At 67.4% G+C, this 226,110-nt stretch carries 236 protein-coding genes, 5 tRNA genes and 6 pseudogenes (2 of these 247 only partly in view); 115 read left to right on the forward strand and 132 right to left on the reverse strand.

All coding sequences use genetic code 11. The features are described from left to right. On the reverse strand, window positions 1-136 hold the 5' end (the start) of the coding sequence (locus B9D87_RS14995; protein WP_007777367.1) for a hypothetical protein. 608 nt of this gene lie to the left of the window's left edge; 136 of the gene's 744 nt are visible here — the first part of the coding sequence; its start codon is at window positions 134-136; its stop codon lies off the left edge, out of view. A gap of 11 nt (window positions 137-147) precedes the next feature. After that, window positions 148-1,071, reverse strand: coding sequence for an NAD-dependent epimerase/dehydratase family protein (locus B9D87_RS15000; protein WP_007777370.1), 924 nt, complete (start codon window positions 1,069-1,071; stop codon window positions 148-150). Window positions 1,072-1,256: 185 nt separating this feature from the next. On the opposite strand from B9D87_RS15000, the gene B9D87_RS15005 reads away from it, so the two are divergent. The 7 genes from B9D87_RS15005 to B9D87_RS15035 all read left to right on the forward strand — a co-directional run bounded on the left by B9D87_RS15005 (window position 1,257) and on the right by B9D87_RS15035 (window position 7,454). Next, window positions 1,257-1,580 carry a hypothetical protein gene (locus B9D87_RS15005; protein WP_040632010.1) on the forward strand — a complete coding sequence of 108 codons (324 nt, stop codon included), beginning with the start codon at window positions 1,257-1,259 and terminating at the stop codon, window positions 1,578-1,580. Window positions 1,581-1,693: 113 nt separating this feature from the next. Further along, the gene (locus B9D87_RS15010) at window positions 1,694-3,349 is read left to right on the forward strand and encodes a thiolase C-terminal domain-containing protein (protein WP_007777374.1); all 1,656 of its coding nucleotides are present in this window, start codon (window positions 1,694-1,696) and stop codon (window positions 3,347-3,349) included. Further along, window positions 3,346-4,302 (forward strand): alpha/beta hydrolase, encoded by a 957-nt coding sequence (locus tag B9D87_RS15015; protein WP_040632012.1) that lies wholly within the window; start codon window positions 3,346-3,348, stop codon window positions 4,300-4,302. The genes B9D87_RS15010 and B9D87_RS15015 overlap by 4 nt, the downstream gene beginning before the upstream one ends. Further along, window positions 4,302-5,117: an NAD(P)-dependent oxidoreductase gene (locus B9D87_RS15020; protein WP_007777379.1), complete on the forward strand. Its 816-nt coding sequence runs from the start codon at window positions 4,302-4,304 to the stop codon at window positions 5,115-5,117. Before B9D87_RS15015 ends, B9D87_RS15020 begins: the two co-directional genes overlap by 1 nt. A 49-nt stretch (window positions 5,118-5,166) precedes the next feature. Then, on the forward strand, window positions 5,167-5,925 hold the full coding sequence (locus B9D87_RS15025; RefSeq protein ID WP_040632014.1) for an NAD(P)-dependent oxidoreductase: 759 nt from the start codon (window positions 5,167-5,169) through the stop codon (window positions 5,923-5,925). Between the two features lie 112 nt (window positions 5,926-6,037). Beyond that, window positions 6,038-7,243 (forward strand): cytochrome P450, encoded by a 1,206-nt coding sequence (locus B9D87_RS15030; protein WP_007777384.1) that lies wholly within the window; start codon window positions 6,038-6,040, stop codon window positions 7,241-7,243. A 10-nt stretch (window positions 7,244-7,253) separates the two neighbouring features. Next, window positions 7,254-7,454, forward strand: coding sequence for a ferredoxin (locus B9D87_RS15035; RefSeq protein ID WP_007777398.1), 201 nt, complete (start codon window positions 7,254-7,256; stop codon window positions 7,452-7,454). A gap of 3 nt (window positions 7,455-7,457) precedes the next feature. On the opposite strand, the gene B9D87_RS15040 is transcribed toward B9D87_RS15035, so the two are convergent. The 9 genes from B9D87_RS15040 to B9D87_RS15080 form a co-directional block, all read right to left on the reverse strand. After that, window positions 7,458-7,691 (reverse strand): DUF1330 domain-containing protein, encoded by a 234-nt coding sequence (locus B9D87_RS15040; protein ID WP_238553514.1) that lies wholly within the window; start codon window positions 7,689-7,691, stop codon window positions 7,458-7,460. A gap of 83 nt (window positions 7,692-7,774) precedes the next feature. Next, window positions 7,775-7,963, reverse strand: coding sequence for a ferredoxin (locus B9D87_RS15045; RefSeq protein ID WP_007777401.1), 189 nt, complete (start codon window positions 7,961-7,963; stop codon window positions 7,775-7,777). Next, entirely contained in the window at window positions 7,960-9,231 is a 1,272-nt protein-coding gene (locus B9D87_RS15050) for a cytochrome P450 (RefSeq protein WP_007777402.1), read from the reverse strand. Before B9D87_RS15050 ends, B9D87_RS15045 begins: the two co-directional genes overlap by 4 nt. A gap of 154 nt (window positions 9,232-9,385) precedes the next feature. After that, on the reverse strand, window positions 9,386-9,892 hold the full coding sequence (locus tag B9D87_RS15055; protein WP_007777405.1) for a hypothetical protein: 507 nt from the start codon (window positions 9,890-9,892) through the stop codon (window positions 9,386-9,388). After that, entirely contained in the window at window positions 9,889-10,503 is a 615-nt protein-coding gene (locus B9D87_RS15060; protein ID WP_007777406.1) for a TetR/AcrR family transcriptional regulator, read from the reverse strand. The genes B9D87_RS15055 and B9D87_RS15060 overlap by 4 nt, the downstream gene beginning before the upstream one ends. A gap of 120 nt (window positions 10,504-10,623) precedes the next feature. Then, window positions 10,624-11,778, reverse strand: coding sequence for a thiolase family protein (locus B9D87_RS15065; protein ID WP_007777408.1), 1,155 nt, complete (start codon window positions 11,776-11,778; stop codon window positions 10,624-10,626). 4 nt (window positions 11,779-11,782) lie between these two features. Continuing rightward, window positions 11,783-12,616, reverse strand: coding sequence for an enoyl-CoA hydratase/isomerase family protein (locus tag B9D87_RS15070; RefSeq protein ID WP_007777410.1), 834 nt, complete (start codon window positions 12,614-12,616; stop codon window positions 11,783-11,785). A gap of 52 nt (window positions 12,617-12,668) precedes the next feature. After that, window positions 12,669-13,835, reverse strand: a complete 1,167-nt coding sequence (locus B9D87_RS15075; protein WP_007777413.1) for an acyl-CoA dehydrogenase family protein — start codon at window positions 13,833-13,835, stop codon at window positions 12,669-12,671. Between the two features lie 127 nt (window positions 13,836-13,962). Continuing rightward, window positions 13,963-15,261, reverse strand: coding sequence for an amidohydrolase family protein (locus B9D87_RS15080; protein ID WP_007777416.1), 1,299 nt, complete (start codon window positions 15,259-15,261; stop codon window positions 13,963-13,965). 387 nt (window positions 15,262-15,648) lie between these two features. Between B9D87_RS15080 and B9D87_RS15085 the strand changes: the two genes are divergently transcribed. The 8 genes from B9D87_RS15085 to B9D87_RS15120 all read left to right on the forward strand — a co-directional run bounded on the left by B9D87_RS15085 (window position 15,649) and on the right by B9D87_RS15120 (window position 21,757). Next, window positions 15,649-16,182, forward strand: coding sequence for a carboxymuconolactone decarboxylase family protein (locus tag B9D87_RS15085; protein ID WP_007777418.1), 534 nt, complete (start codon window positions 15,649-15,651; stop codon window positions 16,180-16,182). Between the two features lie 17 nt (window positions 16,183-16,199). After that, window positions 16,200-17,477 carry an aromatic ring-hydroxylating oxygenase subunit alpha gene (locus tag B9D87_RS15090; protein ID WP_007777420.1) on the forward strand — a complete coding sequence of 426 codons (1,278 nt, stop codon included), beginning with the start codon at window positions 16,200-16,202 and terminating at the stop codon, window positions 17,475-17,477. Continuing rightward, window positions 17,461-17,784, forward strand: a complete 324-nt coding sequence (locus B9D87_RS15095) for a hypothetical protein (protein WP_007777422.1) — start codon at window positions 17,461-17,463, stop codon at window positions 17,782-17,784. Before B9D87_RS15090 ends, B9D87_RS15095 begins: the two co-directional genes overlap by 17 nt. 3 nt (window positions 17,785-17,787) lie before the next feature. Further along, window positions 17,788-19,014 carry a metal-dependent hydrolase family protein gene (locus tag B9D87_RS15100; RefSeq protein ID WP_007777424.1) on the forward strand — a complete coding sequence of 409 codons (1,227 nt, stop codon included), beginning with the start codon at window positions 17,788-17,790 and terminating at the stop codon, window positions 19,012-19,014. Beyond that, window positions 18,998-19,441, forward strand: a complete 444-nt coding sequence (locus B9D87_RS15105) for a nuclear transport factor 2 family protein (RefSeq protein WP_007777425.1) — start codon at window positions 18,998-19,000, stop codon at window positions 19,439-19,441. The genes B9D87_RS15100 and B9D87_RS15105 overlap by 17 nt, the downstream gene beginning before the upstream one ends. A gap of 17 nt (window positions 19,442-19,458) precedes the next feature. Next, the gene (locus tag B9D87_RS15110; RefSeq protein ID WP_007777428.1) at window positions 19,459-20,556 is read left to right on the forward strand and encodes an acyl-CoA dehydrogenase family protein; all 1,098 of its coding nucleotides are present in this window, start codon (window positions 19,459-19,461) and stop codon (window positions 20,554-20,556) included. A gap of 3 nt (window positions 20,557-20,559) precedes the next feature. After that, window positions 20,560-21,390 (forward strand): acyl-CoA dehydrogenase family protein, encoded by an 831-nt coding sequence (locus B9D87_RS15115; protein WP_007777431.1) that lies wholly within the window; start codon window positions 20,560-20,562, stop codon window positions 21,388-21,390. A gap of 97 nt (window positions 21,391-21,487) precedes the next feature. Beyond that, entirely contained in the window at window positions 21,488-21,757 is a 270-nt protein-coding gene (locus tag B9D87_RS15120) for a DUF4190 domain-containing protein (protein ID WP_007777434.1), read from the forward strand. An 8-nt stretch (window positions 21,758-21,765) separates the two neighbouring features. Here the strand turns inward: B9D87_RS15120 and B9D87_RS27940 are convergent, their stop codons facing one another. Together B9D87_RS27940 and B9D87_RS27945 are read right to left on the reverse strand one after the other, a co-directional pair. Further along, window positions 21,766-22,191, reverse strand: coding sequence for an acyl-CoA dehydrogenase family protein (locus B9D87_RS27940; protein ID WP_437340119.1), 426 nt, complete (start codon window positions 22,189-22,191; stop codon window positions 21,766-21,768). A gap of 141 nt (window positions 22,192-22,332) precedes the next feature. After that, window positions 22,333-22,953 (reverse strand): annotated as a pseudogene (locus B9D87_RS27945) (acyl-CoA dehydrogenase family protein); the annotation flags it as partial. Window positions 22,954-23,195: 242 nt separating this feature from the next. Between B9D87_RS27945 and B9D87_RS15130 the strand changes: the two are divergent. Both B9D87_RS15130 and B9D87_RS15135 read left to right on the forward strand, forming a co-directional pair. Beyond that, complete coding sequence (locus tag B9D87_RS15130; RefSeq protein WP_007777440.1) at window positions 23,196-23,846, forward strand: TetR/AcrR family transcriptional regulator; 651 nt, start codon at window positions 23,196-23,198, stop codon at window positions 23,844-23,846. Window positions 23,847-24,082: 236 nt separating this feature from the next. Further along, entirely contained in the window at window positions 24,083-24,931 is an 849-nt protein-coding gene (locus B9D87_RS15135) for a mycofactocin-coupled SDR family oxidoreductase (protein ID WP_007777442.1), read from the forward strand. Between the two features lie 3 nt (window positions 24,932-24,934). On the opposite strand, the gene B9D87_RS15140 is transcribed toward B9D87_RS15135, so the two are convergent. After that, entirely contained in the window at window positions 24,935-25,351 is a 417-nt protein-coding gene (locus B9D87_RS15140) for a DUF5313 domain-containing protein (protein WP_007777444.1), read from the reverse strand. 17 nt (window positions 25,352-25,368) lie between these two features. Further along, on the reverse strand, window positions 25,369-25,860 hold the full coding sequence (locus tag B9D87_RS15145) for a MarR family winged helix-turn-helix transcriptional regulator (RefSeq protein WP_007777447.1): 492 nt from the start codon (window positions 25,858-25,860) through the stop codon (window positions 25,369-25,371). Between the two features lie 85 nt (window positions 25,861-25,945). On the opposite strand from B9D87_RS15145, the gene B9D87_RS15150 reads away from it, so the two are divergent. Further along, the gene (locus B9D87_RS15150; protein WP_007777451.1) at window positions 25,946-26,785 is read left to right on the forward strand and encodes an SDR family NAD(P)-dependent oxidoreductase; all 840 of its coding nucleotides are present in this window, start codon (window positions 25,946-25,948) and stop codon (window positions 26,783-26,785) included. On the opposite strand, the gene B9D87_RS15155 is transcribed toward B9D87_RS15150, so the two are convergent. The 10 genes from B9D87_RS15155 to B9D87_RS15200 form a co-directional block, all read right to left on the reverse strand. Next, window positions 26,782-27,597, reverse strand: a complete 816-nt coding sequence (locus B9D87_RS15155; RefSeq protein ID WP_007777454.1) for an SDR family NAD(P)-dependent oxidoreductase — start codon at window positions 27,595-27,597, stop codon at window positions 26,782-26,784. The two genes, B9D87_RS15150 and B9D87_RS15155, sit on opposite strands and share 4 nt — an antisense overlap. Before the next feature lie 8 nt (window positions 27,598-27,605). Continuing rightward, window positions 27,606-30,035, reverse strand: coding sequence for a CaiB/BaiF CoA transferase family protein (locus B9D87_RS15160; protein ID WP_007777456.1), 2,430 nt, complete (start codon window positions 30,033-30,035; stop codon window positions 27,606-27,608). Continuing rightward, window positions 30,035-31,030 carry an enoyl-CoA hydratase/isomerase family protein gene (locus tag B9D87_RS15165; RefSeq protein WP_007777458.1) on the reverse strand — a complete coding sequence of 332 codons (996 nt, stop codon included), beginning with the start codon at window positions 31,028-31,030 and terminating at the stop codon, window positions 30,035-30,037. Before B9D87_RS15165 ends, B9D87_RS15160 begins: the two co-directional genes overlap by 1 nt. A 2-nt stretch (window positions 31,031-31,032) precedes the next feature. Beyond that, complete coding sequence (locus B9D87_RS15170) at window positions 31,033-32,160, reverse strand: M24 family metallopeptidase (RefSeq protein WP_007777461.1); 1,128 nt, start codon at window positions 32,158-32,160, stop codon at window positions 31,033-31,035. Next, entirely contained in the window at window positions 32,150-33,394 is a 1,245-nt protein-coding gene (locus tag B9D87_RS15175; RefSeq protein WP_007777463.1) for a M24 family metallopeptidase, read from the reverse strand. The genes B9D87_RS15170 and B9D87_RS15175 overlap by 11 nt, the downstream gene beginning before the upstream one ends. Next, window positions 33,394-34,455, reverse strand: coding sequence for an amidohydrolase family protein (locus B9D87_RS15180; RefSeq protein ID WP_174320984.1), 1,062 nt, complete (start codon window positions 34,453-34,455; stop codon window positions 33,394-33,396). The genes B9D87_RS15175 and B9D87_RS15180 overlap by 1 nt, the downstream gene beginning before the upstream one ends. A 153-nt stretch (window positions 34,456-34,608) precedes the next feature. Then, entirely contained in the window at window positions 34,609-35,853 is a 1,245-nt protein-coding gene (locus tag B9D87_RS15185; RefSeq protein WP_040632020.1) for a cytochrome P450, read from the reverse strand. 1 nt (window position 35,854) lies between these two features. Further along, window positions 35,855-36,049: a ferredoxin gene (locus tag B9D87_RS15190; RefSeq protein ID WP_007777468.1), complete on the reverse strand. Its 195-nt coding sequence runs from the start codon at window positions 36,047-36,049 to the stop codon at window positions 35,855-35,857. Window positions 36,050-36,059: 10 nt separating this feature from the next. Continuing rightward, the gene (locus B9D87_RS15195) at window positions 36,060-36,725 is read right to left on the reverse strand and encodes a TetR/AcrR family transcriptional regulator (RefSeq protein WP_007777470.1); all 666 of its coding nucleotides are present in this window, start codon (window positions 36,723-36,725) and stop codon (window positions 36,060-36,062) included. Between the two features lie 144 nt (window positions 36,726-36,869). After that, window positions 36,870-37,676 carry an SDR family NAD(P)-dependent oxidoreductase gene (locus B9D87_RS15200; RefSeq protein WP_007777473.1) on the reverse strand — a complete coding sequence of 269 codons (807 nt, stop codon included), beginning with the start codon at window positions 37,674-37,676 and terminating at the stop codon, window positions 36,870-36,872. Between the two features lie 158 nt (window positions 37,677-37,834). Here B9D87_RS15200 and B9D87_RS15205 point away from each other — a divergent pair, with 158 nt between their 5' ends. Together B9D87_RS15205 and B9D87_RS15210 are read left to right on the forward strand one after the other, a co-directional pair. Then, window positions 37,835-38,602: an SDR family oxidoreductase gene (locus B9D87_RS15205; RefSeq protein ID WP_040632100.1), complete on the forward strand. Its 768-nt coding sequence runs from the start codon at window positions 37,835-37,837 to the stop codon at window positions 38,600-38,602. Between the two features lie 272 nt (window positions 38,603-38,874). Then, the gene (locus B9D87_RS15210) at window positions 38,875-40,431 is read left to right on the forward strand and encodes a multicopper oxidase family protein (RefSeq protein ID WP_085977895.1); all 1,557 of its coding nucleotides are present in this window, start codon (window positions 38,875-38,877) and stop codon (window positions 40,429-40,431) included. Window positions 40,432-40,434: 3 nt separating this feature from the next. Here B9D87_RS15210 and B9D87_RS15215 read toward each other — a convergent pair whose 3' ends face one another. The 8 genes from B9D87_RS15215 to B9D87_RS15250 are packed head-to-tail and all read right to left on the reverse strand — an operon-like array spanning window position 40,435 to window position 49,588. Then, complete coding sequence (locus B9D87_RS15215) at window positions 40,435-41,256, reverse strand: alpha/beta fold hydrolase (RefSeq protein ID WP_007777481.1); 822 nt, start codon at window positions 41,254-41,256, stop codon at window positions 40,435-40,437. Next, entirely contained in the window at window positions 41,256-42,245 is a 990-nt protein-coding gene (locus B9D87_RS15220; protein ID WP_007777483.1) for a cyclase family protein, read from the reverse strand. The genes B9D87_RS15215 and B9D87_RS15220 overlap by 1 nt, the downstream gene beginning before the upstream one ends. Further along, entirely contained in the window at window positions 42,233-43,057 is an 825-nt protein-coding gene (locus tag B9D87_RS15225; protein WP_007777485.1) for a coniferyl-alcohol dehydrogenase, read from the reverse strand. The genes B9D87_RS15220 and B9D87_RS15225 overlap by 13 nt, the downstream gene beginning before the upstream one ends. Window positions 43,058-43,098: 41 nt before the next feature. Further along, entirely contained in the window at window positions 43,099-44,400 is a 1,302-nt protein-coding gene (locus B9D87_RS15230; RefSeq protein WP_007777487.1) for an LLM class flavin-dependent oxidoreductase, read from the reverse strand. Window positions 44,401-44,402: 2 nt separating this feature from the next. Next, entirely contained in the window at window positions 44,403-46,142 is a 1,740-nt protein-coding gene (locus B9D87_RS15235; RefSeq protein ID WP_040632024.1) for an FAD-binding protein, read from the reverse strand. Beyond that, on the reverse strand, window positions 46,139-47,056 hold the full coding sequence (locus B9D87_RS15240) for a 3-carboxyethylcatechol 2,3-dioxygenase (protein WP_007777492.1): 918 nt from the start codon (window positions 47,054-47,056) through the stop codon (window positions 46,139-46,141). The genes B9D87_RS15235 and B9D87_RS15240 overlap by 4 nt, the downstream gene beginning before the upstream one ends. After that, on the reverse strand, window positions 47,004-48,725 hold the full coding sequence (locus B9D87_RS15245) for a bifunctional 3-(3-hydroxy-phenyl)propionate/3-hydroxycinnamic acid hydroxylase (protein ID WP_007777494.1): 1,722 nt from the start codon (window positions 48,723-48,725) through the stop codon (window positions 47,004-47,006). The genes B9D87_RS15240 and B9D87_RS15245 overlap by 53 nt, the downstream gene beginning before the upstream one ends. Next, window positions 48,725-49,588, reverse strand: a complete 864-nt coding sequence (locus tag B9D87_RS15250) for an alpha/beta fold hydrolase (protein ID WP_007777497.1) — start codon at window positions 49,586-49,588, stop codon at window positions 48,725-48,727. Before B9D87_RS15250 ends, B9D87_RS15245 begins: the two co-directional genes overlap by 1 nt. Window positions 49,589-49,714: 126 nt before the next feature. Here B9D87_RS15250 and B9D87_RS15255 point away from each other — a divergent pair, with 126 nt between their 5' ends. The 4 genes from B9D87_RS15255 to B9D87_RS15270 all read left to right on the forward strand — a co-directional run bounded on the left by B9D87_RS15255 (window position 49,715) and on the right by B9D87_RS15270 (window position 53,974). Then, on the forward strand, window positions 49,715-50,392 hold the full coding sequence (locus B9D87_RS15255) for an IclR family transcriptional regulator (RefSeq protein ID WP_007777499.1): 678 nt from the start codon (window positions 49,715-49,717) through the stop codon (window positions 50,390-50,392). Between the two features lie 14 nt (window positions 50,393-50,406). Beyond that, window positions 50,407-52,023 carry an FAD-dependent oxidoreductase gene (locus B9D87_RS15260; RefSeq protein ID WP_007777501.1) on the forward strand — a complete coding sequence of 539 codons (1,617 nt, stop codon included), beginning with the start codon at window positions 50,407-50,409 and terminating at the stop codon, window positions 52,021-52,023. 49 nt (window positions 52,024-52,072) lie between these two features. Continuing rightward, window positions 52,073-52,816 carry a methyltransferase domain-containing protein gene (locus B9D87_RS15265; protein ID WP_007777503.1) on the forward strand — a complete coding sequence of 248 codons (744 nt, stop codon included), beginning with the start codon at window positions 52,073-52,075 and terminating at the stop codon, window positions 52,814-52,816. A gap of 87 nt (window positions 52,817-52,903) precedes the next feature. Further along, entirely contained in the window at window positions 52,904-53,974 is a 1,071-nt protein-coding gene (locus B9D87_RS15270; protein WP_007777506.1) for a GGDEF domain-containing protein, read from the forward strand. 111 nt (window positions 53,975-54,085) lie between these two features. Here the strand turns inward: B9D87_RS15270 and B9D87_RS15275 are convergent, their stop codons facing one another. Beyond that, entirely contained in the window at window positions 54,086-55,306 is a 1,221-nt protein-coding gene (locus B9D87_RS15275; protein ID WP_040632027.1) for a sensor histidine kinase, read from the reverse strand. A 113-nt stretch (window positions 55,307-55,419) separates the two neighbouring features. On the opposite strand from B9D87_RS15275, the gene B9D87_RS15280 reads away from it, so the two are divergent. Then, complete coding sequence (locus B9D87_RS15280; protein WP_007777513.1) at window positions 55,420-56,073, forward strand: response regulator; 654 nt, start codon at window positions 55,420-55,422, stop codon at window positions 56,071-56,073. Here the strand turns inward: B9D87_RS15280 and B9D87_RS15285 are convergent. The 4 genes from B9D87_RS15285 to B9D87_RS15300 all read right to left on the reverse strand — a co-directional run bounded on the left by B9D87_RS15285 (window position 56,066) and on the right by B9D87_RS15300 (window position 59,856). Next, the gene (locus tag B9D87_RS15285) at window positions 56,066-56,965 is read right to left on the reverse strand and encodes a thiamine pyrophosphate-dependent enzyme (protein WP_007777515.1); all 900 of its coding nucleotides are present in this window, start codon (window positions 56,963-56,965) and stop codon (window positions 56,066-56,068) included. The two genes, B9D87_RS15280 and B9D87_RS15285, sit on opposite strands and share 8 nt — an antisense overlap. Before the next feature lie 199 nt (window positions 56,966-57,164). Beyond that, window positions 57,165-58,052, reverse strand: coding sequence for a methylmalonyl Co-A mutase-associated GTPase MeaB (meaB, locus tag B9D87_RS15290; protein WP_007777517.1), 888 nt, complete (start codon window positions 58,050-58,052; stop codon window positions 57,165-57,167). Window positions 58,053-58,059: 7 nt separating this feature from the next. Beyond that, complete coding sequence (locus B9D87_RS15295; RefSeq protein WP_007777520.1) at window positions 58,060-59,199, reverse strand: thiolase family protein; 1,140 nt, start codon at window positions 59,197-59,199, stop codon at window positions 58,060-58,062. Between the two features lie 138 nt (window positions 59,200-59,337). Further along, a complete protein-coding gene (locus B9D87_RS15300; protein ID WP_007777524.1) occupies window positions 59,338-59,856 on the reverse strand; it encodes a phenolic acid decarboxylase in 519 nt (172 codons plus the stop codon). 168 nt (window positions 59,857-60,024) lie between these two features. Here B9D87_RS15300 and B9D87_RS15305 point away from each other — a divergent pair, with 168 nt between their 5' ends. Next, window positions 60,025-60,888, forward strand: a complete 864-nt coding sequence (locus B9D87_RS15305; protein ID WP_415623607.1) for a proline iminopeptidase-family hydrolase — start codon at window positions 60,025-60,027, stop codon at window positions 60,886-60,888. Between the two features lie 21 nt (window positions 60,889-60,909). On the opposite strand, the gene B9D87_RS15310 is transcribed toward B9D87_RS15305, so the two are convergent. Genes B9D87_RS15310 through B9D87_RS15330 form a run of 5 tightly spaced genes read right to left on the reverse strand, consistent with a single transcriptional unit; the run spans window position 60,910 to window position 65,270 of the window. Beyond that, a complete protein-coding gene (locus B9D87_RS15310; RefSeq protein WP_007777529.1) occupies window positions 60,910-61,680 on the reverse strand; it encodes an enoyl-CoA hydratase/isomerase family protein in 771 nt (256 codons plus the stop codon). Further along, window positions 61,664-61,912 carry a hypothetical protein gene (locus B9D87_RS15315; RefSeq protein WP_099047330.1) on the reverse strand — a complete coding sequence of 83 codons (249 nt, stop codon included), beginning with the start codon at window positions 61,910-61,912 and terminating at the stop codon, window positions 61,664-61,666. The genes B9D87_RS15310 and B9D87_RS15315 overlap by 17 nt, the downstream gene beginning before the upstream one ends. A gap of 2 nt (window positions 61,913-61,914) precedes the next feature. Continuing rightward, entirely contained in the window at window positions 61,915-62,997 is a 1,083-nt protein-coding gene (locus B9D87_RS15320; RefSeq protein ID WP_007777532.1) for an acyl-CoA dehydrogenase family protein, read from the reverse strand. Next, complete coding sequence (locus tag B9D87_RS15325; protein ID WP_007777537.1) at window positions 62,984-63,889, reverse strand: acyl-CoA dehydrogenase family protein; 906 nt, start codon at window positions 63,887-63,889, stop codon at window positions 62,984-62,986. Before B9D87_RS15325 ends, B9D87_RS15320 begins: the two co-directional genes overlap by 14 nt. Next, on the reverse strand, window positions 63,867-65,270 hold the full coding sequence (locus tag B9D87_RS15330; protein WP_007777539.1) for a class I adenylate-forming enzyme family protein: 1,404 nt from the start codon (window positions 65,268-65,270) through the stop codon (window positions 63,867-63,869). The genes B9D87_RS15325 and B9D87_RS15330 overlap by 23 nt, the downstream gene beginning before the upstream one ends. A 125-nt stretch (window positions 65,271-65,395) precedes the next feature. Between B9D87_RS15330 and B9D87_RS15335 the strand changes: the two genes are divergently transcribed. From B9D87_RS15335 to B9D87_RS15345, 3 genes are read left to right on the forward strand one after another with little or no spacing between them, the layout of a single operon-like run. Further along, a complete protein-coding gene (locus B9D87_RS15335; protein ID WP_007777541.1) occupies window positions 65,396-65,734 on the forward strand; it encodes a 2Fe-2S iron-sulfur cluster-binding protein in 339 nt (112 codons plus the stop codon). Window positions 65,735-65,754: 20 nt separating this feature from the next. Further along, window positions 65,755-66,069, forward strand: a complete 315-nt coding sequence (locus tag B9D87_RS15340) for a DUF4286 family protein (RefSeq protein ID WP_040632102.1) — start codon at window positions 65,755-65,757, stop codon at window positions 66,067-66,069. 40 nt (window positions 66,070-66,109) lie between these two features. Next, a complete protein-coding gene (locus tag B9D87_RS15345; protein ID WP_007777544.1) occupies window positions 66,110-67,375 on the forward strand; it encodes an amidohydrolase family protein in 1,266 nt (421 codons plus the stop codon). A gap of 111 nt (window positions 67,376-67,486) precedes the next feature. On the opposite strand, the pseudogene B9D87_RS15350 reads toward B9D87_RS15345, so the two are convergent. The 3 genes and pseudogenes from B9D87_RS15350 to B9D87_RS15360 all read right to left on the reverse strand — a co-directional run. Next, window positions 67,487-67,809 (reverse strand): annotated as a pseudogene (locus B9D87_RS15350) (nuclear transport factor 2 family protein); the annotation flags it as partial. 26 nt (window positions 67,810-67,835) lie between these two features. Next, a complete protein-coding gene (locus tag B9D87_RS15355) occupies window positions 67,836-68,738 on the reverse strand; it encodes a TIGR03620 family F420-dependent LLM class oxidoreductase (protein ID WP_040632103.1) in 903 nt (300 codons plus the stop codon). An 8-nt stretch (window positions 68,739-68,746) separates the two neighbouring features. Continuing rightward, complete coding sequence (locus tag B9D87_RS15360) at window positions 68,747-69,640, reverse strand: SDR family oxidoreductase (RefSeq protein ID WP_007777551.1); 894 nt, start codon at window positions 69,638-69,640, stop codon at window positions 68,747-68,749. Window positions 69,641-69,805: 165 nt separating this feature from the next. Here B9D87_RS15360 and B9D87_RS15365 point away from each other — a divergent pair, with 165 nt between their 5' ends. Then, on the forward strand, window positions 69,806-70,711 hold the full coding sequence (locus B9D87_RS15365) for a LysR family transcriptional regulator (RefSeq protein WP_040632029.1): 906 nt from the start codon (window positions 69,806-69,808) through the stop codon (window positions 70,709-70,711). A gap of 86 nt (window positions 70,712-70,797) precedes the next feature. Here the strand turns inward: B9D87_RS15365 and B9D87_RS15370 are convergent, their stop codons facing one another. From B9D87_RS15370 to B9D87_RS15385, 4 genes are read right to left on the reverse strand one after another with little or no spacing between them, the layout of a single operon-like run. After that, entirely contained in the window at window positions 70,798-71,838 is a 1,041-nt protein-coding gene (locus B9D87_RS15370; protein ID WP_007777555.1) for a CaiB/BaiF CoA transferase family protein, read from the reverse strand. Beyond that, a complete protein-coding gene (locus B9D87_RS15375; RefSeq protein WP_007777556.1) occupies window positions 71,835-72,791 on the reverse strand; it encodes an LLM class F420-dependent oxidoreductase in 957 nt (318 codons plus the stop codon). The genes B9D87_RS15370 and B9D87_RS15375 overlap by 4 nt, the downstream gene beginning before the upstream one ends. Further along, on the reverse strand, window positions 72,776-73,216 hold the full coding sequence (locus B9D87_RS15380; RefSeq protein WP_007777558.1) for a cobalamin-dependent protein: 441 nt from the start codon (window positions 73,214-73,216) through the stop codon (window positions 72,776-72,778). The genes B9D87_RS15375 and B9D87_RS15380 overlap by 16 nt, the downstream gene beginning before the upstream one ends. Then, window positions 73,217-74,794, reverse strand: coding sequence for a methylmalonyl-CoA mutase family protein (locus B9D87_RS15385; RefSeq protein WP_007777560.1), 1,578 nt, complete (start codon window positions 74,792-74,794; stop codon window positions 73,217-73,219). A gap of 70 nt (window positions 74,795-74,864) precedes the next feature. Between B9D87_RS15385 and B9D87_RS15390 the strand changes: the two genes are divergently transcribed. Beyond that, window positions 74,865-75,689 (forward strand): SDR family oxidoreductase, encoded by an 825-nt coding sequence (locus tag B9D87_RS15390; protein ID WP_007777563.1) that lies wholly within the window; start codon window positions 74,865-74,867, stop codon window positions 75,687-75,689. Between the two features lie 4 nt (window positions 75,690-75,693). On the opposite strand, the gene B9D87_RS15395 is transcribed toward B9D87_RS15390, so the two are convergent. The 4 genes from B9D87_RS15395 to B9D87_RS15410 form a co-directional block, all read right to left on the reverse strand. Further along, the gene (locus B9D87_RS15395) at window positions 75,694-76,506 is read right to left on the reverse strand and encodes a methyltransferase domain-containing protein (RefSeq protein ID WP_007777565.1); all 813 of its coding nucleotides are present in this window, start codon (window positions 76,504-76,506) and stop codon (window positions 75,694-75,696) included. An 88-nt stretch (window positions 76,507-76,594) separates the two neighbouring features. Then, window positions 76,595-77,293 carry a M15 family metallopeptidase gene (locus B9D87_RS15400; RefSeq protein WP_007777567.1) on the reverse strand — a complete coding sequence of 233 codons (699 nt, stop codon included), beginning with the start codon at window positions 77,291-77,293 and terminating at the stop codon, window positions 76,595-76,597. 132 nt (window positions 77,294-77,425) lie between these two features. Next, window positions 77,426-77,629 carry a cold-shock protein gene (locus tag B9D87_RS15405; protein ID WP_007777569.1) on the reverse strand — a complete coding sequence of 68 codons (204 nt, stop codon included), beginning with the start codon at window positions 77,627-77,629 and terminating at the stop codon, window positions 77,426-77,428. A gap of 560 nt (window positions 77,630-78,189) precedes the next feature. Continuing rightward, complete coding sequence (locus B9D87_RS15410) at window positions 78,190-78,423, reverse strand: hypothetical protein (protein WP_007777572.1); 234 nt, start codon at window positions 78,421-78,423, stop codon at window positions 78,190-78,192. A gap of 125 nt (window positions 78,424-78,548) precedes the next feature. Here B9D87_RS15410 and B9D87_RS15415 point away from each other — a divergent pair, with 125 nt between their 5' ends. Then, on the forward strand, window positions 78,549-78,902 hold the full coding sequence (locus B9D87_RS15415; protein ID WP_052002594.1) for a PhzF family phenazine biosynthesis protein: 354 nt from the start codon (window positions 78,549-78,551) through the stop codon (window positions 78,900-78,902). On the opposite strand, the gene B9D87_RS15420 is transcribed toward B9D87_RS15415, so the two are convergent. Both B9D87_RS15420 and B9D87_RS15425 read right to left on the reverse strand, forming a co-directional pair. Beyond that, window positions 78,886-80,166 carry a cytochrome P450 gene (locus B9D87_RS15420; RefSeq protein ID WP_007777580.1) on the reverse strand — a complete coding sequence of 427 codons (1,281 nt, stop codon included), beginning with the start codon at window positions 80,164-80,166 and terminating at the stop codon, window positions 78,886-78,888. The two genes, B9D87_RS15415 and B9D87_RS15420, sit on opposite strands and share 17 nt — an antisense overlap. Window positions 80,167-80,203: 37 nt before the next feature. Beyond that, a complete protein-coding gene (locus tag B9D87_RS15425; RefSeq protein WP_040632107.1) occupies window positions 80,204-80,398 on the reverse strand; it encodes a ferredoxin in 195 nt (64 codons plus the stop codon). 195 nt (window positions 80,399-80,593) lie between these two features. Between B9D87_RS15425 and B9D87_RS15430 the strand changes: the two genes are divergently transcribed. The 3 genes from B9D87_RS15430 (at window position 80,594) to B9D87_RS15440 (ending at window position 83,805) form a co-directional block, all read left to right on the forward strand. Further along, the gene (locus B9D87_RS15430; RefSeq protein ID WP_052002599.1) at window positions 80,594-81,148 is read left to right on the forward strand and encodes a TetR/AcrR family transcriptional regulator; all 555 of its coding nucleotides are present in this window, start codon (window positions 80,594-80,596) and stop codon (window positions 81,146-81,148) included. A gap of 160 nt (window positions 81,149-81,308) precedes the next feature. Further along, a complete protein-coding gene (locus tag B9D87_RS15435; protein ID WP_007777587.1) occupies window positions 81,309-82,148 on the forward strand; it encodes a mycofactocin-coupled SDR family oxidoreductase in 840 nt (279 codons plus the stop codon). Between the two features lie 280 nt (window positions 82,149-82,428). Next, entirely contained in the window at window positions 82,429-83,805 is a 1,377-nt protein-coding gene (locus tag B9D87_RS15440) for a TIGR00366 family protein (RefSeq protein ID WP_007777590.1), read from the forward strand. 359 nt (window positions 83,806-84,164) lie between these two features. Here the strand turns inward: B9D87_RS15440 and B9D87_RS15445 are convergent, their stop codons facing one another. The 3 genes from B9D87_RS15445 to B9D87_RS15455 all read right to left on the reverse strand — a co-directional run bounded on the left by B9D87_RS15445 (window position 84,165) and on the right by B9D87_RS15455 (window position 85,881). Further along, window positions 84,165-84,905: an SDR family NAD(P)-dependent oxidoreductase gene (locus tag B9D87_RS15445; RefSeq protein WP_007777592.1), complete on the reverse strand. Its 741-nt coding sequence runs from the start codon at window positions 84,903-84,905 to the stop codon at window positions 84,165-84,167. Between the two features lie 63 nt (window positions 84,906-84,968). Further along, complete coding sequence (locus tag B9D87_RS15450; RefSeq protein WP_007777595.1) at window positions 84,969-85,331, reverse strand: nuclear transport factor 2 family protein; 363 nt, start codon at window positions 85,329-85,331, stop codon at window positions 84,969-84,971. A 40-nt stretch (window positions 85,332-85,371) separates the two neighbouring features. Further along, window positions 85,372-85,881 (reverse strand): MarR family winged helix-turn-helix transcriptional regulator, encoded by a 510-nt coding sequence (locus tag B9D87_RS15455; protein ID WP_044487392.1) that lies wholly within the window; start codon window positions 85,879-85,881, stop codon window positions 85,372-85,374. A gap of 116 nt (window positions 85,882-85,997) precedes the next feature. Between B9D87_RS15455 and B9D87_RS27525 the strand changes: the two are divergent. Next, a pseudogene (locus tag B9D87_RS27525) lies at window positions 85,998-86,138 on the forward strand (site-specific integrase); the annotation flags it as partial. A gap of 70 nt (window positions 86,139-86,208) precedes the next feature. On the opposite strand, the gene B9D87_RS15465 reads toward B9D87_RS27525, so the two are convergent. The 3 genes from B9D87_RS15465 to B9D87_RS15475 all read right to left on the reverse strand — a co-directional run bounded on the left by B9D87_RS15465 (window position 86,209) and on the right by B9D87_RS15475 (window position 86,501). Then, window positions 86,209-86,285: transfer RNA gene (locus tag B9D87_RS15465), tRNA-Phe, on the reverse strand. A gap of 27 nt (window positions 86,286-86,312) precedes the next feature. Beyond that, window positions 86,313-86,389 (reverse strand) — tRNA-Asp (locus B9D87_RS15470). Between the two features lie 39 nt (window positions 86,390-86,428). Continuing rightward, a tRNA-Glu gene (locus B9D87_RS15475) sits at window positions 86,429-86,501 on the reverse strand. A 146-nt stretch (window positions 86,502-86,647) separates the two neighbouring features. On the opposite strand from B9D87_RS15475, the gene B9D87_RS15480 reads away from it, so the two are divergent. Next, window positions 86,648-86,723: transfer RNA gene (locus B9D87_RS15480), tRNA-Lys, on the forward strand. A 41-nt stretch (window positions 86,724-86,764) separates the two neighbouring features. On the opposite strand, the gene B9D87_RS15485 is transcribed toward B9D87_RS15480, so the two are convergent. After that, window positions 86,765-87,664, reverse strand: a complete 900-nt coding sequence (locus tag B9D87_RS15485) for a class I SAM-dependent methyltransferase (RefSeq protein WP_007777599.1) — start codon at window positions 87,662-87,664, stop codon at window positions 86,765-86,767. A gap of 119 nt (window positions 87,665-87,783) precedes the next feature. Here B9D87_RS15485 and B9D87_RS15490 point away from each other — a divergent pair, with 119 nt between their 5' ends. The 3 genes from B9D87_RS15490 to B9D87_RS15500 are packed head-to-tail and all read left to right on the forward strand — an operon-like array spanning window position 87,784 to window position 88,949. Further along, window positions 87,784-88,281, forward strand: a complete 498-nt coding sequence (locus B9D87_RS15490) for a nucleoside deaminase (RefSeq protein WP_007777606.1) — start codon at window positions 87,784-87,786, stop codon at window positions 88,279-88,281. Between the two features lie 19 nt (window positions 88,282-88,300). Continuing rightward, window positions 88,301-88,702, forward strand: coding sequence for an ArsR/SmtB family transcription factor (locus B9D87_RS15495; protein ID WP_007777608.1), 402 nt, complete (start codon window positions 88,301-88,303; stop codon window positions 88,700-88,702). A gap of 43 nt (window positions 88,703-88,745) precedes the next feature. After that, entirely contained in the window at window positions 88,746-88,949 is a 204-nt protein-coding gene (locus B9D87_RS15500) for a hypothetical protein (protein WP_007777611.1), read from the forward strand. Window positions 88,950-88,970: 21 nt separating this feature from the next. Here the strand turns inward: B9D87_RS15500 and B9D87_RS15505 are convergent, their stop codons facing one another. Next, window positions 88,971-90,035 carry an oxygenase MpaB family protein gene (locus B9D87_RS15505; protein ID WP_007777615.1) on the reverse strand — a complete coding sequence of 355 codons (1,065 nt, stop codon included), beginning with the start codon at window positions 90,033-90,035 and terminating at the stop codon, window positions 88,971-88,973. 67 nt (window positions 90,036-90,102) lie between these two features. On the opposite strand from B9D87_RS15505, the gene B9D87_RS15510 reads away from it, so the two are divergent. From B9D87_RS15510 to phoU, 5 genes are all read left to right on the forward strand, one after another. Beyond that, window positions 90,103-90,717: a TetR/AcrR family transcriptional regulator gene (locus tag B9D87_RS15510; protein WP_085977897.1), complete on the forward strand. Its 615-nt coding sequence runs from the start codon at window positions 90,103-90,105 to the stop codon at window positions 90,715-90,717. A 172-nt stretch (window positions 90,718-90,889) separates the two neighbouring features. Further along, window positions 90,890-91,912, forward strand: a complete 1,023-nt coding sequence (locus tag B9D87_RS15515) for an acyl-ACP desaturase (RefSeq protein WP_007777619.1) — start codon at window positions 90,890-90,892, stop codon at window positions 91,910-91,912. Between the two features lie 55 nt (window positions 91,913-91,967). Continuing rightward, entirely contained in the window at window positions 91,968-93,053 is a 1,086-nt protein-coding gene (gene dusB / locus B9D87_RS15520) for a tRNA dihydrouridine synthase DusB (RefSeq protein WP_238553515.1), read from the forward strand. 298 nt (window positions 93,054-93,351) lie between these two features. Continuing rightward, window positions 93,352-95,334 (forward strand): LCP family protein, encoded by a 1,983-nt coding sequence (locus tag B9D87_RS15525; protein ID WP_415623606.1) that lies wholly within the window; start codon window positions 93,352-93,354, stop codon window positions 95,332-95,334. Between the two features lie 58 nt (window positions 95,335-95,392). Continuing rightward, the gene (phoU, locus tag B9D87_RS15530; RefSeq protein WP_007777625.1) at window positions 95,393-96,061 is read left to right on the forward strand and encodes a phosphate signaling complex protein PhoU; all 669 of its coding nucleotides are present in this window, start codon (window positions 95,393-95,395) and stop codon (window positions 96,059-96,061) included. 13 nt (window positions 96,062-96,074) lie between these two features. Here the strand turns inward: phoU and pstB are convergent, their stop codons facing one another. The 6 genes from pstB to B9D87_RS15560 form a co-directional block, all read right to left on the reverse strand. Beyond that, complete coding sequence (pstB, locus tag B9D87_RS15535; protein WP_007777627.1) at window positions 96,075-96,851, reverse strand: phosphate ABC transporter ATP-binding protein PstB; 777 nt, start codon at window positions 96,849-96,851, stop codon at window positions 96,075-96,077. Window positions 96,852-96,864: 13 nt separating this feature from the next. Beyond that, on the reverse strand, window positions 96,865-97,779 hold the full coding sequence (gene pstA / locus B9D87_RS15540) for a phosphate ABC transporter permease PstA (RefSeq protein ID WP_007777629.1): 915 nt from the start codon (window positions 97,777-97,779) through the stop codon (window positions 96,865-96,867). Continuing rightward, window positions 97,776-98,819 carry a phosphate ABC transporter permease subunit PstC gene (pstC, locus tag B9D87_RS15545; protein WP_007777631.1) on the reverse strand — a complete coding sequence of 348 codons (1,044 nt, stop codon included), beginning with the start codon at window positions 98,817-98,819 and terminating at the stop codon, window positions 97,776-97,778. Before pstC ends, pstA begins: the two co-directional genes overlap by 4 nt. A gap of 51 nt (window positions 98,820-98,870) precedes the next feature. Further along, window positions 98,871-99,992, reverse strand: coding sequence for a phosphate ABC transporter substrate-binding protein PstS (gene pstS / locus B9D87_RS15550; protein ID WP_007777633.1), 1,122 nt, complete (start codon window positions 99,990-99,992; stop codon window positions 98,871-98,873). Between the two features lie 157 nt (window positions 99,993-100,149). Then, window positions 100,150-101,085, reverse strand: a complete 936-nt coding sequence (gene mshD, locus B9D87_RS15555) for a mycothiol synthase (RefSeq protein ID WP_007777634.1) — start codon at window positions 101,083-101,085, stop codon at window positions 100,150-100,152. Then, window positions 101,082-101,855, reverse strand: coding sequence for a winged helix-turn-helix transcriptional regulator (locus B9D87_RS15560; protein ID WP_007777636.1), 774 nt, complete (start codon window positions 101,853-101,855; stop codon window positions 101,082-101,084). The genes mshD and B9D87_RS15560 overlap by 4 nt, the downstream gene beginning before the upstream one ends. A 177-nt stretch (window positions 101,856-102,032) precedes the next feature. Between B9D87_RS15560 and lmeA the strand changes: the two genes are divergently transcribed. From lmeA to B9D87_RS15605, 10 genes are all read left to right on the forward strand, one after another. Next, the gene (gene lmeA / locus B9D87_RS15565) at window positions 102,033-102,845 is read left to right on the forward strand and encodes a mannan chain length control protein LmeA (RefSeq protein WP_007777637.1); all 813 of its coding nucleotides are present in this window, start codon (window positions 102,033-102,035) and stop codon (window positions 102,843-102,845) included. A gap of 49 nt (window positions 102,846-102,894) precedes the next feature. Further along, entirely contained in the window at window positions 102,895-103,314 is a 420-nt protein-coding gene (locus B9D87_RS15570; protein ID WP_007777639.1) for a thioredoxin family protein, read from the forward strand. Between the two features lie 50 nt (window positions 103,315-103,364). Continuing rightward, window positions 103,365-103,433 (forward strand): putative leader peptide, encoded by a 69-nt coding sequence (locus tag B9D87_RS27830; protein ID WP_367648972.1) that lies wholly within the window; start codon window positions 103,365-103,367, stop codon window positions 103,431-103,433. A 105-nt stretch (window positions 103,434-103,538) separates the two neighbouring features. Further along, window positions 103,539-104,009 (forward strand): DUF4395 domain-containing protein, encoded by a 471-nt coding sequence (locus B9D87_RS15575; RefSeq protein WP_007777640.1) that lies wholly within the window; start codon window positions 103,539-103,541, stop codon window positions 104,007-104,009. A 36-nt stretch (window positions 104,010-104,045) separates the two neighbouring features. Next, the gene (locus B9D87_RS15580) at window positions 104,046-104,879 is read left to right on the forward strand and encodes a sulfurtransferase (protein ID WP_007777641.1); all 834 of its coding nucleotides are present in this window, start codon (window positions 104,046-104,048) and stop codon (window positions 104,877-104,879) included. Between the two features lies 1 nt (window position 104,880). Next, a complete protein-coding gene (locus B9D87_RS15585) occupies window positions 104,881-105,183 on the forward strand; it encodes a DUF1416 domain-containing protein (RefSeq protein WP_007777644.1) in 303 nt (100 codons plus the stop codon). A gap of 146 nt (window positions 105,184-105,329) precedes the next feature. Beyond that, a complete protein-coding gene (locus tag B9D87_RS15590) occupies window positions 105,330-105,986 on the forward strand; it encodes a heme-binding beta-barrel domain-containing protein (RefSeq protein WP_007777649.1) in 657 nt (218 codons plus the stop codon). A 91-nt stretch (window positions 105,987-106,077) separates the two neighbouring features. Beyond that, window positions 106,078-108,453, forward strand: a complete 2,376-nt coding sequence (locus tag B9D87_RS15595; RefSeq protein ID WP_007777652.1) for a hypothetical protein — start codon at window positions 106,078-106,080, stop codon at window positions 108,451-108,453. 138 nt (window positions 108,454-108,591) lie between these two features. Next, on the forward strand, window positions 108,592-109,662 hold the full coding sequence (locus B9D87_RS15600) for a toll/interleukin-1 receptor domain-containing protein (protein WP_085382813.1): 1,071 nt from the start codon (window positions 108,592-108,594) through the stop codon (window positions 109,660-109,662). Continuing rightward, a complete protein-coding gene (locus B9D87_RS15605) occupies window positions 109,605-110,123 on the forward strand; it encodes a sensor domain-containing protein (RefSeq protein ID WP_254425568.1) in 519 nt (172 codons plus the stop codon). Before B9D87_RS15600 ends, B9D87_RS15605 begins: the two co-directional genes overlap by 58 nt. 244 nt (window positions 110,124-110,367) lie before the next feature. On the opposite strand, the gene B9D87_RS15610 is transcribed toward B9D87_RS15605, so the two are convergent. Then, entirely contained in the window at window positions 110,368-111,225 is an 858-nt protein-coding gene (locus B9D87_RS15610; protein WP_007777656.1) for an aminodeoxychorismate lyase, read from the reverse strand. 99 nt (window positions 111,226-111,324) lie between these two features. Between B9D87_RS15610 and ygfZ the strand changes: the two genes are divergently transcribed. Continuing rightward, window positions 111,325-112,419 carry a CAF17-like 4Fe-4S cluster assembly/insertion protein YgfZ gene (ygfZ, locus tag B9D87_RS15615; protein WP_007777659.1) on the forward strand — a complete coding sequence of 365 codons (1,095 nt, stop codon included), beginning with the start codon at window positions 111,325-111,327 and terminating at the stop codon, window positions 112,417-112,419. Between the two features lie 146 nt (window positions 112,420-112,565). Further along, window positions 112,566-112,751 carry a DUF3073 domain-containing protein gene (locus tag B9D87_RS15620; protein WP_007777661.1) on the forward strand — a complete coding sequence of 62 codons (186 nt, stop codon included), beginning with the start codon at window positions 112,566-112,568 and terminating at the stop codon, window positions 112,749-112,751. Window positions 112,752-112,818: 67 nt separating this feature from the next. Here the strand turns inward: B9D87_RS15620 and purM are convergent, their stop codons facing one another. The 6 genes from purM to B9D87_RS15650 all read right to left on the reverse strand — a co-directional run bounded on the left by purM (window position 112,819) and on the right by B9D87_RS15650 (window position 119,875). Further along, the gene (purM, locus tag B9D87_RS15625; RefSeq protein ID WP_007777663.1) at window positions 112,819-113,913 is read right to left on the reverse strand and encodes a phosphoribosylformylglycinamidine cyclo-ligase; all 1,095 of its coding nucleotides are present in this window, start codon (window positions 113,911-113,913) and stop codon (window positions 112,819-112,821) included. A 71-nt stretch (window positions 113,914-113,984) separates the two neighbouring features. Then, window positions 113,985-115,511 (reverse strand): amidophosphoribosyltransferase, encoded by a 1,527-nt coding sequence (gene purF / locus B9D87_RS15630; RefSeq protein ID WP_007777664.1) that lies wholly within the window; start codon window positions 115,509-115,511, stop codon window positions 113,985-113,987. Window positions 115,512-115,648: 137 nt separating this feature from the next. Further along, complete coding sequence (locus tag B9D87_RS15635; RefSeq protein ID WP_085382832.1) at window positions 115,649-116,044, reverse strand: sterol carrier family protein; 396 nt, start codon at window positions 116,042-116,044, stop codon at window positions 115,649-115,651. A gap of 32 nt (window positions 116,045-116,076) precedes the next feature. Next, the gene (locus B9D87_RS15640; protein WP_007777669.1) at window positions 116,077-116,706 is read right to left on the reverse strand and encodes an Rv0804 family intramembrane glutamic endopeptidase; all 630 of its coding nucleotides are present in this window, start codon (window positions 116,704-116,706) and stop codon (window positions 116,077-116,079) included. A gap of 19 nt (window positions 116,707-116,725) precedes the next feature. Then, window positions 116,726-119,023, reverse strand: coding sequence for a phosphoribosylformylglycinamidine synthase subunit PurL (gene purL / locus B9D87_RS15645; RefSeq protein WP_007777671.1), 2,298 nt, complete (start codon window positions 119,021-119,023; stop codon window positions 116,726-116,728). 63 nt (window positions 119,024-119,086) lie between these two features. After that, a complete protein-coding gene (locus B9D87_RS15650) occupies window positions 119,087-119,875 on the reverse strand; it encodes a helix-turn-helix domain-containing protein (RefSeq protein ID WP_007777672.1) in 789 nt (262 codons plus the stop codon). Between the two features lie 124 nt (window positions 119,876-119,999). On the opposite strand from B9D87_RS15650, the gene B9D87_RS15655 reads away from it, so the two are divergent. Beyond that, a complete protein-coding gene (locus B9D87_RS15655; protein WP_007777674.1) occupies window positions 120,000-120,395 on the forward strand; it encodes a nuclear transport factor 2 family protein in 396 nt (131 codons plus the stop codon). A gap of 7 nt (window positions 120,396-120,402) precedes the next feature. Here the strand turns inward: B9D87_RS15655 and B9D87_RS27045 are convergent, their stop codons facing one another. Next, the gene (locus B9D87_RS27045; RefSeq protein ID WP_007777676.1) at window positions 120,403-120,561 is read right to left on the reverse strand and encodes a VOC family protein; all 159 of its coding nucleotides are present in this window, start codon (window positions 120,559-120,561) and stop codon (window positions 120,403-120,405) included. Window positions 120,562-120,686: 125 nt separating this feature from the next. On the opposite strand from B9D87_RS27045, the gene B9D87_RS15660 reads away from it, so the two are divergent. Continuing rightward, window positions 120,687-121,661, forward strand: coding sequence for an IS481 family transposase (locus tag B9D87_RS15660; protein WP_040629854.1), 975 nt, complete (start codon window positions 120,687-120,689; stop codon window positions 121,659-121,661). 13 nt (window positions 121,662-121,674) lie between these two features. Here the strand turns inward: B9D87_RS15660 and B9D87_RS15665 are convergent, their stop codons facing one another. After that, window positions 121,675-122,982: a M18 family aminopeptidase gene (locus B9D87_RS15665; protein ID WP_101896880.1), complete on the reverse strand. Its 1,308-nt coding sequence runs from the start codon at window positions 122,980-122,982 to the stop codon at window positions 121,675-121,677. Window positions 122,983-123,019: 37 nt separating this feature from the next. Between B9D87_RS15665 and B9D87_RS15670 the strand changes: the two genes are divergently transcribed. The 3 genes from B9D87_RS15670 (at window position 123,020) to B9D87_RS15680 (ending at window position 125,634) form a co-directional block, all read left to right on the forward strand. Next, window positions 123,020-124,036, forward strand: coding sequence for a Dyp-type peroxidase (locus tag B9D87_RS15670; protein ID WP_007772633.1), 1,017 nt, complete (start codon window positions 123,020-123,022; stop codon window positions 124,034-124,036). Continuing rightward, the gene (locus B9D87_RS15675; protein ID WP_007772632.1) at window positions 124,033-124,830 is read left to right on the forward strand and encodes a family 1 encapsulin nanocompartment shell protein; all 798 of its coding nucleotides are present in this window, start codon (window positions 124,033-124,035) and stop codon (window positions 124,828-124,830) included. Before B9D87_RS15670 ends, B9D87_RS15675 begins: the two co-directional genes overlap by 4 nt. Window positions 124,831-124,893: 63 nt before the next feature. Beyond that, window positions 124,894-125,634 carry an SDR family NAD(P)-dependent oxidoreductase gene (locus B9D87_RS15680; protein ID WP_040630666.1) on the forward strand — a complete coding sequence of 247 codons (741 nt, stop codon included), beginning with the start codon at window positions 124,894-124,896 and terminating at the stop codon, window positions 125,632-125,634. A gap of 4 nt (window positions 125,635-125,638) precedes the next feature. On the opposite strand, the gene B9D87_RS15685 is transcribed toward B9D87_RS15680, so the two are convergent. Then, the gene (locus B9D87_RS15685; RefSeq protein ID WP_007772630.1) at window positions 125,639-127,345 is read right to left on the reverse strand and encodes an MOSC and FAD-binding oxidoreductase domain-containing protein; all 1,707 of its coding nucleotides are present in this window, start codon (window positions 127,343-127,345) and stop codon (window positions 125,639-125,641) included. A 26-nt stretch (window positions 127,346-127,371) separates the two neighbouring features. Then, window positions 127,372-128,055: an SDR family oxidoreductase gene (locus B9D87_RS15690; protein ID WP_202950006.1), complete on the reverse strand. Its 684-nt coding sequence runs from the start codon at window positions 128,053-128,055 to the stop codon at window positions 127,372-127,374. A gap of 269 nt (window positions 128,056-128,324) precedes the next feature. Here B9D87_RS15690 and B9D87_RS15695 point away from each other — a divergent pair, with 269 nt between their 5' ends. The 10 genes from B9D87_RS15695 to B9D87_RS15740 all read left to right on the forward strand — a co-directional run bounded on the left by B9D87_RS15695 (window position 128,325) and on the right by B9D87_RS15740 (window position 136,428). Next, the gene (locus B9D87_RS15695) at window positions 128,325-129,194 is read left to right on the forward strand and encodes an alpha/beta fold hydrolase (protein WP_007772628.1); all 870 of its coding nucleotides are present in this window, start codon (window positions 128,325-128,327) and stop codon (window positions 129,192-129,194) included. 59 nt (window positions 129,195-129,253) lie between these two features. After that, the gene (locus tag B9D87_RS15700) at window positions 129,254-129,949 is read left to right on the forward strand and encodes a TetR/AcrR family transcriptional regulator (protein WP_040630664.1); all 696 of its coding nucleotides are present in this window, start codon (window positions 129,254-129,256) and stop codon (window positions 129,947-129,949) included. Between the two features lie 19 nt (window positions 129,950-129,968). After that, a complete protein-coding gene (locus B9D87_RS15705; RefSeq protein ID WP_040630785.1) occupies window positions 129,969-130,640 on the forward strand; it encodes a TetR/AcrR family transcriptional regulator in 672 nt (223 codons plus the stop codon). A 179-nt stretch (window positions 130,641-130,819) separates the two neighbouring features. Further along, entirely contained in the window at window positions 130,820-131,794 is a 975-nt protein-coding gene (locus B9D87_RS15710) for a zinc-binding alcohol dehydrogenase family protein (protein ID WP_167540326.1), read from the forward strand. Window positions 131,795-131,839: 45 nt separating this feature from the next. After that, entirely contained in the window at window positions 131,840-132,721 is an 882-nt protein-coding gene (locus B9D87_RS15715; RefSeq protein WP_007772626.1) for a DUF427 domain-containing protein, read from the forward strand. Then, window positions 132,718-133,146 carry a VOC family protein gene (locus B9D87_RS15720; protein WP_007772625.1) on the forward strand — a complete coding sequence of 143 codons (429 nt, stop codon included), beginning with the start codon at window positions 132,718-132,720 and terminating at the stop codon, window positions 133,144-133,146. The genes B9D87_RS15715 and B9D87_RS15720 overlap by 4 nt, the downstream gene beginning before the upstream one ends. A gap of 60 nt (window positions 133,147-133,206) precedes the next feature. Next, entirely contained in the window at window positions 133,207-133,749 is a 543-nt protein-coding gene (locus tag B9D87_RS15725) for a TMEM175 family protein (RefSeq protein ID WP_007772624.1), read from the forward strand. Window position 133,750: 1 nt separating this feature from the next. Continuing rightward, window positions 133,751-134,443 (forward strand): haloacid dehalogenase type II, encoded by a 693-nt coding sequence (locus B9D87_RS15730; protein WP_007772623.1) that lies wholly within the window; start codon window positions 133,751-133,753, stop codon window positions 134,441-134,443. A gap of 53 nt (window positions 134,444-134,496) precedes the next feature. After that, window positions 134,497-135,957 (forward strand): dihydrolipoyl dehydrogenase family protein, encoded by a 1,461-nt coding sequence (locus B9D87_RS15735; protein WP_007772621.1) that lies wholly within the window; start codon window positions 134,497-134,499, stop codon window positions 135,955-135,957. Between the two features lie 3 nt (window positions 135,958-135,960). Beyond that, window positions 135,961-136,428 carry a cupin domain-containing protein gene (locus tag B9D87_RS15740; RefSeq protein WP_007772620.1) on the forward strand — a complete coding sequence of 156 codons (468 nt, stop codon included), beginning with the start codon at window positions 135,961-135,963 and terminating at the stop codon, window positions 136,426-136,428. On the opposite strand, the gene B9D87_RS15745 is transcribed toward B9D87_RS15740, so the two are convergent. Continuing rightward, window positions 136,422-136,820 carry a VOC family protein gene (locus B9D87_RS15745; RefSeq protein ID WP_007772618.1) on the reverse strand — a complete coding sequence of 133 codons (399 nt, stop codon included), beginning with the start codon at window positions 136,818-136,820 and terminating at the stop codon, window positions 136,422-136,424. The genes B9D87_RS15740 and B9D87_RS15745 overlap by 7 nt on opposite strands. Before the next feature lie 128 nt (window positions 136,821-136,948). Here B9D87_RS15745 and B9D87_RS15750 point away from each other — a divergent pair, with 128 nt between their 5' ends. The 4 genes from B9D87_RS15750 (at window position 136,949) to B9D87_RS15765 (ending at window position 140,932) form a co-directional block, all read left to right on the forward strand. Continuing rightward, window positions 136,949-137,776: an Rv0792c family HTH-type transcriptional regulator gene (locus tag B9D87_RS15750; protein ID WP_007772617.1), complete on the forward strand. Its 828-nt coding sequence runs from the start codon at window positions 136,949-136,951 to the stop codon at window positions 137,774-137,776. Between the two features lie 119 nt (window positions 137,777-137,895). Continuing rightward, window positions 137,896-138,363, forward strand: a complete 468-nt coding sequence (locus B9D87_RS15755; RefSeq protein ID WP_007772616.1) for a hypothetical protein — start codon at window positions 137,896-137,898, stop codon at window positions 138,361-138,363. 309 nt (window positions 138,364-138,672) lie between these two features. After that, complete coding sequence (locus B9D87_RS15760) at window positions 138,673-139,488, forward strand: lysophospholipid acyltransferase family protein (protein WP_007772615.1); 816 nt, start codon at window positions 138,673-138,675, stop codon at window positions 139,486-139,488. Window positions 139,489-139,516: 28 nt separating this feature from the next. Beyond that, on the forward strand, window positions 139,517-140,932 hold the full coding sequence (locus tag B9D87_RS15765) for a WS/DGAT/MGAT family O-acyltransferase (protein WP_174320930.1): 1,416 nt from the start codon (window positions 139,517-139,519) through the stop codon (window positions 140,930-140,932). Here the strand turns inward: B9D87_RS15765 and purQ are convergent. From purQ to B9D87_RS15780, 3 genes are all read right to left on the reverse strand, one after another. After that, window positions 140,899-141,573 carry a phosphoribosylformylglycinamidine synthase subunit PurQ gene (gene purQ / locus B9D87_RS15770; protein WP_007772611.1) on the reverse strand — a complete coding sequence of 225 codons (675 nt, stop codon included), beginning with the start codon at window positions 141,571-141,573 and terminating at the stop codon, window positions 140,899-140,901. The two genes, B9D87_RS15765 and purQ, sit on opposite strands and share 34 nt — an antisense overlap. Further along, complete coding sequence (purS, locus tag B9D87_RS15775; protein WP_007772609.1) at window positions 141,570-141,809, reverse strand: phosphoribosylformylglycinamidine synthase subunit PurS; 240 nt, start codon at window positions 141,807-141,809, stop codon at window positions 141,570-141,572. Before purS ends, purQ begins: the two co-directional genes overlap by 4 nt. Window positions 141,810-141,871: 62 nt before the next feature. Continuing rightward, entirely contained in the window at window positions 141,872-142,606 is a 735-nt protein-coding gene (locus B9D87_RS15780) for an ATPase (protein WP_193787395.1), read from the reverse strand. Between B9D87_RS15780 and B9D87_RS15785 the strand changes: the two genes are divergently transcribed. Further along, window positions 142,583-143,221: an MBL fold metallo-hydrolase gene (locus tag B9D87_RS15785; RefSeq protein ID WP_007772605.1), complete on the forward strand. Its 639-nt coding sequence runs from the start codon at window positions 142,583-142,585 to the stop codon at window positions 143,219-143,221. The genes B9D87_RS15780 and B9D87_RS15785 overlap by 24 nt on opposite strands. Window positions 143,222-143,244: 23 nt before the next feature. Here B9D87_RS15785 and B9D87_RS15790 read toward each other — a convergent pair whose 3' ends face one another. Both B9D87_RS15790 and B9D87_RS15795 read right to left on the reverse strand, forming a co-directional pair. Then, a complete protein-coding gene (locus tag B9D87_RS15790; protein ID WP_007772603.1) occupies window positions 143,245-144,912 on the reverse strand; it encodes an FAD-binding dehydrogenase in 1,668 nt (555 codons plus the stop codon). Between the two features lie 47 nt (window positions 144,913-144,959). Then, the gene (locus B9D87_RS15795; RefSeq protein ID WP_007772601.1) at window positions 144,960-145,664 is read right to left on the reverse strand and encodes a DUF2334 domain-containing protein; all 705 of its coding nucleotides are present in this window, start codon (window positions 145,662-145,664) and stop codon (window positions 144,960-144,962) included. A 156-nt stretch (window positions 145,665-145,820) separates the two neighbouring features. Between B9D87_RS15795 and B9D87_RS15800 the strand changes: the two genes are divergently transcribed. Both B9D87_RS15800 and B9D87_RS15805 read left to right on the forward strand, forming a co-directional pair. Further along, complete coding sequence (locus tag B9D87_RS15800) at window positions 145,821-147,440, forward strand: DHA2 family efflux MFS transporter permease subunit (protein WP_007772599.1); 1,620 nt, start codon at window positions 145,821-145,823, stop codon at window positions 147,438-147,440. 140 nt (window positions 147,441-147,580) lie between these two features. Beyond that, window positions 147,581-149,194 carry a DHA2 family efflux MFS transporter permease subunit gene (locus tag B9D87_RS15805; RefSeq protein WP_040630659.1) on the forward strand — a complete coding sequence of 538 codons (1,614 nt, stop codon included), beginning with the start codon at window positions 147,581-147,583 and terminating at the stop codon, window positions 149,192-149,194. 5 nt (window positions 149,195-149,199) lie between these two features. Here the strand turns inward: B9D87_RS15805 and B9D87_RS15810 are convergent, their stop codons facing one another. Both B9D87_RS15810 and B9D87_RS15815 read right to left on the reverse strand, forming a co-directional pair. Next, window positions 149,200-151,323, reverse strand: coding sequence for a S9 family peptidase (locus B9D87_RS15810; protein WP_007772595.1), 2,124 nt, complete (start codon window positions 151,321-151,323; stop codon window positions 149,200-149,202). Beyond that, window positions 151,320-152,210: a phosphoribosylaminoimidazolesuccinocarboxamide synthase gene (locus tag B9D87_RS15815; protein ID WP_007772593.1), complete on the reverse strand. Its 891-nt coding sequence runs from the start codon at window positions 152,208-152,210 to the stop codon at window positions 151,320-151,322. The genes B9D87_RS15810 and B9D87_RS15815 overlap by 4 nt, the downstream gene beginning before the upstream one ends. A gap of 52 nt (window positions 152,211-152,262) precedes the next feature. Between B9D87_RS15815 and B9D87_RS15820 the strand changes: the two genes are divergently transcribed. Then, the gene (locus B9D87_RS15820; RefSeq protein WP_007772592.1) at window positions 152,263-152,883 is read left to right on the forward strand and encodes a hypothetical protein; all 621 of its coding nucleotides are present in this window, start codon (window positions 152,263-152,265) and stop codon (window positions 152,881-152,883) included. On the opposite strand, the gene B9D87_RS15825 is transcribed toward B9D87_RS15820, so the two are convergent. The 3 genes from B9D87_RS15825 to purB are packed head-to-tail and all read right to left on the reverse strand — an operon-like array spanning window position 152,848 to window position 156,529. Beyond that, complete coding sequence (locus B9D87_RS15825) at window positions 152,848-153,870, reverse strand: tellurite resistance/C4-dicarboxylate transporter family protein (protein ID WP_007772591.1); 1,023 nt, start codon at window positions 153,868-153,870, stop codon at window positions 152,848-152,850. The genes B9D87_RS15820 and B9D87_RS15825 overlap by 36 nt on opposite strands. After that, window positions 153,867-155,114 (reverse strand): cytochrome P450, encoded by a 1,248-nt coding sequence (locus B9D87_RS15830; protein ID WP_007772590.1) that lies wholly within the window; start codon window positions 155,112-155,114, stop codon window positions 153,867-153,869. Before B9D87_RS15830 ends, B9D87_RS15825 begins: the two co-directional genes overlap by 4 nt. After that, window positions 155,111-156,529, reverse strand: coding sequence for an adenylosuccinate lyase (purB, locus tag B9D87_RS15835; RefSeq protein ID WP_007772587.1), 1,419 nt, complete (start codon window positions 156,527-156,529; stop codon window positions 155,111-155,113). Before purB ends, B9D87_RS15830 begins: the two co-directional genes overlap by 4 nt. Window positions 156,530-156,578: 49 nt before the next feature. On the opposite strand from purB, the gene B9D87_RS15840 reads away from it, so the two are divergent. Beyond that, window positions 156,579-157,355: a DUF429 domain-containing protein gene (locus B9D87_RS15840; RefSeq protein ID WP_007772585.1), complete on the forward strand. Its 777-nt coding sequence runs from the start codon at window positions 156,579-156,581 to the stop codon at window positions 157,353-157,355. On the opposite strand, the gene B9D87_RS15845 is transcribed toward B9D87_RS15840, so the two are convergent. After that, window positions 157,334-157,951 (reverse strand): TetR/AcrR family transcriptional regulator, encoded by a 618-nt coding sequence (locus B9D87_RS15845; protein WP_040630657.1) that lies wholly within the window; start codon window positions 157,949-157,951, stop codon window positions 157,334-157,336. The genes B9D87_RS15840 and B9D87_RS15845 overlap by 22 nt on opposite strands. A 61-nt stretch (window positions 157,952-158,012) precedes the next feature. On the opposite strand from B9D87_RS15845, the gene B9D87_RS15850 reads away from it, so the two are divergent. Both B9D87_RS15850 and B9D87_RS15855 read left to right on the forward strand, forming a co-directional pair. Continuing rightward, on the forward strand, window positions 158,013-158,927 hold the full coding sequence (locus tag B9D87_RS15850; protein WP_040630781.1) for an alpha/beta hydrolase-fold protein: 915 nt from the start codon (window positions 158,013-158,015) through the stop codon (window positions 158,925-158,927). A gap of 18 nt (window positions 158,928-158,945) precedes the next feature. Next, window positions 158,946-160,529, forward strand: a complete 1,584-nt coding sequence (locus B9D87_RS15855; RefSeq protein WP_007772581.1) for a gamma-glutamyltransferase family protein — start codon at window positions 158,946-158,948, stop codon at window positions 160,527-160,529. Window positions 160,530-160,536: 7 nt separating this feature from the next. On the opposite strand, the gene purD is transcribed toward B9D87_RS15855, so the two are convergent. Both purD and B9D87_RS15865 read right to left on the reverse strand, forming a co-directional pair. Continuing rightward, the gene (gene purD, locus B9D87_RS15860; protein WP_007772580.1) at window positions 160,537-161,805 is read right to left on the reverse strand and encodes a phosphoribosylamine--glycine ligase; all 1,269 of its coding nucleotides are present in this window, start codon (window positions 161,803-161,805) and stop codon (window positions 160,537-160,539) included. A 50-nt stretch (window positions 161,806-161,855) separates the two neighbouring features. After that, the gene (locus tag B9D87_RS15865; RefSeq protein ID WP_007772579.1) at window positions 161,856-162,263 is read right to left on the reverse strand and encodes a MarR family winged helix-turn-helix transcriptional regulator; all 408 of its coding nucleotides are present in this window, start codon (window positions 162,261-162,263) and stop codon (window positions 161,856-161,858) included. Window positions 162,264-162,337: 74 nt separating this feature from the next. Between B9D87_RS15865 and B9D87_RS15870 the strand changes: the two genes are divergently transcribed. Continuing rightward, on the forward strand, window positions 162,338-163,432 hold the full coding sequence (locus B9D87_RS15870) for an aldo/keto reductase (RefSeq protein WP_040630656.1): 1,095 nt from the start codon (window positions 162,338-162,340) through the stop codon (window positions 163,430-163,432). Window positions 163,433-163,442: 10 nt separating this feature from the next. Here B9D87_RS15870 and B9D87_RS15875 read toward each other — a convergent pair whose 3' ends face one another. From B9D87_RS15875 to B9D87_RS15890, 4 genes are read right to left on the reverse strand one after another with little or no spacing between them, the layout of a single operon-like run. Beyond that, window positions 163,443-163,871 (reverse strand): carboxymuconolactone decarboxylase family protein, encoded by a 429-nt coding sequence (locus B9D87_RS15875; RefSeq protein ID WP_007772577.1) that lies wholly within the window; start codon window positions 163,869-163,871, stop codon window positions 163,443-163,445. Continuing rightward, the gene (locus B9D87_RS15880; protein ID WP_007772576.1) at window positions 163,871-164,728 is read right to left on the reverse strand and encodes an NAD(P)-dependent oxidoreductase; all 858 of its coding nucleotides are present in this window, start codon (window positions 164,726-164,728) and stop codon (window positions 163,871-163,873) included. Before B9D87_RS15880 ends, B9D87_RS15875 begins: the two co-directional genes overlap by 1 nt. After that, a complete protein-coding gene (locus B9D87_RS15885) occupies window positions 164,725-165,474 on the reverse strand; it encodes an SDR family oxidoreductase (protein ID WP_007772575.1) in 750 nt (249 codons plus the stop codon). Before B9D87_RS15885 ends, B9D87_RS15880 begins: the two co-directional genes overlap by 4 nt. 29 nt (window positions 165,475-165,503) lie before the next feature. Next, window positions 165,504-166,973, reverse strand: coding sequence for an aldehyde dehydrogenase (locus tag B9D87_RS15890; protein ID WP_007772574.1), 1,470 nt, complete (start codon window positions 166,971-166,973; stop codon window positions 165,504-165,506). Window positions 166,974-167,184: 211 nt separating this feature from the next. Between B9D87_RS15890 and B9D87_RS15895 the strand changes: the two genes are divergently transcribed. The 10 genes from B9D87_RS15895 to B9D87_RS15935 all read left to right on the forward strand — a co-directional run bounded on the left by B9D87_RS15895 (window position 167,185) and on the right by B9D87_RS15935 (window position 175,781). Then, window positions 167,185-167,820: a TetR/AcrR family transcriptional regulator gene (locus B9D87_RS15895; RefSeq protein WP_007772572.1), complete on the forward strand. Its 636-nt coding sequence runs from the start codon at window positions 167,185-167,187 to the stop codon at window positions 167,818-167,820. Further along, window positions 167,821-169,038, forward strand: coding sequence for a cytochrome P450 (locus B9D87_RS15900; protein ID WP_007772570.1), 1,218 nt, complete (start codon window positions 167,821-167,823; stop codon window positions 169,036-169,038). After that, window positions 169,039-169,866 (forward strand): SDR family oxidoreductase, encoded by an 828-nt coding sequence (locus tag B9D87_RS15905; RefSeq protein WP_007772568.1) that lies wholly within the window; start codon window positions 169,039-169,041, stop codon window positions 169,864-169,866. Continuing rightward, the gene (cyp51, locus tag B9D87_RS15910) at window positions 169,863-171,218 is read left to right on the forward strand and encodes a lanosterol 14-alpha demethylase (protein WP_007772566.1); all 1,356 of its coding nucleotides are present in this window, start codon (window positions 169,863-169,865) and stop codon (window positions 171,216-171,218) included. Before B9D87_RS15905 ends, cyp51 begins: the two co-directional genes overlap by 4 nt. Window positions 171,219-171,230: 12 nt before the next feature. Beyond that, window positions 171,231-171,440, forward strand: coding sequence for a ferredoxin Fdx (locus B9D87_RS15915; RefSeq protein WP_007772565.1), 210 nt, complete (start codon window positions 171,231-171,233; stop codon window positions 171,438-171,440). A gap of 5 nt (window positions 171,441-171,445) precedes the next feature. Then, entirely contained in the window at window positions 171,446-171,991 is a 546-nt protein-coding gene (locus B9D87_RS15920; RefSeq protein ID WP_007772564.1) for a nuclear transport factor 2-like protein, read from the forward strand. A gap of 145 nt (window positions 171,992-172,136) precedes the next feature. Further along, a complete protein-coding gene (locus B9D87_RS15925) occupies window positions 172,137-173,264 on the forward strand; it encodes an NDMA-dependent alcohol dehydrogenase (protein WP_007772563.1) in 1,128 nt (375 codons plus the stop codon). A gap of 24 nt (window positions 173,265-173,288) precedes the next feature. Beyond that, the gene (locus tag B9D87_RS27530) at window positions 173,289-173,666 is read left to right on the forward strand and encodes an oxidoreductase (RefSeq protein WP_254425532.1); all 378 of its coding nucleotides are present in this window, start codon (window positions 173,289-173,291) and stop codon (window positions 173,664-173,666) included. Further along, window positions 173,663-175,342, forward strand: a complete 1,680-nt coding sequence (locus B9D87_RS15930) for an oxidoreductase (RefSeq protein WP_254425533.1) — start codon at window positions 173,663-173,665, stop codon at window positions 175,340-175,342. Before B9D87_RS27530 ends, B9D87_RS15930 begins: the two co-directional genes overlap by 4 nt. 19 nt (window positions 175,343-175,361) lie before the next feature. After that, window positions 175,362-175,781 carry a ketosteroid isomerase family protein gene (locus B9D87_RS15935; RefSeq protein ID WP_007772561.1) on the forward strand — a complete coding sequence of 140 codons (420 nt, stop codon included), beginning with the start codon at window positions 175,362-175,364 and terminating at the stop codon, window positions 175,779-175,781. Between the two features lie 28 nt (window positions 175,782-175,809). Here the strand turns inward: B9D87_RS15935 and B9D87_RS15940 are convergent, their stop codons facing one another. Then, window positions 175,810-176,469 (reverse strand): dihydrofolate reductase family protein, encoded by a 660-nt coding sequence (locus tag B9D87_RS15940; RefSeq protein ID WP_007772560.1) that lies wholly within the window; start codon window positions 176,467-176,469, stop codon window positions 175,810-175,812. 146 nt (window positions 176,470-176,615) lie between these two features. On the opposite strand from B9D87_RS15940, the gene B9D87_RS15945 reads away from it, so the two are divergent. Continuing rightward, complete coding sequence (locus tag B9D87_RS15945; RefSeq protein WP_007772559.1) at window positions 176,616-177,020, forward strand: HIT family protein; 405 nt, start codon at window positions 176,616-176,618, stop codon at window positions 177,018-177,020. Here B9D87_RS15945 and B9D87_RS15950 read toward each other — a convergent pair. Both B9D87_RS15950 and phoP read right to left on the reverse strand, forming a co-directional pair. Continuing rightward, a pseudogene (locus tag B9D87_RS15950) lies at window positions 176,992-178,450 on the reverse strand (sensor histidine kinase). The gene B9D87_RS15945 and the pseudogene B9D87_RS15950 sit on opposite strands and share 29 nt — an antisense overlap. Before the next feature lie 26 nt (window positions 178,451-178,476). Next, window positions 178,477-179,196 carry a two-component system response regulator PhoP gene (gene phoP, locus B9D87_RS15955; protein WP_007772557.1) on the reverse strand — a complete coding sequence of 240 codons (720 nt, stop codon included), beginning with the start codon at window positions 179,194-179,196 and terminating at the stop codon, window positions 178,477-178,479. 158 nt (window positions 179,197-179,354) lie between these two features. Between phoP and B9D87_RS15960 the strand changes: the two genes are divergently transcribed. The 7 genes from B9D87_RS15960 (at window position 179,355) to B9D87_RS15990 (ending at window position 184,353) form a co-directional block, all read left to right on the forward strand. Next, entirely contained in the window at window positions 179,355-180,071 is a 717-nt protein-coding gene (locus B9D87_RS15960; protein ID WP_007772555.1) for a hypothetical protein, read from the forward strand. A gap of 29 nt (window positions 180,072-180,100) precedes the next feature. After that, a tRNA-Thr gene (locus B9D87_RS15965) sits at window positions 180,101-180,175 on the forward strand. Between the two features lie 226 nt (window positions 180,176-180,401). After that, window positions 180,402-181,040, forward strand: a complete 639-nt coding sequence (locus tag B9D87_RS15970; protein WP_007772553.1) for a TetR/AcrR family transcriptional regulator — start codon at window positions 180,402-180,404, stop codon at window positions 181,038-181,040. Between the two features lie 13 nt (window positions 181,041-181,053). Then, complete coding sequence (locus B9D87_RS15975; RefSeq protein WP_007772544.1) at window positions 181,054-181,563, forward strand: SRPBCC family protein; 510 nt, start codon at window positions 181,054-181,056, stop codon at window positions 181,561-181,563. Further along, entirely contained in the window at window positions 181,563-182,471 is a 909-nt protein-coding gene (locus B9D87_RS15980) for an alpha/beta fold hydrolase (protein WP_080598576.1), read from the forward strand. The genes B9D87_RS15975 and B9D87_RS15980 overlap by 1 nt, the downstream gene beginning before the upstream one ends. After that, window positions 182,468-183,334, forward strand: coding sequence for a metal-dependent hydrolase (locus tag B9D87_RS15985; protein WP_007772541.1), 867 nt, complete (start codon window positions 182,468-182,470; stop codon window positions 183,332-183,334). Before B9D87_RS15980 ends, B9D87_RS15985 begins: the two co-directional genes overlap by 4 nt. Continuing rightward, window positions 183,331-184,353, forward strand: coding sequence for a PDR/VanB family oxidoreductase (locus B9D87_RS15990; protein ID WP_040630655.1), 1,023 nt, complete (start codon window positions 183,331-183,333; stop codon window positions 184,351-184,353). The genes B9D87_RS15985 and B9D87_RS15990 overlap by 4 nt, the downstream gene beginning before the upstream one ends. 617 nt (window positions 184,354-184,970) lie before the next feature. Here B9D87_RS15990 and B9D87_RS16000 read toward each other — a convergent pair. Beyond that, window positions 184,971-185,759: a DUF732 domain-containing protein gene (locus tag B9D87_RS16000; protein WP_007772538.1), complete on the reverse strand. Its 789-nt coding sequence runs from the start codon at window positions 185,757-185,759 to the stop codon at window positions 184,971-184,973. 155 nt (window positions 185,760-185,914) lie between these two features. Here B9D87_RS16000 and B9D87_RS16005 point away from each other — a divergent pair, with 155 nt between their 5' ends. Beyond that, entirely contained in the window at window positions 185,915-186,862 is a 948-nt protein-coding gene (locus B9D87_RS16005) for a lytic transglycosylase domain-containing protein (RefSeq protein WP_040630774.1), read from the forward strand. An 11-nt stretch (window positions 186,863-186,873) separates the two neighbouring features. On the opposite strand, the gene B9D87_RS16010 is transcribed toward B9D87_RS16005, so the two are convergent. The 5 genes and pseudogenes from B9D87_RS16010 to B9D87_RS16035 form a co-directional block, all read right to left on the reverse strand. Next, window positions 186,874-187,113 carry a hypothetical protein gene (locus B9D87_RS16010; RefSeq protein WP_007772536.1) on the reverse strand — a complete coding sequence of 80 codons (240 nt, stop codon included), beginning with the start codon at window positions 187,111-187,113 and terminating at the stop codon, window positions 186,874-186,876. Between the two features lie 107 nt (window positions 187,114-187,220). Beyond that, window positions 187,221-188,233 (reverse strand): annotated as a pseudogene (locus tag B9D87_RS27535) (MAP_0585 family protein). Between the two features lie 41 nt (window positions 188,234-188,274). Beyond that, window positions 188,275-188,751 (reverse strand): lipoprotein LpqH, encoded by a 477-nt coding sequence (locus B9D87_RS16025; protein WP_007772534.1) that lies wholly within the window; start codon window positions 188,749-188,751, stop codon window positions 188,275-188,277. Between the two features lie 184 nt (window positions 188,752-188,935). Next, window positions 188,936-189,604, reverse strand: coding sequence for a S1 family peptidase (locus B9D87_RS16030; protein WP_007772532.1), 669 nt, complete (start codon window positions 189,602-189,604; stop codon window positions 188,936-188,938). An 89-nt stretch (window positions 189,605-189,693) separates the two neighbouring features. Further along, window positions 189,694-190,569, reverse strand: a complete 876-nt coding sequence (locus B9D87_RS16035; RefSeq protein ID WP_174320929.1) for an alpha/beta fold hydrolase — start codon at window positions 190,567-190,569, stop codon at window positions 189,694-189,696. Between the two features lie 119 nt (window positions 190,570-190,688). On the opposite strand from B9D87_RS16035, the gene B9D87_RS16040 reads away from it, so the two are divergent. Beyond that, the gene (locus B9D87_RS16040; RefSeq protein WP_007772528.1) at window positions 190,689-192,182 is read left to right on the forward strand and encodes an amidase; all 1,494 of its coding nucleotides are present in this window, start codon (window positions 190,689-190,691) and stop codon (window positions 192,180-192,182) included. 16 nt (window positions 192,183-192,198) lie between these two features. Here the strand turns inward: B9D87_RS16040 and B9D87_RS27050 are convergent, their stop codons facing one another. Continuing rightward, on the reverse strand, window positions 192,199-192,375 hold the full coding sequence (locus B9D87_RS27050) for a hypothetical protein (RefSeq protein WP_007772526.1): 177 nt from the start codon (window positions 192,373-192,375) through the stop codon (window positions 192,199-192,201). Between the two features lie 305 nt (window positions 192,376-192,680). Further along, on the reverse strand, window positions 192,681-193,742 hold the full coding sequence (locus B9D87_RS16050; protein ID WP_238553463.1) for a TDT family transporter: 1,062 nt from the start codon (window positions 193,740-193,742) through the stop codon (window positions 192,681-192,683). Between the two features lie 181 nt (window positions 193,743-193,923). Here B9D87_RS16050 and B9D87_RS16055 point away from each other — a divergent pair, with 181 nt between their 5' ends. Continuing rightward, window positions 193,924-194,163, forward strand: a complete 240-nt coding sequence (locus B9D87_RS16055; protein ID WP_007772521.1) for a hypothetical protein — start codon at window positions 193,924-193,926, stop codon at window positions 194,161-194,163. Between the two features lie 347 nt (window positions 194,164-194,510). Further along, the gene (locus tag B9D87_RS16060; protein WP_007772520.1) at window positions 194,511-196,076 is read left to right on the forward strand and encodes an LCP family protein; all 1,566 of its coding nucleotides are present in this window, start codon (window positions 194,511-194,513) and stop codon (window positions 196,074-196,076) included. Between the two features lie 172 nt (window positions 196,077-196,248). Here B9D87_RS16060 and B9D87_RS16065 read toward each other — a convergent pair whose 3' ends face one another. The 5 genes from B9D87_RS16065 to B9D87_RS16085 form a co-directional block, all read right to left on the reverse strand. Next, entirely contained in the window at window positions 196,249-197,040 is a 792-nt protein-coding gene (locus B9D87_RS16065; RefSeq protein WP_007772519.1) for an SDR family NAD(P)-dependent oxidoreductase, read from the reverse strand. A 14-nt stretch (window positions 197,041-197,054) separates the two neighbouring features. Continuing rightward, window positions 197,055-197,885, reverse strand: coding sequence for an SDR family oxidoreductase (locus tag B9D87_RS16070; protein ID WP_007772518.1), 831 nt, complete (start codon window positions 197,883-197,885; stop codon window positions 197,055-197,057). A 101-nt stretch (window positions 197,886-197,986) separates the two neighbouring features. Then, a complete protein-coding gene (locus B9D87_RS16075; RefSeq protein WP_007772517.1) occupies window positions 197,987-198,922 on the reverse strand; it encodes an enoyl-CoA hydratase in 936 nt (311 codons plus the stop codon). Between the two features lie 110 nt (window positions 198,923-199,032). Further along, window positions 199,033-199,821: an ABC transporter permease gene (locus tag B9D87_RS16080; protein WP_007772515.1), complete on the reverse strand. Its 789-nt coding sequence runs from the start codon at window positions 199,819-199,821 to the stop codon at window positions 199,033-199,035. After that, window positions 199,821-200,585 (reverse strand): ABC transporter ATP-binding protein, encoded by a 765-nt coding sequence (locus B9D87_RS16085; protein ID WP_007772514.1) that lies wholly within the window; start codon window positions 200,583-200,585, stop codon window positions 199,821-199,823. The genes B9D87_RS16080 and B9D87_RS16085 overlap by 1 nt, the downstream gene beginning before the upstream one ends. An 80-nt stretch (window positions 200,586-200,665) precedes the next feature. Between B9D87_RS16085 and B9D87_RS26545 the strand changes: the two genes are divergently transcribed. The 3 genes from B9D87_RS26545 to B9D87_RS16095 all read left to right on the forward strand — a co-directional run bounded on the left by B9D87_RS26545 (window position 200,666) and on the right by B9D87_RS16095 (window position 202,966). Continuing rightward, window positions 200,666-200,830 (forward strand): hypothetical protein, encoded by a 165-nt coding sequence (locus B9D87_RS26545; protein WP_007772513.1) that lies wholly within the window; start codon window positions 200,666-200,668, stop codon window positions 200,828-200,830. After that, window positions 200,831-202,312, forward strand: a complete 1,482-nt coding sequence (locus tag B9D87_RS16090) for an alpha,alpha-trehalose-phosphate synthase (UDP-forming) (protein ID WP_007772512.1) — start codon at window positions 200,831-200,833, stop codon at window positions 202,310-202,312. Between the two features lie 75 nt (window positions 202,313-202,387). After that, a complete protein-coding gene (locus B9D87_RS16095; protein ID WP_007772511.1) occupies window positions 202,388-202,966 on the forward strand; it encodes a hypothetical protein in 579 nt (192 codons plus the stop codon). Window positions 202,967-202,981: 15 nt separating this feature from the next. Here the strand turns inward: B9D87_RS16095 and B9D87_RS16100 are convergent, their stop codons facing one another. From B9D87_RS16100 to B9D87_RS16155, 12 genes and pseudogenes are all read right to left on the reverse strand, one after another. After that, a complete protein-coding gene (locus B9D87_RS16100; protein ID WP_007772510.1) occupies window positions 202,982-203,482 on the reverse strand; it encodes an Rv1363c family protein in 501 nt (166 codons plus the stop codon). Then, complete coding sequence (locus B9D87_RS16105; RefSeq protein WP_007772509.1) at window positions 203,483-204,190, reverse strand: Rv1363c family protein; 708 nt, start codon at window positions 204,188-204,190, stop codon at window positions 203,483-203,485. 11 nt (window positions 204,191-204,201) lie between these two features. Continuing rightward, complete coding sequence (locus B9D87_RS16110; RefSeq protein ID WP_007772508.1) at window positions 204,202-205,929, reverse strand: virulence factor Mce family protein; 1,728 nt, start codon at window positions 205,927-205,929, stop codon at window positions 204,202-204,204. Between the two features lie 13 nt (window positions 205,930-205,942). Then, the gene (locus B9D87_RS16115; protein WP_007772507.1) at window positions 205,943-207,097 is read right to left on the reverse strand and encodes an MCE family protein; all 1,155 of its coding nucleotides are present in this window, start codon (window positions 207,095-207,097) and stop codon (window positions 205,943-205,945) included. Beyond that, window positions 207,094-208,535, reverse strand: a pseudogene (locus B9D87_RS16120) (virulence factor Mce family protein). The gene B9D87_RS16115 and the pseudogene B9D87_RS16120 overlap by 4 nt, the downstream one beginning before the upstream one ends. Further along, the gene (locus B9D87_RS16125) at window positions 208,532-209,596 is read right to left on the reverse strand and encodes a virulence factor Mce family protein (protein WP_040630652.1); all 1,065 of its coding nucleotides are present in this window, start codon (window positions 209,594-209,596) and stop codon (window positions 208,532-208,534) included. The pseudogene B9D87_RS16120 and the gene B9D87_RS16125 overlap by 4 nt, the downstream one beginning before the upstream one ends. Then, a complete protein-coding gene (locus B9D87_RS16130) occupies window positions 209,586-210,638 on the reverse strand; it encodes an MCE family protein (RefSeq protein ID WP_007772502.1) in 1,053 nt (350 codons plus the stop codon). Before B9D87_RS16130 ends, B9D87_RS16125 begins: the two co-directional genes overlap by 11 nt. After that, a complete protein-coding gene (locus tag B9D87_RS16135; protein ID WP_007772501.1) occupies window positions 210,638-211,840 on the reverse strand; it encodes an MCE family protein in 1,203 nt (400 codons plus the stop codon). Before B9D87_RS16135 ends, B9D87_RS16130 begins: the two co-directional genes overlap by 1 nt. A 19-nt stretch (window positions 211,841-211,859) precedes the next feature. After that, window positions 211,860-212,702: an MlaE family ABC transporter permease gene (locus tag B9D87_RS16140; protein WP_007772500.1), complete on the reverse strand. Its 843-nt coding sequence runs from the start codon at window positions 212,700-212,702 to the stop codon at window positions 211,860-211,862. A 19-nt stretch (window positions 212,703-212,721) separates the two neighbouring features. Continuing rightward, entirely contained in the window at window positions 212,722-213,486 is a 765-nt protein-coding gene (locus B9D87_RS16145) for an MlaE family ABC transporter permease (RefSeq protein WP_007772499.1), read from the reverse strand. A 236-nt stretch (window positions 213,487-213,722) separates the two neighbouring features. Beyond that, entirely contained in the window at window positions 213,723-214,637 is a 915-nt protein-coding gene (locus B9D87_RS16150; RefSeq protein WP_007772498.1) for a 3-oxoacyl-ACP reductase, read from the reverse strand. A 44-nt stretch (window positions 214,638-214,681) separates the two neighbouring features. Further along, window positions 214,682-214,873 carry a ferredoxin gene (locus B9D87_RS16155; RefSeq protein WP_007772497.1) on the reverse strand — a complete coding sequence of 64 codons (192 nt, stop codon included), beginning with the start codon at window positions 214,871-214,873 and terminating at the stop codon, window positions 214,682-214,684. 213 nt (window positions 214,874-215,086) lie between these two features. Between B9D87_RS16155 and B9D87_RS16160 the strand changes: the two genes are divergently transcribed. From B9D87_RS16160 to B9D87_RS16180, 5 genes are all read left to right on the forward strand, one after another. Beyond that, entirely contained in the window at window positions 215,087-216,268 is a 1,182-nt protein-coding gene (locus tag B9D87_RS16160; protein WP_007772496.1) for an acyl-CoA dehydrogenase, read from the forward strand. A gap of 29 nt (window positions 216,269-216,297) precedes the next feature. Next, window positions 216,298-217,395 (forward strand): acyl-CoA dehydrogenase family protein, encoded by a 1,098-nt coding sequence (locus B9D87_RS16165; protein ID WP_007772495.1) that lies wholly within the window; start codon window positions 216,298-216,300, stop codon window positions 217,393-217,395. Between the two features lie 5 nt (window positions 217,396-217,400). Beyond that, complete coding sequence (gene fadD17 / locus B9D87_RS16170; RefSeq protein ID WP_007772493.1) at window positions 217,401-218,912, forward strand: long-chain-fatty-acid--CoA ligase FadD17; 1,512 nt, start codon at window positions 217,401-217,403, stop codon at window positions 218,910-218,912. Window positions 218,913-218,960: 48 nt separating this feature from the next. Next, entirely contained in the window at window positions 218,961-219,188 is a 228-nt protein-coding gene (locus B9D87_RS16175) for a hypothetical protein (protein WP_080598574.1), read from the forward strand. 131 nt (window positions 219,189-219,319) lie between these two features. Then, complete coding sequence (locus tag B9D87_RS16180; protein WP_007772491.1) at window positions 219,320-220,033, forward strand: serine hydrolase; 714 nt, start codon at window positions 219,320-219,322, stop codon at window positions 220,031-220,033. Here the strand turns inward: B9D87_RS16180 and B9D87_RS16185 are convergent. Genes B9D87_RS16185 through B9D87_RS16200 form a run of 4 tightly spaced genes read right to left on the reverse strand, consistent with a single transcriptional unit; the run spans window position 220,019 to window position 224,855 of the window. Next, window positions 220,019-221,569 (reverse strand): acetolactate synthase large subunit, encoded by a 1,551-nt coding sequence (locus B9D87_RS16185; RefSeq protein ID WP_007772489.1) that lies wholly within the window; start codon window positions 221,567-221,569, stop codon window positions 220,019-220,021. The genes B9D87_RS16180 and B9D87_RS16185 overlap by 15 nt on opposite strands. Beyond that, window positions 221,566-222,393, reverse strand: a complete 828-nt coding sequence (locus tag B9D87_RS16190; RefSeq protein ID WP_007772488.1) for an amidohydrolase family protein — start codon at window positions 222,391-222,393, stop codon at window positions 221,566-221,568. Before B9D87_RS16190 ends, B9D87_RS16185 begins: the two co-directional genes overlap by 4 nt. Before the next feature lie 39 nt (window positions 222,394-222,432). Then, window positions 222,433-223,200 carry a fructosamine kinase family protein gene (locus B9D87_RS16195; protein ID WP_007772486.1) on the reverse strand — a complete coding sequence of 256 codons (768 nt, stop codon included), beginning with the start codon at window positions 223,198-223,200 and terminating at the stop codon, window positions 222,433-222,435. Then, window positions 223,197-224,855 carry an acyl-CoA synthetase gene (locus B9D87_RS16200; RefSeq protein WP_007772485.1) on the reverse strand — a complete coding sequence of 553 codons (1,659 nt, stop codon included), beginning with the start codon at window positions 224,853-224,855 and terminating at the stop codon, window positions 223,197-223,199. Before B9D87_RS16200 ends, B9D87_RS16195 begins: the two co-directional genes overlap by 4 nt. A gap of 70 nt (window positions 224,856-224,925) precedes the next feature. On the opposite strand from B9D87_RS16200, the gene B9D87_RS16205 reads away from it, so the two are divergent. After that, window positions 224,926-225,762, forward strand: a complete 837-nt coding sequence (locus tag B9D87_RS16205; RefSeq protein WP_167540325.1) for a crotonase/enoyl-CoA hydratase family protein — start codon at window positions 224,926-224,928, stop codon at window positions 225,760-225,762. A gap of 85 nt (window positions 225,763-225,847) precedes the next feature. Here B9D87_RS16205 and B9D87_RS16210 read toward each other — a convergent pair whose 3' ends face one another. Further along, window positions 225,848-226,110 carry the final stretch of a cytochrome P450 gene (locus tag B9D87_RS16210; protein WP_007772482.1) on the reverse strand. Its footprint extends 961 nt past the window's final position, so 263 of the gene's 1,224 nt are visible here — the last part of the coding sequence; its start codon lies off the right edge, out of view — the gene reads right to left on this strand; its stop codon occupies window positions 225,848-225,850.

A 226,110-nucleotide genomic window follows, 5' to 3' on the forward strand; every position in this document is an offset into this window, starting at 1 on the left:
TGTGCCAGCGTAGGTAATCGGCGTCCTTCCCGCCGGGGTGGCGGACCGCCATGGAGACGAACAGCGTGGTGATTTCGCCGCCCCCGGTGGCGAGAATCTCGGCGACCTCGTCCGATGGCGTGCCGGGAAGATGCATGGCGTCAGTCCTCAGGTTCTCGTCGGATCGTGTTCGGGCAGCGGGATTTCGGGATGGCGAGCCGCGACCATGCGCCGGAAGCCCTCGCGCCAGGGCACCTTGGTGCGGCCGAGCACGTCGTGCATGTGGGTGACGTCCGGCCACAGCGGCGTGTGCGCCCGGGGCGAGTACTCGAAGATCGGTTCGACGCCGACCAGCTTGCCCATGAACGCGCAGTACTCCTCCACGCTGACGGTCTCGCTGCCGGCCCAATTCACCACGACCGGCGGCACCGCGGCGACTTCCATCGCGCGGATGCCCAGCTCCACGTAATCGTCTTCGTAGATGGGGTTGTAGTTGTTCGGCTTGTCGGGATGCAGCCGAATTGGCCTGCCCGCCAACATCGCATCGAGACGATCGGCCGGCGCACCGCCCTGGGGGCCGTACGTCGAACAGATCCGGATGATGGTGAGCGGAACCCGGTAGCGCTTGGCAACCCAGGTGCACACCGCTTCGGCGGCAACCTTGGAGAAGCTGTAGTTCGCCCGCAGCGGCGCTCCCGGCGGGTCGGTCTCGGTCAGCGGCCGCCGGCCCTGGTAGGCGTAGATCGAGCCGGTGGAACAGAAGACGAAACCCTGTGCGGCGCGGCAGTGGTAGAGCAGTTCGCCCGAGTTCTGCGCGTTCGTTTCCACGCACCGGCTCCAGTCATCGGTGCCGGGGTCGACGGCCGCATGGAAGACGTACGTGAAATCGTCCGGGAGAGCTGAGAAGTCGCCGGCGCTGACGTCCAGTGCCACGGGCCTGATCCCCGCGTCCACAAGTTGTTGCCGCGCCGCGGGATCTTTCAGGCGCGCTGCGCCCCACACCTCGTTTCCCGCCGCCGCCAGGGCACGCGCGATCGGAAACGCGATCTTGCCCGTCGCCCCGGTGATCAGGACCTTCTCTGCGTCGAGCAACCAGCCCTCCGAATGTTAAGTACTTGATACCGCCCTGGCGAGCATAACTCCCGGCCGCCCGGAAACGCCACGACGACCCCGGCTCGCGGTCGCGTCACGCCGGATGTTCCATCTGGCCGCGGCGGTATCTACGGAATAAGCTGACACCAGCCGGGGTCGAGATGGCTCCAAGTGGGAGGCCCACCATGAGGTGGTTTGTGCGTCGCCTGACCGCTGTCCTTGCGGTCACCTTCGCCGGGGCGGCTGTCGGGGTGATCGCAACGCCGGCGATCAGCTCGGCGCAGTGCGACCCCAACATGTCGTGGAATGTGTCGACCTTCGAGTGCAAACCGCCACCGGCAATTCCGGATTGGTATGCCTCCCCGCCGGCCTACGCGCCGCCATTCGCCGCGCAGGACGTGCCACCGCCGCCCCCGCCACGGCCATGGTGGTCGCCGAACGAACCGATGTGGAATGCCGGCTTTCACCAATGGGGCACCTATTTCACCGGCACCTGGGTGCCGTACTGACGGCGGGCTCAGGGCGGGTGCGGTGTAGATCGTGGCTGCTCGCAAGTGATAACGTGATTCTCCGATTCGTATAACGGCCCTACCGGGCCGGCCGTGCGACCCCCGGAGGTGACGTGTCAGCAGCACCGGGCCGCCCATTGCCCCAGGTCACGCAGGAGAACGAGTTTTTCTGGACCTCGGGGGCCGACGGGAAACTACGGCTGCAGGAATGCAAGGCCTGTGAATCGCTGATCCATCCGCCGGCGCCGGTGTGCCGGTATTGCCGCTCGCTCGACGTGGGCGTGCGGGAGGTCTCGGGCAGGGCGACGCTCGCCGGATTCACCGTCAACGAGCGATTCAGCCTGCCCGGGCTGCCTGCGCCCTACGTGATCGCGCAGGTGGCGATCGCCGAGGATCCCCGGGTCCGGTTGACCACCAACATCGTCGAGTGCGAGCCCGATCGGCTCGAACTCGGCCAGCAGGTCGAGGTCGTCTTCGAGCAGGTCGAGGACGTATGGTTCCCGCTGTTCAAGCCGAGTGCCGACGGGCAGTCGGTTCCCCTACCCGACGACGAGATCGCGCCGGAACGGTTCGGCGAATACGTCCGGCCGATGTTGACCGCCGAGAAGTTCGAGGACAAGGTCGCGCTGACCGGGATCGGCGCGTCGCCGATCGGTCGCCGGCTGATGCAGCTGCCGCTGGCGCTGACGGTGCAGGCGTGTGAAGCGGCCATCGCCGACGCCGGCCTGACATTCGCCGATATCGACGGCCTGTCCACCTACCCCGGCGCTCTCAACGTGGCGGGAATGGGCGAGGGGGGCACCACCGCCCTGGAGGCCGCATTGGGCATCCGGCCGACGTGGCACAACGGCGCGATGGAGACGTTCGGGCCGGGTGGCTCCGTGATCGCCGCGATGCTGGCGATCGCCGGCGGGCTGGCGCGGCACGTGCTGTGCTTCCGGACGGTGTGGGAAGCCACCCACGGCGAGCTGATGAAGCATGGCAAGATCGCCCCGTCGATGGGGCGAATGTCGGGCTGGCAGATGCCATTCGGGGCGACGTCGGCGGCACACACGTTGGCGATGAACGCGCAGCGGCACTTTCACCGGTACGGCACCACCAAGGAGACGCTGGGCTGGATCGCGTTGAACCAGCGCGCCAACGCCGAACTCAACCCGACCGCCATCTACCGGACGCCGATGACGATGGACGACTACCTGGGCGCGCGGCCCATCACCACGCCGTTCGGGCTGTACGACTGCGACGTCCCGTGCGACGGCGCTATCGCCGTCATCGTCTCGGCCGTCGACGCCGCCCGCGACCTGGCCAAGCCACCGGTGCTGGTGGAAGCGGTGGGAACGCAGATCGTCGAGCGACTCGATTGGGACCAAAGCACTCTCACCCACGAACCGCAGGTGCTGGGCCAGGCGGCGCACGTGTGGACGCGCACCTCGCTGCGGCCCGCCGAAGTCGACGTCGCCGAGCTCTACGACGGCTTTTCCTTCAACTGCCTGTCCTGGATCGAGGCGCTGGGTTTCTGCGGTATCGGTGAGGCCAAGGAATTCCTGGACGGCGGCAAGAACATTGCGCGCGACGGCCTGTTGCCGCTCAACACCCACGGCGGCCAACTCTCGCACGGCCGCACGCACGGTATGGGGCTCCTGCACGAGGCGATCACCCAGCTGCGCGGCGAGGCCGGTGACCGCCAGGTCGCCGGCGCCCGCGTGGGTGTGGTCAGCAGTGGCGGCCTCACCCCCAGCGGCGTGCTCCTGCTGCGGGCCGACAGATGACGAGCACGGCACCCCGCCCCCGGCTCGTGATCGTGGACGGGGTACCGATGTCCGCGTTGGTCGCCGAAGCCGAAGACCCTCAGGCCGTGATCGTGGCCATTCACGGGGGCGGCACCACCGCAATGTATTTCGATTGCCCGGGTCATCCGTCGTATTCCCTCGCCCGGACCGCAGCGGCAGCCGGATTCACCGTGGTGGCCCTCGATCGGCCCGGCTATGGCAGCTCGGCGCCCTATCCGGAAGCGATGGTCTCCGGTGAGCAGCGCGTCAACCTGGCTTACGGTGCCGTCGATCGCATCCTCGGCGAACGACCTCGTGGCGCAGGCGTATTCGTGTGGGGCCATTCCGGCGGTTGCGAGCTGATGATACGGATGGCCGCCGACGAGCGCGGCGCCGACCTGCTTGGCATCGAACTGGCCGGCACCGGCCGGCACTACCACCCCGCGGCCAAGGACATACTGAAAACCGCTACCCGCGAACGCCGCCCGTCGGGCATGCGCGAATTGCTCTGGAGCCCAGAGGGGCTCTATCCGCCCGAGGTCCTCGGCGGCGCCACGATTTCGCCGTCGGCGCCCTCGTACGAGGACCAGATGGTGTCGGACTGGGCGCGACAGACTTTTCCGGAGCTCGCGCCCGCCGTGCGCGTCCCGGTGCACTTCAGCATCGCTGAGCACGAAAAGGTCTGGCAGGCCGACGATGCGGCGGTGGCCGAGATCGGGGCACTGTTCGCCGGGGCGCCGCGGTTCGTGGTGCATCGACAACCGGACGCGGGGCACAACATCAGCCTCAGCCACGCCGCCCCCGACTACCACTCGAAAGTTCTCGAGTTCGTGCGGGAGTGCGTGGCCGAGGCGGCCTCACGCACAAACCGCTCCTCGACTGTGACGCCACAGTCACCTTCGAGTCCGAACGTGGCTGCAGCGTCACGTTCGGCGGACGAGGAGGCAGGGTAATGCGCGTCGGATTCATCGGCTTGGGCAGCCAGGGCGGACCCATGGCGCGGCGGATCGTCGAGGGCGGCTACCCCACCACGCTGTGGGCGCGCAGGCCGGAGGTCCTCGAGGCTTTCGCCGACACAGCGGCGAAAGTCGCCGGGTCTCCGGCCGAGCTGGCCGCGGCCAGTGACCTGGTCTGCCTGTGCGTGATCGGCGATGCCGACATCGAGGAACTCGCCTGCGGCGAAAGCGGATTGCTGACGACGATGAAGCCGGGCAGCGTCATCGCCGTGCACAGCACGGTGCACCCGAACACCTGCCGGGAGCTCGCGAACAAGGCCGCCCCGCAAGGTGTTTCCGTCATCGACGCGCCGGTGAGCGGAGGGGGAGGCGCGGCGGCCGAGGGCAGGCTGCTCGTGATGGCCGGCGGCGACACCGATGTCGTCGAGCGGTGTCGTCCGGTCTTCGAAACCTATGCCGATCCGGTCGTTCACCTCGGCGAGCTGGGTTCCGGACAAACCACGAAGCTGCTCAACAACCTGTTGTTCACCGCCAACCTGGCGACCGCGGCCGCCGCCCTGTCGTTCGCCAAGGAGCTGGGCGTCGAGCCGGATCGCCTCACCGAGGTGGTCTCCCGCAGTAGTGGAAACAGCTTCGCGCTCAACGCACTCGGCGGCATCGGCGGGCTGGACCGCCTCGCCGATGTCGCGGGAGGCCTGCTGCAGAAGGACGTCCGGTTGGTGGTCGACCTCGCCGGCGAGGTCGGGGCGAGCGGCGGCGCCGTGCTCGATGCGGCCGACGCGGCGCTGGCCCTGATGGCCCATCCCCGATGAGGATCCGGTGAGGGTCGGATTCATCGGCGCGGGGCGGATGGGTCGTCCCATGGTGGGCCGTCTGGTGGTAGCCGGTCACGACGTCCAAGTGCTGGGTCGGACGGCCGAAAAGCGTCGCGAAATCGAGCAACTGGGCGCGCGGGCGGTCGACGACGCGGCGGAGGCCGGTGCGCACGCGGATGTGGTGGTGCTCTGCGTATTCACCGACCGGCAGCTGCGGGATGTCTGCCTGGATACCGCACTGTTGGTGAGCATGCGTCCCGGTTCGGCGTTGGTGGTGCACACCACCGCGCACCCGAACACCGTCGAGGCCATCGCCCGGCGCGCCGACGGGGTTGACGTCGTTGACGCCTCCGTAAGCGGTGGGCCGCACGACATCCAGGCCGGCCGTCTCACGCTATTCGTGGGCGGCGCCGACCACGCGGTCGACCGGGTCCGACCGCTGCTGGACTGCTATGGGGATCCGATCCTGCACGTCGGGCCGACGGGTGCCGGCCAGCGGGTGAAGCTCGTGAACAATGCGCTGTTCGCCGCTCAGATCGGCCTACTCGCCGAATCGATTCGGTTGGGAGAGCGGCTCGGCGTGCGGGAATCGACGTTGCTGAGCGCCCTGCAGCACGGCAGCGCGGCCAGTCGCGTGCTGAACCTCGCTGCGGCGGGCGGTTCCGTCGCGTCGTTCATCGAGGTCGCCGGCGACTTCGTCGCGAAGGACGTCGCCGTCGTCCGCGATATCGCCGAGGAGCTGGGCGGCGGTCTGGGTGCGCTGGAAGGCGTCATCGAGCGGATCGACATCGCGAAGAGCATTTGAAATGCCAGCGTTTTGGTCTTTCAGCTTCGTCACGAAGGTATTACCGTTAGCGTTACAGTCAGTGACTCCGCTGTAAAGGTTTCAGCCCAACCTCGCCGCTGAGGAGGATGCAGTGACAAAAGCGAAGGTCGTCTTCGATCCGTACTCCGAGGACTACTTCAACAACCCGTTCGACATCTATCGGCGGATGCGCGAGGAAACGCCACTGTATTACGACGAGAAAGAGGACTTTTACGCCCTGACCCGCCATGAAGACGTGGCGGCCGCGTTCAAGGACTTCGAGACCTATTCGTCGGCGCGCGGCTGCGACCTGGCGATGGTGCGCCGGGGCATCTCCCCCGAGCAGAAGTCGATCATCTTCATGGACCCGCCCGAGCACCGGCACATGCGCAGCCTGCTCAACAAGGCGTTTACGCCACGGGCAATTCAATCGCAGCGCGAGACGATCATCGAGGTGATCAACAAGTATTTGGGCGCGGTGGACTCGGACAACTTCGACGTGGTGCAGGACTTTTCCGGTCCGTTCCCGGTGGAGGTCATCACCCGGATGGCCGGCGTGCCGGAGGAATACCGCCAGCAGGTCCGCCACTGGATCGACACCAGCCTGCACCACGAGCCCGGGCAGATCGAGGTCAGCGAAGCCGGCATGCAGGCCAACATCGACACGGCGATGTACTACTTCAGCCTGGTCCAAGAGCGGCGCCAGGAGCCGCAGGACGACATGATCAGCCGGCTGATCGCGGCCGAGATTCCCGGCGAAAACGGCGAGTTGCGCAAGCTCGACGACATCGAGATCTGCGGGTTCGCAACCCTTCTGGGTGGCGCGGGCGCCGAGACGGTGACGAAGCTGATGGGCAACGCGGCGGTCATCTTCGCCAGTCACCCCGACCAGTGGCAGAAGTTGCAGGAGGATCGCGACAAGATTCCCGGCGCGGTCGAGGAGCTACTGCGTTACGAGGGGCCGGTGCAGTACAACGTCCGCTACACCCTCAAGGAGGCCCACGTCAGCGGCGGCGTGATCCCGGCGGGCAAACCCGTATTCCTGTGTGGCGCCGCGGCCAACCGCGATCCCGACGCCTTCACCGACGCCGACACGTTCGACATCGAGCGTGACCAGACCGAGGCCCAACACCTCGGACTCGGGTACGGGATCCACAGCTGCCTCGGCGCCGCGCTGGCCCGCCTGGAAAGCCGGATCGCGCTGGAGAGGCTGCTCGACTTCATGCCGCGCTACGAAGTGGACTGGGCGGGCTGCCGACGGGTGACCATGCAGAACGTCGCGGGCTGGAAGAACGTGCCCGTCAAGGTACTTCGGTAAGGGGGTTGCGGTGACGAAGAAGATCGAAGTCGACTGGGGACTCTGCGAGAGCAACGGCGTCTGCATGGGCATCAACCCCGATATATTCGAGCTCGGCGACGACGACATGCTGACGGTCCACCAGGAAGAAGTCACCCCGGAGAACGAGGCCGACGTGCGCGAGGCCGTCCGTCAATGCCCTCGGCAGGCGATCTCCATCGTCGGAGAGTAACGGTCAGAATCCGGAGAGGATGACCGCGTTGCAGTCGGCCGCCGCCTGGCGCAGCTTCGCCGCCTTTTGGTAGCCCTCGGACTCGTACCACGCCCGGGCCGCATCCACCGACTCGAATTCCAGTACGACGGTCTGGTCGCCATGCCAGTCGCCTTCGACGACCTTGGGCGCGGTGTCCACCGCGAGAATGGTGGCGCCACTCATCGCCGATCCGGCGGCTTGGGCGTACGCCTTCATGCCTTCCGGGTCGTTGATCTTCTCGGTGAGGATGACATAGCCCTTAGCCACTGATGAATCTCCCTACTCGCCCGTGTATTTGGTTACTTCTCGCTGATCGCCTGCTCGGGACAGCATTGGATTGCCTCCTGCGCCGCGTCCTGCAATTCCGTTGGAACGTCGGAATCTATGGCCTCGGCGTAACCGTCGTCGGTCAGGCTGAACACGTCGGGGCACAGCGTGAGACACATGCCGTGACCGCGACACTTCTGGTCGTCTACCCAAACTTTCATGACAGCGTGAACTCCAGGTGCAGTTCGGTCAGGCCACGAAGGATGTATGTCGGAACGTATTGGTAGCGGCGGTCATTCGCCGGCCCATGAACCTTCTCATCGATCCTGATATCCGTCGTGCGGTCGAGCAATCGCTCGATCGCCACCCGGGTCTCGGCCCGCGCCAACGGCGCACCCGGGCAGCTGTGGATGCCGCGCCCGAACGAGATGTGTTGGCGGGCGTTCTTGCGGGCCGGATCGAACGTGGCGGGGTCTTCGAACCGGCGCGGATCACGGTTGGCGGCCGCCTGCACGATCATCACCGTGGTGCCCGCGGGCAGCTCGACGCCACCGATGTTGACCGGCCTGCGGTTCAACCGGAAGTCGCCCTTGACCGGGCTTTCGTGGCGCAGCGACTCCTCGATGAAGTTAGGGATGAGGCTGCGGTCTTTGCGCAACTGCGCCTGGATGTCGGGGCGCTCCCCCAGCGTCTGCAATGACGCACCCAGCAGCCGCACGGTGGTCTCCTGGCCCGCCGAGAAGACGTTGGCGGCGACGCGCGCCACGTCCTCGACGTCCGGAACCGAGCCGTCGGGAAACGTCGCGGTGGCCAGGCCCGTCAGCACGTCGTCGCGGGGTTCGCGGCGGCGGTCGCGGACGTAGTCGGAGAACAGGCCGTAGAGGAATTCCAGGGGGCTGTGGGCCAGGGACCCCTTGGTGCCACCGATGCCGCCACCCGCGTGCTCAGCGATGCCCTTGACGAACTTGTCGCGGTCCTCCATCGGCACGCCGAGCAGGTCGGCGATGACCAGCAGCGTGAACGGGCCGGCGAAGCCCTTGATCCACTCGCCGCGCCCCGGCGCCAGGAAATCGTCGAGTGCCTGGTCGGCCAGCGCCCACATGGCGTCCTCGTTCTCCTTGAGGCGCTTGGGGGTGATCAGCCGCATCATGAGGGAGCGGTGGTTGGTGTGGGTCGGCGGATCGAGCGTGGGCAGCTGGTCACTGAAGGGCAATTCGTCGCGGTGCTGCTCGATCAGCTCGGTGATGTCGTCACCCTCGATCGGCACCGGAAAGCCGGGAAACGGGCCGGTGACCGAGATGCACGACGACCACGTCTCGGCGTCGTTGAGCACCGCGCACGCCTCGTCCCAACCGGTGATCATGGTGACGTCGTGATGGCTCTCCCGCGTGACGGGGCAGCGCTCGCGCAGGGCCTCGTAGTAGGGGTACGGGTTCTCGATCAGCTCGGTGCCGCGGAAGAAGTCCAACTCGGAGAATTCGTTCGCCATCTCCTGCTCCTTGAATCTCGGCTAGTGAGAACGTGCCTCTCGCGGATGAGTATTACATTTTCACACGGCATGGTGGTCGTCAACGACGCGACCCCCAACCCCACGGCGAACGCGCTACCCGCGCGGGCCGGGCGGTTGCGCAATTCCCCGGGCGCTAGCTTGCGGGCACCAGATCGGCGGCGACCGGGGGCCACGCCAGCAGGCCGTTGCGGAAGGTCTCCACGTGACCGATCGGGGCGTGCGGTGCGGCCGCCGCCGCCAACGCCTGGCCCTTGAACGTCTGCGCGGCGGTGCTCAGCTGGTGCTGCACCAGGCCGACGCTGTCGTCCAGCTCCGACGGCCAGCTCTCGCCCCACAGCGTGACCTCGGTGGCGCCGTGATCAAGGGCCTGCAGCACGCCCTGGCGCACCCGCGCGTCGCAGCCGAACAGGTCCGCCGCGGCGGCCAGGGCCTGCGGACGGGGCCGCGATTGCACCGACGCCAGCGCCTCTTCGAGGTCGAGCACCTGCGCGCCGATGATCTGCAGCGGCCGGTCGTCCGGGTGGTCGGCGACCAGCACGGTCACGTCCCAACCCGCCATCGACCGGTCGAAGATCCAGCCGCCGGCGAATCTCACCACGTCGACGACGGTGGCGGCGACGACGTCCAGCCGGTACCTCATGTCGTCTCGGACTTCTTCGGGGGCGCGAAATCCCGCGCCAGTGTCTCGGCGTACTGCTTGAACGCGTCGGCTAGCGGTATCGAAGGATCGAGTAACCATGTCGTTTCCATTCCGTGGACGAAGGCGAGGATCTCTACCGCCTTGACGGCGGGGTCTATGTCTTGGCGGTACCGGCCGTCGGCCTGACCACGACGGATGAGGTCGGCGACGATGTCGGTCGCGGCCCGGTACCTGGACAGCATGCGGTCGTGCAGCGGGGCCTCGGGAAGGATGTTCTCGACGAGCAGCACCGTGAACGTGCCCACCAGCTCGGGCGCCCGGTGAATACGGTCCGCGACGGCGGCGATCTGATCGAACAGGTCGCCGGTCCGGTCCGCGTGGGTGTCGTCATCGAGGTCGCGGGCATCGAGCACGGCGTGCAGCAGCTGCTCTTTCGACTCGAAGTGATGCAGCAGCCCGGCGGGGGTGACGCCGGCCTCGCCGGCGATCTGGGCGAGCGTCGTGCTGCGCCAGCCGTTGCGGGTGAGCAGCCGCTGCGCGACGTCGAGAATCCGCTGCTTGCGGTCCTCCCCCTTGGCGAGAAGCGTGTCGTATCGCCGTGCGACGGGCACCAAACCCCCTCATGTATCGGCGGTGGAAAACCAACCTAGTGAACACACAGTAGGTTAGTTTGGCCGCTGTGACAAGGGTCACGGGGTGCGGATTTTTTTGCGCGCGTCAGGCCGCCGCCGTCAGCTCACCAGCTCCACCAGCGTGGCGTTGGCGGTGCCGCCGCCCTCACACATGGTCTGCAGGCCGTAACGAATCCCGTTGTCGCGCATGTGATGTGCCATGCGTGTCATCAGCACCGCGCCGGACGCGCCCAGCGGGTGTCCCAGCGCGATGGCGCCGCCCAGCGGATTCATCCGGGCGGGGTCCGCCCCGGTCTCCGCCAGCCACGCCAGCGGCACCGGCGCGAACGCCTCGTTGACCTCGAAGACGCCCACATCGGACAGCGCGACGCCGGCCTTGCTCAGCACCTTCTCGGTGGCCGGGATGGGGCCGGTGAGCATGAGCACCGGATCGGCCCCGGTCACGGCGCCCGCCAGGTACCGCACGATCGGCGTCAGGCCCAACTCGACCGCCATCTCGGCGGTGGTCACCAGCAGCGCGGCGGCGCCGTCGGAGATCTGCGAGGAGTTGCCCGCGTGGATCACGCCGTCTTCGGCGAAGGCCGGCTTGAGCGTGCCGAGCTTCTCGACGGTGCTGCCCCGCCGCACGCCCTCGTCGGCGGTGAAGACGTTGTTGTCGGCCCCGTCGACGAAGACCGGCACGGTCTGCTCGGTGAATGCGCCGCCATCCAGCGCCGCCGCGGCCCGCTCGTGGGACTCGACGGAGTATTCGTCGAGCCGGGTGCGGGAGAATCCCCACTTCTTGGCGATCATCTCCGCCGACAGGCCCTGATTGAAGGAGAAATCGTCATAGCGCGCAAGGACTTTCGGGCCATAGGGCATGCCGGTTGCCCGGGCCGAACCGAGCGGAACGCGACTCATGACCTCGACCCCGCCGGCCACGACGACGTCCTGCTGCCCCGACATCACCGCCTGCACGGCGAAGTCCAGCGCCTGCTGGCTGGACCCGCAGGCCCGGTTGACGGTGGTCCCGGGGATGGTCTCCGGCCAACCGGCGGCCAGGACCGCGTAGCGGCCGATGTTGCTGGACTGGTCACCCACCTGGGACACGCAGCCCCAGACCACATCGTCGATGATGTCGGGACCAATGCCGGTCCGTTCGATGAGCTCGGTCAGGACGACCGCGGACAGGTCGGCGGCATGCATGCCGGACAGCGCGCCGTTGCGCTTGCCCACCGGTGTACGCACGGCCTCGACGATGACTGTTTCACGCATATCTCTACTCCGATTGCTTCTCGCCCGATTGTGGTTTTACGCCAGGTTTCGGTACGGCCCACCGACCAGTAAACGACGGCTCCCGCCGCTGCGCGAAAGCGGCATAGGCAGCGGCGGTGTCTGCCGTCGCGAAGTTGACGCCCTGAGCGCGGGCCTCGTTGGCCAGCGCGTCACGCAGGGTGCGGTCCGCGCCCTCGTTCAGCAGTGCCTTGGTGTGCGCCAGCGCGATCGGCGGACCGGCGGCCAACCGGCTGGCGAGATCCGAGACGAAGGCGTCGATCTCCGCGGCCGACACCACCCACGTCACCAGGTTGAGGGCGCACGCCTCCTCGGCGTCGATCGTGTCCGCCAGCAACGCGAGTCGCTTGGCTTGTTGCAGACCGACGATTTTCGGTAGCAGCCAGGAGCCGCCGAGGTCGATCGACAGGCCACGCTTCGAAAAGATCTGGCAGAACGTCGATTCCGGTGTGGCCACCACCAGGTCGCACCCCAGCGCCAAATTCCACCCCGCCCCGACGGCCACCCCGGTCACCTTGGCGATCGTGGGAACCGGCAGCTCGTGCAGGGCCAGTGCCACGTCGGTCAGCCGCTGCAACTTGTACTTCGGGTGAATGTCCTCGGGAGCCGAGATGTCCGCGCCGGAACAGAAGCTGCCCCCGGCACCGGCGATCACCAGGGCGCGCACCCCCGGATCGTGGCCGGCCGCGTCGAGCGCGTCTCGCAGGGCGAGCCACAGTTGCGGATTGATCGCGTTTTTGCGACGTGGCCGGTTGAGCGTGAGGGTGCGTACCCCGTCGCGGTCTTCCGAGAGCAGCACGGGGTCATCGGTTGTGGTCATCGGCGTCGAACGTGCGTCAGATCGCCATGCCGCCGTCCACCGGCAGTCGCCATCAGTAGCTTCTCGGCAGCTTCAAGACGTTGGCGCCCAGGAAGTTCAAAATCATCTCCTGGCTGACTGGCGCGATCTTCATCAACCGGGCCTCGCGGAAGTAGCGGGTGATGTGGTACTCCTCGGCGTAACCCATGCCGCCGTGGGTTTGCAGCGCCCGGTCCGCGGCGGCGAAGCCGGCGTCGGCGCAGAGATACTTGGCCGTGTTGGCCTCGCGCCCACAGGGTTTGCCGTTGTCGTAGAGCCAGGTGGCCTTGCGCAGCATCAGTTCGGCGGCGTCGAGGCGAGCCAGCGAATCGGCGAGGGGGAACTGCAGGCCCTGGTTCATGCCGATGGGCCGGCCGAAGACCTCGCGCTCGTTGCCGTACTTCACCGCCTTTTCCAGCGCCACCCGCCCGATGCCGAGAGCCTCGGCCGCGATCAGCATCCGCTCCGGGTTGAGGCCGTCGAGGATGTACTGAAAGCCCTTGCCCTCCTCGCCGATTCGGTCCTCGACTGGCACCTCGAGATTGTCGATGAACAATTCGTTGGAGCTCACCGCGTTGCGGCCCATCTTGCGGATCGGCCGGATGTCGACCCGGCTCCGATCGAGATCGGTGAGGAACAGCGTCATCCCGTCGGTCTTCTTGGCGACCTCGTCGTAGCTCTGGGTCCGGGTGAGCAACAGGATCTTGTCGGACTCCATCGCCTTGGAGATCCAGACCTTGCGGCCGTTGACGATGTAGCGGTCGCCGTCGCGCTTGGCGAACGTCGTGATGCGCGAAGTGTCAAGGCCGGCACCGGGTTCGGTGACGCCGAAGCAGACGTGCACCTCGCCGGTCGCGACGGCGGGCAACGTACGGGCCTTGAGTTCATCGGAGCCGTGTACCACGACCGGCTGCATGCCGAAGATGGACAGGTGAATCGAGCTGGCGGCGTTCATGGCGCCACCGGACTTGGCGACCTCCTCGAGGAGGATGGTCGCCTCGGTGATCCCGAGTCCGTGACCGCCGTATTGGGTGGGAATGGTCATCCCCAGCCAGCCGCCATCGGCGATGGCACGGTAGAACTCGGTCGGGAATTCGTGCGCCTGGTCTTTTTCCATCCAGTACTGGTCGTCGAATTTCCGCGCCAGCTCGGCCACCGACCGACGGATCAGTTCCTGGTCTTCGGTCAGCTCAAAGTTCATTCCAGCGCCGGGCACTGCTCAGTCTCCTTCGATCAAAATGCACCGGCATTCAGTGTCGGCCCGCTGCGCCCGGCTGCGCCGCGCTTGCGACCGCGACGGGCGCAGTTGCCCTCCGGCGACGTGTGGTTCAGTCCTTGTTGCCGGTGAGGGCTTTGGCGTTGGCCGCGAAATCCGCGAAGGACGAGCCGCCTCGGCTGTCTTTGTCGTGGCCCTTGGCCTTGATGGACACGTCGTGCCCCTCGGCGGCTTTGCGCAGCGCACCGACGGTCGCCTGTTCGCGGGAAATGTGCGTGAACGGGTCGAACGAGTACCAGCGCATGGCGTTCTCGTACGTCATCTTGTTGATTTCGTCGTCGGGAACATTGTTGAGGGACAAGACATCCCAGAGCTCCTCCGGGGCGCCCGGCCACATCGAGTCGCTGTGCGGGTAGTCGGCTTCCCAGCAGATGTTGTCGATGCCGATCTCGTTGCGCAGCGCCACGCCGACCTTGTCGCTGATGAAGCAGGTCAGGAAGTGGTCGCGGAAGACCTCGCTGGGCAGCTTGCCCTTGAAGTTCTGGTGCGTCCAGGCGGAGTGCATCTCGAAGGTACGGTCCGCGCGCTCCAGGAAGTAGGGGATCCAGCCGGTTCCGCCCTCGGACAGCGCGATCTTGAGGTCCGGGTACTCCTTGATCGGCTTGGACCACAACAGGTCGGCGGCGGCCTGCACGATGTTCATCGGCTGCAACGTGATCATCACGTCCATCGGCGCATCCGGCGCGGTGATGGCCAGCCGCCCCGAGGAACCGATGTGCACGTTCATCACGGTGTTGGTGTCGCACAACGCCTTCCACAGCGGGGCCCAATAGTCGTCGTGGAAACTCGGGTAGCCCATTGCGGCCGGGTTCTCGGTGAAGGTCAGCGCGTGCACGCCCTTCTTCGCGACCCGTCGCACCTCGGCGGCGCACGCCTCGGCGTCCCAGATGACCGGTATCGCCATCGGGATGAACCGCGCCGGGTAGGCGCCGCACCATTCGTCGATGTGCCAGTCGTTGTAGGCCTGCACCAGCGCGATCGAGAAGTCGTTGTCGTCGGTGGCGAACAAGCGGCCCGCGAAGCCCGGGAAGGAGGGGAAGCAGATCGACGCCAGGATGCCGCCGGCATTCATGTCCTTGACGCGCTCGTCCACGTTGTAACAGCCCGGCCGGATCTCGTCGAGCCCCGTCGGCTCGATGCCGTACTCCTCTTTGGGCCGCCCGGCCACCGCGTTGAGCGCCACGTTGGGGATGACGGTGTCGCGGAACTTCCACATGTCCGAGCCGTCGGCGTTGTGCACCAGCCGGGGCGCGTCGTCCTGATACTTCTTCGACAGGTGGTTCTTGAACATGTCAGGTGGCTCGACGGTGTGGTCGTCGACGCTGATCAGGATCATGTCTTCTTTGTTCATGGCCGTCCCTTCCATCGGATCCACCGGATCGATCGCAGCCTCGGCGAATCGCTGCTCCCTGCCAAGATCACTAAAATGAAAACTATCTTCTCGCCAGACGAGAATCAACATCCAGCGGATGTTGGGAACGGCTAAAGCCGCCTGACCAGCGGCCGGGCGGACCGGTGAATTTCCCGGCGCTCAGCGCCAATGCGGTGAGGTAGATCCCGGCGCGCGTTGTCGGCGCTCGGCCCCGCCGAGTTTTGGGCGACCGCGCGGCCCGGTGCGTCAGCCGGCGACCTCCCCTGCGCCCGCTCGCCACGCCGGCATTGACCGGACGCGCGTTTCGTGCCAGTCTGTTAGTTGCAAATGAGAATATGATTCTCTTTCACCGAGAGGACACTGCTAATGCGCTTGCAGCCGCTGCCCGCGGACCAGTGGGACGAGGCGACCCGGCAGGCACTCTCGGCCATGCGTGGCGCGGACACCAACAACGCGCTCTCCACGCTGGCTCACCACCCGGCGCTGGCCAAGTCGTTCTTGAGGTTCAACGTCCACCTGTTGATGACGTCCACGCTGCCGCCGCGCGTCCGCGAGCTGGCCATCCTGCGGGTGGCGCATCGCCGGCGATGCGCCTACGAGTGGTCGCACCACGTCCGGATGGCCAAGGACGAGGGGATCACCGACGACCAGATCGCGGCCCTGCAGAGTTTTGCCGGCGAGGATGCCGGCGACTTCGACGCGTTCGACCGGGCCGTGCTCACCGGGGTCGACGAGCTCGACGTGAAATCGGAGCTGTCCGACCAGACCTGGGCGGCACTCGGTGAGCGTCTCAATGACCAGCAGCGCATGGACTTCGTCTTCACGGTCGGCTGCTACGCGCTACTGGCCATGGCCTTCAACACTTTTGGCATCCAGCTCGAACACGCCGAACAGCACTGATAAGAGGAGTAAGAACCGTGCCGCACTTCCCCAAGCCAGCCGCCGGCAGCTGGACAGAAAACTACCCCGACCTGGGGACCGAGCCGGTCGACTACACCGACTCCATCGACCCGGCGTTCTTCGAGGCCGAGCGTGACGCCGTCTTCAGGAAGACCTGGCTCAACGTCGGCCGTGTCGAGCGACTCCCCCGCACCGGCAGCTACTTCACCAGGGAACTGCCGTCGGCCGGCAAGGGCACGTCGGTGATCATCACCAAGACCAAGGACGGCACCGTCAAGGCGTACCACAACGTCTGCCGGCACCGCGGAAACAAGTTGGTGTGGAACGACTTTCCCCACGAGGAGACCTCCGGCACCTGCCGCCAGTTCACCTGCAAGTACCACGCCTGGCGCTACAGCCTCGACGGTGACCTGACCTTCGTGCAGCAGGAAGACGAGTTCTTCAACGTCGACAAGAGCGATTACGGCCTGGCCCCGGTCCGCTGCGACGTGTGGGAAGGCTTCATCTTCATCAACTTCGACGACAACGCGGCGCCGCTGACCGACTACCTCGGGCCGCTGGCCAAGAGCATCGAGGGCTACCCCTTCGGCGAGATGACCGAGACCTACTCCTACCGCGCCGAGGTCGGCAGCAACTGGAAGCTGTTCATCGACGCGTTCGTCGAGTTCTACCACGCGCCGATCCTGCACCAGGGCCAGTACACCAAGGAGGAAGCCGCCAAGATCCAGAAGTTCGGGTACGAGGCGCTGCACTACGAACTGGCCGGGCCGCACAACCTGCAGTCGACCTGGGGCGGTCAGGCACCGCCCCCGGACATGTCCATGGTCAAGCCGATGGACCGGGTGTTGCGCAGTGGGCTGTTCGGTCCGTGGGACAAGCCGGAGATCATCGAAAACCTGGAGCTGCCACCGGGTGTCAACGTGAAGCGGGTGCCGCAGTGGGGCATCGACTCGTGGCTGTTCTACCCGAACTTCATGCTGTTGATCTGGGAGCCGGGCTGGTTCTTGACCTACCACTACTGGCCGACCGCGGTCGACAAGCACATCTTCGAATGCACGCTGTATTTCGTACCGCCGCGCAATGCGCGCGAACGCCTCGCCCAGGAGCTGGCCGCGGTGACATTCAAGGAGTACGCGTTGCAGGACGCCAACACCCTCGAAGCGACCCAGACCATGATCGGCACCCGGGCCGTCAAGGAGTTCCTGCTCTGCGACCAGGAAGTCCTGATCCGCCACCTGCACAAAACGACCAGTGACTACGTGAAGGAGTACCAGCGCAATGGCGTTACCGTCTGAATTCGCTGCCCTGGAGCCCTATTTGGACTGGGACCTGGCCACCGAGCCCGAGCGCTACGCGAAGAGGCTGGCCTCGACGATGGCCGAGATGCAGGCGTTCTACGACGTGGCGTTCCCGAAGCTGAACGACATCATCGCGTACTGCGACAAGTTTCCGCTGAACGACCTGCCCGACGACGCGAAGAGCCTGATGCACATGATGCAGTCGCTGGTGATGGTGTCGTTCCCGATCGAGGCGTGGAAGCAGCCGCGCGTCCCGGACAGCGGCGCGGCATGGGTTGAACTGATTCGGGAACCGGTGATCTAGCCGGTGCTGACGCTCAAGGCCGCGGGGCTGCTCGACGTTGACAGCGGCGAGATCGTTCGGCCCGGCATCCTGCAGGTCGAGGACGACCGGATCGTCGGCGTCGGGGCTTCGGGCCCGACCGGCCCAGAAGACACTGTCATCGACCTCGGCGATCAGATCCTGTTGCCGGGCCTGATGGACATGGAGGTCAACCTGCTGATGGGCGGGCGCGGCGAGACGCCGGGACTGTCGCAGGTGCAGGACGACCCACCGACGCGGGTGCTGCGCGCTGTCGGCAACGCCCGACGCACGCTGCGCGCCGGGTTCACCACGGTGCGCAACCTGGGCTTGTTCGTCAAGACCGGCGGCTACCTGCTCGACGTCGCGCTGGGCAAGGCCATCGACGCGGGATGGATCGAGGGACCACGCGTCGTGCCGGCCGGCCACGCCATCACGCCCACCGGCGGGCACCTTGACCCGACGATGTTCGCCGCGTTCATGCCGGGCGCACTCGAGCTGACGATCGAAGAGGGCATCGCCAATGGGGTCGACGAGATCCGCAAGGCGGTGCGCTACCAGATCAAGCATGGCGCCCAATTGATCAAGGTGTGCGTTTCCGGCGGCGTCATGTCGTTGACCGGTGAGGCTGGGGCACAACACTATTCAGACGAGGAACTGCGCGCGATCGTCGACGAGGCGCACCGGCGTGGGCTGCGTGTCGCCGCGCATACGCACGGAGCGGAAGCTGTCAAGCACGCGGTCGCGTGCGGCATCGACTGCATCGAGCACGGGTTCCTGATGGACGACGAGGCCATCCAGATGCTGGTCGACAACGACCGGTTCCTGGTAACCACCCGCAGGCTCGCCCAGGCGATGGACGTATCTCGTGCCCCGAAAGCCTTGCAGGACAAGGCGGCCGAGATGTTCCCCAAGGCCGAGACCTCGATCAAGGCCGCCTACGAGGCCGGGGTGAAGATCGCGGTCGGCACCGATGCCCCGGCCATCCCGCACGGCAAGAACGCCGACGAGCTCGTCACGCTGGTGGAATGGGGCATGCCGCCGCTGGCGGTACTGCGGGCCGCCACCACGACCGCGGCCGAGCTGATCAATGTCACCGACCGCGGGCGCCTCGCGACGGGCCAACTCGCCGATATCATTGCGGTACCCGGAAACCCGTTGGAAGACATCACCGTTACCCGAAACGTCAGCTTCGTGATGAAAGGCGGCAAGGTTTATGCCAACCAGAACTGACGACCTGGTCGAGATCCAGCAACTGCTCGGCCGCTACGCGGTCACCATCACCCAGGAGGACATCGAGGGACTCGTCGCCGTGTTCACTCCCGATGGCACCTACAGCGCGTTCGGAGAAACCTACAGCCTGAGCCGATTCCCGGAATTGGTGGCCGCGGCCCCGAAGGGCCTGTTCCTCACCGGAACCGCGGTGGTCGACCTGGACGGGGACGCGGCCAGCGGCACCCAACCGCTGTGCTTCATCGACCACGCCACGCACGACATGCGGATCGGCTACTACCGCGACACCTATCTGCGCACCGCCGACGGGTGGCGGCTGAAGACCCGCGCCATGACCTTCATCCGCCGCAGCGGTGTGCACGACTCCGGACGTCCGCATGCCGTCGGGCGGCCCGCGGGTGACTCTGCGGCCCAGGCAACGACTTAAGGAGCCGACCCATCGAAGTGAATGTCGAGCAGTTCCGGGCCGACCTGCGCGCGTGGCTCGACGACAACGATCTGACCCCCGAAGCGGACCACTCGCTGCAGGGGCACATGCGGCAGTTCGCCCGGGTCAGCCGTGCGCTCTACGACGCCGATTGGATGCGGTTCGGCTGGCCGGTCGAGGTCGGTGGGTTGGGCGGTCCCGCGGTGCTGCGCGCGATCGTCGGCGAAGAGGTGGTCGGCCGCCGGCTGGCCGAGCCCGGCCCCTACTCGATGCTCGAAGTGCTGGCGCCCACGATGATCGACTACGCCCCGGCGGAGCTGGCCAAGGAGATGGTGCCGCGTCTGCTCAGCGGCGAAGAACAATGGTGCCAAGGCTTTTCCGAGCCCGGGTCGGGAAGCGACCTGGCATCGCTGACGACCCGCGCGGTCCAGGACGGCGACAATTGGATCGTCAACGGCCAAAAGGTCTGGACCAGCTTCGCGCAGTTCTCCACCCGGTGCGTGCTGCTCACCCGCACGGCGCCCGGGCACGACGGAATCACCGCGTTCTTCGTCGACCTCGATACCCCGGGCATCACCGTCCGTCCGCTGCGGACCATGCACGGCGTCGACGAGTTCTGCGAGGTGTACTACGACGACGTGGTGATCCCGGCCAGCCGGATGCTGGGCAAGCCCGGCGACGGCTGGCGACTGGCCATGGACCTGCTGCCTTATGAGCGTTCGGCCTGCTTCTGGCAGCGAATCGCCTACCTCTACTCGCGTTTCGACGACCTGATCACCGCGGCGTCCGAGGCCGGCGAGCCCGACGAATCCGCGCTCGGCGGAGCCTATCTGGCGCTGCACACGTTGCGCTGCCGGTCGCGTGCCACCCAGCACCGGATGCGCGACGGCGCCCGACTGGGACCGGACACCTCCATCGACAAGGTGCTGCTGGCCTCCGCCGAGCAGCGGCTCTACGACACCGTGCGAGATGTGTTGCCGGGGACGCTCGAGCTCGAAGACACACCGTGGCGTCCGGAATACCTCTACTCGCGTGCGGCAACGATCTATGGCGGCACCGCCGAGATCCAGCGCAATATCATCGCCCGCCGGCTTCTCGACCTCGGGAAGGAGTGAACCGTGACGCCTTCGGCAGACACCGTGTCAGACCCCGAATCGCTGCGGCTGCTGGCGGACTCGTTGCGCACGACGATGAGTGCCGCCTCGGGAGCCAAGCTCGACGCGGCGCTGACCGACCTCGGCTGGCGCGACATGCTCGACGAAATGCCGGACATCGCAATCCCTCTGGTGTTCCAGCTGCTGGGTGAGACCGGCGCGCACGCACCCGTGCTCAACGACGTGGTCTTGCGCGCGGCGGGCGACGCCCCCGGGGGCACGATGGCCCTGCCGTTCACCGGCGGTTCCTGGGTGCTGTGGGAGCGCCGCGATCACCCCGGCTCGGCGATCGACGAGCTGCTGCCGATACACCCCGTGCCACAAGAGGATCCGTTGCCGGCGGCCGCCCTGCAAGCGGGTTGGCGAGCGCTGGGTTGGTGGCTTGTGGGTACCAGCCGAGCCATGCTGTCGCTGGCCCGTCAGCACGCCGTGGACCGCGTTCAATTCGGCCGGCACATCAGCTCATTCCAGGCGATCCGGCACCGACTGGCCGAGACGCTGGTCGCGATCGAGGGTGCCGAGGCCACACTGCAGGCCGCCGCGGAGTGCGACGACCCGCAGGGGCTGGCCTCCCTGCTGGCCAAGGCCGCGGCCGGCCAGGCCGCGCTGACCGCCGCACGCCACTGCCAGCAAGTGCTGGGCGGCATCGGCTTTACCGCCGAGCATCCGCTGCACCACCACATCAAGCGGTCGCTGATTCTCGACGGGCTACTGGGCAGCTCTCGCGAACTGACGCGTGCGGCCGGAAAAGCGGTGGTGGCGGCGGGATCTGCGCCGCGGCTCGCGCAGCTGTAACGGGACGCGCCCTAAAGATTCGCCAGAATCCGCCGACCGAGGTCCACGCCCGCGGTACCCACGTAGACTCATCCCGAGACCGACAGGATGGGACGTGATGAGTCACCCGGACGCACCACAGAACCAGATCGGTGTCGCGTCGGTGCTGCTGGGCCTGGTCGGACTCCTCACCTGCTGGTTGCTGCTCGGAGTGCCGTTCGGCATCGCGGCGGTGGTGACGGGCGACATCGCCCGCCGGCGCGTCGCCCGCGGAGAGGCGAACAACCCCCGAACTGCCGTGGCCGGCATGGTTTTAGGGGCGATCGCGATAGTGGCCGGTCTCGCCGCCATCGGCTACTACGCCCAGTTGGACGCCCGCAATCACTGACGCGTGGCCTAATTGCGTGGCAGCCCGAGGACGCGTTCGGCGATGATGTTGCGCTGGATTTCCGACGTACCGCCGGCGATCGTCGCGGCGAAGGTGCGGGTGTACCGGTCGAACCAGCTGCCGTAGTGGCTGTCCAGGTTGAGCGGCGCGAACGGGGCGGTCACCGCGCGCAGCGCCAGTCCGTCGCCGCCCTTGGCGGCCAGCGCGTCCTCGCTGGCGCGTTGCATCGCCTCCGAGCCGAGCAGCTTGAGCACCGACTGGGCGGGCACGTCCTCCTCGCCGCGCGCGGCTTTGGCCAGCGTCGCCGACCCGAGCAGTCGCATCGCATAGAAGTCCATCACCAGCGTCGCGTAGTGGTCCCGCTGCACGGGCCCGGCGGGCCTGGATTCGACGGTCAACGCGTGCAACATGTCTGCGTAATCCAGCCACAGCATCGCGCGTTCGTGGCCGAGCGAACCGGTCGCGACGCGCCAGCCGGCGTTGAGTTCCCCCACCAGGTTCTCGGCCGGCACCCGTACGTCCGTGAAGAAAACCTCGTTGAAGTCGACGTCTTCGATGTCTCCCACCGAGGCGAAGGGGCGACGGACCACGCCGGGCGTGTCGGTCGGAATCAGTAAAGCGCTGATGCCCTTGTGCTTTGGCGCGTCCGGGTCGGTGCGCACGAAGGTCAGCAACACATCGGCGTGATGGGCGCCCGACGTCCACACCTTCTGGCCGTTGACGACGAAGTGGTCGCCTTCTGCGTCGGACGAGCGCACCGCGCGCGTCTTGAGCGACGCGAGATCCGAGCCCGCCCCGGGTTCGCTCATCCCCAGCGACGCGGTGATCTCCGCGCGCAGGATCGGGACCGCCCAGCGCTCTTTCTGTTCGGGTGTGCCGAACGACAGCAGGGACGCGGCGATGATGCCCACGCCCTGCGGGTTGAAACTCTGATAGATGCGCCGGCGGGACAACTCTTCGGAGTACACGTATTGCTGCAACAGCGTGGCGTTGCGGCCGCCGAACTCCGGCGGGTTGCCGGGCAGTAGCCATCCGCTGTCGAACAGCAGGCGTTGCCAGCGGCGGGCCCACTCCGGGATGTCCGAACTGGACCGCGGCCGCGCCAACGCCTCGGACTCGGGAGGCAGGTGTTCGTCGAGGAAAGCCACGAATTCGGCTCGGAACGCCTCCACGTCGGCGTCAAACGTCAGCTGCACGGCACTTCCCAGGATGGTTTCGAGCGCACCGCGGCGTCGGTAGATTCGGGTTTCCGCCGTCGACGGGGCTCACTCTTACGATTACGCTTCCATACACACGTCTAAGAGAATAGTATTCTCGTGGTAAGAAAGTTACAATCTCCGACACGTGATCCGTGAGGGGGTCGAGCGCAGCGATGTCACGGCGTTCTCCGGTAGAGTCCAACCATGTTCTCCCCTCGCGGCAATCACCTGAGCCGGCCGTGACCAATCCAAGCGAAGAGCCGGCCTGGAAGCAGCGTGCCGTCGAGCGGTCCATCAAGACTGCGAAACTGCGCGCGGCGCAACGTGTTCAGCGCTTCCTCGACGCGGCCCAGGCCATCATCATCGAAAAGGGCAGCACGGACTTTACCGTGCAGGAGGTCGTCGACCGCTCCCGCCAGTCGTTGCGCAGCTTCTACCTGCAATTCGACGGCAAGCACGAGTTGCTGCTGGCGCTCTTCGAGGACGCCCTGAGCCGATCGGCCGACCAGATCCGCGCGGCCACCGAGAGCCAAGCCGACCCGCTGGAGCGCCTGCAGGTCGCGGTCCAACTCCTCTACGAGGCGTCCCGACCGGACCCCACGGCCAAGCGTCCGCTGTTCACCGACTTTGCGCCGAGGTTGCTGGTGACGCATCCGGCCGAGGTCAAGGTGGCTCACGCCCCGCTACTCGCGTTGCTGACGGAGCTGATGGACGCGGCCCACGACGCCGGCAGGCTGCGCACCTCCATCAATCCCAAGCGCGTGGCCGCCATGACCATGCAGACCGTCATGTTCATCGCGCAGTCCAGCGGCGGGCCCGATGACGCGACAATGCACCCCATCACCGCCGAAGAGGTATGGGATTTCTGCTCACGCGGATTCGTCGCCTAGTACACCCCGGACGCACCACACTCCCCCTCCCCTCTCGCTGAGCAAATAGCGCACGCCGTTTGCCGGTGAGAATGAGATTCTCTAATATCTAGAATCAGAGATAGCCGAAATGGATCCGTCATTGACACCCGTGACGGCCGAATGACAGAGTTCAAGGGCGGCAAGGCCCGCGATCCTCGGAACGCGTCTGTTCCCCGCCGGGGCGTGCCGATCGAAAGTCAGGAGTTGAGGTAGCCATGACCGGACGTGTTGAGGGCAAAGTCGCTTTCGTCACCGGGGCGGCGCGCGGTCAGGGCCGCAGCCACGCGGTGCGGTTGGCCCAGGAGGGTGCCGACATCATCGCTGTCGACATCTGCAAGCCCATCCGCGAGGGCGTGGTGGACACCGCCATCCCGGCATCGACGCCCGAAGACCTCGCCGAGACCGCCGATCTGGTCAAGGGGCACAACCGCAGGATCTTCACCGCCGAAGTCGATGTGCGCGACTTCGACGCGCTCAAGGCGGCGGTGGACAACGGTGTCGAGCAGCTCGGCCGGCTCGACATCATCGTGGCCAACGCCGGAATCGGCAACGGCGGCGAGACTTTGGACAAAACCAGTGAAGAAGACTGGACCGAGATGATCGACATCAACCTGGCCGGTGTGTGGAAAACCGTGAAAGCCGGTGTGCCGCATCTGATCGCGGGCGGTAACGGCGGTTCGATCATCCTGACCAGCTCGGTGGGCGGGCTCAAGGCCTACCCCCACACCGGCCACTACGTCGCGGCCAAGCACGGTGTCGTCGGACTGATGCGTGCCTTCGGAGTTGAACTGGGACAGCACATGATTCGCGTCAACTCCGTGCACCCAACCCATGTCAAGACGCCCATGTTGCACAACGACGGCACCTTCAAGATGTTCCGCCCGGACCTGGAAAACCCCGGCCCCGACGACATGGCGCCGATCTGCCAGCTGTTCCACACGCTGCCGATCCCCTGGGTCGAGCCGATCGACGTCAGCAATGCGGTGCTGTTCTTCGCCTCGGACGAGGCCCGTTACATCACCGGTGTGACGCTGCCCATCGATGCGGGCAGCTGCCTGAAGTAGCCGCTAGAAGGGGCTGCTGTTGGACTGCCATTCGGCCGACTCGGGTCGCGGCCCGTACCGGGCGATGTAGTCCTCGTGCATCCGCGCCTGCTTGCGGCGGGCGACCACGTCGACCAAGTTCGGGTCCAGCCCGTGAACCGCCAGCCGATGCCGGCGCCAGACCTTGTTCAGCGCAAGGGTTATCAGCAGCGCCCAGATGTAGAGCGGCGCCGTCATCTCCGTGTGCACGTAGAGCGAGGCGGGCAGCAGCCAGAACGGAGCAAGGACCACCAGGGGCGGTATGGCCCACCTGATCATGTGCCGCCGAACGGCTCCCTCCCCGGCCAGGTCGCGGGCCACCCAGGTGCGCATCGAGTCGGGCAGACGCCGGCCGTAGGAATAGCCGATCCGCTGCCACAGATTGGGTTTCGCGTCGGTCATGATGGCTCCTCAGGGTGTCAGGATTGCAATGCGCCGGCCGCCACGGCGGCGGCGTTGATTCGGTTGAGGACCCGATGTAGGTTCTCGAGTTCGGCCAGCTCGACACCCAGACGTTCCACCACGGCGGGTGGAATCTCAAGTGCTCGCTCCCGCAGTGCGATTCCGCGCTGCGTCAGCATCACGTCGGTGGTGCGCTCGTCGGCCGGGTTCTTGGCACGGGTGATCAGCCCTTGGGCCTCCAGGCGCTTGAGCATGGGCGACAGCGTGGCTGAGTCGATCTGCAACGCGGCGGCGATCTGCTTGACCGACAACGGGAACTGGTCCGCGTCGGCCGCCTTCCGGTGATCCCATAGCGCCAGCATCACCAGGTATTGCGGATGGGTCAGGCCGAGCGGTTCCAGCAGGGGCCGGTAGACCGCCAGGACCGCCCGGTTGGTCGTCACCAGCGCGAAGCACACCTGGCGTTCGAGCGCGAGCGGATCGACGTCGCGCACGGTGGGAACGGCCATACTTGTATGGTGCCCTAATAGTTAGGGTGCTATCTACATGATGTCTCTCACACCGTTTCGCCGGCGGGTAATACGCTCGGAATCCATGGACGGATTCGAGGGACGTGGGGCAGTCATCACCGGCGGTGCGAGCGGCATCGGTTTGGCCACCGCCACCGAATTCGCCCGCCGCGGGGCCCGCGTGGTGCTGGCCGACGTCGATGAGTCCGCGCTGGAACGAGCTGTGGCGCAGTTGAAGGCCGAGGGGTTCGACGCGCACGGGGTCACGTGCGACGTGCGGCATCTCGACCAGATGGTTCACCTCGCCGACGAATCCTTCCGGCTGCTTGGTCAGGTCGATGTCGTGTTCAGCAATGCCGGCATCGTCGTCGCGGGCCCGCTCGCGACGATGACGCACGAGGACTGGCGCTGGGTCATCGATATCGACCTGTGGGGTTCGATCCACGCCGTCGAGGCGTTCGTGCCGAAGTTGATCGAGCAGGGCAGCGGTGGCCACATCGCTTTCACCGCTTCCTTTGCCGGGCTGGTGCCCAACGCCGGTCTCGGGGCATACGGCGTTGCCAAGTACGGCGTCGTCGGGCTGGCCGAGACGCTCGCCCGCGAGGTCAGGGACAACGGCATCGGCGTCTCGGTGCTCTGCCCGATGGTCATCGAGACGGGGTTGGTCGCGAACTCCGAACGCATTCGAAGCGCCGACGACGGCCTGGCGTCAGCGCCGGACCTGACGAGCGGCTTCGGCCAATTCCCGCCGACGCAGGACGACACGGTGTCGGTCGACGGCGTGGCACGGCTCACCGCCGACGCGATCCTGGCCAACCGCTTGTACATCCTGCCGCACGAGGCGGCCCGGGCGTCGGTCAAGCGCAGGTTCGAGCGCATCGACCGCACCTTCGACGAACAGGCCGCCGAGGGCTGGACGCACTAGGTTGATGGTGGCGGCCCCAGCCGGTAGTCGCCGGTGTGCGGGTCGTGATACCAGCCGCTGGAGGCCTGGGTGCCCCCGTCGATGTGTAGCGTCTGACCGGTCAGGTAGACCGACATGTCTGAGGCCAGAAAGACTGCGGCACTGGCGATTTCGTCGACATGGCCGGGTCGTCCGAGCGGCACGATGTTACCCATGGCGGCCGTCGCGGCTTCGCCGCCAAGGTCGGCCAGCCCTTCGGTGAGCGTGATATCCGGCGCTATCGCGTTGACCCGGATGTTGTGCGGCGCCAGTTCCAGCGCCGCGGTCTTGGTGTAGTTGATGACGCCCGCCTTGGCGGCGGCATACGCCGCGTAGCCCGGGGCGGCCCGTACACCCTCGATCGAGGTGATCGAGATGATGCTGCCCGGCAGGTTCGCCGACACCATCTGCCGGGCGACCCGCTGGGTGCACAGCAGCACGTGGCGCAGGTTGGCACGATACAAGGCGTCCCAGCCGTTTTCGGTGGTCTCCAGCAATGGCGAGGAGAACACGCCGCCGGCGTTGTTGACCAGGATCGTGGGTGCGCCGAGCTCGGCACCCGTCTGGCGCAGCGCGGCGTCCACCTGCTCGCCGTCTCGGACATCGGTGACAATGCCCAGGGCGCCAATGGATTCGGCCGCCTGCGCGCAGGTTTGCGGGTCGCGTTCCCAGATCGCCACCCGGGCGCCGAACGCCGCCATCCCGGCCGCGATGCCGCGCCCGATACCGGCTCCCCCGCCGGTAACCACCGCCACCCGGCCGGTGAGCAGGATGTTCGAGGGATCGATTGGCATGGTGTCGATCAGCTCCTGGCGCGCATGGCCGGCGCGCTGCCGATCACGCCGTCGGCTTCCAGGGCGGCAATCTCCGAATCGGACAGGCCCAGGCCGGACAGGAGTTCATGGTTGTGCTGCCCCAGCAGCGGTGCATGCTCGGTGTGGAACTTGTGGGGCCCGGTTGAGAACCTCATCGGCACGGTGCTGAGCCTAGCCGGGCCGTTGACCGGATGGTCGACCTCCTCGAAGAAATCCCGGAACGCCAACTGTCCCAGTTCGGGTTGCCGGTGCGGTTGCATCACTTTGGCGACCGGCACACCGGCGTCCCACAGGGTTGAGACGATTTCGTCGCGGCTGCGCCGCCCGCACCAGGCCGCGAGACGCTCATCGATGGCGTCGTGGTGTGCACGCCGCCCGGAGTCGGTCGAGAGCGTGGGATCGGTTGCCCAAGAGGGTGCTCCGAGTGCCCGGCACAGACTGTCCCACTGATCGTCGGTGGCCACCGCGATCGCGACCCAGCTGTCGAGCCGGCCGAATTCGTCGATATCGGCGCTGCGGTAGAGGTTCTGCGGTGCGGCCGTCGGCCCCCTGTTGCCGGCACGCTCCAGCAGGGCCCCGTATGCCGTGTACTCGATGACCTGCTCGGCGGCGATGCTGAGGGCGGCGTCGACCATCGCCGCCTCGACGAACACGCCCTCGCCGGTGCGGCGCCGGTGCTCGAGCGCGAGCAGTATCGCGTTGAGTGCGTGCACGCCCGCGTTAGGGTCACCGATGGAATACGGGTCATACGGCGTTCGATCGGGGTAGCCGGTAAGCCAACTCACTCCGGCTGCGGATTCGATCACGTAGGCGAATGCGGGGTTGTCCCGCCACGGGCCCTCGAGGCCGAAACCCGGCATCCGGGCCAGCACGGTGTCCGGCCGAATCGATTGCACCGCGGCGAAATCCAGCCCGATTTGGTCCAGAACCCGCGGGGTGAAGTTCTCGACCACCACGTCGCAGGTTGTGATGAGGCGCCGCAACAATTCTCGGCCGCGCGGGCTCTGCAGGTCCAGCGTCAGGCCCTTCTTGTTGGTGTTCAGAGCCTCGAAGATCGGCGACTTCTCCCACCACTGGTCCTCGGTGACCGGTATCCCGGCGATCATCCGGGTGCCATCGGGCCGGCGAGTCGACTCGACATGGATGACCTCGGCCCCGAGCAGCGCCAGCGAATGGGTGCAGCACGGGCCCGCCCAGAACGTCGTCATGTCCAGCACGCGAATGCCGGACAGGGGCAGCGCTTTCGCCGCCCCGGTGGGCGCCGGTCGCGCCGGAAGGGGTGCGGCGCGGTAGCGCTCGGTGTGCTCGCCCAGCCGCGGCGCCGGCTGCGGCGCGCGTAGTTGCGCGGGCCGCATGCGGTACGGGTGGCTCGGCTGCCGGAAGCCGTCGCGCGGATTGCGCACGAATGAATCGCGCTCCACGAACTGATCGAAGGACGTGACGTTGGCGCCGTTGGCCACCGGCGCGTTGGGTATGCGGAATGCCGAGGCCAGTTCCCGGATTTCGTCAACCGGGGTCGCGGCGAGCCAGGAGAAGAGCTCGTCGGCGTGGATGTTGGCCTGCTCGGTGATCGACAGCGGCGACTCCTCGTCGATCCACTCCGGGTGGCCCACCATCGCGCACAGGTCGAACCACTGCTGCGCCGTCCCGCAGCCGAGATCCACCAGGCCGTCCTTGGCCTGGGCCACGCCCGGAATGGTCGGCCGTCGCATGTCGCGCCACGGCCGTCCGAGCACGTCGAAGTAGGACACCGGGTGATAGGTGAGCGACAGGATCTGTGTCTCGAGCATCGACAGGTCCAGCAGTTCGCCTGCCCCGCCGTCGATTCGGCGCCACCGCGACGCCAGGGTGGCCGCGCTGGCGTAGACACCGGCCAGGTACTCGCCGACCTGACCGCCGACGAAGACGGGTGGGCGCTCCTGCTCGCCGCGGCCAAGCCCGACGATGCCTCCCGACCAGGCCTGCAGGGTGAACTCGGTCGCGGCGCGGTCTCGCCAGGGGCCCTGCAGCCCGAACGGTGTGATCGAGGTGACGGTGAGATGCGGGTGGCGGCGGTGGATGGCCTGCGCCGTGAAGTCCGGATGCTCGGCCACGTTCGAGCCGGCCGACCACACCACCGCGTCCGCGGCCGCCAGCAGCCGGCTCACCAGCTCGGCATCGTCGTCGCCGGTGGGATCGGCGACGACGCTGTGTTTCGCCCCGGCCAGGAAGCTGAAGAGGGCGCCGTCGCTGCCGTCCGGGATGGTGGCACCCGAGGCAGACCATGCGCGCAGCGGATCGCCTTCTGGCGACTCGATTTTCACGACGTCGGCGCCGCCGTCAGCGAGCAGCTTGGTGCAGTAGGCGCCCGCTATACCGGTGGACAGGTCGATCACCGTATAGCCGGCCAGCGGCGGTGCGACGCGGTGTGGCGTCACTATTTCATTCTCTTCGCTTTGGCGCCCTTGTCGGCCCGCGCTTTCTTGCGCGCCTTCTTGCTCAGCCGCCATTCGGCGGGGAACTTGTCGTCGTTGTCCTTGACCGCGTCGCCCAGACCTCGCCTCATCGCGTCGTCGAGCATCAACTCGTCACCGCCATCCGGGCGCACGCTGCCGCCCATCGACTCGAAGACGCCGCTGAGCATGCTTCCCAGGTATTCGCCCTGAAACTGCTTCATGATCTCGAAGAAGACCTTCTGCATGAACACCGTGTCGGTGGGGCGGTTGCTGGCGCAGGCCAACGCGTACCTCTCCACCTCTGCCTCGAGTTCGTCGCGCGGCACCACGCTGTTGAGGAAGTTGCAGTCATACATCTCGGTGGCGGTGAAAGCCCTTCCGGTGAACACCATTTCCTGAAACTTGCGAATGCCCATGGTCTGCGCCCACCACCACATCCGGGGACCCCAACCGTAATACCGGAACGACGGATGCCCGAACAACGCGTCGTCGCTGGAGATGACCAGATCGGCATCGGCGGCCTGGTAGAAGTGCCAGCCGTAGCAGTAGCCCTTGGCCTCCAGGATGGAGATCTTCTTGAAGTCCTGCAGGCCGCGGATGCCCGAGTTCGGGTTGGCGTACCACTGGCCCAGGGTGGCGCCGTTGCGGAACGAACCCTGCGGCGGATACCGGACCTCGTCGGCGCCGATCCGGTATTCGGCAAGCCGCGGGCTCTGGTCCGGCGCGTCACGCATCCTCATCACCTCGGTCAGGTCCGCCCCCGAACCGAGGTCGTCGCCCGCTCCCCGGATCACCAGAACCTTGACGTCGTCGTCGATGCCGGCCCGGTGCAACAGGTCCGCGTAGCGCAGGCGCGCCGCGACCGTCGGTGCGTTGAGATAGTCCGGCCGGTCGAACGTGATCGTGGCGATCCGCGTCGCGGCGTCTTTGTGGTACCGGATGATCTCTTCGGCCGGCGGCTCCGAGGGCTCGGGCATGGCTAGGGCTGCCAGAACGGGCTCGCGGTGAGCACTTCGGGACCGTCCGCGGTGATCAGTACCGCTTCTCGCCCGAATACCGCGCCGATGCCCTCTTCCCACACGTAGCCCGTGACCGCCAGCACCATCCCTTGCTCCAGACGTTCGTCGGCAGCGGTGGCGGGCAGGTGCTTGGAAACGACGGGTGGGTCGAACCCCATGCCCAGGCCGCGGGCCACCGGCATCGGCGGCTCGGGCTCGCCCGCGGCCCGATAGGCGGCGAGCAGCTCGCTCGCGCCGGCGCCGGGCCGACATGCGTCGATCAGGTTGTCCCACAGGCGTTCCCAGCGGCCGTGCAGGGCTTCGGCGCCGCCAGGCGTGTGCCGGTTATCGGCGGGCCAGGTCCGGCCGACCTCGCCGACGTAGCCTCCCGCCAGCACTCCGGCGGAGAACGCGACCAGGTCCCCTTCTTGGATACGACCATCGCCGTGGGCACGCCGCCATGGATGCTTGCGCGACGTCACCCACGCGACATCCTGATTCGACGGTGTGCTCACCCCGCCGGCCGCGGAGGCCTCCAACAAGACGCCGGCCAGCGCCTGTTCGGTGACGCCCGGGCGCAACTCGGAGACCGCGGCCGCCAGCGCCGACTCGGCGACAGCGACGGACTCGCGTAGCGCGGCGATCTCCTCGTCCGTCTTGATGCGGCGCGCGGCCCGCATCGCGAGCTCGCCGTCGACCAGCTGGGCGTTCGGAAACGCAGTGGGCAGGAGCTGGGCGAAAACCGGTGAGAGGGCGTCGGTTCCGACGCGGCGCGCGGTTGCCGCACCGTCGATGCGCTGCAGGGCGGACATCGTGTTCATCGGGTTCCACGAGATGCCGTAGAGGTTCTCGTGCGGGATGTCCTCGGGAACGCCCTCGTCCCAGGTGCTGAGAAGGTGTACGGCGCCAGTCTCGCGCACCAGCACGCAGGTCGGGCCGAACGGCCGGGTGCCGGCGACCCACAGCTGGGGCGCCCCCGTCACGTAACGGACGTTGGCCTGCCGGCCGAGGACCAGGACGTCGAGATCGTGCGCCGCCATCTGCTCCAGCGCCCGTTGCCTGCGGCCCGACCGGAGCGTGCGCTCGTCGGGCAGAACCTCAGTTGCCATAGGGGTCATAGGGGTAGTCGGTCAAACGAATCCAGCCTTCCTCGGTGATCACCAGGACCTCTTCGCTGCGGTAGCCGCCGGTGCCGTCCTCCCACACCACGGGTTCCAGCACCAGCACCATTCCGGATCGCAGGACAAAATTCTCGTCGAAGTCCTGGCCGAGATCGGTTCCGATCATGGGCATTTCGGCGGCGTTGACGCCGATGCCGTGGCCCAGGTAAAAGTGCGGCAGCCACGGTTTGGTGCCGCCGTTGGCTTTGATCGCGGCCCGGCCCAGGTCCGCTGCCGTGGCACCGGCCTTCGCAACACCGAGCACCGCGCTCATGATCTCGAACCACTTGTCGAACTGGGCCTGCTGGCGCGGCGACGGATCCCGGCCGACGATCCAGGTGCGGCCGAAGTCGGAGCAGTAGCCCTGATAGGTGATGCTGACGTCGGTCCACAGCACATCACCTTCGGCCAGCTCGCGTTCGGTGGTCAGCAGCGGCAGCGCCAAATCGCCGTGCGTGGTCCAGACTCCCTCCGCCTTGCTCGGCGGCATCACCTGCCAGATCGGCTCCAGCATGCTGGCCGTGGCGCCCAGCTCGAAAGCGCGGCGCAGAAACCTTGCCGACAAATCGATCTGGCGGATGCCGGGGGCCAGGCTCTTCTGGACCTCCACCATCGCTTCGTCCGTGATCCGGATGGCCGTACGCATGCATGACAATTCGTCCGGCGTTTTCACCGACTTCGCGGCGCTGACGATGGCCGCGGCGTCAACGGGTGCGCCGCCCGGGAACAGGAGCTTCGCCGCACGCGACATGGCGCCGGTGAGCTCGTCGACGGCGAGTACCGCCCTGGCCGGAACGAGGTCGGCCAGCTGGCGCGCGAATTGCTCTACCCCCTCGTCGAATTCGAGGTAGACCGGCCCGTGCAGGTGGTCGACGGGCAAGTCGGACTCCTGCGAGGCCCCCTCGCGGAAGGGCAGGAACAGGTGTGGCCATTCGTCGTCGGCGAGCACCACGGCCACCGGCCGTTCGACGTAGGACAATCCGGCGTCACCGAGCGGCCAGCTTGCACCGGTGGCATAGCCCACCGCGTTGTTGCCCAGCAGGATCATCGCGTCGACCCCGCGCTCGGCCATCGCCGAACGCAGCCGGGCCCCCGTCTCGCGGCGCAGACGAGCCAGGTCGGCCGTTTCCGGGATCACCAGTCCGTTGCCGGTGTTGGTCTCCAGTTGCGCGAACGTGGTCACTACAAGCCCAGGAACTTAGTGACGTTGTCGCTGACGATCTTCACCGCGTTGTCCGGGCCTACCGCATCCACAACGGATTTCAGCGATTTCTCGGAATAGCCATAGGTGCTTTCGTTGTGCGGGTAGTCGCTGGACCACATCACCTTGTCCACCCCGATCTGGTCGATCAGCTGCAGGCCGAGGGGGTCGACCATGAACGACGCGCTCATGTGGGTGTCCCAGTAGTAGCGCGGCTCGTGCTCGAGGGTCCGGTTGAACATGTGCTGGTACGACCCCATCAGGTGGTCAGCATCCTGCAAAGCCCAAGGTACCCAGGCGATCCCACCTTCGAACCAGCCGATTCTCAGCCCGGGATGATCATCGAGGATTCCGGTGAAGAGGTACTTGGCGAACTGCTCGCGGAAGCCGTCGATGTTGATCATCATGCCCACCACGACGCTGTTGAACTGGCAAGGGGTTTTCGGCGGGGTCTCACCGATGTGGTGGGTCACGGGAAGGCCCGCGGCCTCGATCTCGTCCCAGACCGGTTTCATCGAGGTGCTGCCGTAGTCGATGATGTTGCCGTCGTCATCCTTGCCCGGGTTCAGGGGCAGCAGAAACGTCTTGAGGCCCAACGACTTCAGCTCTTCCAAAGTCTTCCTGGTGCCCTGTGGGTCCCACCAGTTGATCAGGCCCGCCCCGTAGAAGCGGCCGTTCGAGCGCTCCTGCAGTTCGGCGATGTATTCGTTGTAGATGCGGAAGGTGAGCTCGCGAAGCTTCTTGTCCGGGTAGTGGAACAGCGCCAAGACCGCGTTGGGGAACGCCAGTTCCTTCTCGACGCCGTCGTCATGCAACTCCTGAATCCGGGCCTCGATGTTGGTGCTCGCGGCGCCGGGCAGGTCGTCATACTGCATCAGCACCGCGCTGAAGTCGCCCGGCAGGAACGATTGCCCCTTGCGACCGACCTGGTAGGCCCCGTCCTCGTACCAGATCCGCGGCGCCTTGTCCTTCAGGTCATCCGGAAAGCGTTGGTAGAAGATGTCATCCGCCAGCGAGATGTGGTTGTCCGCCGAGAAGACCACCGTCCCCTGGGGCAGACCGACGTCGCTGCCCGCGGCGTGGCCACGGCGATCCTTCGGAGCGCCATAACCTCCGGGCGGGTAGAGCGTGCTTGTTTGAGTCGTCATCGTTGACCCTCCATTCGGATCCGCAGTTTTGATGAGTAGCGGGCTGGGCTACCAGGTCACCGGCAGTTCGTAGACGCCGTAGGCGAGTCGGTCATCCTTGAACGGAACCTCCTCGATCGGAATGGCAAGTTGCAGTGTGGGAATGCGCCGGGCCAGCGTGTGGAAGACGATCTGCAGCTCAGCGCGGGCCAGCTGCTGCCCCACGCACTGGTGCCGGCCGTAGCCGAAGGCGACGTTGCGGTCGGCGCCGGACCGATGCAGGTATAGACGGTCCGGTTCGGCGAACGCGTCCGCATCCCAGTTGGCCGGGGCCAGATCGATGATGATGCCCTCGCCGGCACGAATCGTCTCGCCGGCGATGTGGATGTCTTCGAGCGCGATGCGGCGCTGGCCGTTCTGAATGATGCTGAGGTAGCGCAGGAGTTCTTCTACCGCGCTGGCGATCACCTTCGGATCTTCGGCGTCGCGGATCACCGCCAGCTGGTCGGGGTTTTCCAGCAGGGCGAGCACGCCGAGCCCGATCATGTTGGAGGTGGTCTCGTGCCCGGCGATCAGCAGGCCGGTGCCCAGCTGCGCGGCCTCCTTCACGCTGAGCTCGCCGGCCTTCACCCGCTCGGCGAGGTCGGACACCGCGTCCTCGGCCGGATTCTCCATCTTGGCTTCGACCAGTTGGGCGAGGTACTTGTTCAGGCTCATCGCGCCTTTGACGGTGTCCTCACCGGTGGCGTAACGCGCGAGTCCGACGTTGGCGTGGTGCTGAAACATGTCGGCGTCTTCGTACGGAACGCCCAGCAGCTGGCTGATCACCAGCGAGGGCACCGGCAGCGCCAGCGCGGTGACGATGTCGGCGGGCTGCGGCCCGGCGAGGATCGCATCGATGTGCTCGTCGGTGATCCGCTGGATGGTCGGGCGCAGGTTCTCGACTCGCTTGAACGTGAAGGGCTTCGACAGCATGCGCCGGAACCGGGTGTGCTCCTCACCGTCGGCGGTGAAGACCGACCGTGGGCGCTTGTGCACCGTGGACAGCATGCCTTCGTTCCAGTGCGGGAATCCGGGTTGGCGGTCGTCGACGCTGACCCGCGAATCCGAAAACAGCTCGCGCACTTGCTCGTAGCCGGTAATGAGCCACGGCGTGCTGCCGTCCCAGATCCGCACTCGGGACATCGGCCTGGCCGCGGCCAGCGCCATCACGTCCGGTGGCGGCGCGAACGGGCAGCGCGGCTCCCTGGCCATCGGGTAGTCCGGGATATCGGAGGTCTGCGCTGTCGCGGTGCTCGTCAATGTGTCTGACATGTCATTCCTCGATGTGGATGGCAAGCGCGGGGCAGGCCGCCGCCGCCCGCCGAGCCCCTTCGGCCTGTTCGGGCGTCGGATTGGGATTGAGTAGGACGACGACGCCGTCGTCGTCGCGCTGGTCGAACACTTCGGGCGCATTCATCACGCAGTTCCCGGAGGAAGCGCAAACGTCTTGGTCGACAGTCACTTTCATCTGCGAGTCCTTACTCGTACGCCGTCACGGGCGCCAGCCACAGGCCCACGATCGCGTCGATGAGCCCGGATGCCGCGGCCCGCCAGGACCGATGAGACGTCAGCGCCCCCGCGGCTAGCGCGCGTTCACGGTCGGCGCAGGTGTGCATCAACAGGTTTCGCGCCATGATGTTGCGTTCGAAGTGCACCTCGGCCGGCAGTTCGGGCAGGCAGCGGTTGATGCCCTCGACGACCTGGACCAGCGACGGGGAGCTGAGCGCGCCCTTGACGATGATGTTGTAGTAGGCCGGGTCGGTCATCGCCTGGGCCGCGAAACGCGCGTACCAGGTCGGGTTTCCGAGTTCGTCCAGGTGATCGGTGAGCGGGCGCACCAAACACGCCACCCAGTTACGCATTTCGGTCGAACCGCCCGTGTCGATCAGTTCGGTCACCATCCGTTCGCGAAGCTGCTCGACGGGGCCGCGGTGCTTCTGCTCGATCGCCCGCACCAGGTCGGCCTTGGTGCCGAAGTGATAGCCGACGGCCGCGTTGTTGCCCTGGCCGGCGGCCTCGCTGACCTGCCGGTTGGATACCGCGAACATGCCGTGCTCGGCGTACAGGCGCTCGGCCGCCACCAGGATCGCCTCTTGGGTGGAACTTGCCCGCTCGGTGCGAACGGTCCGGCCGACGGTGGTCATTGGATCAGTCAACCTCGTTCATCAGTTTAAGTCAAGCGATTGATTTAATTGACGTATCGCCGCGGGCTCGTCGCCGAACGTGACCGCATCGTCACGCTGGAACCCGAACGTGACCGCACCGTCACGCTCGGGCTTTAGGCGACGTCAGCCCCGTTTCCTGGGTCGGATCGGCTTGCCCGCCACGGTCCCACCGTCGACCGGAAGCACCGTCCCGGTGACGTAGCGCGAGCGGTCGGTGGCGAAATACAGCGCCGCCTCGGCGACGTCATCAGGGGTGCCGTCGCGCTTCAGCGGACGGTCGTCCCGCATGCCCTGGCGGATACGTGCCTCGAATTCCTTCAGCTGTTCTGGGTCCATGCCGGCCGCGGACTTCCCCAAGATCGGGGTGGGGATGCTGCCCGGCGCGATGGCGTTGACCCGAATCTCGTGATACGCGAGCTCAATTGCCGCGGACTTGGTGAATTGGATAACCGCCGCTTTGGACGCGCGGTAGATCATCACGCCCCCGCCGGCCTGGATGCCGCCGATCGAGGTGATGTTGATGATCGACCCGCCGCCGTGGTCGGCCATGTGCCGCGCGGCATCCCGGGTGCCCGCCATCACGCCCAGCACGTTGACCCCCATAACCCGGTGAAAATCGGCGAGGTCGTCGTCGAGCAGCTTGCGCAGCGGGCTGGAGATCCCGGCGTTGTTCACCATGACGTGCAGGCCGCCGAACGTCTCGGCCGCACCGGACACCAGCGCGCCCACCTGTTCGGGATCGGAGACGTCGGTCTGCCGGAAGACGGCGTTGACACCGAGCGAGCGTGCCAGCGCCTCGCCCCGCTCGGTCTCGACGTCGGCGATGACGACTCGCGCACCCTCGGCCACAAACCGCTCCGCGAGGCCGCGGCCGATGCCGGACGCCGCGCCGGTGACGACGGCGACCTTGCCGTCCAATTCGTTAACCACACGACGAGTTAATCGGCGGGTGGCGCGTTAAGTCAAGCAACTGATTTAACGAGTCCGGACATTGGTGTCCGGCACATGCGCCGCCCAGAGTTCCGGCTCGACGGAGCCTGGGCCATGCTGGTGTGGCCAGTTCGTCGGGAAACGTGAAAGGCATGATCATGAAGGTGTTGGTAATCGGTGGCAGCGGGCTGATCGGGTCTCAGGTCGTCGCCAGACTCACCGAGCTGGGACACGATGCGGTGCCGGCGTCGCCGCGCACGGGGGTCAACGCCGTGACCGGTGAAGGTGTCGCCGATGCCGTCGCGGGAGTCCACACGGTCGTGGACGTGTCCAACTCACCGTCCTGGGCCGACGACGATGTTCTGAACTTCTTCACCACGTCTACCCGCAATCTGCTGGATGCCGAGCGTACCGCGGGCGTGCAGCATCACGTCGCGCTGTCGATCGTGGGCGCCGACCGGGCTGCCGAGAGCGGCTATATGCGGGCCAAGGTGGCGCAGGAAAAAGTGATCGTGGAATCGGGGCAGCCCTATTCGATCGTGCGGGCAACGCAGTTCTTCGAATTCGTTGACGGCATTGCTGATTCGTTGACCGACGGCGACACCGTTCGCGCCCCGCACGGGGCATTCCAGCCGATTGCCGCCGCGGACGTTGCCCTGGCGGTCACCCGTGCGGCGACGGCCGATCCGGTCAACGCGGTGATCAATATCGCCGGTCCCGAAAAGCATGGGATGGACGATTTCATCCGCACGCGGTTTGCGGCCACTGGCGATGCCCGCACGGTGGTGACGGATAACGATGCCCGTTATTACGGCGCGGTTCTCGACGACCGCAGCATCGTTCCCACCGACGACGAAGACGTGACCGTCTACCCCACCAGCTTCAGCGACTGGATGGCTGCGCAGGCAGCGAGCGGCGGCCAGTAGGGAAAGAAGGGCCGCGAATAGCGGCATCGAGTAACACTCGCCGCCCCCAGATCCGTTTACGCGGAATCACATTGAAGTGATTGCGTATCGTCATCGCGCCTGCGGGTATGCCTTCGCGCGATGATCGAAAGGTCTAGCGCTCGCGGTTGCGCTGCGCCTAGCATCCAAGCACGAGAACGTTGGGGCGAACCGAAGACGAGGAGCACCGATTACCCGTGCAACCCACAAGTGGCGTCCCCTTCGACAAACGTCGGCTCACCCGGCGCGGTTTCATGGCCGCGGGCATCGCGGGCGGGTTCGCGCTGACGGCGTGCAGCCAATCCAAACCGGAGCCGACGGGCAACGCCCGGTTGGCCGCCGCCATCGCCGAAACCGAGGCCGCCCGGCCACATAGCGGCCGTACCGTCACCGCCCAGCTCACCCCCCAGGTGGTCGAGGTCGACCTGGGCGGGCCGGTCGTGCGCACACTGGCCTACGGCAACAGCATCCCGGGCCCGGTGATCCGCGCCCGCATCGGTGACGAGGTCGAGGTGACCGTGTCGAACCGGCTCGATCATCCGACGTCGGTGCATTGGCACGGCATCGCCCTGCGTAACGACATGGACGGCGCCGAGCCGGCGACACCCAACATCGCGGCCGGACACGACTTCACCTACCGGTTCTCCGTGCCGAATTCGGGTACCTACTGGGCGCACCCGCACACCGGCCTGGACGAGGACACCGGCCTGTATCTGCCGGTCATCGTCGACGACCCGACCGAGGCCAATTACGACGCCGAATGGATCGTGGTCCTTGACGATTGGACCGATGGCGTCGGGAAGAGCCCGCAGCAGCTCTATGGCGAACTGAGCAACCCGAACAAGCAGAACGCGCCCGGAACGACGACCTCGACCACTTCGACAACGACCGAGACATCGCCCACCACGACGTCCGAAACGACGACCGAGACGACGTCGACCAGCCCGACCACCTCGACTAGCCCGGCACCGGCGCCCGCCGCGGCGGGCGTCGGCACCAGTGACCTGCTCGGTGGTGACGCAGGTGATATCGCCTACCCGTACTATCTGATCAACGGGCGAATTCCCAGTTCCCCCATGACGTTTAACGCCAAGCCCGGTCAACGCGTCCGTATCCGCTTCATCAACACCGCGTCCGACACCACCTTCCGGGTGGCACTGGCCGGCCATGCGATGACGGTGACTCACACCGACGGCTACCCCGTGGTCCCTGCGCAGGTGGACGCGCTGCTCATCGGGATGGCCGAACGCTACGACGTCACCGTGACCGCCGCGGACGGTGTGTTCCCATTGGTCGCGGTCGCCGAAGGCAAGAACGCCCTGGCCCGCGCGTTGCTCTCCACCGCTTCGGGCAGCGCCCCCGACCCGCAGTTCCAGCCGGGCGAACTGACCAAGCGGGTGGGCACCGTCGAGATGTTCACGGCCACAACGCCGGTCAACCTGGGGCGGCCCGACCCCGGCCTCAACCTCCCCGTGGTCCTGGGCGGGAACATGATGCAGTACAACTGGACGATCAACGGGCAGCCCTACGGCAAGACGAATCCGCTGCATGTCCAGGAAGGGCAACGTCTGACCATTTCGTTCGACAACGCCACGATGATGTATCACCCGATTCACCTGCACGGCCATACGTTCCAGGTGATCAGGGCCGACGGCAGCCCCGGCGCCCGCAAGGACACCGTGATGGTGCTGCCCAAGCAGAAGTTGGGCGCCGTGCTGGTTGCCGACAATCCCGGCACCTGGGTGATGCACTGCCACAACACCTATCACCAGGTGGCCGGGATGATGACCCGCCTGGATTACGTCTTCTGACCGTCAGCGTGCGCCCAGAAAATCCACCAGCAACTCGTTGACCACCGAGGACTGCTCGATCTGCGGGCAATGTCCGGCGTCGTCGACCACAACCGAGCGGGCACCGTCGATCTGCTTGGCGATCTCGGCGGCCCACCCGGCCGGAAGGAGCTTGTCCCCGGCCCCTTCGACGACAAGCGTTGGCACGCCGATGCGTTCGTAGGCCCGAGCGGTAGACGGGGTTGCGGACGGCGTGGCGCCGGGGCGGCGGAACCTGGCCGCGGCGATGGCTTCCCATGCCCCCGGCGCCGTGCTCGACTCGTAGCGGCGGCGCACGTAGTCGTAGTCGGCGGGATAGCCGGAGTCGAAGAACAGCGCTTCGACGATGCGGCGCATCGCGGGCAGCGTCGCGTCGTAGTTCTGCAGCGCCTCGAAGTGCTCGTTCTGCTGGATCTCGCCGCCGCCGCAGATGATCGCGAGGCTGCGCACCGGGAGCAGCGGTGTGTCCGACGTGGCGTCGGTGAGCAGGTTGATGGCGCCCATCGAATTGCCGACGAAGTGCGCCGAGTCGACGCCGAGCAGTTCGCAGAACCGGGCCACATGCCGGATCCGCATGCCGCGGCCGTCGACGAAGTCGATGACCTTGGCCGATTCCCCGAACCCCAGCTGGTCCGGTGCCAGGACTCGATACCGGCCGGCGAGCGCGGCGATGTTGCGCTCCCAGCCGAGTTCGGCGCCGGCGCCGAACTCACCCCCGTGCAGCAATACCACCGGGTCGCCGTCGCCGGCTTCCAGATAGCTGGTGGCCAGGCCGTCGACCGACAGCGTTTTGCGATGAACGTCCATCACTTGATCGCAATCGGATTCACCGGAGAGCCCACGGCCCCTACGAATCTCAGGGGCGGCGCGATGAGCTGAAACTCGTAGACACCGTCGGCGGCGCAGTCCGCCGCCAGCGCGGTCAGGTCCCAGTATTCGCCGAGCATCAGTCCCATGTCGCGCAGGCACAGCAGATGCAACGGCAGAAACGCGCCCTCGACGTCGGATACCAGGTCCTCGACCTGGAGGTTGTCGGAGGCGACCGCCGCGACCTCATGATCGTGCAGCCACGAGGCGCAGCGCCAGTGCAGACCGGAGAACGGCTCCGTCTTGTTCCCGGTCTGCAGGAATCGGGTCCACCAGCCGGTCCGGATCAGCACGATGTCGCCGCTCTCGATCGTCACGCCCTGCGCGCGAACGACGTCGTCGAGTTCTTCGGGAGTGATCGGATTGCCCTGTTCGAGAAAAACTTCCGCGTTGCGGTGGCGGACGAGGTCCAGCAGCACACCGCGGGATGTGATGCCCTTGACGTCAACCTTGTCGATGCTGCAGTGGTAGGCCCCCATGCTCGTCACGGATCCTGACGGGAAGCCGTTGTAGAGCTTGCCTTCGTAGTAGACGTGCGACAGCGCATCCCACTGGGTGGCCGCCTGGAGCGGCATGATGATCATGTCCTCGTTGAAACGAAACAGGTTGTCGACGAAGTAGTTACCCAACTGCACCGCCGTCGAGTTCTGCGTCCACCCGGGACCATATTGTGGAAGCGAGCTCGCATCCCCGCCATCGACGGTCATCAGAAGCATGGGATTGTGCCGAAAACCGAAGGCGCCCTGCGGGCCCGACGAGCCAAAGTCGACGCCGAGCGGAAAAACCTTGCCTTGCCGGACCAGGCTCGCCGCCTGCGCAATCTTCCGCTCGGTGATGAAGTTCAGTGTGCCCAGCTCGTCGTCGTCCCCCCATCGTCCCCAGTTACAGACGTCACGCGCGACCCGCCGAAAGTCAGTCAAGTCGGCCACGGCGCTCCCTCCTCGAGTTCACGAGCTATCGCGGCGCCCACGTTTCCGCCGTCGACCCACAACACCTGGCCCGAAATATAGCTGGCGGCATTGCTATTCAAGAAGAGCAGCGCCGAGGCCTGCTCGGCGGGGCCGGAGACGCGGCCCAGCGGCTTGGGAATGTCGTCGAGGAAGCCCTGCCCGTATGCCGTGCGCAGCTGGTCCAGGATCGGCGTCTCGGTGACACCCGGCCCGGTGCAGTTGATCCGGATCCCCCGAGCCCCAAGCGGCGTTGCACTGCGCATGGTGTAGAGGATGACCGCTTCCTTGGACAACTGATAGCCATTGCCCAGCGCATCGGGATGTGCTGCGCACCAGTCGATCCCCTCCTGCATCGTCGCGGTGGAAAGCAGCGGCGCCACCTCCCCGAGGTGCTCCCGGTACGCGGCCGCCACGAGTGATGACACGCTCGCGATGGACGACCCCGCGGCCATCTTCGGGATCATCGCCTCGGTAGCGTGGCGCATCCCCAGGAAGTTGATGGTCACGACGAGTGGCGGATCGCCGATGCCGGACGACACGCCCGCGACGTTGAACAGCGCATCGACTTGACCCGTCACCGCGCTGACCGCCGACTCGATCGAGGCTTGGTCGGCCAGGTCGACCTCATGGAACTCGTCCATCGCGAAGTCAGGCCGCCGTTTGTCCAACCCGATGACTTCGGCACCCAGCCCGGTCAGCTGGCGCACCACGTGTTCGCCGATGCCGGAGGCACATCCGGTCACCACCGCACGACGGCCGTCGTAGCGCCACAGCTCGTCGATCTCTCCCAAGGCTCGCCTCGAAATTCTTCCGACTCAGATGCCGTCCGGGACTACTTCTGCTGTTCCTTTGCGCGCTGCGCCGCCTGCACGCGGCCTTCGTTGATCTCCGCCATCGCTTCGGGGATCTCGCTGGCGGTGAACTTACCGCCGCGACCGGTCGGGAGTCCACCAAACGAGTAATCCTCGTCGAATTGCGGCGCGGTCGATTTCGGCCGGCGCGCCTCCACCTTTTCGATGACGGGCTCCAGCCGCTTCGCCTTTTCCGCCACGGCCTTCGCGTCCCGCTCGATGAACTCGGGGAGCACCTCTTTGCCCATCAGCTCGATGGATTCCATGGTGCCCTCGTGGCTGCGCGGGTTAAGCAGCAGGATGATCTCGTCGACGCCGCTCTCCTCGTAGCCGCGCAGGAACTCCCGCACGGTGGCCGGAGAGCCGATGGCACCCCGGCCGGGTCCGTACGCCAGCGTCGGATCCTTCTCCACCTCTTCGAGATAGCGTTTCCAGACCCCGGTGCGCCCGGGCGTGTGCACCCCAGTCATGTAGTAGTGCATGATCCCGAACGAGAAGAAGCCGCCGCCCTGCCCGAGCCGCTGCAGCGCCTGCTCGTCGGTCTTGGCCACCATCATGGACAGGTCGCCGCCGATGGCCAGGATGTTCGGGTTGATCCGGGGAGTGACCGGCACGCCGTTCTCCTCGAACTCCTTGTAGTAGCCGTTGACCCGCTCGGTCAGCGGTCCGGGGCCGGTGTAGGCGAAACTCAGTGCGCCGATGGCCTTTTGCGCGGCCATCTGCACGCTGGCCGGCCGCGTGCACGCGACCCAGACCGGCGGGTGCGGCTTTTGCAGCGGCTTGGGGACGACGTTGCGCGCGGGCATCTGGACGTGCTCGCCGTTGAACCCGGTGAACGGCTCCTCGATCATGCAACGGATCGAGACCTCGAGGGCCTCCTCCCACTGTGCCCGCTTGTCGGCCGGGTCGATGTTGAACCCGCCGAGTTCGCCGACCGACGACGACTCGCCGGTACCGAATTCGACGCGGCCGTTGGAGAGCAGGTCGAGGGTGGCGATGCGCTCCGCCACCCGGGCGGGGTGATTGACCACCGGCGGCAGATGCATGATGCCGAATCCCAGGCGGATGTTCTTGGTGCGCTGGCTGGCCGCGGCCAAAAAGATCTCCGGCGCCGTCGAATGGCAGTACTCCTCGAGGAAGTGGTGCTCGGTCAACCACACCGTGGAGAAGCCGGCCTTGTCGGCGGCCTCGACCTCGTCGAGACAGTCCTGCAGCATGACGTGTTCGTCGTCGGGCGCCCAGGGCCGCGGGAGAGCGAATTCGTAGAACAGTGAGATTTTCATCGTTACCTCCTATGAGTATTAAGGACTTGGTCGGCCGCCTGGGCCGCAACGTGTTTCGCCGCGACGTAGCCGAAGGTCATGGCTGGGCCGATGGTCGCGCCGGCACCGGCGTAGCTGCGACCCATCACCGGCGCGGACGTGTTTCCCACCGCGTACAGGCCGGCAATCACGCTGCCGTCGACCCGCAGCACGCGCGCGTGTTCGTCGGTCAGTAGGCCGCCCGAGGTCCCGAGGTCCCCGAGGACGATCCGGAAGGCGTAGTACGGCGGATCACCGAGCGGATACAGGTTCGGGTTGGGCAGGGTGTGGTCGCCGTAGTAGTTGTCGTACACGCTGTCGCCGCGGTTGAAATCGTCGTCGCGACCCTTGCGGGCGAGTTCGTTGAAGCGGTGGGCGGTTTCGGCGAGCTGGTCGGCGGGCACGCCGATCTTGGCTGCCATTTCGTCCCAGGTCGTCGCCGCTTTGACGACGCCCGACTCCAGCCAGGCCGGTGGGATTTTGCGGCCGGTGGGCACCGGGGCTCCCGGAATCTTGGGTATCGGCAGGTGTCCCCCGACGACGTAGCGGTTGAACGATCTGTGGTCGGTGATGAGCCAGCACGGGATGTGCGTGACGCCCGATCGCTGGCCGTCGATCATGGCGTGACCGAAGTCCATGTAGGGGGCCGCCTCGTTGATGAAGCGCTTGCCCGCCCCGTTGACGATGAACTGCGCCGGCATCATCCGTTCGTTGAGCATGAATTGCATACGGCCGTCCGGCCACTGGATCGCCGGGAACCACCAGGCCTCATCGAGCAGATCCGTTGCGGCGCCGATGTTTTGGCCGGCGCGGATGCCGTCGCCCATGGCCGCGGGATTGCCGAAGCTCCAGTCCTGGTCCACCTCGGGCAGCAGCTCCTTGCGCCAGGCGAGGTCGTGGTCGAACCCACCGGACGCCAGGATGACGCCCATCCGCGCACCGATCCGCTGCGGATTTCCCGCGCGCTCCACCACCGCGCCGGTGACCGATCCGTCGGCGTCGGTGAGCAGCTGCACCATCGGCGAGTTCAGCCAAAGCGGGATGCCGCGTTCCCGCAACGCCAGCCGGAGCCGGGCCGCCAGCGACTGGCCGATCGCCGCCATCCGCTCGCCGAACACCCTCGCCCTGACCATTCGCGCGATCAACTTGAGCAGCACGGCCTTGCCCGCCCAGGACTGCCTGATCCGATAGAACGTGCGCAGGTCCTTGGGGCCCAACCAGATTCCCCTTGGCGCCAGCGCAAGCGGCGCGAGCAGCTTCTGCTCGTCGGGACCCAACTTTCGCAGGTCGATCGCGGGCACGTTGATCGTGCTGCCGAGCTCGGAGCCCCCGGGCAGCTCGGGGTAATAGTCGGCATAGCCGGGCTTCCAGACGAATTCGAACCATCCGGACAGCTGCTCCAAGAACTGCAGCATCTGCGGCGCGCTCTCCACATACTGGCGCAGCCGGGCCTCGCTGACCAACCCGTCGGTGATCTGCTTGAGGTAGCCGACGACGGCTTCGGGCGAGGGCACATAGCCCTCCCGCCGCTGCGCCGGAGCTCCGGGTACCCAGATGCCGCCACCGGACAATGCAGTGGATCCACCGAAGTGGGACGACTTTTCGATGACCAACGCGTCGAGCCCGGCGGCCTGCGCCGTCAGCGCGGCCGTCATGCCGCCTCCGCCGGAACCGACGATGAGCACGTCGACAACGTGGTCGAACACCTCCGATGCCGCCGTCATTTCGGAACTGCCGTTCTGATGGCGAAACCGGCGATCAGTTCGGGCGCGGGTTTGTAATACCGTTCGGTGGTCTCGTAGGGCCCCGCGGCTTCCAGCGCCCCGAACGCCGCCACCCAGGTGCGGATCTCCTGCGCGGAGCTGCCGCCCTCATGGGCGACAAAGGAATTCGACCACCCGTCCAATTCGCTCAGCCATCCTCCGTCGATGATCTCCAGGAACCGGTGGTCCCACGTCGGGTTGAGCGCCTGCAGCTGGCTCTCGCCGGCGGCGAAGCTTTTGGCCGCGTCGATGACGGCGGCCTGCCGGGCCTGCCGCTGCTCGGCCGTCATCGGCCGGCCGTGCACGATCCGCTCCAGCACCGGCGCGGGCGCGGTCGCCAGGGTCGGCACCGGCGGGCTGTGCGAAAGCCCCCCGGATCCCAGGATCAGCACTCGTTTGTCCAGCGTGGCCAAGTAGTCGCCGACGGCCCTACCCAGCGCGCGGCAGCGATGCATCGGGCCCAGCGGCACGCCGATGGCGTTGACGAAGATCGGTATCACGGGACGGGCCGTGGCGTCACCGAAGAGTTTTTCCAACGGCTGAACCGTGCCGTGGTCCACGTCCATGCTGGCCGACACGGCGATGTCGACGCCCGCGTCGAGGACCGCCTGCGCGCACTCGGTCGCAAGCGTTTCCGGCACATTCAGCGGGCCGGCATGGGTGCCGTAGTCGCCCACTCCGCAGGCGCTGGTGCCGATGCAGAACGGCGGCATCACCTTATAGAAGAAGCCGTTGTAGTGATCCGGCGAGAAAGTGACCACCAGTTCGGGGTCGTACTCTTCGACGAAGCCGCGCGCGGCGGCGATGGCGCCTTCGATGTCGTCAAGCAGGTCCCGCGACGGCCCCGGAAGATTCAGGAGCGGGCTGTGCGACATACAGCACAGAGCCAGTGCCACTTTGCAAATCACCCCCTCGCGGTGTGAGTGCGAGCGCGTCGAGGAGCGCGGCGCTCAGGTCGGGGGCGCGCTGGGCGATGCAGGCACCCGCGATGCACCGGTCGGGGCGCAGGAACAGCACCGAGTCGGAGTGGGTGTCGAACCAGGACTTGAGGCCACCGTGCCGGTCACCGACCACGACGACATCCGGGTCGTCGTGTCCGGTCCAGTGCAGTTGGGTCGCCGGGCGCAGCGCAACGAACCTCGCGCCCAAGGCTTTCCAGTTCGCGAACGCCACATCGCCCAGAATCTTTCGCGGGTTGTTGTTCCAGCACAGCACGGCGAACCACGAACCGAGCACGTCGTCTAGCAGCACGTTCTGCTGGTCCCGGGTGTCGACGCGGGGCTGGATGAACAGCGTCCCCACCGGCGAATCGGTGCGGGCCGGCGCGGCGTGGACGACGGCGCCGTATTCGTAGCGCGGCATCGGCTTGAACCGCATCTCCAGCACATATCGCTTGAGCGACGGAACAATTGAGGCCGAGCGCACCAGCAGGTCTCGCGCGGTCGCCACCCGGCGATTGGTCGGCGAGATCACCCGGCCCACCATGGTGGACAGATCGATCATCGCGCGGGCGTGCTTGCGGCGTTCCACGTCATAGGTGTCCAGCAGCTTGTCGTCGGCCCGGCCACTCACCACCGCGGCGAGCTTCCAGCCCAGGTTCGCCGCATCGCGGATCCCACTGTTGTACCCCTGGCCCTGCCACACCGGCATCAGGTGGGCGGCATCCCCGGCCAGCAGCAGGCGGCCCTGGCGGAATGCGCCGGCGATCCGCGAGTGGTGGGTGTACACCCGGCGCCGGATCACGTCGACCCGGTCGGGATGCGGCACCATCCGCGCCAGCATCTGGGTCAGGAACGCGGGATCTTCGGCCTGCTCGTCGGTCTCGTCGGCGTGAATCATGAACTCGAAGCGGCGAATTCCGTGGGCGATCGAGATCGAGGCATATGGGCGTTCGGGATCGGCGCCGACCTCACTGTTCGGGTGCCCGAGCGGGTCGTTGGCGATGTCGACCACCAGCCATCGGGTCGACGACGTCGTTCCGTCGAACGACACGCCCATCACCCGCCGGGTCATGCTGCGGCCGCCGTCGCACCCGACCACATAGCGCGCCCGCACGCGTGAGGTGTCGCCGTCGTTGTCCGTGCCACCGAGTTCGACGGTCACCCCGTCGGCGTCTTCCCGGCACGCCGTCATCGGGCGCCGCCACCGCACCTCGACGTGATCGAATCGGTCCAGGCCGGCCAGCAATTCAGCGTCGACGAGCGGTTGCACGAAGCCATTTCGCTTCGGCCAGCCGAAACGTGCGTCTGGAGGCGCCATTTCGGCGAGCACGCGGCGCTTGGCATCGACGAACCGAAGGATCTGGTTGGGCACGGTATGCGGCAGCACCCGCTCGGCGAGCCCGATCGACTGGAAGGTCCGCAGCGCCTCGTCATCCAGACCGACCCCGCGGGGGTAGTCGATGAGCGTGTCCCGCTCGTCGACCACCACCGTGCGGATGCCCTGCAGGCCAAGGATGTTGGCGAGGGTCAGGCCGACCGGCCCCGCGCCCACCACGAGCACGTCGGTCTCGACGTCAGGTACCTCCCGCCCCGGTTCGACCATTACCGGCCCAGCAGGAAGTCGAGATGCAGCTGATTGAACGTCTTGGGGTCCTCGTACTGCGGCCAATGGCCGCAACCGGGCATCACCTCGAAGCGCGCGCCCGGAATCATCGACGCCATGCGGCGGCCCTCCGTCACGTCGGCGGTGGGGTCGTCACTGGTCCACAGCACCAGCGTCGGGGCGACGATCGACCCGTATTCGTCCGGGCCGAGGATGTTGCGCGCGCGAATCTCCGGATCCTGCAGCGCCATGATGTCGCTCATGGCGGAGACGAATCCCGGTTGGCGATACACCCGTTGCCGGCTGGCCACCAGGTCGTCGTAATCCTTCGACTTGTCGGCCATCAGCCACTTGATGCGCGCCTGCACGGTCTCCCAGGTCGGGTTTTCGGCGGCGGCCATGGACAGCGTGATGATCCGTTGCATCACCACGGGATCGGCTTGCGAACCGCCGGCGGTATTGAGCACCAGCCGCTCGACCACATCGGGATGGTCGACCGCGGTGCGGGCGGCCACCCAGCCGCCGAGCGATTCACCGCTGACGTATGCGCGGTCCACACCGATGGTGCGCAGCACCGCCATCAGGTGCTCGACGTAGTGCGCGACTTCCAGCGGATGACCCGGCTTGTCGGTATATCCATGGCCCAGCATGTCGATGGACCAGGTCCAGAAATGCTCGGCGTGCGCACCCAGATTGCGGACATAGGCCTCGGCGTGGCCACCCGACCCGTGCAGCAGCACCAATACCGGCTTGCCCGGATCACCGGCGCGCAGATACCGGGTCCGTATTCCTCCGGCGTCGAGGTAGCCCTGCTCAAACGCGACGCCCTGGAGATCGCTCCAGATGCTCTCGAACTCCGCCACGGTGCTGTCCGGCCTCCAGATCGGGGAAATCTCGTTCTCGTTTTCGGCTTATCTTATGTGCTAATATCGCACACTAATGTGCGTTATATATAGAGCTTCGCTCTCGCGGGAAGGTCTGTCAAGGCTGTGACGGGGTCCGGTACCGGTTCGCAGACCCTGGCCAGGGGTCTGACCGCGCTACAGATGGTGGCGGACTCCCCCGGCGGACTGACGGTGCAGCAGCTCGCCGATCAGGTGGGCGTGCACCGCACCATTGCCTATCGGCTGCTGACGACGTTGGCCGAGTTCCGGCTCGTGGCCAAGGGAGAGGACGGCCGCTACCGGCCGGCCGCGGGCCTGGCCGTGCTCGGCGCTTCCTTCGACCGCAACGTGCGACAAGTGAGTCTGCCGACGCTGCGGGCGCTGGCCGACGAGCTCGGCACCACCGTGTCCCTGCTCATCGCCGAAGGCGACCAGCAGGTCGCGATCGCGGTCATCGTGCCCAGCCACGTCGCCTACCAGCTTTCCTTCCACGAAGGCAGCCGCTACCCCCTGGACCGCGGCGCCGCCGGGATCGCCTTGCTCGCATGCATGCCTCCGCGCCCGGGCGAACGAGAACTGGTTTCCCGTGCGCGCGAACGTGGTTGGGTGACCACCTACGGTGAGATCGAGCCGAATACCTACGGCCTGGCCGTGGGGGTGCGCCGTCCGGCGCCGTCGCCACCAACGTGCATCAACCTCATCTCCCACCGGGAAGACGTCGTGATGCGCGGGAAAGATGCGGTCGTCAAGGCCGCCAAGCAGTTGTCGGAGCTACTGAGCTGAAGGGATAGCAGCCCATGCCATGGGACCACGAAGTCGACGTCGTCGTGCTCGGCAGTGGCGGTGCGGGCCTGACGGCCGCACTGACCGCGGCCGTCGCGGGCGCCTCGGTGGAGGTCTACGAGAAGGCGCCCACCGTCGGCGGCACCACCGCCGTGTCCGGCGGCATCGTGTGGATCCCCGCCCATAACCGTTCCCCCGACGGCGAATTGACGCCCGCCGACGCGCTGCGGTACCTGCGCGCGCAGTCGCTCGGGTCGATGGACGACGAGTTGGTCGAAACGTTCGTGCGCACCGGGCCGGCGATGCTGGATTTCATCGAGGCGCACAGCGGTCTTCAGTTCGAGATCGCGACCGGATTCCCCGACTACCGTCCCGAGTTACCGGGAGGCCAGCCCGGTGGCGGCAGGTCGCTCAGCGCGACCCCCTTCGACCTGGCGCAGCTCGGCGAATGGGCAACGCGGATAACGTCTTTCCCGGCCGACTGGTCCAACGTCGGCTTCGACGCCGAGACCCGGGCCCGCCTGCACGCGGCGATCGACGAACGGACCGGCCATCTGTGCGTCGCCGGCACCGCGCTGATCGCGGGCCTGCTCAAGGGGCTGCTCGATGCCGGGGTGACCCCACACACCAGCGCCCGGGCCGAAGGCCTCATCGCCGAAGACGGTGACATCACCGGGGTGCGCGTGGCCCTGCCGGATCGGACGATCCGTGTTCGCGCCCGGCACGGGGTCATCCTGGGCACCGGGGGCTTCGAGTGGGATCCTGCTCTGGCACAAGCCTTTCTGCGCGGCCCGATGCACGGCGCGGTCTCGCCGCCCAACAACACCGGCGACGGCTTACGCATGGCGATGGAGCACGGCGCCGACCTGGCCAACATGGGCGAAGCCTGGTGGGTGCCGATCGTGCAGATCCCCGGCGACACCATCGACGGCAAGCCGCGCAGCCGCAGCGTGCGGCTGGAAAGAACGCGGCCGCGCAGCATCATCGTCAACTCGGCCGGCCGGCGCTTCGTCAACGAGGCATGCGATTACAACTCGATGGCCGGCGCCTTCCACTACCTGGACCCGCGCGGCGGCTACGTCAACGACCGCGGATGGATGGTGTTCGATTCGGTTCACCTGCAACGCTACGGATTCCTCGGTGTCGAACCGGGACAGCCCGTCCCGGACTGGTTCTGCGAATCCGCGGACCTCGCCGAGTTGGCCGCCAAGACCGGCATCGACGCAGACGGGCTGACCCGCACCGTCGAGAGCTGGAACCGTCACGTGGCCGCCGGCGCCGACCCCGACTTCGGCCGCGGCTCCAGCGCCTACGACGGCTACTGGGGCGACGACAGCGCGACCACGCCGGCCGGTAGGACGCTGGGTCCGATCGACACCGCACCGTTCTACGCGGTGCCGGTGAGCATCGGCGCGATGGGCACCAAAGGCGGCCCGCGCACCGATCGCGATGCCCGCGTTCTGCATGTCGGCGGCGAACCGATACCCGGTCTGTTCGCCGCGGGCAACGCGATGGGCGGGGTGACCGGGCGGGCCTACGGCGGCGCCGGCGGAACACTGGGCCCGGCAATGGTTTTCGGTTACCGGGCGGGTCACGCGGCCGCCACCGGGAAGTCGGTCGACCTGAAGTAGTCCGGGTCCGCACTGGCGCAACCACACCCGGCTGCGTCATCCTGGGTCGATGGTCGCCTACGACCGGATCGGCGCCACCTATCGCAGTACCCGCCGACCCGACCCGCGGATCGCCTCCCAGGTGCACGCCGCGCTCACCACGATGGACACCGTCGTCAACGTCGGGGCCGGCAGCGGATCCTACGAACCGGCCCAGACCGTCGTCGCCGTCGAGCCCAGCATGGTGATGATCGCCCAGCGGCCCGCGGAATCGGCGCCGTGCGTGCAGGCGGTGGCGGAGGCGATTCCGTTGCGCGACAAGTGTGTTGACGCCGCGATGGCCCTGTTGACCGTCCATCACTGGAGTGACGTCGCCGCTGGAATCCGCCAATTGCGCCGCGTCGCGCGTCGCCGGATAGTCGTTCTGACGTGGGACCAATCGGTGATTCAGAACTTCTGGCTGTTGCGTGAATATCTGCCCGATGCCGCTCGGATCAACGAAGAGCTTCACGTTCCGCTCGCGCGGCTTGTGGAGTTGCTCGGAGGGGCGCACGTGCAGACCGTGCCCGTTCCGCACGACTGCACCGACGGATTCGGCGCCGCCTACTGGCGCCGGCCCCATGCGTATCTTGATCCCACGGTCCGCGCCGGCATTTCGATGCTGGCGTATGCGCGGCCAGGCTCCTTGGCCGAGGGCCTGGGCCGCCTCGCGGCCGACCTGCGCTCCGGACAGTGGCAGCAACGACATCCGGAGTTGCTTGATCAACATGAGCTCGACGCCGGCTACCGCCTGCTGGTCAGCGACGACGGGTGAGGACTTGAACCGCACGCAGATGCGCGTCGGGGTGACGGCGGAGCCGGGAAGTTGAATAATGGCGCCGGGGATCACGAAAGGTTGCTGATGCGACGGCTGTGGACCTGGTGGGATCAGCCCGACCGGTATGAGTGGATCACGACCTTCCTTCGTCAACGCGGAATGCTGCGCCCCGCGCGTACGGCCGTGGCCGCCGTGGTCGGTTCGTCGGCGTTGGTGCCGCTGACCGTGCTGCCGAGTCAACATCGGCCCAGCCTCGTCGAAATCGTCACCGGCGGCGTTGCCGCCACGTTCACCCTCGGGCTGACCGTGTTGTTGTTGACGCGCTGGCCCACGCGCCGGCAATCACAAGCCGGCGCCCTGATCGGCGCGCTCGGCGTCGGAGGCTGGAGCCTCGTGCAACCCACCGGTGCCATCGCCGCCCTGGCCTGCACCGCCATGGCGATCCCCGCCGGCTACATCGCCTTCTTTCACGGCTCCAGGCTCCTGCCGTTCAACGCGGCGATAACCGTCGCCGTCACCGCCGCCGCGGTGGTGCGGCTCGCTCGGGAAACCAACATGGCCACGGCGGCCTCCGCGTTCTGGGTCAACGCCTTCCTCAATGTGTCAGTGCCGCTGGGCATTTTGATGATGTCGCGCGCGATGGAGACGTATGTTCAGCGGTCCGAGGAGGACCCGCTCACCGGCCTGCTGAATCGACGAGCGTTTACCGCGGCTGTCAGCCATCGGCTGGCGAGCCCGCCATCGTCGGACACTCACCTGGCGGTGGTGATGGTCGATCTCGACAACTTCAAACGCATCAACGACACCTACGGTCATTCGGCCGGTGACGAAGTCCTGCGAGCGGTGGCCGAGCTGCTGCGCGCCCACACACCGCCCGATGCGATGATCTGCCGCGCCGGCGGCGAGGAGTTTCTGGTCGCGCTGACCTCGACGACCTCGGATGTGAGTGATCTGGCCGCGCAGATTTGCGCCGAACTCGCCCGGCAAGCTCCGAAGATAACGGCCAGCGTCGGCACCGCCAGCGCCGAATTGGAGCTACTCGCCGGGCCCGACGTCGGCTGGCTGGTCGACGAGCTCATCAGGATCGCCGACACCGCGATGTACTCCGCAAAACGCGGCGGCGGAAACCAGGCCCAGCACGGGGTGCGGGCATGACGACCCAGACCGAGCCGCTGTCCGACCGATAGGCGCGTTCCATCCGTGCTAGCGCCGGCGCGAGCGCATTGGGAAATGACCCCATACCCGGCTTACGGCGCACCGCAGCGGCTAGCTCTTCAACGGCACTTCGACGCACACGTGGGTGCCCACCGGGACGTCGAGAAACATCAGGGCTCCCCCGGCGGCCTCCACCCGGGCGCGATGCGACGCCAGACCTATGTGGCCCTCGCCCAGGCGGCGTGCCACCGTCTCCTGGCCGAATCCCACACCGTCGTCGACCACATGCAAAACGCAAGTGTGGTCGGTGATCCCGAGCATCACCGCCGCGCTGCGGGCCCCGGCATGCTGCACGACGTTGGACAGCAACTCGCGCACGACGCCGAACATGACGGGGTCGATGTCGCTGCGCGTCGCATACTCGATGTCGGTGGTGATGTCGATGCCGGACCGCTGTGCGGTGAGCTCCGCGAGCTGCTGCACCGCGGCGCCCAGTCCCACCTGCTCGAGCACCGCAGGATGCAGCTCAAAAGTGGCCTGCCGCAAGCGTTCCGAGGCCATCTGCAGGCCGGCCAACGCCCGGTCGACGCGCTCGTCGCCATCGAGCGCCGATCCCAATTCGACGAGCTCTTGGCGCACCGCCAGGATGTCCTGCAGCGGTCCGTCGTGGATGAATTCCGAGATCCGACGCGCCGCCTCGTCCGACGCGTTCATCGTCTGGGCAAGTAATTCCTCTCGCAGGGCGCTCAATCCGGCCACCGAGCGGGTGTGACGCTCCTCGATGCGCACCACCAAGAAGGCTGCGCAACAAAGGAATGCATAGAGCAGGAACCGAAATCCCGCCTCCGGCAACTTGACCTCACTCAACATCACCGGATCTTGCAGCACGGCAATCGCGAATCCGAGCATGGAGAAGATCAGCACCACCGCCGCCCGGCGCGAGGAGACGTCAAGCCCCAACAGGACGGGCAGCATCGCCATGATCAGCAGCGGATACACCCCGTCGGTGGACAACAGCTGGAAGACGGTCAGCGCGACGATGTCGATGACGGTGAAGACAAACGGCTCCCACCGGCCGATGGCCACCAGTCGGCCCATTCCGATCCATCGGCGGAACGGAGCGAAAGCCAATCCCAGCGCGCAGAGCGCGACCAGCGCGTACAGGACGATCAGCACGCTTTGCTGCGGCCACTCCGATCGGCGGGTGCCGATGACCATGGCCGCGACCATCAGGCCGACCACACCGATCCGCAGCACCGAGCCGATGCGGTACGAGCGCAACTGGTGAACCGTGCGCACCCGCTCCAGTTCTACGTCGCCGGTGACCGCCACCCGATCACCGTACTCATCCGCATCTGCCGCCCCTAAGCAAACTGGAAAATGACTCATCATGCGGCCCGGAGAATGCGAACGCCGCTGTGGGGCAAACGGCTACACTCGTCGCCATGGTCGACGCGGCTACCCCCGAAATGGTGCGGGTGGTTGTCGGCGATGATCACCCACTTTTCCGCGAGGGCGTGGTGCGCGCCCTGGTGTCGAGCGGTTCGGTGAGCGTCGTCGGTGAGGCGGAAGACGGCTCTGCTGCACTGGAATTGATCAAGTCGCACGCGCCCGACGTCGCCCTGCTCGACTACCGGATGCCCGGGATGGACGGCGCCCAGGTGGCGGCGGCGGTCCGCACGCAGGGACTGGCCACCCGGGTGTTGCTGATCTCGGCGCATGACGAGTCGGCGATCGTGTACCAGGCGCTGCAGCAGGGTGCGGCCGGCTTCGTGCTGAAGGACTCGACGCGCAGCGAGATCGTCAGGGCCGTGCTCGACTGCGCGCAGGGTCTCGACGTGGTGGCGCCCGCGCTCGTCGGCGGTCTTGCCGCCGAGATCCGGCAGCGTGCCGAGCCGTCGGCGCCGGTGCTGAGTGCCCGGGAACGCGAGGTGCTCAACAGGATCGCCCGCGGTCAAAGCATCCCTGCGATCGCGGGTGAGCTCTTCGTGGCCCCGTCGACGGTGAAAACGCATGTGCAACGCCTCTACGAGAAGCTCGGCGTCAGCGATCGTGCGGCCGCCGTCGCCGAGGCAATGCGGCAGGGTCTGCTCAGCTAGCCGCCGACCACGGCTTCGACTCCGGCACGGGCGGAATCTGCCGCGCTCGCACCAATGCTTTCGCGGACGCCATGGCCTCGGCAACCAGGTGGCGTGCCCCGCGTTCCACCTCGTTGAGGTGGTCGCCGGCGCCGCCGGCGGCGACCAGTTGCCGGCGCGCGAAGACCAGGGGGTCGACGGCCGCGGGGTGACTCGTTTGGTAGGTGATCGCCTCGACCAAGGCGGGGCCGTCGCCGGCGCCGGCCCGGCGCACGGCCTCGGCGACCGAGTCGGCCACCGCCACAACGTCCCTGCCGTCGACGGGAAACATGGGCATCGCGTCGGATTCGTACGCGCGCCGACGGGCCTTGGACGCGCCGCGGATGTTTTCCACGACGAACACCACCGGCAGCCGCCATTGCACGGCGATCCTTGCGGCGGTGGTGAACTCGACGGAGTGTGTGTCGCGCCCACCGATGACGCACAGACTGACCTTGCCCTGGCCGGTCATCCGCAGGGTATTGGCGTCACCCAGCGCGAACAGAGTGGATTGGCCCAGGGCCGTCTCGTTGGCCAGTGAGCGTTTCCAGTCGGCGGGCGCACCGCCGGTGCGCCGTTTCGGGCCGATCGTTTCGGCGATGGCCGGGCCCAGCGGGAGGGCCAGGCCGACCTGCTGAGCGTGCCGGAACTGGGGGGTGCTGGCGTTGACCAGGTCGCCCGGCCTCAGCGCCGCCACCGTCCCGATGGCCACGGCCTCCTGCCCGAATTCCACGTGCGCGCTGTCGTCGATCAGACCGTCGACGCGCAGCTCCTCCAGCGCCATGTCGAGCAGTCGCAGAACCCACATCCGGCGATACAGCTCGAACCCGTCGTCGCGGGCCAGTGCTGCCGAAGTCTGGGGTGTGTGAGTCATGCCGGTCTCCCTACTCTCAAGCGATCTGCTTGGCGCCGCCCAGAACCCGGCGACCGATGACGATCCGGTCGTCGGCCGGGGTGGCCGCCGAATTGAACACACTCTCAACGTAGGGCGATTGCGCGGCCCGCACCTCCGCCGATCGGACCGCAAAGGTGATGAATGCGCGTGTCCCCCGATCGGGGGACAGCGGGGCGTCTCAGTCCGTTCTGGGCGACGCGGGTGTGATCAGGTGATCGGCGGCGGTGTACGGGTCCTGCTCACCGTCGACGACCGCCTCGGCGAGCCGGTCGAGAGCGGGCTGGGTCCGCAGCCGGGTTTGCGCCAGCGACAGAATCTGCGCCCGAGCGCGGGCCAGGCGACGGGCGCGTGTGTCGGTGCGGCGGTGCTCCTCGATCGCGGCCATCAGGTCGTCGATCCCCTCACCGCGGGCGGCGATGAGCGACACGATGGGGGCGCTGGTTTCGGCCCTCAGGTCCCGAACCGTCTGTTCGGCGCCGTCCCGGTCCGCCTTGTTGACCGCCACGATGTCGGCGACTTCCAGCACTCCCGCCTTGGCGGCCTGAACGGCGTCGCCCGCGCCGGGATTGAGGATGACGACGGTCGGGTCGGCGACGGCGGCGATCTCGATTTCTGACTGCCCCACGCCCACCGTCTCCAGCAGGACCACGTCGTAGCCGATCGCGCCCAGCAGCCGGATCGCCGCCGGCACCGCGGCGGCCAGGCCGCCCAGATGCCCGCGGGTGGCCACCGACCGGATGAGCACGTCGGAGTCGTTGATGTGCGCGGCCATTCGAATCCGGTCGCCCAACAAGGCGCCGCCACTGAACGGGGACGACGGGTCTACCGCCAGCACCGCCACCCGGCAGCCGCGCTCACGGTAGGCGGCGACCAGCGCGGCGACCGTCGTCGACTTTCCGGCGCCCGGCGGTCCGGTGATGCCGACGACCGGCCCCACACCCTGCGGCGCGGGACCGATAGTCGCCAGGACCTCGTCGCGCTGGTCGCCCTCGACCAGGCTGAGCAGCCGACCGGCCGCGCGCGGAGATCCATTGCGCGCGCGGGCAATCAGGTCAGCGATGATCATGTACGCATTATGGAGCCGGGACCTCGATCACGGTCGCCGAACCCATACCACCGCCCGCGCACATCGCCGCGACGCCGATGCCACCGCCGCGACGGCGCAATTCGTGCACCAGGGTGACCAGCATCCGGGCTCCGGTCGCCGCGACGGGGTGGCCCAGCGAGCAGCCACTGCCACTGACGTTGACCCTGTCGGGGTCGAGCTCGAGGAGTTTGACGGTGGCCACGCACATCGCGGCGAAGGCTTCGTTGATCTCGAAAAGATCGACGTCCGACGTCGAAAGTCCGGCCCGCTTAAGGGCTTTCGGTATCGCTTCCACCGGCGCCAAGCCGGTGATCGCCGGGTCGACGCCGACCGATGCCCAGGAACGGATCGTGGCCAGCGCGGGCATGCCGAGCCGGTCGCTGGCGATGACCAGTGCCGCCGCACCGTCGTTCGCGCCGCACGCGTTGCCGGCGGTGATCGAAAAGCCCTCGATCTCGGGATGCAGCGGCTTGAGCGCGGCCAGCTTCCCCATCGTGGTGTCGCGGCGCGGGTGCTCGTCGACCGAGAACAGGCCGTGCGGCGTCTCGATCGGGACGATCTCTTCCTTGAAGCGGCCTTCGTCGATGGCGGCGATCGCGTTGCGGTGTGACCGCAGTGCCCAGGCGTCCATCTCCTCGCGGCTCACGCCGGCGTTGACCGCGGCGTTCCAGCCCACGGTGATCGACATGTCCATGTTCGGCGCGTCGGGCCGGTCCGGGTGGGTGGGCGGAAACCAGTCGACCCATTCGCCATCCACCTGGATGCGGGAGCGCGGCGACGTCGACGCCGCATTCACGCCGCCGGCGATGATCAGCTCGTCCATCCCGGCGCGCACGCTGGCCGCCGCGCTCTGCACCGCCGCCTGCCCGGCCGCGCAGTGTCGGTTGTTGGCCAACCCGGGCACATGGGACAGTCCGGCGGTGATGGCCGCGTGACGGGCGATCACGCCGCCGCCGTAGAGGCCCTCCCCGAGGATCACGTCGTCGACCTGCTCGGGGTCCAGATCCCTCGCCGCTTCGGTCACCACGTGCTGGGCCAGCTCGAACGCACTGGTATCGCGCAGTGTGCCCTTGCGGGCGGTGCCGATGGGGGTGCGCAGGGCGGACACGATGACGGCGTCAGACACGGGCCTTCTCCAGTTCATCCGGGCAGGTGCGGCGCTCTGAGAGCCGTCCGCACATTCATGAGAATCATATTCTCTCATTGTGAGAGCGTGAGTCGCAACAAGCGCCGGTTGCGGAGCGCGATGCAGCGGCGGCCTCCCCTAGTTGGTGCGGTTCGACCAGCCCTGCGGGAGGTGTTCGGGACCGGTGTCGATGACGGTCTCGTCGTCCGTTCCGACGTATTCGAACAGGGTGATGTAGGCGAATTCGGGGACTTCGTAGATGGGGTAGGTCGGGCCCCGGTCACGGTAGGCCCGCATCTCGTCCAGGTGGTCGTTCTGGAAGCAGACGGTGTGTTCGCCGTGCATGCGGATCCACTGCGGGAAGAAGATGACGCCGTGGATGCGGCGTTTACCGGGCAGGACGTTGACCGCCACGCAGGTGCCGGTGGGTTCGGTCCAGGAGATTTTGAAGCTGTCGTCGTCGAGTTGGACGAGGTTGACCTGCTGGCCTTTGACCCAGCGGCCTCCGACGTGCCCGGAGTGGATGCGGTAGTCGATGGTGGTGACGTTCTTGACGTACATCTCGTACTGCCATCCGTTGGCGTAGGTATAGATGAAACGATGTCCGACAATCCCCGAAAGGTCTTGCGGTGGGATCGGATTCGTGACGCTGGTCAAGGCCGTTCCTCACTTTCCGCCGCAGCTGCGTTGGCGGCGTTCCGGACGGTTGCGTGCCGGTGGGCGGGCCGGTCGCTTACCGGTTCACCACCAGATCCTGCCAGCAGCACAGCTTCGCTCGTGGGCAGGGCTGCGCGAATCGCGCTGATTTGCGATGGTGGGTGAATGATGCAGGGAATGGTCGCGGTCCCGGGCGGCGACGTGTGGTTCAAGCGGACCGGCGGCGGCGCGGGCCTTCCGCTGCTCGTCATTCACGGCGGTCCTGGGCTGCCGCACGACTACTTGCGGTCACTGGGGCGGTTGGCCACCGAGCGCGAGGTCATCTTCTGGGATCAGCTCGGTTGCGGACGCTCCAAATGCCCACCCAACCGCGAGCTTTGGACAATGGAGCGGTCGGTGGCCGAGGTGGACGCCGTGGTGCGAGCCTTGGATCTGGACCGCTACCACCTCTTCGGCAACTCCTGGGGCGGGATGCTGGCCCAACAGTATGTGCTCGACACGCAGCCCGCCAGCCCCGCGAGCCTGGTCATTTCCAACAGCATCGCGTCCATCCCGGAGTTCGCGAAGATGGTGGCGCGCTTGAAGTCCGAGCTGGGCCCCGCCACCCAGGCCGCCATCGACCGGCATGAGGCCGCCGGCAGCACGCACGCGCCCGAGTATCAGGCCGCCATCCGGACGTGGAACGAGACCTACCTGTGCCGGGCGCGCCCGTGGCCGCGTGAGCTCGAGGATGCGTTCCGCAACATGAGCGCCGAAGTCTTCGAGACCATGTTCGGCCCCAGCGACTTTCACATCGTGGGCACGGTCCGGAACTGGGATGTGGTCGACCGGCTCAGCGAAATCGCCGCGCCGACACTGGTGCTCGCGGGCCGGTACGACGAATGCGTGCCCGAACACATGTGGGAGATGCACCAACGCATACCGGGTTCACGGTTCGAACTGTTCGAGGCCAGCGCGCACATGCCGTTCATCGAGGAGCCGGACAAGTTCGACTCCGTGATGCGCGACTTCCTGCGCCACCACGATTCTTGAGGGCATCGAGCGGCTACAACCTCAATTCTTCTTGGCCGCGTTGAATTTCGCGACATTGGCCCGGAAGTCCTCGGTCACGAACGACTGGCTCTCGGCCGACAGCGCATAGTCCAGGCTGGCGAGCACGGCCCGCTCCAGATGGATGTTGAGCACCCGCTTGGTGCTCTCCACCGCCTGCTGGGGCAGCTCCAAGATCTTTTTGGCGCTGGCGATCGCCTGCGCAACCGGATCGTCCGCAATGTGGTTGGCCAAGCCGAGTTCGACGGCCCGCTGCGCGCTGATCCGGGTGCCGGTGAGGGCGAATTCCTTGGCCAGCAGCAGGCTGATGTGCAGCGGCCAGGTCAGCGGCCCACCGTCGGCGGCCACCAGCCCCACCTGCACGTGCGGGTCGGCCAGGTAGGCGTTTTCGGCGATGTAGACGATGTCACTGAGCGCCACCAGGCTGCAGCCCAGACCCACGGCGGGGCCGTTGACCGCCGCCACCACCGGAATTCGGCAGCGGGCCATGCCCAGCACGATCTCGCGCCCGTCCCGGATGGTCTTGGCGCGCAGCTCGGCGTCGTTCGCGAGCTCCTCCAGATACGTGAAATCGCCACCGGCCGAAAACGCCCGGCCGGCACCGGTGATCACCGCGGCACGTGCGGTGGGATCGTCGGTGAGTCGCTGCCAGATCCGCGCGAGGCCGACGTGCAGGTTGTCGTTGACCGAGTTGAGCGAGTCCGGGCGGTTGAGCGTGATGATGCGCAGGGCACCATCGGCCTGAACGTCGATTTCGCTAGGCATGTCGTACACGTGAGACTCCTTCAATGGTCGTGACCCGCTTCACCCGGGCTTCGCCCGCGCTCGCAATCACTCCTACTTCAATGGTCGTGACCCGCTTCACCCGGGCTTCGCCCGCGCTCGCGATCACTCCTACTTCAATGGTCGTGACCCGCTTCACCCGGGCTTCGCCCGCGCTCGCGATCACTCCTACTTCAATGGTCGTGACCCGCTTCACCCGGGCTTCGCCCGCGCTCGCGATCACTCCTACAATCCCAGGATCCGTGAAGCGATGATGTTCTTTTGTATCTGCGATGTCCCACCCATGACGCTCTGCGCCCGGCTGTACAGGTAGGCGCTCAGCATTTCGGGATCGCGGGTCCCCGCGACGGCAAGGGCCGCATGCCCGACGGATTGTTCTACCCACGTCATCAGCAGCTTGTCCAGCGAGCCTTCCGAGCCGTGTGATACCCCGTCGAGCTGTTCGGAGAGCCGCCGGCGGACGTGATGGGTCAGCATATCCGACTGAACCGCGGCCCACGCCAGCTCTTCGGGCACTTCACCGTCGTTGCGCGACAACAGCTCTCGGACCAGCTTGCCGTAGCGGGCCGCATAGCCGAGCGTGGAGGGCTCGCGTTCGTGCCCAACGACCGTCATGGCCACGGCCCAGCCGTCGCCGGGAGCGCCGACCATCCGGTCCGCCGGCACCGTCGCATCATCGAAGAACACCTGACCGAATTCGTTGGTGACCCCGTTGATCATCTGCAGCGGGCGCTGTTGCACGCCAGGTTGTTTCATGTCCAGAACGAAAGCGGACAGGCCGCGGTGGCGCTTGGCCTCGGGGTCGGTGCGCGCCAGCAGCAGACACCGGTCCGCCACATCGGAATAGCTGGTCCAGATCTTGTGCCCGTTCACCACATAGGTGTCACCCTCGAGGCGAGCGGTGGTGGTCAGCGATGCCAGATCCGAGCCGGCGCCCGGTTCGCTGAAGCCCTGGCACCAGCGCTCGGTGCCGCTGATGATGCCGGGCAGGAAGCGCTTTCGAAGCTCGTCGCTGGCGTGGGCGCCGATCCCGTACACCAGATAGCCGACGCTGGGGCGCGGTGGCGCACCGGCCCGAACCAGTTCTTCGTCGACGATGACGTCGTAGACCGGCGCCAGGTCCTGGCCGCCCCACTCGCGTGGCCAGGACAGGCCGAAAAAGCCGTTGTCGTACAAAGCACGGTGCCAGTCGGCCATGCGCACCCAGTACTCGTCGCCCGCGCCCGAGAACTCCTTGGCGTGTGCGGCGAGCCAGGTGCGCAGCCGCTCCCGGAAGGCGGCCTCATCGGGTGAGTCACGAAAGTCCAAGATCGATCTCCTTCAACGCCACCGGCCACAACTCGGTCGATGTGAGGGCACGGCGCAGGTAGACGTGCGCTACGCATTCCCAGGTGTTGCCGATGCCGCCGTGCACCTGGATGGCGGTCTCGCAGACGGTGCGGGTGGCGCGCGCGCAGTAAGCCTTTGCGATCTGGGCTGCCCGAATGGCTTCGGCGGGGGCAAGCTCGTCGACGGCCCACGCGGCATGCCGCAACACGCTCACCGAACCCTCAATCAGCGCAAGGCTTTCGGCCAGCAAGTGCGCGATGGCCTGATACGAGCCGATCTGCTTGCCATACTGCTCACGGATTTTCGCGTAGTCACATGCGACGGCGTGCGCGCCGCGGGCGATGCCGACCAGGTCCGCCGTCGTGGTCACCAGCGCGAGGGCCCGCCATTGCTCGGCGGCCTCGGGCGACACGTCACCCAGCGCCTCCGGCGCTCCCGCGGTCGTGCCGTCGGCCCGCGTGAGGTCGACGCTCTGCGGCGAAACCTGCACATCGGCGGCCAGCACCGTGCCGCCCGACAGCGATAGCGCGCGCCGGGCGCCGCGGGCATCGATCACCCGATCGTCGACGGCCACCGTCGACGCCGCTACGTCGGCGCCGACATGGCGGCCCAGATCGTCGGCGAGCACGGGACCCAGGAACGGCGTGTCGACCAGCCGGCGGCCGAATTCCTCGGCGACGATGGCCACCTCCACGCCGGAGGCGCCGTCGGAGCGCAGCGATCGCCAGCCGGTGTTCTCGATTTGCTTGTCCAGCCGGGTGATTCGAGTCTGGTCGTCGAGGTCTTGCACCGCCGCCGGCCCGAGGTCGTCGGCCAGTTTGGCGGCGGCATCGCGTAATTGCTGTTGTTCAGCTGTCAGACGTACATCCATAGCGCTCCTTCAGCACTCGGCGCAGCACCTTGCCGGAAGGCAGGCGGGGAATGTCGGGGACGAACACGACCCGACTCAGATGTTTGTAGGACGCCAGTCTTTCGTCCACCATGGCGGTCAGTTCGCTCGCATCGACGGGAGCGGACGTCGCGATCGCGGCGACGACGGCTTCGCCGTTGAGTCCGTCGGGAACGCCGAACACCGCGCAGTCTTTGACGGCCGGATGACCGTGCAAGACCGTCTCGATCTCGGCGGGGGCGACCTGGAAGCCGCGCACTTTGATCATCTCCTTGAGGCGGTCGGTGATGCGCAGCCAACCGCCGGTGTCCAGCCAGCCGACATCCCCGGTGCGGTACCACCCGTCGCGGATCGCATCCGAGGTCGCCTCGGCCGGAAGGTAGCCGGCCATGAGCGATGCCGACCGGGCCTGGATCTCACCGACCTCGCCCGCGCCGACCGGCTCGCCGGTCTCCAGCGAAACGACCCGTAGGTCGACCCCGGGCACCGCCCGTCCGACGGTGTCCAGGCGCGGGTCGTCGATCGGATTGCACGCTATGACAGGCAATTCCGTGGTTCCGTAGGCCGGAAGCCACCCGACTCCGGTGCGCCGGGTCACCGTCTCCGCGACGTGGGCGGTGACCGGAGTGGCGCCCCACATGATGTAGCGCAACGACGACAGGTCATAGGACTCCAGGTCGGGATGCGAGGCGATGGCCAGCGCGATGGGAGCGACCGCCATTTCCACTGTGATGCGGTCACTTTCGATGTGCCGCAGCACCCGCTCGATGTCGAACCGCGGATGCAGCCGCACGCAGGCCCCGGTCTTCCATGCGGTCAGCAGATTCAACAGGCCGAGGATGTGTGACGGTGGCGTCGCAACCTGGATCCGGTCCTGGCGGGTCAGTTGCAGCGCGCGGCGCCAGTGCCGCACCGCCTCGTCGAGGGAGGCATGGGTGTGCCGGACGGCCTTCGGCAGGCCGGTGGTGCCGGAACTGAACACCAGCACCGCGTCGCTCGGCGGCGGCGCAGCGCCCGCCGTCGGCTCGGCGGGGGCGACCGGCTCGTCCAAGTGCAGCATCGGCATCAGACCGGCGAGCACCGGGTGATCACCGACGGCGCGCTCGGGGTCGGTCAGCGCGAGCGCATGGTCGACCTCGTCGCGCTTCCACGCGGGACTGATGAGCACCGCCGTGGCGGCGAGTCGCCAGATCGCCAGCACGACGGCGAGGAATTCCGGCCGATTGGAGGCCATGACGGCGACGCGTTGACCCGCTGTCACCCCGTCTTTGGCCAGGGTCGCGGCCCATCCGCCGGCCAACGCGTCGAGTTCGGGCACGCTGAATCGCCGTTCCTCGAACACGAGCGCCGCCGGCTCGGTCACGTCCCGTCCTTCCCTGGCAGACCGGGCTGACCCGACATCCAGACCGTCTTGAGAAGATGCTATCGCTTCGTGAGAATAGTATTCTCTATACTGAAGAATGCAAATACGGAAAGGGGGCGGTCTCAGTGACGGTCACCCGGATCATCGAGGAGACCCGACGGGTGACAGATCCGGCAACAAACGGCTCCAGCGCCGGGACGGTGACGATTCATCTCGACCGCAAGAAGGTCTCGGTGCCCATAGTCCCGGGCGAGACCCTGCTGGAGACCGCGCGGCGGGCCGGGCTGGAACCACCGTTCAGTTGCGAGGCCGGCAACTGCGGCACGTGCATGGCCAAGCTCGAGGAGGGTCACGCCACCATGCGGGTCAACGACGCTCTCGAACCCGACGAGGTCGCCGAGGGCTACATTCTGACGTGCCAGGGCGTTCCGGATACGGACTCGGTCACGGTGCGCTACGAGTAGCAGCCAGAGAGGTGGCGACGATGGCCAAGGGCATCATCCTCGTGGAGAGCCGACCGAGCTCGCCCGAGCGCGAACAGGAGTACAACACCTGGTACGACGAGGTGCACCTCGGTGAGCTCGTGGCCTTGGACGGAATCGTCTCGGCACGCCGGCTGCGACCCGTTGACGGCGACGGTCCCTACGTCGCCATCTATGAGGTCGAGGGCGAGGACCTGCAGGCGATTCTGGACAACATGATCGCCAACGGGCCGCGGCTGCACATGTCCGATGCCCTGCAACTGGACCCGGCCCCGATCCCACGGCTGCTCGAAACCACCACGGAGTGCGGCGGCTGACCGAGTTCGCTCGAGTCACCGCGGCGGAGAGGACTGCTTGATGAAGGTCGATGACCTGATTTTGGTGAGCATCGACGACCACGTGGTGGAGCCGCCGGACATGTTCCTGCGGCACGTGCCCGCCAAGTACAAGGAGGACGCGCCCGTCGTCGTCACCGACGACAAGGGCGTCGACCAGTGGATGTACCAGGGCAGGCCGCAGGGCGTCAGCGGACTCAACGCGGTGGTGTCGTGGCCCGCCGAGGAGTGGGGCCGCGATCCCGCCGGCTTCGCGGAGATGCGCCCCGGCGTCTACGACGTCCACGAACGCGTGCGCGACATGAACCGCAACGGCATCCTCGCGTCGATGTGCTTCCCGACGTTCACCGGCTTCTCGGCGCGGCACCTCAACATGACGCGCGAGGACGTCACCCTGGTGATGGTGTCGGCGTACAACGACTGGCACATCGACGAATGGGCCGGGTCCTACCCGGACCGCTTCATCCCGATCGCGATCCTGCCGACCTGGACCCCCGAGGGCATGTGCGCCGAGATCCGCCGCGTCGCCGCGAAGGGCTGCCGGGCGGTCACCATGCCGGAACTGCCGCACCTGGAAGGACTTCCGAGCTACCACGATGAGGACTACTGGGGTCCGGTGTTCCGCACGCTGTCCGAGCAGAAGGTGGTGATGTGCCTGCACATCGGCACCGGCTTCGGGGCGATCAGCATGGCGCCCGACGCACCGATCGACAACCTGATCATCCTGGCCACCCAGGTGTCGGCGATGTGCGCCCAGGATCTGCTGTGGGGCCCGGCGATGCGCAACTATCCCGACCTGAAATTCGCCTTCTCCGAAGGCGGTATCGGCTGGATTCCGTTCTACCTGGACCGCAGCGACCGGCACTACACCAACCAGAAATGGCTGCGCCGCGACTTCGGTGACAAGCTGCCCAGCGATGTCTTTCGCGAGCACTCGCTGGCCTGCTACGTCACCGACAAGACGTCGCTGAAGCTGCGCCACGAGATCGGCATCGACATCATTGCCTGGGAATGCGACTACCCGCACTCGGACTGCTTCTGGCCGGACGCGCCCGAGCAGGTGCTCGCCGAGCTGAACGCCGCCGGCGCCGACGACTCCGACATCAACAAAATCACCTGGGGCAACGCCTGCCGGTTCTTCGGCTGGGACCCGTTCGCCCGGACCCCGCGCGAGCAGGCGAATGTCAAGGCCTTGCGCGCCAAGGGAAGTGATGTGGACGTGTCGATTCGATCGCGCGCCGAGTGGGCGCGCCGCTACCAGGAAAAGCAGCTCGCGCAGCTGACATAGCGCGGCGGGTCAGCCCGTCGGCGGGTTGACGAACCAGACGTTCTCCTCGCGCAGGCTGCGGCTGCGCCAGCCGTGCGCCGTGCGCGTCAGTTCGTGGTGGTAGTAGCCGCCGCAGTAACTCAGCTCAGTCATGCCCGGCAGCTGCATCGGGTTGTAGAACATGGCGCGTACGGTCGCGAGATCTCCGCCCAGATCCAGGATCTCCACGTTGGTGATGTAGTGCATCGACATCGGGATCGCGCCGAAGCCTTGCTCCAGCCACGTGGCCACCTCGTCGCGGGTTCCCGCGGCGGCCCGGCGGAAGAGTAATCGATGTGCGCATCGTCGGTGAAGACCGACCGGTACAGGTCCCAGTCCTTGGCGTCGACGGCGCGGGCGTATTTGTTGAGTAGCGCGGTGATTTCGAGTTCATCGGCGACCCGCTGCAGATCCATCGTTGCACCCTATATAGGCGGCTACCTCAGGTACAAGGACTTCGACTCACCGCCCGCCCCAGTTCTTCGAATTGGTCGATGGCGGGCCCAAATTCACCGCCGATGGGAGGAAGTAGCACGACATGATCCGCACCCGCCGCCAGGTGCTCGCGCAGCTTGGCCGCGACGTCCGCCGAATCGCCATGCGCGACCAGAGCATTGACGAGCCGATCACTCACCTCATCGATGTCACTGGTCGAGTAGCCCAGCTCCGCCAGCCTCGACGCATACGACGGCGCCCCGATCCTGGCCGACACGGCCGCACGCGCGGCCTGGCTGTCGCGCGCCACGGACAGGCCGACGACCAGAAGCTTGTCCGGTCCCAACAACTGACGGGCCTCGGCGGTGAACTCGGGTGGCAGGCCGCCGGGAAATGCCCCATCCGCGCTTTCACCGGCCAGCGCAAGCATTTTCGGCCCGTTGGCCGCGACGATCCGGGGATACGGCGCATCCGGCGCCGGCGGCCACGTCACACTGTCCATCCGGTCCAGATAGTCGCGCATCGTCGTCAGCGGGCTGCCGAATTCGCGCCCGACACTGGCCGCCTGCTCCGGGTAGCCAACCCCGAGCCCGAGCGCAAGCCTGCCCGGATACGCCTGCGCCAGTTGGGCGGCCGCGGCGTGCATCGTCTGGGCCGGCCGCGCCCAGATGTTGGCGATGCAGGTGCCGAGAACCACGCGTTTGGTCGCGGCCAACAACACGGCGAGCTGCACCAGGGCGTCCTTGCCGATGACCTCGTTGGTCCAGACGGCGCTGTATCCCGCGTCTTCCAGGCGGCGCGCGGCCTCCCGCAACAAGCTGGCCTGGGGTGTGCCGGTGAACGAGACCGGCAGGCATACGCCCACCGGGCCCAGCGCCCGGCGAGTCGCGGTCACCACTGTCTCAGCCATGGCGTCGCTCACTCGCCGAAGTAGTGGCCGGCATCGAGGTCCTCGAGCAGCCCGGGCCGTTCCGGGTGCCAGTCGAGGATCTTCTGCGTCAAGGCGTTCGACGTCGGATTGTCCAGCGACGCGAAGAGCGCGAGGAAGCCGAAGTGACCGGCATTTTCGGTGGCGATGCTGGACACCGGCACGGCCAGGTGACGACCGATGACGGCGGCGATGTCCCGAAACGGCACTCCCTCATCGGCGACGCCGTGCAAACGCGTTCCAGCGGGCGCATTTTCGAGTGCCAGCCGGTACAGGCGCGCGGCGTCGAGCGTGTGCACACCGGGCCAGCGGTTGGCGCCATCACCGAGGTAGCCGGACACGCCGGTATCGCGGGCGACGTTGATCAGGTGGTGGGCGAAGCCGTGCTGATCCAGGTCGCTGTGCACCAGCGGCGCAAGGCGGATCACCGACGACCGAACCCCGCGCTCGGCGAGCGCGATTACGGCATTTTCGGAGTCGACCCGCGGGCCGCCGGCCACGGTGTCCTGTTCGGTGGCGACACCGTCTCGGCCCAACAGTGACAGCAGCAGCGTCCCCGATGTACTGACGAATGGCCGATCGGAACCCACGAGCGCTTCCCCGATGGCGCGAACAACGCGCAGGTCGGTCTCGGCCGCTCCCGCGAAGTCGTCGAAGTCGTGCTTGAAGGCGAGGTGGATGACGCCGTCGGACGCCGCCGCCGCGTCCCGCAGGCCGTCGAGGTCGTCGAGGTCGCCGCGGCGGGGTGTCGCTCCCGCGGCCCGCAGGGCGGCGGCGCCCGCGTCCGACCGCGCCAGGCCGGTGACCTGGTGCCCCGCATTGATCAGTTCGCTGACAACGGCGGAGCCGATGTGACCGGTCGCGCCCGTGACAAAGACGTGCATGAAAGTTCCCTTCTCTTCCCCTGGGAGGTACGCCATCAAGTCAATGGCGGCGTGCAGGCCGTGTCCAAGTCCTGTTTCATATGGCGCGATGCAACACAGGCATCGCAACAGCTCACGGGGGTTTTCGAGGCGCGCAGCGGGCCTGGTGCTCATTACACTGGATGCATGACGGACTCGGCATCGCCGGTAGTGGATCTCGACTTGCGGCTGGTGGGTTACTTCGTCGTCGTCGCCGAACACCGGCACTTCGGCCGCGCCGCCTCCACGCTGCGCGTCGCGCAGCCGTCGCTGAGCCGCCAGATTCGCCGGCTCGAGCAGCAACTCGGCGTCCGCCTGTTGGACCGCACGCCGCAGGGTACCCGGCTCACCGAGGCGGGCGAGGTGTTTCTGCCCCGCGCCAGGGCGCTGCTGCGTTCGGCCGCCCAAGCCGCCGCGCAGGCGCGAGCGGCCGCACAGCCCAGCCGGATCACCATCGGGTACACGATGGGCATGATCGTCACGCCCGCGGTGCGAGAGATGCGCCGCGAGCACCCCGAAGCCGACGTCCAAGTCACGCATCTGGATTGGGATCAGGCGCTCGATGCGCTACTCGGCCATCGGGTGGATGCGGTGGTGACCCGGCTGCCGTTTCCGACCGAAGGGCTGCACGTGACGATCCTGTACGACGAACCGCGCATGCTGGCGATACCCGTCGACCATCGCCTGGCCGGCCGGGAATCGGTCACGCTCGACGACATCGCCGACGAACCCATGCCCCGGGTGCGGCATTCAGATCCGGCCTGGAGCGCTTTCTGGCGCATCGATCCGCGACCCGACGGTCGCCGGGCACCCGATGGCCCGTTCATCGATGCGCTCGAGGACAAGTTCGAACTCATCGCCTCGGGGCAAGCGGTGGCCATCACGGCGGGCGTTCACGGCAACGGTGTGCGGCCGGATATCACCACGGTGCCGTTGGAAGGTGTCGAACCCAGCCATGTCGTATTGGCTTGTCGCGCTGGGGATCGCAGCCGTCTGCTGGCGGCCTTCCGCAAGATCGCCGAGGCCGTTCTCACCGGGCCGGCGGCAGTCTGAGCGGCGCTCTGCTTAATCCCCACAGATGTGCGGCTGGCCGCACACTCGAGGCCGGATGTGCGGCTCGCCGCACACTCGCAAGCCGACTAGCCCTGGCCTAGCTCCGGCGGCGGGCGGTACTCGGGCTCATACCCCGAGACGTGGATCGGGCTTCCCACCAACCGGAATTCGCCCGCTGTCACCACCACTTCCGGCGTGGCCTCGAGCGCCTCGGGCAGGGTTCGCACGGCCGCCGCCGGAACTCCGAGCGGGCGCAGCCGCCGTTCCCAGCCGACGGCGCTGTCGGTGGCCAGCATCGCGGTGACCACGGTCAGGACTTCGTCGCGACGGGCGACGCGCTCGGCCATCGTCTCGAATCCCCCGATGCCCGCCTCGGCGGCGAACGACTTCCAGAATCCGTCGTGTGTGATGAACAGCGCCAGATACCCGTCGGCCGTCGGAAAAAGCTGCGCCGGAACGTAATACGAATGGGCGCCGTAGGGGCGGCGCTGTGGCTCCACGCCGCCGTTGAGATAGGCCGACGCGTGATAGTTCAGCTGGGACAGCATGACGTCGCGCAGCGACACATCCACCTGGCCGCCGGTTCCGGAGATGATCTTGGCCAACAGCCCCAGCGCCGCGGTCATTCCGGTGGAGTTGTCGGCCGAGGAGTAGCCGGGCAGCGTCGGTGGACCGTCTGGGTCACCGGTCAGGGCGGCGGTGCCGACGCCCGCCTGCACCACGTAGTCGAACGCCGGATCGTCGCCGCCATAAAGGCCGAAGCCGGTGATCGCCACGCAGACGATCCGCTCGTTGTGCCGGCGCAATTCGTCGTAGGTCAGGCCCAGCCGGCGGATGGCCGACGGCTTCAGGTTCACCAGCAGCGCATGCGAGTCCGCGACCAGCTCGCCCAAGCGTTGTTGGCCCGCCTCGGAATTCAGGTCCAGCGTGATGCTGGACTTGTTGCGGTTGAGGCTGGCGAAGTAGGTGGCGCCGACGCTGCGGGAGATCTCGCCGCCGCCCGGTTCGATCTTGGTGACCTCGGCACCGAGGTCGGCGAGCAGCATGGTCGCATACGGACCCGCGAGCATGGTGCCGACCTCGAGGATGCGGATCCCGGCCAGCGGTCCGGTGTTGTTTGCGGTCAACGCAATTCCGCGGCGAGTGAGGCGATCATTTCGCGGGTGCGCCGTTTGGAGGCCACCAGCTCGTCGCGATTGTCACCAATCGGCAGCAGCCGCACCGACAGATCGGTCACACCGGCGTCGGCGAACCGGCGCATCCGGGCCAGGATCTGTTCGGAGTCCCCGGCCGCACACAGATCACCGACATCGCGGGCGTCGCCGCGGTCGAGCAGGCGCTGGTAGTTGGGCGACACCTCGGCCTCGCCCAGGATGCGGTTGGCCCGCTCCTTGGCCTCATCGATTTGTCCAGGCGCACACAGGCATACCGGGATTCCCGCGACGATCCGCGGTGCGGGGCGCCCCGCGTCCGCGGCGGCCTTGGTGATCTTCGGCGCGATGTGATCGCCGATCGCGCGTTCGTCGGCCATCCACAGCACGGTGCCGTCGGCGAGTTCACCGGCGATCTGCAGCATCACCGGCCCCAGCGCGGCGACGAGCACCGGCATCGGGGTATCGGCCCCGATCGCCAACGGATTGTGCACCGTGAACGAAGCGTTCTCGACGTCAACCGCTCCCGGCCCGGCGACGGCGGCGCCCAGCACCTGCAGGTAATCGCGGGTGTAGGCGGCCGGCTTCTCGTACGGCAGGCCGAGCATGTCCCGGATGATCCAGTGGTGCGACGGCCCAACCCCGAGCGCCAGCCGTCCACCGGCCACCGCGTGCGTCGAAAGCGCCTGACGGGCAAGGGCGATGGGGTGCTGGGCCTGCAGCGGCACCACCGCGGTGCCCAACTCGATGCGCGAGCTGTGGGCGGCCATCAGCGACACCATGGTCAGGCAGTCGAAGTCGTTGGGTACCTGCGGCATCCACGCGGTGTCCAGGCCGGCGGATTCGGCCCACTCGATGTCCGAGACGAGCTTTTCCACCTTGCGGGCCATGTCGCCACGCTCGGCGCCGATCATCACTCCGACGCGCATGGTGCCTCCGTGACGGGTTCGTTCGAGTCGATGTTCGCCGTGCCGGTCAGTGCGCGGATGTCGCGCACCAGGTCGTCCAACGGTGTCCCGGTGGGGAATACCGCGGCGGCGCCGGCGGAGAGCAGCTTGGGGACGTCGGCGTGCGGGATGGTGCCGCCGACGACGACGGCGATATCGGCGGCATCGGCGGCACGCAGGGCCTCGACGGTGCGCGCGGTGAGGGCCAGGTGAGCGCCCGACAGGATGCTCAACCCCACCACCGCCACGTCCTCCTGGACGGCGATCGAGGCGATGTCCTCAATGCGCTGGCGGATGCCGGTGTAGATGACCTCGAACCCGGCGTCACGCAGGGTGCGGGCGACGATCTTCGCGCCGCGGTCATGCCCGTCCAGGCCGGGTTTGGCGACGAGAACGCGGACCGCCATCTAGAACACCACCGGTTGCTGGAATTCGCCCCAAACCGACTTGAGCGCGGAGACCATCTCCCCGACCGTGCAGTACGCGTTGGCGCAGTCGATCAGCTTGTGCATCAGATTGTCGTCTCCCTCGGCTGACCGCGACAGCGCAGCCAACGTGGATTTCACTGCGGCCGAATCCCTTTCGGCCTTAACCTTGGACAGCCGCTTGAGCTGCAGATCGCGCCCTTCGGCGTCGAGTTCGTAGGTGACGACGTCGTGCGCCAGTTCCTCCGTCACGAACCGGTTGACCCCGACGACGGGCCGAGTGCCCGCTTCGACCTCCTGATGCATGTTGAAGGCTTCGTCGGCGATCAGGCCCTGCAGGTAACCGTCCTCGATGGCCTGCACCATTCCGCCGTGTCGCTCGAGGTCGGACATGATCTCGATGATGCGCTCCTCGGTCGCATCGGTCAGCGCCTCGACGAAGTAGGAGCCGCCGAGCGGGTCGGCGACGCTGGCGACGCCGGTTTCGTGCGCCAGGATCTGCTGGGTGCGCAGCGCCAGGGTCGTGGTTTCCTCGGTCGGCAGGGCGAACGGTTCGTCCCATGCCGCCGTGAACATCGACTGCACACCGCCCAGCACCGCGGCCATCGCCTCGTAGGCCACCCGCACGATGTTGTTGTGGGCCTGCGGCGCGTACAGCGACGCGCCACCACAGACGCAGCCGAAGCGGAACATTGCCGCCTTCGCCGTCTTCGCCCCGTAGCGCTCCTGCACGATCGTCGCCCAACGCCGCCGCCCCGCACGGTATTTGGCGACTTCCTCGAAGAAATCCCCGTGGGTGTAGAAGAAGAACGAGATCTGCGGCGCGAACTGGTCGATCGTCATGCGTCCGCGCTCGACCACCGTGTCGCAGTACGTGACCCCGTCGGCCAGCGTGAACGCCATCTCCTGCACCGCGTTGGCCCCCGCGTCGCGGAAGTGCGCACCGGCCACCGAAATCGCGTTGAACCGGGGCACCTCGGCCGCGCAGAATTCGATGGTGTCGGCGATCAGTCGCAGCGACGGCTCCGGCGGCCAGATCCAGGTACCGCGCGAGGCGTACTCCTTGAGGATGTCGTTCTGGATGGTGCCGGTCAGCTTCTCCCGCGGGATCCCCTTTTTCTCGGCGGCCGCGACGTAGAACGCCAGCAGGATCGCCGCCGTTCCGTTGATCGTCATGCTCGTGCTGAGCTTGTCCAGCGGGATGCCGTCGAACAGGATCTCGAAGTCGGCCAGGGTGTCCACCGCGACGCCCACCCGGCCGACCTCCTCGCCGAACTCGGGGTCGTCGGAGTCGTATCCGCACTGGGTGGGCAGGTCGAGCGCCACCGACAGCCCCGTCCCGCCCTGCTCCAGCAGGTAGCGGTACCGGCGGTTGGATTCCTCGGCGGTGCCGAATCCCGAGTACTGGCGGAACGTCCAGAGCTTGCCGCGATAGCCGGACGCGAAGTTACCCCGGGTGAAGGGGAACTCCCCCGGTTGCGGAGGCGCGGCGCTTACGTCCGCCGGCCCGTATACGGGCTGCAGCGGAATGCCAGACGGAGTGTGGGCCGTATTATCCATCGGTGAATAACGTACTTGCAAAAAAAGAGAATGCCAATACCACATGCTTGACCAGGTAAAAGGAGGCTCCATGCCCAACGGTTCGCTCGTCGATCGCACCGTCGTCATCTCCGGTGGCAGCCGCGGAATCGGGCTCGCGATCGGAATCGGTGCGGCCCGCCACGGCGCCAACGTGGTGCTCCTGGCCAAGACCGACACCCCCCACCCCCGGCTGCCCGGGACCGTGCACACCGCCGCCGCCGAGATCGAGGCCGCCGGCGGCAAGGCGCTCGCGGTCGTCGGCGACGTCCGCCGCGAAGAGGACGTGCACCGCGTGGTCGACGCCGCGGTGCAGCGGTTCGGCGGCGTCGACGTCTGCGTCAACAACGCCAGCGCCATCGCGGTGGAGCCGACCGCCAAGTTGTCGGCCAAGAAGTACGACCTGATGCAAGAGGTCAACCTGCGCGGCACCTTCCTGCTGACCAAGGCGTGCGTGCCGCACCTGGAGAAATCCGCCAACCCGCACGTGCTCACCATCTCGCCACCGGTGAACATGAACCCGCGGTGGCTGGGCGCGCACCCGGCCTACACGCTGTCCAAGTACGGGATGACGCTGCTGTCGCTGGGCTGGGCGGCGGAATTCGCCGACGCGGGGATCGGCGTGAATTGCCTTTGGCCGCAGACCTATATCGCCACCGCGGCGGTTGCCAACATGACCGACGGAGACAAGCTGGCCGAGTCGTCACGCAGCCCGGCGATCATGGCCGACGCCGCGGTCGAGATCGTCGCTCGCCCCAGCCGCGAAGTGACCGGCAACTGCTACATCGACGCCGATGTTCTGCACTGCGCCGGTGTCGAGGACCTGTCGCGGTACGGCGGCGGCGACCAACCGATTCCCGACCTGTTTCTCGACTGAACACCTATGCGCGGCAGATGATTTCGCCGTGGGGGATGGCGATCCAGCCGTCCGGGGCGGCGGCCCACTCCCGCCATGCGGCGGAGATCTCTTCGAGCTGCGCGGTGGTCGCCAGATCGAGACTCACCAGGTCGCGGGCCACGGTGGAGTGCAGAATCCGGTCGGCCCACATTCCGCCCCACCAGTCGCGCGTCGCGGGCGTGGCATAGCACCACAGGCTGCCCGTGGGCGTGATGTCGCCGAAACCCGCCTGCTGCGCCCACGACAGCAGGCGCCGGCCCGCATCGGGTTCGCCGCGGTTGGCGCGGGCGACGCGTTGATAGAGGTCTCGCCACAGGTCGAGTGCGGGCAGTTCGGGGTACCAGACGAACCCCGAGTAGTCGGCGTCGCGGACCGCCACGACGCCGCCCGGTGCGCACACACGGTGCATCTCCCGCAGGGCCGCGACCGGATCGGCGAGGTGCTGTAGCACCTGATGCGCGTGCACGACATCGAAAGTGCCGTCCGGAAAGTCGAGGTTGTGCACGTCTGCGGTCCCGAACGAGACGTTGGACAGATTGCGCCGCTCGACTTCGGCACGGGCAACATCGAGCACGTCGGCGGCCTGGTCGACCGCGGTGACCGCGCCGGGCGCGACGAGGGCGGCCAAGTCGGCGGTGATGGTGCCGGGTCCGCACCCGACGTCGAGCACGGACAGCCCCGGCTTCAGATACGGCAGCAGGTATGCCGCCGAGTCCTCGGCGGTGCGTCGCTGATGAGAGCGCAACACCGACTCGTGGTGTCCGTGCGTATAGGCCGCTGCGTGTTCGTCGCTCACTGTCTGACCCCTTGCCTGCCGCGTCTCGTCTGGCAGCTTACGCGCGGTAGCCACAATATGAAATTTGTATCTCACTATTTGAGATCAGCTAGTCGACGGGGACGTTGAGAATCGGTTGGTCGACGCCGGCTCCCGGGCCGTCGAAATGCCACCACTCCCCCGAATACACCTTCAACCCGCCGTAGTTCATGGCCGCTCGCAGCGCCCCCCGGCTCGCCACCGCGTCGGTGCTGATGCCCTGGGTGTTGAAAGCGGTTGCCCGAGAGGTGAAGTCGTCGAAGTCGGTGCCCATGTCGGCCAGACAAAGCCCGCCCGCGTGTTGCCCGGACTGGCATGGCTGCTGGGGCGTCGTGAAGGTCACGTCGACCGAACGCCCCGATTCGTGGCTGCGCGCGTACGGGCCCGGACGGGCCACCCACGCGGGATTGGGCACCAGGTTGAACATCTTGACCTGGACGTCGTGCGGCCGGTAGCAGTCCCAGAACACCAGCAGGTGACCCTGCGGGCGTAACGCGCCGGCCGCGGCGGCCAGGCCGGGCGCCATCGACTGGTGGACAAGGCATCTGGCATCGGAGGGGTACAGCTGCGTATGGGTGAAGTTGTTCGTGGTCGCGTAGCGCAGATCGAGCACCGCGTCGGGAACCACGGTACGGATGTCCACGAAGCCGGCCGCACGCGCGGCGTCGCTGACCGGCGGCACGTCGGGGCCGGCATGGGCCCAGGGAGCCCCACTGACCGAGGCGAACGCCGTCAAGACCGCCAGCCGCAGCACCCAGGCGAGACGCATGCCGTCATTATCGCGGCCGGCCCGCCCGGATCGGGTTAGGCCCTAGATGATGTCGTAGCCGGCGTCATGAGCTCCGAAAACACCAGTGGGCTGGTGCGGAGCAACCGCACCAGCCCACTGTATGTAAAGTTCTTAGACGCTACTGACTCCTACCGCCTGGGGCCCCTTGGCTCCTTGCTCAACCTCGAACTGAACGCGCTGGTTCTCGTCGAGCGAGCGATAGCCGTTCCCCTGGATCTCGGAGTAGTGGACGAAGAGGTCCTTCGTGCCGTCGTCAGGTGTGATGAAGCCGAAGCCCTTTTCACCGTTGAACCACTTCACAGTTCCCTGTGCCATTTACTTACTTCTCTCATCAAATGCGGATGTACCAAACACACCCATGCGGGCTCAGAGTAGCACGAAGCCCACCGTATTTGGAAAATAGTTGCGTCGCTTGCTGATTCATTCATCAACGGGTCGAATGGGGTGGCCACGCCTGGGCCGGCGGAAGATGCGCGCCCAGCCCGGCACCGAGCCGCACTTTTGGATGCAGAGAGCACCTTCATGGCGGCTTCTCACCTGAGTGCGGCACGCACAACGCTGGCGGCCTGTAGAGTGGAGGGGAACCGTGCTCTAGCGGTCACCGCAGAATCGCAGACTAATCACGAATGAGATCGCCGTGCGATTCGATCGCCGTCCGACGCCAGGCAACAATGCGTATCGGCCGAACTCTTCATTCGGAAGGACAGCCCATGGACCAGTCGAACCTGTTTTCCCACCCAGAGGCACCAAAGTATGTCGCTTCAGGTGAAGCCTCTGCGATACCGGTTGAAAACCCCACGTTTTCCGATCGGCCGGATACGGAGGCTGCCGGTCCTACAAACCGCGGTCGCTGACCGACGTAGAGTCCTTGGGCGTCAGGATGCTTTTGCGTACCTGCGGACCAATTCGCCTTCTCCGAACGTACTGGTCCGCTGCTGACCGTGATCGTCGCGGCTGAAAAATGTCCACTGCCCCGGCCCACTCTGCGGGCCACTGATCATCTTGACCGTCAGACGCAATTCGGTGGGACGTCGCGTGCCGATGATGTCACCGACCCGGACCTGCGATGGATGGATCTCGACCGCGTCGCACCAGTTCTCTATTGCCATGTAATCCGTCCTCGCCGTTGCCACCACCCTACCCGTCATTTCGCTCCACCGGGCACACGGCAGGCATCGTCTTCTCACCCCTTGCACCGCAAAGGATTTGTTTGCGTGGACGGCTCGATCTGCTGGTGGAGTTGGACTCAGCCCAAACCGTTCGGGGCTTGACTCCGCAACTGACCGCCTTGGCCAGGCTGGACGTGCGTGGGGTCATCGTCACCGCGGCGGGCGGTACCGACAGCGATTTCGTATCCCGCTTCTTTGCCCCCGCTGCCGGTATCGATGAAGATCCCGTCACCGCGTCCGCCCACTGCAGCTTGGCTCCCTACTGGTCGAGGAAGCTGGGCAAGAACGCCCTAAGGGGTCTGCAGGTCTCGGCTCGGGGTGGTCGCGTCGAGGCGCACGTTCGCGGTGACCGGGTCAGTATTTCCGGGCGGGCGGTCACCGTCGCCCAAGGCGAACTGCTCGTCAGCCCTCCCGGGTGAATTCGATGTGCAACTCCTTGAGCCCGCGCAGCAAGAACGTGGGCTCGTAGCGGTAATCGCGGTTGGGCGCCGCGCCGTGCTTGGCCTCACTGATCCGGATGTCGCGCGTTCGGTCCAACAGGCGGTTGACGGTGATTTGGCCTTCCACGCGCGCCAGCGGTGCACCCGCGCAGGTGTGGATTCCGCGGCCGAAGGCGATGTGCTCGCGGACGTTCTTCCGGTCAACCTGAAATTCGTTGGGACTCTCGAATTTTCGTGGGTCACGGTTGGCCGCTCCCAGGCACAGCATGATCACCGTGCCGGCCGGGATGTGCACCCCACCCAAAGTGGTGGTCTTGCGTGCCAACCGGAAGTCGACCTTCGTCGGGCTCTGCATGCGCAGCGCCTCTTCGATGAATGAGCCGATCAGGCTTCGGTCGGCACGCAGCCGCGCCTGAAGCTCAGGTTGGTCACCGAGCACCTGCACCGCGGCGCTCAGCAATTTGGTGACGGTCTCCTGCCCCGCCGCGAACAGGAACGTGGCCGGCCGCACGACCTCCAAGAGCGGTGGGATCGAACCGTCCGGATACGTGGCGGTGGCCAGCCCGGTCAGCACGTCTTCGCGTGGGCGTTCCCGCCGATCGGTGATGTACGCACTGAACAGGTCATCGAGGTACTGCAAGGGATTACTGCCCACCGGTTCGTGATCGAGCGCGCCCACCCTGGCGCCCGGCGCGTTGCCGGCTCCGAGATTGCGGCGAATCTCGGCACGGTCCTCGTCGGGAACCCCGAGCAGATCGGCGATCGCCAGAGTCGCGAATGGCTTCGCGTACTCGCCGAGGAACTCACACTGGCCGTTGGCGATGAATTCGTCGAACTGCCGGTCCGCCAATTGCCAGATGTAGTCCTTGTTTTCCTGCAGGCGGCGCGGCGTGAGCAGCCGCCCGAGCAGGGAGCGCGCCTTCTCGTGTTCGGGCGGATCCATGACGACCATGTGCTCGAAGATCGGGAATTCGTGGCGGTGCGCCTCGATCTGGTCGCTGATGTCGTCCCCTTCCGGGGTGAACGGCAGTGGCGGGAACGGACCGCCGATCGCGTTGACGGCGGAGAACGACGCGACGTCCTTGAAGGCGGCCTGCACCTCCTGGTAACCGGTGACGGCCACGACCCCGTAATGCGGCTCCCGGAACACCGGGCCCTGACCGCGCAGGTAATCCCAGTAGGCATAGGGCTCTTGCGCGATGTCGGCGTCGGTGAAGTAGTCGACGTCGGCGAGTTCAGTCATGAGTTCGATTCCTTTTCCTGGCCTACACAACGGCGCGTCACGCGTGCCCGGCGACCACGCTGATGGCCTGGCGTGGGCAGGCGGCCACCGCGGCTTCGACGCTGTAGCGCAACGCTTCACCCGGCTCCTCGTCGCATGTTGCGACGTCGTCACCGAGTTCGAAAACCTCGGGGGCGATCTCCACGCACAGTGCGTGCGCCTCACACAGCCGGGGATCCACCCGGACACGCAGGTGTGCGGTCGTCATCGGCCCCTCCATCCCGGTTGACTCTGGTTTGTGTCGCACAAAACTGATCGATCGACCAAATTGCTAGGATGCGGTATGCCTACCACGGATCGCGCGGGCCGGTCAAGCAAGGCCGGCGCACCCAGCCCCGCGGCGAGTCGCCACAACAAGAGGGGCGCCGACGCGGGGGCGCGCGGCAAGCTGATCGAGGCCACCGCCCGAATCATGCGCGAGGAGGGCTATGCCGCGGCCACGTCGCGACGCGTCGCCGCGGAGGCCGGCGTCAAGCAGGCCCTGGTCTACTACTACTTCCCGACGATGGACGATCTGTTCGTGGAGGTGCTGCGCGCCGGCGCCGAGACCGCGCTGGCGCGGATGCGCGCCCTGCTGGCCGAGGACGACCCGCTGCACGCACTGTGGGTGATGAACAGCGATTCCGCCGTCACGACACTGAACGCCGAGTTCATGGCATTGGCCAATCACCGCAAGGCAATTGGTGCCGAACTCAAGGCCTACGCCGAGCGGGTACGCGACATCGAGACGGCGGCCGTCACGATGGTGCTGCGCGCCAACCACGTCGATCTCGAGGAGTACCCGCCGGTGGCCATCTCGATGCTGATCGCGCAGGTGGCGCGCAGCCTGTGCAACGAGAGTGCGGTCGGCGTCACCCAAGGGCACGACGAGTTACGCGCGTTCGTCGAACGCCAGATGAGTCTGCTGAAGGCACCCGCGGCCCGACCGATAGCGGGCGGCTAGGGCCGGCCGCCCCACTCCCCGGGGGCCCCGCGCCACTTCCGTCCACGGAGCTCGAGATCGTGCAACCATCCCGGCGTCTGTTGACACCGCGGCCGAATGGTGCCACCCTTCCTGATCGATCGACAAATAATTGGAGTCGACCGATCAGTGAGGTGCAGTCATGGGCGGAAGAGTCGAGGGCAAGGTTGCGTTCATCACCGGGGCGGCCCGCGGCCAGGGCCGCAGTCACGCGGTGCGCCTGGCGCAGGAGGGTGCCGACATCATCGCCGTCGACATCTGCACCCCGATCAGCAGCAGCAGTGAGATCCCGCCGTCGACGCCGGACGACCTTGCCGAAACGGCCGACCTGATCAAGGGGCTCAACCGCCGCATCGTGACCGCCGAAGTCGACGTGCGCAACTACGACGCCCTGAAAGCGGCGCTGGACAGCGGAATCGAACAACTCGGCCGCCTCGACATCATCTGCGCGAACGCCGGGATCGGCAACGGTGGCCAGACTCTCGACAAGACGAGTGAAGACGACTGGCGAGACATGATCGACGTCAACCTGTCCGGGGTTTGGAAGACCGTCAAAGCCGGTGTGCCGCACCTGATTTCCCAGGGTAAGGGCGGATCGATCATTTTGACCAGCTCGGTCGGTGGCCTCAAGGCCTACCCGCACACCGGTCACTACATCGCCGCCAAACACGGCGTGGTCGGACTGATGCGCACCTTCGCGGTCGAACTCGGCCAGCACTTCATCCGGGTGAACTCCGTTCACCCGACCAACGTGAACACGCCGATGTTCATGAACGAAGGAACCATGAAGCTGTTCCGGCCGGATCTGGAGAACCCCGGCCCGGACGACCTCAAGGTCGCCGCGCAGTTCATGCACGTGCTGCCGGTCGGCTGGGTCGAGCCGGTGGACATCAGCAACGCGGTGCTGTTCCTGGCATCCGACGAATCACGTTACATCACAGGCCTTCCGGTCACCGTCGACGCCGGGAGCATGCTCAAGTAGCGACCCCACCCGTTGCCGACTCGGCCCGACCCCGCATCACCCCGGACGGCAACCTGGCGGCCACGGACAGTTCACAGCCGCGACATGTCCCGTCAGGTTCAGGCCTTATCAGTTCCGCTATTACGATCAGCCAATGCGCGCGGTCGAACGCGAGCTGGCCAGAGAACGCGAGGGCAGGTCGATGACGACGAGCGAAGAACCCAGGGCCGCAACCGAGCCGCCCGAGGCCGAACGGCCAAGCGCGTCAGGAGAAGACGCTAAACCCAGACGCCGCGGCGTCATGCAGGCTTTCACCGCACTCTGCGTCCGGTATGTCGAACGGCTGATGCCCGACCCCTACCTGTTCGCGGTCATCCTCACCGTCATCGTCGCCGCGCTGGTTGCGGTCCTGGTGCACGGCGCGTCGGCGAGCGGCATGCTCAAGGCGTGGTACGGCGGCGTATGGGGATCGCAGAACATCTTCACCTTCGCCTTCCAGATGGTCTTGGTCCTGGTGACCGGCTACACACTGGCCGAGGCGCCGGTTCTCAAGCGGGCCATCGTCTACATCGCGGGCAAGCCGAGGAACCAGGTGCAGGGTGCCCTGCTCTGTTTCGGCCTGAGCGCCGCACTGTCGCTACTGAACTGGGGGCTCGGGTTGGTCGCGGGTGCGCTGATCGCCCGCCAGGTCGCGAAGCGCTTCACCGACACACATTTCGGCTACCTCATCGCGGCGGCGTTCATGGGCTTCATCGTCTGGACGCAGGGCCTGTCGTCGTCGATCGCGCTGGCGAACACGGACGACGGCAGCCCAATCAACGTGATCCACAAGATGACTGGGGCCACGGTGCCGCTGAAGCTGACGATCTTCGAGCCTTACAGCTGGCTGTCGGTGATCGCCGTGCTGGCGCTGCTCGCGCTCGCCATCTGGCGCATGCAGCCGGCGCAAAGCCTTGCGCCCGATCCCGCCGTGTTCGAGGACGAGGTCCGGGCCGACGTCAAGTCCGAAGGCAACCGATCGTTCGCCGAATGGCTGGAAAACCAGTGGATTCTCAACGTTCTCGTGTTCGCCGCGGGCATCGGCTACTTCTGTCTCAGCGGCTTCGCGCTGAACATCGCGTCGATGATCATGCTGTTCACGATCACCAGTGCGCTGCTGCACCGCACGCCGATCCGGTTCATCCGGGCGTTCACCGGAGCCGCGAAGGTGTCCGGCCCGCTGCTGCTGCAGTACCCGCTCTACGGCGGCCTGGTGGCTCTGCTGGGCTATGCACCCCCGCACGCCGGCGGCAAGGCTGTGCCCCTGCAGACGCTGCTGGCCCACGGGCTGGTGAGCGGCGCGACGCAGTACACGCTGCCGTTTTTGACCTTCATCGGCTCGCTGATCATCAGCTTGTTCGTGCCGTCCGGCGGCGGGCACTGGGCCGTGCAGGGGCCGATCGCCGTCGACTCGGCGCGCGCGGTCGGTCAGACCTCGCCGGCTTACCTCGGGTTGATGTCCATGGCGGTCGCGGTCGGCGAAGGCGTCGCCAACATGATCCAGCCCTTCTGGTTGCTGCCCCTGCTCGCCATCGCGAAACTCAATGTCCGTCAGGTGATGGGCTTCACGATCGTCGCGTTCCTGATCGGGTTGGTGGTGTTGGGTGCCACCACTCTGATTGCGCCCTACCTGGTTTGACGCCGCGAGACAGAGAACTCGCAGATCTTGGTGGCCAGGGGCGGGATCGAACCGCCGACCTTCACATCCGACGCGAGAACGATTGTCGGGAGCTCGGTTTGGGGCAACGGCAGCCGTGAGTACGCGGCTTTGAGCTTCTCCTCAACTCGTCGGCGGATCTCTCTGTAGTGCAAATCGGGTGGTCGTTGCCAGAATGTCATCATGGCGGGTCCAAGCTCGTCGTATCCACCGATCGCTTCAGCGAGCAGCCGATCAGTCGGCTTGCCGTCAAGAAATTCGAGCCGGGTATAGCCGACAACGACCCTGCCGTCGTCACGCGAGCAACAACGGCGCCACACCCGACCGACCGACCGATCGACCTAGAGTTGTGTCTGGCCACCGTCTACGGCCAACTCCGCCCCGGTCATGAAGCTGCTCTGGTCCGAAGCCAGGAACAGCACCGCGGAGGCGATTTCTTCGGGGCGGCCCAGCCGTTTCATCGGAACCTGCGCGGCCATTCCGTCCAGCAGATCCTGCTTCTGGTCGGCGGGTGCCAGGCCGGTGAGTCCCGGCGTTTCGATCGGGCCGGGAACGATGGTGTTGACCCGGATCCTGCGGTCCGCCAGCTCAGCAGCCCACGTCCGGCCCAGTGAGCGGATGGCGGCCTTGGACGCGGCGTACAACCCGAACGCCGGGACGCCTTCTGAGGCGGCGCTGGATCCCGCCAATATCACAGAGGCGCCGTCATTGAGCAACGGCAGAGTCTTCTGCACGGTGAACACCGTGCCTGCCACGTTGCGGTCGAAGTTGTCCCGGTAGTGCTGTGGCGTCACATCGGCGAGGGCGGCGAAATCGCCGCCACCTGCATTGGCGAAGAGAACGTCAAGTCCCTTGCCGTGCTTGGTGATTTCGGCGGCCAGGCTATCGAGTTCTTCGGGCTTGCTGATGTCGCTCTGCACACCGTGGGCGCCGATCGACACCGCCGCTTCGTCCAAGCGAGTGCGATCGCGACCGGTGATGAAGACGTACGCGCCTTCATCGGCCAGCCGCTTGGCAGTCGCCAGGCCGATGCCTGATGTGCCTCCGGTGACCAATGCTGTCTTGCCGTCGAGCTGTCCCATGACCGGGCTCCGTTCTTGCGTGGTTCGTGCGATTCGCCCGCTACAACGTAGGTGATATATCACCTATTCCGGCGCATTCAGCACCGTCCACATCCGGGTGATGCGTTCGTCGGCTATCTCGGCGACGTCGAAGCCGGACGCCACTGTGGCGTCGTCGGGGGTCCGGACCTCCCAGGCGAGGAAACCCAGGCCGCGGGTCTGGCGCACCGGGCTTGCCTTGACGAAGTACATGCCGGGCAGCTTCTCCTGCAGCTCAGCGGCCTTGGCGTTCAGCTCGTCATGCCCGGTGGCGGTCCCTTCGTCATCGATCCACTCCACGTCATCCGCGTAGGTCACGGCGTTCGCAGCGGCGCGCCGGTGCGGGTCCCGTTCGTCAAACACGCCCAGCAGGTTGGCTTCCATCAGGCGGGTGATGACTTCGCTCATTGTCCTGCTCCCTGTTTTTAGGTGATTAATCACCTAAACTCTAACTCGGCGCGGGCGGGAGTGAGCTGTTGTGATCGAGGTTGACGTGAATGTGCTCCAGTGCGGCTGTGAAGGAGGGGAGCAGATTCTCGGGCAGCGGGTCGAAGAACAGGCTGCGCACCAGGTCGACATGCCCGGGCGCGGCGTCGGCGATCGCCTGCCGCCCCTTCGCGGTGAGCACGACGTTGGTCGTGCGGCCGTCCTCGGTGCTGGGGCGGCGGTCGGTGAGACCGCGTTCTTCCATGCGCCGCAGCTGATGTGACAGCCTGCTACGTTCCCAGCCGATCTGCGCGGCCAGGTCGCTGACACGCAAGCCCTCGTCATTGTCGCCGCTGAGCGCCACCAGCACGTCGTAGTCGGAGAGCGACAAACCCGAATCGGCCTGCAGCTGACGGTTCATCTCGTAGTTCATTCGTAGCTGCACTCGCATATAGGCCACCCAGGCGCGCTGCTGTTTCGGCGTCAGCCATCCCCGCTTCGGTGATGTGTCCCGCACTTTTCTCGGCGTCACGTTTGTCAGTATGACGACGACCCGGCGGGACGTGCGTCAGTTCGATTTGTCGAATCGCTGGTGTTGCCGAACCCCGTATGCCGCCGCCTCGACGGCCTCGTCATCCTCCATCCCCGCTGCCCTGGCCCGAACTCATCGGCCTCGGCGTCAAGGACGTCGACCTCCCAGCTCGCCGGCTACATTTTCGACGGGCAGCACCAGAAGTAGAGGGCCATATCGTCGTCGGGCCTCCGAAGACCCGTGCCGGCATCCGAACCGCATCCCGCTCCCGCTGATTGAATCAAACCGACAACCGAGTGCATAACCCGTGTCAATGCAGGTAGAACGTGGTGGCCAGGGGCGGGATCGAACCGCCGACCTTCCGCTTTTCAGGCGGACGCTCGTACCGACTGAGCTACCTGGCCGGAGGGCAGCGAGTGCCTCGCCGCGCTTGGCGACCCTGACGGGACTCGAACCCGCGACCTCCGCCGTGACAGGGCGGCGCGCTAACCAACTGCGCCACAGGGCCTTGCTGTACTGCTCGCTCCAACGTTACCGCCGTTGCGCGTACCCCCAACGGGATTCGAACCCGTGCTACCGCCGTGAAAGGGCGGCGTCCTAGGCCACTAGACGATGGGGGCCAGAACCGAATCACTCCGGGGTACTCACAACGTGGTTTCGCTGGGAGCCACGTCAGCTTAGGTCACGGCGTGCCCAATCCTCAAACGAGCCGGGTTTTATCCTCAAACGAGCCGGGTTTTCGGTCCAAGTATCCTGAATCTCCGCGGCCCCTATAGCTCAGTTGGTAGAGCTACGGACTTTTAATCCGCAGGTCCCAGGTTCGAGCCCTGGTGGGGGCACCAAAGCGCGCTCGGCTCAAGAGGCCGCGCGCCCGGAGGGCGGGTCATCGCCCGAGCACCGCGCTGCTGTAGGTGACATCGGCGAAGGCCGCCGCGACGTCGTCGTTGGCGTAGACGAACCCGTTGGCCGCATGCAGCTCCGCAATGGTCTGGGAGCTGGTCTGCCAGCCGCGCCGGCCCAGGTGGTCGACGATGTGGCTGCGCTGGCCGTGGTAGACGAGATCGTTGAAATCGATCTCGAACCCGAGTTCGCTCATCCGGTCGTGGTGCGCGCGCCACCGCGGGTCCGCGAAAACGGCAGTGTCAGGCACGAATTCGAAGGCGAGGCGACTGCCGGGGGCGCTCAGCGTCGTGATGTTGTCGAACAGCGCGTCCTGGGCTTCGTCGGGCAGGTAGACCACCAGGCCCTCGGCGCTCCATGCCGACGGGGCCTGCGGGTCGAATCCGGCCGCCTGCAGGGCGGAGGCCCAGTCGTCGCGCAGGTCGATGGCGACGGTGCGCCGCTCGGCGGTCGGCTCGGCTCCCAGGTCGCTCAGTGTCAGCGTCTTGAATTCGATCACCTCGGGCATGTCGACCTCGTAGACGACCGTGCCTGCCGGCCAGGGCAGCCGGTAGGCGCGCGAATCGAGGCCCGACGCGAGGATCACCACCTGGCGGATGCCGCCGCGGGTCGCGTCCAGAAAGAATTGGTCGTAGAACCGGGTTCGGCAGGCCATGCCCCGCGCCATCCGCTGCGGGTCGAACTCCGTGTTTCCGCCGGTCGCGATTTCGCCGTTGACCAACCGGACGTAAACGTCGATCCCGACAGCGCGCACCAGCGGCGCGGCGTACGGGTCGTCGATCAACTTCGCGTCGGAGGACAGCGCCCGCTGAGCGGCCACCATCGTCGCCGTCGCCCCCACACTCGTCGCCAGGTCCCAACGATCACGTTCGGCGCGCGCCATGGCGGCCCCCTTACCGGGTCAGAAAAACGTAGACGATCTAGTTAGTATCACAAGGCCGCGGCGCGGCCGGCGGGACTACCCTGCGGAGTTATCCGCTCCCGTTCTACGCCGGAGGACCCATGACCGACTTCGCCCAGCGGACGATCGACCTGGCCCGCCGAAACGTGACCGAAGGTGGCCGTCCGTTCGCGACGGTCATCGTCCAGGATGGCGCGGTGCTGGCCGAGAGCGCCAACAAGGTGGCCCAGACGAACGACCCCACCGCCCACGCGGAGATCCTGGCGATCCGCGAGGCCTGCATGAAGCTGAACACCGAGCACCTCGTCGACGCCACGATCTACGTCCTGGCCCATCCCTGCCCGATGTGCCTGGGCTCGCTGTACTACTGCTCACCCAACGAAGTCGTCTTCCTGACCACCCGGGACAGCTACGAGCAGTACTACACCGATGACCGCAAGTACTTCGAGTTGTCCACGTTCTACGACGAATTCGCGAAGGAATGGGACCGGCGACGCCTGCCCATGCGCTACGAGCCCAACGACGACGCCGTGGAGGTCTACCGGCTCTGGAACGAGCGCAACGGTGGGCGCCGGTCGACGGTGGTTCCCTCGGCCTGATCCGCGCTAGTGTTTGCGTATGCATGCAGATAATGGCAAAGGACGGCTGCCCGACGACCAGGCCAACCTGGTGGTTGAGGTGTTCCGGATGCTGGCCGATGCCACTCGCGTGCAGGTGCTCTGGTCGTTGACCGACCACGAGATGTCGGTCAACGAACTCGCCGAGCACGTGGGCAAGCCGGCGCCGTCGGTTTCCCAGCACCTGGCGAAGCTGCGGATGGCACGCCTGGTCCGCACCCGCCGGGAGGGCACGACGATTTTCTACAGCCTGGAAAACGACCACGTCCGTCAGCTCGTCATCGACGCGGTCTTCAACGCCGAGCACGCCGGGCCCGGGGTGCCCGGTCACCACCGCGGCGACAGCGGGCTCAAGGCCGTGGCCGAGCCGTCCCGCGGCCGGCAGCGCAGCGCCGGCCGCTGAGCGAGCAACGGCCACAGGGCTTTTCACAAAGGAGAGAACAGCGATGAGTGAACAACACACCCACGACGCCCCACACGCGCATGAGCACCAGCACGGCGACGTGACACACGCCCATGCGCACACGAGCCACGAGCACGAACACGTCGAGCACGAACACTCACACGCTCACGCCGACGGGACCGAACACACCCATGCACACGTGCATCAGGCGGGCCTGGAAGAGGCGCACGGTCACACTCACCAGTAGTGCGGCCCGGCCCCGGCCGGCTCAGGAGACCGCCGGGCAGTAATGCTTGGGATTACCCCGCTCGTCTTCGGGCGGCAGGTTGCGCGCCGGCGTTTGCACCAGTGGCGTGTCGAGTGGGATCCGCCCGCTGGCGCGGTCCAACCCGGCCCGGGCGCGCGGGTGTTTACGGAATCTGGGGGGCACCAGGGCGAAAACGCCACGGACGAGGTCGCCGAAGCGCCGGTGCAGCCACTCGTCGCGGCGCGACCAGCGGTAGCCCATCAGCTCCCGCACCGGTGGGTCGTACAGGCCGACCGTCACCCAGACGAAGAACGGCGCCAACAGTTTGCGTTGCGCGGCCCATAACGGATCCGGAATCCATTGCGCGAACGGGGGTTTCGGCAGCTCGGTCAGATCGAGCACGGCCCGGGCCGCCCAGTTGTTCTCCAGCACGTTGCGGCACATGTGGTCCCAGTACACCTGGAATTCCTCCCAGGAGGCCGGCACCGGCCGCATGCTCATGCCGTACATCCGGTACCACTCGACGTGTTCGTCGAACAGCTGCCGCTTCTGGTCCTCGGTGATTCCGCCGCAGAACCGCTCGGCCACGTGGATGGTGCCCATAAAGAAGGTGGAGTGCGCCCAATAGAAGACGTCGGGGTTCAAGGCGTGGTAGCGCCGGCCCTGCTCGTCGACCCCCTTGATGTCGGTGTGGTAGTCGCGGACCTCGGCGCCCGTGCTTGGGGCGCGATCGCCGTCGAACACGACTCCCCCGATGGGATACAACGACCGCAGCAGACGCGGCCAGCGCTCGCGAAAGAACGTGGAGTGATCGATGACCGCCGCCCCCAGCTGCGGGTGCATGTTCTGCATCGAACCCGCCCACGGTCCCTGCAGCATGCCCCGCCAGTCCCCGAAATACCGCCAAGTCAGCGAGTCGGGTCCCAGCGGTGCGGGCGGCGCGTCGTACCCGGCCGGCGACACGGGGCAGCCACCCGCGACGGCGTCGGACGGCCCGGCCGAAACCGACTGCTCAGCGGCGCCGACGACGTCGCCGCGGGCTGCGTCGCTGGTCAGGGGGCGCGATGCGGACGTATCTTGAGTCACTATTGGGTCCCTGCAGGTATCGTGAATTTTGACTACAACCGTTGTCACTTTAGAGCTTAGGAGCGATGTGCAGACGGGTCAACGACGGGGACGCTGGACCGGCGTCCCCTTGGAGAGTCGCCTCGCGCTTCGCCGTGACAACCTGATCAGCGCCGGCGTGCAGCTACTCGGCAGCCCCGGCGGGCCCGCGCTGACGGTGCGGGCGGTCTGCCGTGAGGCCGCGCTGACCGAACGCTACTTCTACGAAAGCTTCGCCGACCGTGACGAATTCGTGCGCGCGGTCTACGACGACGTCTGCACCCGCGCGATGAACACCCTGACGTCGGCGACGACCCCACGCGAGGCCGTCGAGCGATTCGTGGAGCTGATGGTCGACGACCCGGTCGGCGGACGCGTGCTGTTGCTGGCGCCGGCGGTGGAACCGGTGCTAACCCGCTCCGGCGCGGAGTGGATGCCCAACTTCATCGATCTGCTGCAGCGCAAGCTGTCCCGAATCGGCGACGCCGTGCTGCAGAAGATGATCGCCACCAGCCTGATAGGCGGACTCTCGAGCCTTTTCACCGCCTACCTGCACGGGCAGCTGGGTGCCACCCGCAAGCAGTTCATCGATTACTGCATCAACATGCTGTACATCACGGCCGCGCCGTACGTCCCGGCGGGCGAGCTCGGCAAGTCGCAGTAGCGCGCGTTTCCTTTTCCGCCGCATCGGCAAGCCGTACAACTAGACCTGGAACACGCGGCAGTCCGAAACCGGCATCAAAACGTCATCTGGCGCGCCGGAGCAGGAACTTGATGCTACTGAAGTACACAGATATATTGACTGCTACCCATCGACACAGATAACTGGAGGACCTATGTCAGCTGAGCTGACAAACCTACAGCTGTTGCACGAACTTCAGCCGGTCGTGGAGAAGTACCTGAACCGGCACGAGAGCATGCACAAGAACTGGAACCCGCACGACTACATCCCGTGGTCGGACGGAAAGAACTACTACGCGCTCGGTGGGCAGGACTGGGAGCCCGGACAGTCCCAACTTACTGACGTCGCCCAGGTGGCGATGGTGCAGAACCTGATGACCGAGGACAACCTGCCGTCCTATCACCGCGAGATCGCGATGAACTTCAGCATGGACGGCCCGTGGGGCCAGTGGGTCAACCGGTGGACCGCCGAGGAGAACCGGCACGGCATCGCGCTGCGCGACTACCTGGTGGTGACGCGCGCCGTCGACCCGGTCGAGCTGGAGAAGCTGCGCATGGAGGTGGTGAACCGAGGCTTCAGCCCGGGCCAGAACCACCAGGTTCGCGCCGACCTGTTCGCCGAGAGCCTCTTCGATTCCATCACCTACGTGACCTTCCAGGAGCTGGCCACCCGGATTTCGCACCGCAACACCGGCAAGGCCTGCAACGAGACCATTGCCGACCAGCTGTTGGCCAAGATCTCGGCCGACGAGAACCTGCACATGATCTTCTACCGCGACGTCACCGAGGCCGGGTTCGAGATCGCGCCCAATCAGGCGATGAGGTCGCTGCACAAGGTGTTGCGCAACTTCCAGATGCCGGGCTATCAGGTGCCCGAGTTCCGCCGCAAGGCCGTGATGATCGCGGTCGGCGGTGTGTACGACCCCCGCATTCACCTCGACGAGGTCGTGATGCCGGTGCTGAGGAAATGGCGCATCTTCGAGCGCGAGGACTTCAGCGGCGACGCGGCCGCATTGCGCGACGACCTGGGTGTGCTGATCAAGGAGCTCGAGCAGACCTGCGAGAAGTTCGAGATCTCCAAGCGGCGCCAGCTCGAGCGGGAGGCCCGCACCGGCAAGAGGACCACCGCGGCCGAACTGCACCGGACCGCCGGCACGCTGACCATGAGCCGGCGGTAACCAAGCGGTGCGCATCGGTTCCATCGCGCTCGCCAGCCCGGTGGTTCTGGCACCGATGGCGGGCGTGACAAACGTCGCATTCCGGACGCTGTGCCGCGAACTCGAGCAAGCCAAGGTCGGCACCGTCAGCGGACTCTATGTCTGCGAGATGGTCACGGCGCGTGCGCTCGTCGAGCGCCACCCGGCCACCATGCACATGACCACCTTCGCCGCCGACGAGTCGCCGCGCTCGCTGCAGCTCTACACCGTCGACCCGGCGACCACCTACGCGGCCGCCAAGATGATCGCCGACGAGGGCCTGGCGGATCACATCGACATGAATTTCGGCTGCCCGGTGCCCAAGGTGACCAAGCGCGGCGGCGGATCGGCGCTGCCGTACAAGCGGCGGCTGTTCGGTCAGATCGTCGCCGCGGCGGTGCGTGGCACCGAGGGCACCCAGATACCGGTGACCGTCAAGTTCCGCATCGGCATCGACGACGAACACCACACGCACCTCGATGCCGGTCGCATCGCCGAAGCCGAAGGGGCCGCCGCCGTCGCGCTGCACGCCCGCACGGCGGCGCAGCGCTACTCGGGCACCGCCGACTGGGAGGAGATCGCCCGGCTCAAGCAGCAGGTGCGGACCATCCCGGTGCTCGGCAACGGCGACATCTATGACGCCAGCGACGCGCTGACCATGATGGCCAGCACGGGCTGCGACGGCGTCGTCATCGGCCGCGGCTGCCTGGGCCGGCCCTGGCTTTTCGCCGAGCTGTCGGCCGCCTTCACCGGCAGCCCGCCTCCCACGCCGCCGAGCCTGGGCGAGGTCGCCGACATCGTCCGACGGCACGGCCAACTGCTCGCCGCGCACTTCGGCGAGGAAAAGGGCATGCGCGACATCCGCAAGCACATCGGCTGGTACCTGCACGGCTTTCCCGCCGGCTCCGAGCTGCGCCGGGCGCTGGCGATGGTCAAGACGCTCGACGAGCTGGACGCCCTGCTCGACCGGCTGGACGGCTCTGTGCCCTTCCCGGACGAGGCGACGGGCCCGCGCGGCCGGCAGGGGTCGCCGGCGCGGGTGGTGCTGCCGGAAGGTTGGCTGACCGACCCCGACGACTGCACGGTGCCGGCGGGCGCCGATGTCATGCATTCCGGCGGCTGAGCCGACAACTCGAAATCGCGTCCGGGCCAATAACTCAGTACGATGTGGGCTTTGTTGCATGCGCGTGGGTGGCGGACGGATTCTGTGCCGCTGCACCAGGGCAACAAAAGTGGTTGGCACCAGCGGCAGCGCTCGCACTGCGGGGCTGCGCTGACATTACGCAGGAACACGCTGACGTCTGCAGCAGAGCTTCGGAGGCCGGTACGACATGAGTGACGCCGAGAGCGACGCCACTCGTAATGGTCGGCACAGCCCGGGCGGGGCGCACGCGCATCCGATCGCGGCCGACCCGACGTCGTTGGGCGCCGCTCCCTGGGAGCGATTCTTCCAACCCCCCGCCGACGACAACCTGCACCGCTGGCAACCCGAGGCCCCGGTCGAGCCCATCATCGAGCCCACTGTGCTGCGCGAGGAGGAACCCGCAGAGGGCGGATCCCACACCGGCGGGGGCGTCAGCGTCGCCGATCTGATCGCGAAACTCGGCGCCCCGGCCCGGCCCGTCCACCATCGCGCCGCCGCGGACGATCCGGATGTCGAGCCGTCCGGCGCCGAGCCGGGCCTGCCGATCGAACTGCAGAAAACGCAGGTGATCGATGACCTGGCCTACTCCATCGACGCCGTCGCCGAGCTTCGCGGCCTCGAGGCCGCCGACTATCCGAACGACGACGACCCCGACGACCAGGCCCAAGCCACCAGCGTCGGCGAACCCGGGCGCCGGCGCCGTCCGCTGCTGGTGGCCGGGCGGTCGATGGCCGCGCTGGCCGCCGTGCTGGCCCTGGCCATGACCGGCGGGGCGTGGCAATGGAGCACCTCCAAGAACGCACGGCTCAACAACGTGAGCGCGCTCGACCAGAGCTCCGGCGACATCCGCGACCCGGGCGGCCAGTACGGCGACGAGGACTTCTTGATCGTCGGCCTCGACTCACGGTTGGGCGACAACGCCAACATGGGCGCGGGCACCACCGAAGACGCCGACGGGGAACGGTCGGACTCGGTGATGCTGGTCAACATTCCGGCCAACCGTAAGCGCGTGGTGGCCGTTTCGTTCCCCCGCGACCTGGCGATCACCCCGATGCAGTGCGAGGCGTGGGATCCCGACACCGGCAAGTACGGGCCGCTCTACGACCCGAAGACCAAGACCTACGGCCCGAAGATGGTCTACACGGAGACCAAACTGAACTCCGCGTTCGCCTTCGGCGGTCCGAAGTGCCTGGTGAAGGAAATCCAGAAACTGTCCGGATTGAGCATCAACCACTTCATCGCCGTCGATTTCTCCGGCTTCGCGAAGATGGTCGACGCCCTCGGCGGCGTCGAGGTGTGCTCGAGTACCCCCCTGCACGACTACGAGTTGGGCACGGTCCTCGAGCATGGCGGGCGCCAGGTCCTCGACGGCTCCACCGCCTTGAACTACGTGCGGGCCCGCCAGGTCACCACGGAGGTCAACGGCGACTACGGGCGCATCAAGCGCCAGCAGCTGTTCGTGTCATCGCTGCTGCGGTCGTTGATCTCCGCGGACACACTGCTGGACCTCAACAAGCTCAACAACGTGGTCAACATGATCATCGCGAACACCGTCGTGGACAACGTGCGGTCCAAGGACCTGATCCAACTCGGCCAGTCGTTGCAGGGCGTCGCGGCCGGGCACGTCACGTTCGTCACCGTGCCGACCGGCGTGACCGACGAGAACGGCGACGAGCCGCCACGGATGGCCGACATGCGGGCCCTGTTCGACGCCGTCATCAACGACGATCCGCTGCCCGAGGAGAACGACCAGAACGCCCAGAATCTGAGCACGTCTGGAACCAAGGGCCCGTCGAAGGCACCGACCACCAAGAAGACGCCCGCGCCGGCGCCCGAGGCGCAACACGAGCAGGTCACCACGACCTCGCCCAACGGCGTGACGGTGCGCGTTTCCAACGCGACCACCCAAACCGGCCTGGCCGCGACCGCGACAACCCAGCTCAAAAAGGACGGCTTCAACGTGATGTCGCCCGACGACTATCCGAGCTCGGTGAACGCGACGACCGTGCTGTTCTCGCCCGGCAACGAGGAGGCCGCGGCCACCGTCGCGTCCTCGTTCGCCAACGCGAAAGTTCAGCGGGTCTCCGGCTACGGGCAGGTCGTGCAGGTGGTGCTGGGCCCCGACTTCAAGTCGGTCGCGAGCCCGCAGCCCAGCGGATCGTCGATCAGCCTGCAGATCGAACGCGGTTCGAGCAATGCGCCGGCCAAGCTGCCCGAAGACCTGACCGTCACCAACGCGGCCGACACCACCTGCGAGTAACCGCTTTTGACGGCGCTCCGCTGCCCGTTTCGCGCGGCGAGACCGTACGCTTGGTGCTATGCGGACCGCCTACCACGAGCAACTCTCGGAGTTATCCGAGCGCCTCGGCGAGATGTGCGGCTTGGCAGGAATCGCCATGGAGCGGGCCACCCAGGCCCTGCTGCAGGCCGACTTGGTGCTGGCCGAACAAGTCATCTCCGACCACGAAGCCATCGCCGCGCTGAGCGCACAGGCTGAAGAAAGCGCCTTCGTACTACTGGCATTACAGGCACCGGTCGCGGGCGACCTGCGTGCCATCGTGAGCGCCATCCAGATGGTGGCGGACATCGACCGGATGGGCGCGCTGGCGCTGCACGTCGCCAAGATCGCCCGTCGGCGCCACCCCCAGCACGCGTTGCCCGAAGAGGTCAACGGCTACTTTGCCGAAATGGGCAGCATCGCAGTCGAATTGGGCAACAGCGCCCAAGAGGTGGTGTTGTCGCGCGATCCGGAGAAGGCCGCCCGGATCCGCGAAGAGGACGACGCCATGGACGATCTGCACCGGCATCTGTTCTCGGTGCTGATGGACCGGGAATGGAAGCACGGCGTCGCGGCGGCCGTCGACGTGACCCTGCTTGGCCGGTTCTACGAGCGCTTCGCCGACCACGCGGTGGAGGTTGCCCGGCGGGTCATCTTCCAGGCGACGGGCAGGCTGCCCGAGGAAGAGACGAAATCCGCCTCGCAGTAGCTGCGTCCGCCTGCTAGCCGAAGCGACCGGAAATGTAGTCCTCGGTCGCCTTCTGGCTCGGGTTGGAGAAGATCTTCTCGGTGTCGTCGACCTCGATCAACCGGCCCGGTTTTCCGACGGCCTCCAGGTTGAAGAACGCCGTGTAGTCGCTGACCCGGGCCGCCTGCTGCATGTTATGCGTGACGATGACGATGGTGTAGTCCTGCTTCAGTTCGCTGATCAGCTCTTCGATGGCCATCGTCGAGATCGGGTCCAGGGCCGAACACGGCTCGTCCATCAGCAGCACATCGGGCTGCACGGCGATGGCCCGCGCGATGCACAGTCGCTGCTGCTGCCCGCCGGACAGCCCGCCACCGGGCCGGTCCAACCGGCTCTTGACCTCGTCCCACAGGTTCGCCCCGCGCAGCGAATACTCGGCGGTCTCGTCGAGCACCTTGCGGTTGCGCACGCCCTGCAGCTTCAGGCCGGCGACGACGTTGTCGCGAATTGACATGGCGGGGAACGGGTTCGGCCGCTGGAACACCATCCCGATGGCCCGGCGCACGCCGACCGGGTCGACGCCGGCGCCGTAGATGTCTTCGTCGTCGAGCAGCACGCTGCCCTCGACCCGTCCGCCGGGCACCACCTCGTGCATCCGGTTGAGCGTGCGCAACACCGTCGTCTTGCCGCAACCCGACGGACCGATGAACGCCGTCACGCTGCGGGGCAGAACCGATAGCGTCACATCCGAGACCGCGTGGAACGATCCGTAATAGATGTTGACGCCCTTGAGGTCCAACCGTTTGGCCACTTAGTGCTCCTGCCTATGACTTTCTGACGTCCAGGAATTTCGCTATCACCCGGGCCGCGACGTTGATGGTGGCGATCACCAGGATGAGGGTTAACGCGGCACCCCACAACCGCTCCGTTGGGATGGGGTTGAGGCTCGCGCCGGCCGTCGTCTGGTTGAACATCATGCCGGGCAGCGTCCCCATGAACCCGCTGAAGATATCGAAGTTCATCGATTGTGCATAACCGACCAGGATCAGCAGCGGCGCCGTCTCCCCCATCACCCGGGCCATGGCCAGCAGTATCCCGGTGACGATGCCGGACAGACCGGTGGGGATGACCACCCGGGCAATGGTTTTCCACTTGGTGATGCCCAGCGCGTAGCTGGCCTCGCGAAGATCCACCGGGACGATCCGCAGCATCTCCTCGGTGGCCCGCACGATCACCGGGAGCATCAGCAGGACCAGCGCCAGCGACACCGCGAACTCCGACCGGGGAAGTCCCAGCGTCGCCACACACAACGCGTAGATGAACAGTGCCGCAACGATTGACGGCACACCGCTGAGGATGTCGACCATGAACGAGGCCAACCGGCCCAGCGCGGTGCCGCCGCCGTATTCGACCAGATAGATCGCGACCATCAGCCCGAGCGGGACGGAGATCAGGGCGCACACCAATCCCTGCAGCACGGTGCCGACCAGCGCGTGGTAGGCGCCGCCGCCGGTCACGAAGGCCGTCATCCCCGCCTGCGAGTGCGACCACCATGTGGTCGAAGCCACCGCCCTGAAGCCCTTGGCCACCACCGACCACAGCACCATCACCAGCGGGGTCACCGCGACCAGCAGAGACAGCGAAACCAGCAGGGTCGCAACGTAGTTCGCGATGCGGCGACGCCAGCTGACCGGCGAGAACGTCCGCGGCTTGAGTGGGCGGTCCAGCATCGAGGTCATCGGGCGCCCTTTCGCCCGGCCCCGGCGACCGCGCCGCGCGCGAAGGCGTCGACCAGGAAGGTGAGCACGAACAGCGTCAGCCCCGCGGCGATGTATGCGCCGGCCTTATACCGGTCGTCGAATTCGGCCGCGGCGCCGGCGATCTTGGTCGCGAAGGTCGAGCCGCCGTCGAACAGCGACCAGCCGAACGCCGACTGGGTGCCCCGCAAGATGATCAGGAGCGCCACCGTCTCACCCAGGGCGCGGCCCAACCCCAGCATCGAGCCGCTGACGTAGCCCGACCGCCCGAACGGCAGCGTGACCATCTTGACCACTTCCCAGCGGGTGGCACCGAGCGCCAGCATGGCCTCGATCTGGTCCTGGGGCGTCTGGACGAACACCTCGCGCGTCACCGCGGTGATGATCGGCAGGATCATCACCGCCAGGACGATGCCGCCGGTGAAGATGGTGCCACCACCGGCGGGCGACGCGTTGCCGGTGGCGAAGAGAAAACACCAGCCCAGCGAGCGATTGAGCCAGGTGGCAACCGGGCGCAGCTGCGGCGCCAGCACGTACAGGCCCCACGCGCCGTAGATGATCGAGGGCACCGCGGCCAGCAGGTCGACCGAGTAGGCCAGCGGTGTGGCGACCCGCCGCGGCGCGTACTGGGTGATGAAGATGGCCACGCCCAGTGCCACCGGCATCGCCAGGATCAGCGCGAACAGCGAGACGAACACGGTGACCGGGACCAGGCTGGCGATGCCGAAATGCATCGCGGAGGTGTCCGTGGTGACCCACACGCCGCCGTAGGTGAAGAAGTTCTCCCGATTGCGGTGCAGCGCCGGTATCGCGCGTCCGAGCAGAAAGGCGGCGATCGCGGCGATGACCACGATGATGACCACACCCGACGACTGCGCGAGCCAGCGGAAGACCCGATCCGCCACATGGGGCCGCCCCTCGCCCCAGGGGCTGGTGGGGGTCGCCTGCTTCTCCGGATACGGCGCGGCGACGACCGCACCCGAGCCCGCGTCGATGGGGTTCGGCCCGGAAAATCCCGTCACTGTGATCCCGCCACAGTTCTGCTGTCGCTCCTTGAAACCCGATTCACTTGGTTACTGCATCGCGTTGATGGCCGTGATCAGTCGCTCCCTGACCTTATCGGGCAGCGGGACGTAGCCGGCCTTCGCGAGTTCGCCCTGCGCGCTCGTGGCGGAGATCGAGAGAAACGATTTGACCGCCGCGGCGGTCTGCGCGTCGTAGCCCCTCGAACACACTATCTCGTAGGTGACCAGCAGCAATGGGTAGACGCCCGGTTCCTCGGAGCCGTACATGGCGTTGAGGTCGAGCACCAGGTCGTCGCCCTCGGCCAGGAATCGGGCCGAGTTGACGGCGTTCCCGGCCGTTTCGTTGGTCAGCGGGATCACGCCGCCCCGGGTGGCGATCTTGGCGTAGGGCACGCCCGCCTGGTCGGCGAAGCCCTTCTCGACGTATCCGATGGCGCCCGGGGTGGCCCGCACCGCCTGGATGACGCCGGCCGACTTCGCGGCGCCCTCGCCGACGCCGCCCTGAAATTCCGTGCCGACCCCTTTCGACCAGCTCTGCGGCGCGGCCGCGGTCAGATACTTCTGGACGTTGTCGGTGGTTCCCGACGAGTCGGTCCGGTAGATCGGCGTGATCTTGCTGTCCGGCAGCGCCGTGCCCGGATTCAGGGCGGCCAGGATCGGATCGTTCCAGCTGGTGATCCTGCCGGTGAAGATCTTGGCCAGCGCGTCACTGTTGACCACCAGCGCCGGCTTGCCGGGCAGGTTGTAGACGATCCCGATGGGGCCGAAGACCAGCGGCAGATCCCACGCCGGGTTTCCGTCGCAGCGCTTGGCCGCGGGCCCGATCTGGTCGGCGACCAAGGGAGAGTCCGCGCCCGCGAAATCGACATGCCCGGCGATGAACTGCTCACGGCCGGCGCCCGATCCGGTCGGGTTGTAGGCCAGGCCCTTGCCCGGGCAGTACTGGCCCCACACCTGGTTGAACACCGTGACGGCGTTCTCTTGGGCCGTCGAGCCCTCCGCCGTCAGCTTGTCCTTGCCGCCGCAGCCCGCCGTTCCGGTGACACCGGAGCTGGGCGCACCCGCCCCGCGGGGGTTCTCGTCGCTACCGCAGGCGGTCAGCGCTCCGGCACCGAGCGCCGTCGCCAACGCCACGGCGGCCAGCGCCCTGCCCTGCCTGTCGAGCCTCACCGATCTCGCTTTCCTGACGCGGTTCCGGACGCATGTGGGCGCCGCTGGCCACCTGTCACGTGAGGTTGCCAAGTGCGGGCGAAAATATGCGTCGACGCGGTCCCCAGCAACGTTTCGGTGGCCAAGACCAGATTAACGATGCGGCTCGTACCCGCGGTCAGTTGGCCGCGGGAACGACCGCGTATGCGGTGTCGACGCTGTAGGTGGTGAAGCCCAAGCGCTGGTAGGTGCGTACCGCGGCGGTGTTGTCCGACTCCACATAGAGCATCACGGTGGGGTCTTGGGCGTCGGCCAGGCGCCGGCCCAGCCAATCGATGCCGATCGCGGTCAACACCCGCCCCAGGCCGCGGCCCTGCGCCGACGGGTCGACGCCCACCACGTACACCTCGCCCAGCCCGGGCCGATCGAGGTGCACCTTGGTCCAGTGGAAACCCAGCAGCGCGCCGGCCTGATCACCGCCCGAGTCTTCGAACGCGAGGAACAGGCCCGCCGGGTCGAACCACGGTTCGTTGCGGCGCTCCGCCAGCTCCACGCCCGTCCAGCCGCCCTGTTCGGGGTGGTAGGCGAACGCGGCATTGTTGACCCGCAGCAGCTCGGCGTCGTCGGCTATGCCCGCATAGGTGCGGATCTTGACCCCGGGCGCCGACGGCACGGTCTCGGGCAGATCGCGCAGCGAGCGCCTCATCTGCATCAGTTCCCGCACAGGCGCCAGGCCCAGCGCCGACGCGGTCGCGCGGGCAGGCTCGAGCGTGCCGTGCGCCCAGAACCGGTTTCCCGCACCGGTTTTGGCCAACGCCGCGCGTGCCAGTGTGGACCCGATTCCGCGCCGGCGCGCCTGCGGGTGCACCACGAGTTCGGCCATCCCGGCCTCCCCGTCGCGCGGCGGGCTCAGGTTGAGGTAACCGACGATCGCGTCACCGGCCGAGGTGGGATCGGTGATCAGCAGGTGCTCGGTGCGGTCGTGCCCGAGCTCGCGCAACACCTGCTCGCCAACGGGGGCGATGCCGTCGAATTCGGTTGCCGCACCGACAAGTTCGCGCACGCCCCGTTGCTCTTCGACGGTCAGCGTCCGGCGCCAGTCGGGCGCCGTCACTGCGTGTGCAACGGATCGACCAACGGATCTTGGGCGTCCTGCGATTCGGACTCGACGTCGGTCTCGCCGGCCTCGTCGGGCTCGGCGACCGGCGCTCTGCCCCGGGCCGGGCGGACGGCCTTGTAACCGACGTTGCGGACGGTGCCGATCAGCGCCTCGTACTCGGGACCGAGTTTGGCCCGCAGCCGGCGCACGTGCACGTCCACGGTGCGGGTGCCGCCGAAGAAGTCGTATCCCCACACCTCGTGCAGCAGCTGCGCGCGGGTGAACACCCGGCCGGCATGCTGAGCCAGGTACTTGAGCAGCTCGAACTCTTTGTAGGTGAGGTCCAGCGGGCGCCCCCGGAGCCGGGCGGTGTAGGTGCCTTCGTCGATCACCAGCTCGCCCAAGCTGACCTTGCCGGCGCTCTCCTGGTCCGCGAGCCCGCCGCGGCGGCCGACCACCAACCGCAGCCGCGCATCGACCTCGGCGGGCCCGGTGGTGGGCAGCAGGATCTCGTCCAGGCCCCAGTCCGAGCTGACGGCCACCAGCCCGCCCTCGCTCACCACGGCCAGCACCGGGACCGACCGGCCGGCGGTGCTCAACAGGCGGCACAGTCCGCGCGCCGAGGACAGGTCGGTGCGCGCGTCGACGATCACCGCATCCGCGGTCCCGGCCTCGAGCAACGAAGAGGGTTCTGGCGGCGCCGTCCGGACGGCATGCGGAAGCAGGGACAGCGACGGCAGGACCGGGTCGGGGTGAAGCTCCGAGGTCAGCAGTAGTAGCTCCAACTAGCCCCTCCAGCTCGGGGGAACGGCATCTCCCAATTTCACGACGTCGTTAAGCGTTAGTTACCAGGTCATCTAACGATAACTTGTCACCTGGCTGTTTCGCGTGGCAGACGAGCGGTTGTGAGCCCCACCACGACCGGTCCGGCGGCGACCGGCTCTTGGGTCTTACGCCACAATGTGCGGGTGCGCAAGGTGCTGATTGCTGTGACCGCGACGGCGATCCTGGTCGCGGTGCTCGCCCTCGGCGCGATCGGCTTCGACTACGGGACCAGCATCTATGCCGAATACCGGCTGTCGTCCAGCGTCCGTAAGGCGGCCAAGCTCGGCACCGACCCGTTCGTGGCCATCGTGGCGTTTCCCTTCATTCCGCAGGCGATGCGCGGCAACTACAGCCAGGTGGAGATCAAGGCCAACGCCGTCGACCACTCGATGACCGGCAGGGCCACGCTGGAGGCCACGATGTACTCGGTGGACCTCGCCCAGGCGTCGTGGCTGATCAGCCCTGACGCGAAGCTCTGGGTGAGCAAGCTGGAGAGCCGCATCATCGTCGACTCCACGCACCTGGGCCGGTTCATGGGCATCAGCGACCTGATGGTCGAGGCGCCGCCGAAGGAAACCAACACCTCCACCGGCGGCGTGACCGCGTCGGGCATATCGGACAGCCACGGGCTGGTGTTCACCGGCACCCCCAAATCGGCGGGCTTCGATCGCCGGGTCAGCGTCTCGGTCGACCTGTCCATCGCTCCCGATGACCCGGCGACGCTGGTGTTCACCCCGACCGGCGTGCTGACCGGCTCGGACACCGCAAACCAGACCGTGCCGGCCGACAAGCGGGACGCCGTGCTGCGCGCCTTCAGCGGAAGATTGCCTGACCAGCGGCTGCCCTTCGGTGTCGCGCCTACCACCGAGGGCGCTCGGGGATCCGACGTCATCATCGAGGGCATCACCCGTGGAGTAACCGTGACCCTGCAGGGGTTTAAGCAGTCATGACCCGCGTCGACGACGATGCGCAGCGAAGCGATGAAGAGGAGCGGCGCCAATGACCGCAGTTGTCGTGATCGTCGTGGCGCTGGCCGCGGCAACCCTGGCCGGGTGGTTGCTGACCCGGCGTTCCGGACGCATCCGGGAAATCGCCACCACGCCGGATCGGGACACCGACGCCGACATCGCGGCGCTGGGGCTGTCCCGCAACGGGCCGACCGTGGTGCACTTCAGCGCGCCGTGGTGCGGGCCGTGTGACCGGGTCCGCCGGGTCGTCCAGCAGGTCTGCGACGACTTGGGCGACGTGGCACACGTCGAGGTCGACCTGGACGCCAATCCGGAGACCGCGCGCCGGTATTCGGTGTTGTCCCTGCCCACCACGCTGATCTTCGACGTCGACGGCCGGCAGCGATACCGTACGTCCGGAGTGCCCAGCAGCGCCGACCTGCGGTCCGCCCTGAAACCGCTGTTGGCCTGACCACGGTGTCATTAGGTAAGCTGACCGACGTGTCAGCCCGCCTCGAGCCCATGCTCACCCAGCGTCGCGCAGTCGAACTGTGCCGCACCGCGGGCTGTTGTTGTTGCTGTTGCTGCTGAGTAGCCGCGCTTTCGCGTAGCACTCGGAGCGGCCCGGATTCCAGACCGTGGCACGTCTCCATTCGTCGTTTCTGTCAGCAACAGAGGTATCGAGGAGTTCCTACCTTGCCAAACAGCAACATCACCACGCGACCCGACCTGGTCGACGTGCGTGGACCGCGATTCGCGGCTTGGGTCACCACCGCCGTCCTGGTGCTCGCGCTCGCCGCATCGGCGGCAAGCCCGCCGGCCGCCGCGGTGATCCTGGCCGTCCAAGCCGTCATCTTCGCCATCGGCGCGGTCGGTGGGCCGCGCAAGCACCCCTACGGCCGCATCTTCGCCACCGTCGTCGCGCCGCGACTGGGCCCGGTGCAGGATCGCGAGCCGACCCCGCCGCTGAAGTTCGCCCAACTCGTCGGCCTGATCTTCGCGGTGCTCGGAACCGCCGGATTCGCCACCGGCGCCGTGCTGTTCGGCGTCATCGCCACCGCGGCCGCCCTGGCGGCCGCGTTTCTCAACGCGGCGTTCGGCATCTGCCTGGGCTGCCAGCTCTACCCGCTGGTGGCCCGTTTCCGGCGCCCCGCGCGTCCCACCTGACCTGCTGTAACAAAAGCGATTGAAAGGATCCACCCCATGGCACGCTCCGACGTCCTGGTCTCCACCGACTGGGCTGAGAGCAATCTCGACGCCTCAGGCGTCGTCTTCGTCGAAGTCGACGAAGACACCAGCGCTTACGACGCCGGCCACATCCCCGGCGCGATCAAGCTGGACTGGCGCTCCGACTTGCAGGACCCGGTCAAACGCGACTTCGTCGACGCCCAACAATTCTCCAAACTGCTCAGCGAGCGGGGCATTTCCAACGACGACACCGTGATCCTCTACGGCGGCAACAACAACTGGTTTGCCGCGTACGCGTACTGGTACTTCAAGCTCTACGGCCACGACAAGGTCAAGCTGCTCGACGGCGGCCGCAAGAAATGGGAGCTCGACGGCCGGGCGCTGTCCAGCGACCCCGTCAGCCGGCCCGCTACGTCGTACACCGCCGCCGCACCGGACAACAGCATCCGGGCGTTCCGCGACGACGTCATCGCCGCCATCAACGTCAAGAACCTGGTTGACGTGCGCTCCCCCGACGAGTTCTCCGGCAAGATCCTGGCGCCCGCGCACCTGCCGCAGGAGCAAAGCCAGCGGCCCGGCCACATCCCCGGCGCTATCAACGTGCCGTGGAGCAGGGCCGCGAACGAGGACGGCACCTTCAAGTCCGACGAGGAGCTGGCCGAGCTCTACGCCGCCGCCGGCCTCGACGGCGACAAGGAAACGATCGCCTACTGCCGCATCGGCGAGCGGTCGTCGCACACCTGGTTCGTTCTCTATGAATTGCTCGGGCATCGGAATGTGAAGAACTACGACGGCAGTTGGACGGAATACGGCTCCCTGGTGGGTGCCCCGATCGAGTTGGGAAGCTGATATGTGCTCTGCACCGAAACAAGGACTGACGTTGCCCGCCAGCGTCGACCTGGAGAAGGAAACGGTGATCACCGGTCGCGTGGTGGACGGCGAGGGCCAGGCAGTGGGGGGTGCGTTCGTCCGCTTGCTGGACTCCTCGGACGAGTTCACCGCCGAGGTCGTGGCGTCGGCCACCGGCGACTTCCGGTTCTTCGCCGCGCCGGGTTCCTGGACCCTGCGTGCCCTGTCGAAGGCCGGCAACGGCGACGCCGTGGTGGCGCCGTCCGGTGCGGGCATCCACGAGGTCGACGTCAAGATCGCCTGACCCGCCAGCCGCCCCCGACGGGGACACCGCGGGACGAATAGACTTGTGCCCGTGGTGCTGTTCTTCGAGATCATGCTGGTCGTGTCGGTCGTGGTGATTTCATGGTTCGCCCTGTACACCCTTTATCGGCTCATCACTGACGAGTCGTGAGTCGCGACGAACCGCTGAGTTCCGCCGGTTCCGGCGACCGGGCAGTGGCCGCCGCCGCCGAGCGCGCCAAGCTCACCGCCGGCCGCAACATCCCGTCCTACGATGACCTGCCCCTGCCCGCCGACACCGCGAACCTGCGCGAAGGCGCCAACCTCAGCGATGAGCTGCTGGCGCTGCTGCCGTTGGTCGGCGTCTGGCGCGGCGAAGGCGAAGGCCGCGGGCACGACGGCGACTACCGGTTCGGCCAGCAGATCGTGGTTTCGCACGACGGCGGTGACTACCTGAACTGGGAAGCCCGCTCCTGGCGGCTCAGCGAGACGGGCGACTACCAAGAACGCGGCCTGCGCGAAACGGGTTTCTGGCGCTTCGTCACCGATCCCGACGACCCCGGCGAATCGCACGCGATCGAACTGCTGCTGGCCCATTCGGCGGGCTACGTCGAACTGTTCTACGGCCGCCCGCTGACCCAGTCGTCGTGGGAACTGGTCACCGACGCGCTGGCCCGCAGCAGGTCGGGTGTGCTGGTCGGCGGCGCCAAACGCCTCTACGGCATCGTCGAAGGCGGCGACCTCGCCTACGTCGAGGAACGGGTGGACGCCGACGGCGGTCTGGTGCCGCATCTCTCGGCGCGGCTGTCTCGCTTCGCCGGCTAGCAACCGGCCCGCGGCCGGCCTTTCTGCGTGTACTGTTCGACGTCCGAGCGTCCGACGGTCGACGATATGCCCGGGAAGGGAGGTCGATCGGATGCGTCCCAAACGGTCAGCCCCGCCTGCGCTGCGGCGCGCGGTGATCGGCACCGGCCTGGTGTTGATCCTGTACCTGGCCGTCCTGGATCTGCAGCCCTCGGTCCTCGACGCGCTGCCTGACTCGCTCGGCTGGTTCGGCCGGCCCGGATCGATGCCGACGCTGGCGATCGTGGTCACCGTGCTGGTGGCGGCCTGCGTGCTGACGTTCCGATCCGACAGCAGCCACCGGGTGGTGGGGGTTTCGTTCACCGTGATCGCTGCGCTCGTCAGCATGGGCGCGGTGCTGGGCCTCACCTCCTATTGGGGATGCCACGACGCCAACCATCCCGCCTTCTTCACCCCGCTGATGGCGACGGCGAGTCTGGTCAAGGGCGGCACCGGCGACTTCTCCGTCAGCGGGCGGACCTGCCCCAACCCCACGCCGGTCGGGCTCGAGCTCGCGCGGATCGCGGCGCTGGCGGCGATTTTCACCGGGCTGGGCGGCGTGGTGGTCGGCGTGTTCCGGTCCCAGGTGGACCGGCTGCGCGCCAACCTGGCCGACTCGGTCACCGCCATCGTCGGCGTCGACGCCGACACCCAATCGATGATCAGCGCTGTCGCGCGGACGCTGGACCGCCGCAGCACCCTGGTCGTCATCACCGGCGCCAGCGACGACCGTGTGGCACGGGCCCGCAGGCAGGGCGCCCGAGTGGTCCTGGTGGACTTCAACGCACCGTCCACGCTGGTGTCACTCCGGTTGTGGCGCAACCTTTCCCGGCTCTATCTGATGGCGCCCGACCCGGCGGTCAACCTGTTGTGGCTCGACCTGATCAGTCGTCGGCTCGCCGAGGTCGCCCACAAGCGGCGGCTGCCGCTGATCGTGCGCATGGACGACCCGTGGCTGGCCCAGGCCTGGCGCGCCCAGCAGTTCGGCGGCTCGGACACCCGCTGGGCCGCCGACGTCGTCGGCAAATACGAGGTGACCGCGGGCAGGCTGCTGGACGCCCTCAGCGCCACACGCCGAACACAACGCGTATTCGTCTGCGGCACTTCGCAATTGACCCTGGCCCTGTGCGCCAATCTGACCCAGCGCGCGTTGGAACGCGACTTCTACACCCCGCCAGATGCGGTGCCGTTGCCCGCGCTCACCCTGGTCGAACGCGACGCCGAGGACTACCTGGCCGATCACGAGTTCTACCGGAAGCAGGCGGGATTCATGTCCGACGGGCCGACCATCGACGCCGTGGCCGAGGTCCCGACGGTACCGACCATGCTGAAGTTGATCGGCCAGGCCGACCCGGCAACCTGCGCGGTGATCTTCGTGGACGTCCACGCCGCGACGACGGCGGCCCGGCTGGCGGCCCGATTCCCCGAAATGCCGATCCATGCCTCGGATCTCAACACCAGCATCAGCGACGACGCGATCCAGGTCGTCGGCCGGCTGCAGTCCTACTCGCTGGTGCTCGACACCCAGGAGGGCCTGGTTCAGGACGCATGGGAGCGTGCGGCGAGGCTGATCCACGAGCGCTACGTGTCGACGCTCGATCCGGCGGCGACGCGGTCGGCGGCCGCGATGCCGTGGGCGGAGCTCAACGAGTTCTACCGGGGTTCGAACCGGCGCCAGGTGCGCAACGCGCTGTGGATGGTCGAACAGATCGCCGGACACACCTGGAACACCTGGGGTAGCCCGCCGGCGCAGCTGTCCGGCAGCGACGTGGCGGGGTTGGCGCCGTTGGAACAGCTGGCGCTGATGGGCTTCGACGACCACGCGGCGATGAGCATGGCCCGGGCGGAGCACGAGGACTGGTGTCGCTACTACCGGCGCAACGGCTGGAAATACGGTGTGCCGCGGGACGACTCGCGCAAGATCCACGACAAATTGGTCGACTGGTCGACGGTCGAAGGCAACCCGGATTTACTCAACGCCGCCGTCCGCAGTCTGGCCGGGACCCTGTGGAGCCTGCGGCAGCTCGGCTTTCGTTCCCGCCCGCTGTGGCGATCCTTCTCCCGGGTGGGCACGGTGACCGCTGAGCAGCGCGGCGCCGGCTGGACGTGGACGTCGGATTCGGGCCACATCATGCGCGCCGAGGCCGGCGACTGGGCGGTCACCGAAGACGGCAAGCTCTGGTCGGTGCGCGACGACATCTTCCGCGCCACCTACGAGCCCGCCGGCGATGGGCGGTGGCGACGCAAGGGACGGGTGCAGGCCCGCCCGGCCGAGCCGGGCGAAACCATCAACACCTTGGAGGGACCCACCACGGCGGCCGACGGCGACTGGGTGGTCCGCGGGGAAGGCGGCGAGCAATGGCCGGTGCCCGGTGCGGAATTCGCGCGCCGCTACGCCGAAGTCCATCCAGCTGAGGAAGCCCGCGTTCTCGACGCCGGCGCGGGCTAATCGCGGGCCACGGCCGCCCCAACTGGCAATGCATTTGCGCCATCTGATAGGGCCCAACACTGATACGGTATCGGCGCAGGTGAAATAGCCGCATCCGAGACTTTCGCCGTTCGCTCCGCCTTACCCAAGGAGACTCCGATGGCGCTGTTCATCAGCTACTCGAGCCAAGACCGCTCGACGGTCGACGCCTTGACGAGCGCGCTGCGGCGCGCACAGCAGCAGGTGTGGTTCGACCAGGAGCTCGGCGGCGGCGATTCCTGGTGGAACAAGATTTTGGAGCAGATCCGCTCGTGCGACGTGTTCATCGTCGCGCTGTCGAACAACTGGCTGCAGTCCAAGCCCAGCCAGGCCGAGCTGCGCTACGCCAGGGCCCTGAACCGGCCGATCCTGCCCGTCCGCATCGGCGACGTCGACAGCATGCGCGTGAATCCCCTTGCCGCATTGCAGATCATCGACTATCGCGAGCCGACCGTCGACGCGGGCATCCAGCTGGTCACCGCGGTGCACGCCCTGCAGGGCAAGCCGGTCCCGTTGCCCGACCCGCTGCCCGACGAGCCGCCGGTGCCGTTCGGCTACATCACCCGGCTGGGCAACACCCTCGCCGAAAAGGAGCTCAGCCCGCAGCAACAGACGCAACTGCTGATCGAGCTGCGGTCGGGCTTCGACGAGGACGGCGACGACCCCAGCGCCCGAGGTGACATCGCCCAACTGCTGCGCATGCTGCGCCTGCGCCACGACGTCACCTACCGCACGCGAACCGAGATCGACAATGTGCTGGCCGAAATCGAGGCAAAGAACAGCGCGGCGGGAAGCCCTGCGCCCGCAGCCAAGGCGCCCGAGGCGACGACCGTCGCGAAAGGGCCTGCACCGGCGGCCGGGCCGCCCAAGGCGCCCGTGCCGCCCGCGGCAGGCGGCGGATCCAACAAGCGGCTGCTGATCATCGGCGGCGCCGCCGTCGCGGTGATCGCCGCGATCGCCATCGTCGTCATGTTGGCGACGCAGGGCGGTAAGGCCAAAACGCCCAAGGCGGGCCCGAACTCGGCGCCGAGCGCGGGCGCGGCCCCGCGGCCGGCTCGGGGCCGGCGGCCGCGGACGGCTCGAATGGCTCGAAGCTGGACTCGTATCTGCTCGGCCCCGCCGAAATCGGCCCGATCGTCGGTGACCAGAATCTGGTGGTCTCCGAGAAGGCCGCACAGCTTCGCAACCTGAGGGCGACGCTGTCCAACCCGAACTGCAAAGCCGCCTGGGAGCCCATCGAAAATTCGGCCTACCAGGCAGCCGACGGTTACACCGCGGTCAGCGGGCAGGCCGTGCACACCGCCGGCGAGAACCCGCCGCACCGGGTGTACGAAGCCGTCGCGGCGTTCTCGTCGCCGGAGAAGGCGGCCGCGTTCGTTCAGGCGACGGCCGACAAATGGAAGGCGTGCGCCGGGCAGTCGATCACGGTGAACTTCAACGGCAAGTCGTGGGGCTGGACGTTCGGTGACGTCACCGGGGCCCCGCCGAAGATCTACCAGCAGCGAACCCAGGCGGACGGGACCCGGGTGTGCCACCACGCGCTGCACGCGGCGTCCAGCGTGGTCGTCGACCTGTTGGTGTGCGGCCCGGATGCCGGCACCGGACAGGCCGGCAAGCTCGCCGGGCAGATCGCCGCCAGGGTGAGCCAGTAACGGCCTCCCGACATGGAGCGGCCCCCGAGCCGTGTTCCTGGTCGGACAAAAACCGGAAGCTCGGGGGCCGGGTGACTGCGGGGAATTCGCTAGCGCACTTGTGACGCCAGCTCTTCCGAGCAGGTGCTGCTAGCGCGCAGCCACCTCACATGTCCATGAAGCTATCAATTTCGCGGACCACCTCCTTCCTTGTGTACGACCGACCGTACCGGCGAATCGGCCAGCCGACAACAGAATTCAGCGCTCAGCGATCGCTGACGATGGCGGCGTCGATCAGTTCGGCGAAGTCCGCCGCCATCGGTGACGGCCGCAGCGGTCGGCCATCGAGGGTGTGCACGCGGGCGGCCAGGGTCATGCTGGAGATCAGCCAAACACCTTGGGCGGCATGCAGATCCGTGACCCGCAGCGCCCGGTAGTCGCAGTCATAGCCCTTGTCCCTGGCCACCTCGAACAGGGCCTGCTGGGTGGTGCCGCGCAGGATCGGATACCACGGCGGCGGTGTCAGCAGGCATGGCGTCTCGGAGGCGGTGGCGATCACCACCGTCGAACGCGGGCCTTCCAGGATGTAGCCGTCCGTGCTGACGAAGATCACGTCACCGGCATCCTGGCGGGCGGCATGGCGCAGGGCCGCCATGTTGACCGCGTAGGACAGGGTCTTGGCGCCGGCCAGCAGCCAGGGCATCGCATCGACACCGGTGGCGGGCAGCCCGCGATCGAGCGTGATCGCCGCCAGCCCGCCCCGCCGGACCGCGGTCACCCGTTCCGGAACGGCGTTGACCATGACAAAGGCCGTCGGCACGGAACCACCCTCGCGTCCGCGGCTGTAGATCAACCGCATCGCGCCCTCGTCGGCGCTGCCCGCACACCACTGCCGGGTGGCCACCTCGATCGCGCTTCGCCACCGCGGCAGATCCGGCTCGGGCAGATCGGTCAACGCGGCCGACTGGGTCAGCCGCTGCAGATGCGACTCGATCAGACAGGCCCTGCCGTCGCGGACCAACAGCGTCTCGAACACGCCGTCACCGCGGACTGCCGCCAGGTCGTCGGCGTGCAGTAGGGGCGCGTCGGGCGAATGTATTTCACCGTCCAGCGTGACGATCACACCCGTCTGTCCCGCCATGGTGCAGAAGCCTATCCAATGGCGCTGCCGGGGTCCCGCGCGTGCTGAAGGCCGAGCGCGCCGGTCCGTAGAGTTGGACGTGTGAGCCACCCCGTTCCCGCACCTGAGACCGGCCCCGACGCCGGTGCCGTCTGGCACTACGGCGACCCGCTCGGCGAGCAGCGTGCCGCCGCCACCGAGGCGATACTGGTCGACCGCTCGCATCGCGGCGTGCTCACCCTGACCGGAAACGACCGGCAAACCTGGTTGCACAGCATTTCGACGCAATTCGTCAGCGACCTGCCCGACGGGGCCAGCACGCAGAACCTGAGCCTCGACGGCCAGGGCCGCGTCGAGGATCACTGGATCCAGACCGAGCTCGCCGGCACCACCTACCTCGACACCGAGCCGTGGCGGGCCGAGCCGCTGCTGCAATACCTGCGCAAGATGGTGTTCTGGTCGGAGGTCACCGCGGCCAGCGCCGACCTGGCCGTCCTCTCGCTGCTCGGCCCAAAGCTGGCTGACCAGGTGGTTCTCGACGCGCTCGGGGTGGAGGCGCTGCCCGCCGAGCTGACCGCGACGGCGGCCGGCGACGGCTTCGTGCGGCGGATGCCGAGCACCCCGGGTGGCCCGGTCGAGCTCGACCTGCTGGTTCCGCGCACCGCGGCCGCGGACTGGCGACATCGCCTGGCGCAGGCCGGCGTGCGGCCCGGCGGGGTGTGGGCCTACGAGGCCCACCGCGTCGCGGCGGTGCGACCCCGCCTGGGCGTCGACACCGATGAGCGCACGATCCCGCACGAGGTGGGATGGATCGGTGGCCCCGCTGAAGGCGCCGTCCACCTGGACAAGGGCTGTTATCGCGGGCAGGAGACCGTCGCGCGGGTGCACAACCTGGGCAGGCCGCCCCGGATGCTGGTGCTGCTGCACCTCGACGGGTCGGTGGACCGGCCGTCGACCGGTGACCCGGTGCAGGCCGGCGGCCGCACGGTCGGCCGCCTCGGCACCGTCGCCGACCACGTGGATCTCGGGCCGATAGCGCTGGCGCTGCTGAAGCGCGGGCTGCCTGCCGACACCGAATTGGGGACCGGAGCGGAGGCCTCGGTGGCCGCGGTCATCGACGCCGATTCCCTGCCTGCAACCGAACAGATCGGCGCCGGGCGGTTAGCTGTTGAACGGTTGCGGGGCGGTGCGGGATAATGAACGGTAACGTCCGCCACAGCAAGCAGGGGGCGCCAACGTCCGGTGGCGGGGCACGGTAAACTGTCGGCAGGACAATACGACACCAGGAGATCGGAGCCGCCTACTCGTTAGGCCGCTCCGTTATTGCGCGAGGGGGTTCCCCCATGGGCCGCGGCCGGGCTAAGGCAAAGCAGACCAAGGTTGCTCGAGAACTCAAATACAGTTCTCCGCAGACCGACTTCCAGCGGCTTCAGCAAGAGCTGTCCGGAACGGGCTCGGACGAGTCCAACGAACTGGACAGCGACGGGTCCGACGAATCCTGGGACGACCAGGACAGCTGGCGGCGGTAGAGCCAACGCCCCGGCGCCGATGCGTAGCGCACCGGCGCCGCGCTAGTTGTACCGGAGTCCGCACTCCCTAGAATCTCGGGTGCTGGCCGACCATCTTGGCCCGGGGGCCCTCTTTCCCGCCTTTGCCGACGGTGCCCAGCACCCAGCAGTCCAAGTGCCGGGCGGTCAGGATCGCCAAGGCGCGGTCGGTGTCCTCGGGAGCCACGATGGCGATCATGCCGACGCCCATGTTGAACGTCTTCTCCATCTCCTCGCGCGTCACCCGGCCGCGCTGCGCAATCATCGCGAACACGGGCGCGGGCGTCCAGGTGCCGCGGTCCATCTCGGCGACCAGGCCGTGTGGAATGACGCGTGCCAGGTTCCCGGCGAGTCCACCGCCGGTGACGTGGCAGAAGGTCCGGACGTGGGTTTCGGCGCACAGCGCCAGGCAGTCCTTGGCGTAGATGCGGGTGGGTTCGAGCAGCTCTTCGCCCAGGGTGCGGCCGAACTCCTCCACATAGCCCTCGAGGTTCATCCGGTCGATCTCGAGCAGCACCGTGCGCGCCAGCGAATACCCGTTGGAGTGCAGGCCGGACGAGCCCATCGCGATGATGACGTCACCGGGTTTGACCCGGTCGGGCCCGAGCACGTCGTCGGCCTCGACGACACCGATTCCGGTGGCCGAGATGTCGTAGTGGTCCGGTTCCATCAGACCGGGGTGTTCGGCCGTCTCGCCACCCAGCAGCGCGCAGCCGGCCCGCACACATCCCTCGGCGATCCCACTGACGATGGCGCTCAACCGTTCCGGCACCGTGCGGCCCACCGCGATGTAGTCCTGCAGGAACAGCGGTTCTGCCCCGCACACGACGAGGTCGTCGACCACCATCGCGACCAGGTCCAGCCCGACGGTGTCGTGCTTGTCCATCGCCTGGGCGACCGCCAGCTTGGTGCCGACGCCATCGGTGGACGCCGCCAGCAGCGGCTCGCGGTAGTCGCCGCGTAGCGCGAACAGGCCGGCGAATCCGCCCAGGCCGCCCCGAACCTCGGGTCGTGTGGCTTTTGTGGCCAGCGGCTTGAACAATTCGACGGCGCGATCGCCGGCTTCAATGTCCACCCCGGCCGACGCGTAGGTGATGCCCTGACTGCCGTGGTGGCGTCCGGGGCTCTTTCCGGGATCCGTCATCGCGATAAAGGCTACCGGGCGGCGCTGACGGCCGGTATCAAACGTCGGTGAAGGTGTGCAACCGAGTTCCCTCAGTGCACTACGGGCACTTCGTCGGCCGCGAGATCCTCGAGGCCGGCGCCGCGCGCGGCATTGGCGAGCATGTGCTCGATGACGTTCTTGCCCAACGCGGTTTCCTCGGGCAGTTCGATCGGGTACTGGCCGTCGAAGCACGCGGTGCACAGCCGGGAGGCCGGCTGCTCGGAGGCCGCGACCAGGCCGCGCAGCGAGATGTAGCCCAGCGAATCGGCGCCGATGGCGTGCCGCACCGCCTCGAGCATCTCCTTCTTGTCCTCGACCGCGTTGGCGATCAGTTCCGCCGGCGACGGGAAGTCGATGCCGTAGAAGCAGGGCCACTTGACCGGGGGTGAGGCGATGCGGACGTGCACTTCGACGGCGCCTGCCTCGCGCAGCATCCGCAGCAGGGCGCGCTGGGTGTTGCCGCGCACGATCGAGTCGTCGACCACGATGAGCCGCTTGCCGCGGATCACCTCGCGAAGCGGGTTGAGCTTCAGCCGGATACCGAGTTGGCGGATGGTCTGGGACGGCTGGATGAAAGTGCGCCCGACGTAGGCGTTCTTCATCAGCCCCTGGCCATACGGAATGCCCGACTCCTGCGCGTACCCGACCGCGGCGGGCGTGCCCGACTCGGGCACGCCGATCACCAGGTCGGCCTCGACGGGACGCTCCCGGGCCAGCCGGCGACCGATCTCCACCCGCGTCGCGTGCACGGACCGGCCCGCGATGGTGCTGTCCGGTCGCGCCAGGTAGACGTACTCGAAGACGCAGCCCTTGGGGGTGGGGTTGGCGAAGCGCGTGGAGCGGACGCCGTCGGCGTCGATCGCCAGCAGCTCGCCCGGTTCGATGTCACGCACGAACGACGCGCCGACGATGTCCAGCGCCGCCGTCTCGGACGCCACCACCCAGCCGCGGTCCAGCCGTCCGAGCGAAAGTGGCCGCACCCCATGCGGATCGCGACACGCGTACAGCGTGTTCTCGTCCATGAAGGTCAGGCAGAAGGCGCCGCGCACGGTCGGCAGCAGGTCCAGAGCCGCCTGCTCCAGGGTGGCGTCCGCCGCGCCGTGGGCCAGCAGCGCGCCCAGGATGTCCGAGTCCGTGGTCGCCGGCGCGGGCGCGCGCTTGGCGATCAGCCCCTCGTCGCGCGCGCGGGCGGCGAGCTCGGCGGTGTTGACCAGGTTCCCGTTGTGCCCCAACGCAACCCCGGTACCGGCCGCGGTGTTCCGGAAGACCGGCTGGGCGTTTTCCCACGTCGTGTCGCCGGTGGTCGAGTAGCGACAGTGGCCGATGGCGACGTGGCCCGGCATGGCGCCCAGCGTCTGCTCGTCGAACACCTGGCTGACCAGGCCGAGGTCTTTGAAGACCAGCACCTGGGATCCGTCGGCGACGGCGATGCCGGCGGCTTCCTGGCCGCGATGCTGCAACGCGTACAAGCCGTAATAGGTGAGTTTGGCGACGTCCTCGCCCGGGGCCCAAACCCCGAATACACCGCATTCTTCACGGGGTGCGCTGAAATCCTCTTCGGGCTCTTGGACGGTCACGATTAGGCAGCTCCCCGGGGAACGGTTGGTGACGTAACGGAGTCTACGGGCACCCAGGCCACGCCGACGAATCCGCCGGGCGTGTTGAGCGACGAATTGCCGGGGAAATTTCCTAAACCTGCACTTCAGGGTTATGTTCAGCCCACATCGAACAGGGGCAGGCAGTGTCCAATCTCACCGGCGCGCGAGCCGGAAAGCCGCAGCGCACCGGTGCTCTGCGCCTCGCCGAACGGCAGCTTTCCGGTGGCCAGCAGCAGCCAGGTCCGGGGGTCGGTTTCCGCCACATTGGGCGGGGTGCCCCGGGTGTGCGTGGGCCCGGCGATGCACTGCACGGCGACGAACGGCGGGATGCGCAGCTCCACGCTGCGCCCGGGCGCCACGGCGGCCAGGGTGCGGGCGGTCAGGCGCACGGCCGTCGCCAGTTCCTGCCGGTCGGGCGCCGCACGGGACGCGTCGCGAAGCCAGTCGGCGACGGCCAGCACGGCCTGCCGGGCCTTCGCCGGATCGGCTTTGTCGCGGGGGCCATACCCCAGGGTCTCAAAAGCGTGGGGCCCGCCGCTCGAGGTCAGCGCGACGACGCCCGCACGGCCAGCACGGCGATCGCCCCGGCCTCGTTGATGGCCAGGTGCGCGAGCATGGGTGCGGCCAGGCTGCCCGACCGGTCGGCGAGCCAACCGAAGAGCCAGCCCGCGAGCCCGGTGACCAGCACGGTGACGGCCACCGGCTCACCCGTCGCGCGCGCGTCCGCGATGTGCGACAGGCCAAAAGCGCTGGCCTGCAACAACCGTCCGCGGCGTCGCCCGAAAGCGGCGGAACCGGCGGCGGCCAGCGCCCCGCGAAAGGCGGACTCCTCCGACCACACGGTGGCCACCGGTATCCGCAGCAGCAACCAGTCCGGCGCCGCCGCCGGTGGCTCGCGGTCGGCCATCGATCGGCGCACCGGCGGCAGCAGGGTGGTCGCCGCGACCGCGCAAGCTGCCGGGAGTGCGGCCACTGACCCCAGCCGCAGGCCGGGCCGTAGCCGGGGCGGATCCAGGCCCAAGGGTGCACGCGTCATCGCCACCAGCAGGCCGCCCGCGCCCGCCTGCAACACCGCTCGCCACGAGGCCGGCAACCGGGGACCGACGAAGCTCCAACCGACCAGTGCGGCGGCCAGCGACAGCGCACCCGATCGGCGGAAACGCCTGGCGGACATCAGGTTTCGCTGCGGGCACTCATCCGAAGAGCCGCGGCAGCACCGACTCCGAAGTCTCGCGCAGTTCGGCCAAAGAGATCGTGAACAGTCCCTGGACCTCCACCGCGTCGGACGCCTGGTCGACCACGCCGATGCGCACCGCCGGCAATCCGCGCGCCTCGCACATCGAACGGAACCGGCTCTCCTCGGTGCGCGGCACCGCCACCAGCACGCGGCCCGCCGACTCGGAGAACAACGTCACGAACGGATCGGCACCCTCGGGAAGCACGATGCGACAACCGGTTTCGCCGGCCAGGGCGGCTTCGACGATGGCCTGCGCGAGGCCGCCCTCGGACAGGTCGTGCGCCGCGGAGACCAGGCCGTCGCGCGACGCCGAGCGCAGCACCTCGCCCAGCAGCCTCTCGCGCGCCAGGTCGACCTTGGGCGGCAGCCCGCCGAGATGGTCGGCGGTCACCTGCGCCCAGATCGAACCGTCGAACTCGTCGCGGGTATCCCCAAGCAGCATCAGGGTTTCGCCGGGCTCGGTGCCCAGACCGGTGGGGATGCGCCGGCCGACGTCGTCGATGACGCCGAGCACCCCGACCACCGGGGTGGGCAGGATCGCCGTCGACCCCGTCTGGTTGTAGAAGCTGACGTTGCCGCCCGTCACCGGAATCCCCAGCGTCACACAGCCGTCGGCCAATCCGCGGACCGCCTGCGAGAACTGCCACATCACCCCGGGGTCTTCGGGCGAACCGAAATTCAGGCAGTTGGTCACCGCGACCGGTGCCGCCCCGGTGACGGCCACGTTGCGGTAAGCCTCGGCCAGGGCGAGCTGGGCGCCGGCGTAGGGATCCAGCTTCGTGTAGCGGCCGGAGGCATCGGTCGACAAGGCGATGCCGCGACCGGTGGATTCGTCGACGCGCAGCACACCACCATCGGCGTGCTCGGCCAGCACGGTATTGCCGCGCACGTACCGGTCGTACTGCTCGGTGATGAATGCGCGGCTGCACAGGTGCGGACTGCCCAGCAGCGCAAGCAAAGTGGCGCGCAGTTCGTCACCCGTGGCCGGCCGTGGCAGCCGCGCCGAGCTGTCGGCGTTCAGGGCGTCCTGCGTGTCGGGGCGGGCGACCGGGCGCTGGTAGACCGGGCCCTCGTGGGCGACAGTGCGCGGCGGCACGTCGACGACCGTCTGGCCCTGCCAGGTGATCCGCAACCGGTCGCCGTCGGTGACCTCGCCGATCACCGTGGCCAGCACATCCCACTTGCGGCACACCGCCATGAAGGCGTCGACGTTTTCCGGGGTGACGACGGCGCACATCCGCTCCTGCGACTCGCTGCACAGGATCTCCGCGGGCGTCATCTGGTTGGTGCGCAGCGGCACGGTCTCCAGCTGGATCGCCATGCCGCCGTCGCCCGCTGACGCTAATTCCGAAGTGGCGCAAGATAATCCGGCACCGCCCAGGTCCTGGATGCCGACCACCAGGTGACCGGCGTACAGCTCGAGGCAGCACTCGATGAGCACCTTCTCCATGAACGGGTCGCCGACCTGAACCGAGGGCAGCTTCTTGCGGGAGCCCTCGCTGTCGAACGTGTCCGACGCCAGCACCGACACCCCGCCGATGCCGTCCAGCCCGGTGCGGGCCCCGAACAGGATGATCTTGTTGCCCGTGCCGGAGGCGAAGGCCAGGTGCAGGTCCTCCTGGCGCAGCACACCGACGCACATGGCGTTCACCAACGGGTTGCCGGCGTAGCACGCATCGAAGACGGTCTCGCCGCCGATGTTGGGCAGGCCGAGCGAGTTGCCGTACCCGCCGATGCCGCGCACCACGCCGTCGACCACGCGACGGGTGTCCGGGGCGTCGGCCGCGCCGAACCGGAGCTGGTCCATCACCGCGACGGGTCGCGCGCCCATCGCCATGATGTCGCGGACGATCCCGCCGACTCCGGTGGCCGCACCCTGATAGGGCTCGACGTAGGACGGGTGGTTGTGCGACTCGACTTTGAAAGTGACCGCCCAGCCGTCGCCGATGTCGACGACGCCGGCGTTCTCGCCGATGCCGGCCAGCATGCCGGCGCGCATCTCGTCGGTGGTGGTCTCGCCGAAGTAGCGCAGGTGCACCTTGGACGACTTGTAGGAGCAGTGCTCGCTCCACATCACCGAGTACATCGCCAGCTCGGTGTCGGTGGGGCGGCGGCCGAGGATCTCGCGGATGCGCTGGTATTCGTCGTCTTTGAGGCCCAACTCGGCGAAGGGCTGCGGTTCGTCGGGAGTGGTGGCGGCGTGCTCGACCGTGTCGATGGCCTGGGTGCGCGCACTCGTCCCGGAGACAGTCACGCCAGACAGTCTAGGGCTGGACGGCGTGCAGGCGCTTTGGCCGCCCCTTCGGCCGGCCGGGGCCTATCCGCCGCGAAGCAGGTCTGCGCTTTCGGTGTCGGCGGGGTAGAACAATTCGACGGCCAGTTCGGCGAGGGTGACGTCGAGCGGCGTCCCGAACGTCGTCAGCGTCGTGAACATCGACAACCGTCGGCCCCCGCCGACGTCGAGGACGAACGGAATCAGCAGCGACGCGCCATCCGGGGGCGCGCTCCGGGCGTCGGCCGTGGCCGCGACGCCGGGGTAGCCGCGCACCTCCTCCTCGAGCGCCGCCAATCCCGGGTCGCCGGTGAGCGCGATGGTGCGCCGCAGCTGGCGCAGCAGGTAGCCGGCCCAGTCCGGGAAATTCAGGGTTCGCCCGGCCAGGCCGTCGGGGTGCAAGCACAGCCGGTAGACGTTCGCCGGCGGGCCGAGCAGCTGTTCGGGTAGGCCGGCGGTCAGCGCGGAGGCCGCCGCGTTGGTGCCCACGATGTTCCAGCATCGGTCGATGACGATGCCCGGGTAGGGGTCGTGCGCATCGAGCAGGCGCTGCACCGCGTCCCGAGCCGGCGAGAGTGCGGCGTCCTCGAGCGGACGCGACGGGTAGCGCGGCGCGAAACCTGCGGCGAGCAGCAGCGTGTTTCGTTCCCGCAGCGGGATGTCGAGGCCGTCGGCCAGGGTGAGCACCATCTCCGGACTGGGGCGCGAACGTCCCGTCTCGATGAAGCTCAGATGCCGCGCCGACACACCGACACTCAGCGACAGATCGAGCTGACTCACCCGTCGGCGCGTGCGCCATTCGCGCAACAACTCACCGACCGCCCCGTGGCTCACCAGGCAACGGTAACCAGGCCGGCGCACTCACGGCGATGACCTCGGAGGTAATTGCGGGGGCGCACGGCGCGGCGACACGCTTGCTGCACGCGCTCGACCGGAGCGCCCGACCCAAGGAGGAACCATGACGGACGTCCAATCCGCGCCGAAGTTCAGCGCAGAGGTTTTCGCGGCATACTGGGCCGCCCCCACCATGTCGCGCGGCTTCGACATCCTCGCCGAGGACATCGTCGGCTACTGGCCGGGCGATCCGGAGCCGGTCCGCGGGATCACGGCATACACGGCGAAAATCGCCGAATTGTTGGAGGCCGCACCGGATTTGCGGCTCGAGGTGATCGACAGCGCCACCGTGCCCGCGGCCGCCGAGGGTGAGGAACTCGTGTTCTTGCACTACGTCGGTCACGGCACCGGCCCGGACGGACCGTTTCACATCCGCGGCATCGACCGGGTCCGTACCCGCGACGGGATCGTGGTGGAGAACGTCATCCGCTACGACCCCGCTTTCGTGGGCCAGCGCTGAGCTACGGCTACCGACGCACGACGCAGAAGACGTTGCCCTCGAGGTCGGCCGGCACCACCCAGCGAAAGGAGTCGCCGAACTGGTGCCGGCCGACCCCGGTGGCTCCGGCGCCCAGCTTCGCGGGGTCGTCGCAGTCGAACGTCAGCATCTCCACGTTCAGCGCCATGCCGGCAGACCCCATGCCGCTAGTTGTACCCGGCAGGGACATTGTTGACGGTTTAGCTGTCGGAAGGGAGGACCTCCGGGCTTAGTGGAGATGTCTGACGTCTCTACTCGCGCACGGAGGTCCTCGTGTCTCACGGTAATGCTCGGTTGACCGTTCACGGTCGACAACTTCTCGTCGATCGTGTCCTCACCGGTGGACGTAAACCCGCTCACGTCGCTGCCGAGCTCGGTGTGTCTCGGCAATGTGTCTATCGATGGGTGCGCCGATTTCTCGATGAGGGTTCTGCTGGCCTGATTGATCGGTCCTCGCGTCCCCATCGTTGCCCGCACCGCACACCACCCGATGTGGAGTCCGCTGTCGTCGCGTTGCGCATCTCGGCACGCCGTGGTCAGCAGTGGATCGCCGACGAGTTGGGCGTGCCGGCCCGCACGGTCAGCGCGATCCTGCGCCGCCACCAGCTGCCGTACTTGCGTGACTGCGACCCGTTGACCGGGGCGGTGATCCGAGCATCAAAAGCCACCACTGTGCGCTACGAGCGATCGCGTCCCGGCGAGCTGATTCACATGGACGTCAAAAAGATTGGACGTATACCCGACGGCGGCGGATGGAAGGCTCACGGTCCGCAGATGGGCCGAAGCAGCCTCGCCAAGAAAGCTCGCATCGGATACGACTACGTGCACTCAGCCATCGACGACCACTCCCGCTTGGCGTATTCCGAGATCCTTCCCGACGAGAAGGGCGCCACCTGCGCAGCATTTCTGGTCCGCGCTGCCAACTACTTCTGCACCTGCGGGATCACCACCATCGAACGCGTGATCACTGACAACCACTTCAGCTACCGACGATCCAACGACGTCGCCGGAGTCATCGCCGGTCTCGGCGCCAAGCACGTCTTCATCAAGCCGCACTGTCCCTGGCAGAACGGCAAGGTGGAGCGCTACAACCGCACCCTGCAGACCGAATGGGCCTACCGGCAGGTGTTCATCACCAACGACGCCCGCTGCGCAGCCCTTGCGCCCTGGCTACAGCACTACAACAATCAACGCCGCCACTCAGCAATCGGAGGCCAGCCCCCGATCAGCCGACTGTCACCAATGTGAGTGCCGAGTACAGCTAGTCGGCGGAAAGGAACGCCTGCATCGCGGCCGAGTAGGCGGCTACGTCGTGCGCGCCCATCAATTCGCGCGCGGAGTGCATCGCCAGTTGGGCGGCCCCGATGTCGACGGTGGGGATGCCGGTCCGCGCGGAGGTCAACGGTCCGATGGTCGATCCGCACGGCAGGTCGGCCCGGTGTTCGTAGCGTTGCAGGTCCACTCCGGCCTGCCGGCAGGCCAGCGCGAACGCCGCGGCGGTGCGGCCGTCGGTGGCGTAGCGCAGATTCGGGTGCACCTTGAGCACCGGCCCCGCGTTGACCGCGATCGGGTGGCCGGGCTCGTGCCGCTCGGGGTAGTTGGGGTGGGTGGCGTGCGCCATGTCCGCCGAGGCCAGCAGCGAGACCGGCCGCCGGCGCAGGTAGTCCTCGCGACTACCGCCCGCCGCCAGCACGATTCGTTCCAGGACGGTACCCAGTAGGTCGGATTGGGCGCCGTGATCCGACGACGACCCGACCTCCTCGTGATCGAAGAGCACCAGCACCGGCAGGTAGGCGCCGGCCCGCTCCACGGCCAGCAGCGCCTCCAGTCCCGCATAGCAACTCGCCTGGTTGTCCAGCCGGGGCGCGCTCAGGAGGTCCCCGTCGGCGCCGATCACCGCGGCGGGGGTCAAATCGTGGGTCATCAGGTCGGCGGCCAGCACGTCGGACGCCGCCACGCCGGCGCGGTGCGCGACGTAATCGACGAACGACCGCGGCGCATCGCCGACACCCCACACCGCATTGACGTGACGCTGCGGGTCCAGCGTCAGCGACTTGCGGTCCTCGGCCAGGTGAATCGCCAGCTGCGGCACCCGAAGGATGGGCTCGTCGATCCGCACCAGCCGGTGCGCGACCCCGCCGTCCTCGTCGTCCGCGCGCACCGAGAGCCGCCCACTGATGCCCAGATCGCGGTCCAGCCACGAGTTGAGCCACGCGCCCCCATAGGGTTCCAGCGCCACCACCCGCCAGCCGGCGACAACCCGGTCGGGGTGCTGCTTGACCCTGAGGTTCGGACTGTCCGTGTGTGCACCCACGATTCGGAACGGGCCGTCGGGCGCTTGCGAATTCCAGGCCACCAGCGAGCCCGCCCGCACGGTGAAGTAGCGCCCGGGCTCGGACGGCCAGGGTTTAGCCTCGCTCAGTTCGGTGTATCCGGCAGCGATCAGCCGAGCGGCCACCGTGGCGCACACATGAAATGGCGACGGAGAGGCGTCGATGAAATCGCAGAGTCCTTGCGCACTCGCTGAGGACTTCGCCTGGTTTCGAGGTCCGCCGGACATGTTGAACATCATGGCTGTCGGCCATTGTGCGGTTCACGTTAGGGTCATGCACGTGCCCCCCGTCCAGCCGCAACCCATCCTCGCGCCGCTGACCCCCGCGGCCATCTTCCTGGTGGTGACCATCGACGACGGCGGGGAGGCGGCGGTGCATGATGCGCTGCCCGACATTCCCGGGCTGGTGCGCGCGATCGGATTCCGCGAACCGCAGAAGCGGTTGTCGGCGATCGCCTCGATCGGCTCCGACGCGTGGGATCGCCTGTTCTCCGGACCGCGGCCCGCCGAACTGCACCGCTTTCCCGAGCTGACCGGTCCGCGGCACACCGCGCCCGCCACACCCGGGGATCTGCTGTTCCACATCAGGGCCGAGAGCTTGGACGTCTGCTTCGAGCTGGCCGACCGGATCCTCAAATCGATGGCCGGCGCGGTCACCGTGGTCGACGAGGTGCACGGTTTCCGCTACTTCGACAACCGCGACCTACTCGGATTCGTTGACGGCACCGAGAACCCGGACGGCGCGCTGGCCACCAGCGCCACCGCGATCGGCGACGAGGACCCCGACTTCGCCGGGTCTTGCTATGTGCACGTGCAGAAGTACCTGCACGACATGTCGTCGTGGAATGCGATCCCGGTCACCGAGCAGGAGCGTGTGATCGGCCGCACCAAGCTCGATGACATCGAGCTCGACGACGACGTCAAACCGGGCAACGCCCACATCGCGCTGAACGTGATCACCGACGACGACGGCACCGAGCTGAAGATCGTGCGGCACAACATGCCGTTCGGCGAGCTCGGCAAGAGCGAATACGGCACCTACTTCATCGGCTATTCACGCACGCCGCAAGTCACCGAACGGATGTTGCGCAACATGTTCCTCGGCGACCCGCCCGGCAACACCGACCGCATCCTGGACTTCTCCACGGCGGTCACCGGCGGGCTGTTCTTCTCCCCCACCCTCGACTTTCTCGATGACCCACCGCCGCTGCCCGCAGCGCCGGTGGCGGAAACGCCTGTTGCCCAGAACGGCTCACTTTCGATCGGCAGCCTGAAAGGAACCACCTCATGAACAACCTCTACCGCGACCTGGCACCGGTCACCGACGCCGCTTGGGAAGAAATCGAATTGGAGGCGACCCGCACCTTCAAGCGCCACATCGCCGGGCGCCGGGTGGTCGACGTCAGCGAGCCCGGCGGCCCGGTGACGGCCGCGGTGAGCACCGGACGGCTGGCCAGCGTGGCGTCCCCCACCGACGGCGTGGAGGCACACCTGAGGGAAAGCAAACCCCTTGTCCGGCTGCGTGTTCCGTTCACATTGTCGCGGTACGAGATCGACAACGTCGAGCGGGGCGCCAACGACTCCGACTGGGACCCGGTCAAGGAGGCGGCCAAGAAGCTGGCGTTCGTGGAAGACCGGGCCATCTTCGAGGGCTACGCCGCGGCGTCCATCGAGGGCATCCGCTCGGCCAGCTCGAACAAGTCCCTGACTCTGCCGGCGGATCCGCGCGAGATTCCCGACGTCATCACCCAGGCGATCTCCGAACTCCGGCTGGCCGGTGTCGACGGCCCGTACTCGGTGCTGCTGGCGGCGGACGTCTACACGAAGGTCAGCGAGACGACCGAACACGGCTATCCGATCCTCGAACACATCGACCGGCTGGTCCCCGGAGACATCATCTGGGCGCCGGCCATCGACGGCGCCTTCGTGCTGACCACCCGCGGCGGCGACTTCGATCTGCAGCTCGGGCACGACGTGTCGATCGGATACACCAGCCATGACGCGGACACCGTGCAGCTCTATCTTCAGGAGACGCTGACCTTCCTGTGCTACACCGCCGAGGCGTCCGTCCCGCTCAGCCCGTAGGAATATTCGCCGGCGGGCCACTGCTTACCGAAAGAGAACTTCTCTCTTGGAGGTAGGGTTTCGATGACAACATCTTTGGCCGGATCGACCGCATTGGTGACCGGCGCGACATCGGGGATCGGCCGGGAAATAGCGCTGCAGCTGGCGGCTCGCGGCGCCGAGGTAGTGGTGCAGGGCCGCAACGCCGAACGGGGCGCCAAAACCGTTCGTGATATTGAAAACGCCGGCGGCAAAGCCCGTTTCGTCGCCGCCGACCTCAATGTCGCCGACGATGTCCGGCGGTTGGCCGCCGAGGCGGGGCCGGTGGACATCCTGATCAACAATGCCGGAATCTACGAGTTCGGCCCCACGGCGGCCACCGATGACGCGACCTTCGACGAACACGTCAACGTCAACCTGCGTGCGCCGTACATCCTGGTGCAGCAGTTGGTACCGGCCATGGCCGCTCGGGGCAACGGCGCGGTGGTCAGCGTGAGCACTCTGGCCGCATCGGTAGCGACGCGCGGCGCGGGGATCTACGGGGCCACCAAGGCCGGTGTGGAGCAGCTGACCCGCGTGTGGGCCGATGAATTCGGCGAGTCGGGGGTGCGGGTGAATGCGGTGGCCGCGGGTCCGACCGAGACGCCCGGCGCAGCCGCGCTTCCCGGAGTGCTCGACACGATCGCGGCGATCACCACGCTGCAGCGCGTGGCCGATGCCAGCGAAATCGCCAGCGCCGTGGTGTTTCTCGCCTCCCCGGAGTCCAGCTACGTCAACGGCACCATCCTGCACGCAACCGGAGGCCAGCGAGCAATCGTCGCGTGACCATCTAGAGGTCCAGCACCACATCGTTCTCGGGAGCGGCCGAGCAGATGAGGACAGCCCCGTCAGCGGGCGCCTCCAGCGGTCGCTGAACGTAAGCGGTTGCTCCACTGATGATTCCGGTGGCACACACGTGGCACACCCCGCTTCGGCAGGAGAAGCGGGTGGGCACGTCGCAGGCTTCGGCCAGCTCCAGGATGCTCCGAAAGCGCGGAGACCAGTCGACGGTTAATCCGCTGCGCGCGAAGGTGATCGCGGGCCCCGTACCGGGCGGTCCGGCCGGCGGGTGCGGCGGCCTGCGCTCCCCGCTCCCGACGATGCCCGGGTTGATCGCCGGCAGAGCTCCGAACAGCTCGCTGTGAATGCGGGACGGGTCAAAGCCTATGCCGATAAGGTCGTTCCGCATGTCATCCATGAATTGCGTTGGACCGCAGAGGTAAACGGTGGCCTCGGTGGGCAGGCCCAACGCCGCGAGGGATTCGCGGCGCAGCCGGCCCTGCGTTTCGGTGTAGAAGACTTGTTGGCGAGCATGTGGCAACGACCCGACGAGTGATGCGACTTCTTCTGCGAAGGCTTGGGATTCGCGATTTCGAGTGGTGTGCAGCCACCAGATGTCGCGCCGGCTCCCGGCCGCGGACAGGGCATGCAGCATCGCCAGGACCGGCGTCGCCCCAATTCCGGCGGAGAACAGCACGACCGGACCGCTGCCCTCGGCGAGGTGGAAGTCGCCGCGTGGGGCGGCCGCCATTATCACCGAACCCAGCTCGATGTGTTCGTGCAGCCAGCGGCTCACCACGCCGTGGCCCTCGCGTTTGACGCTGATGCGATAGGAGCCGGACGACGAATCGTCGGAAAGGGAATAGCTGCGCAGCGGCGCGGGCTTGCCGGCGCCGCCGATTTTGACCGTCAAGTACTGGCCCGGAAGCGCCGGGGGCAGTGGGTTCTGGTCGTCGGCCTCGAGCCGGATCGACAGCACTTGCGGACTCTCCCTGCGGGTTTGGGTGACCCGTAGGGCGCGAAATCCCCTCCACCCGGGTTCGATCGGTGGCGCCGCCGGGGGTGCCGCGCCATCGCGCCCGGCCAGCAGGTCATGGAAAGACTGCTGCCAGCCGGGGCTGAGCGCCGGGACGTCGACGGCTTTGCGCAGCGTTTCGACGTTGCGATCGGGCAAATAGAGCAGCGCATCGACGTCGGCGACGCTCAGTTCATGACGGCCGCGGCGGGTCCGCACGATGTCGTCGCTGGCCCGGACACTGCCCTCGCGCAGGACACGGAAGTAGAAGCCCGGGCGATGCTGGGCGACAAGCAAATTGGGCATGTCGGGTTCGTCGAGACGCAAGCCGATCCGGAAGCAGGTGACACGCGGCTGGGTGACCTCGAACTCGGCATCGCCGATGCGATAGCGGTCTCCGATGCAGACGTCGGCGTCGGCAAGCCCGGTGACGGTGAAGTTCTCACCGAAGTGGCCCGGTTGCAGGTCGTCGCGCCCCAGGTAAGTCTTCCAGAAGTCGTACGACTCGCTCTGGTAGACCATGACGGCTCGCTGCTCCCCACCGTGGCCGGCGAGATCCCCCTGGCCGTCGCCGTCGATGTTCAGCCGCCGCGCCATGACCGGACCCTCGACGGGCGTCTTCCATATCCCGGTGTAGACGGTCTTGTCCCGCCACTGCACGTTCTTCGGCATGCCCACGTTCACCGAAACAAGCTCGCCCACCGTGTCACCTCGAACCCGCTCAATATCTATGTCAGCGGCTCGCCGCCGTCCACCTTCAATGTCATTCCGGTTAGGAACGTGTTTGTCATCGCGAACAAGACCGCGCCGGCGATATCGCCGGGCGTGCCGATCCGACCCACCGGATTGCCGTCGGCGATGTGTTCGAAGTACTTCCGCTTACCCTCACCGCCGAGGGAATCCCACGCACCGGTATCAATGACGCCGGGAGAGATGGCGTTGACTCGGATCGGCGCAAGCTCGACCGCCAACCAACGCGTCAAGAAATCAACGGCACCGTTGGTGATGCCCACCCCCAGGTAGCCAACGTTGAGCTTGAAGGCATGCACGCCGGAGAACAGCACCAGCGAACCGCCTGGGTTCATCTGCGGCGCAATGTATTTTGCCAGCATGGTTGGACCGATCACCTTGGTGTCAAACGAGAGCTGCAGTTGATGGCGCTCCAGGTCGCCCAGCTTCCCGCGGGCACGGGCCGACGCGGTCGACACCACGTGGTCGACGGGTCCCAGCCGATCCGCAAGAGCTGCGATCGAGCCATCGTCGGTGATGTCGACGGTCTCGGCGGTGACGTCAGTGTCGCGGTAGGCGTCGGCGAGTTTGGCCTCGTCCCTGCCGGCCACCACAACCTGAGCGCCTTCGGACTGCGCGAGTAACGCTACGGCTCGTGCGATTCCGCTGCCGCGGCCCACCACCAAGACCTTCTTGTCCCGCAACGCCTCGGACACGATGCGCTTCCCCTCTGCCTATCGACCGGCCGCGGTTCACGCCGTGAACTGGGATGGTTGGCCCAGAATATGGCAACCGGATGAGCTCGGCAACAGGTCCGTTTTACAAGACTGTTGCGAAAGGCCCGTTTGGTGCATACTGGGTTATACAACCCAGAACAACGGGCGTCGCGCACCTCCGCTGGACGCCGCTCCGGTGCAAGATTCCCGAAACGCGTTGAGCCAGGAGGAACGTCATGCCTGCAGTTCATCATCGATACGCCACGGTCGACGGCCACCGGCTCTTCTACCGCGAATCCGGGGACCCCGCCGCTCCCACGGTGCTGCTGCTGCATGGGTTCCCGACCAGCTCGTATATGTTCCGCCACCTGATCCCGGCCCTCGCCGACCGTTACCACGTCATCGCGCCCGATCACCTGGGCTTCGGCCTGTCCGACGCGCCATCAGTCGACGAGTTCGACTACACCTTCGACGGGCTGACGGACCTCACGGCGGGTCTGTTGCGAGGCCTGGGCGTCGAACGCTACGCCATGTACGTCCAGGATTACGGCGCACCGATCGGCTGGCGGCTCGCGCTGCGCGACCCGGCCGCGGTCACCGCGATCATCAGCCAGAACGGCAACGGCTACGACGCGGGATTCGTGGAAAGTTTCTGGAAGGTCGTGCAGGCGTACCAGCAGGACCAGACGCCGGCCACCGAGGCACCGGTGCGGCAGTTCCTGACGCTCGATGCGACCCGCTGGCAGTACGTGACCGGCGTGGCCGACGAGACACTGGTCGATCCCGAATCCTGGTACCACGACTTCACGTTGCTGTCCCGTCCCGGCAACGACCTGGTGCAGCTGAAACTGTTTCGCGATTACGCCACCAACGCGCCCCTGTACCCGCGCGTGCACGAATACTTCCGGGCCAGCCGGGTGCCGCTGCTCGCGGTGTGGGGACGTGGCGACGAGATCTTCGGACCGGCCGGGGCCGAGGCGTTCGCCGACGACCTCCCCGACGCCGAAATACACCTGCTCGACGGCGGCCACTTTCTGCTGGAGTCCGCGCTCGATGACGTCGCACGGTTGATCCGGGACTTCCTCGCCAGGCGTGTCCAGACCTGATCCTGGTGTCTGGGCTGGATATCCCATTAATCAGGGGGATCCCGGGTTAGCCTGGCGCGATGGCCCATCCCGATGTTCGCGACGAACAACGGTTGACCGCCAAGGGGCGAGCCACCCGCGACCGGATCGTGCAGGCCGCCGCCCGGCTGATCGTCACCGAGGGCCTCTCGGCGTGCAACATGGAGAACGTGCGGCGCACGGCCTCGGTCAGCGGCTCACAGCTCGCCCACTACTTCGCCGACAAGGCGGCGCTGATCCGCGCGGTGATCCGGCGCCAGATCGGCGTGGTGCTGGATTTTCACCGCCAGCCCGCGCTCGGGGGGCTGAGTTCTTTTGACGACTTCGAGCGGTGGATCGATCTCAACATGCGCTACCTGCGCCGCATCGGGTACTTCGGCACGCCGACCTACCACGCGCTGACCGCCCAATTGGCGAAGACCGATGACACCACACGCGACGCGTTGGCCACCGGCTACCGGCAGTGGATCGACTTGCTAGAGCAGTCAATTCGGCGAATGAAAGAGGACGGGCTGCTCGTCCGCGACGCCGATCCGCGCCGGCTCGCGCTCGTGATCGTTGCCGCCCACCAGGGCGGCGGCGTGCTGACTTTCACCTATCAAGAGGAATGGCCGCACGCCGATGCGATCCGCTTCGCGGTGAACTACCTGCGCCTGTTCGCCACCGACAGCGCCGAACGAATGCCCCGTGCACCGCGCCGTCCGCGGGGGCGCCGGCCGGCGCGACGAGCGGGCTGAGGCCATCGGAGGTGACGACGTGACTGAGCGGCCCGCTGCGCGGTTCACCCGCAAGGGACTGGCAACGCGCGCGCGGATCGTCGAGGTGGCCGCCCGGCTGATGTTCGAGCGAGGGGTCGCCAACACGAGCCTCGATCAGGTGCGGCGGGCCGCCGGGGTCGGCGGATCCCAGATCTCGCACTACTTCAGTGACAAGCGTGATCTGACCCGACACGTCGTCGATGCGCGCCGAAATGACGTGCGGGCCTTCCACACTCAGCCGCGGTTGGCCGGCCTGGACAGCTTCGATGCGCTGCAGGCATGGGCGGATGCCTGCGTGTCCGACATCGACGCCGTGTACCGGGTCGGGGGTTGCGTCTACGGCTCGCTGGCCGGCGAGCTGATCGAGGCCGACCGCGAGCTGCACGACGACCTCGCCGCGGGATACGACCAATGGATAGCGCTGTTTCGGGCCGGCCTCGAGTCGATGCGCGAGCGCGGCGACCTGCGCCCCGACGCCGACGCGCGCCATCTGGCCGTATCGCTGGTCGCCGCGCATCAGGGCGGCGCGGTGATCACCCATGCCACCGGCGATCCTCAGCCGCTGCGGGCGGCCGTCAATGCCGCCGTCGACTACGTGCGCTCTTTCGCGCCCCAACCCCCGTCGCGCAAGGGACGATCGGCGCCGTCGCGCCGCAGGCGTAAGGCCTGAGGACGCCACTCCCCTGGACATAGTGGGAAGGCGCGCCCATAATAATGGGTCAGTTGGCCCATTCGTCTCGATCATTGATCATCGCCATCGACTTGGGAGGGCAGTACGTGGCTGCCGCCGATCCGCACCAGCTGCCCACCGCGCCCGCGGTGGTACGCGAGCACTCCGGCGGGCCAACCATGCGGGCGATCGTCCTGGAAAAATTCGGGGGGTTGGACAGTCTGGTCTACACCGAGATCCCCAAGCCGCTGCCCAAGGATGGCGAAGTCGTGATCGCCGTAGAGGGTTTCGGGATCAATCACGCCGAACTCCACATGCGGCGAGGCGAATGGGCAGAGGCCGCGGAGGTCAGCGGAATCGAGTGTGTCGGCTTCGTCGACTCATGTCCGGGAGGCGAGTTCCCGGTCGGCGCCAAGGTCGCCGCACTGATGGGAGGACTGGGCCGAAGCATCAACGGCAGCTATGCCGAATACACGCGGGTTCGCGCCGCAAATGTCGCCCTCATCGAGTCGGACCTGCCCTGGTCGGATTTGGCCGCCTTGCCCGAGACCTACGCGGTCGCCTGGACATGCCTGTTCCGCAACCTCGGCCTGAAATCCGGACAGACGTTGGTGTTACGCGGCGCAACCTCATCATTCGGCCAAGCCGCACTCAAGATGGCGGTCGCCGCCGGTGTGCGGGTCATTGCCACGGCGCGTCGCCGCGATCGCTTTCCGATGCTGGAGCAATTGGGCGCTTCGCAAGTCGAGCTGGAGAGGCCCGACCTGGCCGCCCACATCGCCGAAGCCAAAAGCGTCGACGCGGTCCTGGACCTGGTGGGCAACAGCACCATCCTCGACTCCCTGGACCTGTTGCGGCGCGGCGGCACGGCGTGCCTGGCCGGGTGGCTAGGCGGACTCGATCCGATTGGCGATTTCAACCCGCTGCTGCGCATGGCCAGCGGGGTGAACTGGAACTTCTTCGGCAGCTTCGTCTTTGGAACACCGGGCTTTCCGCTCTCGGACGTACCCCTGCAGGACATCGCCCGGCAGGTTGCCGACGGTGAGCTGGATGCGAAGCCGTCACACATCTTCTCTTTCGACCAGATCCGGGAGGCGCACCGCGTGATGGAGGCGGGAGAAGCCGGCGGGAAGATGGTCGTCGTCATGCAGTGACGCGACCGCGGACGCCGAAAATTCCAGCGACGAAAGGACACCACCATGGGGCTGGCATGGCAGCAGGGCCCGCTTGCGACAGGATCGGTGGGACATTTCCTGACCGAGCAGCCTCTGCCGGCACGGCTGCTCTTCGCCGAGCCGCTGCGGCGACGGATGAAAGTGCGCTTCGCGGACAGCTGGGTCGCCGACAGCGAGGACGTGATCCTGTTGCACGAACCGGGCCGCTACCCGGTCGCCTACTTCCCGAGCGCCGATGTCCAGGCCGGAATTCTGGTGGCCGAGGACCGGGTCACGCAGCACCGCGACCTCGGCGCGACGCAGTGGTTTGCCGTCAAGATCGCGGAGCGGTCGGCTGAGCATGCCGCGTGGCAACACACCGAACTCGCCTCGCATGCGGCCGTTCTCGAGGGCCGGGTGGCGTTCGCGTGGCGCGCTATGGATGCATTCTTCGAAGAAGAAGAGCGGATCGTCGGACACGCCGCCGACGCCTACCATCGCATCGATATCCGCTCCACCGCAAGGCATCTCGTCGTGCGCAACGGTGATCAAGTGATCGCCGATACCCGTCGCCCGCTGGCCCTGTATGAGTCCGGCTTTGCGGCGAGATGGTACGTACCCCGCGAGGATGTCGACGCGTCGGCATTGAAACTCGTTGATAAACAAACCTTTTGCCCCTACAAGGGAATATGCTCTTACTACGACGTCGGCGGCCGCCAGCGCGCGGCGTGGTCTTACATCGACGCATGGACGGAGGTCGCACGGGTCCGCAACCTGGTGTCCTTCGAGCCGGACAAGGTCGAAGTGCACCTCGACGGCAAGCAACTGCGGCTGGAACCCGGCCAAACCGTCATCCCGCATGGCGTCGATCGCGGGCTCGATACGGACGAGGTGCTGGGGAACAAGCCGGCCGGGAGTACATCATGAGGGCATCCCTCGAGGTCGTCATCTTGCCCGTCACAGATCCCGATCGGTCACTGGGGTTCTACCGCGATCAGGTGGGATTCAACCTCGACGTCGACTACGCGCCCACATCCGGTTTCCGGGTCATCCAGTTGACGCCCGAAGGATCAAGCGCCTCTATCCAATTCGGCACCGGTTTGACCGATGCGCAGCCCGGATCGGTGCGCAACCTCTACCTGGTGGTGCACGACATCGAGGGCTGTCGAGCCGACTTGACCGGTCGCGGAGTACCCGTCGACCAGATCCGCCACAAGGACACCGAGGGAGGCTGGCGCGGCGCGTTCCTTGCGGGCACCGATCCGAATCGCGCGGATTACGCCAGCTTTGCGAGTTTCCGCGATCCCGACGGCAACACCTGGGTATTGCAGGAACGAAATCACCGGGGCTGAGGAGACGCAGTGGCTACGCGAAAAACCAGTCCGGAACGGGTGGGAGCATTCTCCGATGGGGTGTTCGCCGTCCTCATCACAATCCTCGTCCTGGAGCTCAGACCACCGAAGTCCTACACGTTCAGCGCTTTGCTGCCCGAGTGGCCCACCGGTCTCAGTTATGTTGTCAGCTATGTGTTCATCGCGATCGTCTGGGTGAATCATCATCACTTGTTCGGCTACGCAGAAGTGGCGACGCCGCGCCTGGTGTGGTCGAACTTTGCGCACCTGTTCTCGGTGTCACTGATTCCCATCACCACCGAATGGATCGCCGAAAGCCGGCTGGCCGCCGCGCCGGTGACCCTGTACGCATCGGTGTTCGTGCTCGTCAACGTCACTTACCTGGCGCTCTGTCAAGAGGCGGTCGATCGGCCCGCCCACGAGGACCTCCCACAGCGCATGCGGCGCCTCTTACAGATGAGATCGTTCTTCACGATCGGTGTCTTCGCCGCGGCGGCGGTCGTCGCACTCTGGTGGCCGGTAGCGGGGATGGTTTTGATCTGTCTATGCCTGGCCGGGTACCTGCGGCCGGATGTCCCCGCCGCGAAGAATGCGGAGTCCTGACATGCCGAGACCGTCCGTGCTGGTCTTCGACGTCAACGAGACGCTGCTCGATATCGGTTGCATGGCACCACTTTTCGGCGAACTTTTCGGTGACGAACGGATGCTGCGGGAATGGTTCGGCCAGCTGGTCATGTACTCGATGACCATCACCCTGGCCGGCCGCTACGTGACGTTTCCGGTGCTCGGCCAGGGGGTCCTGCGCATGCTGGGCGACATCTACGGAGTGAACATCAGCGACGGCGATACCGATCGCCTCAGGACGGCGCTGCTGACCATGCCGGCGCACCGCGATGCCGCCGGCGGGCTTGCCGCCTTGCGTGACAAGGGCTTTCGCCTGGTCGCCCTGACCAACTCCCCACCCAACCCGGATGGGCCGACCGCACTGCAACATTCCGGACTGGCGGGCTACTTCGAGCATCAGCTGAGCGTCGATGCCCGCGGTGCCTTCAAGCCGTCGCCGACCGTCTACCGCTATGCCTGCGAGACGGCCGAGGTGGCTCCCTCCGAGTGCATGATGGTGGCCGCGCACGTGTGGGACACCATCGGCGCACAGGGCGTCGGTTTCAGCGGCGCCCTGATCACCCGGCACGGCAACGCGCCGCTGCCGATCGACGGCCTGCCGCAGCCGGACATCGTCGTCAGCGATGTCCGCGAACTCGCCGCGCGGCTGATCGATGGATCCGTCCACCACTGACCAGGCGCGCGACGCGCTCGCCACCAACGACCCATGCGAGAGGATCGGTGACCATGGCATCGACTGACACCGGCAAAGACTTCGACGTCGTGGTGCTGGGCGCCGGACCGGTCGGCCAGAATGCCGCCGAACGGGCCCGGGCCGCCAACCTGCGCGTCGCTCTGGTCGAGCGCGAGCTCGTCGGCGGCGAATGCTCGTATTGGGCCTGCGTGCCCAGTAAGGCCTTGCTGCGTCCTGTCATCGCACTTTCCGATGCCCGCCGGGTCGACGGGGCGCGGGAGGCGGTCACCGGTTCCATCGACACCGACGGTGTGTTCGGCCGCCGCAATCGCTACGTAACCGATTGGGACGACGGCGGCCAGGCTGACTGGGTGAACGGCATCGGCGCCACCCTGATCCGGGGGCACGGACGATTGGACGGACCGCGCCGAGTCGTCGTCACAAGCAGCGACGGTGAGCAGACGACGTTGACCGCACGGCACGCGGTGATCATCTGCACCGGCAGCCGCCCGTTGTTGCCTGATCTGCCCGGCATGACCGAGGCGAGGCCGTGGACCAACCGCCAAGCCACCGACAGCAGTGCGGTGCCGGAGCGGCTGGCCGTCGTGGGTGCCGGCGGCGTCGGCCTCGAAATGGCCACGGCCTGGCAGGGATTGGGCTCGCAGGTGACGTTGCTGGCACGCGGATCGGGCCTGTTACCGCGGATGGAGCCGTTTGTGGGCGAAGTGATCGGACGCGGACTCGTCAAGTCGGGCGTCGATGTGCGGGTGGGCGTATCGGTGCGCGCGCTGCGCCGCCAGGACGATTCCCACGTTGTCCTGGACCTGGACGATGGCTCCGACTTGCGGGTCAGCGAGGTGCTGTTCGCCACCGGCAGAGCGCCCCTGACCGACGAGATCGGCTTGGAGACAGTGGGTTTGAATCCGGGTAGTTGGCTCGAGGTGGACGACACCTGCCTGGTGCGGGCCGCGGCCCAAGACGGTTGGCTTTACGCGGCGGGCGACGTCAATCATCGTGCGCTGCTCACCCATCAGGGCAAATACCAGGGCCGCATTGCCGGTGCGGCGATCGGAGCCCGCGCGGCGGGAAGGCCGTTGGATACCGGCCCGTGGGGCGTGCACGCGACGACCGCGGACCACCATGCGGTGCCGCAGGCGTTCTTCACCGACCCCGAAGCCGCCGCGGTGGGGCTGACGCTTGAACAAGCCGAGCAAGCCGGCCACCGCGTCCGCGCGGTCGATGTCGAGATCGGTGACGTGGTGATGGGGGCCAAGCTATATGCGGACGGCTACACGGGCCGGGCGCGGATGGTGGTCGACCTGGATCGAGAACACCTACTCGGCGTCACCATGGTCGGTCCTGGTGTGGCCGAGTTGCTCCATTCGGCCACCATCGCGGTCGCCGGCCAGGTGCCCATCGCCAGGTTGTGGCACGCCGTTCCGTGTTTCCCGACCGTCAGCGAACTGTGGCTCAGACTGCTCGAAGCGTACCGGGATGTCTCGAACGATAATTGACCCATGGCCACCACAGACGGATTCCATCCAGACTTCGGCGACGCGGCGGCGCCGGTCGCACGCAACCGGGTACGCCACATCAAGGCCTCGGAAATCAGTTCCGACACAGCACAATCGGAGGGTTTGCGCCGCTTCGCCGCCCTGTCCGGCAGCTCGGTCGGCGCGGAGAAGCTCTGGATGGGCGAGACGCACGCGTCGCCGCAATCGGCGTCCGACAACCATCATCACGGTGACTCGGAGACCGCCATCTATGTCCGAAGTGGCAACCCGGAATTCGTCTTCCATGACGGCACGGGAGAGGTCCGCATCGCCGCCGCGCCCGGCGATTACGTCTTCATCCCGCCGTACCTGCCGCACCGGGAGGAAAACCCCGACCCCCACTCCACCGCCGAGGTGGTGATCGCACGCAGCAGCCAGGAGGCCATCGTGGTCAATCTTCCGGCCCTGTATCCGCTGGCCGACCCTCAGTAGACGGCGATCTCGATCAGGTTGCCGTCGATGTCACGGCAGTAGTGCGAGGTCATCTCGCCCAGCGCCCCGGTCTTGGTGACCGGTCCGCAGATCACGTCCACGCCACAGGCGGCGAGGTGGGCCCCGACGTCCTCCGGGCTGGCGCGGGTGATGAAGCACAGGTCCTCGGAACCGGCGGCCTCGACCGCCCCGGTGAACCAGTCGGGATCGTCGGCCAACGCGCCGACCGGTCGCAGGTTGATCTTCTGATCGCCGAAGCACAGCGCCGTTCGTCGCGACGGCCCGAACGTCTCGCGGCGCATGCCCAGCACCCGCTCGTACCACGCGGCGGCGGCCTCCACGTCGCGGCAATTCAGGACGATGTGGTCGAACCGTTCCACGGTGAGCGCCACCTTCGGACCTCCTGACCCGCGTTAACGCGCGAAAAGCATTCGCTGCCAGAGTAATCCGATCGGCGGAGGACGTCGGCACCGGGACACACCGCTTTACGCCCCGCGCATAGAACGTTTTAATACATCTCGTGGCTCCCGATCAGCTGGACCTCGACGCCGCCGACCTCCGGATATCGCGCGGCAGCGTGCCGGCCAGCACCCAACTCGCCGAGGCCCTCAAGGCGGCCATCGTCAAACAACGCCTGCCCCGCGGCGCGCGACTGCCGACCGAGCGAGAGCTCATCGACCGCACCCGCGTGAGCCGGGTGACCGTGCGCGCGGCGGTCGGGCTGCTCGAGCGCCAGGGATGGCTGGTGCGCAAGCAGGGTCTGGGCACGTTCGTGGCCAACCCGGTCAAACAAGAGCTCGGGCCCGGCGTGCGCACCATCACCGAGGTGCTGGCCGACTCCGGGATCACGCCCAACGTCGACGTCCTGTCGCACCGCGTCGAAGACGCCCCGCAACGCGTTGCCGAAATTCTGGGGCTGCCCAAAGTCCTGTGTGTGCACCGGCGATTTCGCGACGGCGACCAGCCGCTCGCCCTGATGATCGCCTACCTGCCACCGGGATTGGGCTCGGCCGTGGAACCTCTGCTGAAAAGCGCGACCGACGAGCAGACCGCGCAGGCGATGGAAAGCACCTACACGATGTGGGAACGCCGGCTGGAAGTCCCCATCTCGCGAGCCAACTACGAGATTCATGCGGCCGGGGCATCGCTGGAGGTGGCAGGCGCCCTCAACCTGCCGCTGGGTTCCCCGGTGCTGGTGCTCGAACGCACCAGCTACAGCCACGACGACAGGCCCCTCGAGGTCGTGGAATTCCACTACCGTCCCGAGCGGTACCGGTTTTCGGTCACGCTGCCGCGCACCGTGGCCAGCCCCGGCGCCGGCATCGTGGAGCGGCGCGAGCCCAGCTGAGCTCCCGGACCGAAACCCCTGCCGGCCGGCGGTCACTCAGCCAATTCTCACCATATTCTTCGGTCCCGCTTCGCCCGGCTCCAAGCGTTCCCCAAGCCACCGGCCGCACCATCGAACTCATGACGAACGAGCAGCTGTGCGCGAACCTGGTCGAACGTTACCTGCGCACCCGCGGGCGGCGATACTTTCGCGGTCACCACGACGGCGAATACTTCTTCGTCACCAACGCTCCGGAGCGCTTGCACGTTCACTTCGAGATCTCGCCCGCGCACGACGACGTGTTGATCATCCGCGTCACCCCCGGCAGCTATTTCCCGGCGGCCGACCGCCCCTGGCTGACGTACTTCTGTGACCGGTGGAACCGCCTCGACCGCGAAGTCACCGCGATCGTGCACGGCTCGTCGGATCCGCAGCGCATCGGCGTGACGGCTCGCAAGTCGCAATGGGTCCGAGACGACGTCTCCTTCAACGATTTCGCGGCGTTCGTCGACCGGACCGTCGCGGACGCCACCGAGCTCTTCGACGAGCTGAGCCCCACCGTCGAATTGCCGTCCACGGAACGGCCGTTGCTGCGCGACGCCGGCTGACGTCGGGGCCGGCTACCTACTCCGACGGAGGCATCCGGGCGCGGCCCGCCCAACCCGGCACGGATCGCGCCCCACGGATGGGCGTAACGTCCGGGCGTATCCCGTTAGGCCGCACGGCTTTTGAGGAACCGTCGCGCCAGCGGTGAGATCAGCCGCGTCGGGTATCGCCACCACGCGTTCGCCCGTCAGCAAACGGATATGACATTCTCTTTATCGGAGAGTATCATATGCCACCCAGGGGCTCAGGTTTGAGACCGGCGTCACACCGGCAACAAATAGCAAAGAGCGCAGAACGGACGGCGGGGAGCCATGAAGGGCAACGGTGTGGACGCGGCGGACAACCACGAAACCGCCAAATGGGATCCGGCTTTCACCGAACAGGTGGCAAAGGTGCTCGGCCCGGCCATCAAGCGGTACTACCGGGCCGAGGTGCGAAACATCGACAACGTCCCGTCGTCGGGCGGGGCCCTGGTGGTCTCCAACCACTCCGGCGGCATGCTGACGCCGGACGTGCTGATTTTCTCCCCCGCCTTCTACAACCGGTTCGGCTATGACCGCCCGGTCTACACGCTGGGCCACTACGGGCTGTTCATGGGGCCGTTGGACGGCTGGCTGCGCCGCCTCGGGGTCATCGAGGCCAGCCGTGAAAACGCCGCCGCCGCCCTGCATTCGGGTGCGGTGGTGCTGGTGTTCCCCGGCGGCGACTACGACTCCTACCGGCCGACCTTCAGCGCCAACACCATCGACTTCAACGGTCGCACCGGCTACGTGCGGACCGCCATCGAAGCCGGGGTGCCCATCGTCCCGACCGTTTCCATCGGCGCCCAGGAGACCCAGCTGTTCCTGACCCGGGGTAACTGGCTGGCCCGCAAGCTCGGGCTAACCAAGGCGCGGATGGACATCCTGCCGGTCAGCGTCGGATTCCCCTTCGGGCTGAGCGTCATCTTCCCGCCCAACGTGCCCCTGCCGGCAAAAGTCGTCACCGAGGTTCTCGAGCCCATCGATATCGCCGCCCGGTTCGGTGCCGACCCCGACGTCGACGAGGTCGACGCCCACGTTCGCGCCGTCATGGAAGCCGCGCTGCAGCGGCTCGCCGGCGAGCGCCGGTTCCCGATCCTGGGCTGACGGCGCCCGGGCCGGCTGGAGGTGGCGTGTGAAAAGACTCAACGGCATGGACGCGATGCTGCTCTACAGCGAGACGCCCAACCTGCACACGCACACGCTGAAGGTGGCCATCATCGACCCCGCCGACCTCGACGGCGAATTCGGTTTCGAGGCGTTCCGGCGCCATGTGCGTCGGCGGCTTCATCTACTAGAACCGTTGCGCTACAAGCTCGTTGACATTCCCTGGCATCTACACCACCCGATGTGGCAGGAGAATTGCGAGGTCGACCTCGACTATCACCTGCGGCGGGTGCGGGTGCCCGCGCCGGGCGGCCGGCGCGAGCTCGATCGGGTGATCGGCGAGGTGGCGTCGGTTCCCCTGGACCGCGGCCGCCCGCTGTGGGAGTTCCACTTCGCCGAGGGGCTGGCCGGTGGGCGATTCGCGTTGATCGGCAAGGTTCACCATGCGCTGGCCGACGGTGTCGCATCGGTGAACCTGCTGGCCCGCGCGATGGACCTGCGTGACGGGCGCACCGACGAGCGCGACAACGACGAAGCCGGCGTCACCACGTCCAATGCCGACCTGCTGCGTGCGGCGGCGCGTGACCATGTCCGGCAGATCGGTGAACTGCCCGGACTGCTCAGGGACACGGCCGTCGGGATGATGCGGGTGCGCCGCCGGTCCCGCGAGCGTGGCGACCACCCCGACCTGGCCGACGCCTTCGACGCACCGCCGACGTTCCTCAACCATGTCGTCTCGCCGCTGCGCTGGTTCGCCAGCACGTCGTTGCCGCTGCCGGAGGTGAAGGCGACCGCAAAGGCGTTGGGCATCACGGTGAACGATGCGGTGCTGGCGATGGCGACCGGTGGGCTGCGGACGCTGCTGCTGGCGTATGACGGCGCGGCCGAGCGCCCGATCATCGCCTCGGTGCCGACGGCCACCGACAAGTCGGACCGGATCACCGGCAACGAAATCAGCGGGCTGATGATCTCGCTGCCGGTCCATATCGCCGACCCTGTGGAGCGGGCCAGGCTGGTCGCCCTGGCCACCAAGATCGCCAAGGAGGACCACGAAGTCCTCGGCCCGGAGCTCTACGGGAAATTGATGGCGTACCTTCCGACCGCCTTCGCGCCCGCCGCGTTTCGGTGGCTGGGCCTGCGCGACGCGCCGAACAAGCTGATGAACGTCGCGGTGTCCAGCGTGGTGGGGCCGCGCGAACGCGGCCACTTCGGCGGCGCCGCCGTCAGCGAGATCTATTCCACCGGCGTGCTGTCGCCCGGCGCCCCGGTCAACATCACCGTGTGGAGCTACGTGGACCGGCTCGGAGTCGCGGTCCTCACCGACGACCGGACGTTCAACGACCCGCACGAGGCGACGGATGCCATCGCCGCGTCGTTCGCCGAATTACGCGATGCCGCAGGCGTTTCCGCTCAGCCGGCGAGCACGCCGTCCAGCACCGAGTAGAACAGGCCCAGGCCGTCATCGGAAGGCCCGGTCAGCGCCTCGATGGCGTGCTCGGGATGCGGCATCAGGCCCACCACGCGGCCATTGGCGGAGCTGACCCCGGCGATGTCGTGCATCGAGCCGTTGGCGTTTTCGTGGTACCGGAACACCACCCGTCCCTCGCCCTCGAGCTCCTCGATCACCTCGGCCGGCGCCACATAGCGCCCCTCACCGGACTTCAGCGGGACCAGCAGATCGGCGTCGGGCTCGAACCGCGATGTCCACGCCGTCGAGGTCGAGGCCACCCGCAGCCACACGTCGCGGCAGATGAAATGTAGGCCCACGTTGCGGGTCAGCGCCCCGGGCAGCAGTCCGGCCTCGCAGAGCACCTGAAAACCGTTGCAAATGCCCAACACTGGCATGCCGCGCCGGGCGGCCTCCACAACCTCGGCCATCACCGGGGCGAACCTGGCGATCGCACCGGCTCGCAGGTAGTCACCGTAGGAGAAGCCGCCGGGCACCACCACGGCGTCCACGCTGCGCAGATCGGCGTCGGCATGCCAGAGGTTGACCGCCTCGGCGCCGACCCGCCGCGCCGCGCGGGCGGCGTCGACGTCGTCGAGGGTGCCGGGGAAGGTGATGATCCCGATGCGTGCCGTCACTGCGGCTCCCGGCTGATCGTCCAGTCCTCTATCACGGTGTTCGCCAACAGCGATTCCGCGATCTCGGCGAGCGCCGAATCGTCGACGCTGTCATCCACTTCGAGCTCAAAGCGCTTGCCTTGCCGAACTTCTGAGATTCCCGGATGTCCGAGGCGACCCAGCGCGCCCACAATCGCTTGACCTTGCGGGTCGAGAATCTCCGCTTTGGGCATCACGCTCACGATCACCCGGGCCACCGGCGCTCCTCCTCAGTTGGCGTTTTCGGCGCCAACTCTACCGGCGAAAGCGCAGCTCGGGGTTAGGGGCACGAGGCGATGTAGGCCTCGCACAGGGGTGCGCTCATGGCATTGAGCACCGGATCGTCCGCCATGGCCGGCCAGGCCGTCTGCGGCGGGGCCGTCGACCACAGCGTGACCTCGCTGATCGTGCTGCTGGCCGGGTGGGCGAACAGATAGGTGTGCATCACCACCGGGCCGCTGATCACGGCGGCCATCCGGTTCGATTCGTCGCTGGTCAGCGACGGTGACTCCTGCGGTGCGCGCTGCTGGCAGGCGCGCAGGGCGGCGACGGCGTTGCTGAACGCCGTGGTCGCGGTCGTGCCGCCGCGCGAGGTGTCACCACGCCAGTGCAGGACCTGGGCCTGCAGTTGCCATTGGCCGTCCGGATGCTGCACCGTCGCCCGGGCGGCGACGGCTGAGTCGCGCGGGTCCTGGGCTAGCGCCGGCGCGGCGCACAGCTCCTCGAACCGGAACCGCGGGCCGGGCGCCGAGCCGGTCGTCTGCACGGCCTGGCCGGCCAGCGCGGGCCAGTGGTACGCGGCGTCCAGCGGGACGGCGTGCTGGTCGATCCACGCGGTGTTCGGGATCCGGTCGCACACCCCCGGGCAAGTCTCCGGTTCGGCGTGCGCAGGAACGACGACGATCAGAGCAACTGCGAAACTGCCGGCGACCAGCATCGTGGCCAGGATCACGCGCACCGGCAGCTTGTCCATCAAGGCACAATCGTAGATATGCAACTGACGCATTTCGGCCATTCGTGCCTACTTGCCGAGTTCGACCACACCCGCGTCCTCTTCGACCCCGGCACCTTCGCGCACGGATTCGAGGGAATCACCGGCTTGACCGCCATCTTGATCACCCATCAGCATCCCGACCATGTCGACGCCAAACGGCTGCCCGCATTGCTCGAGGGTAACCCGGACGCTGCGCTCTACGCAGACCCACAGACCGCCGCACAGCTGGGCGCGCCCTGCCGTGAGGTGCACGTCGGCGACGAGCTGCACATCGGTGAACTGACGGTCCGCGCGGTCGGTGGAAAACATGCCGTCATCCACCCGGAAATCCCTGTGATAGAGAACATTTCGTTTCTGGTGGGCGACGCCGGCCATCGCGCCCGGTTGATGCATCCCGGTGACGCGCTGTTCGTGCCCGACGAGCCGGTGGACGTCTTGGCCACCCCGGCGGCCGCGCCGTGGATGAAGGTCTCCGAAGCGGTCGACTACCTGCGTGCCGTGGCCCCGGAGCGCGCCGTTCCCATCCACCAGGGCATCATCGCCCCGGATGCGCGGGGCATCTACTACGGACGCCTGACCGAGATGACCAGCACCGACTTCCAGGTGCTACCCGAAGAGGACGCGGTCACGTTCTAGCGGTCGGTCGGCCTCGCGCGCGGCTAGGTGATGTCGTCTGCGGCACCGCGCCCCGCGGCGCGCCCGGAGAAGATGCACCCACCCAGAAAGGTGCCCTCTAGGGCCCGGTAGCCGTGCACGCCACCGCCGCCGAACCCGGCCACCTCGCCGGCGGCGTACAGACCGCTCAGCGGCGTGCCGTCGGCCTTCAACACCCGTGAGGCAAGGTCGGTTTCGATGCCGCCCAACGTCTTTCTGGTCAGGATGTGCAGCTTGACCGCGATCATCGGGCCCGCCTTCGGATCGGTCAGCCGGTGCGGCGCCACCACCCGGCCCAGCCGGTCGCCCAGATAGTTGCGGGCCGCGCGGATCGCCGTGATCTGCCCGTCCTTGCTGAACTTGTTGGCCACCTCCCGATCCCGGGCGGTGACCTCGGCTTCCACCGTCGCGTAGTCCAGCGGTTGCACGTCGGGCAGCTTGTTCATCGCGGTCACCAGCTCGCGCAGCGAGTTGGCACTGACGAAGTCCACCCCCCGGTCGACGAACGCCTGCACCGGCCCCGGCGGGCCGGAGCGCGCCCGGTTCCGCAACAGCTCGCGGACGCTTTGGCCGGTCAGGTCGGGATTCTGCTCCTGGCCGGACAGCGCGAATTCCTTCTCAATAATCTTGGCGTTCAACACAAACCACGTGTAGTCGAACCCGGATTTGGTGATGTACTCCAAGGTGCCCAGTGTGTCGAAACCCGGGTAGAGCGGGACCGGCAACCGCCTGCCGCTCGCGTCCAGCCACAGCGACGACGGACCCGGAATGATCCGGATCCCGTGCAGCGGCCAGATCGGGTCGTAGTTGGTGATGCCCTCGGTGTAGTGCCACATCCGATCGGGGTTGATCACCCGCGCCCCGGCCCGCTGCGCGATGGCGATCATCCGGCCGTCGACGTGGGCCGGCACCCCGCTCAGCAGTTGCTCGGGGACACGGCCCATGCGCTTCGGCCAATTCTTGCGCACCAGTTCGTGATTGGCGCCGATGCCGCCGCTGGTCACGATCACCGCATCGGCGCGAAATTCGAACTGCCCCATCGATTTCCGAGATGACGCGACTCCCCTGGGCGTGGCCGAGGGTTCCAGCACGGTGCCCCGGACGCCGGTCACCGCCTCGCCCTCGACGATCAGCTCGTCGACCTGGTGGCGGTGCGCAAACCGCACCGACGAACGGTCCCGCAGTTGACGGGCGAAGATCTCGACCAGCGCGGGGCCGGTACCCCACGTGATGTGGAAGCGGGGAACCGAATTGCCATGTCCCTGTGCGTCATAACCACCGCGCTCCGCCCAGCCCACCAGCGGGAAGAGCTTGAGCCCCCGCGACTTCAGCCAGCTGCGTTTCTCCCCGGCGGCGAAATCGACGTAGGCGTGCGCCCATTGGCGTGGCCAGTAGTCCTCCGGACGGTCGAAGGCCGCCGTGCCGAGCCAGTCCTGCAACGCGAGTTCATGGCTGTCGCGGATACCCAACCGGCGCTGCTCGGGGCTGTCGACGAAGAACAGGCCGCCGAAGGACCAGAAGGCCTGCCCGCCCAGGTTGGCGCTGTTCTCCTGATCGACGATGAGTACCCGCAAGCCGCGATCCACCAGTTCGCAGGCGGCGACCAGGCCGGCCAGGCCCGCCCCGACGACGATGGCATCAGCGCCGAACCCCGCAACCGAAGAATCGCTCATGTCGGACCAGGGTAGCGCCCTGGCGGGCAGGTCAGACAGGCGCTCGGTCAGGCGGCGTCGAGCACCGCTTTGGCCGGCTCCCAGCGATACACGGTGGGTGTGCAGGCATGCATCAAGGCCAGGTCGACCGCGTCCACCATGGCTTGTAGCGGCCCGGGCTTGCGGAGGTGACGGGCCGCAACGGCAACCCGCACGACGCCGCCGCGGCGAGCGATCCGCTCGGCGGACAGCACCACCATCCGGCACCACCACGGCTCGGTGAGGAAGCCTTCGCCGATGCCGAGGACGCGCGCGCGGACGGTGTTGTGCCGGACCAGGTCGGTGATCCCGTGGAGATCGGCCAGCAACCGGAATCCGTTGTCCGGCAACGCCTTGACAACACCGGGTGACACCACCCAGCCGGGCGCCGCGAACAGCCGGGTACGCAACCCGAGGTGCTCGAGCACCCGGTCGGCGGCCATCAACCGCAGATTTGCCTCGTGCGCCCGCAGGATCGCGAATTCGCCGCGGCGCTTCTTGGTGGCGGCGTCGTCGTAGCCGTGCAGCACGATGGCGTCACCGCCGGCGCGACGTGTGGTCAGCCATTCGACGGTTTGCGGGTCGTGGTCGAGCCGATAGTCGCCGGACAGGCGGGGAGCCACCAGCAATGACACCGGCACCTTGCGGGCATCCATTTTCGCGCAGAACGCCTCGACGTCGGGAAGGGTCCGTTCACCGATCCCCGAGACCGAGACGATCAATTTTCCAGACACACCAGCAGTTTGCCGATCCCAAGTGTCGGAATGGTGAAGGACACGCAGACAGCAGGCGTATATGCACTCGGCCCAGCGCGATAACCGATTTCGGCGGTCATCGGACCTGCACAGACCGTAACCGCCGCGCGCGTCAGCCGGGATGATCAGTTCGATATGCTAAGCAACGCCATGGATGAGGCCTCGTACGCAGCGGCCAAAACGCCGCTGCCCCACGCCACTACCGGGCAGCCGGGCGTCGAGGAACGGGAATATCCCGACAAGCTCGATACCGCGCTGTTGCGGATCTCCGGCGTGTGCATCCTGGCCACCGTCATGGCGATCCTGGACGTCACCGTCGTCAGCGTCGCGCAACGCACCTTCATCGACCAATTCGCGTCCTCGCAGGCCGTCGTGGCCTGGACGATGACCGGCTACACACTGGCCCTGGCGACCGTGATCCCGATAACCGGGTGGGCGGCGGACCGGTTCGGCACCAAACGGCTCTTCATGGGCTCCGTGGTGGCGTTCATCTTGGGCTCGCTGCTGTGCGCTGTTGCCGCAAATATCCTGCAGCTCATCGTCTTTCGCGTGGTGCAGGGCGTCGGCGGTGGCATGCTGCTGCCGCTGGGGTTCATGATCCTGACCCGCGAAGCGGGTCCGCGACGGCTCGGGCGCCTGATGTCGATCCTGAGCATCCCGATGCTGCTCGCGCCGATCGGCGGGCCGATCCTGGGCGGCTGGCTGATCGACACCTCGAGTTGGCGGTGGATCTTTCTGATCAATGTGCCGATCGGGTTTCTCACCATCGCGCTGGCAGCCATCATCTTCCCGCGGGATCACCCGGCGCGATCGGAGACCTTCGACGCCGTCGGCGTACTCCTGCTCTCGCCGGGACTGGCGATGTTCTTGTTCGCGGTGTCGTCCATCCCCGGCCGCGGCACCGTGGCCGACCGCCACGTGGCGGTACCGGCGGCGATCGGGCTTTCGCTGATCGCGGGCTTCGTCGCGCACGCCTGGCGCCACGCCGACCACCCGCTGATCGACCTGCGGCTGTTCCGCAACCCGGTGCTCACGCACGCCAACGTGACGATGCTGGTGTTCGCCGGCGCATTTTTCGGCGCCGGCCTGCTGCTCCCGAGCTATTTCCAGCAGGTGCTGCACCAGACGCCGATGCAGGCGGGCGTGCACATGATCCCGCAGGGGCTGGGCGCCATGCTGACGATGCGCCTCACCGGACCGCTGGTGGACAGGCAGGGCCCCGGCAAGATCGTGCTGGTCGGGATCGCGCTGATCACCGCCGGCCTGAGCGCCTTCGCCTACGGGGTGGCCACCCAGTCCCACTACCTGCCCCTCCTGCTGGTCGGGCTGGCGATCATGGGCCTGGGCATGGGCTGCACGATGATGCCGCTGTCGGTCGCCTCCGTGCAGGCGCTGGCGCCCCACCAGATCGCCCGCGGCACGACGCTGATGAGCGTCAGCCACCAGGTGGGCGGCTCGATGGGAACCGCGCTGATGTCGATGATCCTGACGAACCAGTTCAATCGGAGCCCCGACATCGTCGCAGCAAACAAGCTCGCCGCCCTGCATCAGAAGGCGGCGGCCGATGGAGTGCCGGTCGATCCGGCGGCGATACCCCGCCAGTCGCTCGACCCCGGATTTCTGAGCAATGTTGTGCACGATCTTTCGCACGCCTATACCGCGGTATTTGTGATTGCCGTCGTGCTGGTGGTGTGCACTTTCATTCCGGCATCGTTTTTGCCGAAAAAGCCCGCAAGCGAAACGGCCTGCGAATAACATAATCGCCCGGTAACCGCGCGACCAGGCCGTTTGTCGGATTAGCGACTGCACAAGACGCAATCTGGGCGGCGCGAATTACACGCGTGCGAATAAGCCAATACGAGTAAAAACCCTTCTGCCGGGGCAACCCTGTGGATATGCTCAGCGGCGCCATGCAGAAGACCCGCTCCGCAGCTTTCAGCGTCCCGTTGCCCAGCGCTCCGGGATCGTCGCTGCACGCCGACGAATACCCCGACAAGCTGGACGCGGCGCTGTTCCGGATCGCCGGGGTGTGCGGGCTGGCGTGCATCATGGCGGTGCTGGACAGCACCGTGGTGGCCGTCGCGCAGCGCACCTTCATCGCGCAGTTCGGGTCCACCCAGGCCATCGTGTCGTGGACGATCGCCGGTTACATGCTCGCGTTCGCCACCGTGATCCCGATCACCGGTTGGGCGGCGGACCGGTTCGGCACCAAGCGCCTCTTCATGGGGTCGGTGCTGATCTTCACGCTGGGATCGCTGCTGTGCGCGGTCGCGCCGAACATCTTGCTGCTCATCCTGTTCCGGGTGATCCAGGGCGTCGGCGGCGGCATGCTGTTGCCGCTGAGCTTCGTGATCCTGACGCGCGAGGCGGGACCGAAGCGGGTTGGCCGCCTGATGGCGGTGGGCGGAATCCCGATCCTGCTGGGCCCCATCGGCGGCCCCATCCTGGGTGGCTGGCTCATCGGCGCCTACGGCTGGAAGTGGATCTTCCTGGTCAACCTGCCGATCGGGCTGACGGCCTTCGCGCTCGCGGCCGTCATGTTCCCGAAGGATCGTTCGGCCCCGTCGGAGGCGCTCGACATCACCGGCGCGCTGCTCCTGTCGCCGGGCGTGGCGATCTTCCTGTGCGGGGTGTGTTCCATCCCCGGGCGGCACACGATCGCCGACCGCTACGTGCTCGTTCCGGCCCTGCTCGGGCTGGTCCTGATCGCCGCGTTCATCCTGCACGCCTGGTATCGCACCGACCACCCCCTGATCGACCTGCGATTGTTCCGGAACCCGGTGGTCACCCAGGTCAACGTGACACTGCTGGTGTTCGGCGCCGCCTCTGTCGGCATTGGCCTGCTGGTGCCGAGTTTCTTCCAGATCGTCGGCCACGAGACGCCCATGCAGTCCGGTCTGCACATGCTGCCGATCGGGATCGGCGCGGTGCTGACCATGCCGCTCGGCGGGGCCTTCATGGACAAACGCGGGCCCGGCAACATCGTGCTGATCGGGCTGCCGCTCATGACGGTCGGGCTGGGTGTGTTCACCTACGGCGTGGCCAGGCAGGCCGCGTATTCACCGGTCTTGGTGACCGGGCTGGCCATCATGGGCCTGGGCATCGGGCTGACCACCACACCGCTGTCCGCGGCGCTCATGCAGGCACTCGCCCCGCATCAGGTTGCCCGCGGGACGACGCTGATCAGCGTGAACCAGCAGGTTGGTGGGTCGATCGGGGCCGCGCTCATGGCGGTGGTCCTGACCAACCAGTTCAATCGCAACGAGACCCTGATGGCGGCGAACGAGATGGGCGGCGTTCGCCCCGGCGCCGGTAAGCACGGCCTGCCCGCCGATCCGTCGGCCCTGCCGCGACAGCCGCTCGCCCCCGATCTGGCCAGCCACGTGTCACACCACCTGGCGCACGCGTATACCGCGGTGTTCGTGCTGGCCGTCGTGCTGGTGGCGTTCACCATCATCCCGGCATCGTTCCTGCCGAAGAAGCCGCCGAGCCCGCCGGCCGGCGAATAGCGCGATCACCGGTCGCGGTCGCCCCCGGCGGCCGCCAACAGCCACGCGTATTGGAAGGCGGCTTCCTCCCAGCCCTTGTAGCGGCCGCTGACCCCACCGTGCCCGGCGTTCATCTGGGTCTTCAACAGGACCTGACTGCCGTCGCCGTTGGCGTGGCGCAGCGCCGCGACCCACTTGGCCGGCTCGACGTAGTAGACCCTCGTGTCGTTCAGCGACGTCATGGCCAAGATCGCCGGATACCGCTTGGCCTCGACGTTCTCGTACGGCGAGTAGGACTTCATGTAGGCGTAGACGTCCTTGTCCGCCAAGGGATTTCCCCACTCGTCCCACTCGGTGACGGTGAGCGGCAGGGAGGGGTCCAAGATGGTGGTGAGCGGGTCGACGAACGGGACCTGCGCGAGAATGCCGGCGAAGAGTTCCGGCGCCAGGTTGGCCACCGCGCCCATCAGCAGTCCGCCGGCGCTGCCCCCCAGCGCCACCAGCTGTTGCGGCCGCGTCACGCCGGTATCCACCAAATGCCGTGCCACCGCGATGAAGTCGGTGAAGGTGTTCCGCTTCTCCAACAGCTTGCCGTGCTCGTACCACAGCCGGCCCATCTCGCCGCCGCCGCGCACGTGGGCGATGGCGAACACCATGCCGCGGTCCAGCAGCGACAGCCGGGCGATCGAGAAACTCGGATCGGTGCACAGCTCGTAGGCGCCGTAACCGTAAAGCAATGCGGGCGCCGGGAATTCGATGCCGGCGCGATGCACGATGGACACCGGGATCCGGGTGCCGTCGTCGGCGACCGCCCAGTCGCGCCGTTCCACATAGTCCTCGGGCCGGTAGTCGCCGAGGACGGGCTGCTCGCGCAGCAGGGTGCGTTCGCCGGTGGCGAGGTCGATGTCGTAGACCCGGGCCGGAACGACCAGCGATCCCGCCCGGATCCGCAGCTTGGGCGCCACCCAGTTGGGGTTGCCGGCCGGGCCGGCGGTCATCAGCTCGGAGTCGAACGAAATCTCTTCGGGCTGCCCATATGTGCCGTCGGCGTTGATGGGCCACAGCTGCATCCGGGGCAGCGCCTCGCGCCGGTAGCTGACGACCAGGAGGTCGGCGAAAGCGTCCACCGCGTCGAGCCGGACGTCGTCGCGGTGCTCGATGAGCGTGCGCTGCTGTGCCGGATCGCTGACCGGCGCCTCGGTGAGGGTGAAGTTGACGGCGCCGTCGTTGTGCAGGATCAAGAACCGGTCCTGCCCGCCGATGACCGCGTGCTCCACCGCATACTCGAAGCCCTCGCGGCGCGGCAGCACCACCGTGAACTGTGCCTGCGGGTCGGCGGCGTCGGCGTAGCGGTACTCGGAGGTGATCGAGGATCCCGAGGCGATGAAGACGTACGCCTGGCTGCGCGTGAGTCCCACGCCGAGCCAGTACTTTTCGTCGTCTTCGTGGTAGACCAGCTCGGCATCTTCGCCGGAGCCCACCCGATACCGCCACACCTTGTCGGGGCGGTGCGCGTCGTCCAGGGTCAGGTAGTACACGGTGCGGTTGTCGGCGGCCCACGTCGCGCCCGCGCCGATATCGGCGATCTCGTCGGGGAACAACTCGCCGGTGCTTAAGTCCTTGAACCGCAACGTATAACGCTCGTCGCCGAGGGTGTCGACCGAGTACGCGAGCAGGTTTCCGTCCAGGCTCACCGTCGCGGCGCCCAGGGAGAAGAACTCGTGCCCCTGCGCCTCGGCATTGGAGTCGAGCAGGATCTGCTCGCCCGGGATCTCGGTGTTCTCGTCCAGGGTCGGCGGATCCCAGTCGTCGGGACCGCTTATCGGACAACGGCATTGGACGCGGTATTGCTTACCCTCGTAGGTGCGCGCGTAGTACCACCAGTCGCCCTGCCGGGTGGGCACCGAAAGATCCGTCTCCTTGGTGCGCGCCTTGATCTCGTCGAATATCTGCTGCCGCAGCGGTTCGAGGTGGGCGGTCATCTGATCGACGTAGGCGTTCTCCGCCTCGAGATAGGAGATGACTTCGGGGTTGGTCTTTTCGCGCAGCCACTCGTAGGGGTCGACGAAGACGTCGCCGTGGTGCTCGCGCCGAGTCTCCACCCGCTTGGCGACAGGCGGCACCGAGCCGTCCAGGTGCGTGTCGGTCATGCGTTGGGGCCGATCCAGTCGTTGAAGCTGCGGCCGGAAATGCGTTCGTACGCCTCGATATAGCGGTCGCGGGTGGCGTCGATGATGTGCTGCGGCAGGGGCGGCGGGGGTTGTGAGCCGTGGCGGTCCCAGCCGGACTCGGGCCCGGTCAGCCAGTTGCGGACGAACTGCTTGTCGAAGCTGTTCTGGACGACGCCGACCTGGTACTCGTCGGCCGGCCAGTACCGCGACGAATCCGGCGTGAAGATCTCGTCGGCGAGCAGCAGGTTGCCGTCGCGATCGGTGCCGAACTCGAATTTGGTGTCCGCGATGATGATTCCTTTCCGGAGCGCGTGATCGGCGGCCTGCACATAGATTTGTAATGTGCGGTCACGCAATTGGTTGGCCCGCACGGCACCGACCATCTCGATGACCCGGGCGAAGGGGATGTTCTCGTCGTGGTCGCCCAGCGCGGCTTTTGTCGCGGGGGTGAACAGCGGTTCGGCGAACCTGCTGGCTTCGACGAGCCCCGGTGGCAGCGTGATGCCGCAGACCGTTCCGGTCGCCTGGTAGTCCAGCAATCCCGACCCGGTCAGGTAGCCGCGTGCCACGCATTCGACCGGAACCATCTCCAGCTGGCGCACCACCAGCGCGCGGCCAAGCACCTCGTCGGGGATGCGTGGGTCGTCCGGGGGCCCGGCCAGATGGTTGGGCGCGTCGACGAGGCCGAAGAAGAAGACGCTCATCGCGGTGAGGATGCGGCCCTTGTCCGGGATGGTGCTGTCCAGGACGAAGTCATACGCCGAGATCCGGTCGGAGGCGACGAGCAGCAGGTGCTCGTCATCGACGCGGTACAGCTCGCGGACCTTGCCGCTGGCCAGATGCTGGTAGTCGGACAGTGCAGGCATCCGGTCAGCCTATCGGGCACCCGCAAACGCGCTTTGTGCTGGGATCGGGGCTATGACACTGCGGTTTCTGCCCTACTCCACCAGGCCCGGCCGGCTGGCCGTCCAGCTGTTCAGCGACCTTGCCGTCGTCGTCTGGACGGTGCTCTGGCTGCTCGTCGGGCTGGCCGTGTACGACGCCATCGCCACCATCGCCGACGCCGGCCGGCAGGTGGAGAGCGGCGCGAAGGGAATCGCGGGCAACCTCGAGTCCGCCGGCCACGGCGCCCAGCACATCCCGGTGGTGGGCGACACGGTCAGCAAGCCGCTCAACTCGGCCAGCCACGCCGCGTTGGACATCGCCGGCGCGGGCCACGACCTGGACAGCGCGGCGAGCTGGCTCGCGGTGCTGCTCGCGATGGCCGTCGTTGCGGTCCCGATCCTCATCGCGGTGATGCCGTGGTTCTTTCTGCGGCTGCGATTCTTTCGGCGCAAGCTCACGGTGACCACGCTGGCCGCGACGCCGGCCGGGGCGCAACTGCTGGCGCTGCGGGCGCTGACCAACCGCCCGCCCCGCAAGCTGATCGCCGTCAGCGCGGATCCGGTCGGCGGGTGGCGCCGTGAGGATCCGGCCACCATCGGGGCCCTGGTCGCGCTCGAACTACGGTCGGCCGGAATCGCGTTGCGCGGGGGCTAGCAGCAGCGCCCGCGCCAGCATCAGCACCCCGGCGACCACCACAATGAGCCACGCGGCCAACGCATCCCAGAAGAACACCAGCGAAACGGTGAGCAGCGGGTGCCGGCCCAGCTCGACCGCCATGGCGAAACTGGCCGCGGAGTACATGCCCAGCGGGAACACGAACGCCCACCACACACCGGTGAATTGCAGCATGTTGGGATGGCGCCGGATGCGGTGCAGCGCAAAGTAGATCAGCGGCGGTATCCACAGGGTGGCCGTCACCCAGGTCACGATGCTGACCGCGCGCACCGGCCCGGCCAGCCAGGCGGGGGCCACGGTGTGGATGGTGTCGCCGGCCAGCGTCGCGATCGCCATGCCGCCCATCAGGATCCAGGTGTCCGGTTCGAAGCCGTCGCGGTCCTGGCGTTCGTTGACGACACGCCACATGGTCAGCGACGTCATCAGGCCGTAGATGCACAGCGCCGCCACCCACCCGGCCACGGCCACCGCCAGCCACCAGTGATGGCCGGTCTGCCGGGCCGCCCGGGCGATCACGATCGCCAAGCCGGAAGTGCCGACGCTGGCCAGCTGCCAGGGGCCGTGGGCGCGGTCGCGCAGCTCCGTCCACCGATGCGCCAACATGTTTCGCGCGCTGAGCAGGATCAGCACCAGCCAGGCTGCCAGCGCGACCACACCGAGCACCCGCGCCACCCACACCTTGGACGACAGGCGCGCGTCGATCACCGCGCAGGCGGCGACGAAGGTGATCAGGCGCAGGGTGACGTCGGGATCGGTCAGATCCCATCGCAACGTCTGGCCGGGGATGGCGGCCTTCGCGAGGACCAGGGCAATGAGAAACACCAGCCCGACAGTGGCGATGACACCCATCGTGTCGCTGATCAACGGGTACCCGTGATCGTGCGCCCCGACCGACAAGATTCCCGTTGCCATCACCGCGGCGAACACATCGGGTGAGGGCTCGACATCGGCGAACCGGATCGTCACGGCGCTTCGCGGAGTTCCACGACGAGGTGGCGAATGCCGGTGTGCCGGTTGCTGCGAGCCCATTCGACAGGACGGACGACACGCACCCCACCGAACCGCGACAGCAGCTCCTCGAACAGCACCCGTAGCTCCAGCCGGGCCAGGTTGGCACCGAGACAGTAGTGCACGCCCTGGCCGAATCCCAAGTGCGGATTGGGTTTTCGGGTGATATCGAATTCGTCGGCGCGGTCGAACACGCCGGCGTCGCGATTGGCCGAGCCTTCCCAGATCTGTATCTTCTGCCCCGCCTCGATCGACTGGCCGCAAAGGGCGACATCACGGGTGGCGGTGCGCCGCTTGGAGGGCGACGGCGACGTCCACCGCACCATCTCCTCGACGGCCGTGGGCAGCGCGCCCAGATCGCCGCGCAGTGACCGCAATTGGTGCGGATGGTTGGCCAGCGCCAGCAGACCACCCGCAACCGCGTTGCGGGTGGTCTCCGCGCCGGCGCTGAACAGCAGGCTGAAGAACAGGTACAGCTCGAGGTCGGACAGGGCGGAGCCGGCGGCGTCATCAAGCGTCGCGTTGGCCACCACCGACAACATGTCATCGGTCGGGTCTGCACGCTTGGCCGCGATCAGCTGCTGACCGTACTCATACATCCGCGATCCGGCCTCTTCGACGGAGAGCTGCGACAGGGACGCCTTGCGTGAACCACCGAAATCGAATTGCGGCTCGATCGCCTCGAACAACCAATGCCGTTCGGATTCAGGCACTCCCAGCAGAATGCAGATCATCTGCATCGGCAATTCGGCGGCGATGTCGACCAGGAAGTCGAACGGCTCGCCCGGCACCACCGCGTCCAGCAGCCGACGGGCCCGGGTCCGCAGGTCGTCCTCGACCAGCCGGATCATTCGCGGCGTCAGCCCCGAGCTGACCAACCGCCGGATCTGTGAATGCCGCGGATCGTCCATCATGTTGAGCACCTGACCCGCGATGGCCAGGTCCTGCAACAGCGTGCCGCCATACGGCCGCGGGCCACCGGTGACCGACGAATACGTCACCGGATCCTTAAGCACCTCAAGCGTTTCCGCGTAGGTGGCCACCGACCAGAACCCTTCGCCGTCCGGGGTGTTGTCGGTCGGTGCATGCCAATACACCGGCGCCTCGCGGCGATGGATCGCGAACAGATCGTGTGGAAATCCTCCTGCGAAGTTGTCCAGATCGGTGAAGTCGATCTCGGCGAGCCCGCCGGCCAGCGTCACAGGATCGCACCCGGGGCGTACTTGGCCGCGTCCGGGTAACGGTTCACCAACGCGTCCACCTGCGCGGCCACCTCGTCCACCTGGTCGCCGGCGGCGCCGGTGAACGCCTTCTTGTCGGCGAGCGCGGCGTCCAGCGCCGCGCGGTCCAGCGGCAACCGCTCGTCGGCGGCCAGCCGCTGCAGCAGGTCGGGCTCGGCGCCGTGTTCGCGCATGGCCAGCGCGGTGGCCACCGCGTGTTCGCGGATCACGTGATGCGCGGCCTCGCGCCCGACGCCGGCCCGCACCGCGGCGATCAACACCTTGGTGGTGGCCAGGAACGGCAGGTAGCGGTCCAGCTCGCGACTGATCACCGCCGGATAGGCGCCGAACTCGTCGAGCACCGTCAGGAAGGTCTCGATCTGCCCGTCGATAGCAAAGAAGCTGTCCGGCAACGCCACTCGGCGCACCACCGAACAGAACACATCGCCTTCGTTCCACTGGGCACCCGCCAGTTCGGCGGCCATCGAGGCGTAACCGCGCAGCACGACCTGCAACCCGTTGACCCGCTCGCAGCTGCGCGTGTTCATCTTGTGCGGCATGGCCGACGAGCCGACCTGTCCGGGCGCGAATCCCTCGGTGACCAGTTCATGCCCCGCCATCAGCCGGATGGTGTGGGCGAGCGACGACGGCCCGGCGCCCAGCTGCACCAGCGCCGAGAGCACATCGTGGTCCAGCGAACGCGGGTACACCTGCCCGACACTGGTCAATACCGTTGCGAATCCCAGGAATTCGGCGACACGTCGCTCGAGGTCGGCGAGCTTGGCCGTGTCGCCGTCGAGCAGGTCGAGCATGTCCTGCGCGGTGCCCATCGGGCCCTTGATGCCGCGCAGCGGATAGCGGTCGATCAGCTCCCGCAGCCTGGTCAGCGCGATCAGCGTCTCCTGGGCGGCCGAGGCGAACCTCTTGCCCAGCGTGGTGGCCTGCGCGGCGACGTTGTGGCTGCGCCCGGCCATCACCAGGTCGCGGTAGGCCACGGCCCGCTCGGCGAGCCGCGCGGCGACCGCCACGCCGTGGCCGAAGACCAGTTCCAGCGAACGCCGGATCTGCAGTTGCTCCACGTTCTCCGTCAGGTCGCGACTGGTCATGCCCTTGTGCACGTGCTCGTGACCGGCCAGCGCATTGAATTCCTCGATGCGCGCCTTGACGTCGTGGCGCAGCACCCGTTCGCGGTCCGCGATCGACGCCAGGTCGACGTCCTCGATCACCCGCTCGTAGTCGGCGATGGCGTCGGACGGCACCGGCACGCCCAGCTCCGCCTGCGCGCGCAGCACCGCGAGCCACAGCCGCCGCTCGGCGACGACCTTGGCCTCCGGCGACCAGATCGCGACCATCTCGGCGCTGGCGTACCGGGTGGCCAGCACATTCGGAATGCTCACTTGGTCCTCACGAACACACAGCTTACGGTCGCGGTCATAGCCTATGCGGATGTACTTCGCCGGCGTCGACCTCGCCTGGGCGGGTCGCAACCCGACCGGCGTCGCCGTCGTCGATGCGGGCGGCGCCCTGGCGAGCGCGTGCGCGGTCCGCGACGACGACGAGATCCTGGCCGCGCTGCATCCGTACGTGAGCGGCGATTGCCTGGTCGCCTTCGACGCGCCGCTGGTGGTGACCAACCCGACCGGCCAGCGTCCCGCCGAGACCGCGCTCAACCGCGATTTCCGCAGGTACGAAGCCGGTACCCACCCCTGCAACACCGGAAAGCCCGAGTTCGCCGCGGGTCCGCGCGCGGGCCGGCTGGCCGCGGCGCTGGGACTGGCTCTGGATCCGCGATCGCCGTCCGCCCGGCGCGCCATCGAGGTCTACCCGCACGCGGCGACCGTCGCGCTGTTCCGCCTGGAGCGGACCCTGAAATACAAGGCGAAACCCGGGCGCACCGTCGACGGGCTCAAATCCGAGCTGTCGCTGCTGATGGACGGCGTCGAGCGGCTGGCGCGGGCCCCGGTGCCGCTCCACGTGGCCGGGCACGCCGGTTGGGTCGCGCTGCGCAGGGCCGTCGCGGCCGCACAGCGCAAAAGCGAGCTGCGCCGCGCGGAGGATCCGGTCGACGCCGTGGTCTGCGCCTATGTGGCGTTGTATGCGCAGCGCAGCCCTGCGGCCGTGACGATCTACGGCGACCTGGACACCGGGTGCATCGTGACGCCGTCGCCGCCGGTGGATCGGAGTCCGCGCGTAGCGGTCGGTCAGATCTGCACGGGCCGCTGATCGATGGGCGCGAGCACCTCGATGAGATCGACCACCGCACCCTGTGCCGCCGCGCGCGGATCCCGGCCCTCGACCAGGGCCGAGACCACCGAACCGTCGACCGCGCAGATCAGCGTGCACACCAGTTCGATGTGCACCGAGCGGCCCGAGCGCTCGATCGCCTCGGCAACCGCCTCGGCCCGCTGGCGCAGGCTGCGGCGCATGGTCTCGCGCAGCGCGGGCAGCCGGGTGCATGCGATGTGCCGCTCGTAGCGCGAGATCAGCTGATCGGTGCGGCCCGGGCCGGCGACGTCGCCCACGAGCAGATCGGCCAGCACCTCGGCGATGGTCTCGGGTCCCCGGCGCCGGCGCGACAAGCCGCTGACCCGCGAGCGCAACTGCGCCACCTCGATCATCGCGATGTGTTCGACGGCGCGCGCGATCAGATCGTCGAGCGAGGAGAAGTAATAAGTGGTGGACGCCAACGGCAATCCGGCCCGGCGGGCGACCGCCCGGTGCCGCACCGCTTCGAAGCCACCCTCGGACAGCAGCTCGGCGGCGGCGCTGACGAGCGCGTACCGTCGACGTTCTCCTTTTGGAGTAACCGCTGCAGTCACGAGTAGCCATCGTGCCAGCCAAAGTGGTACTGCATTGCCATTTCGGCCAAACGGCCAGGGCATAATGGCCCGCATGCCCGACTTGAGCCGACGCGCCCTGCTCGGCCTCGGCGCCAGCGCGGCCGTGGGGGCGGTGGGCGCCTACGGGCTCGACATCCTGTTAGAGCCCCGCACATCTCACGCGATGCCGGTGTCGAAGGCCGCCACCCAGGCACCATTGGCGCCGCCCAGTCCACCCCGCGATCCGGCTCCCCCGGCCGCGGCCGCGCCGACGATGGTGACCGGTTCCTTCGTCTCCGCCGCGCGTGGCGGGGCGAGCACCAACTGGGCCATCGCGCGCCCGCCGGGCCAGACGAAGCCGCTGCGACCGGTGATCGCCCTGCACGGCAAGGGCAGTGACGCGTCCACCGTGATGGCGGGCGGTGTCGAACACGGTCTGGCGCAGGCCGTCGATGCCGGCCTGCCACCCTTCGCGGTGGTCGCCGTCGACGGCGGTGGCGGCTACTGGCACAAGCGGTCCTCCGGTGAGGACAGCGGCGCGATGGTGCTCGACGAGCTCATCCCGATGCTGGGCAGCCAGAATCTGGACACCTCACGGGTGGCGTTCCTGGGCTGGTCGATGGGCGGCTACGGCGCGCTGCTGCTGGGCGGACGGCTGGGACCGGCCCGCACCGCGGCGATCTGCGCGGTGAGCCCGGCGCTGTGGATGTCCTCGGGCGCGGCCGCACCCGGGGCCTTCGACGGGCCGGACGACTTCGCGGCCAACTCGGTGTTCGGCATGCCCGCCCTGGCTTCGATCCCCATCCGGATCGATTGCGGCGACAGCGATCCGTTCTACGCGGCGACGAAGCAGTTCATCGCGCAACTGCCCAATCCGCCGGCCGGTGGCTTCTCGCCCGGTGGGCACGACGGGGCGTTTTGGAGCTCGCAGTTGCCCGCCGAGCTGACCTGGATGGCACCGCTGCTGACGGCCTGACGAGTTACGCTCGCGGAGGTGACCGCACCTTTCGACTGGACCCTCCCCTACGCCTGGCCGCGCAAGCCCATCCTGGCCGAAAACGTCGTGTGCACATCGCAACCGCTCGCCGCCCAGGCGGGCCTGCGGATGCTCGCGCAGGGCGGCAGCGCGGTGGACGCGGCCATCGCCACCGCCATCACCCTGACGATCGTGGAGCCGGTGTCCAACGGCATCGGTTCGGACGCCTTCGCGATCGTGTGGGATGGCAAGCGACTGCACGGCCTGAACGCCTCCGGCCGCTCGCCCGCGGGGTGGACACCGGAATACTTCGGCGGCAAGGGCGTTCCGATCCTCGGTTGGAATTCGGTGACCGTGCCCGGGGCGGTGTCGGCGTGGACCGAACTGCACGGCAAGTTCGGCAAGTTGCCGTTCGAGCGGCTCTTCGAGCCGGCAATATCATATGGCCGCAACGGTTTTCCGGTTTCGCCGACGGTCGCGGAGCAGTGGGCGGCGCAGGTGCCGCTGTTCGAAAGCCAGCCGGGTTTCGCCACGGCGTTTCTGCCCGGCGGGCGGGCGCCGAAACCGGGTGAGCGGTTCAGCCTGCCGGATCATGCCGCGACGCTCGAGACGATCGCCGCGACCAACGGCGAGGCGTTCTACCGCGGGGAACTGGCGGCCAGGCTCGAGGCGCACGCGCTGGCCAACGACGGCGCCTTGCGGGCCAGCGACCTGGCGACGCACCGCGCCGACTGGGTCGGCACCGTCGACGGCGGCTACCGCGGATACACGGTGCACGAAATCCCACCCAACGGGCAGGGCATCGTCGCGCTGATCGCCCTGGGCATTCTGGAGCATTTCGACATGGCCTCGCTGCCAGCCGATTCCGCCGACAGCGTGCACCTGCAGATCGAAGCCGTGAAGCTGGCATTCGCCGATGCCCAGGCCTACGTCGGCGACATCGACCACATGCCGCTGGGTCCGGAAACCCTGCTGGACAAGGAATACCTGAAGGGGCGCGCGGGACTGATCGACCGCGAAAGGGCCAAGCCCGCATCCGCCGGGGCCCCGGCGGGCGGAACCGTCTACCTGACCGCGGCCGACGCCGCGGGGATGATGGTGTCGATGATCCAGTCGAACTACATGGGGTTCGGCTCGGGCGTGGTGGTCCCGGGCACCGGGATCTCGCTGCAGAACCGGGGCGCGAATTTCGTTGCCACCCCTGGTCATCCGAATACCGTGGCCCCGAACAAGCGCCCCTACCACACCATCATCCCGGGATTCGTGACGAGAGACGGGGCACCGGTCATGAGCTTCGGCGTGATGGGCGGAATGATGCAGCCCCAGGGCCACGTGCAGGTGATGGTGCGCATCGCCGACCACGGGCAGAATCCGCAGGCGGCATGCGACGGCCCGCGGTTCCGGTGGGTCGACGGTATGCAGGTCAGCTGCGAAAAAGGTTTCCCGGATTCGACGCTGGACGAATTGCGCCGGCGCGGACACGATCTGGTCGCCGTCGACGACTACAACCAATTCGGCAGCTGCCAGGCGATCTGGCGCCTCGACGGCGGCTACTTCGCGGCCAGCGATCCGCGCCGTGACGGTCAGGCCCTGGGATTTTGAGGGCCTTCTAGACGCTGATCTTCCCGTCGGCCGCCAACTGGGCGATGTCGCTGCGGAAATGGCTGCCCGGCAGGCGAATCGAACGCACGACCGCATAGGCTTGCGCCCGGGCGGCCGTCAGGTCGGCGCCCGTGCCCACCACCGAAAGCACCCGGCCGCCCGACGAGACGATCTCGCCGTCGTCGCGCCGCGCCGTTCCGGCGTGCAGCACCCCGTCGGCCTCCGAGCCCACGATGACGTCCCCCACGCGGGGGCGTCCGGGATAGCTCTCCGCCGCCACCACCACCGTCACGGCCGCGCCGTCGTGCCAGCGCAGCTCGCCGAAGTCCGCCAAGGTGCCGCTGGCCGCCGCGTACAACAGCTGACCCAGCGGCGATTCCAGCAGCGCCAGCACCGCCTGCGTCTCGGGATCGCCGAAGCGGCAATTGAATTCGACCACCGCGGGTCCGTTAGCGGTGATCGCGAGTCCGGCATACAGCAGTCCGCTGAACGAGCTGTTCCGCGCAACCAATTCGGCCGCAACGGGTTCGACGACGTTGCTGACGATGTCGCGATAGACCTCGTCGGGAAGCCACGGGACCGGCGCGTAGGCCCCCATGCCGCCGGTGTTGGGCCCGCTGTCGCCGTCGCCGACGCGCTTGAAGTCCTGCGCCGGCAGCAGCGGCACCACGGTTGCGCCGTCGACGACGCAGAACAGCGATACCTCCGGGCCGTCCAGGTAAGACTCCAACAGCACCGGGTGTCCCGCCTCGAGCAGCCCGGCGGCGTGCGCGCGGGCCACACCGCGATCCGCGGTCACCACCACGCCCTTGCCGGCGGCCAGGCGGTCGTCCTTCACCACCCAGGCCGCATCCCCCGCCGGCGGGCCGAACCGGTCCAGGGCGGCGTCTAAATGCGCGGGGGTGTCGACGATTTCACTGGTCGCGGTGCGCACCCCGGCCGCGGCCATGATTTCTTTGGCGAACGCTTTGGAGCCCTCGATGCGGGCGGCGTCCTTGCTGGGGCCGAAGCAGGCGATGCCCGCGGCCCGCACCGCGTCGGCCACCCCGAGGACCAACGGCACCTCGGGACCGATGACCACCAGGTCGGCGCGGACCTCGCGCGCCAGGGCGACGACGTGGTCCGCCGAGGTGACATCGACGTCGCGCTGGTCGGCCAGCCGCGCGGTGCCCGCGTTGCCGGGAGCGATCGCCAGCCCCGTGACCTCGGGGTCTTTGCGAAGCGCCAGCAGCAACGCATGCTCACGGGCACCGGAACCAATCACCAGGACGCGCACGACACGTCAGACTAGCCCGGTCAAACGGCCCCCGCCCACCGTCCCCGGATTCAAAGGATTTTCTCCAGCAGCGCCCTGAGGTCGTTGCGCTGCGCGGCGGTGAGGCGGCCGAGGCGCTTGTCGAACTCGCCGGAGAGCAGGGTCAGGCCTTTCCGGACGGCCTGGCGCCCGGCCGGGGTGAGCAGCAGCCGGTGCCGACGCAGATCGCACGGGTCGATCTCGCGGCGCACGAACCCCGCGGCCTCGAGCCGCTTCAGGTACAGCGTCACCGTCGCCTTGGGCATGCTCAGCGTCGCGGCCAGTTCGGCCGGATAGGGATGCTCGTCGATCTCGGCGAGCAGAAACAGCTCCTTGGACTCGAGGCCCAGCGCGCAGATGTCGGCCTCGGCGCACGAGATCACCGAGAGCAGCACCCGGTAGTTCAGTGACCAGATCCTGGCCGCATCGACTGCAGACATTCGACTTGCCAGATCGTTCAGCTATGAACTAGTTTTGTTATGAACAACCTCATAGCCGAACAATCTACCAGGGAGTGGGCCTCATGCCGCTGGATCAATACGTGACACTCGGGCGGTCCGGCCTGCGCGTCAGCCCGCTGTGCCTGGGCGCGATGACCTTCGGCGAGGACCTCGGTTGGGGCACCAGCGTGGATGAATCTCAACAGATCATCGATCGATACCTCGAGCTCGGCGGTAACTTCATCGACACCGCCAACTTCTACACCCGCAGCCACTCCGAGAAGATCATCGGCGACCACGTCGGGCGCCACCCCGCCCGCCGCGATCGACTGGCGATCGCGACCAAGTTCAGCGGCAACCTGTATCCGGGTGATCCCAACGGCGGCGGCTCGGGCCGTAAGTCACTGATCAATGCCTGCGAAAACTCGTTGCGGCGCTTGCAAACCGACTACATCGACCTGTACTGGCTGCACATCTGGGACTCCAACACCCCCATCGAGGAGACCATGGCGGCGCTCGAGGACCTGGTCCGGGCCGGCAAGGTGCGCTACATCGGGGTTTCGGACACCCCGGCGTGGAAGATCGCCCAGGCCAACCTCATCGCCCAGTTCCGCGGCTGGTCGGCGTTCGTCGGGTTGCAGGTCGAGTACTCGCTCCTGGAGCGCGCCATCGAACAGGACCTCGTCCCGATGGCCTCCGAATTCGGCCTCGGCATCACGCCGTGGTCGCCGTTGAAGGGCGGCGTCCTCAGCGGCAAGTACACCCGCGCCAGCAGCGGCCGGCACAACGCCGACCGCGGCGCGATGGTCGACGCCTTTCTCAACGAGAAGACCTACGCCGTCATCGACGAACTCGAGGCCATCGCGAAAGCGCACGAGACCAACGTCGCCAGCGTTTCGCTGGCCTGGGTGCGCGCGCAGCGCGCTGTCTCGTCCGTCATCATCGGGGCGCGCCGGCTCTCCCAGCTCGAGGACAACGTGCGGGCCGTCGACCTGCACCTGAGCGCCGACGAACTGGCCCGGCTCGACGCGCTGACCAAGCCGCGCTTCGGATTCCCGCACAACATGCTGGAGATGGCGCCGGGCATCATCAACGGCGGGACGACGGTCAACGGAATCGCCGGGCCGATCTCCGAGTACGTGATGCCCGAAGGCGTTCAGCCGTACTGAGTCTGGCGGGTCACTCCCCCGAGTGCATCTTCAGCGCGGCGTCCACGTTGGCCTTCTTGTCCTCCCCGGAACCCTTCGCCGCGGCCTTCTTGCGCTTGGCAACGACGGCGTCGACCGCGCCGTTGAGCGCCGAACCCAGCGGGAAGCCCAGGTAGTGGGTGAGGAAGACGGCCATCTCCTTCAGCTCGGTCTCGGTGAGCTCGCCGTTGAGAAGTGCGGCGTTGATCTGGATTTCGGCCAGGTCGCGGTTCCCGACCGCGGTCACCGCCGTCAGCGTCATGATGCGCTTGTCGCGCATCGACAGTCCCGGTCGCGTCCAGATGCTGCCGAACAGGTGGTCCACGGTCAGGTCGAAGTATGCGTCGCCCTCGATGTTGGGCATCTCCCAGCCGTAGACCTCGTTCATCTTCGCGAGGCCCTTGCTGCGCAGCTCGTCCATTACGCCTCTTCCTCCTTGTGTGGTACCCCAAGGCTCGCGGCCAACCTCTGGTAGGCCAACTGGGCGAGTGGCAGGTCCACCGACACCGCCTCCCCGAGGGAAAGTGCCAGGCTCAGGTCCTTCTCGCCGAGCCCCCGGGTGTGCAGGAAAGGCTCGTACAGGAAGTTGTCCGGCTCAATGTCTTTCATGTCGTCGCGCACCATGATCGCACCCGGGCCGCTGGTGAGCGCGTCGGTGTGGCGGACCACCCGGCCCAGGGCCTGCAGGTCGAGGCCGGCCGCCTCGGCCAGCTTCATGGCCTCACACGCCGCGGCGTACGAGGTGAACGTCAACATGTTGCGGGCCAGCTTCATTCGGGTTCCAGCGCCCGGCTCACCCGCGTGCACCACCATCGCCGCCCAGTGTTTGAACGCCGGCTTGATCTTCTCGTAGACCTCCCGGTCGGCGCCCACCATCGTGGCGAGCTCGCCCTTGGCGGCGGCGGCCGCCCCGCCGCTCACCGGCGCGTCGATGACGTGGATGCCCTGCGGCTTGTGTTCGGCCGCGAGTTCGACCGCGGTGGTGTCGCTGATGGTCGAGTGGATCGCGATGACGGTGCCGGGCTTCGCGGTGGCCGCCAGCTCGCCGACCACCTCACGCACCTGGGTGTCGTTGAGCACGGTGATGTGGATGATGTCGGCGGCCGCGACATCGGCGACGCTGTCGGCCAGGCTGGCGCCCTTTTCGGCCAGGGGGGTCATCGCCTCGGTCCGGATGTCGTAAACCGTTACCCCGCCCGGCCATTCGGTCATCTTCGTGGCCATCGGCGCGCCCATGTTGCCCAGCCCGATGTAGCCGAGTTTCACATCGTCACTCATGATCGGATTATCTGCCCGCCGTCAACGTTGAAGATCTGCCCGGTGATCCACTGCGCCTCATCCGAGAGCAGGAACAGGCACATGCCGACCAGGTCCTCGGGAGTACCCATCCGCGACAACGGAAGCCCCTTGACGATGTCGTCCACCATCTCCTTGGGCGTGGTGGTCCGGTTGGCCTCGGTGTCGATGGGCCCGGGCGCGATCGCGTTGATGCGGATGTTGCGGCCGCCCAGCTCGCGCGAGAGTTGTTGGGTCAGGCCGTTGATGCCGACCTTGGCCAGGCCGTAGTAGTTGGCGTAAAGCCAGGCGGCCGTGGACGACTGGTTCACGATCGCCCCACCACCGCGCTTGCTCATCTTCTTGTACACCGCGCGGGTGCACCACAGCGCACCGTCCAGGTTCACGCTCATGAATTTCTTGTAGTACTCCGGGTCGATCGTCAGCAAGAAGTCCAGCTTCATGCCGCCGAAGATGGCGGCGTTGTTGACCAGGTAGTCGATGCCGCCGAATTCGGCCAGCGTGCGGTCGGCCATCTCCTTGGCCGACGCGGGGTCGGACACGTCGACCGGGATGCTGATGGCCGTCCCGCCGTCGGCCACGATCTGCTTGGCGACCGCGTCGGCGGCCTCGGCATTGATGTCGGCGACCACCACCGCCGCACCCTCACGGGCCAGCGCCTCGGCGTACGCCTGCCCGATGCCGCCACCGGACCCGGTGACGATGCCAACCTTGTTCTCGAATCGCATGTTTTCCTCTCGGTCGCCCGCTGGCGCGGTCACTGCACGGCTGTGGCGATGGTTTTGATTTCCAGGTACTCCTCGAAGCCGGCCACGCCCATTTCGCGTCCGTTGCCGGATTGCTTGTATCCACCGAACGGCGCGTCGGCGGAGTACCAGACACCGCCGTTGACATTGACGGTGCCCACCCGCATCCGGGCGGCGAAGCCGGCCGCGCGTTCGGGGTCGGCACTGAACACGGTGCCGGACAAGCCATATGGCGAATCGTTGGCGATGCGCAGCGCGTCGTCCTCGCCGTCGTAGGCGATCACGGTCAGCACCGGCCCGAAGATCTCCTCCCGGGCGGGCCGCGCTTCGTTGGTCAGGCCCGCGATGACCGTGGGTTCGATGAAGAATCCGCGGTCGCGGTCCGCCGGGCGGCCGCCGCCGCAGGCGAACGTCCCGCCCTCGGCGATCGCCAGATCGAGGTAGCTCTGCACCCGGTCCCGTTGCCGCGCGGAAATGACTGGCCCGCACACGGTTCCGGAGTCATCGGGGTCTCCGGGCTTGATCGATCCCATGGTGCCCGCGGCGATGGCGACGGCCTCGTCGTAGCGGGCCCGCGGCACCACCAGCCGGGTGGTGATGGCGCAGCCCTGGCCGGCGTGCATGGCCGCGGTGAACGCCGACATCGAGCACGCCCCGCCCAGGTCGGCGTCGTCGAGAACCACGAACGCCGACTTGCCGCCCAGCTCCAGGAACACCCGTTTGATGGTCGCGGCGGCATCACCCATCACCGTGCGGCCGGTTGCGGTCGATCCGGTGAACGAAACCATGTCCACCCGAGGGTCTTTCGAGAGCAGCGCCCCCACCCGGTGGTCGTTAGACGTGATGATGTTGACGACGCCGGGCGGGAAGTCGGTGTGTTCGGCGATGATTTCGCCGAGCACGGCGGCACACCAGGGGGTGTCCGGTGCGGGCTTGAGCACCACGGTGTTGCCGGCGGCCAGCGCGGGTCCCAGTTTGGCGAGGTTGATCTGATGCGGGAAGTTCCACGGGGTGATGGCGCCGACGACACCGACCGCCTCCCGCGCGATCGTGCGCCGCGTCGGGATGCCCATCGGCGATGCCCGGCCGAGGTCGACATTCCACTCGTAGGACTCGGCGGTGTCGGCCGCGAAGCTCAGGTCGCCGACCGGTCCCTCCAACTGGGCGGCCGACGTGAGCATCCGGGGGGCGCCGACCTCGGCGATGGTGATGTCGCGCAGCTCTTCGATGTGATCGCGCATCGCGTCGCGCAACTGTCGTATGCAACGCACCCGCAATTCGGTGTTGCGGGACCAGTCCGTCTCGTCGAAGGCGCGCCGCGCGGCGGCGATGGCGCGGTCCATGTCGGTGGCGTCGGCGTTGGCGGCGACACCCAGCACCTCCTCGGTCGCCGGGTTCACCGTGGGGAAGTTGCCGGCGCTGCCGGCCGACAGCTTGCCGTCGATGAAGAGTTCGCTCACGCCGTCGGCCAACAAGGCCATGTCCCGCTCCCGTCTGTGCGCGGATCAACCCCGCACACCAATCTGGTGGACAGTTGTCCGATAATGTCCGATCGAACCATAGTCGTCGGGCCGCCGAAGGTGCAAGAGCCGATCTCGACCGTCGCGCCAGGCTCCGCGAAAAACAGCCATATAGCTGTGTATTTGCGTCGCGGGCTTGCCTCACGCCGTTTCGATCCACTAGCTTGGACATGTGTCCAGCGACGCACTGGTGACGATCACATCCGACGGCGACCGCCAGACCGGTCAGCCGGCGCGCAACCGTCGCCAGGAGGAGACGTTCCGCAAGGTGCTGGTGGCCGGCATCGAGACCCTGCGGGAGAAGTCCTACGCCGACCTGACCGTGCGCGCGGTCGCCGCCCGCGCCAAAGTCGCCCCGGCCACCGCGTACACCTACTTCTCGTCGAAGAACCACCTGATCGCCGAGGTCTACCTGGACTTGGTGCGGCAGGTGCCGTTCTTCACCGACGTCAACGACCCGATGCCGGTCCGGGTGGACAAGGTGTTGCGCCACCTGGCGCTGGTGGTCGCCGACGAGCCCGAGGTGGGCGCCGCGTGCACCACGGCGCTGCTCGGCGGTGGGGCCGATCCGGCGGTGGGTGCCGTGCGGGACCGCATCGGGGCGGAGATCCACCGGCGCATCGCGACGGCGATCGGGCCCGGCGCCGACCCGAAGACGGTGGCCGCGCTCGAGATGATGTTCTTCGGCGCATTGGTGCAGGCCGCGAGTGGCCAGTTCACCTATCACCAGATCGCCGACCAATTGGCCTATGTAGTGAGCCTGATCCTGCCCGGCCCCGGGAACACAAGCCAGGAGACAAGAACCTAAATGACCGTCCATGTGGGCGACCACGAGCTGGTCCTCGATCCCTACGACTACGACTTCCACGAAGACCCGTACCCCTACTACAAGCGGCTGCGCGACGAGGCCCCGCTGTATCGCAACGACGAGCTGAAGTTCTGGGCGCTGTCACGGCACCAGGACGTGCTGCAGGGATTCCGCAACAGCACAACGCTTTCCAATAAGTATGGCGTCTCGCTGGATCCGGCGTCGCGAGGCCCGCACGCCAGCAAGACGATGTCCTTCCTGGCGATGGACGATCCCGCCCACCTGCGGCTGCGCACGCTGGTCTCAAAAGGCTTCACGCCGCGCCGGATTCGTGAACTCGAGCCGCGGGTCACCGAGATCGCCACGCGGCATCTCGACACCATGCTGGCCAAGGCCAAGGACGGTGCGGTCGACTACGTCGACGAGTTCGCCGGCAAGCTGCCCATGGACGTCATCTCCGAGTTGATGGGGGTCCCCGAGCCGGACCGGGATCGGGTGCGCGCCTGGGCCGACGGCGTGATGCACCGCGAGGAGGGCGTCACCGACGTGCCGCCCGAGGCGGTGGAGGCCTCCCTCAACCTGATCGTCTACTACCAGGGCATGGTGGCCGAGCGGCGCGCGAAGCTGACCGACGATCTCACCTCGGCGTTGCTCGAGGCCGAGATCGACGGCGACCGGCTCACCGACGACGAGGTGCTCGGCTTCATGTTCCTGATGGTGATCGCCGGCAACGAGACCACCACCAAACTGCTTGCCAACGCCGCATTTTGGGGACACAAGAACCCCGATCAACTGACGCCGGTCTACGAGGACCTGGCGCGGGTGCCGCTCTGGGTCGAGGAGACGCTGCGCTACGACACCTCCAGCCAGATCCTGGCTCGCACGGTGTCCGGTGAGCTCACGCTCTACGACACCACCATTCCCGAGGGCGATGTCCTGTTGCTGTTGCCCGGGTCCGGGCATCGCGACGAGCGGGTCTTCGAACACCCCGACGACTACCTGATCGGGCGCGAAATCGGGCCCAAACTATTGAGTTTCGGTAGCGGCGCACACTTCTGCCTCGGCGCGCATCTGGCGCGGATGGAGGCCCGGGTCGCGCTCACCGAGTTGTTCAAGCGAATCCGCGGCTACGAGGTCGACGAGGCCAACGCCGTCCGCGTCCACTCGAGCAATGTCCGCGGATTCGCTCACCTACCCATGAGCGTGGAGGTCCGCTGAATGCCCCGGTTTGAACCCCTGCCCGAACGCCGGCCCGCGATCGTCGCCGGTGCATCCTCCGGCATCGGCGAGGCCACCGCCATCGAGCTCGCGGCGCATGGTTTCCCGGTCGCGCTGGGTGCCCGCCGCGTCGAGAAGCTCGACGACATCGTCGGCAAGATCAACGCCAACGGCGGCGAGGCGGTCGGATTCCACCTTGACGTCACGGATCCGAACTCGGTGAAATCCTTTGTCGCACAGTCGACCGAGGCGCTCGGCGACATCGAGGTGCTGGTGGCCGGCGCCGGCGACACCTACTTCGGCAAGCTCGCCGAGATCACCACCGATGAGTTCGAGTCGCAGCTGCAGATCCATCTGGTCGGCGCAAACCGGCTGGCCGCCGCGGTGCTGCCCGGCATGCTGGAGCGGCAACGCGGCGACCTGATCTTCGTAGGTTCCGATGTGGCCCTGCGGCAGCGCCCGCACATGGGTGCCTACGGCGCGGCCAAGGCCGCACTCGTCGCGATGGTCACCAACTTCCAGATGGAACTCGAGGGCACCGGCGTGCGCGCCTCGATCGTGCATCCCGGCCCGACGAAGACGTCGATGGGCTGGAGCCTGCCGGCCGAGAAGATCGGCCCCGCATTGGAAGACTGGGCCAAGTGGGGCCAGGCCCGCCACGACTACTTCCTGCGCGCTGCGGATTTGGCGCGCGCCATCACGTTCGTCGCCGAGACACCGCGTGGCGGCTTCATCGCGAACATGGAGCTTCAGCCCGAAGCCCCGTTGGCCGACAAAAAGGACCGCCAGAAACTCGCACTCGGCGAAGAGGGGATGCCAGGACAATGACGACCAGCACTGTGGTGCCCCGGGTTTCCGGCGGCGAAGAAGAGCACGGACACCTCGAGGAATTCCGCACCGACCCAATCGGTTTGATGAAGCGCGTCCGCGACGAGTGCGGCGACGTCGGCTGGTTCCAGCTGGTCGACAAGCACGTCATCCTGCTGTCCGGCGCGAACGCCAACGAGTTCTTCTTCCGGTCCGCCGACGAAGACCTGGACCAGGCCGCGGCGTACCCGTTCATGGCGCCGATCTTCGGCAAGGGCGTGGTGTTCGACGCCAGCCCGGAGCGGCGCAAGGAGATGCTGCACAACTCGGCGCTGCGCGGCGAGCAGATGAAGGGCCACGCCGCCACCATCGAGGCTCAGGTGCAGGGGATGATAGCCGACTGGGGCGACGAGGGCGAGATCGAGCTGCTCGACTTCTTCTCCGAGTTGACCATCTACACCTCGACGGCCTGCCTGATCGGCGTGAAGTTCCGCAACCAGCTCGACCACCGGTTCGCGGAGTACTACCACGAGCTGGAGCGCGGAACCGACCCGTTGTGTTACGTCGACCCCTACCTGCCGATCGAGAGCTTCCGGCGGCGCGACGAGGCCCGGGTCAAACTCGTTGCGCTGGTGCAGGAAATCATGAACCAGCGGGTGTCCAACCCGCCGAAGGACAAGTCCGACCGCGACATGCTCGACGTGCTCGTCTCGATCAAGGACGAGGACGGGAACCCGCGGTTCTCCGCCGACGAGGTCACCGGGATGTTCATCTCGCTGATGTTCGCCGGGCACCACACCAGTTCGGGGACCTCGGCGTGGACGTTGATCGAGCTGATCCGCCATCCCGAGGTGTACGCCGAGGTGCTGGCCGAGCTCGAGGAGCTCTACGCCGACGGCCAGGAAGTGAGTTTCCATGCGTTGCGGTCGATTCCGAAGCTGGACAACGTGGTCAAGGAGACGCTGCGGCTGCACCCGCCGCTGATCATCCTGATGCGGGTGGCCCAGGGCGAGTTCGAGGTCGAGGGCTTTCCGATCCACGCCGGCGATTTCGTCGCGGCGTCCCCGGCGATCTCGAACCGGATTCCCGAGGACTTTCCCGACCCGGATGCGTTCAAGCCGGACCGCTACAACAAGCCCGAGCAGGCCGACATCGTCAACCGCTGGACGTGGATTCCGTTCGGCGCGGGCCGGCACCGCTGCGTCGGCGCCGCGTTCGCCCAGATGCAGATCAAGGCGATCTTCTCGGTCCTGTTGCGCGAGTACGAATTCGAGATGGCGCAGCCCGCGGACAGCTATCACAACGACCACTCCAAGATGGTCGTGCAGCTGGCCCGGCCGGCCAAGGTCCGCTACCGCAAGCGCAGCACGTAAGGAGTAAGTCCGATGGGCGGATTCAGAATCGAAGCGGATCTGGATTTGTGTCAGGGCCACGCCATGTGCGAACTGGAGGCGCCCGACTATTTCCGGGTGCCCAAGCGCGGCAAGGTCGAGATCCTCGACCCCGAACCGCCCGAAGACGCCCGCGACGAGATTGAGCGCGCGGTCGATATGTGCCCAACGCAAGCACTTTTCATCAAAGAGAAAGAAGATTAAGGACAATGGCGTCACACTCGCGCGAAGATCTCGAGGCATGGGTCGACCGCTGGCTGCAGGCCAATAAGGACTGCGAGAAGGCCGGTGACTGGCGACCGTTGGCGGACTTCTACACCCAGGACGCCACCTACGGCTGGAACATCGGCCCTAAGGAGGACGTGATGTGCGTCGGCGTCGACGAGATCCGCGACGTCGCGCTGGGCCTGGAGATGGAGGGCCTGGAGAATTGGGTGTACGAGTACCAGAAGGTGCTCATCGACGAGAAGCAGGGCGAGATCGTCGGCTTCTGGAAGCAGATCGTCAACAAGGCCGACGGCACCCAGGACGAGATCTACGGCATCGGCGGCAGCTGGTTCCGGCTCAACGGTGACCAAAAGATCGAATGGCAGCGCGATTTCTTCGACTTCGGGCACGTCGCCTACATGTTCGGCAAACTCATCGAGTCCGGCGACCTGAGCGAGGGCATGCAGAAGCGGATCGAGCGCAGCATCGCCGGCGAAAAGCTGCCCGGCTACTACCCGCTGGGCGAGGCCCCCGTCCCCATCTGGTGAGGGGGGAGCCAACCAAGCATTTGATTTGTTGCACGCGCTATGCTGACGCGACAAGGGTGCCTGTGGCACTCGTCACCTAGCTGGCCGGCATGAAGGGGCCGGTCAGCTCTGATCGATTCAAAGGCGAAATGGGGTCAGGACCATCGTGAAGACAAAAGGCGCACTGATCTGGGAGTTCAATCAGCCCTGGTCAATCGAGGAAATCGAGATCGGCGACCCGCAAGCGCATGAGGTCAAGATCCAGATGGAAGCGGCGGGCATGTGCCACTCCGACCATCACCTGGTCACCGGGGGCATCCCGATGGCCGGTTTCCCGGTGCTGGGCGGCCACGAGGGCGCGGGCATCGTCACCGAGGTCGGCCCCGGCGTGGAAGACATCGCCCCGGGTGACCACGTCGTGCTGTCGTTCATCCCGTCCTGCGGGCAGTGTCCGACCTGTCAGGCCGGCATGCGCAACCTGTGCGACCTCGGCGCCGGCCTGCTGGGCGGCGCCGCGGTGTCCGATGGCACCTTCCGGATCCAGGCCCGCGGCCAGAACGTCTTCCCCATGACGCTGCTGGGCACGTTCTCCCCCTACATGGTCGTGCACCGCAGCTCGGTGGTGAAGATCGACCCGTCCGTCCCGTTCGAGGTGGCCGCGCTGGTCGGCTGCGGCGTCACCACCGGTTACGGTTCGTCGGTCCGCACCGCCGACATCCGCCCGGGCCAGGACGTCGCCATCGTCGGCGTCGGCGGGGTCGGCATGGCGGCGCTGCAGGGCGCCGTCAACGCCGGAGCGCGCTACATCTTCGCGATCGACCCGGTCGAATGGAAGCGCGACCAGGCGCTCAAGTTCGGCGCCACCCACGTCTACCCCGACATCATGGCCGCCATGGCGGGCATGGCCGAGGTCACCTACGGCCTGATGGCCCACAAGGTCGTGGTCACCGTCGGTGAGCTGCATGGCGCCGACGTCGACAACTACCTGAACATCACCCAAAAGGGCGGCACCTGCGTGCTGACCGCCATCGGCAGCCTGCTGGACACCAATGTCAACCTGAACCTGGCGATGCTGACCCTGATGCAGAAGAACCTGCAGGGCACCATCTTCGGTGGCGGCAACCCTCAGTACGACATCCCGCAGCTGCTGTCGATGTACAAGGCCGGCAAGCTGAACCTGGACGACATGATCACCCGGCAGTACAAGCTGGAGCAGATCAACGACGGCTACCAGGACATGCTGGACGGCAAGAACATTCGCGGCGTCATCCGGTTCACCGACGCCGACCGGTAACCACCTATCAGCCGCGTCCGCTCAGTGACCGGCTTCGGCCACCTCATGGCGCCGGGACGCATCGGCGCCATGAGCGTGCGCAACCGCCTGGTCATGTCTCCGATGGAGACGATGTACGGGACGCCGGACGGGCTGCCGTCACAGCGCACCCGCGACTACTTCGCCGCACGCGCCCGCGGCGGGGTCGGGCTGATCACGTTGGGCGCCACCGGGGTTGACCACCATCACCCCGAGACCCCCGGCGGCCTGCACCTGGCCACCGACGACGCCGTGAGCGCGCATCGTGCGCTGGTCGACGTGGTGCACGAGCACGGCGCCAAGATTCAGCCCCAGATCGTGCACGCGGGCCGGACGGCCTGGGGCCGGAGATCTTCGGCGTCGAATCGCTGGGGCCCTCGGTGATTCCCTCCTACCTCACCGGGCGCCCGTCGGCCGAGATCAGCCCGCAGCAGCTGACCGCGGTGTTCGATCTGTTCAAGGCCGCGGCCCGGCGCGCCGTCGAGGCCGGCTACGACGGCATCGAGCTGCACGCCGCGCATGGTTACATGCTGTTGGGCTCGTTCCTTGCCCCGCAACGCAATCGGCGCACCGACGACTATCGGGGTGACTCCGCCCGCGGCCGGGTGCGGGTGGTGCTCGAGGCGCTGGCCGCGATCCGGTCCGAGATCGGCGATGCCCTGCCGATCACACTGCGCATCTCCGGCTACGAACGCGTCGCCGGCGGCCGGGCCATCTACGAAACCGCCCGGCTGGCACCCGAACTCGTCGCCGCCGGCGTCGACGCCTTCCACGTCAGCGGCGGGGTGATCGATCGGCTGGTCACCGGCATGGTCAACGGCGCCGACGATGGCGACGAGCTCAACGTCGGCGCCGCGGCCGCCGTCAAGCAGGCGGTCGACGTGCCGGTGATCGCCGTCGGCCGCATCCACGACCCGGCCCGCGCCGAACGGATCCTGGCCGACGGCCGGGCGGACTTCATCGCGATGGGCCGCCCGCTGCTGGCCGACCCCGACCTGCCGCGCAAGATCGCATCCGGCGAGGCGCACCGGATCCGCAAGTGCATCTCGTGCGAAAACTGCATCGACGCAATGGAACAGCGCTTCTCCGTCGACTGTGCGGTCAACCCGCGGACCGGCAAGGAGCGTCAGCTGTCCGCGGTCCGCGCCGACCGCGCCAAACGAGTGGTGGTGATCGGCGGCGGGCCGGCCGGGCTGGAGGCCGCGCGGGTCGCGGCCGAGCGCGGCCACCACGTCACGCTGTTCGAGCGCGGCGCGCAGCTGGGCGGGGCGTTGCGCTGGGCCTCGGTGCTGCACCCGGAGAACCAGCCGTTCCTGCGCTACCTGTGCGACGAGGTCAGGGCGAGCAGCACCGAGGTGCGGCTGGGCCACCCGGCGTCGGTGCACGACGTCGTCGCGACCGCCCCGGACGCGGTAGTGGTGGCCACCGGCGGCCGTGTCGTCGTGCCCCCGATTCCCGGCGCCGACCGCGCGCACGTGCACACCGGGCCCGGCCTACGCGAATTACTCGGTGGCCGTGCGCCTTCCGGTGCCCCGGCCTGGCAGCGCATCGGCGCCTCGGCGTTGTCCGGGTGGCCGCAGCGGCTGGTGCGGCCCGCCGCGATCCGGTTCGCCAGCCGGGCCTGGATGCCGATAGGACGTCGCGTCGTCATCGTCGGCGGCGACCTGGTCGCCCTCGAATTGGCCGAATTCCTTGCCGGCCGGGGCCGATTGGTGGCCGTACTCGAAGCCGGCAAGGACATCGCTCCCGAAGTGGGCAACAAGCGCAAGACCGAACACATGGACCGTCTCGACCGACTGGGCGTCACCGTGCACGTCCGCGCGGCCACCGAACGCATCACCGCCGATGCGGTGGAATTCACCCCCGCGGGCGGAACCACCCGGCGGCTGGCCGCCGACAGCGTCGTGCTGGCCGGCACGGTCGAGCCCGACACCGCCCTGTTCGACGCGATCGTCGAGGCCCTGCCGGGCGCCGAGGTGCACGCCGCGGGCGACTGCACCGGACTCGGCCTGATCCGCAAAGCCACCGAGGACGGCGCGCGCGCCGCGTGCGCCATATGAGAAGACAGGAGAATCAACGATGACCCAAACCGCCCAATCCCCCGCACTGACGGCGTCGCAATCGTCCTGGCGTTGCGCACAGGCCAAGGACCGCGAGGGCTGGCTCGCGCTGATGACCGACGACGTCGTCATCGAGGATCCGATCGGCAAGTCCGTCACCAACCCCGACGGCACCGGGGTGCGCGGCAAGGCGGCCGTCGGGGAGTTCTTCGACAACAACATCGCGCAGAACCAGCTAACCATCACGTGCGAGGAGACCTTTCCGTCGAGTTCGCCCGACGAGATCGCTCATATTCTGGTGCTGCAGAGCAGGTTTGAAGGCGGAGTCACCAGCAAGGTGCGCGGCGTGTTCACCTACAAGGTCAACGAGGCCGGACTGATCACCAACATGCGCGGGTACTGGAACCTCGACGTGATGGAGTTCGGCAAGGAGGACTGAGTCGGCCCCTCGGCCGAAGTCGATTTCCCTAGCGGCGCGTGAAGATCAGGTGCGCGACGCCGCTGGGGCTGCTCACCGACTCCACCGCGTCGAATCGCCGCTCGAGGCCCTCCAGCCCGTCCCACAGCGGCTCCCCGCGCCCCAAGATGATCGGCACCACCGCGATGTGCAGATGGTCGACGAGGTCCGCGGCAAGGAATTGGCGGATGCTCGTCGGCCCACCCCCGAGGCGAATATCGCTGTCCCCGGCGGCTTTTCGTGCGATCTGGAGGGATTCGACGGGACTCGCGTCGATGAAGTGGAAAGTGGTGCCGCCGTCCATCTCGATCGAGGGCCGGGGGTGATGAGTGAGTACGAACACCGGGGTATGAAACGGCGGCTCCGTCCCCCACCAGCCTCTCCATTCTTCGCCGCCCTTGCCACCCGTCCACGGTCCGCGCTGCGGCCCGAACTTGTTGCGACCCATGATCTCGGCGCCGACGCCCGGCGCCCATTGGCTGGCCAGGGCGTCGTCGACGCCGGTGGCCCCGCCCGGCTCGCCGTGCATGGCGCGGAAGGTTCGTGTCGCGAAAAACCACTCGTGCAACCGTCCGGCGGCATGCCCGAACGGCGCATCCATGCTTTGGCCGATCCCCGTACCGAAGCCGTCGAGGGAAATCGAAAAGTTGTGCACGCGCACTCGTGACATAGGGACACTCTCCTGTTGTGGGCTGTCGCAGGATGGACCCGCGCCACCGGCCAAACTCATCGGTCCCTCGCCGGGATCGCCGTGTGGGGCTGTGTCCGAGGGTGACCACGGCACGGCCGCAATTTCGCCGAACCTATGCTGGGGCCATGGCGTCGATCTTCACCAAGATCATCAACCGTGAACTACCCGGCCGCTTCGTTTACGAGGACGACGACGTCGTCGCGTTCCTGACGATCGAGCCGATGACGCAGGGACACACGCTCGTCGTGCCCCGCGCCGAACTCGACAACTGGCAGGACGTCGACGGCCCGGCCTTCGCCCGGGTCATGGAGGTCAGCCAGTTGATCGGCAAGGCGGTGTGCAAGGCGTTCAGGACCGAGCGGTCCGGCCTGATCATCGCCGGGCTGGAGGTGCCCCACCTGCACGTGCACGTCTTCCCCACCCGCAGCCTCAGCGACTTCGGCTTCGCCAACGTCGACCGCAACCCATCGGCGGAATCGCTGGACGAGGCCCAGGCCAAGATCAAGGCGGCGCTGGCTCAGTTGGCGTGAGCCGGCTCGGGCGCGGACACGTCGCTGATGCGCGGCAGCGTCACCCGGAACCGGCAGCCCTCGCCCGGCGCGGTGGTCACGCTGACGGCGCCGCCGTGCGCGCGCACCAGCGACTCGACGATCGATAGCCCCAGGCCGGTACCCCCGCTGGCCCGGGCCCGCGACGAGTCGGTGCGATAGAACCGCTCGAAGACGCGCGACGCGTCCTCCTGGTTCATGCCGGGGCCCTGGTCCGCCACTTCGAGCACCGCGTCGTCGCCGTCGGTGCCGACCCGCACGGTGACGTCGGCGCTTTCAGGGGTGTGCTGCAGGGCGTTGGCGACCAGGTTGCTCAGCACCTGGCGGATCCGCGCCTCGTCGCCGAGCACCTCCGGGGTGCCGGGACCGTCGAGGACCTCCATGGTGATGGTGCGCCCGGGGTCGATCGCCTGCGCGTCGTGCACGGCGTCGCTGGCCAGCGCCAGCAGGTCCACCCGATGGTGTTCGAGGGGTCGTTGCACATCGAGGCGGGCCAGCAGCAGCAGGTCGTCGACCAGCAGGCCCATCCGGGACGCCTCGTTCTCGATCCGCGACAACAGCATCGCGACGTCGCGGGCGGCGCCCTGGCGGTACAGCTCGGCGAAGCCGCGGATGGTGGTCAGCGGGGTGCGCAGTTCGTGGCTGGCGTCGGTGATGAACCGGCGCATCCGGTCCTCGGAGCTGCGGGCCTTCTCCGCCGAGGACTCCGAGGACGCCAGCGCCTGCTGAATCTGCGCGAGCATCCCATTGAGCGCCTGGGACAGCCGGCCCACCTCGGTACGCGGATCTCGTTCCGGCACACGGCGATCCAGCTGACCGGAGGCGATCGCCGCGGCCGTGCGCTCGACCTCGACCAGCGGCCGCAGGCTGCGCTGCACCACCGCGAAGCTGGCGATGCCGACCACGGCCAGCACCGCCACCCCGATGCCCACCTGCAACCAGACCAGCCAGCTGAGCGTGTGCTGGACGTCGGACAGGTCGATCGCGACCGTCGTCAGCCCGTGCGGACCGTGCACCGACACGGCCCGCCACTGAATGTCCGAGCCGTTCACCGAGGGCAACGTCGTCGGGTTGGGGCCAACGTCGTTGTCCGCCGGTAACGCCGGTTCGGCGTTGCGGTCGTTGATGGCGGTGAACGGGGTGCCGTCGATGCTGACGCCGCGCACATAGAACTTCGACGGCGGCCGGCCCGGGTCGGGACCCTCGTAGGGTGGCGGCGACTGCCGCCGCGGGGCCTGTGCCCAGCCGCGCGACGCGTCGAGCAGTGTGGAGTCGATGCGGCTGACCAGGCTGTGCCGCAGGATCGACGTGACCGCGATGCCGGACACGGCCAGGCCGCAGGCGACCAGGGCCAGGGTCGCGGCGACGAGCCCTATCCGAAGGGGCAACCCACGTCGAGGCTTGGTGTCCATCTATCTACTTCTCGCTGCCGTCCGGCTCAGCGCGGTTCGCGCAGAACATAACCCACTCCGCGCAGGGTGTGCAGCAGGCGCTTTTCGCCGGTGTCGATCTTGCGGCGCAGGTACGACACGTAGGACTCGACGACATTGACGTCACCTCCGAAGTCGTAGCGCCACACATGGTCGAGGATCTTCGGCTTGCTCAACACCGTGCCGGCATTGATCACAAAGTAACGCAGCAGCGTGAATTCGGTCGGCGACAGCGATACCGGCTGACCCGCCTTCCACACTTCGTGGGTTTCCTCGTCGAGCTCGATGTCGGCGAAAGTGAGCCGCGCGCTGCGCGGTTCGGCGCCGCCTTTGCCGGCACGGCGCAGGATGACCCGCAACCGGGCGACGACCTCTTCGAGGCTGAACGGCTTGGTCACGTAGTCGTCACCGCCCAGCGTCAGCCCGGCGATCTTGTCCTGCAAGGAATCCCGCGCGGTCAAAAACAGTGCCGGCGCGTCGATGCCGTCGGCGCGCAGCCGCCGCAGCACCCCGAAGCCGTCCATGCCCGGCATCATCACGTCGAGGATCACGGCATCGGGTCGCGCCTCGCGCGCCCGATCCAGGGCCTGGGCTCCGTTGGTCGCGGTATAGACCTCGAAACCCTGAAATTTCAGACTCACCGAGAGCAGCTCGACGATGTTGGCTTCGTCATCGACGACGAGGATGCGGGCCTCCGGTTTGGTGTCGCTCGGGGTTGTCGATGTCATCAGATGCTCATGTCCCTTGCTTGAACGTTTGCTATGTGAAGGTTGTGTGCTTCCTGAAAGCTCAGTGCCAACAGACTGATAGTAGTCTGCCAGGGATCATCGCATTGCCTTGGGACGTAACGCCCTTTACCGGCCTGCGTCGCGAATAGACTCAGGGGATGAGCCTCGCCAGAAACATCGTCTCGGCCGCGACCGCGCCCGCCCGGGCGGGGCTGGCCGCCGCGGATGCGGGTCTGGGCGTCGCTAGCGCGGCCGTCGGCGTCGCGAAGCGTGCGCTGGGTGAGGGCGGTGCGGGCGGCACCAATGCGATGACGTCCATGCTGGGGATCGACGACGCGATCGTCCGGGCCAACCGGCTGGCCAGGCTGCTCGACGACGACGCCCCGCTGGGCAGGGCCATCGCGGCGGACGGTCCGATCGACCGCCTGCTGCGCCCGGGCGGGGTGGTCGACATGCTGACGGCGGAGGGCGGCCTGCTGGACCGGTTGACCGCCGAGGGCGGCGCGCTGCAACGCACGCTGCAGCCCGGCGGGCTGGCCGATCAACTGGTCGCCGAGGAAGGTCTGATCGAGCGGCTGCTGGCCGAGGACGGCCTGGCCGACCGGCTGCTGGCCGAGGGCGGCCTCGTCGACAAGCTGACGGCCAAGAACGGGCCGCTGGATCAGCTCGCCGACGTCGCCGACACCCTGGCCCGGCTCACACCCGGGATGGAGGCGCTCGAGCCCGCCATCGCCACGCTGCAAGACGCCGTCATCGCGCTCACGATGGTGGTCAACCCGCTGAGCAACATCGCCGACCGGATCCCGCTGCCGGGGCGCCGGCGTCCGTCGTCGCGGGCGGTGCGCTCAGCGCGCGTGATCGACACCGACGACTGACCGATTAGGCTGGGTCCGGTTTCAACCCCGCCTCCTTAGCTCAGTGGTAGAGCACTCGCCTTGTAAGCGAGCGGTCGTCAGTTCAATCCTGACAGGGGGCTCCATTCACTCCCGTCGGTGCTGGTAGACGAGCATTTTGCTTCGAGCGGCCGTCCGGCAGCGACTGTCGTCCCCACAATTTCGCCCGCACGGACGGCAACAGATGAGAGATCTGAGTCGAACGAATCGGCGTAAGCGTCCAGGATCATCGCCGCACCACGCGGCGAAACCGATCGGCTCGCCACAAATAGGGAATTCGCTCTAGAACGGTAGATCTATTACAGTGGGCGCATGGCTCGGCGCCGGCTCCACGCCCTTGATGACCTCCTCGATGCCGCCGAACGGCTCGTCGTCAGCGACAACCCCGCTGGGTTCACCTTGCGCGGCCTTGCCACCGCCGCAGGGGTCTCCAACGGCACGATCTACCACGCATTCCACTCCAGGGACGAGCTGCTCGCGAGGCTGTGGCTACGCGCGGCCGCACGCTTGGGCGCGATCATGAACGATGCCGTAAACGCCGCGACGAACGATTCTGGACCCGACGGGGCCCACCAAGCGGTCGTCGACACCGCACTGGCCCCGGCGATCCTGACACGCCGCTACCCCGCCAGCGCCCAGCTCTTTTTCGCCCAGCGACGCGATCAGCTGTTCTCGACAGACCTGACGGCAGAGACCGTCGCCGAACTGACACAGGTTCAAGAGCGCTTTGTTGCACTCCTGGTCCTCCTGGCCAGAGGCGTGTGGGACCGCGCCGACCGGATCGCTGTTGACGCGATCACCGCGTGCATCGTCGACATACCGGGAGGGATGCTTCGCCGCCGCCTGCTCGAAGACCGCCCGATCGACGCGGCCATCGAACGGCGGATGGAAGCTGCCGTGCGGGCAGTGCTGGCCGTCCCACTCGACCCGCCGGCCCCGCGTATTGACTGACCGAAAGGACTCCGTGTACACCCTGCACGTCACCAAGATGATCGCCGCTCCCATCGATGAGGTGTTTGACGCCTACACCGATCACGAGAGACTCTCTGAGGTCTTCGGGGTCCGAAGCTGTCGGGTGACTCGGCCCGGCGATACCGAGCGCAACGGGCTCGGCGCGGTCCGCGAACTCGACTGTGGCCCGATTCGGTTGTGCGAGGAGATCACCGGGTTCGAGCGCCCGCACCGGATGCAGTACCGGATCCGTGATTCCCGGCCACGCGCCGACCACCGCTATGGGCAGGTGGATTTCATCGAAACCGCGCAAGGCACGCAAGTCACCTGGACCACGATCTTCGGGATCCAAGCACCGTTGATCGGCAAAGTCCTCGATCCCGCGTTCGGTATCGGGTTCGGCGTCGCCTTTCGGCTGGTGCTGCGCAACGTCGAACGCCGAGTACTGACGGCCAGAAACGTCGACGCGTCACGCGGTGGTGCACACCTTGCTTCGCACAGGCCCGCACAAAGGCGGCCCTGATGTCCGCACGTCCGACGGATATTCTCACCCGGCCTGATGACGTCAACCTCGGGATTTACCGGTATGGCGACCCGTCCCACCCAACGGTGGTCCTGGTCCACGGATTCCCCGACGACCACAGGGTGTGGGACGGCGTGGTGGCGCGGCTGGCCGAGGACCACCACGTCGTGACTTACGACGTCCGCGGCGCCGGTACATCCTCGAAGCCGCGACGGATCGCCGACTACCGCCTGGACGCTCTCGCCGCCGACCTGCAGGCGGTTATCGACCACGTAGACGATGGTGGTGGCGTGCACCTCGTCGGCCACGACTGGGGCTCGGTACAGGGCTGGCACCTGGTGACCGATCCCGGACACCGCGGGGTGTTGTCCTACACGTCGATCTCCGGCCCGTGCGTCGACCACCTGCCCGGCTGGATCCGGCGCCGCGTGCGGGACGGTCGCTGGCAAGACGTCGTCGCGTTGTGGAAATCACCCATCTACATGGGTTTGTTGCAGATCCCGCTGCTGGCGCCTCTGTTGTGCCGGCTCGGCTTGGTCGACCTGAGCGTGGCCGCCGCCGTCAAGGTCTTCGAACGCCCAGACGACGACGCCGAATCGGCTACGGGCCGCAGCGCCCGCGCAAACGGTGCCGCGGTCCGGATGTATGCCGCCAACCTGCTCCCACGGCTGGCCCGCGCGGAGCGCGGCGGGACCGAAGTGCCGGTCCAGATCCTCACCCCCACGTCGGACGTCTTCATTCCGCCAGTCAGCCAGACCGACCCGCACCCCGACGTGCACACGGTGCACATCTCACCGGTGACGGGCGGACACTGGGCGCCGGCCCACAACCCGAGCGGTATCGCTTCCGCGGTTGTCGCGTGGATCGTGCGGTGGCAGCCGCGCCTGCCAGAAAGGCTGCAACGATGAACGATTCCCGCAAGGTCGCGCTCGCGCCTCGTCACGTCAGTTGGGACTGGTCCGGCCTCCCGATGCATTTCATGGGCGGGGACCCGATGGGGACCCACATCGCCAACGGGATGAACATGCTGCTGCCTGAAGGCGAGGTCTTCTTCGTCCAGACATTCCGTGAGGCGCTCCCGCTGATCAAGGACGATGCCGTCCGCGAGGACGTCATCGGATTCATCGGTCAGGAGGCGACGCACTCCAGCTCACACCAATCGATCCTCGACTATCTGCAGGAGCAGGGCCTGGACGTGACGCCCTGCACCGAGGGGTTCCGGCGGTTGTTCCGCCAGGTGCTCGGCCAACGCGAATTCAACGATCCGAAGAAGGCGCGTGGCTGGCTCACCGAGCGGGTCGCCATGGTCGCCGCCCTCGAGCATTTCACGTCATGGCTCGGCGACTGGGGCCTGAATGCGCAGGGATGGGACCGCGACCTCGAGCCGCGGGTGCTCGACCTTTTCCGCTGGCACCTCGCCGAGGAGGTCGAGCACCGCCACGTCGCGTTCGATCTGTTCACTCACCTCGACGGGAGCTATTGGCGCCGGGTGCGCGCCTGGGTGGCGGTGTCGCCGGTCCTCGCGCTGCTGTGGGCGCGAGGCACTGCGCACCTGATGTCGGTGGACCCCGAACTGCCGCCTGAGCGGCGCAAGGCTCGGTTGCGCGACGTGCGCCGCGCGTACCGTTCGGGCTACGTCTTCACGCCGTGGGACGCCGTCAAGATGTGGGTGGAATTCCTGCGACCCTCGTACCACCCCCGCAACTACGGCTCGACCAGCCAGGCCGTCGCCTATCTCGCGAGTTCCCCAGCCGCCCGGGCGGCCGTATGACCGACCGCCTCATGGCGTGGCTTGAAACCGCTGTCGCCGGCTACGCCGGGATCGCGTCGCGCCTGCGCACGCGGGACGTCGTCGCGGTCGACCGCGAACTACGGCTCACCGTCACGCGCGCCGAATTGGAGGCCGCCGACGTCATGGGGCTGACTCTTGCGGACCCGGGCGGCGGCCTGCTCCCGGAGTGGACGCCGGGGGCTCACTTGGATGTGGTGCTGCCCTCGGGACTACTGAGGCAATATTCGCTGTGCGGAGATCCTGACGACCGTACCGAGTACCGCATCGCCGTCCGACGGCTCGACTCCGGCGGGGGTGGCTCCGTCGAGATTCACGGCCTGCAGGCCGGCGCACAGATCGTTACGCGCGGGCCCCGCAACGCTTTTCCGTTCGCCTACCCCTTTTTCGCCAGGCGCGACATTCGCAAGGTCGCATTCATCGCAGGCGGCATCGGTATCACCGCGTTGTTGCCGATGATCCGCACCGCGGCCGCGTTGGGCATCGACTGGAGCCTGACGTACGTCGGCCGGGATGAATCGACGATGCCGTTCCTGGCGGAACTCCGCGAGTCGCCGGTTGACCGCCTGCGACTTCGGTATGGCGTCCCGGCTGTATCGGACGTGCTCGCCAACGTCGATGCGCAGACGTCGGTCTATTTCTGCGGGCCGCCATCGTTCCTTGACGATGTCCGCGATGCCCTCGACACCCATCCGCACGCCGGCTTCCACTTCGAGCGGTTCTCTGCGCCCCCGGTCGTCGGCGGCCAGCCGTTCGCAGTGAGGTTCGGGCGCTCAGGCGGCGGGGTGGACGTGCCGGCTGACGCCTCGGCCCTCGCCGCAATCCGCAGCGTGCTGCCTGACGTGCCGTACTCCTGCCAGCAGGGATTCTGCGGCACCTGCCGCGTCGACGTCCTCGAAGGCACGGTCGGCAGGCGCGGTACATCCCAGTTCTTGGATCGCTCCGACAGCATGTTGCTTTGTGTCGATCGCGCGGACTCCGATATCACCATTGATCTTTAAGCCGACCAGCGGCTGGTGCCTGCGAGCGTGCCCACAAATTGCCCACAGTTACGGTCAGCTGCTTTGACCTCCGGTGATGCACTTTCGCCGCTAAGAGGGGTTTTCGCCCCGTCCCGTCGCGGCGCCACAAGAGTTCAATCCTGACAGGGGGCTCGGCCTCCCCGACGTGACGGCAAGGTCAGCCGGCCGGGTCCGGTGATCCCCGATGTCCCAGTCGCTTTCGAGTCTCCGGACCCGCCGCGCCTCTTTCCACAACCAGGCTCCCCCTGCTGCCATCGCCGCCAAGGAGATGCCGGCGGCGATGATCCCCGCCCCGTATCGGAAGTGGGCGAAGCAGGTGAGGCAAATTCCGTACGCCGCCAGACCGACCGCCATCAGCAGCAGCCCGGGCTCTTTGGCCGGACTCTTCAACGTTTGTCCCACCAGCGGGCGACTGGTCCGTTGGTGGTCAACAGGATCGATAGCGGTGAGGTAGCCCACGAGTCCTCCTTGTCAGCCGTCAAAGTACTCCCCTTGACTGCGAAAACAATGAAGGTCAGCCACTATTTACCTGGGCATTCTTTCGGTGGCGCAACGCGGGGGGAAAACCCGTTCCAGCTGCGAAGACGCCGAGCCCTCTACGGGTGGCCCGGGATGGCGTCCAGGCCGCCCTGGATGTCTTGCAGGTTTCCCTGAATGCCTTGCAGCCTTCGCTCGATGGCCTGCAGATCGGAGAGCGCGTTCTGATCGGCCTGTGAGATCTGGTTGGAGGCCGCAGGGCGAGACTGAGGGCAGTACGCGACGATGGCGCCCGCGGTGACGGCGGTGCTCTGGTTGGCGTCCCAGATCGAGTTGCGCTGCACGAATCCGACCGCGTCGGCGAAGTTCGGCTGGTGCGCCAGGAAGTCGCAGACCGCGTGCCCCTGGTTCGTCACGTAGTCCGGGCTGGGAACCGGCACGCCCTCCTGCTTCAGCGCGGCGACGAACGCCGAGTCGGCGACGTTGACCGCCGGGGCGGACGCCTTCGGCGCGACGGTTGCCGAGGGCGCGGCCGGCGGCGGCGGGTTCTCCGGCTGCGCCGACGAATCCTGGCGGTGGAGCGCGAACATCACCACCACCGCGGCGACCACGGCCGCCAGGGACAGGGGCAACGCCGCGAACAGCGTCACCCGACGCAGCGCGGCGACCTTCCGTCGCCGCGACGCGAGGGCCCGGGTTTTCCTTTCCAGCGACGGGGCGGCGGCGAGCACCTCGGTCTCCCAGGCGTCGAACGCGACCGGCTCGGACGATCCCGCGCCGTGGGCCAGGATCTCGTCGAGCAGCGCGTCTGCCTCCAGGGACGACGGCCGACCGCCCTGCTCGCGGATCGCTTGGCGCCGTAGCGCGATGAGCCGCAATTCCGAGTCGATCTTCTCGCGGTCGCGCATATCAATCAGTTTGAGAGCGTCGCGCGTTTGTCACAACTCCCGGTGAACAAAAGACCGTCGCCGCATTGAAGTCACGCGGTCCGATGCGACAGACTCGCGGTGGGCCAACCAACCGCCGCCGTGGGGATTCGAGGCAATGGACGGACGTGATCACCGTGAGCCGTGACCGGCGTGCCGGGGCGCTCGTCGTCGGCGCGATCGCGCTCGCGATCGTCGGCTGTTCGGCGCCGCATCCGACGGCCACGACCGGCCCGACCACACCCACACGCGTCGCCGCGCCGCCGGCTCCGACGACGCGCATGGTGCCCGCGGACGCCGGAACGCCCGGTGGCGCGCAGCCCCGACTGGCGTCGGACCCCGCGCAGCTGGCCGACGACCTCGTCGCCGACGAGCGAGCGCTGCGTGATCCGGGAACACCCGAGCCGGCGCTGACGGCGGCGGCGCACCGCGAGCAGGCGGCCTACCGTGCCATCGGACGCCACCCCGAATGGGACGCCACCACGCGCCCGCGCATCCCGCCGGAACTGGTCGATGTCTACGACCGCAACGTCGACGCCCGCCGCCAACTCACCGCGTTGACCCCGGTGCGAGAAACCTTGCCGGCGTGGCGGATCGAGCCCCCGGCACCGGCCGACGAGCTGCTGAACTACTACCACCAGGCGGAAGCGGAATCCGGCGTCGGCTGGAATTACCTGGCGGCGATCAACTTCGTCGAAAGCCGCTTCGGCAGCATCGTCGGCGCGAGCACCGCAGGCGCACAGGGGCCCATGCAGTTCCTGCCCTCGACGTTCGCCGGTTACGGCCAGGGTGGCGACATCCACTCGCCCCACGACAGCATCCTGGCGGCGGGTCGCTTCCTGGCCGCCAACGGCTTCGCCAACGATCGCGATCACGCCCTCTACGGCTACAACCACGCCGGCGAATACGTGCGCGCCGTCGACCAGTACGCGGCGCTGATCGCCGCCGATCCCGCGACGTTCGCCGCCTACTACCGCTGGGACGTCTATTGCCTGACGACGGCCGGCGACGTGCTGTTGCCCATCGGCTACGACGAGGCGTCACCCGTCCCGGCAGCCGCGTACGTGGCCGCGCACCCGCAGTAGCCGCGGGTAGCTCACAGATACTTGCGGGCGATGTCCTGCAGGTGCGATCGCACGTCTTGACCGGTGGCCTTCTCGAGCCTGATCCCGAGCTCGCCCGCGAGATTGACGAAGCCCATCAGCAGCATCAGGTCGCCGTCGGGCTCGTCGAGCACGTTCTCCACCAGCCGGCTCCAGGTGAAGTCGGGGCCGCCGTCGGACGACCACGCCGTCATGACGTCGATGGCTCGGCGAACGTTCTCTCTCACGTCCATTCCCGGAGCCTGCCATGCGGGCGACGCCGCCGCAGCGTGGAGAAAACGCTCCCGAAGATGCGTCAGCGGGCGCGCCGAGGAACGACCGCGCCCGCTGACACCCGATCTCAGTACAGCGGCACCCACACACCGAAGAACCAGTAGCCCCATCCTCCGTACTGCCAGTTGAAGACGGGAACGACGGTAAAGGTGTTGTAGTTGAAGGGCCCGAAGTCACGCCGCCCCGCATCCCAATCACGCGGCGGACCGTCCCACGGCCGGTTCCAGCCTCCCGGAGGGGGCGGACCGTCCCAGCCCCCCGGAGGCGGCGGGCCTTCCCAGTGCGGCGGCGGGTGGCCCGGAGCCGGACCATCGTTCCAGCCGTAGCCGTGCGGGCGTGGCGGTGGGGGTGCCCCGCGACCCGGGATGCTGAATTGGATATCCGGGCCGGCGGGGCCACCGATCTGCGCGTTGGCGGTGACCACGTCGTGGCGCGGAATGTACGGCGGGTGCGGCGGCTGGGTGGCCGGCGGATTCAGTGCCTCGAATCGCTGCCTGTTGTTCGGCGGCGGGTTCTGGTTCGCCGGCGCATTGGTCTGGCCGCCCTGCGCCGGCGGGTTCTGGCCATGCTCGTTGGGCGGGTTGTTCGGGCCACCCTGCTGCGGGTATTGCCCGTGCTCGTTCGGCGGGTTGTTCGGGCCACCCTGCGGCGGATTGTTCGGACCGCCCTGCTGCGGGTATTGCCCGTGCTCGTTCGGCGGGTTGTTCGGACCACCCTGCGGCGGATTGTTCGGACCACCCTGCGGCGGGTTCGTCTGGCCACCCTGGGCCGGCGGGCTGTTGTGACCGCCCTGCGGCGGGCTGTTCTGGCCACCCTGCGCCGGCGGCGGGTTGTTACCGCCACCAGGCTGCCCCCCTGGCTGGCCGCCCGGCCCGCCCTGCTGACCACCTGGCTGACCACCCGGCCCGCCCGGGCCGCCGGGCCCGCCCGGGTTGCCCCGCCGCCGCCACCGCCGCCGTGGCAGTTCGGGCACGGGGGAGGTGGGTCGAGCGGGGCGGAGTAGGCGGACCCCGCGTTCAGCGTCGCCGCGGAGATACTCAGGCCGGCGGCCAACGCGGCGGCGCTGACGACACGTTTCATAGACATAGCTGCGTCCCCTCTTGGGATTAATCGCACCTGCACTACGGGCAGGTGAGATCCAACTCGAATGGCTTGGTGACCTGCTGCGGTTGCTGCGGGTTGCTCATGTCGGTGCCGACCGCGGTCCCCTTGATCGCCCAATCCTTGCCGTTGACCGCGGCCCCGGCGCTGCCGCTTTGGCTGGGTGCGGCGTCGGAGAAGCCGAGTGCGACGCCGTTGACGGTGCCCAGCCCGACCGAGTGCACCAGCGGCGGGTTCCCGTTGCTCACCACGGCCCCCAGGCCCGCGGTCGGGTCGCCGATGCCGATGTTGATGTTGTTGCCCGCGGCGGTGCAGGTGACCTGGCCGCTGATGTTTTGGTTCTGCCCGTCGACGGTGAGCACCGGGCCCGCCGACGCGGCCGCCGCTGACGACGACGAGCCCGACGAACCGGTACTGGACTTGTTGCTCGAACATCCGGCGCTGGCCGCGACCACCAGGGCCACGCCGGCTACGCCGACCACGATCCCACGCTTCACTACTGCTTCCCTTCGTGTCGCTGGTTCCGCTGCCTCGTTGCGTCGGCCGCGTCAAAACAGCTGGGCTACCTGGCCCCAGCGGGCCGACGCCTTACGGCCGGTCCACCTGATACCCGGTACCCGAGAATTGCAAACGCTACGTTACGTGCCGCGGGTCGGCCTGGTCACCGGCCGGCAAGCGCGTTCACGGAAGCACCCGCAGCCCCCACTTGCCCAGCAGCGGGTTGATGAGCATGAAGTAGGTCGTGTAGTCATCCCCGTCGGGCGACGACATCAGCAGGCCGACCGCGCTGACGGTGCCGTCCGGGTTCATCACGAAGCCGGGGCTGCCGCTGTCGCCGTCCAGGCTGAACACGCTGGCTTCGACGACGTCGCCATTGATGCCTTTGATGGCGCCGCACGTCTCACCGGTGACGGCCCCGATTTTGCAGAACGGCATACCGACCTGAATATCCTGGCGGCTCAACACATCTCGAACCAAGTATCTGCCGCCGACGTCACCCATCGGCATGCCGACACTGGGCTCCAGCCGGATGATCGCGGCGTCGCGCTTATCGCCGTCGTGCTCGCTCGCTGAGATCCGCCCGAGCGGGGCGTCGTTGCCGTACGTCCATTCGCTGCCGTCGTGCGCGTCGCAGTGCCCGCTCGTCATCAGGTAGTAGCTGCCGTCGGAGCCCTGCGCCGCGAATCCTGCTGTGCACCTGCCGGATTCGTGATCGACACCAATTCCCGGTGAGGGCGGGGGCGACGGCAGAGCCGGGGGCGGCGCTGCCAGAGCGGATTTCGCGCCCGCCGTCGCGGCCACCATCACCGCTGCCAAGAACCCGAGCCCCCGCAACCACGGTATGGTCACGTCCGTCCTCCTCCGCTTACGCCCGGCAGATAGTAACAGCGCTGCCGACCTGAAATGAGGTGGCGACCAATCCGTTCCGTGCACGTGGTTCACCCGGCGTCGACGTGCCGGGTAAGGAAGTCCAGCACGGCGTCGGCGAAGATGTCGTTGCGGTCGCCGGCCACCATGTGCCCGGCGCCGCGGACGTCAGTGAATTCGACCTGCGGGAAACGCGCGAGGAATTCGTCGGCGCGCTCCTGGCTGACCAGGTCGCTCATCTGGCCGCGGACCAGCAGGATGGGGACCCCGCCGCGCAGGATCGCCTCGACGGCGGCGTGCATCCGGTCGGGATCGGTGACCTCAAACGGCGGGAAAGCCGCAGTGCCGCTGATGAATTGCGGATCCCAATGCCAGTACCAGCGGTCGCCGCGGCGACGCAGGTTGGTGGTCAGACCCTCCAGGTCGGTCGGTCGCGGCCGATGCGGATTGTATTCGGCGATGGCGTCGGCGACCTCATCGAGTGAACCGAAGCCCGATTCCACCCGGTCGGCCATGAAGGCGTGGATCCGGTTGGCGCCGGACTGGTCCATGTTCGGCACGATGTCCACCAACACGACCGCACTGGCGATGCCCGGGGACAGCTCCCCGGCGAGCAGCATCGACGTGAAACCGCCCAGCGAGGCGCCGACCAACACCGGTTGCGGGGGCAGCGTGCGCAGCACTTCTTGGACGTCGGCGGCGAAGCTGACGACGCGGTAATCGCCGTCGCCCGACCAGTCCGATTCGCCATGCCCGCGCAGGTCGACGGTGACGGCCTGCCAGCCACGCGCGGCGACGGCGGACGCCGCCTTGCCCCAGGACCGGCGAGTCTGTCCGCCGCCGTGCAGGAACACCACTGCGCGCGCCTGCGGATCCCCGAGGCGGTCAGCGACGATCTGAACCCCGCCGGGGCCCTGGATCGTAAACGGTTCGGCTGCCGTGGGCACCAGGTGATACTAAGGCGCCCCCACGAAAAGCTCGCGTTGGCTTAACGTCAACAGCATGCCGTGGCGTCAATTGAGCGGGCGCCGGGCGCGCGCAGCCGGACCGGAGCCAAGGAGAACGCATGCATCTTGACGAGTACATGTCGCTGGATGCGACCGCCCTGGCAGAGCTGGTCGAGCGCAAACAAGTCACCGCGGCCGAGTTGCTCGCGCTGGCGCGGCAACGAGCGGACGCGGTGAATCCGCGGCTGAACGCCATCGTCAGCCGCCTCGACGACGTCGCGGACCGCCAGGCGGCCGACCCGAACCTGAATGGGCCGTTCGCCGGTGTGCCGTTCCTGCTCAAAGACCTCGCTCAGGAATACCGCGGCTTTGCGACGTCGTGCGGGTCCCGCTCGCTGGCCCGCGACGTCGCCGACCGCCACGCCCTGGTCACCCAGCGCTTCCTGGACGCGGGGCTGGTGATCTTCGGCAAGACCAACACCCCGGAGTTCGGGGCCAAGGGAGTGACGGAACCCGACTACTGGGGCCCGGCCCGCAACCCGTGGAACACCGGGCACACGCCCGGAGGCTCGTCGGGCGGATCGGGGGCGGCCGTGGCGGCGGGCATCGTTCCCGCCGCCGGGGCCAACGACGGCGGCGGGTCGATCCGCATCCCCGCCGCCTGCAACGGGCTGGTCGGCCTCAAGCCCAGCCGGGGGCTGGCGCCCTACGGCCCGCAGACCGGTGAACTGATGCTGGGCATGGCGACCCAGGGTGTGGTGTCGCGCACCGTGCGCGACAGTGCGGCACTGCTCGACGCGATCGTCGGCCCCGACCCTGCGGCGGCCTACCGGATCGCGCTGCCCGACAAGCCCTTTGGTGAACAGATCAAGCACCGCCCGGGAAGCCTGAAAATCGGCTACTCGGCACGCTCGGCGATCAATGCGCGGCCGGACCGCGAGGCCGTCGCCGCGGTCGAAAAGGCCGCGGCGCTCCTGCGCGAGTTGGGCCATCAGGTCGACGAAGTCGCACCGCCCTACGACGACGCGGCGCTCGGTCGCGACTTCCTGACCATCTGGTTCGCCCAGCTGCAGCAGCAGGTCGCCGACATCAAACAGCGAACCGGCGCGCGGGACAACGACTTTGAGGCCGACACCCTGGCCATCGCCGAACTCGGGCGGTCCGGCGGCGTGCAACCCGTCATGGCCGCGCTGGAACACCGAAACGACTACATCCAGTCGTTGGCGGCGTTCCACGAGAGCTACGACTTCTTTTTGACGCCGACGCTGGCCACCCCGCCTCTGCCGGTAGGCGCCACGACGACGTCGCCGGTTTTACAACGGGTGGCCCGTCTGGTCAGCAGGGTGCGCGCCGGAAAACTGATGGGGCTCAGCGGAATACTCGATGACCTCATCCAGGAGAGTTTGGGCTGGGTGCCCTACACGCAGCTGGCCAACCTCACCGGCCGTCCGGCGATCAGCGTACCGCTGCACTGGACGGACGCCGGGCTTCCGCTGGGTGTGCAGTTCGTCGGCAGGCTGGGCGCGGATGGCGATCTGCTGCAGTTGGCGGCGCAGCTCGAAGAGGCGCGCCCATGGGCCCACCGGTATCCGGCACCGGTGGCGCCGAATTAGCCTGTCGCTGAAGGGTTTATCCGGGAGGACCGGCGTCCCCGCCGTCGCGCGGGCCTCGCCACAGGCGCGCGAAGCGCCGGGCGATGTCACCGAGACGACCCCCCGCATGCCGCGAAGCCTCGATGCGGCCCAGGGTTTCCTTACCCTCGTTCGCGTAGTCCTTGACGGTTTCGTCGCCTTCTTCGGCGCGCATGTCCGCTCTCCAATCGTGATCGTTATTCCGGCGCTTGGCGCTCGGGTGGTTCCGGGGGCGCCGGCCGCTCGGGCGATTCCGCCGGCGCGAGCCGTTCGGGCGTTTCCGCCGGTGTGAGCCGCTCCGGCGTCTCACCGGGACTGCCCGGCTGCGCCGGCTCCGAATTCCGCGGCCGCTGCGCCGAAAACGGCCTGAGGCGTGTGTCGATCATGCTCAGTCCTTTTGCTCGGCTCATGGCGGCGTACCCGTCGTACCCGGGCGGCCAAACGCGCACGGCGGCACCAAAACTTCCGCGACGGCAGTCCCTAGCGACGGGCGGAGTCCTTGTGCGCCTTGATCGGGGCGGTGCTGGGCGGCAGCTTGAGCAGGTTGCCGCGCAGGCTGCCCCGCGCAGTGCGGACCGTCACCAGCAGCCAGGTGAACAGCAGCCCCGCATAGGCGATCGCCGCCGCCACCCGGAACGCGGGCAGGTGGGTGTGACCGGCCAGCTGGGAGGTGCCGGTGACAAAGGTTCCGACCGGGAAGGTCAGGCTCCACCACGTCAGCGCGAACGGCATTCCGCGGCGCAGCGTGCGCACCGTCAGCGCGGTCGCGAGCGCGATCCACAACACCGCGAAACCCCAGACCGGCACGCCGTACAGGATCGCGAACGCGTCGAGGTCCTCGGCCAGCCCGGGCTCGACACCCAGTGCCGCGTTGGCACCCAAAAGCCCCGCGGCCGTGATGGATTGGCCGAGCGGACCCAACACGATCCACAACGTCGGCACCCGCGCGGAACCCGAGGTGCCGTATAGGGTCAGGCGGCTCCAGATCATCGCGATGATGTTCAGCGAGGCCAGCAACGACAAGCCGAACATCGCGTAGCAGCCGTACAGCATGGTCGTGCGCCCGCTGCCGGCCGCCATATGGGGAAGCAGCAGCGCCCCGGTCGCCGCGGTCACCATGGGCGGGACGACGGGCATCAACCAGCCCCCGAAGGCCGCGTCGGGCTCGACCTCGTGCTGGGTGAACATCAGGAACGGAATGCTGACGGCGGTGAACAGCCCGCCCAGCGTGCCGGCGGTCCACAGCACCCAGTCCAGGTCGACGGCGATGCGCTCGCCGAGCAGGTCCCTGCCGACCAGCACGGCTCCCGCGCCGACCGTCATCAGCGCCATCGGGGCCGCGCCGTAGAAATGCGCCATCTGCGGATTGCGGGCGTGGGTGCGCACCACGGTCGGGTGGCGCAGCCAATGGCCACCCACCACTGCGATCAGCGCCACCAGCAGCGCGGCCGCGATCACCCAGACCACCAGAGCGAATGCCCGCAACCCCACGACGTGAACCGGAAGGGCGGCGCCGGCGGTCGCGACGATCCCGGTGCCCATCACCGAGGCGAACCAGTTGGGCCCGATGTTGCCGAGTACCTCGACGCGGGTGTGCGCCGGCGATACCTCGTGCGGGTGCGCGATTGCCACAGCTGAAGAACCTACTGCGCCGCCCGCGCAAGCCGCCGGATTCGCCGCTTACACTCCACCCGTGGTGAATCCGGCACAGCCGAGGCCGGCAGTGAACAGGGTCCCGCTCATCGTCGGCGTCGCCGTCGTGCTGCTCACCGTCCTCGCGGCACCCATCAAGCAACGATGCGGTGCGCCGGGCTTTTCGTGCGCGTCGGCGGTGGACAACGCCGGCAACGTCCACTTCTACTACGAGGTCGAACCCGTCGGCGTCTACCTCGCCGAGATCGTCACCGGCACCAATATCACGCTCTTCTACAACTCGGGTGAGGACCTGGTCAAGGCCCGATGACCGGCGGCGGCGGTTTGCTGGCCCGGTCCGCGCGGCAACGATCCACTCGGCGGTATCCGCTCGATAACGAGTTCGGCTCGATCCGGGCGACCGCGTGGCCGGCCCGAGACCTCCCGGAGACCACCCCGACGCCGGCCGGGCACAACGCGCTGGTAGAGCGGGTACGGCGAGCGCGCGTCGCGGCCGCCCGGCCCGACGGACGCGCCTGCTCCGACGCTGTGACGGGTGCTCTCGATTGGGGGCTTCATAGCAAGCTAACGCATACTTGTGACCATGCTTGAAGCGACATCGCCGCGATGCACCGTTGCGGTGCCCGGTGATGCGCTGGGCGTGGGCAGAGGTTTGTGATGGCCCGCTCGGGCGGCGCGCATCGCCGTCATCGAGCCGTCCGTCAACCCTCCCGTTTCCGCAAGGGGCTGACGCGCACCCTGGGCGCGCTCGTCTCCGTGGCGGCCGTAGGGCTCACCGGGGCGGGCTATTACGTGGCACACGGCGCGCTGGGCGGCATCACCGTCTCCAACGCCCTGCAGCCCGACGACCCGCGGTCCAGCGGCGACAACATGAACATCCTGCTGATCGGCCTGGACTCACGTAAGGATCAGGACGGCAACGACCTGCCCAACTCGATCCTGAAGCATCTGCACGCCGGCGACTCCGACGACGGCGGCTACAACACCAACACGATGATCCTGGTGCACGTCAGCGCCGACAACAGGGTCGTGGCCTTCTCGATCCCCCGCGACGACTGGGTGCCCTTCACCGGGGTCCCGGGATACAACCACATCAAGATCAAAGAGGCGTACGGACTGACCAAGCAGTACGTCGCCCAAAAGCTGGCCAATCAGGGCAACAGCACCCAGAAGGAACTCGAAACCAAGGGCCGCGAGGCCGGCCGGGCGGCGACGCTGCGCGCGGTGCGAAACCTGACGGGCGTCCCCATCGACTACTTCGCCGAGGTCAACCTGGCCGGCTTCTTCGATCTGGCGCAGACCCTCGGCGGCGTCGACGTCTGCCTGAATCACCCCGTCTACGACTCGTACTCCGGCGCCGACTTCCCGGCCGGCCGGCAGCGGCTGGACGCGTCGGAGGCGCTGTCGTTCGTCCGGCAGCGGCACGGCCTGGACAACGGCGACCTGGACCGCACCCACCGCCAGCAGGCGTTCATCTCGTCGGTCATGCAGGAGCTGCAGGCCTCGGGCACCTTCACCAACATCGACAAGCTCAAGAACCTGATGGCCGTGGCGCGTAAGGACGTGGTGCTGTCGGCGGGCTGGAACGACGACATGATCCAACGGCTCGGCGGGCTGGCCGGCGGCAACGTCGAGTTCCGCACGCTGCCGGTGGTGCGCTACGACACCATCGACGGCCAGGACGTCAACATCGTCGACCCGGCGGCGATCAGGTCCGAGGTGGCGGCGGCGATCGGATCGGACACGACGACGACAGCGCCGGCGACCACCGCCGTGAAACCCGACCCGTCCACGGTCGTCGACGTGGTCAACGCCGGCAGCATGAGCGGTCAGGCCAGCGAGGTGTCACGCGCGCTGAAAAAGAAGGGCTATACCCCTGGCCAGGTCCGCGACCGCGAATCCGGCGACCCGACCACCACCACCGTGGAGTACGGCGCCGGTGCGCAGACCGACGCGCAGAACCTGGCCACCCTGCTCGGTGTGGACGCGCCCAAGCAGCCCAGCCCCAGCGTCGCGGCCGGACACATCCGGCTCACCGTGGACACGAATTTCTCGATGCCCACACCTGACGAGACCCAGATGGACGACTCGACGAGCACCAGCTCCAGCACGACGACGTCGACCAAGGCCAAGAGCTACTACTACAACGGCACCACCACGACGTATCCGACGCCCGATCAGGGAAAGCCGATCGACGGCGGCGGCGTGCCCTGCGTGAACTAGCGGCGCTCTAGGCACGCGGCGATCGCCAGCGCGGCGAAGCCGGGCGCAGCGGGTCGCCGCCATCAGGCACGCGGCGATCGCCAGCGCGGCGAAGCCGGGCGCAGCGGGTCGCCGCCATCAGGCACGCGGCGATCGCCAGCGCGGCGAAGCCGGGCGCAGCGGGTCGCCGCCATCAGGCATGCGTGCCGCCGTCCATCCGGATCTCGGTGCCCGTGATCCACGCGCCGTCATCGGAGACCAGCATGGCGATCACCCCGGCGACCGCTTCGGGTCCGGCCATCCCCGCGCCGCTGGACTCCGTCGTGGTCGGCAGGATCGGCATCAGCCGGGGAAACAGCGACCAGTCGGCGTCCTTCGGGATGTATCCGCCGGTGGCATCGGTGATTCCGGACTTGATGCTGCCCGGCGCGACGCACGCCGCGCGCAGACCCTGCTTCGCGTATTCCAGCGCCAGCGAATGAGTGAAGGCCTGGATGCCGCCCTTGCTCGCCGCGTAGGCCGCCATGTACGGATGGGCGAACGACGCCGAGGTGGAGCTGAAGTTCACGATCGCGCTGCGGGGATTCGCCAGCAGTGACGGCAACGCTTCCCGAACCACCAGGAAGGTTCCGGTCAGGTTGACGGCGATGATCCGATTCCACTGCTCGAGGGTGGTCTCGTGGGTGTGCCAGGCGCGCAGGATGCCCGCGGCGTTCACCAGTGAATCCAGCCCGCCCAGCTTCTCGACGGCCGAGCCCACGCCGTCCACCACCGAGCCCTCGTCGCCGACGTCCATCGGCATCGTGGTGAGCCGGTCGGCGGTGCCCGCCTCGTCGGCATAACCTTGCGTGTTGCTCAGACCGTCCGTGGAGACGTCGGCGGCCACCACGCCGGCGCCCTCGCTCAGCAGCCGCAACGCGGTGGCCTGACCGATTCCCGACGCCGCGCCGGTGACCAGGATCCGTTTGCCCTCAAGCCTTTTCATCTGATTCTCCCGGGTCAGACCACGCCGCGTAGCGCGTCGGCGCCGAAGGCGGGTTCCAGCATCGCCGAGAAATCCGGCCCGCGACGCAACAGCACCCCGCCGTCGACGTTGATGATCTGGCCGGTCACGTAGCTGGACGCGTCGCTGAGCAGGAACATCGCCACGTTCGCGATGTCTTCGACCTCGCCGGGCCGGGGCAGCGGCGTGATGGCGCGGTAGTCGGCGCTCAGCTCGGGCGAATCGAGGATGGGCGCCACCAGCTCGGTGCGGATCAGGCCGGGGCGAATGCTGTTGACCCGCACCCACGATGCGCCCAGTTCGTCTGCGGCCAACTGCATCAGGTGGTCCAGCGCCGACTTGCCGACGCCGTAGGCGCCGAACCAGCGGTGGGTGTTGCTGGCCGCGATCGACGAGATGCCGACGAACGATCCGCCGCCGCCGCGCACCAGCTCGCGCGCGGAATGCTTGAGCACGTACATGGTTCCGTTGACGTTGAGGTCGATGGTCCGCCGCCACAACTCCGAGTCGATCTGGGTGATCGGTCCGATGGTCTCCGATCCGCCCGCGCAGTGCACCACGCCGTGCAGCCGGCCATGCCAGGCCGTCACGGCGTCGACGGCGCGCGCCGCCTCCTCTTCGTTGGTGATGTCGGCGGGCTCGTAACGAATGGAGCCGTCGCCGGGGAGGGCTTCGATCTCCTTGACGGCCGCCGCGAGGCGATCGGCGTTGCGGCCGACGATCATGACGGAGGCGCCGGCCGCCACCAGCCCGGCGGCCACGCCCTTACCGATCCCGCTGCCGCCGCCGGTGATCAGATAGGTCCGGTCTTCGAACGAAAGCTGCACGCGAGGCCCCTTCAAACTGGAACAAGTTCTAGCTATAGAAGCATGTCCCCTCGGGGTGAATATCGCTACCCCCGGTCTCGTTAGGCCCTCGCCGCGCGGCGCTACGGCGTGTCGCGGCGCGCCAGCTTCGTCGGCTTCGCGTCACGCCAGTCCTCGACGTGCGGAGGCTGACCGACCGGCCACCGGTTCTCGTTGAACGCCGCCCAGTGGGCATGCCCCAGCAGGTGCACGTGGAAGGCGTGCCGCAGCGCCTCGGTGTAACCCATCGCGTCGGAGGCGGCATTGACCGAATCCTTGATGAGCAGCGACGCCATCGTGGGCCGCTCGGCGATGCGTCGCGCGAATTCGAGTGTCTTTTCCTCTAATTCGTCGACGGGGAAGATTTTCGAGACCATGCCGAGCCGGTGCGCCTCGTCCGCATCGATCGAATCCCCGGTCAGCAGCAGCTCTTTGGCCTTACGCGGCCCGAATTCCCAAGGGTGGGCGTAGTATTCGACGCCTGGCATACCCAGGCGAACCGCGACCACATCGCTGAACTTCGCATTGTCGGCCGCGACGATCAGATCGCAGGCCCAGATCAGCATCAACCCGGCCGAGATCGCGTTGCCCTGCACCTGGGCGATCGTGATCTTGCGCAGATCGCGCCAGCGGCAAGTGTTTTCGAAGAAGTAGTGCCACTCCTGGTGGTACAGCTTCTCCATGATCGGCTCGAGCGTGGCCCCCCGCGAGCGGAAGCTGGGATGCTGGCCCGGCCCCGGTGCACGCTCGGCCAGCGCCTGCTCGGAACCCAGGTCATGGCCGGCGGAGAAGTTCCTGCCGCGTGCCGCCAGGATCACCACGCGAACCGTGTCGTCGGCCTCGGCCCGGCCGAACGCCTCGTCGAGTTGGACCAGCAGGCCGCGGCTCTGGGCGTTGTGGGCATCGGGCCGGTTCAGCCAGATCCGGGCGATGCGGCCCTCGTCGAGGGTTTCGTAGGCCACCAGTTCCGGGGCGTTGGCGTCGGCCGCCCCGGCGTCGGCTTGCTCGGAGACTGTCATTCCGCCCACCTCGTTCGTCGTTGAATTGGCCTTGTTTACAGATTACGGCCAGTGTGTAACCGGCTCCGCGCTGGGGTGATCGGCTGCCGCGGCCCGCCGACCGTGCGTTCTCAGCCGGCGGTCTCGGGCCGCCGGCCCAGCGGCAGCAGCCGATGGTCGCGGGTGAACACCAGCCGCACGATGCCCATCGCGACGACCACGGTGGTGGCCGCGACCGAACCCAGGATCAAGAACATCACCACGGCCTGCACCAGCACCGCCTGCAAGGGCGGCACGCCGGCGAGGATGAGGCCGGTCATCGCGCCCGGCAGGAACACCAGGCCGGTGGCCTTGGTCGTCTCGATCTGCGGAGAGATCGCCGAGCGCAAGGCGATTCGCAGGTACGGCGCCGCGGCCTGCCTCGACGGTTGCCCCAGCGCAAGGCGGGCCTCGACCTCGTCGCGTTTGTCGCGCAGCTCGTCGACCAACCGCCGGGCCACCAGCACCATGGCGGTCATCGAGTTGCCGATCATCATCCCGGCGACCGGCACCAGCGTGCGCCCCTGCAACGGGAACACCCGGAGGCCGAAGATCACCCCCAGCGTCACCACCGCCGCGCCGGCGAAGGCGGCCACGGCCAGCGGCGCAAAGCGCGGCACCTCCGGCGCCCTGCGCCGCGCGACGTCCCCGGCGTAGGCCACCATTCCGGCGACCCACGCCCACGACCACCACAGCGACCGGCCCGGCTCGAACAGCAGCGTCAGCGCACCGCCCACCAGCAGCAGCTGCACCAGCGCGCGGGCCGCGGCCCACGCCAGCTGCCGCTCCAAACCCAGCCGCCGCCACAGTGAGATCCCGGCCGCGAACGCCACCAGGATCAGCGACGTCGCCAGGCCCACCCAGCCGACTTGACCGTTCATCACGTCACCGGGCCGTCGCCGGGCGTCGAGGCGACCGGGCCCAGGCCCAGGCTGCGGCCCGATTCAAGGCGCAGGACCCGGTCGGCGGCCCTTTGCACCTGCGCCGAGTTATGGGTGACCCAGAGGGCGGGAGTGCCGTCGGCGGCCAGTTCGCGCACCGCGCGCTCGATGGCTTCGGCCGCCTCGGTGTCGACGGCGGAGGTGGGTTCGTCCAGCAGCAGCACCTTGGGCTGGGCCATCAGGGTGCGGGCCAGGCACACGCGTTGCGCCTCCCCTCCGGAGAGGGCGGCCACGTCGCGGCCCAACCACGATCCGGTCAGCGCCACGCGGGCCAGCGTTTCGTGCATCCGCGCGTCGGACGCGTCGGGATCGGCGACCCGCAGGTTGTCGGCGACCGTGCCGGGGAACGGCGTCGGGCGCTGAAAGCACATGCCCACCCGACGGCGCAGCCACAGCGGGTCAAGCCCGGCGATGTCCGACCCGTAGAAGGACGTACGTCCGCTCGTCGGCAGCTCCAGCCGGTTGCACAGCCGGAGCAGGGTCGATTTGCCCGAGCCCGACGGCCCGAACACCGCGGTCACGCCGTGAGCCGGAATGGCGGCGGTCAGCCCGTCCAGAGCCCGCACTCCCTGCCGTTCCACGACGACATCGACGAACTCGAACACCACGTCGCCAGCGGCGTCCTGATCGACCACCTGCTCATCCTGCATCACCGCGGCGGCGGTACATCGCGTCTTCGCGAGCGGCGCGGCGAATCCCTGCAAACCAGCCATAAATGCGGCCGGAGCCCGTTAGCTGGTGAGACGGCCTGCGACCGGTCGCGGGCGTCGCCTACAGTTAAATCATGCCTACGAAATCTGATCCTGGCGAAATCGGCGACGTCGAGCCGGTGGCTGACGACACTGCGAGCCAGGCCAGGCGGGTCGTCGCGGCGTACGCCAACGACGCCGACGAGTGCCGGGTGTTTCTGTCCATGCTGGGTATCGGGCCGGCGAAACTCGACGCGTAAATGTCTCCCGGGGGAGGGCGAGGCGCGAAGGCGGCCAAATTCGGCAATTCCGACTTCGTCGTGGTCGCCAATCGGCTGCCGGTCGATCAGGAGCGCCTTCCCGACGGCACCACCGCGTGGAAACGCAGCCCGGGCGGGCTGGTCACGGCCCTCGAGCCGCTGCTGCGTCGCCAGCGCGGGGCGTGGGTCGGCTGGCCCGGGGTTGTCGCCGAGAACACCGACCAGGATGACGAGCCCATCGTTCAGGAGGACCTGGAGCTTCGGCCGGTCAGGCTGAGCGCCGACGACGTCGCCGAGTACTACGAGGGGTTCTCGAACGCCACGCTGTGGCCGCTGTATCACGACGTCATCGTCAAGCCGATCTACCACCGCGAATGGTGGGACCGCTACGTTGCGGTCAACCGCCGCTTCGCCGAAGCCACCTCCCGCGCCGCCGCAAAAGGCGCGACGGTCTGGGTGCAGGACTACCAGCTGCAGTTGGTGCCCGCGATGCTGCGCGAGTTGCGGCCCGATCTGACCATCGGTTTCTTCCTGCACATCCCTTTCCCGCCGGTCGAGCTCTTCATGCAGATGCCGTGGCGGACCGAGATCGTCGAGGGCCTGCTCGGCGCCGACCTGGTTGGCTTCCACCTGGCCGGCGGAGCACAGAACTTCCTGTTCCTGGCCCGACGGCTGATCGGCGCCAACACCTCGCGCGGTGCGGTGGGAGTGCGGTCGCGGTACGGCGAGGTCGAGCTCGAGTCCCGGGTGGTTCGGGTGGGGGCGTTCCCCATCTCCATCGACTCCAGCTCGCTGGACCAGGCGGCCCGGCACCGCGACATCAAGCGCCGTGCCCGCGAGATCCGGGCCGAGCTGGGCAACCCCCGCAAGGTGCTGCTCGGCGTCGACCGGCTCGACTACACCAAGGGCATCGACGTCCGGCTGAAGGCGTTTTCCGAGTTGCTTGCCGAGGGCCGGGTGAAGCGCGACGACACGGTGCTGGTCCAGCTGGCGACGCCCAGCCGGGAACGGGTGGACAGTTACCAGCAGCTGCGCAACGACATCGAGCGCCAGGTCGGCCACATCAACGGCGAGTACGGCGAAGTCGGGCATCCGGTGGTGCACTACCTGCACCGGCCGGTCCCCCGCGACGAGCTCATCGCGTTCTTCGTCGCCGCCGACGTCATGCTGGTCACCCCGCTGCGCGACGGGATGAACCTGGTCGCCAAGGAGTATGTCGCGTGCCGCAGCGATCTCGGCGGTGCGCTGGTCCTGTCCGAATTCACCGGTGCCGCCGCCGAACTCCGGCAGGCGTATCTGGTCAATCCGCACGACCTCGAGGGCGTCAAGGACACGATCGAGGCCGCGCTGAACCAATCGGACGAAGACGGTCGGCGCCGGATGCGGTCGCTGCGCCGCCAGGTCCTCGCGCACGACGTCGACCGCTGGGCGAGGTCGTTCCTCGATGCGCTCGCCGAAGCCCGACCCGGTAACGCCGATTAGCCCGCGCGGGCACGACCCCATGGTGCTGGCGCCCCGACGCTGTGATACTCAAAACAGCGTGAAGGGAGGAGTCAGATGAAGCTCCGTCACGGCATCGCCGCGGGCGCCGGCATCTTCACGGCCGTCGCGGTGGGAATCGCGCTGCAGTCCGGTGAACCGGCCAAGGCGCTCGGCCCACCGGCGGACGGCAACTATTCCTTCAACGAGGCGGGCGTGTCCGGGGTGACGTGGACCGTCACAGCGATCTGTGATCAGCCGTCGGGCACCCGGAACATGAACGACTACTCCGATCCGATCGTGTTCGCGATGCAATGTGCGCTCAACGTCGTGAGTTTTACCGACGAGAAGATCAGCGCGGCGGACAAGCTGCAGAATTTCAGCGGCCGCGCCCGGATGTCCAGCATGCTGTGGACCTTCCAAGTCACGAAGGACGACGGCGTGTCGTGTCCTGGCGGCGGCACCGCGCCGTCCACCGAAACCTTCGCGTTCAGCGACGAAACGATGAGCGGCACCCACACCACCATTCATGGACCGGTGTGCGGGCTGCAGCCGGAGATGAAGAAGGAACCGTTCTCGCTGTCGCTGATCGGGCCGCCACCCAGCCCGGTGCAGCGTTACCCGTTGTACTGCAACGGCATTGCGATGTGCTACTGACGTCGAACGGCGAGGCTAGATCGGCGTGATGTAGGCGATCAGCCACTGCTTGCCGACCTTCTTGAAGTCGACCCGCAACCGGCTGCCGTCATACAGCGGCTGACGTGACTTGTCGGTCACGGTGCGGTTCATGAAGACCATCACCGACGCCGATTCACGCTTGGCCGACATCACCCCCACGCCAACGACATTGGCCTGCACGACTACTTCGCGTTTCTTGGCCTCGGGGATGATCTGGTTGTTGGCGCTCTTCTGGAACTCCGCGCGGTAGTCCGGGGTCAACAGCGGATACGCCGCCGACAAGCTCCGTTCGACCGTTTGGTAGTCGTACGCGAAGACCTCGGGAATCTCCTTGGCGGCCTTGGCGGGCAACACCGCGCGCGCTTCCTGCTCGCCGCGGGTCTGCACCCGGTCCCAGTACATCCACCCCGCCACCGCGGACAACCCGACGAACGCGACGGCAACGAGGTAACCCGCGACGATCAGCAGCCAGCGCCGCCATCGCAGCCGACCCATCTAGTTGCCCCCGTCTGGATATTTCAGGTCGTAGCCGCTCATCTTGCCTGCGTCGTCTTCGTGCACGATGACGCGCAGCCGGTAGGGCATGGACGGCTTGTTCACCCCGTCGATGTCGGCGACCGTGACGCGCACCGAGACGAGCACCGACGCGTTATCGGTAACGGCGTCAACGCCTTCCAACGCGGCGCCGTTGATGACGGCCTCCGACGTCGCGTTGGTGGAGCGAAAGAGAGCCTTGAGGTTCTCGGCGTTGTTGTTGGCGCCGAGCATGCCGCGCAGCGGGCCGCTGGTGCCGTTGATGAACCGGTTCACGCTTTCGTCGATGTTGTCCTGCTTGTAGCTGAACATGTTGACCACGGTCTGGGTGGCGGTGTCGACGAAACGCTGATCGCGTGCCTGCGCCGCGGTGGCGTGGCGCTGCTGGACAAGCAGCGCCACCACACCACCGGCCAGCGCCCCGACCGCCATCAGTGCCGCGGCGAAGGAGATCCACGCGACCAGGGTGCGGTGCGGCTGCCGTCGCGGCGGCGGCTTGATGGACTTGAGCGTCTTGACCGGTTTCGACGGCTGCTTGGACCCGGCCGGCGCCTCGGTCCGCACCGTGACGTCCTGCGCCGGCTCGCGCTTGGCCGGGCCCGCCGCGCGCGACGCGCGTCGACGAACCCGCGGCGTGGTCTTTGGTTCGTCTGCCACGGCAGGGTCCATTACGCGGTCCATTACATCGGCCTTGGATCAAGCATGAGGTCCACCCAGTTCTCGGCGCCGGAGGTACCGGTGGCGCCGGCCGCGAAGATACCAGTGCCACCGGCCGGATCGACAAACGCGCCGGTCTTCTCGTCGTAGGTCGCATAGGCCGGGGGCCCGCTGGCCTGCGGCTGCCCGCCGGGCGGCGGACCCCACGGCTTCTCCGGCCCCGGACCCGCCGGCGGCGGGTTGATGCCCAACGGCGGTGCCGGCGGCGGCAGCCACTTCGGGTAGGGGAGCTGCGGCGGCACCGGGGGGACCCCGGGCGGCTGCCACGACGTGAACGGCGGCGGCGGCCCGTTGTCATTGGGCGGCGGCGGGTCGAAGGCCGGCTGCTTGTTCGGTAACGGCCCCGGACCTGGCGCCACGCCCGGCGGCGGCGGCCCGACGATCGGTGTGCCCGGATCGGGTTCGGCGCCCGGCGGGATATACGGAAACTTGTTGGGCGGCAACACGTTCAAGCCATTGGTCATCGGGGTGTCGTAGGGCACCGGCGGGCCGCGCCACGGGTTGCGGCCGATCGGCACGTAGCCCTTGGGATCGCGACACAGCTGGATCGTCGGCGCGCGCTTGCCCGGGAATTCCTGGCACGGATAGTTGCGCGCGCCGCGCACGGTGCTCGGATCGTTCTGCGCGGTCTTGCAGTACATGTCCTTCGGCAGCTCGCGCACCGTCTCGTCGGCCGGGGTGCGCATCAAGGGTGGCGGCAGGAAGCCGACGGCGCAGGGCGGCGGGTCGTTGAGGTCGAGCTTGAAGTCCAGCTTTCCGCCTTCGTCGAGGGGGGGACCGCCCGCCATCGTGATGATTGCGGCGAACAGCGCCGGCAGGACGACCAGCAGCTGCTCGATCGACTTGTGGTAGATCACGCCGACCCGGCCCAGGTTGGCCAGGCTGGCGGCCAACGCCGGGAACGAGGGGCGGATGCCGGAGAACGCGGTGCTGGCCTCGTCGGTGGCGCCGGGGGCGGTCGCCAGCGTGTCGCGAAGCTGCGGGTCGGCCTGACGCACCTCGGAGGTGAACCGCGCCAGTCCGTCGGACAGCGACTTGATGTCGCCGCCCGCGCGGATCTGGGCCTGCAGGAACGGCCCGGCCTGATCGATCAACTGCGAGACTTGCGGATAGTTGGCGTTGGCCTCGTCCACCAGCAGCCGGGCCGACTCGTACAGCCGGGCCATCTCCGGACCGGAACCGTTGGCCGCGATGAAGGTCTCGTGCAGCAGCTCGCGCAGCCGGGTGTCGCCCAGGCTGTTGACCAAGGTTTCCGAGCGCTTCAACAGATCGGCGACGTCCTGGCCGATCCGGGTGTTCTGCCGCTCGATGCGAGATCCGTTCACCAGCTTGCTCGTTGCCGGTGAGCTCGGGGGCACCAGGTCGATGTACTGCTCGCCCACCGCCGACACGCTCTTGACGGTCGCGGTCACGTTCGACGGGATGGCGGTGCCGCTGTTCAGCCGCATGTCGGCGATGACGCCGTTGGGGCTCAGGCCCACCGACTCCACGCGGCCGACGGCCACGCCGCGGTAGGTGACGTTGGCGTTCTTGTACAGGCCGCCGCCGGCGACGAAATCGGCGCTCACGCCGTAGGTTCCGATACCGAACGTCGCGGGCAACCGCAGGTAGAAGATCGCCATCACGGTCAGCGTGATGACGGTGATCACCGCGAAGATCGCCAGCTGGATCTTGGTCAGTCTGTCGTGCATCTGCGCCCGCCCCCTAGTGTCCCGAAGCCGTGCCGGGCGGAATCTTGAACGGATCGGCGGCCTGCCCGGACAGGTTGGCCATCTCACCAGTCAAGAAGTCGGGTGGGTTGAGGATCTCGTTCATGTGGGCCATGTTCGGGTCGAAATACGCCGTGGTGAAGAACGTTTCGCCAAGCCGGCGCAGGGTGAGGTCGAAGGTGGTGAACACGTTGAGGTAGTCGCCACGCACGGCCTGCTTGATTCCGTAGTTGGGGAACGGGAACGTCAGCAAGATCTGCAGCGAGGTGACCAGGTTTTTCCGGTTGTCGTTGAGCGCCTTGACGACCGAGTAGAGGTCCTTCATGTCGGCGGCGAAGTCCACTTTGGTCTTTGCCAAGATGTTCGAGGTGACATTCGCCAGCTTGTGCAGCGCCCCGAAGGCCTCGACGATGTGGCCCCGGTTCTTGTTGAGCACACCAATCGCCTCGGGCAGCGTGTCCAGCGCCCGGCCCAGGTTGTCCTTGTCGTGTGCGAGGGTCGCCGAGAATCGGTTGAGTCCGTCGACGGCATCGATGATGTCGTTGACCTGGCGGTTCAGCCCCGACGTCAGCTCCGCGAGCCTGGGGATGAGGCCGACGAACTGGTCCTGGCGGCCGGCGACGGCACGGTAGGTCTCGTCGGTGATCTCTTCCAGGGCACCGACATTGCCCTTGTTCACCACTACGCCCAGCGCCGAGAGCACCTCTTCGGTGGTGGGGTAGCGGCCGGTGTTGGCCTCCGCGATCTTCGACCCGTCCTTCAGCCTGCCGACGGCCGGCTTGTCCTTCGGTTGGGCCAGGTCGATGTGCATCGAACCGAGCAGCGATGTCTGCGCGACCGTCGCGGTCGAGTTGGCGGGCAGCACGACGTTTTTGTCCAGCGCCAATTTGACTGCGGCATAGAAGGATCCGTCGGACCGTTGTTCGGCCGAGATGCCGGCGACACTGCCGACGGTGACGTCGTCGACCATGACCGGGGAGTTCTGCGGCAGGGTCGCCACGTCGGGCAGTTCGACGGTGATCGAGTAGGCGCCGCTGCCGTGGCCGGCGGTGCCGGGCATCGCCAGCGAGTTCAGCCCGCTGAACTGGCAGCCGGCCAGCAGCATGCCGCCGGTCGCCAATCCGCCGGCGCGCAACCACATTCGGTTCATCCGCCACCACCCAGGTCGGCGGCCGGCCCGCTGGGCGCCTGGCCCGGGGCGGGGCCGGCAGCGGACCGAACGCGCTGCCGGGAGCGGGGCCGGGCGCGGGAGCGGCACCCGCCGGTGCCGGTTGGCCCGGCCCGGGAGCGGCCTGCGGGGCCGTCGGGACCAGCAGGGCCTGCAGATCCGCCGGGTTCTGCGCGGCCGGCGGTGTCTGGGTGCCCTTCGCCGGGATCCAGGTCAGCTGCGGCACCGGGGTCGCCGACTTGGCCTGGGTTTCGGGGGTGTCGTAGATGATCTGGCCCTTGTACGCCGTGATCGTGTTGAGCGGGTGGAACATCAGCGGCGGATAGTTCACGGTGAGCCGGCGCAGCACCGGGCCGAGCCGCTCACGGCACAGCTCGGCGCGCTTGAAGTAGTCGGGTGCCCTGGGCCCGGCGGCGGTTTCGAAGGAGCCACCGCAGATGAACTGCACGGGGTTGGCGAACTCCGGAATCGACAACAGACCGTTGAGGGTGCCCTGCGCGGGGTCGTAGATGTTGTAGAAGTTCGCGATACCCGGGCCCGCGACGTGCAGCACCTGCTCGATGTTGTCGCTCTGGTCGCTGAGCGTCTTCGCGAAGTCGTTGAGGTTGTTGACCGTATCGACGATCGTCGAGTTGTTCTCGTGCAGGAATCCCCGGATGTCCGACAGCGCCTTGTTGAGCGTGCCCAGGGTGGTGTCGAGGTGGCGCGAGCTGTCGGCGAGCACCTGAGACACCGAGGCGACGTTGCCGGCGAACTGGACGATCTGCTCGTTGCTGGACGACAGCGCGTTGACCAGCACCTGCAGGTTTTTCACCGTGCCGAAGATGTCGCCGCGCGAATCCCCCAGTCGCCCAGCGGCTTGCGAGAGCTCACGCAGGGCGTTGTGGAACGACTGGCCCTTGCCGTCGAAGGTGTCGGCGGCCTGGTTGATCGCCGCGCCCAAGGGCCCCTGCATCGATCCGGCCGTCGGTCCGAGTTGCACCGCCAGCTTGGTCAGCGACTCCTTGACCTCGTCCCATTCCACCGGGACCGCCGTGCGGCCCAGCCCGATGCTGGCGCCGTCGGCCATCTCCGGGCCGCTGGTGTACGCCGGAGTCAGCTGAATGAACCGGGCCGCCACCAGGTTTGGCGACATGATGATCGCCTTGGCGTCCTTCGGCACCTTCACGTCCTTGGAGACCGACATGGTGATCTTGACGTCGGACGGCCGCGGCTCGATCGTGTCGATGGTGCCGACCGGGACACCGAGGATCCGCACCTGGTCACCGGGGTACAGGCCGACGGCGGAGGCGAAATAGCCGACGATCTTGCGGTTGTTCGCTTGCGAAGACAGCACATACACGCCACCCACCAGCACCGCGACGAGCGCGATGATGGTGGCGTAGCGCAGCCCCCTGCTGCCCAGGATCCGCTGCGTCATGGCGACTTCGGCCTGATGGTCCAGCGCTCCTGAATCAGGCCGCGCAGGTAGTCGGCGAGGCTGGCAGGCATCTTGCCGGGCTGGTAGAAGAAGTCGAACATGGTGGCGATCAGCGGCGCCGGGATCACGCCGTAGACGTTGACGTTGAATCCGGGACCCGACCCGACGACCTCGCCGAGCTCGGTGGCGTAGGTGGGTAGCCGCTTGAGGGCCTCGGTGATGTAGTCGCGGCGCTCGTTGAGGTTGGACAGCACGTCGTTGAGCTTGTCCAGCGCGGGACCGAATTCCTTGCGGTTGTCTGCGACGAATCCGGAGATCTGGGTGGACAGGTCCTGGATCCCCGAGATCAGCTGGCTCAGGGCGCTGCGCCGTTCGTCGAGGGCGGCGAACAACTCGTTGCCGTCATCGACCAGTTTGTTGACCTGCCCGGCGCGCTGGGACAGCACACCGGTGACCGACTTCGCGTGTGCGAGCAGGCTTTGGAGCGCCTCGTCGCGGCGATCCAGGGTGCGCGACAGCGACGTCACGCCGTCCAGCGCCCCGCGCAGCTGCGGGTTGGCGTCGTGCAGCGTGTCGGTCAGCACGTTCAGCGCCTTCTCGAACTGCGGCTTGTCCAGGTTGTTGGCGTTCTGACCCAGATCCTCGAGCGCACCGGCGAGCGTGTACGGCGTCGTGGTGCGGCTGAGCGGGATGGTGGTCGTCTTGCCACCGCCGGCCGGGGTTACCGAGATGGAGCGCTCACCGAGGATGGTGTCGGTGCGGATCGCGGCCAGCGACTGGTCACCGACCGCGACGTGGCGATCGACGCTGAAGCTGATCTTGGCGCTGTCGCCGGCCAGACCCACCGAGGTCACCTTGCCGACCTTGAAGCCCGAAACATACACGGCATTGCCGGGATTGATGCCGCCGGCGTCGGTGAAGTAGGCGTCGTAGATTTTGCCCTGGGGCCAGAACGGTAGTCCGGAGTAGCCGAACGCGATGAGCACGACACACACCACCAGCACCACGCCGAAGATGCCGGTGCGCAGTGGATCGCGCTCACGCCCTGCATTACTTGGCAAAAGCGCACCTCCCCTTGCTGGGATCCACCTGGCCACCGAGCGGCAGCAGGATGTCGCTGCCGGCCGGGCCGTTGATCTTGATCGTCACGGAGCAGAAGTAGATGTTGAAGAACGACCCGTAGGCGCCGAGGGCGGACAGCCGCAGGTAGTCCTCGCCCAGCTGCTCGACGTCGTTGTTCACCTCGGCCTTGCGGTTGTCTATCTCGGTGGCCAGCGGGCGGGTGTTCTCCAGGATGCCCTGCAACGGGCGGCGCGAATTCTTCAGCAGCTCAGTCAGGTCCGTCGTCGTCGATGCCAGCGGCGGGATGGCGCCGGCGATGTCGTCCTTGTGCTCGGCCAGCCCGGTGATCAGCTGTTGCAGCTGATCGACGCTGGCGGAGAACTGTGCGCTGCGTTGGTCCACGGTGGTCAGCACCGTGTTGAGGTTGTTGATCACGTCGCCGATGAGCTGGTCGCGCTGGCCCAGCGCCGAGGAGAACGCGCTGGTGTCGGCCAGCACATCGGACAGCGCCCCGCCCTGGCCCTGCAGCAACTGGATGACCGCGCCGCTGATCGTGTTGACCTTGTCGGCGTCCAGGCCTTTGAGCACCGGTCGCAGTCCGCCCAGCAGGGCGTCGAGATCCAGTGCGGGCTGGGTGTGTTGGCTGTTGATCGTCGCGCCGGCCGGTAGCTTGCGCAGCTCCCCGGGACCCGACGTGATCTCCAAAAACCGGTCACCCACCAGGTTTTCATAGCGGATCACCGCGCGGGTGGACGAGTACAGGGTGTAGCGCTTGTCGACGCCGAACTTCACGTCGATGGTGTTGTCGGGGTTGAGCTTGATGCCCGACACCGCGCCGACCGGCACCCCGGCGATACGAACCTTCTGGCCGGGCTTCAGTCGCGACACGTCGGTAAACGTTGCGTGGTAAGTGCTTTCGGGGCCGAACCGGAAGTCGCCGAAGACCACCACCAGCCCCGCGGACACCAACAGCATGGCCACCGCGAAGATGCTGACCTTGGTGATCATCTCGCGGTGCGACGGCATTCCCGAGCCGGCCATCAGAAGTCGTCCCGTTCGGCGAAGGCGCCGTGGAACAAGAACTGCAGCGTGGAGGGCGCGTCGAACTGCAGCTCGGTGAACGGTTCGTAGGGGATGTTGGCGTTGTCGGTCACCAGGAACGGTGCCCGGTACCACGACCCGCCGTGTTGCTTGTTCGGGATGTCGGGCAAGCCGCGGCAGTTCGGGCCGCCGGAGGCGTTCACGATCGGCAACGATTCCGGATAGGTGTACGACGGTGCGCCCAGCACGAAGCTCGACGACGTGAACAGGCCGGCTTTCTTCACACCGAGGATCGGCCCGAATTCCTTGAGGCCTCGGTCGATTCCGGCGAACAGGCAGCCGAATTCCGGCGAGTACTCGGCGGCCACCTTGAGCGGGGCCCGCAACCGGTTGATGGCGTCGATGAAGTCCTGTTCGGCCGGGGCCAGGGTGTCATAGGCGTTGTTCGACAAGCCGATGGTGGCCAACAGCGTGTCGTTGAGGTTCTTCTGCTGATCCACCACCGTCTTGTTGATCGTCGGCAGGTTGTCGATCACGGTGGTCAGGTCCGGCGCGGCGTCGGCGTAGACGTTCGCCACCACCGCGGTCTTGCGGAAGTCCTCCTGCAGCGCGGGCAGCTTCGGGTTCGCCTGGCGCGTCAAGGTATTCAGTCCGGTCAGGATGTTGCCCAGGTCGTCGCCGTGGCCGCGCAGGCCCTCCGCGAACGCGCTCAGCGTGCCGTTGAGCTCGACGGGGTCGATCTTGTGCAGCAGGTCCATCAACGACTGGAACAAGGTGTTGACCTCCAACTGCACCGACGAGGCCGCGACATGCGCGTCCGGGCGCAGCGAGGTCGGCGAGGGAGCCTGCGGCGGAATGAATTCCACCGCCTTGGCACCGAAGATGGTGTTACCCGCGATGTGCACCGTCGCGTTGGACGGGATGAAATGCATGTCGTCGCTGTTGATGCCCAGCGTCAGCCGCGCCTGGTCACCCGAAAAGTCGATGGTTTCGACCTTGCCGATCTGGATGCCCCGGTACTTGACCTTGGCGCCCTTCTCCATCACCAGCCCGGCCCGGGGCGCCGACACCGTGACCGTGTCGATCGACGCGAAGGCCGCCGTGTACGAAAGGTAAGTCAGCACAGCGAAAGCCACCAGCAGGCTGGCCAGCACTGCTGCTGCCAGCCGGACGGTTGTGCGTCGCGTGTCTGTTTCTGCCATGTCCCTGTAAGCGGTTCTCTTATCCGGAGAGGTTGAAGTTACCGGACGCCCCATACACAGCGAGCGAGATGAACAATGTGATGACGACGACCACGATCAGCGAAGTCCGCACGGCCTGCCCGACCGCGATCCCGACGCCGACCGGGCCGCCGTGGGCGTTGTAGCCGTAATAGGTATGGACGAGCATGACCGCGATGGACATCACGATGGCCTGCAGGAACGACCACAACAGGTCCGACGGGATAAGGAACGTATTGAAGTAGTGGTCGTAGAGGCCCTTTGACTGCCCGTTGATGTACACCGTGGTGAAGCGGGCGGCAAAGAACGCGGCCAGCACCGACAGCGAGTACAGCGGGATGATCGCGATGAGTCCGGCGATCAGGCGGGTCGATACCAGGTAGGACACCGAATGCACCGCCATGCATTCGACGGCGTCGATCTCCTCGGACACCCGCATGGCGCCCAGTTGGGCGGTGGCGCCGGCGCCGATGGTGGCGGCCAGCGCGATACCCGCGATGACCGGCGCGACGACCCGGACGTTGAGGAACGCCGACAGGAACCCCGTCAGCGCCTCGATGCCGATGTTGCCCAGCGACGAATACCCCTGCACGGCAATGACACCGCCGGAGGCCAGGGTCAGGAAGGCGGCCACACCGACCGTGCCGCCGATCATGACGAGCGCTCCCGCGCCCATCGTCATCTCGGCAATCAGCCGCACGGTCTCCTTGCGGTAGCGGGTGAGGGCATTGGGGACATACCGCATGGTCTGCCCGTAGAAGAGCGCCTGCTCGCCGAAGTCGTCGACCGGCTCCTGCAGCCGGGTGAAGATGCGGCGGAACCGCAGTGTGGCGTCGTAACTCATGGCGTGCGCACCCGTCCCGTCACTTCGCCGAGATCCGCACGCCGATGGCGGTCATCACCACGTTGATCACGAACAGACAGATGAAGGCGTAGACCACGGTTTCGTTGACCGCGTTGCCGACACCCTTGGGCCCACCCTTGACGGTCAGCCCGCGGTAGCAGCCCACCATGCCGGCCATCACGCCGAACAGCAGCGCCTTGACTTCGGCCAGCACCAGCTCGCGCAGGCCGGTCAGCACGGTCAACCCGTTGATGAACGCGCCGGGGTTGACGCCCTGCAGGAAGACGGAGAACACGTAGCCACCGGAAAGACCGATGGCGCACACCAATCCGTTCAGCAGCAGGGCCACCACGGTGGAGGCGAGCACGCGGGGCACGACCAGCCGCTGGATCGGGTCGATGCCGAGCACCCGCATCGCATCGATCTCTTCGCGGATGGTGCGGGCGCCGAGGTCGGCGCAGATCGCGGTGGCGCCGGCACCGGCCACGACGAGCACCGTCACCACCGGGCCCAGCTGGGTGATGGTGCCGAACGCCGTCCCGGCGCCGGACAGGTCGGCGGCGCCGATCTCGCGCAGCAGGATGTTGAGGGTGAATGCCACCAGCACGGTGAACGGGATGGACACCAGCAGCGTGGGGACCAGCGACACGCGCGCGATCATCCAGGTCTGGTCGAGGAACTCGCCGAATTGAAACGGCCGGCGGAAAGCCGCCCGGCCGGTATCCAACATCATTTCGAAAAATCCGCCGACTGCGCGGGCGGGAACCGCAAGTTGTTCCCTCAACGCGGTTCCCCCCTCGGTTTGGTCTCGGCGAAGTCTATGTCTGGCCTTTGCGTCGTCTACGGTCGCACGTGGCTCGGTGTGAGCCGGATCATATTAACCCAGAACAAGTTCACCATGTCAATGAACAGCAGTTCTTTATCCGAACCGTTAATTCGCCAGGTCAGACGCACTTGTCACGTGTCAAACTGACACACGTTCTACCTGGTGATTCCCCCCAATCAACCAGCCTTTTGTGGCTATTGCTCCATCAGCGCACCAGCCGAGAAATTGTGCTCAGGATCACGGCCAGCAAAGTAATCCTGCAGTGTCGAACTCAACTGTGCGGGATCCCAAGCGACGCCGTCGGCGCTGAATTTCCGCTCCACGGTCGGCGCGGCGACCAATGTCACCTGTGGACCGTAGACGATGAACACCTGACCGTTCACCTCGGCGGCCGCCGGGGACGACAGGAACTTCACCAGACTCACGACATGCTCGGGCGACAACGGGTCGACGCCGCCCGCTTCCACCTCGGGTGCGTCGCCGAACACGTCGGCCGTCATCGCGGTGCGCGCGCGGGGGCAGATGGCGTTGGCGCACACCCCGTAGCGGCCCAGCGCCCGTGCGGCGGTGAGAGTGAGCGAGATGATGCCCGCCTTGGCGGCGCCGTAGTTCGCCTGGCCGACCGGACCGACCAGCCCGGCCTCCGACGCGGTGTTGACGATGCGCCCGAAGATCTGGCCGCCGGCGTCCTTGGCCTTGGAGCGCCAGTAGGTCGCCGCGTTGCGGGTCAGCAGGAAGTGCCCGCGCAGGTGCACGGCGATGACGAGGTCCCACTCCTCGTCGGACATGTTGAACAGCATCCGGTCGCGAGTGATGCCGGCGTTGTTGACCACGATGTCGAGGCCACCCAGCGAGTCGGCCTGAGCAACCAGTTCGTCGGCGGTGGCGCGTTCGCTGATGTCGCCGGCCACGGCGACGGCCTTCGAACCAACCGAGTTGATCTCGTCGATGACGTCGGAGGCGTCCAACGCCGCTGCGATGTCGTTGACGACGACGGTCGCGCCCTGGCGCGCCAGGCCGAGCGCCTCGGCGCGCCCCAGGCCCGCGGCCGCACCGGTCACCACCGCGACCTTTCCGGAGAGATCGGTCGCGTTCGTGCTGCTAGTCAATTTATGAATACCTCTAGTTTCGGGTTACGCGCTCGGGGTGGGGATTAATCGCCGCGCTGAAGCGCCGCGCGCGGGCATTCGGCGATCGCCTGCTCGGCCAGTTGCTCCTGATCGGCGGGAATCGGGTCGAGCTTCACCACGGCGTAGTCCTCGTCGTCCAGGTCGAAGATATCCGGCGCAATTCCCAAGCACACCGCGTTACCTTCGCACCGGTCACGGTCCACGATCACCCGCACAGCACCCTCCTAGAACCTGGCCTTCACCGAAGGACTCGCCTCATCAGTATGTAGGTCCACCATAGGGCCCCGAAACCTCTGGCGAAACGGTCGCTGGATTCCCAGACTAGAACGTGTTACAACCGGGGAGGCGAACGGGTAGCCGTTGGTCGAGCTGCAGCCTGTGACGAGGCTTGTTACTGAAGAACGTCGTAAACCTCAAGGACGGCCGAAATGCGTATCAGTTACACCCCGGAACAAGAGGAGCTGCGTCGCGAGCTGCGGTCGTACTTCACCGAGTTGATGACCCCCGAGCGCCGCGAGGCGCTGACCTCGTCGGGCGGCGGCGAGGTCGGGACCGGCACCGCCTACCGCGACACCGTCGCGCAGATGGGCAAGGACGGGTGGCTCACCCTGAACTGGCCCAAAGAATACGGCGGCCAGGACCGCTCGCCGATGGACTCGCTGATCTTCACCGACGAGGCCGCCATCGCCGGCGTGCCGGTGCCGTTCCTGACCATCAACAGCGTGGCGCCGACGATCATGGCGTTCGGCACCGAGGAGCAGAAGAAGTTCTTCCTGCCCAAGATCGCCGCCGGCGAATTGCACTTCTCCATCGGCTACTCCGAGCCCGGCGCCGGCACCGACCTGGCAAACCTGCGCACCACGGCGGTGCGCGACGGTGACGACTACGTCATCAACGGCCAGAAGATGTGGACCAGCCTGATCGCCTATGCGGACTGGGTGTGGCTGGCGGTGCGCACCAACCCGGAGGCCAAGAAGCACCGCGGCATCTCGATGCTGACCGTGCCGACGACCGCCGAGGGTTTCTCCTGGACTCCGGTGCACACCATGGCCGGCGTGGACACCAGCGCCACCTACTACTCCGATGTGCGCGTCCCGGTGACCAACCTGGTCGGCGAGGAGAACGGCGGCTGGAAGCTGGTGACCAACCAGCTCAACCACGAGCGGGTCGCGCTGGTCTCGGCGCAACCGATCTTCCTGGCCCTGCGCGAGGTTCGCGAATGGACGCAGAACACCAAGGACGCCGGCGGCGCCCGGCTGATCGACTCGGAATGGGTGCAGATCAACCTGGCCCGCGTGCACGCCAAGGCCGAGGTGCTCAAGCTGATCAACTGGGAACTGGCGTCCGCGTCGAGTGAAACCCTGAACCCGGCGGACGCCTCGGCGGCCAAGGTGTACGGCACCGAGCTGGCCACCGAGGCCTACCGGCTGCTGATGGAGGTGTTGGGTACCGCCGCGACGGTGCGCCAGAATTCGCCGGGCTCGTTGCTGCGCGGCCGGGTCGAACGGATGCACCGGGCCTGCCTGATCCTGACGTTCGGCGGCGGCACCAACGAAGTGCAGCGCGACATCATCGGCATGGTCGCCCTCGGCCTGCCCCGGAACCGCTGAGCCGCAACGGAATAGAAGGACGGACGTTCATGGATTTCACCACCACCGAAGCGGCGAACGACCTCGGCAATCTGGTCGACACCATCGTGGACTCGGTATGCACCCCCGAACACCAGCGTGAGCTCGACGCGCTCGACCAGCGTTTCGACCGCGACCTGTGGCGCAAGCTGATCGACGCCGGCATCCTGTCCAGCGCCTCGGCGTCATCGTTGGGCGGTGACGGCTTCGGCGCGCTCGAGCAGATCGCGATCCTGGTTGCGCTGGGACGCCAGCTGGCCGCGGTGCCCTATCTCGACTCGGTGATGCTGGGCGCGGGCGCGCTGGCGCGGTTCGGCTCCGAGGACCTGCAACAGAACTGGGGCGCGCCCGCGGTCAACGGCGAGAAGACGCTGACCGTCGCCCTCGACGCCGAGATGGGCGACGGCCCCGTGCAGGCCGCCAAGGCGGGCGGTGGCTACCGGCTGACCGGTACCCGCACCCAGGTCGGCTTCGGCCCGGTCGCCGACGCGTTCCTGGTTCCCGCCGAAACGGACTCCGGCACCGCGGTTTTCCTGGTCACCGCCGAGGATCCGGGCGTCACGGTGACCGCACTGGAGACCACCGGCCTGGGCAGCGTCGGCCACCTGGCTTTGGACGGGACCGAGGTGGACGAGGGTCGCAAGGTCGGCGGCGAAGAGGTCGTGACCTGGCTCGGCACGCTGGGCACGTTGGGCCGCAGCGCGTTCCAGCTCGGGGTGCTCGAGCGGGGCCTGCAGATGACGGCCGAGTACGCGCGCGAGCGTGAGCAGTTCGACCGCCCGATCGGCAGCTTCCAGGCGGTATCGCAGCGGCTGGCCGACGGCTACATCGACGTCAAGGGCCTGCGGCTCACCCTCACCCAGGCGGCCTGGCGGGTCTCGGAAGACATTCCGGCCGAAATCGACGTCGCCAGTGCGGCGTTCTGGGCGGCGGACGCCGGTCACCGGGTGGCGCACACCATCGTGCACGTGCACGGCGGCGTCGGCGTCGACACCGATCACCCCGCGCACCGCTACTTCCTGGCCGCCAAGGAGATTGAGTTCGCCCTGGGCGGTGCGACCGGCCAGCTGCGCCGGATCGGCCGGGAGCTGGCCGAGACTCCCGCTTAGGCGCAATGGATCTCACCGATGACCTGACGGTCACCAAGCTGCTGGCGCCGCTGACCGAGATCGACGATCGGGGTATCTACTTCGAGGACTCGTTCACCAGCTGGCGCGACCACCTGCAGCACGGTGCTGCCATCGCCGCGGCGCTGCGTGCGCGGCTCGACCCCGCCCGGCCGCCGCATGTCGGCGTGCTGCTGGAGAACACCCCGTTCTTCTCGGCGATGCTGGTGGCGGCGGGAATGTCGGGCATCGTGCCGGTGGGACTCAACCCGGTGCGCCGCGGCGAGGCGTTGCGACGCGACATCGCAAGGGCCGACTGCCAATTGGTGCTGGCCGATTCGAAGTCGGCTGAAACGCTGGGCGACATCGAGCACCTCAACGCCGATTCGCCCCAGTGGGCCGACGAGATGGCCGAGCATCGCGACGCGCCGATCACTTTTCAGAACGCCTCGCCCGCCGACCTGTTCATGTTGATCTTCACGTCGGGCACCAGCGGCGAGCCCAAGGCGGTCAAGTGCAGCCACGGCAAGGTCGCGATCGCCGGCGTGACGATGTCACAGCGCTTCGACCTGGGCCGCGACGACGTCTGCTACGTGTCGATGCCGCTATTCCATTCCAACGCGGTGCTGGTCGGCTGGGCGGTGGCGGCGGCCTGCGAGGGCTCGATGGCGTTGCGGCGCAAGTTCTCCGCGTCGAACTTCATCGTCGATGTGCGCCGCTACGGCGCCACCTACGCGAACTACGTGGGCAAGCCGCTGTCGTACGTGCTTGCCACGCCCGAGCGCCCCGACGATGCGGACAATCCGCTGCGCGCGGTGTACGGCAACGAGGGTGTGCCCGATGACATCGAGCGCTTCGGGCGCAGATTCGGCTGCGTCGTGCAGGACGGGTTCGGTTCGACCGAAGGCGGCGTGGCCATCGCGCGCACGCCCGACACGCCGGCGGGTTCGCTGGGCCCGCTCCCCGACGGCATCGACATCATCGACCCCGACACCGGGGCGTCATGCCCGCCCGGCGTGGTCGGCGAACTGGTCAACACGGCGGGGCCGGGGCGTTTCGAGGGTTACTACAACGACGAGGCGGCCGAGGCCGAACGGATGGCCGGCGGGGTGTACCACAGCGGTGATCTCGCCTATCGCGACGACGCAGGCTACGCGTATTTCGCCGGGCGGCTGGGCGATTGGATGCGAGTGGACGGCGAAAACCTTGGTGCGGCCCCGATCGAACGGGTGTTGCTGCGCCATCCCGACGTCAGCGAGGTCGCGGTATACCCGGTGCCGGACGCGATGGTCGGCGACCAGGTGATGGCCGCCGTGGTGCTGGCGCCGGGCGCCGAACTCGACGACGACAAGTTCCGCGCCTTCTTGTCCGAGCAGCCGGACCTGGGACCCAAGCAGTGGCCGTCGTACGTGCGGATCACCGCCGAACTCCCGCGGACGGTGACGTTCAAGGTGCTGAAGCGACAGCTGGCCGCCCAGGGCGTGGACTGCGGTGATCCGGTGTGGAAGATCCACCGATAGCGGGCGTTGCCGCCTGATGCGCCGTCCTGGCAGTAAACTCAGCGGTTGATGAAAATCCGCGAAGTGATCGCCGGCTCGATCCTGGTCGGGTGGCTGGGCGCGGCCGCGCTCGGGCGAAGCGCCGGTTTCGCCGCGGCGGAGCCGCCGCCGCCCCCGCCACCGCCACCCCCGCCGCCGCTGGTGTGGTCACCGCCGACCCCTGACCCCGAACCGTGGGAAGCTCCTCCGCCGGAGCAGGGACCGCCCCTGCCGCCACTCCCACCGCCGGCGGGCTGATGCCCCCGCCCCGTGCACGCCGCAGGTGACTGCGGGGCCGCAATGAAAATGCCGCTTAGACAAGGAGACGCGATGGTGGATGAGCCGGTCGCCGCCGTCCGCGTCACGCCCGCCGATAGCGAAATCAGCGCATGACCGCACGGCCTCTCGAACTCGCGCTGGAAGCCAGCTTCGAACAGCTCGCCGCCTCGGCGCCGGCGAATGTCGGCGTCGCCATCGCCCGGCCGGACCGAACGTTTTCCCTGGGCAGCTGGTGGTCGGGCGTCGCATGGTCGACCATCAAGGTGCCGCTGGCGATCGCGGCGCTGCGCAACGATTGGCTGGGGTCGCGCGATCTGGTGATGAAGGCCATCACCGAATCCGACAATCGCGCGTCCGAACAGTTGTGGTCGCAATTGGGCGAACCGATGGACGCGGCGCGGCGGGTGCAGGCCGTGGTGGCCGAAGGCGGTGACACCGCGACGGTGGTCGAATCGCGGCGACTTCGCCGTGGCTTCACCGCTTTCGGCCAAACCGAGTGGAGCCTGCAGCGCCAAGCGCGGTTCGCCGCGGAGCTGTCGACCATCCCGGATGCCGTCGAAGTGATCGACCTGATGCAGCGGCTCGTCGCCGGCGACCAGTGGGGGCTGGCCGCCAAAGGCCATGCCGCGAAGGGGGGTTGGGGCCCGGGCATGCATGGCGGGTATCTGGTCCGCCAGTTCGGCATCGTGCCGACGCCGTCCGGCCAATGGGGTGTGGCGCTCGCAGCGGACGCGGACGACGGCGCGTTCGAGACGGGCGTCGACGTGGTCAATACCCTGACGGACTGGCTGCTGAGCCGGCTGCCGACCCTAGCCCGTTATTGACGGCACCACGGCGTCGATCAGATGGGGGCCGGGTTCGGCGAAGGCGGCACGCAGCGCGTCGGCCAATTCCTCGGCGGTGGCGACTCGTCGCGCGGGCACTCCCATGCCCTCGCTGATCTTCACGAAATCCATTGTGGGGTCAGACAAGTCGAGCAGCGCGAGCGCCTCGGGCCCGGGCGCGGACCCGGCCCCGACGCGTTGCAGCTCGATCCGCAGGATGTCGTAGGCGCTGTTGTTGTACAGCACGGTGGTCACGTTGAGGTTCTCACGGGCCTGCGTCCACAGTCCCGAAATCGTGTACATCGCCGAGCCATCGGATTCCAGGCACAGCACCGGACGGTGCGGCGCCGCCACCGCGGCGCCCACCGCGGCCGGGATGCCGTAGCCGATCGCCCCGCCGGTCAAGGTCAGCCAGTCGTGTGCCGGCGCCCCGGCGGTCGCCCCCGCAAGCAACACACCGGAGGTGTTCGACTCGTCGACCACGATCGCGGCTTCGGGCAACAGCGCCCCGATCACGTCGGCGGCGGACGCGGAGGTCAGCGGGCCCGTCGGCAGCTGCGGGCGCGACGCGGACGCCGCCGCCGCTTCGGTGCCCGGCGCCACCTGATCCGCCAGGGCGATCAAAGCCTCTGCCGCGCCGCTGTATTCGGCGAGCACGTGCACCTCGCAGCCGGCCGGTACCAGATCGCTGGGCATGCCCGGGTAGGCGAAGAACGACACCGGAGACTTGGCACCGGCCAGCACCAGATGCTTGGCGCCGTCAAGCTGGGCCGTGGCCGCTTCGGCGAAATACGCCAGCCTGTCGACGGCGGGGACGCCGGCGCCGCGCTCCAGCCGGGTCGGGAAGGTCTCACACAGGACGCGGGCACCCGTGGCCGCCGCGATGCGGGTGGCCGCCGCCAGCCCCGCACGGCGGGTCGCGTCGCCGCCCACCATGATCACCGTCGGCTCGCCGGAGCGAAGCACCTCGAGCACCTCGGGCGCCAGCAGCGGATCGGCGCCCGTCGGCCGCGCCTCCAGGTTGGAGAACAGCTGGGCGCCGTCGGACCAGGACACGTCGGCGGGCAGGATCAGCGTGGAGATCTGCGAACCCCACAGGCTGGCCGCGATGCCCTCGACGGCGTCGGCCGAGACCTGCGAGGCGTCACTGGTCCGGCGCACCCATCCCGAGACGGTGCCGGCCAGCGAGTCGATGTCGGATTCCAGTGGGGCGTCGTACTTTTTGTGATATGTGGCATGGTCGCCGACGACCACCACCATCGGCACCCGCGCACGACGGGCGTTGTGCAGGTTGGCCAGGCCGTTGCCGAGTCCGGGGCCCAGGTGCAGCAGTACCGCGGCCGGACGATCGGCGATGCGGGCGTAACCGTCGGCCGCGCCGGTGGCGACGCCCTCGAACAACGCCAGCACGCCGCGCATCCGCGGCACGGCGTCCAACGCGGCGACGAAGTGCATCTCGGACGTGCCCGGGTTGGCGAAACACACGTCGACGCCACCGTCGACCAGGGTGTTGATCAGGGCCTGGGCGCCGTTCACTTCATCGCCTCCAGTCGGAAAACTCGTTCGGCGTTGGCGCGCAGGAAATCTCGGCGAGCCTCATCGGTCAGCCCGAGTTCGTCCAGCCCCGCCAACGCGTGCTCGTGGGTGATCATCGGATAATTGGTGCCGAACAACACTTTTCGTTGCCCGGTGCCGGTCTTCATGAAGCGCACCAGTTCGTCCGGCAACCGCTTGATCGTGTAGGCCGAGGTGTCGATGTAGACGTTTTCGTGCTTGCGGGCGACCGCGACCATCTCCTCGGTCCACGGGTAGCCGACGTGGCCGCACACGATCACCAGCTCCGGGAAGTCCAGCGCCACCTGGTCGATGTAGGGGATCGGCCGGCCGGTCTCCGACGGGCGCAGCGGGCCGGTGTGGCCGACCTGGGTGCAGAACGGGACGCCGGATTCCACGCACTGGGCGAACAGCGGGTAGTAGCGACGATCGGTGGGCGGGGCGTTCCACAACCACGGCACCACCCGCAGGCCGACGAATCCCCCGTCGGCTATCCGGCGCCGCAGCTCCCGGACGGCCTCCATCGGGCGGTCCAGGTCGACGGTGGCCAGGCCGGCGAGCCGGTTCGGGTGTGCGGCAATCCATTGCGCCACCTCGTCGTTGGAGACGAGGTCCGCCCCGCCCGGCCCGCGCCAGGCGCTGAGCACACCCAGGTCGACGCCGGCGGCGTCCATCGACGCCAGGGTGGTTTCGATGGGGATGTCGGTGTCGGGGATCGTGCCGCCCGTCCACCGCCGCAGCGATGCCAGCATGTCGCTGCGCAGGAACCGCGCAGTCGGATGCTGCATCCAGACATCGATCGTCATGCGATTCGACTCTAGACCGGGGCCCGCCGGGGCCCGAGGTCAGATGGTCAGCGCCGCGCGGGCGCAGGCTTGCGTCTGCTGTGCGTAGCCGCCGCCGAAGAGCGCGACGTGCGCCAGCAGCGGGAAGAGCTGGTGCAGCCCGATGCGGTCGCGCCAGCCGGGCCGTAGCGGTCGCACGTCCTGGTAGCCGGCGATCACCGCGTCGTAGTGCGGACAGCCGAACAGCGCGAGCATCGCCAGGTCGGTCTCGCGATGGCCGGCGTGCGCGGCCGGATCGATGAGCACCACACCGTCGGGCGTCCACATCACGTTCCCGCTCCACAGATCGCCGTGCAGCCGGGCCGGCCGGTCGTCATCGTCGAAATCGCCCGCGCGGCAACGTGCCGCGACGGACTCGACGGCGTCGCGGGTGGCGGCATCGAGGCGCGGGGCCGCGAGTTCGGCCATCGGGGCCAGCCGTTCCTCGGCGTAGAACTCGCCCCAGTCGCGGTGCCGGCGCAGCGACATCGGCAGGGGCTGTGACAGCGGGCCGAAAAAGCCCGGGCCGTCCCACCCGTCCGGACCGGCACCGAACGCCTGGGCGCCGGCGTCGTGGGTGACGGCCAACCGGCCGCCGAACTCGCGGGCCGCCTCAGGGCTCGGGCCCGCCGATTCCAGCCGGCGCAGGGTCAGGCTGGTGTCGTCAAACGACACGACCTGCGCGCACGGCACGCCGCCGTCGGCGGCCGAAAGCCATTGCAGGCCGGCGGCTTCGCAAGCGAAGAAGCCGGCGGGTGCGGCCGGATTACGTTTGACGAAGTCGGTCACGCAGTGGCGTGAGCGGCGTGCACGTCGTCGGCCGGGCGGGCCTCGGTCTGCTCCTTGGCCCAGCGGTAGTCGGGCTTGCCCGCGGGCGAGCGCTTGACCTCGTCGACCAGCCACAGGCTGCGCGGCACCTTGTAGCCCGCGATCTCGGAGCGCACGAAGCTGTCCAGCTCCGACAGCGCGGGCCGGGCGCCCGGCCGGGGCTGGACGACGGCGGCGACGTGCTGGCCGTAGCGCGGGTCGGGCACGCCGACCACCAGGGCGTCGAAGACGTCGGGGTGCCCCTTGAGCGCGGCCTCGACCTCCTCGGGGTAGATCTTCTCGCCGCCGCTGTTGATCGAGACCGAGCCGCGGCCCAGCATCGTGACGGTGCCGTCGGCCTCGACCTCGGCGAAGTCGCCGGGGATGGCGTAACGCACGCCGTTGAACGTCTTGAACGTCTCGGCGGTCTTCTTCTCGTCCTTGTAGTAACCGACGGGAATGTTGCCCTTCTTCGCGATGAAGCCGCGCACACCGGAGCCGGGCTTGACCTCGTTGCCCTCCTCGTCGAGGACGACGGTGCGGTGGTCGATCGTCACGCGCGGGCCACCGGCGTGCGGCGCGTCCTTGGCGACGATGCTGGTGCCGCCGAACCCGGTCTCCGACGACCCGATGGAGTCGGTGATGACCCGGTTGGGCAGCAACTCGAGGAACTTCTCCTTGATGCTCGGCGAGAACAGCGCCGCGGTGGAGGCGAGCAGGAACAGCGACGACAGGTCGTATGCTTCGCCTTCCGCGCCTTCCTGGTGGGCCAGCAGCGCGTCCAGCAGCGGCCGCGCCATCGCGTCACCGGTGAAGAACAGCAGGTTCACCTTGTGCTCATGGATCGTGCGCCAGACCTCGTCGGCGTTGAATTCCGGTGCCAGCACGGTGGTTTGGCCCGAGAAGATCGACATCCAGGTGGCCGACTGGGTGGCGCCGTGGATCATCGGCGGGATCGGGTGTCGGACCATCGGCGGATTGGCCGCGGCGGCCTTGGCCAGGTCGTACTCATCCTTGACGAATTCGCCTGTGGCGAAGTCGGTTCCACCGAACAGCACCCGGTAGATGTCCTCGTGGCGCCACATCACGCCCTTCGGGAAGCCCGTCGTGCCACCCGTGTACAGCAGGTAGATGTCGTCGGCGCTGCGCGGGCCGAAGTCGCGCTCGGGTGAACTGCCCGCGATCGCGGAGTAGAACTCCACGCCGCCGTAGCGGCTGAAGTCATTGTCGCTGCCGTCCTCGACGACCAGGATCGTCTTGACGTCGGGAGTGTCGGGCAGCACGTTGGCCACCCGGTCGGAGTATTGGCGTTCGTGGACCAGCGCGACCATGTCGGAGTTCTCGAACAGGTAGCGCAACTCGCCCTCGACATACCGGTAGTTGATGTTCACCAGGATGGCGCCGGCCTTGACGATGCCGAGCATCGCGATGACGATCTCGATGCGGTTGCGGCAGTACAGCCCCACCTTGTCGTCCTTTTTCACCCCCTGCTCCAACAGGTAGTGAGCCAGGCGGTTGGCCTTCTCCTCTAGCTGGGCATAGGTCAACTTCTCGTCGCCGCAGATCAGGGCGACACGATCGGGCACAGCGTCGATGGCGTGCTCTGCAAGGTCGGCAATATTCAAGGCCACGGCCACCAAATTAGAACGTGTTACATTTCGAGGCAAGCTCGTACCCAATGTCGAGGGAAAGGCGGTAGCCGTGTCCGTGGAGAATGCCGGAACCCCAGCAAACACCGAGAACGGGGAAACCGGGCCCACCGAAGCCGATGCGCTGGTGGAGCAGCGCGGTCACACCCTCATCGTGACCATGAACCGGCCGCACCGTCGCAACGCCTTGAGCACCGAAATGATGGAAATCATGGTCCAGGCCTGGGACCGTGTCGACAACGACGACGACATCCGCGTCTGCATCCTGACCGGCGCCGGTGGCTACTTCTGCGCGGGCATGGACCTCAAGACAGCAACCCAGAAGCCGCCGGGTGAGTCGTTCAAGGACGGCAGCTACGACCCGTCGCGAATCGACGCCTTGCTCAAAGGCCGTCGGCTGAAAAAGCCACTGATCGCCGCCGTCGAGGGCCCGGCCATCGCCGGGGGCACCGAGATCCTGCAGGGCACCGACATCCGGGTCGCCGGTGAGAGCGCCAAATTCGGCATCTCCGAGGCCAAGTGGAGCCTCTACCCGATGGGCGGCTCCGCGGTCCGCCTGGTGCGCCAGATCCCCTACACCGTGGCCTGCGACCTGCTGCTGACCGGACGGCACATCACCGCCGCGGAAGCCAAGGACATGGGCCTGATCGGCCACGTCGTGCCCGACGGGCAGGCGCTGACCAAGGCGCTGGAGATCGCGGAGGTGATCGAGAACAACGGGCCGCTGGCCGTGCAGGCGATCCTCAAGACGATCCGCGAGACCGAGGGCATGCACGAGGAAGAGGCCTTCAAGCCCGACACCGCCAACGGCATTCCGGTGTTCCTCTCCGAGGACTCCAAGGAAGGCCCGCGGGCGTTCGCCGAGAAGCGCAAGCCCCAGTTCAAGAACCGCTGACGACGTCGCGAGCGTAAGCGCACTGCGGAATTGCGCCCGTTTTTGCGCAGTGTGCTTACGCTCGCGGGTCGAAGGTACCCCCGAATCAGCTCAGCAGCGGCGCGCTGGGGGTGAACACCACCGGCATCGCTTCCAGGCCGCTGACGAAGTTCGCCGGCCGCAGCGGCAGGGTCGAGTCGTCGTCGGCAAGCCGCAGATCGGGCAGGCGCTTGAGCACCCGCTCGGTCATCATCGACAGTTCCAGGCGCGCCAGCTGGTTGCCCAGGCAGAAGTGCGTGCCGAAGCCGAAGGCCATGTGGCTGTTCGGGTTACGCCGGATGTCGAAGCTGTCCGGGTCCTCGAACACCG

Source organism: Mycobacterium colombiense CECT 3035 (genome assembly GCF_002105755.1).
Taxonomy (GTDB): Bacteria; Actinomycetota; Actinomycetes; order Mycobacteriales; family Mycobacteriaceae; genus Mycobacterium; species Mycobacterium colombiense.

Coding starts and splice junctions, on each gene's coding strand:
- B9D87_RS15005 (WP_040632010.1), top strand. CDS start 1,257: ATGAGGTGGTTTGTGCGTCGCCTGACCGCTGTCCTTGCGGTCACCTTC.
- B9D87_RS15015 (WP_040632012.1), top strand. CDS start 3,346: ATGACGAGCACGGCACCCCGCCCCCGGCTCGTGATCGTGGACGGGGTA.
- B9D87_RS15020 (WP_007777379.1), top strand. CDS start 4,302: ATGCGCGTCGGATTCATCGGCTTGGGCAGCCAGGGCGGACCCATGGCG.
- B9D87_RS15025 (WP_040632014.1), top strand. CDS start 5,167: ATGGTGGGCCGTCTGGTGGTAGCCGGTCACGACGTCCAAGTGCTGGGT.
- B9D87_RS15040 (WP_238553514.1), bottom strand. CDS start 7,691: ATGAAGGCGTACGCCCAAGCCGCCGGATCGGCGATGAGTGGCGCCACC.
- B9D87_RS15045 (WP_007777401.1), bottom strand. CDS start 7,963: ATGAAAGTTTGGGTAGACGACCAGAAGTGTCGCGGTCACGGCATGTGT.
- B9D87_RS15050 (WP_007777402.1), bottom strand. CDS start 9,231: ATGGCGAACGAATTCTCCGAGTTGGACTTCTTCCGCGGCACCGAGCTG.
- B9D87_RS15055 (WP_007777405.1), bottom strand. CDS start 9,892: ATGAGGTACCGGCTGGACGTCGTCGCCGCCACCGTCGTCGACGTGGTG.
- B9D87_RS15065 (WP_007777408.1), bottom strand. CDS start 11,778: ATGCGTGAAACAGTCATCGTCGAGGCCGTGCGTACACCGGTGGGCAAG.
- B9D87_RS15070 (WP_007777410.1), bottom strand. CDS start 12,616: ATGACCACAACCGATGACCCCGTGCTGCTCTCGGAAGACCGCGACGGG.
- B9D87_RS15075 (WP_007777413.1), bottom strand. CDS start 13,835: ATGAACTTTGAGCTGACCGAAGACCAGGAACTGATCCGTCGGTCGGTG.
- B9D87_RS15080 (WP_007777416.1), bottom strand. CDS start 15,261: ATGAACAAAGAAGACATGATCCTGATCAGCGTCGACGACCACACCGTC.
- B9D87_RS15085 (WP_007777418.1), top strand. CDS start 15,649: ATGCGCTTGCAGCCGCTGCCCGCGGACCAGTGGGACGAGGCGACCCGG.
- B9D87_RS15095 (WP_007777422.1), top strand. CDS start 17,461: ATGGCGTTACCGTCTGAATTCGCTGCCCTGGAGCCCTATTTGGACTGG.
- B9D87_RS15105 (WP_007777425.1), top strand. CDS start 18,998: ATGCCAACCAGAACTGACGACCTGGTCGAGATCCAGCAACTGCTCGGC.
- B9D87_RS15120 (WP_007777434.1), top strand. CDS start 21,488: ATGAGTCACCCGGACGCACCACAGAACCAGATCGGTGTCGCGTCGGTG.
- B9D87_RS27940 (WP_437340119.1), bottom strand. CDS start 22,191: ATGCTGTGGCTGGATTACGCAGACATGTTGCACGCGTTGACCGTCGAA.
- B9D87_RS15135 (WP_007777442.1), top strand. CDS start 24,083: ATGACCGGACGTGTTGAGGGCAAAGTCGCTTTCGTCACCGGGGCGGCG.
- B9D87_RS15140 (WP_007777444.1), bottom strand. CDS start 25,351: ATGACCGACGCGAAACCCAATCTGTGGCAGCGGATCGGCTATTCCTAC.
- B9D87_RS15145 (WP_007777447.1), bottom strand. CDS start 25,860: ATGGCCGTTCCCACCGTGCGCGACGTCGATCCGCTCGCGCTCGAACGC.
- B9D87_RS15150 (WP_007777451.1), top strand. CDS start 25,946: ATGGACGGATTCGAGGGACGTGGGGCAGTCATCACCGGCGGTGCGAGC.
- B9D87_RS15155 (WP_007777454.1), bottom strand. CDS start 27,597: ATGCCAATCGATCCCTCGAACATCCTGCTCACCGGCCGGGTGGCGGTG.
- B9D87_RS15165 (WP_007777458.1), bottom strand. CDS start 31,030: ATGCCCGAGCCCTCGGAGCCGCCGGCCGAAGAGATCATCCGGTACCAC.
- B9D87_RS15170 (WP_007777461.1), bottom strand. CDS start 32,160: ATGGCAACTGAGGTTCTGCCCGACGAGCGCACGCTCCGGTCGGGCCGC.
- B9D87_RS15185 (WP_040632020.1), bottom strand. CDS start 35,853: ATGTCAGACACATTGACGAGCACCGCGACAGCGCAGACCTCCGATATC.
- B9D87_RS15190 (WP_007777468.1), bottom strand. CDS start 36,049: ATGAAAGTGACTGTCGACCAAGACGTTTGCGCTTCCTCCGGGAACTGC.
- B9D87_RS15195 (WP_007777470.1), bottom strand. CDS start 36,725: ATGACCACCGTCGGCCGGACCGTTCGCACCGAGCGGGCAAGTTCCACC.
- B9D87_RS15205 (WP_040632100.1), top strand. CDS start 37,835: ATGAAGGTGTTGGTAATCGGTGGCAGCGGGCTGATCGGGTCTCAGGTC.
- B9D87_RS15210 (WP_085977895.1), top strand. CDS start 38,875: ATGGCCGCGGGCATCGCGGGCGGGTTCGCGCTGACGGCGTGCAGCCAA.
- B9D87_RS15215 (WP_007777481.1), bottom strand. CDS start 41,256: ATGGACGTTCATCGCAAAACGCTGTCGGTCGACGGCCTGGCCACCAGC.
- B9D87_RS15230 (WP_007777487.1), bottom strand. CDS start 44,400: ATGAAAATCTCACTGTTCTACGAATTCGCTCTCCCGCGGCCCTGGGCG.
- B9D87_RS15235 (WP_040632024.1), bottom strand. CDS start 46,142: ATGACGGCGGCATCGGAGGTGTTCGACCACGTTGTCGACGTGCTCATC.
- B9D87_RS15240 (WP_007777492.1), bottom strand. CDS start 47,056: ATGTCGCACAGCCCGCTCCTGAATCTTCCGGGGCCGTCGCGGGACCTG.
- B9D87_RS15245 (WP_007777494.1), bottom strand. CDS start 48,725: ATGGTCGAACCGGGGCGGGAGGTACCTGACGTCGAGACCGACGTGCTC.
- B9D87_RS15260 (WP_007777501.1), top strand. CDS start 50,407: ATGCCATGGGACCACGAAGTCGACGTCGTCGTGCTCGGCAGTGGCGGT.
- B9D87_RS15265 (WP_007777503.1), top strand. CDS start 52,073: ATGGTCGCCTACGACCGGATCGGCGCCACCTATCGCAGTACCCGCCGA.
- B9D87_RS15270 (WP_007777506.1), top strand. CDS start 52,904: ATGCGACGGCTGTGGACCTGGTGGGATCAGCCCGACCGGTATGAGTGG.
- B9D87_RS15280 (WP_007777513.1), top strand. CDS start 55,420: ATGGTCGACGCGGCTACCCCCGAAATGGTGCGGGTGGTTGTCGGCGAT.
- B9D87_RS15285 (WP_007777515.1), bottom strand. CDS start 56,965: ATGACTCACACACCCCAGACTTCGGCAGCACTGGCCCGCGACGACGGG.
- meaB (WP_007777517.1), bottom strand. CDS start 58,052: ATGATCATCGCTGACCTGATTGCCCGCGCGCGCAATGGATCTCCGCGC.
- B9D87_RS15305 (WP_415623607.1), top strand. CDS start 60,025: ATGCAGGGAATGGTCGCGGTCCCGGGCGGCGACGTGTGGTTCAAGCGG.
- B9D87_RS15325 (WP_007777537.1), bottom strand. CDS start 63,889: ATGGATGTACGTCTGACAGCTGAACAACAGCAATTACGCGATGCCGCC.
- B9D87_RS15340 (WP_040632102.1), top strand. CDS start 65,755: ATGGCCAAGGGCATCATCCTCGTGGAGAGCCGACCGAGCTCGCCCGAG.
- B9D87_RS15345 (WP_007777544.1), top strand. CDS start 66,110: ATGAAGGTCGATGACCTGATTTTGGTGAGCATCGACGACCACGTGGTG.
- B9D87_RS15355 (WP_040632103.1), bottom strand. CDS start 68,738: ATGGCTGAGACAGTGGTGACCGCGACTCGCCGGGCGCTGGGCCCGGTG.
- B9D87_RS15360 (WP_007777551.1), bottom strand. CDS start 69,640: ATGCACGTCTTTGTCACGGGCGCGACCGGTCACATCGGCTCCGCCGTT.
- B9D87_RS15365 (WP_040632029.1), top strand. CDS start 69,806: ATGACGGACTCGGCATCGCCGGTAGTGGATCTCGACTTGCGGCTGGTG.
- B9D87_RS15375 (WP_007777556.1), bottom strand. CDS start 72,791: ATGCGCGTCGGAGTGATGATCGGCGCCGAGCGTGGCGACATGGCCCGC.
- B9D87_RS15380 (WP_007777558.1), bottom strand. CDS start 73,216: ATGGCGGTCCGCGTTCTCGTCGCCAAACCCGGCCTGGACGGGCATGAC.
- B9D87_RS15385 (WP_007777560.1), bottom strand. CDS start 74,794: ATGGATAATACGGCCCACACTCCGTCTGGCATTCCGCTGCAGCCCGTA.
- B9D87_RS15390 (WP_007777563.1), top strand. CDS start 74,865: ATGCCCAACGGTTCGCTCGTCGATCGCACCGTCGTCATCTCCGGTGGC.
- B9D87_RS15400 (WP_007777567.1), bottom strand. CDS start 77,293: ATGCGTCTCGCCTGGGTGCTGCGGCTGGCGGTCTTGACGGCGTTCGCC.
- B9D87_RS15405 (WP_007777569.1), bottom strand. CDS start 77,629: ATGGCACAGGGAACTGTGAAGTGGTTCAACGGTGAAAAGGGCTTCGGC.
- B9D87_RS15410 (WP_007777572.1), bottom strand. CDS start 78,423: ATGGCAATAGAGAACTGGTGCGACGCGGTCGAGATCCATCCATCGCAG.
- B9D87_RS15420 (WP_007777580.1), bottom strand. CDS start 80,166: ATGACTGAACTCGCCGACGTCGACTACTTCACCGACGCCGACATCGCG.
- B9D87_RS15435 (WP_007777587.1), top strand. CDS start 81,309: ATGGGCGGAAGAGTCGAGGGCAAGGTTGCGTTCATCACCGGGGCGGCC.
- B9D87_RS15440 (WP_007777590.1), top strand. CDS start 82,429: ATGCAGGCTTTCACCGCACTCTGCGTCCGGTATGTCGAACGGCTGATG.
- B9D87_RS15445 (WP_007777592.1), bottom strand. CDS start 84,905: ATGGGACAGCTCGACGGCAAGACAGCATTGGTCACCGGAGGCACATCA.
- B9D87_RS15450 (WP_007777595.1), bottom strand. CDS start 85,331: ATGAGCGAAGTCATCACCCGCCTGATGGAAGCCAACCTGCTGGGCGTG.
- B9D87_RS15485 (WP_007777599.1), bottom strand. CDS start 87,664: ATGGCGCGCGCCGAACGTGATCGTTGGGACCTGGCGACGAGTGTGGGG.
- B9D87_RS15490 (WP_007777606.1), top strand. CDS start 87,784: ATGACCGACTTCGCCCAGCGGACGATCGACCTGGCCCGCCGAAACGTG.
- B9D87_RS15495 (WP_007777608.1), top strand. CDS start 88,301: ATGCATGCAGATAATGGCAAAGGACGGCTGCCCGACGACCAGGCCAAC.
- B9D87_RS15500 (WP_007777611.1), top strand. CDS start 88,746: ATGAGTGAACAACACACCCACGACGCCCCACACGCGCATGAGCACCAG.
- B9D87_RS15515 (WP_007777619.1), top strand. CDS start 90,890: ATGTCAGCTGAGCTGACAAACCTACAGCTGTTGCACGAACTTCAGCCG.
- dusB (WP_238553515.1), top strand. CDS start 91,968: ATGGCGGGCGTGACAAACGTCGCATTCCGGACGCTGTGCCGCGAACTC.
- phoU (WP_007777625.1), top strand. CDS start 95,393: ATGCGGACCGCCTACCACGAGCAACTCTCGGAGTTATCCGAGCGCCTC.
- pstA (WP_007777629.1), bottom strand. CDS start 97,779: ATGACCTCGATGCTGGACCGCCCACTCAAGCCGCGGACGTTCTCGCCG.
- B9D87_RS15570 (WP_007777639.1), top strand. CDS start 102,895: ATGACCGCAGTTGTCGTGATCGTCGTGGCGCTGGCCGCGGCAACCCTG.
- B9D87_RS15580 (WP_007777641.1), top strand. CDS start 104,046: ATGGCACGCTCCGACGTCCTGGTCTCCACCGACTGGGCTGAGAGCAAT.
- B9D87_RS15585 (WP_007777644.1), top strand. CDS start 104,881: ATGTGCTCTGCACCGAAACAAGGACTGACGTTGCCCGCCAGCGTCGAC.
- B9D87_RS15595 (WP_007777652.1), top strand. CDS start 106,078: ATGCGTCCCAAACGGTCAGCCCCGCCTGCGCTGCGGCGCGCGGTGATC.
- B9D87_RS15600 (WP_085382813.1), top strand. CDS start 108,592: ATGGCGCTGTTCATCAGCTACTCGAGCCAAGACCGCTCGACGGTCGAC.
- B9D87_RS15620 (WP_007777661.1), top strand. CDS start 112,566: ATGGGCCGCGGCCGGGCTAAGGCAAAGCAGACCAAGGTTGCTCGAGAA.
- purM (WP_007777663.1), bottom strand. CDS start 113,913: ATGACGGATCCCGGAAAGAGCCCCGGACGCCACCACGGCAGTCAGGGC.
- B9D87_RS15640 (WP_007777669.1), bottom strand. CDS start 116,706: ATGTCCGCCAGGCGTTTCCGCCGATCGGGTGCGCTGTCGCTGGCCGCC.
- B9D87_RS15655 (WP_007777674.1), top strand. CDS start 120,000: ATGACGGACGTCCAATCCGCGCCGAAGTTCAGCGCAGAGGTTTTCGCG.
- B9D87_RS27045 (WP_007777676.1), bottom strand. CDS start 120,561: ATGGCGCTGAACGTGGAGATGCTGACGTTCGACTGCGACGACCCCGCG.
- B9D87_RS15665 (WP_101896880.1), bottom strand. CDS start 122,982: ATGTTCAACATGTCCGGCGGACCTCGAAACCAGGCGAAGTCCTCAGCG.
- B9D87_RS15670 (WP_007772633.1), top strand. CDS start 123,020: ATGCACGTGCCCCCCGTCCAGCCGCAACCCATCCTCGCGCCGCTGACC.
- B9D87_RS15675 (WP_007772632.1), top strand. CDS start 124,033: ATGAACAACCTCTACCGCGACCTGGCACCGGTCACCGACGCCGCTTGG.
- B9D87_RS15680 (WP_040630666.1), top strand. CDS start 124,894: ATGACAACATCTTTGGCCGGATCGACCGCATTGGTGACCGGCGCGACA.
- B9D87_RS15695 (WP_007772628.1), top strand. CDS start 128,325: ATGCCTGCAGTTCATCATCGATACGCCACGGTCGACGGCCACCGGCTC.
- B9D87_RS15700 (WP_040630664.1), top strand. CDS start 129,254: ATGGCCCATCCCGATGTTCGCGACGAACAACGGTTGACCGCCAAGGGG.
- B9D87_RS15710 (WP_167540326.1), top strand. CDS start 130,820: ATGCGGGCGATCGTCCTGGAAAAATTCGGGGGGTTGGACAGTCTGGTC.
- B9D87_RS15715 (WP_007772626.1), top strand. CDS start 131,840: ATGGGGCTGGCATGGCAGCAGGGCCCGCTTGCGACAGGATCGGTGGGA.
- B9D87_RS15720 (WP_007772625.1), top strand. CDS start 132,718: ATGAGGGCATCCCTCGAGGTCGTCATCTTGCCCGTCACAGATCCCGAT.
- B9D87_RS15730 (WP_007772623.1), top strand. CDS start 133,751: ATGCCGAGACCGTCCGTGCTGGTCTTCGACGTCAACGAGACGCTGCTC.
- B9D87_RS15735 (WP_007772621.1), top strand. CDS start 134,497: ATGGCATCGACTGACACCGGCAAAGACTTCGACGTCGTGGTGCTGGGC.
- B9D87_RS15740 (WP_007772620.1), top strand. CDS start 135,961: ATGGCCACCACAGACGGATTCCATCCAGACTTCGGCGACGCGGCGGCG.
- B9D87_RS15755 (WP_007772616.1), top strand. CDS start 137,896: ATGACGAACGAGCAGCTGTGCGCGAACCTGGTCGAACGTTACCTGCGC.
- B9D87_RS15760 (WP_007772615.1), top strand. CDS start 138,673: ATGAAGGGCAACGGTGTGGACGCGGCGGACAACCACGAAACCGCCAAA.
- B9D87_RS15785 (WP_007772605.1), top strand. CDS start 142,583: ATGCAACTGACGCATTTCGGCCATTCGTGCCTACTTGCCGAGTTCGAC.
- B9D87_RS15780 (WP_193787395.1), bottom strand. CDS start 142,606: ATGGCCGAAATGCGTCAGTTGCATATCTACGATTGTGCCTTGATGGAC.
- B9D87_RS15790 (WP_007772603.1), bottom strand. CDS start 144,912: ATGAGCGATTCTTCGGTTGCGGGGTTCGGCGCTGATGCCATCGTCGTC.
- B9D87_RS15800 (WP_007772599.1), top strand. CDS start 145,821: ATGCTAAGCAACGCCATGGATGAGGCCTCGTACGCAGCGGCCAAAACG.
- B9D87_RS15805 (WP_040630659.1), top strand. CDS start 147,581: ATGCTCAGCGGCGCCATGCAGAAGACCCGCTCCGCAGCTTTCAGCGTC.
- B9D87_RS15810 (WP_007772595.1), bottom strand. CDS start 151,323: ATGACCGACACGCACCTGGACGGCTCGGTGCCGCCTGTCGCCAAGCGG.
- B9D87_RS15815 (WP_007772593.1), bottom strand. CDS start 152,210: ATGCCTGCACTGTCCGACTACCAGCATCTGGCCAGCGGCAAGGTCCGC.
- B9D87_RS15820 (WP_007772592.1), top strand. CDS start 152,263: ATGACACTGCGGTTTCTGCCCTACTCCACCAGGCCCGGCCGGCTGGCC.
- B9D87_RS15840 (WP_007772585.1), top strand. CDS start 156,579: ATGTACTTCGCCGGCGTCGACCTCGCCTGGGCGGGTCGCAACCCGACC.
- B9D87_RS15865 (WP_007772579.1), bottom strand. CDS start 162,263: ATGTCTGCAGTCGATGCGGCCAGGATCTGGTCACTGAACTACCGGGTG.
- B9D87_RS15875 (WP_007772577.1), bottom strand. CDS start 163,871: ATGGACGAGCTGCGCAGCAAGGGCCTCGCGAAGATGAACGAGGTCTAC.
- B9D87_RS15880 (WP_007772576.1), bottom strand. CDS start 164,728: ATGAGTGACGATGTGAAACTCGGCTACATCGGGCTGGGCAACATGGGC.
- B9D87_RS15885 (WP_007772575.1), bottom strand. CDS start 165,474: ATGCGATTCGAGAACAAGGTTGGCATCGTCACCGGGTCCGGTGGCGGC.
- B9D87_RS15890 (WP_007772574.1), bottom strand. CDS start 166,973: ATGGCCTTGTTGGCCGACGGCGTGAGCGAACTCTTCATCGACGGCAAG.
- B9D87_RS15900 (WP_007772570.1), top strand. CDS start 167,821: ATGACCGTCCATGTGGGCGACCACGAGCTGGTCCTCGATCCCTACGAC.
- B9D87_RS15905 (WP_007772568.1), top strand. CDS start 169,039: ATGCCCCGGTTTGAACCCCTGCCCGAACGCCGGCCCGCGATCGTCGCC.
- cyp51 (WP_007772566.1), top strand. CDS start 169,863: ATGACGACCAGCACTGTGGTGCCCCGGGTTTCCGGCGGCGAAGAAGAG.
- B9D87_RS15915 (WP_007772565.1), top strand. CDS start 171,231: ATGGGCGGATTCAGAATCGAAGCGGATCTGGATTTGTGTCAGGGCCAC.
- B9D87_RS15920 (WP_007772564.1), top strand. CDS start 171,446: ATGGCGTCACACTCGCGCGAAGATCTCGAGGCATGGGTCGACCGCTGG.
- B9D87_RS15935 (WP_007772561.1), top strand. CDS start 175,362: ATGACCCAAACCGCCCAATCCCCCGCACTGACGGCGTCGCAATCGTCC.
- B9D87_RS15940 (WP_007772560.1), bottom strand. CDS start 176,469: ATGTCACGAGTGCGCGTGCACAACTTTTCGATTTCCCTCGACGGCTTC.
- B9D87_RS15945 (WP_007772559.1), top strand. CDS start 176,616: ATGGCGTCGATCTTCACCAAGATCATCAACCGTGAACTACCCGGCCGC.
- phoP (WP_007772557.1), bottom strand. CDS start 179,196: ATGACATCGACAACCCCGAGCGACACCAAACCGGAGGCCCGCATCCTC.
- B9D87_RS15960 (WP_007772555.1), top strand. CDS start 179,355: ATGAGCCTCGCCAGAAACATCGTCTCGGCCGCGACCGCGCCCGCCCGG.
- B9D87_RS15970 (WP_007772553.1), top strand. CDS start 180,402: ATGGCTCGGCGCCGGCTCCACGCCCTTGATGACCTCCTCGATGCCGCC.
- B9D87_RS15980 (WP_080598576.1), top strand. CDS start 181,563: ATGTCCGCACGTCCGACGGATATTCTCACCCGGCCTGATGACGTCAAC.
- B9D87_RS15985 (WP_007772541.1), top strand. CDS start 182,468: ATGAACGATTCCCGCAAGGTCGCGCTCGCGCCTCGTCACGTCAGTTGG.
- B9D87_RS15990 (WP_040630655.1), top strand. CDS start 183,331: ATGACCGACCGCCTCATGGCGTGGCTTGAAACCGCTGTCGCCGGCTAC.
- B9D87_RS16000 (WP_007772538.1), bottom strand. CDS start 185,759: ATGCGCGACCGCGAGAAGATCGACTCGGAATTGCGGCTCATCGCGCTA.
- B9D87_RS16010 (WP_007772536.1), bottom strand. CDS start 187,113: ATGGACGTGAGAGAGAACGTTCGCCGAGCCATCGACGTCATGACGGCG.
- B9D87_RS16040 (WP_007772528.1), top strand. CDS start 190,689: ATGCATCTTGACGAGTACATGTCGCTGGATGCGACCGCCCTGGCAGAG.
- B9D87_RS27050 (WP_007772526.1), bottom strand. CDS start 192,375: ATGCGCGCCGAAGAAGGCGACGAAACCGTCAAGGACTACGCGAACGAG.
- B9D87_RS16050 (WP_238553463.1), bottom strand. CDS start 193,742: ATGGGCACCGGGATCGTCGCGACCGCCGGCGCCGCCCTTCCGGTTCAC.
- B9D87_RS16060 (WP_007772520.1), top strand. CDS start 194,511: ATGGCCCGCTCGGGCGGCGCGCATCGCCGTCATCGAGCCGTCCGTCAA.
- B9D87_RS16065 (WP_007772519.1), bottom strand. CDS start 197,040: ATGAAAAGGCTTGAGGGCAAACGGATCCTGGTCACCGGCGCGGCGTCG.
- B9D87_RS16075 (WP_007772517.1), bottom strand. CDS start 198,922: ATGACAGTCTCCGAGCAAGCCGACGCCGGGGCGGCCGACGCCAACGCC.
- B9D87_RS16080 (WP_007772515.1), bottom strand. CDS start 199,821: ATGAACGGTCAAGTCGGCTGGGTGGGCCTGGCGACGTCGCTGATCCTG.
- B9D87_RS26545 (WP_007772513.1), top strand. CDS start 200,666: ATGCCTACGAAATCTGATCCTGGCGAAATCGGCGACGTCGAGCCGGTG.
- B9D87_RS16090 (WP_007772512.1), top strand. CDS start 200,831: ATGTCTCCCGGGGGAGGGCGAGGCGCGAAGGCGGCCAAATTCGGCAAT.
- B9D87_RS16095 (WP_007772511.1), top strand. CDS start 202,388: ATGAAGCTCCGTCACGGCATCGCCGCGGGCGCCGGCATCTTCACGGCC.
- B9D87_RS16100 (WP_007772510.1), bottom strand. CDS start 203,482: ATGGGTCGGCTGCGATGGCGGCGCTGGCTGCTGATCGTCGCGGGTTAC.
- B9D87_RS16105 (WP_007772509.1), bottom strand. CDS start 204,190: ATGGACCCTGCCGTGGCAGACGAACCAAAGACCACGCCGCGGGTTCGT.
- B9D87_RS16110 (WP_007772508.1), bottom strand. CDS start 205,929: ATGCACGACAGACTGACCAAGATCCAGCTGGCGATCTTCGCGGTGATC.
- B9D87_RS16115 (WP_007772507.1), bottom strand. CDS start 207,097: ATGAACCGAATGTGGTTGCGCGCCGGCGGATTGGCGACCGGCGGCATG.
- B9D87_RS16130 (WP_007772502.1), bottom strand. CDS start 210,638: ATGGCCGGCTCGGGAATGCCGTCGCACCGCGAGATGATCACCAAGGTC.
- B9D87_RS16135 (WP_007772501.1), bottom strand. CDS start 211,840: ATGGCAGAAACAGACACGCGACGCACAACCGTCCGGCTGGCAGCAGCA.
- B9D87_RS16140 (WP_007772500.1), bottom strand. CDS start 212,702: ATGAGTTACGACGCCACACTGCGGTTCCGCCGCATCTTCACCCGGCTG.
- B9D87_RS16160 (WP_007772496.1), top strand. CDS start 215,087: ATGCGTATCAGTTACACCCCGGAACAAGAGGAGCTGCGTCGCGAGCTG.
- B9D87_RS16165 (WP_007772495.1), top strand. CDS start 216,298: ATGGATTTCACCACCACCGAAGCGGCGAACGACCTCGGCAATCTGGTC.
- fadD17 (WP_007772493.1), top strand. CDS start 217,401: ATGGATCTCACCGATGACCTGACGGTCACCAAGCTGCTGGCGCCGCTG.
- B9D87_RS16175 (WP_080598574.1), top strand. CDS start 218,961: ATGAAAATCCGCGAAGTGATCGCCGGCTCGATCCTGGTCGGGTGGCTG.
- B9D87_RS16180 (WP_007772491.1), top strand. CDS start 219,320: ATGACCGCACGGCCTCTCGAACTCGCGCTGGAAGCCAGCTTCGAACAG.
- B9D87_RS16190 (WP_007772488.1), bottom strand. CDS start 222,393: ATGACGATCGATGTCTGGATGCAGCATCCGACTGCGCGGTTCCTGCGC.